Genomic DNA, 230,686 nt, shown 5'->3' with positions numbered 1-230,686 from the left:
GTCGAGTACGCGGTGCTGCGCTGGTTGTTCCGGGCCGACCTGCGGGTGCCCGTCGGCGACCCGGTGCACGAGGTGCCCCCGCCCCCCGTGCTCGCGCTGGTCGTCGTCGGGCTGACCGTGCTGGGCTTCGGCGTCGCCTCGCTGACCGGGCTCTCACCGGTCTGGCCGGCGCTCCTGGGCGTGCTGGTGCTGGCCGGCAGGCAGCTGGGCACGCGGCGGACCGGGCTCGGCGACCTGGTGACGGCGGCCAACCTGCCGTTCGCGCTGTTCGTGTTCGGCCTGGCCGTCATCGTGCTGGCCCTGCAGGTGAACGGCCTGGAGCGGCTGCTGACCGCGGTGCTGCCGGCCGGGGACGACCTGCTGGCGCTGCTCGGCGTCGCCGCCGTCGCCGCGGTGGTCGCGAACCTGCTCAACAACCTCCCGGCGACCCTGGCCCTGCTGCCCGCCGCCGCGGTCGGCAGCACACCGACGCTGCTCGCGGTGCTCATCGGGGTGAACGTCGGCCCGAACCTGACCTACGTGGGGTCGCTGGCCAACCTGCTGTGGCGGCGGGTCTTCGCGGCATCGGGCGGCGAGTCACCCGGCGCGGCCCGGTTCAGCCTGGTCGGCCTGGCCACCGTGCCGCTGACCCTGGTACTGGCCACCGTCGCCCTCTGGGCCGCCCTCCAGCTCTGACCCCACCCGCCTCGGCATGGGATCCCCCGCATATCGCTGAGGGCGCCAGCCGTATGCGGGGGATCCCATGCCGAGGCGGGGCGGGGCTCCATGCCGCAGCGGGGCGGGGCTCCATGCCGCAGCGGGGCGGGGCTCCTCGCCACGGCGGGGCGGGGCTACTCCCCGCCGCGGCCCGGGTCGCCGATGGCGATCATCGCCTCGACCGCCTTGCGGGCGCGGTCGGCGACGTCGCGGGGCACCTCGATCGCGCCGTAGCCGGTCTGCAGCGTCCGCAGCAGCTTCGCCGGGGTGATCATCTTCATGTAGCGGCAGGCGGCGCGGTCGTTCATCGGGATGAAGTCCGTGGTGCCGTTGAGCGCCCGCAGCTGGTGCAGGATGCCGACCTCGGTGGCCACCAGCACCTGCCTGGCCCGGGTCGCCGCCGCGGCGTCGGCCATGCCACCGGTGGACAGCACCCGCGTCCGGTCGGCGGGCAGGTCCCCGTTGCTGACCAGGTCCAGCACGGAGGTGGTGCAGCCGCACTCGGGGTGCACCAGGATCTCGGCGTCCGGGTGCGCGGCGATCTGCGACCGCACGTCGGCGGGGCTGATGCCGGCGTGCACGTGACACTCCCCCGCCCAGATCCGGATGTTCTGCCGGCCGGTGACGCGCTTGACGTGGGCGCCGAGGAACTGGTCCGGGCAGAAGAGGATCTCGCGGTCCTCGGGGATCGACCGGACGACGTCGGCGGCGTTGGAGGAGGTGCAGCAGACGTCGGTCTCGGCCTTCACCGCGGCCGTGGTGTTCACGTAGCTGACCACGATGGCGCCGGGGTGCTCGGCCTTCCACTCGCGCAGCTGCTCGGCGGTGATCGAGTCCGCCAGTGAGCACCCGGCGTCCAGGTCGGGCAGCAGCACCGTCTTGTCCGGGGACAGGATCTTCGCGGTCTCGGCCATGAAGTGGACGCCGCAGAACACGATCTCCCGGGCGTCGGTCTCCGCGGCCACCCGGGACAGGTAGAGCGAGTCCCCGGTGTGGTGGGCGACGTCCTGGATCTCGGGCACCTGGTAGTTGTGCGCCAGCACCACGGCGCCGCGCTCGTCGGCCAGCCGGCGGACCTCGGCGGCCCACTCCTCGTACTGCGCCGGGGAGAGGGTCCGCTCGTCACCGACGACGGAGGGGGCGGACGGGGCGATCGTCACGGGGACTCCCTGGGGAGGGGCTGTGGGGACGGTGACCATGATCCCCCGTCCGGCGGGGACACCGGCGGCCGCCCTGACCGTACGATCTGCGGGTTCACCCGATGCTCAAGCTCTTGAGGACCTGACCTCCATGCGCCGTCGTCCGCTCGCCCTCGCCCTCCTCGCCTCCGCGACCCTCGCGGTCACCGCGTGCGCCCCGCAGGAGTCCTCCACCGACTCCTCCGCCTCCGGGGGCAGCGGCGGTGGGTCCTGCGCCCCCGCCGACCTGGACACCGTCGCCGAGGACACCCTCACCATCGCCACCGACGAGCCGGCCTACGAGCCGTGGGTCGTCGACGACGACCCGACCAACGGCCAGGGCTACGAGTCCGCGGTGGCCTACGCCGTCGCCGAGCAGCTCGGGTACTCCGAGGACCAGGTCGAGTGGACCCGGGTGCCGTTCAACTCGGCCATCTCCCCCGGCGACAAGCCCTTCGACTTCGACGTCAACCAGTTCACGATCAACGACGAGCGCCGCCAGGCCGTCGACTTCTCCTCGCCGTACTACACGGCCACCCAGGCCGTCGTCACCGTCGGTGGCTCGGCGGCCGAGGGCGCGACCTCCCTCGACGACCTGCGCGACCTGCGCCTGGGCGCCCAGGTGGCGACCACCAGCCTCACCGTGCTGACCGACGTCATCGACCCGACCACCGACCCGGTCGTGTTCAACACCAACGACGACGCCAAGCTCGCCCTGCAGAACGGCCAGGTCGACGCCATCGTCGTGGACCTGCCGACCGCCTTCTTCATCAGCAGTGCCGAGCTGGACGACGGCGTCATCGTCGGTCAGGTCGCGGACTCCGGTGAGTCCGGCGACCAGTTCGGTCTGCTGCTGAGCAAGGACTCCCCGCTGACCGACTGCGTCACCCAGGCCGTGGACGCCCTGGAGGAGGACGGCACGCTGGCCGACCTGCAGCAGCAGTGGCTCTCCGACGCCGCCGACGCCCCGGTCCTGAACTGACCGCGTCCCTGACCGGCGGCGCCCCGGGGCTCCCGGCGCCGTCGCAGCTCGAGCTGGACCGGCGGGCCTTCCGGGCCCGCCGGTCTCGGCGCTCCACCCTGGTCGCGCTGGTGTCGACCCTGGTGTTCGCGGTCGTCGTCTACGTCGGGGTCACCAACTCCCCCGGCTGGCCCCGGGTGCAGACGACGTTCTTCTCGCTGTCCAACGCCCGCGAGGCCTTCCCCGACATCCTGCGCGGGCTCTGGCTCAACGTGCAGGTGCTGGTCATCGGCGGGCTGTGCGTGCTGGTGCTGGGCCTGGGCATCGCCGTGCTGCGCACCCTGCGCGGCCCGGCGTTCGCCCCGCTCCGACTGCTGGCCACCGGCTACGTGGACCTCTTCCGCGGCATGCCGCTGATCATCACGCTGTACCTGGTCGGCTTCGGCCTGCCCGCGCTGCGGCTGCAGGGGCTCCCCACCTCGCCCTTCGTGCTGGGCACGCTGGCGATCGTGCTGACCTACTCGGCCTACGTCGCGGAGGTCTTCCGGGCGGGCATCGAGTCGGTGCACCCCAGCCAGCGCGCTGCCGCCCGCTCGCTGGGCCTCTCGCACCGGCAGACGACCCGGATCGTTGTGCTGCCCCAGGCCGTCCGCAACGTCACCCCGGCGCTGCTCAACGACTTCGTCGCCCTGCAGAAGGACGTCGGCCTCATCTCGGTGCTCGGCGCGGTCGACGCCGTCCGAGCCGCGCAGATCGAGGTCGGCCAGACCTTCAACTTCACCCCCTACGTGGTGGCCGGGCTGCTGTTCGTGCTGCTCGCCGTCCCCTCGGCGCGGATCGCGGACGGCGTCGCCGCCCGGGCCCGTCGTCGTCAGCAGAGCGGGAGCGTCCTGTGAGTGCCGTCCTCGACGTCCGTGGCGTGGTGAAGGCCTTCGGCGACAACGTGGTCCTCCGCGGGGTCGACCTGTCGGTCGACGAGCACCAGGTGGTCGCCCTCATCGGCGGCTCCGGGTCGGGCAAGTCCACCCTGTTGCGCTGCACGTCGCTGCTGGAGACGGTGGACGACGGCCAGGTGCTCCTGGACGGGGAGGACGTCACCGACCCGCGGGTGGACGCCGACGCCGTCCGCCGCCGGCTGGGTGTGGTCTTCCAGGCCTTCAACCTGTTCCCGCACATGACGGTGCTGGACAACGTCACGCTGGCCCCCACCGTGGTGCACGGCCGCTCGAGGGCCGACGCCCGCGAGGAGGCGCACGCGCTGCTGACCCGGATCGGGCTGGCCGACAAGGCCGGCGAGTACCCCGACCGGCTGTCGGGCGGTCAGCAGCAGCGGGTGGCGATCGCCCGGGCGCTGGCGGTGCACCCCCGGGTGCTGCTGCTCGACGAGATCACCTCGGCGCTGGACCCCGAGCTCGTCGGTGAGGTGCTGCGGGTGGTCCGTGAGGTCGCCGCGCAGGGCATGACCATCGTGATGGCCACCCACGAGATGGGCTTCGCCAAGCAGGTCGCGGACACCGTCTGCTTCCTGGACCAGGGCGTGGTGCTGGAGTCCGGCCCGCCCGAGCAGGTGCTGGGCGAGCCGGTCGAGGCCCGCACCCGGCAGTTCCTGTCGAGGGTCATCGACGCCGGCCGCCTGTAGGGGGTGCCGCCTGTGGGGCCTTCAGCCCCGCAGGTGGCTGGTGTCGTTGACCAGCCGGACGGAGCTCCCGCCGTCGGAGGTCCAGGTGACCGTCGACAGCGACGCCGCCTCCAGGAACACCTTGTAGACGACCTCGTCGCCGACGCCCAGGCCGGCCGCCAGCATCAGCTTGATCGGCGTCACGTGGGTGACCAGCAGGACGGTCTTGCCCGCGTGCCGCTCCAGGATCCGGGCGCGGGCGGCCGCGACCCGGGTGGAGACGTCGACGACGGACTCCCCACCGGGCGGGCGGACGTCGACAGCGGTGCGCCAGCGCCGGAACGCCAGCGGGTTCGCGGCCAGCGCCTCGGCGGCGGTGAGGCCCTCCCAGCCGCCGAAGTCCAGCTCGCGCAGGTCCCGGTCGACCTCGATGCCCTGGTCGAGCACCTCGGCGACGGCACCGGCGGTCTGCCGGCACCGCTTGAGCGGGGAGGACACGATGACGTCGATGCCCAGCCCGGCCACCGCGGCCGCAGCGGCGGCGGCGTCGGCCCGGCCCAGGTCGGACAGGTCCAGGTCGGAGCTGCCGGAGAACCGGCGGTCCGGGGTGTGCAGCGTGCGGCCGTGCCGGAGCAGGTGCGTCGTGGTGGTGACGACGGGGGCCGGCGGCGCGGGCGGGGCGGCGTCCTCGACCACGACCGAGGGCGCCTCGAGGTCCCGGTGCACCGGCCGGCCGTCCATCGCGGAGTTGGCCAGCGCGTCGGCGGCGGAGTTCTGCGCGCGCGGGATCCAGGTGTAGCGAACCTGACCGAGCTGGCGGGCGATGTCGCGGGCCTGGACGGCCAGCTTCTTCATGTCCGGGTGCTTGATCTGCCAGCGGCCCGACATCTGCTCGACGACCAGCTTGGAGTCCATCCGGACCTCCACCGAAGCGGTGGGGTCGATGCCCAGCGCGGCCTCGAGGCCGGCGACCAGGCCGCCGTACTCGGCCACGTTGTTGGTGGCCCGGCCGACCGAGGCGGCCCGCTCGGCGAGCAGTGCGCCGGTGTCGGCGTCCTTGACCAGTGCGCCGTAGCCGGCCGGCCCCGGGTTGCCCCGGGACCCTCCGTCGGCCTCGATGAGGAGGCGCCGGCTCACAGCCCGGACTCGGCGGTGCGGACCAGGATCCGGTTGCAGTTCTCGCAGCGCAGCACCAGGTGCGGGTCGGCGTTGCGGGCGGCGGCGAGCTCGGTGCCGTACAGCTCGATCCGGCAGCCCTCGCAGCGACGGGCGTGCAGCGGGGCGGCACCGGTGGACCCGGTCTGCTTGGCGACCCGGTCGTAGAGGGCCAGCAGCGGCGCCGGGACGGTCGCAGCCACCTCGCCGCGCTTGACGGTGTGGGTCTGCTCGCCCTCGGCGACCTCGGCCAGTGCCGCGTCGCGGAGCTCCTCGGCCCGGGCCTGCTCGGCCTGGGCCCCCTCCAGACCGGCCTGGGCGGTGGCCAGGGTGGCGTCGGCGGCCTCCCGGCGCTCCATCAGCTCGAGCACCTGGTCCTCCAGGTCGCCCTGACGGCGGGCCAGGGACTCCATCTCCTGCTGCAGGCTGGTCATCTCCTTGGGCGTCGCCGCCCCGGAGTCCAGCTTCTGCTGGTCGCGGGCCGAGCGGGCCCGGACCGTGTCGACGTCGGCCTCCAACCGCTTCTGCTCACGGTCGAGGTCACGGACCTCGGTCTGCGCGCGCACGACGTCGGCGGAGAAGGCCCGCTGGGCCTCCTCCGCGGCGGTCACGGCGGCGTTCTCGGGAAGGGTGCGCCGGCGGTGGGCGAGTTGCGCGAGCGCGACGTCCTCCGCGGCGAGTGCCAGCAGTCTCTGCTGGTCGAAGTGGTCGGCCTGCACCCGTCCAACCTACCTGCGTCGGGCGGGGTCACCCACCGGCGCCGGCACCGGCGTCCCCACAGGGCGTTGGGACTCAGCCTGCGGAGCTGCCGCCGACCTCGGCGTACGCGGCCTGGGGGACGTGCAGGGTCCACGGGTCGGTGCGGCGCCGGCTGACGGCGACGTCGACGCGCGCGCCCAGGTCGCGGTGCAGCACGTCGGCGGCCACCGGGAGCCAGGGCCACTCGGAGGCGTAGTGGGCCACCTCGCACAGCGCCGGCCCGGCGACCTCCATCGCCTCGGACACCGGGTGGTGCTTGAGGTCGCTGGTCAAGAAGACGTCGGCGCCCGCTGCAGCGGCCGCGGCCATCAGCGAACCACCGCTCCCGCCGCAGACGGCGACCGTGCGTACCAGGCGGTCCGGGTCACCCGCCACCCGGACGCCGGCCGCGGTCGCCGGCAGCACGGCGGCCGCCCGCTCGGCGAACTCGCGCAGGGTGATCGGGTGGTTGAGCGTGCCGAGCCGGCCCAGGCCCGCCCGGGTGGGGGTCGAGGAGTTCTCGAAGAAGGCGTAGCCCGGGTCCTCGTAGGGGTGCCACTCGTGCAGGGCGCGGACGACCTCCTCGCGCTGGGCGCGCGGCACGACCATCTCCAGCCGGGTCTCCGGAACCCGCTCGAGGGTGCCGTGCGAGCCGATGGCGGGGTGCGTCTCGTCGCCGGGGATGAAGGTGCCGGTGCCGGTGGTCTGCCAGGCGCAGCGGGTGTAGTCCCCGATGACGCCGGCGCCTGCGGCGGACAGGGCGTCGACGAGCCGGTCGCTGTCCTGGACCGGGGAGAACACGACGAGGGTGTCGGTGAGCGGTGCCGCCACCGACTCCAGGGGGACCGTGCCGCCCACGCCCAGGGCCGCGGCGAGAGCGTCGTTGACACCGTGGTCGGCGGCCCGGTCGGCGTTGGTGTGCGCCACGAAGAGCCCGATGCCGGCCCGGATGAGCCGGTGCACGATCGCGCCCTTGGGGTCGTCGGCGGGGACGCCGTGCACGGGGGTCAGCAGCAGCGGGTGGTGGGTGACGACGAGGTCGACGCCGGACTCGATCGCCTCGTCCACGACCGCGGCGGTGGGGTCCACGGCGAAGAGCACGGAGCGGACGGCCTCGGCCGGGTCACCGCAGACCAGGCCGACGGCGTCCCAGTCCTCGGCCAGCGCCGGGTCGTACCGCGCCTCCAGGGCCGCGACGACCTCGGCGAGCGGGGCACCGGGGAGCGGGAGCTCCCGGACCGTCGCCATCGGGTCGGAGATCGCACCGTCGTGCGCCGGGAGTGCCACAGGACCGGACTGTAGGTGAGCTTCCTGGGCTCGGCCTGTCATGCGCGGCCACCCCGCCCCCGCGGGGGTGGGGTGCTGACCTTCCGGTTCACGGGACGCGGTGCTCATCGCCTGGGGTTCGCACTGCGGACACCTCCCGGACGGGTGCACCGGGCCCGGTCCTCCTGTGGCAGATCTCACGAGTCGACCACGGCGACGACCGTCCCGACCGGCGCTCTGCCACGAGGCGTCCGGGAACGCCCGGGTCAGGCGCCGACGTAGGCCGCCAGGTGCTGCCCGGTGAGGGTGGACCGGTCGGCGACGAGCTCGGCCGGCGTCCCCTGGAAGACGACCCGGCCGCCGTCGTGCCCGGCGCCGGGACCGATGTCGATGATCGCGTCGGCGTGCGCCATGACCGCCTGGTGGTGCTCGATGACGATGACGGACCGCCCCGAGTCGACCAGCCGGTCCAGCAGGCCCAGCAACTGGTCGACGTCGGCCAGGTGCAGGCCGGTCGTCGGCTCGTCGAGCACGTAGACGGTCCCGCCCTCTCCCATCTGGGTGGCCAGCTTCAGCCGCTGCCGCTCGCCGCCGGACAGCGTGTTCAGCGGCTGCCCCAGGGTCAGGTAGCCCAGGCCGACGTCGACCATCCGCTCGAGGACCTTCTGCGCCGCGGGGGTCTTCGCCGCACCCGCGCTGACGTACTCCAGCGCCTCGGTCACCGACAGGGCCAGGACCTCGGCGATGTTCTTGCCGCCGAGGGTGTACTCGAGCACCGCGGCCTGGAACCGCCGCCCCTCGCACTCCTCGCAGGGGGTGGAGACGGTGCCCATCGTCGGGATGTCGGTGATGATCACGCCGGCTCCGTTGCAGGCCGGGCAGGCACCCTCGGAGTTGGCGCTGAAGAGCGCGGGCTTGACCCCGTTGGCCTTGGCGAACGCCTTGCGCAGCGGCTCGAGCACCCCGGTGTAGGTGGCCGGGTTGCTCCGCCGGGAGCCCTTGATCGCGCCCTGGTCGATGCTGACGACGCCCTCCCGTCCGGCCACCGACCCGTGCACCAGCGAGCTCTTGCCCGACCCGGCGACGCCGGTGACCACGGTGAGCACGCCCAGCGGGACGTCGACGTCGACGTCGCGCAGGTTGTGCGTGCTGGCACCGCGCACCTCGAGCACCCCGGTCGGGGTGCGCACCGACTCCTTGAGCCGGGCGCGGTCGTCCAGGTGCCGTCCGGTGAGCGTGCCGCTGGAGCGCAGTCCCTCCAGCGAGCCCTCGTAGACGATCTCGCCGCCCGCGGTGCCGGCCCGTGGGCCCAGGTCCACCACGTGGTCGGCGATGGCGATGGTCTCGGGCTTGTGCTCGACGACCAGCACGGTGTTGCCCTTGTCGCGCAGCTGGAGCAGGAGGGCGTTCATCCGGTCGATGTCGTGCGGGTGCAGGCCGATGGTCGGTTCGTCGAAGACGTAGGTGACGTCGGTGAGCGAGGAGCCCAGGTGCCGGATGAGCTTGGTCCGCTGCGCCTCTCCCCCGGACAACGTCCCGGCCGGGCGGTCGAGGGACAGGTAGCCCAGGCCGATGTCGGTGAAGGCGTCCAGGGTGTCGCGCAGGGACTCCAGCAGCGGGGCGACGCCGGGGTCGTGCAGCCCGCGGACCCACTCGGCGACATCGCTGACCTGCAGGGCGCAGACCTCGTCGATCGACTTCCCGGCGACCTTGGAGGACCGGGCGGTGGCGTTGAGCCGGGTGCCCTCGCAGTCCGGGCAGGAGGTGAAGGTGACCGCGCGCTCGACGAAGGCCCGGATGTGGGGCTGCATGGCGTCGACGTCCTTGACCAGGAAGGACTTCTGGACCTGCGGGATGATGCCGAGGAAGGTCAGGTTGATGCCCTCGACCTTGATCTTGGTGGCCTCCTTGTAGAGCAGGTCGCGCAGCTCCCGCTCGGTGAAGTCCCGGATCGGCTTGTCGCAGTCGAAGAAGCCGCAGCCCCGCAGGATGCGGCCCTGCCAGCCGTCCATCGACCAGCCGGGGATGGTCAGCGCACCCTCGTTGATGGTCTTGGTCTCGTCGTAGAGCGCCGCGCGGTCGAAGTCGGTGACCGAGCCGCGGCCCTCGCACCGGGCGCACATGCCGCCCTGCACCCGGAACTCCTTGCGCTCCACCGCACGTCCGGCGGCCGGGTCGCCCTTCTCCACGGTGAGCCCGCCCTTGCCGCTGACCGTGGCGGTGTTGAACGAGAACGCCTGCGGGGAGCCGATGTGGGGCTGGCCGAGCCGGCTGAAGAGGATCCGCAGCAGGGCGTTGACGTCGGTGGCGGTGCCCAGCGTGGACCGCGGGTTGGCGCCCATCCGCTCCTGGTCGACGATGATCGCCGTCGTCAGGCCCTCGAGGACGTCGACGTCGGGCCGGGCCTGGTGCGGCATGAAGCCCTGCAGGAACGCCGGGTAGGTCTCGTTGATCAGCCGCTGGGACTCCGCGGCGATGGTGGCGAAGACCAGTGAGCTCTTGCCGGACCCGGAGACACCGGTGAAGACCGTCAGCCGCCGCTTGGGGATCTGGACGCTGATGTCCTTGAGGTTGTTCTCCCGGGCGCCCACGACCCGGATCAGGTCGTGGGTGTCCGCGGCGTGCGGAGACCCGGGGGTGACCTGCTCGGCGGTGCTCATGGCGTCTCCCTCGGCTGGGCCCCCACGGGCCCCGGTCGTGTGCGGCGGTGCGTGTCTACCGGACCCGGGCCCAGCGGGGTACTCCCCGGCCGGGTCAGTCCATGAGCGGGTCGGCGTCCTCGCTGGCGGTGAAGGCGGCCCAGAGCACCGCGTACGGGCCCTCGACCCCGACCAGCTCGTCGTGCGGCCCGCTCTGCACCACCCGGCCGTGGTCCAGCACGACGACCCGGTCGGCGCGGGCGGCGGTGGTGAGCCGGTGCGCGACGACGATGGTGGTGCGCCGGTGGGCCAGGGCGTCGGTGGCCCGGTCGACGGCGGCCTCGGTGGCCAGGTCCAGGCTGGCGGTGGCCTCGTCGAAGAGCAGCACGTCGGGGTCGACCAGCTGCGCCCGGGCCAGCGCCAGCAGCCGGCGCTGACCGGCCGACAGCGACCGGCCGCGCTCCCCCACCCGCGTCCGGTAGCCCTCGGGCAGCGAGGTGACCATCGCGTGCGCGCCCACCGCCCGGGCCGCCGCCTCCACCTCGGCGTCGGTCGCCTCGGGCCGGCCGTAGGCGACCGCGTCGCGCACCGTGCCCTCGAACAGGTAGGCCTCCTGCGGCACGACCCCGAGCCGGGCCCGGTACCCCAGCAGGTCCAGCTCCCGCAGGTCCGCGCCGTCCACCTGCACCGCGCCGGACGTGGGGTCGTAGAACCGGGCCACCAGCTTGACCACGGTCGACTTCCCGGCGCCGGTCTCCCCCACCAGGGCCACGGTCTCCCCGGGCTCGACCCGCAGGCTGACGTCGCGCAGTGCGGGCGTGGCCGCCCCCGCGTAGGCGAACGTGACGTGGTCCAGCACGACCTCCCCACGCAACGGCCCCACCGGCCGCGGGTCGACCGCGGCCGGGGTCGAGGTCGGCGTGCGCAGCAGGTCACGCAACCGGCGGAGACCGACGGCGGCCTGCTGGTAGCTGTCGAAGACCTGGGACAGCGACTGGACGGGCGAGAAGAAGGTGCCCACGTAGAGCAGGAAGGCGACGAGCACACCCGCCGTGATGGTGCCGTCGGTCAGTCGCGCGGCCCCCACCAGCAGCACCGCGGCGACGGCGATCTCGGACAGGAACTCGACGAAGGGGAAGTAGGTGGCGATGTAGCGCTGGGCGCGCAGCCGCACGTCCCGGTAGGCGGTCGCACGCTCCCGGAAGACCTGCAGGGACAGCTCGGTGCGCACCGAGGCCTGGGTGACCCGGACCCCGGCGACGTCCTCCTGCAGCCGGGCGTTGACGGCGCTGACGCGCTCGCGGGCCTCGGTGTAGGCCGGCACCGACCGCGACCGGAACCACCAGGTCGCCACGACCAGCACCGGCAGCGTGGCGACCAGCACCAGGGCCAGCTCGGCGTCCAGCAGCACCAGCGCGACCAGGACGCCGACGAGGGTGAGCACGCTGACCACCGCGGTCGTGAGCCCGGTCTGCAGGAACGCCGACAGAGCGTCGACGTCGGTCGTCATCCGGGTCATGATCCGGCCGCCGAGCTCGCGCTCGTAGTAGTCCAGCCCCAGCCGCTGCAGCTGGGCGAAGGTCTTGACCCGCAGCGTGTAGAGCAGCCGCTCACCGGTCTTGCCCGTGAGCCAGGTGGAGCCGATGGTCACCGCCCAGTCGGCAAGCACCACGCCCAGGGCCAGCGCGGTGATGCCCATGAGGGCGCCCAGCGACCCGGCGGCCACGCCGCTGTCGATGCCGCTGCGGACCAGGGCGGGCACCGCGATCTGCGCACCGGCGTCGGCCGCGGTGAGCACCAGCGCCGCGGCCAGGGCCCAGCGGAAGGGCCGCAGCAGCCCGGCCAGGGTGAAGCCGGGGTCGGCCGCCCGGGCCCGGGCCGGGGGCACGTCGGGTTCGTCGTGGGTGGGCGGCAGTGCGGCGACGAGCCTGCGGAGCCCCGGCGTCGGGGCGGCGTTGGCCTGGGCGGACCCGCGGCCGCCGATCGAGGCCTCGGCGCCGCGCACCGGTCCGTCGTCGGACCGCCCGGGCGCCTCGACCTCCGGCCAGGCGGCGCGGTCCACGCCACCGACCGCCGGCACCGGCTCGGGCTCCCGCTCGGACTCCTCGACCCCGGAGAGCAGCAGCCGGTAGAGCGCGGAGCGCTCCTCCAGCTCGGCCGCGGTGCCGGTGTCGACCACCCGGCCGCCGTCGAGCACCGCGACCCGGTCGGCGAGGGCCAGGGTGGACCCGCGGTGCGCGACCAGCAGGGTGGTGCGCTGGGGCGCCCCGACGCGCAGCGCCGCGTGGATGCGGGCCTCGACCGTGGCGTCGACGGCGGAGGTGGCGTCGTCCAGGACCAGCACCCGGGGGTCGGTGAGCAGGGCGCGGGCCAGCGCGACCCGCTGCCGCTGCCCGCCGGACAGGGTCAGGCCCTGCTCCCCGACCACGCTGTCGTAGCCCTCGGGCAGCTCGCCGATGAACCCGTCGGCCTGGGCGGCGCGGGCGGCCGCGCGCACCTCCTGGTCGGTGGCGTCGGGCCGACCGAAGGCGATGTTGGCGCGCACCGTGTCCGAGAACAGGAAGTCGTCCTCGAACACGACGCCCAGCGCCCCGCGCAGCGCGTCGGTCTGCAGCTCGCGGACGTCGACCCCGCCCACCCGGACCGCGCCGCCGGTCACGTCGTAGAACCGGGACAGCAGGCTGACCACGCTGGACTTGCCCGATCCCGAGGTGCCGATCAGCGCCAGGGTCTCCCCCGGCCGCACCGACAGCGACACCCCGTCCAGCACCGGCGTCCCGCCCTCGAAGGCGAACGCGACGTCGTCCAGCTCCACGGACAGGGGGCCCTCGGGCACCGGCCGGGGGCCCGACCGGAGCACCGGCTCGGTGTCCACGACCTCCAGCACCCGCTCGACGCCGGCCCGGGCCTGCTGGCCGATGACCAGCAGTGCCGCGAGCTGACGGACCGGTGACACCAGGGCCGCGAGGTAGGTCGCGAAGGCCAGGAAGGTGCCGATGCTGATGGAGCCCTGCAGCGCCAGCCAGCCGCCCAGGCCGAGCACGCCCACCTGGCCCAGGGCCGGCACGGCCTGCAGTGCCGGGTTGTAGCGGGAGGTGAACCGCACGACGCGCATCCGGGCCCCGAACAGCCGCCGGGCGCCGCCGTCCAGGCGGTCCAGCTCACGGTCCTCCTGGCCGAAGCCCTTGACCACCCGCACCCCGGTGACGGCGGCCTCGACGTCCCCGACGACGGCGCCGGCCTGCTGCTGGGCCGCCCAGTTGGCCGGGAACAGGTCCCGCCGGGAGCGCAGCGCCAGCCACCACAGGGCCGGCCCGACGGCGAGTGCCACCAGGGTCAGCAGCGGGGACAGCCAGGCCATCACGACGATGGAGACCACGAAGAGCAGGGCGTTGCCGGCCAGGTTGGGCAGGAAGGCCAGCAGCCCCTGGACCAGGGTGATGTCGGAGATGGACCGGCTGACGACCTGGCCGGTCTGCAGCCGGTCCTGGGCGGGCCCGTCGAGCCGGGACAACGCGCCGGCGACGTCGTTGCGCAGGTCGTACTGCACGTCCAGCGACAGGCGGCCGGCGAGGTACCGGCGGACGAAGCCCGCGCCGAACCGGACCGCCCCGGCCCCCACCAGCAGCCACACGTAGGGCGCCACGGACCGCGTGCCGCCGGCGACCACGTCGTCGACCACGGCCCGGACCACCAGCGGGACCCCCGCGGCGATGACCGAGCCGACCAGGGCCGCCGCGAAGGCCCCGACCAGGTCGCCCCGGTGGCGCAGGCAGTACCCGACCAGCCGGCGCAGCCAGCCGCCCCGGTCGGTGGCCGGGGTGTCCGGGGTGGCCCGGGTGGTCGAGGGGGCCGACGCGGGGCGGGTCTGCAGGTCGGCGGGCGGCACGTCCCCAGTGTGCGCCCGGGGTCCGACAGTCCCGGGTGGGAAGCTGCGGGGGTGGCGGACAGGGGGCTCCGGGCACCGGCCTGGCTGGAGGAGCTGGTGCGGACCAGCCGGCCCGCCGTGCCCTGGCGCGACGTCGTCCGGTTCGCCGTCGTCGTCCCGGCACCGTTGGTCGTCGTCGCCACCGTGGGCGGCGGCCTCGACGACCCGGCCGCGTTGGGCGCCGGCGTGTTCGGCACGACCGGCGCGCTCGCCGCGACGCTGGCCCCGCAGGCCTCCGGGCCGTTGCGGACCCGACTGCGACGGGTGCTGGCGGCCGCGCTGTTCGGGGCGCTAGGGCTGGTCGCCGGGCAGTACGCCAGCGGCGAGGGCTGGCAGCCCGTCGTCGTCATCGGGGTGCTGTCCGCGGTCGCCGCGCTGATCAGCTCGATCGACGCCGCCCTCTCCCTGGGGGCACTGCAACTGCTGGTCTACACCGCGCTGTCCTCCGGTCTGCAGACCTCGCTGTCCACCGGCGCCGAGATCGGCTTCTTCGCCGCAGGGGCGGTCTGGGCCACCGTCGGCGTCCTGGTGCAGGCCCGGACCGAGGACCTGGACCCCGACCGGGACGCCGTCGGCGGGGTCTTCACCGCCCTGGGCGACCTGCTGGCCGCGATCGGCACCCCGCGCACGGAGGACGCCCGCCGCGAGCTCACCACCGCGCTGAACACCGGCTACGACCGGGTGATCCACAGCCGCAGCACGTCCGCCGGGCGCAGCCGGGAGCTCGCCGAGCTGGCCGGTCTGCTCAACGCCGCCGCCCCGCTGGTCGAGGGGGCGGTCGCAGCGGCGCGGGCCGGCGTGGAGCCCGACCCGGCCGACGTGACCGCGGTGCACGCCCTGGCGGCCGCGGTCACCGGGCGCCGGCCCCTCGTCGGGGACCGGCCGCCGGCCGTGACGGAGGGGCCGACGACCACCCGGGCGGTGCGGCACGGCGTGCGGTTGGTGTGGAACCTGGTCGGTGACCCGGAGGAACGGGCGTCCGCGGCAGCCGAGCTGCCCCGCCTGGACCTCCGGGTCCGGGTCCGGGACCTGCTGGACCGCACCGTGGGCAACGCGGACTCCCGGTCCTTCGCCGTCCGGCTGACCGCCTGCATGGTCGTGGCCGAGATCGCCCGCCAGCGGCTGCCCATCGAACGGCCCTACTGGGTCCTGCTGACCGTGGCGATCGTGCTCAAGCCGGACTTCGGGTCGGTCTTCACCCGGGCCGTGCAGCGCGGCGGCGGCACCCTGCTCGGCGTTCTGCTGGGCTCGGCGCTGCTGGCGGTGCTGCCGCGCGACGGCTGGGTGCTGTTGGCGATGGCCGTGGCGGCCGGCGTCCTGCCGTGGGCCCGCAACGCCAACTTCGGGCTGTTCTCGGTCTTCCTGACACCGCTGGTCATCATGCTGCTGGACCTGGCCTCCCCCAGCCGCGCCGGCCTGGTCGGCGCCCGTCTGGTCGACACCCTCATCGGCTGCGCGATCGTGCTGGTCGTCGGGTATGCCCTGTGGCCGCAGACCTGGCGGGCCCCGCTGGACGACGCGCTGCGCGGCGCCACCGTCGCCCTGGACCGCTTCGTCGACGCGGCGTTCACCGGCACCCCCGTGGAGACCCGGCGGGCCCGTCGGCTGGACTACCGGGCCCTGTCGGAGCTGCAGACCCAGCTGCAGCGCCGGCTGGCCGAGCCCCCGCCGATCAGCACCCGGGCCGCCGCCTGGTACCCGGTGATCATCCAGCTGGAGCGCACCTCGGACGCCGTCACCGAGGCCGTCATCGCCATGCGCGCCGGGGCCGAGATCCCACCGCCGGGGCAGGTGCACGTGCTCCGGCGGGCGATCCGGGAGCTGGACCAGGACCTGCGGCTGCACCGGTTCCCCGACGACGCCGAGATCCACGCCGAGGGGGTGCTGGCCCCGGTCGCCCGCGAGGTCGACGCGGCCCGCCGGTTGGTGCGCGCGCAGGCCCCGGGACGACGGGACGCCGACGGGACCTGAGGAGGGTGGGCGCGGAGGGTCTCGAACCCCCGACCGCTCGCTTGTAAGGCGAGAGCTCTACCGCTGAGCTACGCGCCCGGGGGCGGGGTGCGCCGTGCGCACCCCGCCGACGGGATCAGGCCGCCAGGGCGGCGACGGCGTCCTTCCAGCCGGTCTGCGCGCGGGCGTCGCCGGGGCCGTTGACCTCGGCGAAGGCGACCTTGCCCTCGGCGTCGACGAGGAACGTGCCCCGGTTGGCCATGCCGGCGACGTCGAAGAAGGCGCCGTAGGCCTTCGCGACCTCGCCGTGCGGCCAGAAGTCGCTCAGCAGCGGGAAGTCGAAGCCCTGCTGGTCCTTCCACGCCTTCAGCGTGGGCGCGGGGTCGCAGGACACGGCGACGACCTTCACGCCGGCGTCGGTGTAGGTGGCCAGCTCGTCGCGCAGCTGGCACAGCTCACCGGTGCAGATGCCGGAGAAGGCGAACGGGTAGAAGACCACCAGCACCGGCGTGCCGCGCTGCTCGGCCAGGGAGAAGGGCTGGCGGTCCTGGTCGTTCAGCGTGAAGTCGGGGGCGGTGTCACCGACGGAGAGGCTCATGCCCCGATCCTGCCCCACCCGGTGACCCGGGCGGGAGCCGGATCAGCGCTTGGAGCGGGCGGCCTTGGGCGTGACCAGGCGGATGCCGGCCCACTCCTTGGCCGCGGAGATGCTGCTGGTCTGCTGCAGGCCCGCGGTGGGCGCGGCCTCGGTGACCTCGCCGGGCTCGACGTGGCCGGCGCGGCCGGACTTCGGCGTGAGCAGCCAGACGACGCCGTCGTCGGCCAGGGCGGCCAGGGAGTCGACGAGGGCGTCGATCAGGTCCCCGTCCTCCTCCCGCCACCACAGCAGGACGACGTCGGCCACCTCGTCGGAGTCCTCGTCGACCATCTCGCCGCCGGAGATCTCGACGACGGAGTCGCGCAGGTCCTCGTCGGCGTCCTCGTCCCAGCCGAGCTCCTGCACGACCATGCCCGGCTTGATCCCCAGCCGGGCCGCCATGCTGGCGCTGCCCGAGTCGACGCTCATCCCTACTCGTCCTCCATGTGCTCAGTGAACCTGGTCTGTGTGTCCGGAGTGCGTCACGTCACCGCGACGCGCCCGGTCGGTGCGTCAGTGTGTCCGACGACGGCGCCGAGCGGTAGCCGGGTACGCCATCCCGGGTGGTGCGACCTCCCCGGCGACCCCCGTCAGGGCCCCCCGCGCGCGACGTCCCGGGGGCGCCCGACCGGGACCGGCAGACTACGGGCTCGACGACGTCCCGGCGCAGGTCACGGGGCCGTCACCGACAGGTCACCGCCGCGACCACTGTGGACACGTCCGGAGGCGGCGTGACGTCGGAACACCGGACAGGAGACGATGTGCACATGAGCGCCACGCAGCAGTCGGACGGAGAACCCGCCCGCGAGTCCGGCACCCCCCGCGCGGTCATCACCGACGGCCTGCCGAGCCAGTTGATCGACAACGACCCCGACGAGACGAGTGAGTGGCTGGAGTCGTTCGACGCCGTCGTCGACCACGCCGGCAAGGGCCGCGCCCGCTACCTGATGCTCCGCATGCTGGAGCGCAGCCGCGAGCAGCAGGTCGGCGTCCCCGCCCTGCGCAGCACCGACTACATCAACACGATCCCGCCCGAGCGCGAGCCGTGGTTCCCGGGCGACGAGGACGTCGAGCGCCGGATCCGCGCCTATCATCCGCTGGAACGCCGCGATCATGGTCCACCGCGCGCAGCGGCCCGGGGTCGCCGTCGGTGGGCACATCTCCTCCTACGCCTCCTCCGCCTCGCTCTACGAGGTCGGCTTCAACCACTTCTTCCGCGGCAAGGACCACCCCGGCGGCGGCGACCACATCTGGTTCCAGGGCCACGCCTCCCCCGGCATCTACGCCCGCGCCTTCCTCGAGGGCCGGCTCACCGAGCACCAGATGGACGGCTTCCGCCAGGAGGTCAGCCACCCCGGCGGCGGGCTCTCCAGCTACCCGCACCCCCGGCTCATGCCGGACTTCTGGGAGTTCCCGACCGTGTCGATGGGCCTGGGCCCGATCAACGCGATCTACCAGGCCCGGTACAACCGCTACCTGCACTCCCGCGGCATCGCCGACACCTCCGACCAGCACGTCTGGGCGTTCCTGGGCGACGGCGAGATGGACGAGCCGGAGTCCCTCGGCGCGATCGGCATCGCCGCCCGCGAGGAGCTGGACAACCTCACGTTCGTCATCAACTGCAACCTGCAGCGCCTGGACGGCCCGGTCCGCGGCAACGGCAAGGTCATCCAGGAGCTGGAGTCCTTCTTCCGCGGCGCCGGCTGGAACGTGCTGAAGGTCGTGTGGGGCCGCGGCTGGGACAAGCTGCTGGCCGCCGACCGCGACGGCGCCCTGGTGAACCTGATGAACCAGACGCCCGACGGGGACTACCAGACCTACAAGGCCGAGGACGGCGCCTTCGTCCGCGAGCACTTCTTCGGCCGCGACCCGCGCACCCGCAAGCTGGTCGAGGGCATGACCGACGACGAGGTCTGGGCCCTGCAGCGCGGTGGCCACGACTACCGCAAGGTCTACGCCGCCTACAAGGCCGCGATGGAGCACAAGGGCCAGCCCACGGTCATCCTCGCCAAGACCATCAAGGGCTGGACGCTGGGCAGCCACTTCGAGGGCCGCAACTCCACGCACCAGATGAAGAAGCTGACCGCCGAGGACCTGGTCGACTTCCGCGACCGGCTGTACCTGCCGATCCCCGACGAGGCCCTGGACAAGACCCTCCCGCCGTACTACAAGCCGGACGAGAAGTCCGACGAGATGCAGTACATGCTCGAGCGTCGTCGCCAGCTCGGCGGTGCGGTACCCCGTCGCCGGGCGGCCGCCAAGCCGCTGAAGGCCCCGGAGGAGAAGGCGTTCGACGTCCTCAAGCGAGGGTCGGGCAAGCAGGAGGTGGCGACGACGATGGCGTTCGTCCGCCTGCTCAAGGAGCTGCTCAAGGACCCCGAGCTGGGCCCCCGCTTCGTCCCGATCATCCCGGACGAGGCCCGCACCTTCGGGATGGACAGCCTCTTCCCGACGCAGAAGATCTACTCCCCGCACGGGCAGACCTACACCTCGGTCGACCGTGAGCTGATGCTGGCCTACAAGGAGTCCACGTCGGGCGTGATCCTCCACGAGGGGATCAACGAGGCCGGTTCCACCGCGTCCTTCACCGCCGTCGGGTCCTCCTACGCCACGCACGGCGAGGCGATGATCCCGCTCTACATCTTCTACTCGATGTTCGGCTTCCAGCGGACCGGCGACGCCTTCTGGGCCGCCGGTGACCAGATGGTCCGCGGGTTCGCCCTCGGTGCCACCGCCGGCCGGACGACGCTGAACGGCGAGGGCCTGCAGCACGAGGACGGGCACTCGCTGCTGCTGGCCGCGACCAACCCCGCCGTCGTCACCTACGACCCGGCGTTCAGCTACGAGGTCGGGCACATCGTCAAGGACGGCCTGGCCCGGATGTACGGCGAGGACCCCGGCGCACCGCAGGGCGGGGACCGCAGCCCGAACGTCTTCTACTACATGACGATCTACAACGAGGCCTACCGGCAGCCCGCCGAGCCCGAGGACCTGGACGTCAGCGGCCTGCTCTCGGGCATCTACCGGCTCAACCAGGGCCCGTGGATCGACGATGCGAAGAAGGCGCAGATCCTGGCGTCGGGCGTCGCGGTGCCGTGGGCGCAGCGCGCCCAGGAGCTGCTCGCCGCTGACTGGGGCGTCTCGGCCGACATCTGGTCGGTCACGTCGTGGACGGAGCTGCGCCGCGACGCGGTCGAGGCCGACGAGTGGAACCTGGACAACCCGGCCGAGGAGGCGCGGGTGCCCTACGTGACCCGCAAGCTCGCCGACGTCGAGGGCCCGGTCGTGGCGGTCTCGGACTGGATGAAGGCAGTGCCGGACCTGCTGGCGCCCTACGTCCCCGGCCTGGTCTCCCTCGGCACCGACGGGTTCGGCCTGTCCGACACCCGCCCGGCCCTGCGCCGCCACTTCCGGGTGGACGCCGAGTCGATCGTCGTCCGCGTGCTGGGCGAGCTGGCCAAGCGCGGTGAGATCGAGCGCTCCGTCGTCGCCCAGGCGGTGGAGAAGTACCAGATCACCGACCCGGGCAAGGCGCCGGTGGACACCACCCAGGACACCCCCGCCACCTGACCCACCCCGCCCCACCCCCGGCTCCACCCTCCCCGGCTCACCCTGCACCGGGGACCTTGGATCAGGGGCGTTCACCAGAGTCCGTCCTCCCCCACGAGAAGTCGTGCGGGAGGACGGACTCTCGTGTGGGTGGAGGGCACCCGGTAGCACGCGGAGACCACCGGCGCTGCCCGCCCTCCCCACCCGGGGTCCTCGTCCACCGAGGGGGTCGAGGCCCCGTGGGATCAGCACGACGCCGAGACGCTGGCCCGCATGGACCCCGAGATCCGCATGGCCATGAGCAGACACGGCGACGTCTTCGCAGCAGCTGATGCCCGGCGCGCCGGCGTCGGTCGGACGGCGATCGGTGCCCGGCTCCGGTCCGGTGAGTGGTGGCGCATCCGGTACGGCGTCTACACGACCGGCGACACCTGGCGGTCGGCATCGAGTGACGGCGACGGACACCGGCTCGAGTGCGCGGCCGCCGTCCTGAGGCTGGGCGAGGGGGTGACCGTCAGCCACGCGTCGGCAGCACGGCTGCACGGGCTGATCGTCCCCAGCTCGGCCGACACGACCGTGCGGCTGACGCACCCCGCCCAGTTCCGGACCGGCCGCGGCTACCGGGTCACCGAGGCAGCCCTGCCACCGGGGGACGTCGTCCGCCTGGGCGCCGTCCGTGCGACGTCCCTGGCCCGGACACTGGTCGACTGCGCCCGGGAGTGGGGTGTCCAGGACGGCGTCATCGCCATGGACGACGCGCTGGCCGACGGCCGCTCGACCCGGGCCGACCTGACGGCCGCGGTCCTCCGACAGTCCCACTGGCCAGCCATCGGGCAGGCTGCCAGAGCGGCCGGCCTGGCGCGGGTGGGCGCACACTCCCCGCACGAGACGCTGACCCGGCTGGCCGTGGGCGCAGCCGGTCTGCCCGAGCCGGTCCTCCAGGCGGCGGTGCTCGTGGGCGGGCACCTGGTCGGCGTCGTCGACATGCTCTTCGACGACGCCGGGGTCTTCGTCGAGAGCGACGGGCGGGTCAAGACCGACGACCCGTGGGGTGGCCGGACGCCGGCCGAGGCGCTGTGGGCCGAGAAGGCACGGCACGACTCGTTGTTGGACCTCGACCTGCGCGGCGTCCGGGTCCGTCCGGCGGACCTGTTCACCCCGTGGCCCGCCAAGGCCGAGCGGATCCGCGCCCTGCTCGCGGCTGGGCCGGCGGCCGGACCGCGCCGCTTCCGGGTGGAGCAGTGGCGGGGTGGGCTCCGTCGGGCGCCCCAAGTCCCGGCTGCACGAGCCGCGTGCGCCTGACAGCTCGGCGTCCTCCCCGACGAGAGTCCGTCCTCCTCGACGACATCTCGTGCAGGAGGACGGACTCTGATCAGGGACCCTGATCCACGCTCACCGGGGCCGGGTCAGGGGCGCAGGGCCTGCAGCGCCATCTGGGCGTACACCGCGACCCCGGCGGGGAAGCTCGCCTCGTCGAAGACGACCAGGTTCGAGTGGTTGCCCGGGGACTCGTCGGGGACCAGGTCGGGCGGGCAGGCGCCGAGGAAGGCCATCGCGCCGGGGACCCGCTCCAGGACGTAGGAGAAGTCCTCGGCGCCCATCAGCGGGTCGGGCATCGGCACGCTGGCCTCGGCGCCCAGCAGCTGCGCGGCCACGGCCTCGACCTGGCCGGCGACGACGGCGTCGTTGACGGTCACCGGGTAGCCCTCGACCCGCTCGAACTCGGCGACCAGCTCGTGGGCGTCGGCGATGCGCTCGGCGATGCGCTGGACCCGGGCGACGACGTCGGCGCGACGCTCGGCGGACAGCGTCCGGATGGTCCCCTCGAGGAACGCGGTCGCCGGGATGATGTTGTTCGTCGTCCCGGCGCTGATGTGCCCGACGGTGACGACGGCGGGGTCGAAGACGTCGACCCGGCGGGTGACCATCGACTGCAGCGCCAGCACGATCTCGGCCGCGACCGGGATGGGGTCGGCGGTGACGTGCGGGGTGGAGGCGTGGCCGCCGGCGCCGCGCAGGGTGACTCGGAAGTGATCGGCGGCGGCCATCATCGGCCCGGGCCGCACGTTGATCGTGCCGGTCGGGAACGAGGTGCTGATGTGCAGCGCGAAGGCGCCGGTCACCGGCGCCTCCGGGACGACGTCGAGCAGGCCCTCCTCCAGCATGAAGCGGGCGCCGTGGTGGCCCTCCTCCCCCGGCTGGACCATGAAGACGACCTGGCCGGCGATCTCCTCGCGCCGCTGCGCGAGCAGCCGGGCCGCGCCCAGCAGCATCGCGACGTGGGTGTCGTGGCCGCAGGCGTGCATCGCGCCGTCGATCTCGGAGGCGAAGTCCAGGCCGGTGTCCTCCTGCAGCGGCAGGGCGTCCATGTCGCCGCGCAGCAGGTAGGAGGGGCCCGGCCGGGAGCCGCGGAGCACTGCGACCACCGACGTCGTCGACGTGCCGGTGCTGACCTCGACGGGCAGGTCGGCGAACGCCTCGAGCACCATCGCCTGGGTCTCGGGCAGCTGCAGCCCCACCTCGGGACGGCGGTGCAGGCGGCGGCGGAGGTCGACGGTGCGGTCTGCGTCGGCGCGGGCGGCGGCGAGGAGCTCAGCGGCGGAGGTCACCGGCACAGTCTGTAGCACGGCTCAGCACCGGGACGCGTCTCAGTCCTGGGCCCACGCGGGCCGGGCAGCGTCCAGCTGCCAGACCAGCACGGTCGCCGGGCCGGTGACCGTGCCCCGGTCGCCCGAGGTCACCGCCGTCCGGCTGGCGACGACGCGCAGCCCTTCCGGTGGCTCGACCGCCTCCCCCGCGCGCAGCCGGGCCACCCACAGCCGGGCGTCCGGGCGGTCGAGGTCGACCCAGCCCCGGGTCCGGTCGGCGGCCCACCGGACCACGCCGTGCCGGGGCGGCTCCCCGACGACGGCGGCCCGCAGGTACGTCTGGAGCACGTGGGCGCCGTCGGCCCCGGCGACCTCGTCGTGCGTGAGCCCGCTGCCCGCGCGGAGCACCGCCACGTCACCGGGGCGCAGGGTGACGCGGCCGCCCCAGTTGTGCGCCAGGGAGCCCGAGACCAGCACGGCGACGACGTCGACGTCGGCGTGCGCGTGGGTGCCGTACCCGGCGCCGGGGTCCAGCCGGTCGTCGGCGATGCGCAGCAGCGGTCCGGTGGAGCCGTCCAGCGGGGCCAGCAGCACCCGGGACTCCAGGCCGTCGGTCACCCCGCCTCCCGTCCCGGCAGCGCGGCCCGCCCGCCCGGCAGCCCGCCCAGGAGCAGGGCGACCAGCAGCGTCCAGGCGGTGCCGAACGCCCAGCCGGCGAGGACGTCGCTGGGGAAGTGGACGCCCAGCAGCACCCGGGTGGCCCCGACCACGAGCACCAGCGCGACACCGGCCGCCAGCCACCGGCGGCGGGCCGTGGCGGTGAGCCGCGGCCAGGCGAGCACCAGCGCCGTCGTCACCAGGCAGGCGATGCCGGCGGAGTGGCCGCTGGGGAAGCTCAACGAGTCGTAGCGGGCACCGCCCTCGGCGAAGTCGGGGCGGACCCGGCCGACCAGCTCCTTGAGGCCGCTGTTCAGCACGCCCACGCCGACGGTCGCGAGCGCGACCCAGCCCGCCGTCCACCAGCGGTGCCGGGTCAGCAGCCAGACCAGCACGGGCAGGAAGACGACCGCCCGGGACACCGACAGGCCCGGCGCGGTGAGCACCTCCAGCAGGACCGACACCGCGGTGGACCGGTCGTCACCGGCGTAGAACGCCTGACCGAGCGAGGCGTCCAGCCGCAGCTGCGGGGCCCAGCCCGTCAGCACCCCACCGCCGAGCAGGGCCACCACGACCAGCCCGAGGACGACGGCGAGACGGGCTCGCCGTGCGGCCCGCTGCCCCTCCGTCACCGTGATCACCGGGTCAGCCTCCCCCACCGCAGCAGCGGGTGACACGCTGACACGGTGAGTGCGTCCCCACCGTCGGAGACGACGCTGCGCCGGTTGGAGCGCGCGTCGGGCTCCCTGGCGACCCAGGCGGTGGCCCGGATGGACGACACGCTGCCCTGGTTCCGGACCATGCCGGCCGACCAGCGGTCGTGGGTGACCCTGGTGGCGCAGGCCGGGATCGCCTCGCTGGTGGAGTGGTGCCGCAACCCCGGCCGCCCGCCCCGGCTGACCGGCGAGGTCTTCGGGGCCGCCCCGCGGGCGCTGGTCCGCGCCGTCCCGCTCAAGCAGACCGTCGACCTGATCAAGGTGGTCGTCGAGGTCATGGAGGACCGGGTCGAGACCGTGGCGGAGAAGGGCGAGGCCGATGCGCTGCGGGTCGCCGTCCTGCAGTTCAGCCGCGAGGTCGCCTTCGCCACCGCGCACGTCTACGCCACCTTCGCCGAGGACCGCGGCGCCTGGGACGCCCGGCTCGAGGCCCTCGTCGTGGACGCGCTGGTGCGCGGCGAGCAGTCCGAGGAGCTGCCCTCGCGGGCCGCGGCCCTGGGCTGGGCGACGACGGCGCCGGTCACCGTGCTCGTCGGCCGGACGACGCCCGACGTCGCCGACGTGCACACCCCGGTCCGCCGGGCGGCGCGGGCGATGCGTGCCGAGGTCCTCGTCGGGGTGCACGCCGACCAACTGGTCGTCGTGCTGGGCGGGGTGCCCGACCTGGCGCCGGTCGCCGAACGGGTCAGCCGCGAGTTCGGTCCCGGACCCGTGGTGAGCGGTCCGGTCGTGGACTCCCTGGCCCTGGCCGCCGAGTCCGCGGCCGTGGCACTGGCCGGGCTCCGCGCCGCCGCCGCCTGGCCGGGGGCACCCCGGCCGGTGGCCGCTGACGACCTGCTGGCCGAGCGCGCGCTGGACGGCGACCCGCTGGCCCGGGCGGCTCTCACCGAGCGGGTCTCGCTGCCCCTGCAGGCCGCCGGCGGCGAGGTGCTGGACACGGTGCGGGCAGTGCTGGCCAGCGGGGGCAACCTGGAGGCCACCTCACGGGCGTTGTTCGTGCACCCCAACACCGTCCGGTACCGGTTGAAGCGGGCCACCGAGCTCACCGGCTGGTCGGCCACCGACCCGCGCGGCGGGTGGACCCTGCAGGTCGCGCTGGCCCTGGCCGAGCTGGAGGGGCAGCGCTCGCTCTGGAGCTGACCCGCCCGGCGCTGTGAACTCCCCCACCGACACACCGTGCAGTCCCGGGTGGACACGGCCCCGGTTGTGGGGATCCTCCAAAGGAACACCGGTGTTCTTCGTGGCTGCCACCGACCCACCGGAGGGTCGGGACTGGCACGGTTGTCCCGTGCTCGCCGTCCTCGCCCCTGGTCAAGGGGCCCAGAAGCCCGGGATGCTCACCGACTGGTTGACGCTGCCGGGCGCCGAGTCCTTCTTCCGTTGGGCCGGTGCCATCGCCGACGCCGACCTCCTGGAGCTCGGCACCGCCGGCGACGCCGAGGCCATCAAGGACACCGCGGTCACCCAGCCGCTCGTCGTCGCGATGTCGCTGTTCGTGGCCCGCGAGCTGGGCGGCCTGCCCGGTCCGGTCGCCCACACGCCGCAGACCGGCCGGGACGTCGTCATCGCCGGGCACAGCGTCGGCGAGCTGACCGCCGCGGTGCTCGCCGGGGTGCTGAGCATCGAGGCGGCGATCGCGCTGACCGCCGTCCGTGGCCGGGCGATGGCCGAGGCCTGCGCGCAGACGCCGACCGGCATGTCCGCCGTCCTGGGCGGTGACCCCGCGGAGGTGCTGGCCGCCATCGAGGCGCACGGGCTCACCCCGGCCAACCGCAACGGCGCCGGCCAGGTCGTGGCCGCCGGCTCGCTCGAGGGCCTCGCCGCCCTCAAGGCCGACCCGCCGGCCAAGGCCCGGGTCATGCCGCTGTCTGTCGCCGGCGCCTTCCACACCGACTACATGGCCTCCGCCCGCACCCGACTGGAGGGCCTGGTGGGTGGCCTCCGGCCGGCCCAGCCCTCCCGGCTGCTGCTGTCCAACGCCGACGGGTCCGCCGTGGAGACCGGCGCGGGGGTGCTGAACCGGCTGGTGAGCCAGGTGACGAACCCGGTCCGCTTCGACGCCTGCCTGGACACCCTGCGCGGCCTGGGCGTCACCGCCGTCATCGAGCTGCCCCCGGCCGGCGCACTGGCCGGGCTGGCCAAGCGCGACTGGAAGGGCGTCCACGACGTCGAGGTGCTGGCCATCACCGGACCCGCCGACCTGGACCGCGCCCGTGAGCTGATCGCCGCCGAGCGCGGCCGCAACGAGGCCGAGCACTCCCCGGACTGGCGGGTCGTCGTCTCCCCCGCCCGCGGTTCGGTCTCCCCCGCCGACGTCGCCGAGGGCACCCACCTGCCCGCCGGCACCAAGCTCGCCACCGTCACCGGCCGCCGCGAGACCGTCGACGTCGCCGCCGGTTACGACGGCGTGCTCGCCGAGTGGCTGGTCGCCGAGGGCGACCTGGTCGACGCCGGCGACCCCCTGGCCCGTCTCTACCCGGAGGTCTCCGCGTGACCACCATCCAGCTGCCCGTCGGTCCCCCCGGGGCCCGCGTCCTGGGCGTCGGCGCCTACCGTCCCCGGCGCCGGGTCACCAACGACGAGCTGTCCCAGACGATGGACACCAACGACGAGTGGATCCAGAGCCGGGTCGGCATCGCCGAGCGCCGCTGGGCCGAGCCCGACGAGACGCTGGTGGAGATGTCGGTGGCCGCCGGCGGCAAGGCCCTGGCCGCCGCCGGGATCGCCGGCGAGGACCTCGACCTGGTCATCGTCGCCAGCGCCAGCCTGCACACCCAGATCCCCGGCGCCGGCCCCGAGGTCGCGCACCGCCTGGGCGCACTCCGCCCGGGCGCCTACGACGTCAACGCCGGTTGCGCCGGGTTCTGCTACGCCCTGTCCGCGGCGTCGGACGCGATCCGCGCCGGCTCCGCCCGCACCGTCCTCGTCGTCGGCGCGGAGCGGCTCACCGACGTCACCGACCTCACCGACCGGGCCACCGCGGTGATCTTCGCCGACGGCGCCGGCGCGATGGTCCTGGGCCCGGCCGAGGAGCCCGGCATCGGCCCCGTCGTCTGGGGCAGCGACGGCGACCAGCGCGACGCCATCGCGATCCCCGACCCGGACTCCTCGCTCACCATGGCCGGCCAGGCGGTCTACCGCTGGGCCACGACCAAGCTCACCGACACGCTGCAGGCCGCCATCGACGCCGCCGGGGTCACCGCCGCCGACATCGACGTCTTCGCCCCGCACCAGGCCAACCTGCGGATCATCGAGCTGATGGCCAAGCGGCTGGGTCTGCCCGCCAGCACCGTCATCGCCCGGGACGTCGTGCAGGCCGGCAACACCTCCTCGGCCTCGGTGCCGCTGGCGATCGCCGCGCTGCTGGAGTCCGGCGAGGCCAAGAGCGGTGACCTGTGCCTGGTCCTGGGCTACGGCGCGGGGCTCACCTTCGCCGGCCAGGTCCTGCGGCTGCCCTGATCGACCCCACAGACCCCCGGGGCACCCGTCCCGGACCGTCGCGCAGCACCCCGCTGCCGGCCCACACTCGAGAGAGGACCACGCCTTGAGCAGCACCGCGGAGATCCAGTCCGGCCTGGCCGAGATCCTGGAGGAGGTCGCTGGGGTCGCCCCCGCCGACGCCACCCCGGAGAAGTCCTTCACCGAGGACCTCGACGTCGACAGCCTGTCGATGGTCGAGATCGCCACCGCCGTCGAGGACAAGTTCGGCGTCGCGATCCCCGACGACGAGCTGGGCGGCATCAAGACCGTCGGCGACGCCATCTCCTTCATCGAGAAGAACAACGGCTGACTGACGGATCCCGCCGCCACGCGCGGCGGACCCGTTCGACCTGATCCCGGCCCACCCGGCCAGCACCGTCCCGGAGGAACTGCCATGCCCGTCAACACCACCGACGTCGTCGTCACCGGTCTCGGCGCGACCACGCCCCTCGGGGCCGACGTCGCCTCCACCTGGGACGCACTGCTGGCCGGGCGGTCCGGGGTCACCCGCATCACCGACGAGTGGATCCAGCCCTTCCCGGCCCAGCTCGTCGCCCGGCTCGCCCAGGAGCCCAGCGAGAAGATCGACCGGGTCCGCTCCCGCCGGCTGGACCGCAGCCAGCAGGTCGGCGTGGTCGCCGCCGAGGAGGCCTGGGCCGACTCCGGCGCGGGCGAGGCCGGCTACGACCCGCTGCGCATCGCCGTCGTCATCGGCACCGGCATCGGCGGCGCGATGACCCTGCTCGGCCAGGACGACATCCTGGAGGAGAAGGGCCCCAAGCGGGTCTCCCCCTTCACCATCCCCATGCTCATGCCCAACGGCCCGGCCGCCGCCGTCGGCCTCGCGATCGGCGCCCGCGGTGGCGTGCACGCCCCGGTCAGCGCCTGTGCCTCCGGTGCCGAGGCGATCCGCTGGGGCCTGGACATGCTGCGCCTGGACCGCGCCGACGTCGTCCTCGTCGGTGGCGCGGAGGCCTGCGTGCACCCGCTGCCGATGGCCGGATTCGCCTCCATGCGCGCCATGAGCACCCGCAACGACGACCCCGAGCACGCCTCCCGGCCCTTCGACGCCGGCCGCGACGGTTTCGTCCTCGCCGAGGGCGCAGCCTGCCTGGTGCTCGAGCGTGAGGACGCCGCCAAGGCCCGCGGCGCCACCGTCTACGGCAAGGTCGCCGGCGCCGGCGCCACCTCCGACGGCTACGACCTGGTCGCCCCGCACCCCGAGGGCGAGGGCGCCCAGCGCGCCATCGGTGCCGCGCTGCGCGACGCCGGCATGTCCGCCTCCGACATCGGCCACGTCAACGCCCACGCCACCTCCACCCCCGTCGGCGACGTCGCCGAGGCCGCCGCGATCCTGGGCGCCGTCGGCGACCACGCCGCGGTGACCGCCACCAAGAGCCAGACCGGCCACCTGCTCGGTGCCGCCGGCGCGTTGGAGTCGGTCTTCTGCCTGCTCGCCCTGCGCGACCAGGTCGTCCCGGGCACCGCCAACATCGAGCAGCTCGACGAGGCCCCCGCGGTCCAGAAGCTGGACATCGTCCGCGGCGCGCCCCGCAAGGCGACCTTCTCCGCCGCCGTCAACGACTCCTTCGGGTTCGGCGGCCACAACATCGCCCTCGTCTTCACCCGGGCATGACCCCCCTGCGCCCCGTCTCCTGGAGGCCTGCATGACCACCGTCCACCCCTCGCCGACGCTCACCGCGCCCGACCCGCGTGACCCCGAGGACCGGCTCGTCCGGTTCTTCGACCCCGGCACCATGCAGCCCCTGGCCGCCCGGGACACCTCCGGGGTGATGGCGGCCCGCGGGCTGGTCCAGGGCACGCCGGCGATCGCCTACTGCACCGACGCCACGATCATGGGCGGGGCGATGGGCCTGGACGGCTGCCGGCACATCGTCGACGCCATCGACGCGGCGCTGCGCGAGCGGGTGCCGGTCATCGGCATCTGGCACTCCGGCGGCGCCCGGCTGGCCGAGGGCGTCACCGCCCTGCACGCGGTGGGCGAGGTCTTCGCCGGCATGATCCGCGCCTCCGGTCGCATCCCGCAGATCTCGGTGGTGCTCGGCCCGGCCGCCGGTGGCGCGGCCTACGGCCCGGCCCTCACCGACCTGGTGATCATGGGCCCGCTGGGCCGGGTCTTCGTGACCGGTCCGGACGTCGTCCGCTCGGTGACTGGCGAGCAGGTGGACATGGAGGCCCTCGGCGGTCCCGACACGCACGGCCGTCGCTCCGGCGTCGTGCACATCGTGACTGACACCGAGCAGGACGCCCTGGACACCGCCCGCCAGGCGGTCGACCTGCTCGCGGCGCAGGGCACCTTCGCCCCTGCCGAGGGCGAGCCGGACGTGGACCTGTCCGCCCTGCTGCCCGAGGCCAAGCAGCGCGCCTACGACGTGAAGCCCCTGGTGGCCTCGCTGCTGGACGGCCTGCCGCTGGAGCTGCAGAGCCGCTACGCGCCCAACATCATCACCGCGCTGGGCCGGATGGCCGGGCGCACCGTGGGCGTCGTGGCCAACAACCCCCTGCGGCTGGGTGGTTGCCTGGACTCCCCCTCTGCGGAGAAGGCGGCCCGCTTCGTGCGCATGTGCGATGCGTTCGGCGTCCCGCTGGTCGTGCTGGTCGACGTCCCGGGCTACCTGCCCGGCGTCGGCCAGGAGTGGGACGGTGTCGTCCGGCGCGGCGCGAAGCTGCTGCACGCCTTCGCCGAGGCCGTCGTGCCCCGGGTGACGCTGGTGACCCGCAAGTCCTACGGCGGTGCCTACATCGCGATGAACGCCCGCTCCCTGGGTGCCACGGCGGTCTTCGCCTGGCCCGGTGCCGAGGTCGCCGTGATGGGCGCCAAGGCGGCCGTCGGCATCCTGCACCGCAAGAAGCTCGCCGCGGCCCAGCCCGGTGAGCGGGAGGCCCTGCACGCGCAGCTGGCCGCCGAGCACGAGCGGATCGCCGGCGGGGTCGCCCGCGCGCAGGAGATCGGCGTCGTCGACGAGGTCGTCGAGCCCAGCCAGACCAGGCGCCGCCTCGTCGGCGCCCTGGCCGAGGCCCCCTCGGGCCGGGGAGCACACGGCAACATCCCGCTCTGATCGCTCCGAGCACTCTCCGAGCACGCAGCACTGCGGCCCGGCACCCTGGTGGGTGTCGGGCCGCGGTGCGTGCTGGTCCGTCTCGGGGTCGGTCCGGGTCAGGGGGCCGACGGAGTGCGGACGCGGTGGCTGGTGTGGGGCTCAGACGACCTGGTGGAGCCAGGTCACCGGGCCGCCGTCGCCGGCGTGGCGGTAGGTCTCGAGGTCGTCGTCCCAGGCAGCGCCCAGGAGCTGGTCGACACCGTGCCGGAAGCCCTCGGGCGAGGTGGCGGTGGCGGCCAGGTGGCGCAGCTGCTGCTCGGTGACGACGAGGTCGCCGTTCGCCGAGACGGGCGCGCGGAAGATGCCCTGACCGGGCACGTAGGCCAGCCGCTCTCCGTCGTTGCCCTGGCTCGCGTCCTCGGTCACCTCGAAGCGCAGCATCGGCCACGCCTTCAGGGCAGCCGCCAGCTTCGAGCCCGTCCCGGTCCCGCCCGTCCAGGCGATCTCGGCACGATAGGACCCGTGGGCCGCGGGCTGCTCAGCCCAGGACAACGTGACCGGCGCGCCGATGACCCTCTCGAGGGCCCACTCGACGTGCTGGCACAGGGCCTTCGGGCACGCGTGCACGAAGACCACACCCTGCGTCGACCGTCGTTGCACAGTGCACCTCCATCAGATCAAGACGGGTTTCGTCTTCCCCAACGGAACCTGTTCGATCTCTGGCGGTGCGTCGTACGAATGACAGCTCTGCAGTTCTCGGACAGTCTGCCCGACTACCACGGCTCAACGCCAGCTCTGGGCAGGATCGCTGGGGAAGATGTGCCAGATGTTGTCCATGTGACTGGTGGGACGAGTCGTCCGGTCCGCGGCCTGCTGACCTGCAGTAGCCGACGCAGCGCGGTGAGGCACAACGGGCGGCTCGGGATCCGCCCGGGCGAGTCAGGACTCCTGCGAGCGGGCCATGGCAGGTCACGCCGAGACCCGCCATTTCGCCAGGAAGCGTCACGGCAGATGTCACCTCCACAGGGGCGCGACTTGGCACTTGCTGACGAGCAGATGGCCCGATCGAGCCGTGATGGCGGACCGTGACTATCTCGTTACCGACGCACCGCGCGTCGTCCCCGATGACCCTGCGTGACACTGCAAACCTGCTTGCGTGACTTCGACGCAGCGCAGAGGACGCCACGCCTCCATCGACCTCGAGACGTTCGTCTGCGGCCAGGCGGCCATCCAGGTGCTCTGGGACGGCGGCCTGGGCACCGGGATCGTCGACTCCAGCGGCCCGTGGCACGCCATCGAGCCCGGCCCGACCGGTGTCACCTTCGCGCTGTGCGGCCGACAGGTGGCCCGCGCCGAGCGCGCCGCCGTCTGGCCCGACGCCCACCGCACGCCGGCCTGCGTGGTCTGCGCGGAGCTCGCGCTCGACTGACGCACCCCGACACACACGAACGGCCCCCGTCCTGGTCCAGGACGGGGGCCGTTCGCGTCGGGGGTCAGGCGCGGCGGACCGTCATCGTCGGCTTCTCGGCCAGGGTCTGGGCGACCACGCAGTACCGCTCGGTCAGCTCGGCGAGCTTGACGAGCTTCGCGTCGTCGGCGTCGGTGTCCAGCTCCATGACGACCTCGATGCCGGTCATGCCGACCGGGGCCTCCCGGGAGACACCGAGAGTGCCGCGGGCGTCCATCGTCCCGGTGGCCGACAGCTTCGCGCTGCGGACCTCGATGCCCATCGCGGTGGCCACGCTGCGCAGGGTCACCCCGGAGCAGCCCAGCAGCGCCTGCAGCAGCATGTCGCCGGAGCAGGCGTCCGAGCCGTCACCACCGGTCGTCTCGTGGAACCCGGCGCGCTGCGGCCCGGACCAGGTGTCGACGGTGGCGGTGATCCCGCCGTCACGGAAGTCGCCCTCCGCATGCAGGTGCGCCATCGCGGTGGCCGGGTCGTCCTTGTACTTCTGCTTGAGCGGGGCCTGCAGTTCACGCAGGGCGGCGGCGTCCATGGTGCGAGTCAACCCGCATGGCAGGCTGTCCGCACGCGCTGCGCGACAGCGGGGGCGGTAGCTCAGCCGGTCAGAGCACGGGACTCATAATCCCTCGGTCGTGGGTTCGAGCCCCACCCGCCCCACTCCTCCTCACCTGCGGGTTCGCCCGGCAGGCTGCTGACCTGGCCCATCGTCGGACTGGCAGGTGGGCACATAGTGGGCACTGAATCGCCCGCGGACCGCCGGGGGGCCCGCGGCACCAAGGCGGCGGCCGACTCGGCGGCGTCGCGCTCGACGTCCTCGAACACCGACAGGTAGACCTGCTCGGTGATGGCCGTGGACGCGTGGCCGAGCAGCTTGCTCGTGAGCTTGATGTCCCGGGTGGCCCGGTACGTCAGCGATGCGGCGAGGTGCCTGAGGTCGTGCAGGCGGACGGGTGGCAACCCTGACCGCACCACGAGCCGGTCGAAGCGCTGGGAGACGCTGTTGGGCAGCAGGGCGGTTCCGTCGGCCTTGGTGAAGACAAGCCCGGTGTCGGTCCACGCCTTGCCGAGGAGCAGCCTCAGCTCGGTCTGACGCCGCCGGTGGGCGCGCAACACCTCGAGGGTGCCGGCGTCGAGGCTCACCGTCCGGGCGCTGGCCTCGGTCTTGGTGTCACCCCCGACAACGTCTCGCCCGACCTGCACGAGGGTCTCCCGAACCGTCAGCGTCCTTCTGTCAAGGTCGACGTCGGACCATGGCAGGCCGACTGCCTCGGAGCGGCGGAGTCCTCGGAAGGCAATGAGGTGCCACATGGGCGCGAGCTCGTCTGCCGCGGCGTAGTCGAGGAACGCGCCGGCCTGCTCCGGGGTCCAGACCATCGACGTGGCCGGGCGCTTCCCCGTTCGGCGCCAGGACTCGATGCGGTGGTCCGTCCAGACGAGGGGGCGGTCTGCGCGGCCGGCGGGAAGCTCGACATGCTCGCCAGGGTTGACCGCGATCTTCCGACGCTTCACGGCCGCGCTGAGAGCGGACATGACGGTGGCGTGCACACGGCGGATGGTGGCGTCCGAGAGAGGTCGGCGGGCCGCAGCGGTGTCAGTGCGAACCTCGAGCAGCCGGCGCAGCAGAGGCGAGGGCCGGGCATCCACGTGGCGCCCGATGTGCCGCATCGCGGCATACAAGGCGTCTAGATCGACGTCGCGCAGGTCCGACAGTCGCAGGTGCCCCAGGGCCGGCCGCAGGTACAGCCGGATGTGCTGGTCGTAGCCGTGGCGCGTCGAGGCCTTGAGGCGCGTCTTCCCCTCCAGCCACTCGTCGAGGTAGCGGCCGACGGTGAGGTCGCGCTCCGGGCGCAGGTACGTCCCGCGGCTGACCGATTGCACGGCATCAGCCAGAGCGGTCTCTGCTTCCGCCCTCGTCGCGAACGGTCCGAGCTTTTCCTGCCGGCGCCGCCCGTCGACGGCCCGTGGGGCGTCGTAGCGACCCCACCAGGCGCCGTGGCCCTTCCTGCCCAGCTTGGGACAGCGAGCCCCGTACTGACGGCCGTTCTCGTCCCGACAGCCGCAGCGCTTGTGGGTGGAGCCCTTCACGCTTCACCCTCGCTGGCCTTGGCCTCGAGGCGGCTCGTGACGTCCGCAAGCACCTCTCGCACGCAGGTCGTCTCCATGGAGGGCAGAGGCAGGTCGGTGAGGGGGGTCCCCTCGTCGTCCGTACCCTTCTCGATGCGCCAGAGAAGGTCCAGGTCCTCGGCGAACCGGCTGCGCCACTCCGGTCGTTCCTGAGCGGCCTGCACCAACTTGCCGACGGCGTACTCGTAGTCCAGCTGCGCTACCTGGCGCGCCTGCCACAGCTTGCCTGCGCTCGCCATGATCCGGTGGAGATGCAGGTCATCCAGCGCATCATCGGGTAGCAACAGCTCGGTGAGGCTCACTCCGAGGGCCTTCGAGAGAGCGATGGCTTCGTCGACAGTGATGTCTCGGCGCTTGCCGCGGCCGAGCCTCACGGGTCCCTCGATCTTCGAGATCGACGACTGGGGCATCTGAACTCCGAGCGCCCTCAGCCGTGCTGCCAGCGCCTCCTGTGAGAGGCCCGCACGTGTCCGCAGCGACTCAAGTCTGCGAGCGATGTGGTCCTCGGCAGCCAGGCTGGTCAGCGACTCCTCAAGATCGGCCCAGGACGGTTGGCCCAGGGCCTGCTCGCGCGCCTGCGTCTCGGCCGCTGCGAGCAGCTCGTCCATGGACTCGTAGCCCTGATCTCGAAGCTGCTCGGCCTGAGCTCGCTCTATCTGCGCGTTGGCCCGGGCGAGGACGTCCTCGACGGTGGCTGACGGCTGGTCACTCTCGGTCCCATTCATTTGGGTTGGAGCTTAATGCCGCTTGTGGTTGCTTGCAACCGCGCGTGGCGTTGATGATTCCTTCGTGTTGGAGATCCAACCCGTAGGAGATGAGTCATGAGTCAGACCGTCCTCAGTCCTTCCACGCTCAGCGAGTGTCTGGACGTATCCGAGTCGACCCTCCGCCGTTGGCGGGCGCTGGGTGAGGGGCCGGCGTTCGTTCGGGTCGGCCGGCAGGTCCGTTACCGCCCATCCGACGTCGAGGAGTGGTTGGTGGACGGAGCACGTTCCAGCCACGTCGGGGCCACCGCCAACGCCTCTCATGTTGCCTGAGCCGTGGACTCCCGAGCGGCTAAGGGCACTCGGTGTCCGCACCGACCTCGTGACGGCGTGCGATGCGGCCTACGGGGCGAAGCGCACCAAGGCCTACGAGCTGTTCCGTCGCGGCGAGCTCGACTTCCCGGCCGTGCGTGTCGGGAACCGCGTCGTCGTCCCGGTCGCATCCCTATGCAGGTTTCTCGGTTTGGAGCTTGAGCCCCAGACGACCCACAACTCAATAGGGAGCACGACATGAGCCAGACAGGCGAAGAGCCGGCGGGGGGCATCCCGACCGGCTCTTCTGAGAACGTCGCCACCAACGCGCTGGGTCTCACCCCGAAAGGTACCGGATCTTTAGGCCCTCGTCAGGCCGTCGAAGCCGCGGATCCCTGGGCCATCTCCGCCTGGCGCACCGCGATCGCTTTCCTGGCCAGCACGGGACGGCCGTTCACCAGCGACGATTGCCACGCCCTCGGTGCGCCGATGCCGGACCACCCAAACGCGGTCGGCGGCCTATTCCTCGCTGCACGCTCAGCTGGGCAGATCGAGCCAGTCGGTTACACCCCTAGCCGGCGCGGCAGTCGACGCAACGGTGTTCAGCGGCTTTGGGTCGGGTCGGGTGTCAGGTGACCGCTCTGACAATCGACACGACGCCGTGTGAGGGCGGCTTCGCCTGGTGAGCGTCGAGAACGCCGGCCGCTTCGAGTGGGAACGGGTGTTCCGTCGCTGTCGGCTGCCCTCAACGACCAAGGCTGTCGGGTTCGCGATGGCCACGTACGCAGACGGCGACGGGTCGCGCATCTACCCCGGCGCAGCCCGGCTAGCGGCCGTCACCGGGTTGTCGGAGCGGTCCGTCCGCGGCGCCCTCACCAACCTTCGGGACCTGGGGCTTGTCCACCGAACCGTCAAGGGCGGGATGCGTGGCACCCACGCCTTCGCCGACGTCTACCAGCTGCAGATCCCAGCCGACCTGCTCGAGCGATTCGACCTCCTCACCACTGACGAGGAAGTCGTTCCCAACCGGCAGCAGCTGCCGCCTGGCCCCCGTTCCCAACCGGCAGCAGCTGCCGGTACGTCGAGTCCCAACCGGCAGCTGAGCGCACCCCAACCGGCAGCTCCTTCCTCCCAACCGGCAGCTCACGCACCCCAACCGGCAGCAGCTGCCGCCCATCACTTAAGAGACCAACCACCTACCAGCACAACGACCAGAACAACCGTGGTTCAGATCCCAACGCACCCACAGACCGCACGCGCGAACCCGCGATGCAACAAGCACGGACACGAGTTCAGCGGATGGCCGTGCACCGCCTGCGCCAGCGAGACCAAGGGAGCCCGACGACATGCCTCATGACCGTTACGGCGACCTCATCGAGGACGAGCGGGTCAGGACTGCTGACCCCCTCCCCCACGACCCTCGCTGCGTCGCCGGCTGGCTGCCCGACACCCCCGACGGGCTCGCCGTCCCCTGCCTCACCTGCCGCCCCCACCTCGCAAACCGCAGCCACAACCTCACCTACCAGCTCGAAGGGAACCCCCGATGAGCCGCATCTCGGCAGCCACGGACGGCCAGGCAGAGCCCGCGGACGGCTTTGACCTCTTGAGCGGGCCCAAGCTCATGAGCCATCTGAACAGCTCATCCCGTTGCACCGCCACGTCGAAGCGCACAGGCAAGCAGTGCGGGCAGCGTGTACCTGGTGGTGGTGTCTGTGGCTGGCATGGCGGCAGCGCGAGACAGGTGCGGCGGCAGCGGGAGGCGCGCTTGGCTGCTGCCGAGGCGGTCGCGATGTTCTCCGACCAGTACGTGCCACGGGATCCGGGGGAGGCGCTGGCTGCGGCGGCAGTGAACGCGGACCAGGTGCTGCGTTCGCTGCAGCAGCGGGTGGAGCGTTCGGGCGAGCTGCGCGCTCACGACCTGGATGCGCTGCGCACATGGATGGAGCTCGTCAGCCGGCTTTCGAAGGCCGTGCTGGATGCGGGCGTGGACGAGCGCCGCGTTCGTATCGCCGAGCAGCAGGGGGCGCAGGTCGCTGCCGCTATCCGGGCCATCTTGAGCGACCTCGGGCACAGCCTGAGCGACCGCCGTGTTCTGCAGGTCGTCTCGACTCGACTGCGGGAGTTGCAGGCATGAGGGCTGGTGCTCACCGTGTGACCACGGCCGACATCAGCGCAGCTCAGGGCCTCAGTGTGGGATCTGCAATCCCTGGGTCGGGCCTGGTCAAGGGATGTGCCGCGTGACCCGGATTGATTTGAACCACGCCCGAACGACGTTTCTTGCTGACCAGGCCGCTGGTGCCCTTGAGGAGGCCGCTGACCGCTTTGTAGCGATGGCGGGTGCCCGTGGCACCGACTACACGCGCGAGCCGTCGGCGTGGGTTGTGCGGCTGGTGAAGCGGGCACGGCGAAACCGCTGCCCGCACTGGCCGGGGGAGGGCTCTGACTTGGTGCTGTTGCCCGCCCACGCGGAGCAGCTCCTGTGCAAGGCGTGCGCGGGGCGGGCGGCGAAGGCCTTGCCGGGGTCGTTGGACGGCCCGCGGTGCGACGTGTGCCGGGCCGTGGCCCCGCTCGAGGTATTCGGCTTCCACCTGCGGACGCTGCTGGTCACAGGACGTTCCTGCGCCGGCTGCGAGGCCACTGTCTACGGGGAGGCTTCGTGAACGGCCCAGGGCGGCGCCCTCTGCGTGCCACGTTGTCCCCGGCCACGGCTCGGCTGCTGGTCATGTACTTGGAGGCGGACAAAAGCGGGTTCGTGGGCTGGATGAACCGGGTGAAGCGTGACCTCCCCGTTGAGGACCAGCTTGCTGTTGATGACGACTTGGTCGATTTGGGTTACGTGGCGAACTGGCAGCGGGCGTTCGCTGGGGCGGAGGTAGGACAGGCGGCGGCCGCGGTGTCGGACACGGGCTCAGGGTTGCCTCATGAGTTCACGACGAGGGAGGCGGCTGACGTGCTGCATGTGAGTTCGAGGACGGTGCTCCGTTTGGTGGTCGAGGGTGTGTTGCGCGGTCGGGCTGTCTCGCCGCGGAAGACGTTGGTGACGCGGGCGTCTGTGCTGGCGTACCGGCAGGCGGTGGCGTCGTGAGCATTTCGCAGCAGGATGTGGCCCGGCGTCAGCTGGCGGAGATGGATGAGGCGTTGGGGCGCTCCCCGCGGCTGCGGGAGGGCGCGGGTGAGCAGGTCGTCTCGCGCCCCAACTGGCTGCCGGCGATGCACTCGAACGCCCAGTACCTCGAGCACGCTCGGCAGACGGCCCTCTGGGAGGCGGAGGAGGCCCGCCGGGCGGCGACTGGTGTCTCGGAATCGGCGGGGACGCTGACGCGGGGGCTCACGCAGCTGCAGGAGTCGACGACAGTCGCCCCCGTGGTGACGAGCGCCGGCCGTCTGCGGGTCACGCTGATCAGCCCGGGGTGGGGTTCGTCTTGCTACTACTCAGCTCAGGTGCTTGAGGCCGCGGTGCGCGACAAGGTGTGGCCGGCTGGCACACATTGCTTCGCTGATCACCCCACGCAGCGGGAGCTCAACGACAGGCCGGAGCGGTCGGTGCGTGATCTGGCTGCGGTGTTGACGACTGATGCCCGTTGGTCTGGGTCGGCGGTGGTCGCGGAGGCGCAGCTGCTGCCGGGTTGGGCCCAGACCTTGGGTCAGCCGGACATGGCCCGGTCGATCGGGATGTCGATCCGGGCGTCGGCTGAGCTGGAGATCGGTGAGGCCGAGGGCCGGCGAGGACGCATCGCTACCAAGATCGTGGACGGTCAGTCGGTGGACTTCGTGACTCGCGCCGGACGCGGCGGCTCCTATGAGGTCATCGAGTCGTCGTGGAGGTCCCGGTGGGACGCATGAGCAACATCCTGAGGACGTTGCGGGGTGCCGAGTCCGAGGTTGAGCGGCTTGAGCGAGAGGTTGCCCGCTGGACCACCGAAGCGGAGAACCGCAGGCGTGAGCTCGCTGACTTGGAGCGCGACTCCGGTGCGGCTGTGCTGGCCCACGACCCGGCCTCTGCCGTTCGTGAGCTGACCATCCGGCAGATGGATCTGCGGACGTGGATCGTTGGTGCCCAGGGTGCGTCTGCGGCTGCCGAGGAGCAGCTTGTCCTTGCTCGGTGGGACCTCGACGAGGCACGGGCCGTGGAGATGCGTGACCAGGCCGCGAAGTTCACGGCTACGGCCGAGGCGCATCAGGCCAAGGTCACCACGCTGCTAGCGCAACTGCGCGAGCTGGACGGTGTCGACTACGTCCCGTTCGAGCCTTCGAAGGAGGACATCCAGTCCGGGATGTTCAACGACGGCCACTTCTCCTGGGAGGTTCCTCACGGGACCGTTCTGTGGGATCCGGTACAGCCCCTCCTCGATGAGGCCAGCCGCCTGGAGCAGCGTGTGGCCGCTGAACGTGCCGCTGCGGCGCGGGCTGTGGCGCCGGTCGTGCCCACCGCCTCCATCTTGGTGCCCGCCTGGGACGACGTGGACAGCGAGAGCCAGGTCAGTTGCCGGATCAGTGAAGGCGTCGGATCCGCCACTTTCGAGGTCTCGACCAGCGGCCAGTACGGCGGCATTGAAGTTGTCACCCTGCCCGACCAGGACGGGAGCCGCATGTGGGGCAAGCGGGTCAAGCTGCAGGCCGGCGGGGGTAGCGCAAAGGTGACCTGCGGCGGGGCTGTGCTGGCCCGAGAGGTGCGCCCGGGCTCTTTGATGGCCAATGGCACCCAGTCTGTGTGGGTGGACTACAGCCGTTGTCCAAGCTGCCGCAGCACTGCGCCGGTGACGAAGCGGGCCAAGACTGAATCCTCTGATGCCACGAAGGGCGCAGTGTTGGCCATTGCGTGCCAAAACGGCTGCGACGTCGACATGACGAAGCACGCGGCGGCGATCAGCTCATAAGACTTGTGCCGGGGCGTCAAAGTCACCGGCGGCGCTTCTCTGTCGCCGCTGGATCCAAGGTGATTGATGTCCGCCGGAGGAAGGCGGGGTCACCTGCGTCCCGGCACTTCCCTCTCACGTAGGACAACGCGAACTCACTACGTAGGACAACCCCTGAGGCTGCTGTTGTGAGTGGTCCTGCAACCGACACCGTGCCCATGTTCAATGCCGCCCTGAACGCCACCCGGGATTACCCGAACCGGCCGGACGTGATCCTGTACTGGCAGGGGAAGGGTTGGGTGCTGGTCAACCCGGCCGACCCGGAACCGCCGGTGAACAACGCGTCTCTGGACACCGAGGTCGCAGGCCTGGTCAACAACGCGGGATCCACCACTGGGTCCTCGGTCCGCGGGTTGATTGGAGCTTCTGGCGGGGGTGGTGGGTCAGTTGAGAACGCATCCACGACCACCCGCGGCATCGTCGAGCTGGCGACGAACGCCGAGACGATCACCGGCACAGACGCAGTTCGGGCTGTTACTCCAGCAGGCCTCAAGGCTGTCACCGACGCACTGCCCACTGGCGGCGGTGGCGTCAGCTACACCGACGAGCAGGCTCAGGACGCCGCGGCGGCACTGCTGGTCAACGGCCAGCACACCGGGATTACAGCCGCCTACAACGACGCAGCGAACCGCGTCGACCTGGTCGTCACCGCCTCCGGCGGCAGCGGCAGCGGTGGCTTGGCCGGGCAGCGGGTGTTCAGCATCAAGGACTACGGAGCCAAGTGCGACGGGATCCGCCTGGAGGACGTGTCGATGACCGCTGGCTCCGCGGTCCTCACCTCCACGGCCTACACCTTCATCTCCGCCGACATCGGCAAGGTCATCGGCGTCGAAGGTGCCGGCACCACCACCAGCGCCATCAACACCGTGCTGCAGTCCACGATCGTGTCCGTCTCTGGCAACACCGCCACCTTGAACAACAACGCGATCAGCACCGTGTCCGCCGGGCGGGCCACCTTCGGCACATCTGACGACGCGGCGTTCAACGCCGCCCAGGACGCAGCCCGGGCCCTGGGCCAGTTCTCCACCCGCGGTGGCCGGGTCTTCATCCCCGCTGGCCGGTCCATCACCACCGCCCAGCTCAACCGCTACTCCTACGTCTCCTACTTCGGCGACGGCCGCAGCATCTCCCTGATCTGCCCCATCACCGCCTCCGGGGGCTGGATGCGGGCCGCCGGCGGTCAGATCTCAGCGGTCCACGACCGGGACTTCGGCATCGAAGCCGGGAACATGAACTGCGGCGGTTCCTACTCGTCCTCGACCAAGCCCTACAACCTGTTCAACATGGGCCAGTCGTCCACGATGAACATCGCCATCTGGGACTCCCCCGCCACCGCGATCCCGTACGACAACTCCCGAGACCAGTGCACCCTGGGGTTCAACCTCATCGTGAACCCCGGCCGCTGCGCCGCTGCCGGCAACCTGCCAGGCGGGTCCGGGATCGGCATCGGGACCCTGTCCACGACCAACGCCGAGCAGGTCCTCGTCATCGGCAACGTCATCCTCGGCGTCGCCACCTCGACGATCGCGCCCAACGGCAACAACGGCATCTTCGTCGAGTCCCAGTCCGGCACCGCAGCCACGATGACCTCCGGCGTCCGGATCATCGGCAACTACGTCAGCGGGATGCGTTTCGGCATCCTCGACGCCGGCGCCCTCGGCACCGTCATCGAAGGCAACATCTGCGAGGGCAACACCCTCGCCCAGATCGCCATCGGCGGCGGCACCATCCCCGCCGGGGTGCCCGGCATCGACACCCTGATCACCGGCAACATCTGCCGCAACGGCGTCACCAACGCCGCTGGCCACGGCATCTGGATCGACGGTTCCGACCAGGGCACCTCAAGCCACACCAGCAAGTCGGTCATCCGCTGCCGCGTCACCAACAACCAGGTCCTCGGCAACCGCGGCTACGGGATCGTCTACCAGATCTACACCGTCGACTCCTACGGCGTGGAGATCAGCGACAACCACGTCCGCGGCAACGGTCAGTCCGGGATGCTGCTGGGCTTCAACGGCGGCGTCAGCAAGCGGGTCTACAACTGCCGCATCCGGGGGAACACGATCGTCAACAACGGGGTGCGGGCCTCGGCGAACGACACCTACGGCATCCGGCTCGCGGTCGCAACGACCGGCCTCGAGGTGGCCGACAACCGCTTCTACGACGACCAGACCACCCCCACCCAGACGATCGGCCTGCGAGTGGTCACCTACGCCCAGATTGGGCTGGTGATGAAGGACAACAACTTCATCGGATCCCCGACCTCGGTCGGGTACTCGGCCGCTGGGCTGCTGGACGCCACCTCGGTCATCGTGGACAACCTGGGCCTGCCGCCTGCTGGGCCCACCGCTGTGCCCGTCACGGCTAGCCCGTTCACTTACACAGCAGGGAACGCCCCCGAGGACCTGTACGTGGACGGCGGGACGGTGGCAACCATCGCCAAGGGCGCAACAACCGTGGCGACCACGACCAACCGCATGGTGCGACTGGCCCCGGGCGAGTCCGCCACCGTCACCTACAGCGCTGCCCCGACGATCGTGGCCGACAAGAGGTGACCACGGTGGAACACCGGCCCAATGACCGTGGCCGTCGAGATCACCACCCGGGCCGCAGCCGCGGCGGTACTGCGGATGACCAGCTTCACCGTCGAGACCTGGGCCTGATGGCAACCCTCACAACTGAATAGGTGCTGACGTGGCTGACCGATTGAGTGCTACCGCTCTACCTGTGTAGGACAGGACGACCGCACCACGTACGACAGCACCTAAGGCTGCTGTTGTGAGTGGTTCCCCCGGGCGGCAGTCAGTTGAGACGCGACCTCGCTGGCTGTCGCCCGCACCCCGTCCGGGGGTGACGGGCTGATGGCCAGGACCCTTGAGACGATCCTGCTAGGCCGGGACCTGCTGTCCCCGGTCTATACGAAGGCTGCGGCATCCACCCGCGCCTACGAGCAGGCCGTCACAGGCTCTCTGACTCGGGTCTCCGCCGCGATGGGCGCTTCTGCGCAGGCCCAGGCTGCGGCGGCGGGCCGAGCCGGTGGAAGTGCGGAAGCCGGCGCCCGCACGCAGACCGCAGCGTCGGGCCAGATCATCGGGGCGAACACCCGCGCCGCCGAGGCTGCCGCGGCGTCGGCAACGGCTCAGTCCCGCGCTCACGCTCGTGCGGCCGAGTCGATGACAGTGTCCGCTCGCGCACAGCAGGCCGCGATCAGCGGTCTGACGGCGTCGAACGGGCTGCTGGGCACATCGATGTCCCCGCTGACGGCCGGTCTTGGTGCCGTCGCCCTGGGGTTCGGCTACGCCGCGTTCCGTGGTGCGGCGTTCGAGTCCGCGATGTCGCAGGTTCAGGCCGCGACGATGGCGACGGGCTCGGTGCTTGGGGACCTGCGTGACCTCGCTATCGAGGCGGGGGCGGCGACTCAGTACAGCTCCGAGGAAGCCGCGCAGGGCATCACCGAGCTCGCCAAGGCCGGTGTGTCCACCGCCGACATCCTCAACGGTGGGTTGGCTGGCGCTCTTGATTTGGCCGCCGCCGGTCAGCTCGAGGTTGGGCAGGCCGCGGAGATCGCCGCCACCCAGATGGTGGTGTTCGGTCTCGCAGGGGATCAGGTGTCCCACGTCGCTGACCTGATGGCCGCTGGCGCGGGCAAGGCGCAGGGCTCCGTGCAGGACATGGCACTGGCTATGCAGTACGCCGGCCTTCCGGCCGCCGGGCTGGGCCTGTCGATTGAGGAGACCGCCGGCACCCTGGGCCTGTTCGCCTCGAACGGCCTGGTCGGGGAGAAGGCCGGCACGTCGTTCCGCGGCATGTTGGTGTCGATGACCAACCCGGTCGGCAAGACCCGGGAACTCATGGACGACCTCAACCTGTCGTTCTTCGACGGGCAGGGCCAGTTCATTGGCATGGAGGGCGTCGCCGGGCAGCTGCAGCAGCGCCTCGGTGACCTGACAGTGGAGCAGCGCAACGCTGCCCTCGCCCAGATCTTCGGCAACGAAGCCCTAGGCGCCGCCCAGGCCCTGTACGGCGGTGGCGCGGCCGGGGTCGAGCTGTGGACAAGCAACGTCAACGACGCCGGCTATGCAGCCGAGCAGGCCGGCATCCTCAACGACAACCTGCGCGGCGACCTGGAGAAGCTCGGTGGGGCGTTCGACTCGACGATGACCGTGGTTGGTGGCTTCACCCAGGGCACCCTGCGGTTCCTGGTGCAGGGCTTGACCGACTTGATCGACGTCGGCGGGGACGTCGTTACGTGGATCGCGGACCTTCCCGGTCCCTTGCAGGCCGCTGCGGCTGCGGTCGTTGCCATGTACCTGGCCACCGGCCCCCTGTCTGGGGTACTGCTGACTGCCGGGTCGAACATGGCCGGTCTTGCCGGTCGCGCCCTCGGGTCGGTCAGCAGCGTGAGCGCCCTCACCGGATCCCTGGTCGCCGCCCGCACCGCTGCCATCGGACTGGTCACCGCGGCCGTCCCGCTGGCCATCGTTGCCGGGCTGGCCTACGCGGTCACCGAGCTCGTGGCTTTCTCCAACGCAGGCGACGACGCCACCGCGTCAGTGAAGCGGATGAATGACGCCATCGACGACGCTGACGGCAACACCGAGCGGTTCGGCAACGTCACCGGCAGCCTCGACGAGGTCCGGGACAAGATCAATGAACTGTCCCCGGTCGTCGAGTCCTGGTCGGAGGAGAACCGGTCCTGGTTCGAACGGGCGTTCATCCCCGTCACCAGCGGCGTGGAGGACGCCCGGCAGAGCCTGGAGGTCTACCAGGACGCCCTGGACGACCTGGAGGACAAGCAGGAACGCAACGGGCAGAACGTCGAGGTCCTGGGCCGCCGCTACGACCTGACCCGGTCGCAGGTGGAGGACTTCGCCGACGCGCACGGCATCGACCTGTCCGGGTCCCTGCAGATCGTGCAGACCGACTTCATGCGCCTGGCCGAGGCCTCCGGGATGGCCGCCACGAGCATGGGTGTTGCGAGCGGCTCGGCGGCCACCGGCTACGAGAGCTTCACCGCCTACGCCGCGGCGCTGGGACTGGCCGATGAGGCCGCGGAGGATCTGCGGAAGCGCACCGATGAACTCGGTGAGTCCCTCGGTGAGTTCATCTCCCCCCTCGGCGCCTACACCGGGCTACTGGACTCCAAGAAGGAAGCTGAGCGGCAGTCCGCTCAGGCCACGGCCGACGCCACCGCAGACCAGTCGGACTCCTGGGAGGACTACGTCGGGGACGTCACCGTCTCGGCGCAGGAGTACCTGCAGATCCTGCGTGACCAGGTCACCGCCCAGGACGAGTGGCAGACGAACATGCTGATCCTCGCGTCGCGGGTGTCGCAGGGCACCATCGACGAGCTCGCCCGGATGGGCCCCGAAGGCGCCCAGCTGGTCGCCGACATGGTCGACTTCACCGACGCCGAGCTCGCGGAAGCCGAAGGGGTCTTCGCCCAGCGGGCAGCCAACGCGACCGGTGCGTGGGGCCTGACCCTGCAGCAGGCGCAGCCGGTGCTCTCGCAGATCGCTGCCACGGCCGGCCAGGGCGTCGCCGACTCCCTCGCCGCCCAGCTGGCCGCCGGCACGACGACCATCGCTGCGATCGCCGCCCAGTACGGCATCGTCCTCGCCGACGGAGTGAACCCCGTTCTCAGGTCCCTGGGACGAGACGCAGTCATTGCGGCGGCACCCCGGGCGGTTCCCGGTACTGGCGGGCGACACGCCGACGGTGGACCCATCTGGGGTGCGGGGACCGCCACGTCGGACTCGATCCCGGCGTGGCTGTCCAACGGCGAGTACGTCTTGAAGGCGTCCTCGGTAGCCCGCAATGGCGTCTCCGCGCTGAACGACCTGAACGAGGGTCGCGCTTCGGTTTCCCGCTTCGCCACCGGCGGGTTCGCCTCGGTCGGTGCGGTGCCCAAGCCGCGCTCCACGGCACCGTTCGCGCCGCCCCTGTCCTCGGGGGCCGACGCCACCATGCAGGCCGGCTACGACGCCGTGGCGGCCTGGCTGGGCGCCAACCTGGAGCAGCCGCCCGCTGCCGCTTCCGGGGGCTCCGCGAACGGGCTGCTGCCCATCATGGCCGCCGCCCGCGCCTACGTCGCCGAAACGTACGGGGTGCGCAACATCGGCGGGTTCGCCCGACGCAACATCGCCGGCACCAACACCCTGTCCGACCACGCCCTCGGCAAGGCCATCGACGTGATGACGTCGGACAAGACGCTGGGCTGGGCGATCGCCAACGACCTGGCGTTCGGTGCCGCCAAGTCCCGGTTCAACATCGAGAACGTCATCTGGCAGCAGTCCATCTCCTCCAGGGGTGGGCCGTTCAAGCGGATGGCCGACCGCGGGTCGCCCACCCAGAACCACTACGACCACGTGCACGCCGACACGTTCGCCAACGGCGGCTACGTCGGCCCCGGATCCATCCTCAACCCACACGTGCGGGACCAGGGCGGGCCGCTACTGCCCGGCTACACCTACAACGGGCTCAGCCGGCCGGAGTGGGTCCTGTCGATGGCGTCGGGCGGCATGGTGCGCGCCGAAGACGGATCCATGGTCCCGGAGTCGTTCTACAGCCGCACCGCCGGACCGTCCGAGGGAACTCTGCTGTCCTCGGCTCAGCGGCGCATAGCCGCCGGGCAGGCGCTCACCGAGGCGCAGGCAGCAGCGATCTCGCGGGCACTCAACCCGCAGACGATGCCAGGCTACGGCGCGTCCAGTACCCCCGTCGTCGTGGTCAACAACTACATCGACGGCAAGCAGTTCCGCTCGATGGCCACCGAGGTCACGAACGGCCGACTCGAAGACATCTATCGATCGAAGGTGTACTCCTGACCGACAACCTGCCCCCACACATCACACGCGGCCTGGCCCAGGCCAACGTCCTCTTGGGTCTGCTCGAGACCGGGGACGGCGACAAGCTCGCTGGACTGTGGCGGCACGTGCCCACGTTGGAGGACAAGATCATGCTCAGCGCCTGCCTGCAGACGCTCGCCGCTGAAATCACTGCCGGGCTGCCGGCGGCTCGGCGGGTGTCTGCGATGGACCGGCAGTCCGAGCTGCGGCAGCACGCGGCAGAAGCCAACAACCCGAACCAGCACATCCCCCGGATCTACGCGCAGGGGCGGCACGTCGTTGAGCTGATGACGGAGCGGCTGCCCGACCAGCGACAGCGGGTGGCGACCTACCAGCGGGCCATCACGAAGTACGCGTGAGCACGCCCGATTCGATAGTGACGGAAGGACCACCAGGTCTCAGGTTGGACGTCGCAGCCGCGGAGGCCGACGAGCTACGCCGAGTCGTGGAGAGGCACCATCCGGTGCCGTGCCAGCAGACCGATCCAGACCTGTGGTGGCCGGAGCGGCGAACGCCCCCGCAAGACATTGAGCTTGCCGTTGACGGCTGCCTCCGCTGCCCCGCCGCGGGCGCATGTCTGGCCTACGCGCTAGCCGCCGACGAGCGGTTCGGAGTGTGGGGTGGTCTGACTCCGGAGGATCGCCGTCCGTAGCGGCCACACTGCAGGAACAGCACGCTCCAGGGGCGCCCGAGGCGGATGTGGCGCACGAGGCTGAAGTCACCCGGAGTCACCCTGTGGGGTGACAGTCGGTCACGTTCGGTTGGTAACACGCCGATAAGCCTCGTTACACAGCGTCCATCGGTGCTCCGGGATCCGTGAGTCGTGGGACGTTATCCGTATGGGAGAGCAGGAGGTGTCCGTGACTGTGGAGGATCGTCTCTACAAGTTCGACCACGAGCTGACCATGATCGAGGGCGTCGCCTGTGTGTCCATCAAGCAGGTTGTGGCCCGGGAAATGCTTGTCGAGGTTGGTCTCGCCCCGTTCGACTGGGACGTCCGGGCCGAGGTCGTGGCGGCAGTGGACGACTTCGCCCGATCGATGATCGATGAGATCAGCGTGGTGCTCGACGTGTTAGACGCGGCCGACGTGCCGCTTGCTCACACCGCGTAAGTGCCAAGTGAGTCTGTCCATCTGATCCGGGCAGAGGACGCGGTGAGTGCCGCGAGGATGCTGCGCCCCGAGCACCCCGCGTGGGCACTTGTTCCCCTCTTCTACAGCGCCATGCACCTGATGCACGCGCAGTTCGACAGGGACTATCTCCCCGAGGGTCCGCGACACCCGTCTGGCCACGTGCACCGACGGACGGACGGCCAAATCGTCTCCTGGGGTACCACTGACGTCGTCCGGGAGCACTATCAGCCGGTCGTTTCTCGCGCCTACTCGAGCCTGTTCCAGGCCGGGTACAGCACGAGGTACAGCTCGCCACTCAAGGGAGACGGTCAGCGCCTGTGGGACGACTACGAGGTGGTCCGAGGCTTCGTCCTTGGGTCCGGCAAGTAGGTCGTCGGTAGCTCTGCCGTTGCGCTCCGCGTAGCCCCGGAGCAACGGCTCCACGCACGAGACGGGCCCCCTCGCCGTTGCTGCGGCGAAGGGGGCCCGTTGCCTACTTCCTTGGGCGCCTAGTCGCGGGCCGTCGCGGCGAGAACCAGCACCTGGCGGGTCTCCTGATCGACGATGAGGTCGTCAATCGGGTGCCCGCCCGCTGCCTGGCGGACGTCAGCGGCGGACAACTCAGACAGGCCGCTGCGCCCGTCGAGGACGAACGTGACAGGACTAGCTGGCGTCACCTGACGCCACCAGCCCCCCACGCCGCCCTCGGCGCCGATGGGCAGGCCGACGCAGCCGACGACACTGTTCGGGTCCTCCTCGGCCACCTGGGCGTGCGTAGCGGGGTCGCACCAAGGCTCGTGCGCCCCGACGAGGGCGGTGATGACACGGGCTCGGTGGTCGTCGCTGAGCAGAGCCAAGAAGTCGTCTCGTGAGGTGACCAGCACGCCGCCGAGGGGGCTGGTGATCTGCAGGCGCGCCTCGGGAAGCTCGAGCAGCTCAAGGCCACCGAGCAGCACAGCCGCGGTCATGCCGACAGCCCGGAGACGTTGCCGGCCCACACGACCGCGGTGAAGAACGCGACGCTGACGGGCTGGGCGACGATGGTGGCGCCGAGGATGACGACGCCGGCGGCCATGTCGCGGACGATGCGCCCGCGGCGGGTGAGCCGCGTCGGGGTGTGGGTGGCGCGGTGCCGACTCAACCCGGACGGGGCAGCTGCGGCCTCGCGGTGAAGAGTCTGTCGGTGGGTACCGGTAGCGTTCTTCTTCATGGTCCTCGCCCTCCAAGGGGGTGGGGATCTAGGGCCCGGCCGGTGTTGGTAGCACCTGTCGGGCCCGTCTGTGTCTCAGCCGGACGGCGAAGACGTGCTTCGGGGTGGCGGGTTGGTCAACCGCTCTTCAATGACGTCGACGGAGACGCCCTCAGGGTCGGTGACGGCCTCGCCGTCTTGGGTCCTCAGCCAGTACAGCCCGTAGTCGATAGCTCTCACATCGATGCGGCGATTGCGGACGAGCTTGAGACCCTGGCGGTCGGCCATACGGCGGAGGCGGTTCTCTCGAACTTTGCCCGCCTGGTCGAGTGCCATGCCAAGAATGATGCTAAACACGATGCCGAGAGGCAAGCCGACACGCCCAACTCATCCGTTGCGGATGAAGGCGTCCACGCTGGAGCGCAGCACGCGAGTGATGGGCCGAGCGCCCAACCCGATCGGCCTGGTCTTCAACTTGCCGGCCGAGATCATCGCGTAGACGTGCCAGCGGGAACAGGCGAGCAACTCTGCGGTCTGGGGCACGGTCAGGAGCTTGTCGGCGGCCATAGAACATCAGCTACCAACAGACCCCCCTGTCTGTAACCGCATCCGACACCCAACATCGGGCGATGTGACATCGCCCGGCGTGGGCACATGATGAGCACGATCGCGCGAGACCTCAGCGCGTGGGGCCGACCGCGGGCGATCCAATGCGACGCACTGACCTGCATGAACGGACGGCCGCGCTCACAGCCGCTTATCAACGACACCCGGTCGGCCGGTCTCATAATCCCTCGGTCGTGGGTTCGAGCCCCACCCGCCCCACCACCCGCCGGGTGGGTGCCTCACTCACAGGGCTGGAAGAAGAAGGCCTCACCGTCGAGGACCGCGACGTGCACGGGGGTGTCCTGGCCCTGCGGGGCGCCGCCCGTGACGTCGGACTCGGTGAAGGTGACGGTCAGGGCGTAGACCCGCCCCGTCGGCACGAGGCCCGCGTACCGACCGTCGGGCAGTGCCCACCCGTCGTCCAGGGCCATCGACGCCACGTCGGGCTGGGCATCGAGGCGGAAGTCGTCGGTGATGCCGCTGTCGCGCAGGAAGACCTGGCACTCCTCCACCGAGTAGGCGTAGTCAGGGTGGTTGCCGGCGACCTGAGCAGCGGCGAGAGCGTCGACACCGGCCTCGGACGACGACGAGAGCCTCTCGTACAACGTCCGGGTCAGCTGCTGGTCGAGGACGAGGTCCTCCCCGGCCGAGGGTGCCGCCCCCGACGAGCTCGGGGCCGACGGGGCCCCCGGTGCGCCCGCCGACGACGCGACCGCCGGGGACGCCGATCCCAGTGTCCCCGACGAGCAGGCGCCGAGCAGCAGGACCGCAGGCAGGAGCAGGACGGAACGGCGCATGACGATCCCCCGATGTCGTGTGGTGGCCGGACCGTAGCGTCTCGCGACCGCCGCCGCCGCCGCCGCCGGTGAGGACGGTGCCGCCTCGCGCGGTCCGTACGCACCCAGCGACCATGGAGGCTGTGTCCTTCACCCACGACGCCACCCTGCCCGCCGACCCGGCCACCGTCCTGGCCACGCTGACCGAGGAGTCCTTCGTCCGGGAGGCGCTCGCCGCCCTCGGCGCCGACGTCCGCGAGGTGACCGTGGAGGGCACCCGCACCACCGCGCGCTACAGCGTGCCCACCCAGGGCATCCCGCCGGCGTTCGCCAAGTTCGTCGGCGACCGGGTCGAGGTCCTCGACGTCCGCACCTGGACGGCGGAGGGCGACGGCGCCAGCGGCACCGTCGTCGTGACCACCAAGCTCTTCGGGCGGGACGTCCGGCTCGACGGGCACCGCCGTCTCGAGGCCGCCCCCGAGGGCACCCGGGTCAGCAGCAACGGGCACTCCTCGGTGGACGCCCCGATCGTGGGCCGCCAGGCCGAGAAGGGCGTCGACGAGCTCGCCGTCGTCGTGCTCTCCAGGGAGGCCGACGCACTCACCCGCCGCCTCGGCGGCTGAGCGGGTTCAGTCCAGCGCGACGATCCCGGCGGCGTGCCGCCGGGCCAGCTCCTGGTAGATCGCGGGGTTCCCGTCCACCCACTGCGCGGCGCCGGCCGTGAGCGGCCCGCGCACCCGGGCCGGCGCCCCGAGGGCGAGCACCTCGTCGGGAACGACCATCCCCGGGGGCACCAGCGACCCGGCGCCGACGAGGGCGCGGGCCCCGATCCGGGCGCCGTCCTGCACGGTCGTGCCGTTGCCGATCAGCGCCTCGGCGCCGACGACGCAGCCGTGCACCACGCACAGGTGGCCGACGGTCGCGCCGGGGCCGATCTCGGTGACCGGGTCCTCTCCCCCGTGCAGGACCGAGTTGTCCTGGATGTTGGCCCCCTCGCGGACGACGATCGCGCCGAAGTCCGCGCGCAACACCACGCCGTACCAGACCGAGGCGTGCGCCTCCACGGTCACGTCCCCCACCAGCGTCGCGGTCGGAGCGATCCAGGCGTCGGGGTGCACCTGCGGGTGCTTGCCCTCGAAGGAGAACATCGGCATGCCGCGCAGCCTCACACAGCTCGCGGACGCCGGTGACCCGGGGCACAGTCGGGGACATGACCGCACCGCAGGACCAGCCACAGCCCCGCGACATCGCCCTGGAGCAGGAGACCGAGGTGCAGGCCCAGGACCTCGAGGAGCAGAGCGACCCCGAGACCGACTGAGCTCCCGACCTGCCCCGGCGCCCCGGCCCGCGTAGCTTCCTGCCGTGGAGTCGCGGGTGCTGGCAGGTCGCTACCAGCTGCGCGACGAGATCGGCCGGGGCGGGATGGGCGTCGTGTGGCTGGCGCACGACCAGCTGCTGGGCCGCGAGGTCGCGGTCAAGGAGATCACCTTCGGCAGCGACGTCTCCGAGGCCGAGCGGGCCGTCCTGCGCGAGCGCACGTTCCGCGAGGCCCGCGCCGCCGCCCGCCTGGACCACCCCGCCGTCACCACCGTGCACGACGTGGTGGAGGAGGACGGCAAGCCCTGGCTGGTGATGGAGCACGTCCGCTCCCGCACACTGCTGCAGCTGGTCGAGGAGCACGGGCCGCTGCGGGTGGACCTGGTCGCCAGGATCGGCCTGGACCTGCTGGACGCCGTCGCCGCCGCCCACCGCGCGGGCATCGTGCACCGCGACGTCAAACCGGCCAACGTGCTCGTCGACGACGCCGGCCGCGCGCACCTCACCGACTTCGGCATCGCCACCTCGACCGGGGACTCCACGCTCACCAGCACCGGCATGATCCTGGGCTCGCCGGCCTACATGTCCCCCGAGCGCGCCACCGGCCAGGACCCACAGCCCCAGGACGACCTGTGGTCGGTGGCCGCCACGCTGTACACCGCCGCCGAGGGCCGGCCGCCCTTCGACCGCGGCGAGCCGATGGCCACCCTGCTCGCCGTCGTCACCGAGCACCCGGCGCCGATGGTGCGCTCGGGGGCGCTGCAGCCGGTGCTGGCCGCGATGCTGGCCCGCGACCCGCAGCAGCGCGCGACACCCGGTCAGGCCCGGACGGCGTTCACCGCCGCCCTGGCGGCCCCCGCTGCTCCCCCCGCGGAACAGCCGGCACCCGCACAGCAGTCGGCCCCTGCGCACGAGGCGGCCCCGCAGCAGGCAGCCCCGCAACAGGCCCCCGATCCCGGCGCACGACCGGCCCCGGAGCCCCGTCGCTCACCGGAGGCCGCCGCCGGCGTCCAGGTGCAGCGCTTCGACGCAGCCGACCTGCGCCGCCGCGCCCACGACGCCAAGGTCAAGCTCCGCGCACTGTCCGACCAGCTCACGGCGCCGACCCCGGGCCGGCCTGCTGCCCCCGCCAGGCCCCGGTTCCGGTTCAAGCGCCGGTGGGTCGTGATCCCCACGCTGCTGCTCCTGCTGGCGGTGATCGCCCTGGTCGCCGGGGGCGTCTGGTTGGTCGCCGAGGGCGGGCAGCTGCTCGGCGGTTGACGCCACCGCCGCCCCGGGTAGGCCCGGACGCATGCGCACCGACGAACTGCTCGCCGCCGCCTTCGACAACATCGAGGGCGCCGTCGCCCGGGCCCTGGACGGCCTGACGGCCGACCAGCTGGCCACCGCCCCGCCGTCGGGCACGAACACGATCGCCTGGCTGGTCTGGCACCTCACCCGGGTGCAGGACGACCACGTCTCCGAGGTCGCCGGCAACGAGCAGGTCTACACCGCGCAGGGCTTCGCCCCCCGCTTCGGGCTCCCCTTCGACGACGCCGAGACCGGCTACGGCATGGACGCCGAGGACGTCGGGAAGGTGCGCGCGGACGCCGAACTGCTGCTGGCATACCACTCCGCGGTGCACGAGGCCACGGCTGCGTACCTGGCCACGCTGTCCGACGACGACCTGGACCGTGTCGTCGACGAGGACTGGGACCCGCCGGTGACCCTGGGCGTACGGCTGGTCAGCGTGGTCACCGACGACCTGCAGCACGCGGGCCAGGCGGCCTACGTCCGTGGTCTGCTCTCCGTGTGACCGCACCGAAGGTCGACCCGAAGGACGACGACACCTACCGGGCGCACCGCGGCGAGTTCCGCACGCTGACCATCCCCGACCGCGCCTACCTGGCCGTGGACGGGCAGGGCGACCCGAACACCGAGGCCTTCGGCACCGCGGTGCAGGCGCTGTACCCGGTGGCGTACGCGCTCAAGTTCGCCAGCAAGGCCGCCGGACGGGACTACGTCGTCCCGCCGCTGGAGGGTCTGTGGTGGGCCGAGGACATGGACACCTTCACCCGGCGCCGGGACAAGGCGCGCTGGGAGTGGACGCTGCTGCTGCTCGTCCCCGACTGGCTCGGGCCGGACGAGGTGGGAGCCGCGGTCGAGCGGACCCGGCCCAAGGCGCCCGAGCGGCTGGACGACGTCCGGGTCGAGGTGCTGTCGGAGGGGCGATGCCTGCAGACGCTGCACGTCGGACCCTTCGACGACGAGGGCCCGGTGCTGCACCGCCTGCACCACGAGGTGCTGCCCGGCGCCGGGCTCCGGCCGTCCGGCAGGCACCACGAGGTCTACCTGACCGACCCCCGCCGCACCGCCCCGGAGAAGCAGCGCACCATCCTCCGCCAGCCCGTCAGCTGATCGTCGGCGCGGCGCCCCGGAGCACCTGCTCGGTCAGGTCGGCCAGCAACCGGGCGGGTTCGGCCAGGCACACCGCCACGTCCGGCTCGACCTCGGTCAACGCGTGCCCGGCCGCGAACCCCGCGGCCGCCAGCTCCGCGGGGGCCAGCCGGACGACGCCGGCGATCCCGACGCACGGGACGCCGGCGGCCGCGGCCCGACGGGCGACGACGGCGGGCGCCTTGCCCGACAGCGTCTGCTCGTCCAGCGCGCCCTCGCCGGTGAGGCACAGGTCGGCCCCGGCCAGGGCGGCGTCCAGGCCCACCAGGTCGCACACCAGGTCCGCGCCCGAGGTGACCCGCGCGCCCAGCACGGCCAGCGCCCCGGCCGCCGTCCCGCCCGCTCCCCCGGCGCCGGGCACGGCGTCCACCTCCACGCCCAGGTCGCGGCGGACCACCGCGGCGAACCGGGCCAGCGCGGCGTCCAGCACCGCGACGTCGTCGGGCGTGGCCCCCTTCTGCGGGCCGAACACCGCCGCGGCGCCGCGCGGGCCGGTCAGCGGGTTGTCCACGTCGGTGGCGATCAGCACGTCGACGCCGGCCAGCCGCGGGTCCAGGCCCGTGACGTCGACCCGGTCGAGCCGGGCGAGCGCGGCGCCCCCGGGGGGCAGCGCGTCGCCGGCCGCGTCGAGGAACCGGACGCCGAGCGCGGTCAGCATCCCGGTGCCGGCGTCGGTGGTCGCGCTGCCGCCGATGCCGACCACCAGCCGGCGGGCCCCTGCCTCGAGCGCGGCCAGCAGCAGGTCTCCCACGCCGCGGGTGGTCGCGGTCAGCGGCGCGGGCGGCGCCAGGTGCAGGCCGGCCGCGGTGGCCAGCTCGACCAGCGCGGTGCCGCCGTCCAGGGCGAGGACCGCCTGCCGGGGTTCGCCGTCGGGACCGGCGACCCGGACGGCCAGCGGCGTCCAGCCCGCGCGCAGCGCCGCGGCCACCGTGCCGTCCCCGCCGTCGGCGACCGGGCGCAGCAGCACCTCGGCGTCGGGGTGGACCCGGACGACCCCGGCCGCGATCGCGTCGGCCACGCCGTCGGCGTCCAGCGTGCCCTTGAACTTGTCCGGGGCGATGACGATGCGCACGACGAGCAGCATGCCGGACACCGGCCTAGCGTCCGAGGTCGTGAGCACCGACGCCGACACCCTCGCCCCCGCCACCGACTTCTACGCCGTCGACGACCTCATCGACCCCGGTGACCTGGAGATCCGGGACCGGGTGCGCGCGTTCTGCGCGGCCGAGGTCACCCCGATCATCAACGACTACTGGGAGCGGGCCGAGTTCCCGGCGCACCTGGTGCCCAAGCTCGCCGACCTGGGCATCGCGGGCGGCACGGTCAAGGGCCACGGCTCGGCCGGCATGAGCGCCGTCGCCGCCGGGCTGGTGGCCGCCGAGTGGGCGCGGGCCGACGGCTCGATGGGCACCTTCCACGGCGTGCACAGCTTCCTGGCCATGCAGTCGATCGACCTGCTGGGCAGCGAGGAGCAGAAGGAGCGCTGGCTGCCGGGCATGGCCCGGATGGAGACCATCGGCGCCTTCGGCCTCACCGAGCCCGACCACGGCTCGGACGCCGTCGCGCTGGGGACGACGGCCACCCGCGACGGCGAAGGCTTCGTGCTCAACGGGGCCAAGAAGTGGATCGGCAACGGGTCGATCGCCGACATCGTGCTCATCTGGGCGCGCGACGAGGACGGCAACGTCGGCGGGTACGTCGTGGAGAAGGGCACGCCCGGGTTCACCGCCACGGTGATGACCGGCAAGACGGCGCTGCGGGCGGTGTGGCAGGCCGAGATCACGCTGGAGAACGTCCGGGTCGGCGCGGAGGACAAGCTGGCGAACTGCCACAACTTCAAGGACGTCTCCCAGGTGCTCGACCGCACCCGGTACACCGTCGCCTGGCGGGCGCTGGGCGTCGCGCAGTCGGCCTACGAGCTGGCCCTGGCGCACACCCTGCAGCGCGAGCAGTTCGGCCAGCCGATCGCCGGCTACCAGCTGGTGCAGGAGAAGCTCGCCCGGATGCTGGCCGAGATCACGACCATGCAGCTGATGTGCTGGCGGCTGTCCACGCTGGCCGACGAGGGCCGGATGACCGCGGCGATGGCCTCGCTGGCCAAGATGAACTGCTGCAAGAAGGCCCGCACGATCATCGCCGATGCACGCGACCTGTTCGGCGGCGACGGGATCCTGCTCGAGCACCACATCGCCCGCCACCACGCCGACATCGAGGCGATCTACACCTTCGAGGGCACCGACCACGTGCAGGCGCTCATCGTCGGCCGCGAGGTCACCGGGCTGTCGGCGATCACCGGTCGGCGTCCCCGCAGGGAGTGACCTCCGCGGCCGGCGGTCAGCTCGCGCGGCTGAGCTGGCGGGTGGTGATCCGCCGGCACTCGGGGCAGGCACTGTCCCGGGCGCCCACCCGCTCCCAGCGCTGCGAGCCCCACACCTGCACGATCGCCCCGCACGCGGCGAGCTCGACCTCCCCGTCGAGCTCGCCCGCGGGGCGGTGCGCCTCGACGGCGTGCCAGGGGCTGCGGTTCTCGGCCGGTCGGCCCGGCGTCCAACGGTCTGGTCGGGAGAACCCGACTGCGTAGCTGTCCACGGTCCTGGTGTGCCCTGCGACACAGTCTGACTAACACCGATTCCGCGGCAGATCACGTCGCCTACCGTCGGTGGACGTGTCCGCCGCCGCCCCCGACGACCCGATCGTCACCGTCGTCGTCTCCCCCGACGACCCGCGCGCCCAACCGCTGCTCACCGACCTGCTCGCCGAGTACGACGCCCGCTACGGCGACCTGTTCGGCAGCGCGGCGCAGGAGATGGAGCGCTACCCGACGGCCGAGTTCCTCCCACCGGCCGGGCTCTTCCTGCTCCTGCTCGAGGACGGCGAACCCGTCGCCGGCGGCGCCTACCGGGCCCACGAGGACCCCGGGACGGCGGAGGTCAAGCGGATGTGGACCCACCGCGACCACCGCCGCCGCGGCCTGGCCCGCCGGGTCCTCACCGAGCTGGAGCAGCAGGCCGCAGCCGCCGGGTACACCCGGATGACGCTGACGACGGGACCGCTGCAGCCCGAGGCCCGCGAGCTGTACCTGCGCGCGGGGTGGACGCCGCTGTTCGACCGGCTGCGGCCCACCGACGTGGAGGAGCTCCGGGCGATGCCGGTGCTGGACCGGCTCTACGCGTTCGAGAAGTCCCTCTGAGCCCCCTGCCCGCGGCACGGCCACGCGGCCACCGGCCACCGCGCGGCGAGCCCGTGGTCGACCATGCGCTGCGGCTGCTGGACGCCTTCGACGCCGACCACCGGTCGCTGACCCTGGGCGACCTCGCCCGCCGGTCGGGCATCCCCACCAGCTCCACGCTGCGGCTGGCCGGCCGGTTGACCGCGTGGGGCGCGCTGGAGCGCGGTGTCGACGGCCGGTTCTCCATCGGGCTGCGGCTGTGGGAGGTCGCCTCGCTGTCCCCCCGCGCACAGGGCCTGCGGGCCGTGGCCATGCCGCACCTGGGCGACCTCGGCGAGGTCACCCGGCAGCACGTGCTGTTGGCCGTCCGGGACGGCGAGCAGGCCCTGCTCGTCGAGCGGGTGTCGGCCCACCACGCCCTGCCGGTGCTCTACGAGGTCGGTGGGCGGCTGCCGCTGCACTCCACCGGTGTCGGCCTGGTGCTGCTGGCGCACGCACCGGCCGACGTCCAGGAAGACGTGCTGGGGCGCCCGCTGGTGCACGAACCGGAGCAGGTGGCGGTGTCGGCGTCCGAGCTGCGCCGGACGCTGGCCGAGGTGCGGCGGACCGGGCTGCACGTGCTGCACCGCGGTGAGCCACAGCCGCTGGTGAGCGTCGCGGCGCCCGTCTTCGGTGCCGAGGACCAGGTGGTGGCCGCCCTGTCGGTCGTCGTCCCCCGGGGGGACGCCGAGGGCCGGCTGCTCGGGCCCGCCGTGCGCACCGCGGCCCGGGCCGTCTCCCGGGGCCTGGGTGCGCGGCGGTCGATCGGCGTCGGCTGACCGCCGTGCCGGCCAATGGCAGCAGGCTGGGCTGACAGGGCGTCGTCCCCGATGCTCAGGGGTGTCGACGACGACCCGACCCGGGAGCAGCAGCCATGAGCTTCGAGTACCTGATCGACCCCAGCGACGGACCGCGCTGGCAGGGCGTGCTGCCGGGACGGCCCCAGCCCTACGTGCTGCGCCGCGGGGAGGGCGAGCACGCGGTGCTGTTCGGTGACCTGTTCACCGTGCTGCTGTCCGGGGACGAGACGGGCGGCCAGTTCGGCATCGTCACCAGCGAGTCCCCCGCCGGCGACGTCATCCCGACGCACTCCCACGAGTCCACCCACGAGACGTTCTCCGTCCTGGAGGGCGCCGTCCGGTTGTTCTTCGAGGACGCCGAGGGCGTCGCGCAGACCCAGCTGCTGCGCGCCGGCGACTTCGGGTTCGTGCCCGCCGGGTTCACCCACGCCTACCAGGTGGTCGAATCCGCCCGGATGATGGGCGTGCTGTCCGGCGGGTTCGAGCGGTTCTTCCAGCACATGGGCCAGGTCACCGACCACGCCACCACCGACCAGCCGCCGTTCGTCCCCGACCTGCCCCGCATGCAGGCCGCGGCGCAGCAGCACGCCATGCGCTTCCTCCCCGGGCACACCTGGCCCGACGCGGCGCCGCGGTCGTGACGGGCGCTCCCCCACCGGCGCACGCCGCCGCCCTGCCCCCGGCCCGGCTCGCCTCGGGCGGGGTGCGGGTGCTCGCCGGGGTGCCCTACGCGGACCTGCCCGGGGCGCGGCCCCTGGAGCTGGACCTCTGGCTCCCGGCCGACCCCGCGGGCCCGGTGCCGGTCGTCGCCTTCGTGCACGGCGGTGGGTGGCGGTTGGGCAGCCGGCACTCGGTCGGCCCCGCCTACGCCGGTGCCTCCCCCTCCCCCTTCGAGGTCGTCGCGGCCGCCGGCATCGCGGTCGCCTCGGTGGACCACCGGCTGTCCGGTGAGGCGGTGTGGCCGGCGCAGCTGCACGACGTGCGGGCCGCCGTCCGGTGGCTGCGGTCCCGGGCCGACGAGCTCGGTCTGGACGCCGACCGGGTCGCCACCTGGGGCGAGTCCGCCGGCGGTCACCTGGCCTCGATGGTGGGTCTCGCCGGCCCCGACCTGGAGGGCGACGTGGGGGTCACCGGCCCCTCGAGCGCGGTGGGCGCGGTCGTCGCCTGGTACGGCCCCAGCGACGTGGCGACCGTGCCGGCCGACCCGACCGACCCGACCACCCGGGAGGCACAGCTGCTGGGCGCCCCGCCCGCCACGGTGCCCGCACTCGCCGCCCAGGCCAGCCCGCTGACGCACGTCACGCCGGCCGCGCCGCCGTTCCTGCTCCTGCACGGGGACGCCGACCGGCTGGTCCCGCACACCCAGAGCGTGGCCCTGGCACGGGCCCTGGAGGCAGCCGGCGCCCCGGTGGAGCTGCACCTGCTGGCCGGCGCGGACCACATGTGGCTGGGCACCCCCGCCGCAGCCGACGAGGCACTCGCCCGGACCGTGGCGTTCCTGCGCGCCCACCTGCTGCCGGGCACCTGAGCGACCGGACAGCACAGAGCCCGGTCGGACGTCGTCCGGCCGGGCTCTGTGGGTGCTGGCTCCCCCGTCTGGACTCGAACCAGAAACCGTTCGATTAACAGTCGAATGCTCTGCCAATTGAGCTACGGGGGACCGCGTCGTGCGGCAGCCAGACTACCCCAACCCACGGCCGGGCTCCCACGGGGTACCGGGCGTGTCGGGCCGGTAGCGTCGGCGGTTCCCACTCCCCCACACCCCGGAGGTCCTCGTGGCCAAGCTGTCCTTCCTCGCCGGCTTCGGTGCCGGCTACGTGCTGGGTGCCAAGGCCGGCCGCGGCCGGTACGACCAGATCCGGCGTGCCTACGACCACGCCAAGGACGACCCCCGACTGCAGTCCGCGGCTGGCATGGTGCAGGCCTCGGCCGACGCCGCGATCAGCTCGGTGAAGACCCGGCTGGGCAGCGAGCCCGGGCGCCCCTGAGTCAGCGGCTGGCGTCGTCCGAGTCCAGGGCGGCGGCCAGCCGGTCCCGCGCCACCTGACGCGCGGCCGGGTCGTCCCGGTCGGCGTCGTCGTCGAAGACCACGCTCCACTCCCGGGCCTCCTGTCCCGGGACCCGCCGGGCCACCAGCACCACGCCACCGCCGGTGGGCAGCGGGTGCCGCTGGCTGGCGACCACCGTCTGGTCCACCCGCCGGCGCAGCACCGCGGGCAGCTCCCCCGCGTCGGTGAGCACGTGCCGGGTCATCGGCCCGCGCGCCTGGACGCCGGGCTCCACCTCGACCAGCGGGGTGACCGTGAAGGTCCCGCCGGTCTCCGCGGCCGCCCACCGGGCGTGCCCGACCAGGTGCCAGGGCAGCAGGTCCGGTGCACCGTCGTCCGGCCCGGCGGGGACGCCGCGCAGCCCCGCCGACGTGGCCGCCAGCCAGCCGCCACCGGCCCGCTCACCCCAGGCCAGCACGTCCTCCCCGCCCGCGGCGGCCGCCACCTGGTCCGGGGGGCGGCCGAAGCGCTGGGTGAGCCGGCGCAGCGGGTTCACCGGCCCAGGCCGCCCATCGCCCGCTCCCGCAGTGACCGGGCCTCCTGCTCCAGGGCCACGAGCTGGCCGAAGGTGCGGGTGTACTCGTCGGGGGACTCCACCGGGTTCATCCGCTGCAGCTTCCCCTTCACCGCGGCGACCCGGCGGACGGCCGCCATCTCCTGCAACCGCGCGACGACGGCCTGCACGTAACCGCTGTCGACCTCCTCGCCCGGGGCCATCATCGGCTCCACGGCGAGTGCGGTGAGCAGCGCCTGCGCGCTCTCCCGGTCGCAGTGGGCCCGGACGAGGTCCAGCCACGCCATGCCGGTGACCGTCGCGGCCGCAGCGCCACCGGCAGCCGCCACCGCCGCCGCGATCGCCGCGTAGTCCGGGTGCGTCCAGGCCGCCTCCGGGACGGCGTCGAACACCGGCCCGGCGAGCTCCGGGGACTGCAGCGCGGCCTTCACCGCCTCACGCTCGATGAAGAACGCGGCGTCGTCGGCCGAGCGGGAGGGCGCCTTCTGCCGCTTGGGGGCGCGGGTCGGCTGGTCCTCCCCGGTGATCGCCCGCACCTTGGCCAGCACCTCGGCCTCGTCGGTGTTGCCCAGCATCCCGGCCAGCTGCCGGGCGTAGGCCGGGCGCAACGCGTGGTCCTTGATGCCGGCGACCATCGGGGCGGCCTTCTCCAGCGCCTGCACCCGGCCCTCGACGGTGTCCAGGTCGTAGCCGGCCAGCGTCGTCTTCAGCACGAAGGCGATCAGCGGGACCCGGCGGGCGACCAGGTCGCGGACGGCGGCGTCGCCGTGGGCCTGGCGCAGCTCGCAGGGATCCCGGCCCTCCTGCTCGACGGTGACGAAGGTCTGGCCGACGAAGCGCTGGTCCTCGGCGAAGGTCTTCATCGCGGCAGCCTGGCCGGCGGCGTCGCCGTCGAAGCAGTAGACGACCTCCCCGCGGAACTCGTCCTGGTCCATCAGCAGCCGGCGCAGGACGTTGATGTGCTCGGCTCCGAACGCCGTCCCGCAGGAGGCGACGGCGGTGGTCACCCCGGCGATGTGGCAGGCCATCACGTCGGTGTAGCCCTCGACGACGACGGCCTGGTGCCGGCGGGCGATGTCCCGCTTGGCCCGGTCCACGCCGTAGAGCACGGTCGACTTCTTGTACAGCGGCGTCTCGGGGGTGTTGAGGTACTTGGGCCCGGGGTCGTCGTCGGCGAGCTTGCGGGCCCCGAACCCGATGACGTCGCCGGTGATGTCCCGGATGGGCCACAGCAGCCGGCGGTGGAACCGGTCGATGTAGCTGCCCCGACTGGACTGCTTGCTCAACCCGGCGAGCTCGAGCTCCTCCTGGCTGAACCCGGCCTGCCGCAGGTGCTTGGTGAGGGTGTCCCAGCCGGCCGGGGCGAACCCGCAGCCGAAGTCCAGCGCGACCTGCTTGTCGAAGCCGCGCTCGGCCAGGAAGGTGCGGGCGATCGCCGCATCGGGCGTCATCAGCTGGGCGGCGTAGAAGTCCGCGGCCGCGGTGTTGGCCGCGACCAGCCGGGCCCGCTGCCCGGCCGCTGCCCGGTTCGGGGCACCGGTGGGCCGACCACCGTCGTCCTCGTACTGCAGCTGCACCCCGGCCCGACCGGCCAGCAGCTCCACGGCCTCGGAGAAGGACAGGTGGTCGATCTTCTGCACGAAGGAGATGACGTCGCCGCCTTCCCCGCAACCGAAACAGTTCCCGGTGAGGATGTTGTCCTCGAGGGTGAACGCGTGGGTCCCGGGGACCTCCGCGCAGTACACCTCCTCCACACGGTCGGACCACTCCACCGACTGCACGACCCAGTTCTCCCGCTCGTGCGCCTTCGTCCTCGCCAGGTGCCGCTCTCGGTGGTGGGCCAGGAGGAAGAACGAGACGGGCAACCCCTTGGTCATGAAACGGACGTTGAAGACGTCGCTCATGACGCCGTCGATGCCCATGCGGGTCTGCTTGGCGACGCCGAACGTGCCGATGCCCAGCCGGGTGCACAGCACCCGGACGTACTCGAGGTCCTCCTGACGCGCGGAGTTCAGGATGGCGTCGCCGTCCTCGGCGACGCATCCGTCTGCGGCGAAGTACCCGGCCAACCAGCCCAGCAGGTAGGACGCGTCTTCGTCCAGAGCCGGCCGCTCGTCCTTGAAGTAGGCCGGCATGCCGTAGTAACGCGTCCCGCGCTCTTCGGTCCACGAGCGGCAGCCGTCGAAGTACCGGGCCAGCTCGAGGTCCTTCTCGCCGTACAGGACGGCGATGGACCCGGCACCAGCCCGGGTGCCGTCGCCGTAGACGACCCCACGCCCGATGCCGAACGGCGAGGGTCGGGTCGCCGGGTTCAGCACCCGGCTCATCGGGAAGGAGTGCGACAGCCGGTCCCCCGGGCGCAGGTCCCGCGTCAGCTTCTCGCGGCGGTGCTGGCGCAAGGCACCGGACGGGACGAACCAGCGGTGCTCGTCGGTGGCGTGGAGCTCTTTGGTGCGGCCGTTGCGGGTCAGGGTGACCCGCATGAGGCGCTGCACCCCGTAAGCGCTGAAGGGTGCCTCGACCCACCCGCCCGAGCCGTTGAGGACGCGGATGGTCTTGCCGGCGAGCTCACGGATCGGGACGGTCCCGTTCTCGGTGAGCACACCGGTCTCACCGGCCAGGCAGTGGAAGAGGTTCCGCGTCGGGGTGACCTGGAAGGACGGGGACTTCTCGTCGTGGAAGGGGCACAGGCCCTTCAGCGACCCGCCACCGGCGCGCTTGAGCTGCAGGTGCTCACCGACGATCTCGTCGATCTTGCTGCGCTCGCGCACCGTGGCGATGTCGGCGGCGCGGATGCGGCCGCGGCGCTCGCCCACCATCAGCTGCTCCCCCCGGCGATGACGATCGCGCCGGTGGCGGCGGCCATCGTGGAGGTGTTGCGGCGGCTGATCACCACGAGGAGCCACAGCAGGAAGACCTGGTGGTCCAGCGGCACCTGAGGGTCGGCGGTCAGCGTCGGGCGAGGCGACCAGGTGCCCACGGTGCCGGACCCGGCGACCTGCCGCCCCCCGGCCAGCACCCGGTGGGTGCCCTTCCAGTACGAGTCGCTCTCGACGGTGACGACGGTCCCCTCGAGGTCGACCTCCCAGGTGCCCTTCCACATCGACGTCTGCCGGGCACGCACCCGGACGGCGTCGGCGGGCTCGGGCGTCCAACGGCCCACGAGCTCCTGCTTGCGCCGGTCGAAGGTCCACGACCGGTCACCGACCACGGCGACCGCCTGCGTCCGCCAGTTCGACGTCTGCAGCGTGGCCACGACCCGCCCGTCGGCCAGCACCGGGACCACACCCCCGCCGGTCCCGTGCTCTCCGGCCTTGCCCAGTTCGAGCACCGCTCCCCCTCGTCCGGGCGGCCGACCTGCCCGCCCCGACACCATCATCCCGCTGCGGGGGGACGGCGTCACGGCGGTGTCCACCGCACTCAGGCAGCAGCCGCGGCAGCCTGGTTGCGCCGGGTGAACGTGTGCTCGAGCCACAGGAGGAAGACGGCGTGGTGCAGCGGGACGTCGTCGCGCAGGGTGAGGGTGGGCACCGGGTTCCAGAAGCCGATGCGGCCGCTGCTGCCCAGCTGGCTCCCGTCGGCGAGGGTCCAGACCCGGTTGCGCGCCCCGCCCTGGACCTGCACGAGCAGACCCTCCAGGTCCACGTCGTGCCGCGAGGTCCAGAACGAGGTGCGCACGGCGCGCAACCGCGTCGTGCCCTCCGGCTCGGCGGACAGCCGGCCCCCGAGGTAACCGCTCTCCTTGCCGAAGACCCACTCGGAGCCCTCGACCAGGGCCCGCGCGCGCTCCCGCCAGTAGCCGGGCTGCAGGGTGGCGACCACGAGCCCGCCCGCGGCCTCCTTGTCGCCCTCCCCGCCGACGACGACGGCCCGCACCCCGGGTCCCTGACCCCGGTGGCCGGGGGCGGTCAACGTGTAGACGGTCATCCGATGCCCGGGGCGCCGGCGACGCTCTCGCCGGTCGCCCGGTAGAGCAGGTAGGCCGCCGTCTCCCGCACGATGTAGCGGAACTGGGTGGCCCGGGTCTGCACGGCGGGCCCCTGCCGGGTCGGCGAGCTGCTGGCGTCCATGCCGGAGTCCTCGGCCATCCGCTCGGCCCGCATCGCGTGCCACGGGTCGGTCACCAGCACCGCGGTGGACCAGCCGCGCTCGTCGAACGCGGCCGCGACGACCCGCATGCTCTCCAGGGTGTCCACGCCCTCCGGCACGACCAGCAGGCTGTCGGCGGGCATGCCGGCGTCGGCCAGGTAGTCGGCACCGGCCTCGGCCTCGCTGAACACGTCGCCGTCGGCCCGGCCCCCGACGGTCACCACGACCGGGGCGACGCCGTCCTCCCAGAGGGCCAGCGCGTGCTCCAGCCGGGCCTCGAAGATCGAGCTGGGGACGCCGTTGTACTGCGCGGTGCCCAGCACGACGATCGCGTCGGACTCGGGCTGGGCGTCCTGCCGCGCGGTCCACCAGATCGCGGTGGCCGTGGACACGGCCACCAGCGCGGCGGCGAGCACGGCGGCACCGAGCGCGCGTCCCACGAAGCCACCGACCATGGCGTCATGGGTACCAGACGCCCCTGTCAGGACCGGTGCCGCACCGGGCGCCGGCGGGTCAGCTGCCTGCGCAGACCTTGGGGCCGTCCTCGGCCACCAGGGTCAGCTCGGTCTCGGTGACCGCACCGTCGTCGTCCCAGCGGACCGGGACCAGCCGCGCGTCGACACCGTCGAGCTCGGTCTCGGTCGCCGTCCCGACGTCGGGGGTGCCCGCCTGCAGGTAGTCCCCGGCCACCTCGGCGGGCTGCAGGCGCTCCTGCTCGGCGTTGCACAACAGGCCCCACGCCGTCTCGTCGTCCCCGGCGACGAGCGCCCGGGTGAACACGTCGGCGACCTGCTCGACCTGCTCCTCCGGGCTGCCCTGCAGGGCGTTGAGGGAGAAGACCGCGACCAGCGCCACGGCCAGCGTGCCGCCGCCCAGGGCCAGCAGCAGGCCCTTGCGGGGCCGTCCCGCACCAGCGTGCAGCGGCTGCGGGTCGTCGTCGTAGAGGAAGGGGCCCTCGGTGCTCATCCGCCGCTCGTCTCCAGCTCTGCGCCCGCGGGGGGCCGCGGGTCGTCCCGGTCGTCCAGCCAGCCCTCGGGCAGCGCGACCGGGCGGGGCGGCGTCGTCCGGCCGCGGGGGGCGCCGAGGACGGCGAGCGGGTAGGGCTGGTCCTCCACGCCCGCCAGCAGCTCGGCGAGCTCGTCGAGCGAGCTGACCATGGCCAGTGCCCGGCGGGTGTCCGAGCCGACCGAGAAGCCCTTCGTGTACCAGGCGACGTGCTTGCGGAAGTCCGAGCAGCCGTGGGTCTCGCCGTGCTCGGCGGCCAGCAGGGTGGCGTGACGGTGCATGACGGCGGCCACCTCCCGGAAGGTCGGCAGCGCGCGCTGCGTCGACCCGGCGAAGGCGGCGGCCAGGTCGCCGAACAGCCAGGGCCGCCCCAGGCAGCCACGCCCGACGACGACACCCGCGCAGCCGGTCTCGGCCACCATCCGCAGCGCGTCGTCGGCCTCCCAGACGTCGCCGTTGCCCAGCACCGGGATGTCCACGGCCTCGACCAGGCGGGCGATGTGCGTCCAGTCGGCGGTGCCGCTGTAGAGCTGGTCGGCGGTGCGACCGTGCAGGGTGATCGCGGCCGCCCCGGCGTCCTGGGCGATCGCGCCGGCCTCGAGGTAGGTGTGGTGCTGCGGGTCGATGCCCACGCGCGTCTTCACCGTCACCGGCACGTCGCCGGCGGCACGCACGGCCGCCGAGACGACGTCGCCGAACAGCCGTCGGCGCCAGGGCAGTGCCGCTCCCCCGCCCTTGCGGGTCACCTTGGGCACCGGGCAACCGAAGTTCAGGTCGATGTGCGCGGGCCGGGTGCCGGCCACGCACTCGTCGACCAGCAGCTCCACCGCCCGGCCCACGGTCGCCGGGTCCACGCCGTAGAGCTGCACCGAGAACGCGTCGTGCTCCTCGGTGGTGGAGCGCACCATCCGCAGCGTCTTCTCGTTGCGCTCGACCAGCGCGCGGGTGGTGATCATCTCGCAGACGTAGAGCCCGGCCCCGAACTCCCGGCACAGCGTGCGGAAGGCCGGGCCGGTGATCCCGGCCATCGGGGCGAGCACGACGGCGGGGTCCACGGTCAGCGCGCCCAGCCGCAGCGGCGCGAGGGCGCCTGCGGGGCGGGCATCGAGGACGGCGGTCACCGCTCCAGGGTAGGCGGGCCGCTCCGACCCGCCGCCGGCCGTCGTCCACCCGCCCCGGACTCCCGCCGTCCAGGGACGCTGTGCCGCTGCAGGGCGACTGCGTCCCTGGAGGACCGGAGTCTGCCCTCACCCGACGTGGCGCAGGAGCAGATCGAGGAGCGCCTCCTCGTGCCAGCCACGGTCGAGCACGTCGGACCAGGCACCGGCCGAGCAGTCGAGCACCCGGTCGGCCAGGTCGCGCTCGGTGAGCCCGGAGAAGGCGCAGTACTCCTCGAACGAGCGCTACGCGACCAGCACCCGGGCATCCTCGCGCAGGCCGGCCGTCGACCCAGCCGGTCACCCCGGAGGGACCCGGTCACCGGGTGCGGTGACCGGGTCCCTGCCAGGTGACCGGCTGGGCGTGGGTCAGCAGCCGGGCAGGCGCTGGGCCAGGTAGCCGACGACCTGGTCCAGGGCGACGCGCTCCTGGGTCATGGTGTCGCGCTCGCGCACGGTCACCGCGTCGTCCTCGAGGGTGTCGAAGTCGACGGTCAGGCAGAACGGCGTGCCGATCTCGTCCTGCCGGCGGTACCGGCGGCCGATGGCGCCGGCGTCGTCGAACTCGACGTTCCAGTTCTTGCGCAGGGCCGCGGCGAGGTCGCGGGCCTTGGGCGAGAGGTCGGCGTTGCGCGACAGCGGCAGGACGGCGGCCTTGACCGGCGCGAGGCGGGGGTCCAGCGCCAGCAGCGTGCGGGTGTCGACGCCGCCCTTGGCGTTGGGGGCCTCGTCCTCGCGGTAGGCCTCGACCAGGAAGGCCATCAGCGAGCGGGTGAGGCCGGCTGCGGGCTCGATGACGTAGGGCGTCCAGCGCTCGTTCGTCGTCTGGTCGAAGTAGGACAGGTCGGTGCCCGAGTGCTCCGAGTGGGTCTTCAGGTCGAAGTCGGTGCGGTTGGCGATGCCCTCGAGCTCGCCCCACTCCGAGCCCTGGAAGCCGAAGCGGTACTCGATGTCCACGGTGCGCTTGGAGTAGTGCGAGAGCTTCTCGGCCGGGTGCTCGAAGTGCCGCAGGTTGTCCGGGTCGATGCCGAGGTCGGTGTACCAGGCGGTGCGCTGCTCCAGCCAGTACTCGTGCCACTGCTCGTCCTCGCCGGGCTTGACGAAGAACTCCATCTCCATCTGCTCGAACTCCCGGGTGCGGAAGATGAAGTTCCCGGGGGTGATCTCGTTGCGGAAGCTCTTGCCGATCTGGCCGATGCCGAAGGGCGGCTTCTTGCGCGCGGCGCCCATCACGTTGGCGAAGTTCACGAAGATGCCCTGGGCGGTCTCCGGGCGCAGGTAGTGCAGCCCCGACTCGTCCTCGACCGGGCCGAGGTAGGTCTTCAGCATCATGTTGAAGTCGCGCGGTTCGGTCCACGAGCCGGTGACGCCGCAGTTCGGGCAGGTGATGTCGGCCAGGCCGTTCTCCGGGGCGCGGCCCTTCTTCTCCTCGAAGGCCTCCTCGAGGTGGTCGGCGCGGAACCGCTTGTGGCAGTTCTGGCACTCGGTCAGCGGGTCGGTGAAGACCCCGACGTGGCCCGAGGCGACCCAGGTCTGGCGCGGCAGGATGACCGAGGAGTCCAGGCCGACGACGTCGTCCCGGCTCTGCACGACCGTGCGCCACCACTGCTTCTTGATGTTCTCCTTGAGCTCGGTGCCCAGCGGGCCGTAGTCCCAGGCGGAGCGGGTGCCGCCGTAGATCTCACCCGAGGGGAAGACGAAGCCGCGGCGCTTGCAGAGGTTGACCACCTTGTCCAGGCGGGCGGGGTCGGCCTTGCGGGGGGCGTCGGTCTGGGGGTTGTTCTCGGTGGCCACGGGAGGGCTCCATCCGGCTGGCGGTCGGCGGGGGACCCGACGACGGTAGTCGCCCGCGGCTCTCACTCCCCCGTCAGGTAGGCCCCGGGTTCGTCGACGGCGTGCAGCCACACCGGGGCGCCGGCCACCTTGACCTCGGCTGCGGACAGCGCCCGGCGGTAGGCCCCGACGCCCTCCCAGGTGGTAACCAGCGCGTAGAGACCGTCCTCGTCGGCCGCCCGGCCGAAGGCGCCGTCCCGGAACCCCGGTCGCGCGCGCAGCACCGCCAGCAGGGCGTCGGCGTCGGCGACCAGCCCGGCCGCGTCGTCCTCGGACACCCGGAACCTCGTCACCGCGAACACGGCCACCTCCTGTTGACAATGGTTCTCACATGCAGGGATCATGGTGTCATGTCGGTCGCCCCCCTCCCCGCCACCCGGCACACCACCGCCGACGTCGCCGCGGCCAGCGAGCTGCTGTCGGCACTGGCCTCCCCGCTGCGGCTGTCCATCGTGGCGCTGCTCGACGAGCACGGCAGCCGCTGCGTGCACGAGCTCGTCGACGCCCTCGGCGTCCCCCAGCCGCTGGTCTCCCAGCACCTGCGGGTGCTGCGCGGGGCCCGCCTCGTGGTGGGCGACCGCCGGCACCGCGAGGTCCACTACCGGCTGGTCGACAACCACGTCGGGCACATCGTCCGCGACGCCATCGAGCACGCCGCACACGACGACGCCCCCGCCGCGGACACCGTGGGCGAGACCGCGCACGACCAGGACCACACCCACGCCACCGCACCGGCCGGCCCGCGCCGTGCCACCATCGGCTGATGGTCCGCACCACGCGCCAGCGCACCGCCGTCGCGGCGGTCTTCGACGACCTCGAGGGCTTCCACAGCGCCCAGGAGGTGCACGCCAAGCTCCGCGCCAGCGGGGACTCCGTGGGCCTGTCCACCGTGTACCGCGCCGTGCAGGCCCTGGCCGACGACGGCGAGCTGGACTCCATCCGCACCGACTCCGGCGAGGCCCTCTACCGCCGCTGCAGCACCCAGCACCACCACCACCTGGTGTGCCGCGGGTGCGGGCGGACCGTCGAGGTCGCTGGGCCCGCCGTGGAGAACTGGGCCGACCGGGTCGCCGCCGAGCACTGCTTCGCCGACGTCAGCCACACGCTGGAGATCTTCGGCACCTGCGCCGCCTGCCGCGCAGCAGGGTGATCACCGCCGCCCGCCACCCCTAGACTCCCTGCCAGCCGGGCCCCTCCGGCGCGGGAGGGCGGGTCGTGGAGCCAGGCCGGCAGTTCGGTCCCTACCTGATCGAGGGGCTCATCGGCCGCGGCGGGATGGGCGAGGTCTACCGCGCCCAGGACACCGAGCACCAGCGCGTCGTCGCCCTCAAGGTGCTGCCCGAGCACCTGGCCGCCGACCCCGACTACCGCGAGCGGTTCCGCCGCGAGGCGCACGCCGCCGCGCGCCTCGCCGAACCCCACGTCGTCCCGATCCACCGCTACGGCGAGCTGGAGGGCCGGCTCTTCCTGGACATGCGCCTGGTCCGCGGCGCGGACCTCGCCACCGTCCTGGAGCGGGAACGCACCAGCCCCGAGCGGGCGGTCTCCCTGGTCAGCCAGGTCGCCGCCGCCCTGGACGCCGCCCACGACGAGGGCCTGGTGCACCGCGACGTCAAGCCCTCCAACGTGCTGCTCACCGGCACCGGGGACGACGAGTTCGCCTACCTCGTCGACTTCGGCATCGCCCGGTCCACCGCCGACGCGCAGGCCACCGCCCTCACCCAGACCGGCGCCGCGCTGGGCTCCTTCGACTACATGGCCCCCGAGCGCTTCCTGGACGCCCCGGTCGACGCCCGGGCCGACGTCTACGCGTTGGCGTGCGTGTTGCACGAGTGCCTGACCGGCCGGCGTCCCTTCACCGGCACCGGGCTGCCGGCGCTGATGTGGGCACACCTCAACGCCGTCGCCCCGGCGCCGTCGACCCTCGACCCGCGGGTGCCGCCCGCACTGGACGCCGTCGTCGCCCGCGGACTGGCCAAGGACCCCGCCCAGCGGTTCGCCCGGGCCGGTGAGCTGGCCGCAGCGGCCCGGGCGGCGCTGCGGTCCGCCGGCATCCGGCCGGTCCCCGCCGCCCCGGCGCCCGGCCCGCCGGTGCCCCCGCGGGCACAGACCATCGGCTTCACCGGGCCCCCGCACACCCCCGCCCCCTGGCACCCGGTCCCCAGCGGACCCGGCTGGCCGACCGCGCCGCCGCCGACCGCCGTCCCGCCCGCCCGGGGCACGAGCCCGGCGCTGGTGGTGGCCCTGGTGGTGACCGTCGTCGTCGCGCTGCTGGTCGTCGGTGCGGTCGTGCTGACCCGGGGTGGTGGGTCCGGCAGCAGCGCCGACCCCACCCCGACCCCCACCGTCGCCACCACGTCCACCACGGACGCGCCGTCCACGACGTCGGCGGAGCAGACCGGCAGCACCCCGGCCGGGTCCGACGCCGAGGCCGAGCTGCGGGCCGCCCTGCCGGCCGACTTCGACGCCGACTCCTGCACCACCCGCGACCTGCCCGACGACGGCGCGATCGCGGCACTGGACTGTGGCGCCACCGTCTCCGGGGAGGGCCCGGCGTACGCAGCGTTCTACCTCTACCCCGACGAGGGCACCCTCTCCGACGTGTTCGCCGCCGACGTCGGCGGCCTCGGCCTGGACCCGCTGCCCTCCGGCTCGCCCTGCCCCGGGGACGACGGCGCGTACGGCCACCGCGACTGGACCCAGGACGGGGTCCGGGCCGGCGAGGTCGCCTGCACGATCGGGCCCACGGGCGACGCCACGCTGGTCTGGACCCAGCTCGACGCCCGGGCCGAGGGGTTCGCCCAGCTGCCCGACGGCACCGACGACGACCTCGACGCACTGTGGGAGTGGTGGAACGACCCGGCGCTCAGCGACTTCACGGTCTGAGCCGGGGTCCCGGCACGCACCGGTACCGCACCTAGACTCCCCCGGAGCGCCCGGGCACCCGTCCGGTGCGGGGAGGCGGTCGTGGAGTCAGGTCAGTTCGGTGCCTACCGCATCGAGGGGCTGATCGGCCGCGGCGGGATGGGCGAGGTCTACCGCGCCTACGACACCGAGCACCGCCGCACGGTCGCGCTGAAGGTGCTGTCGGCCGGTCTGGCCGGGGATGCCGCGTACCGCGAGCGGTTCCGCCGCGAGGCGCACGCCGCCGCCCGGCTGTCCGAGCCGCACGTCGTGCCGATCCACCGCTACGGCGAGGTCGAGGGCCGGCTGTTCCTGGACATGCGGCTGGTCACCGGGTCCGACCTGGGCGACCTGCTGCACGCCCAGGGCGCGCTGGACCCGGCCCGTTCGGTGTCCATCACCGGCCAGGTGGCGCGCGCGCTGGACGCCGCGCACGCCGAGGGCCTGGTGCACCGGGACGTCAAGCCCTCCAACGTGCTGGTCACCGGGGAGCCCGGCGACGAGTTCGTCTACCTGGTCGACTTCGGCATCGCGTGGTCCTCGGCCAGCACCGAGGGCCCCTCGCTGACCCAGACGGGCTCGGCGCTGGGCTCCTTCGACTACATGGCGCCCGAGCGGTTCACCGAGGCCCCGGTGGACGCCCGCACCGACGTTTACGCGCTGGCCTGCGTGCTCTTCGAGTGCCTCACCGGCCGCCGTCCCTTCACCGGGGAGGGGCTGGCGAAGATGATGTACGCCCACCTCAACACCCCGGCACCACGGGTGTCCTCGGTCCGCGGCGGCCTGCCCCCGGCGCTGGACGACGTGGTGGCCCGCGGACTGGCCAAGTCCCCGGCCGACCGGTGGCCCAGCGCCGGCGCGATGGCGACCGCCGCACGCGCGGCGCTGACCTCGGGCGGGGTCACCCCCCAGCACGAGTCCGCCGTCGCGCCGGGCCCACCCCCGCCGCGGCCCCAGTCCGTGGGCTTCTCCGACCCCGGCCCGCCCGGGGTGTGGGGCGGCCCCGCCCGGCCGGGGACGCCGCTGCCCGACGCCGGCCGGTGGGGCTCGCCGCCGACCGGACCGTCGGCACCGGTGCCCACCTCGCCCGCCACCCCACGCTGGGTGCCCTGGGTGCTGGCCGGGTCCGTGCTCGTGGCCCTCGTCGTCGTCGGCGTCGCGTTCCTGGTCGACCGCGGCTCCTCCGGCGGCACCGCCGCACCCACCTCGACCGCGGCGCCGACGACCTCGGCGGCCGAGGCGGGCCTGCGGGCGGTGCTGCCGGCCGGCGTCGCGGAGTGCAGCTCCGCCGAGCTCACCGACAGCGACCAGACGGCGGCGTTGACCTGCGGTCCCTCACCGGTGCAGCCGGGCCCGCAGAGCGTGGAGGTCCGCAGCTACACCGACGGTGCGGCCGCCGACGACCAGTTCCTGCTGGAGGTCGACCGGCGCGACCTGCCGCCGCTGTCCAGCGACGAGAGCTGCCCGGACGAGACCGGCTACGCCTACTGGTCCAGCGACGGTCAGGTCGCCGGCCGGGTGGGCTGCGCCGTGGCCGGGGGCCGCGACGCGGTGCTCTTCTGGACCTCCAGCGACAACGCCACGCTGACCGTCCTCACCGTGCCCGGCGGCGGGCAGGACGGCCTCGACGACCTCACCGACTGGTGGGAGGACGAGGCCAACAGCCGCTTCGGCTGACCCTCAGGCCGAACCGAAGCGGCGCTGCCGGGAGGCGTACTCCTCGACCGCGGCCCACAGGTGCCGGCGGTCGAAGTCCGGCCACAGGGTGTCCTGGAAGACCAGCTCGGCGTAGGCGGACTGCCACAGCAGGAAGTTGCTGGTGCGGTTCTCCCCCGAGCTGCGCAGGAAGAGGTCCACGTCGGGCATGTCCGGCTCGTCCAGGTACCTGGCCACCGTCTTCTCGGTGACCTTGTCCGGGTTCAGCCGGCCGGCCGCGACCTCGCGGGCGATGGCGGCCGCGGCGTCGGCGATCTCGGCCCGCCCCCCGTAGTTGACGCACATGGTGAGGGTGAGGACGTCGTTGTCCTTCGTCAGCTCCTCGGCGACCTGCAGCTCGTCGATGACGCTGCGCCACAGCCGGGGACGGCGACCGGCCCAGCGGACCCGCACCCCGAGCTCGTGCATCTCGTCGCGGCGGCGGCGGATGACGTCGCGGTTGAAGCCCATCAGGAAGCGCACCTCCTCGGGGCTGCGCTTCCAGTTCTCCGTGGAGAAGGCGTAGGCACTGATCGCCTTGACGCCGATCTCGATGGCGCCCTCGACGCAGTCGAAGAGGCTGGACTCCCCCGCCTCGTGGCCCTTGGTCCGGGGCAGTCCGCGCTGCTTGGCCCACCGGCCGTTGCCGTCCATGACGACGGCGACGTGGTGCGGCACCTTGTCGGCCGGCACGTCCGGCGGCCGGGCACCGGAGGGGTGCGGGTTCGGTGCCCTGACCTCGCGCTTCACTGCGACTCCCTCACGTGCGTTCCACCAGCGGCAGCGAGCGCAGGCCGCGCTCCAGGTGCCACTGCAGGAGGGCGGCGACCAGGCCGCTGCCCTCCCGACGGTTGGTCCCCTGACTGGCCTCGGCCGCAGCCCAGTCCCCGGTCAGCAGGGAGTCCAGCAGCCCGATGGTGACCGGGCTGGGCATCTGGGAGCCGGTGGGCCGGCAGGACGGGCAGACCATCCCGCCGCCGGGGACCGAGAAGTGCCGGTGCGGCCCGGGTTCGGCGCACCGGGCGCAGTCGGCCAGCGCGGGCTCCCAGCCGGCCACCGACATGGCGCGCAGCAGGAAGGCGTCCAGCACCAGACCGGGCGGGTGCGCCCGGTCGGCCAGCGAGCGCAGCGCCCCGATGACCAGCAGGAACATCCGGAGCGAGGGCTCCTTCTCCTCCGCGGTCAGCCGGTCGGCGGTCTCCAGCACGGCGGTGCCGGCGGTGTAGCAGGGGTAGTCCCCCACGATCCGCGGACCGTAGGAGTGCAGCGACTCGGCCTGGCTGACGATGTCCAGGTTCCGGCCGGTGTAGAGCTGCAGGTCGACGTGGCTGAAGGGCTCCAGCCGGGCGCCGAACTTGCTCTTGGTGCGGCGGACGCCCTTGGCCACGGCGCGCACCTTGCCGGTGCGGCGGGTGAGCACGGTGACGATCCGGTCGGCCTCCCCGAGCTTCTGCACCCGGAGGACGACCCCCTCGTCGCGGTAGAGCGCCTGCGGTGTCGTGGACACTCAGTAGCCCAGTCGGTTGAGCTTCTTCGGGTCGTCCTGCCACTCCCCCAGCACGGTCACGTGAAGGTCCAGGTGCACCCGGCCGCCGAGCAGGTGCTCCAGGCCCACCCGCGCCTCGGAGCCGATCGCCTTGATCGTGGTCCCGCCCTTGCCCAGCAGCATCGGCTTCTGGCTGGCCCGCTCGACGTGCAGCAGCACGTGCAGCTCGGTGAACACGGCCTCGGGGTCGCGCGGGTCGGGCTTGCGGATGATCTCCTCGACGCTGACGGCCAGGGAGTGCGGGACCTCCTGGCGCACCTTCTCCAGCGCGGCCTCACGGACCAGCTCGGCGATCTGGCGCTCGACGTCCTCGTCGGTCAGCTGGTCCTCGGGGTACAGCGCGGGGCCCTCGGGGAGCATCCCGATCAGCAGCCCGGCCAGCAGCTCGACCTGGTCACCGGCCACCGCGCTCACCGGGACGATGTCGCGGGCCTCGACGAGCTCAGACGCCGCCACCAGCTGGCTGGTGATCGCCTTCTTGGACGCCACGTCGGTCTTGGTCACCACCAGCACGACCGGGGTGCTGACGTTCTTGAGCTGGCGGGCGATGAAGGCGTCACCGGCGCCGACCGGCTGGTCGGCCGGGATGCAGAACAGGATCACGTCGACGTCGGCCAGGGTGTCCCGCACGACGTCGTTGAGCCGCTGGCCCAGCAGGCTCTTGGGCTTGTGCAGACCGGGGGTGTCGACCAGCACCAACTGCCCCTCGGGGCGGTGCACGACCCCCCGGATGGCGTGCCGGGTGGTCTGCGGGCGGTTGCTGACGATGCCGACCTTGTCGCCCACCAGGGCGTTGGTGAGCGTGGTCTTGCCCGCGTTGGGGCGGCCGACGAGGGCGACGAAGCCACTGCGGTGCGGCGGGGCGGGGGTGCTCACGCGACCAGTCTCCCACCGGCCACCGACGTTCCCCGCCGGTGCGCCGTCCCGGGCCTGGGACGATGGGCACATGGCCCGCCGACAGCGACGAGAGAACGACGAGCCACCCGCGGTCCGGGCCGCCCGGGACCGGGAGCGGCACGTCAGCCAGGTGACCAGCTACGGCTTCCTCGCCCGCCGCGGCCCCAAGCGCTCCACGACCGTGCAGCCGGCCCCGCTGCGCTACTGGCAGTACAACCCGGTGAGCCCGACGGTGGCCGCGCTGGCGGTGGTCGTCGTCGCCGTGTGGCTGGGGGTGCTGGCGCTCATCGACGGCCCGGCCGCCGCCCGGGACGAGGCCCCGCTGGCCGTCGGGCTGGGCCTGCTGGTCCTGGTGCTGGCCACCAGCCGGTTCACCGTGTCCGACCACGGGCTGTCCGGGGACATCGCCGGCATCCGGCAGACCTCCTCGTTCGGGATCGTGCCCCTGGTGCTGGTCGAGGACGTCGCGGTGGCCCCCGCGCCGGCGGACTGGCCGCGGGCCAAGCGGCGCGGCGGCTGGTGGCCCGGGCGCACCCGGGTCGTCGTCCGGCACCTGGGCGGCGACGGGGTCGCCGACAAGGCCTTCAGCGTCTGGGTCCGGGACGCCGACGGGTTCGCCGACGCCCTGGACCGCCCGCTCAGCTGAGCGTCGACACCAGGACGCCGTCGGGCCCGGCCAGGTGGACCGGGGCCGCGGCGGCCAGGTCGCGCACCGCGGCGAGCCCGGCCGGCTCGACCTCGCCGGCCGCACTGACCACGGCGGCGGCCTCCAGGCCCTCCACCCCGCTGCTGACGGCGGCGGCGACGGCGGCCTGCAGGGCCGACAGCCGCATCGAGGGCAACGACACGGTCGCGGCCAGGTACGTGCGGCCGTCGGTGTCCCGCACGGCGGCCCCCTCCGGGGCCCCGGTGCGGCCCCGGGCCGACCGGGCCAGGGTGACCAGCTTGGCGTCCTCGGGCTGCAGGTCGGGTGCGCTCACGGTCGGTCAGCCTGCCACGGCGGAGGGCTGGTCGGCCCGGGCGGTCTGCGCGGCGTCGTCGGGGTCGGGGGTGTCGACGTCGGTGCCCTGCGGCACGCGGGTCACCAGCAGGGTGTCCACCCGGTTGCGGCGGCCCCCGGTGGACTCGGCCAGCAGGTGCAGCTCGCCGACCACGGTCTCCGAGCCCTCGATGGGCACCCGGCCGATCTCCCGGGCCAGCAGGCCGCCGACGGTCTCGACGTCGTCGTCCTCGGGCAGCTGGACCTTGAACAGGTCGGCGAGGTCCTCCACCGGCAGCCGCGCGGTCACCCGGTAGGCGCCGTCGGGCAGCTCCTCGACCGGCGGGCGCTGCACGGTGTCGTGCTCGTCGTCGATCTCGCCGACGATCTCCTCGAGGATGTCCTCGATGGTCAGCAGCCCGGCGAAGCCGCCGTACTCGTCGACGACGACGGCCATGTGGATCCGGCGGGCCTGCATGTCGCGCAGCAGCACGTCCACGGGCTTGGACTCGGGCACGAACGCCGCCGGGCGCATCAGGTCCTCGACCTTGATCCGGCTGACGTCCTGGTCGCCCTGGGTCCGTCGGACCAGGTCCTTGAGGTACACGACGCCGACGACGTCGTCGACGTTCTCCCCGATGACCGGGATGCGGCTGAACCCGCTGCGCAGGGCCAGCGCGAGCGCCTGGCGCAGGGTCTTGGTGCGCTCGATGTAGACGACGTCGGGGCGCGGCACCATGACCTCGCGGGCGATGGTGTCGCCCAGCTCGAACACCGAGTGGATCATCGCCCGCTCGCCGGACTCCACGACGCCGCGTTCCTCGGCCATGTCGACCAGCTCGCGCAGCTCGACCTCGGTGGAGAACGGGCCCTCGCGGAAGCCCCGGCCGGGGGTGATGGCGTTGCCCAGCAGGATCAGCAGGGTGGAGACCGGGCCGAGCAGGCGGCCCAGCAGCCGGGTGAGCCCCGCCGTCCGCAGGGCCACCGGGTAGGCGTGCTGGCGGCCCAGGGTGCGCGGGCCGACCCCGATGAGCACGTAGCTGACCACCGTCATGACCGCGGCCGCGGTGACCACCCCGCCGCCCACCCCGTCGAAGACGACGAAGAGGATGACCGCGATCAGCACGGCCGCGGTCATCTCGCACGCGATCCGCAGCAGGAGCAGCAGCGAGACGTGCCGGGCGCGGTCGTCGACCACGGCGAGCAGCGCGTCGGCGTTGCGGGCGCCGTCGCGGCGCATCTCCTCCACGCGGGCACGGGAGATCCCGGCCAGCGCGGAGTCGATCGCGGCGAAGACCCCGGCCACCGGGACCAGCAGGACGGCGATCACCAGCAGGGTGACCGCGGTGGAGCTCATCGTCCGTCGGTCTCCACGGGCGCGCCGGTCACCTGGTCCCGTGGGACGGCGCGGAAGCCCTCCAGCAGCGAGGACTGGAGACCGAACATCTCCTTCTCCTCCTCGGGCTCCATGTGGTCGTAGCCCAGCAGGTGGAGCACGCCGTGGGTGGCCAGCAGGAGGAGCTCGTCGTCCATGGTGTGGCCGGCGGCGCGGGCCTGGCGGATCGCCACGGCCGGGCACAGCACGACGTCACCGAGCAGCTCGGGGCCCGGGTCGGGGTCGTCGGGCCGGGCGGTGTCCAGCTCGTCCATCGGGAAGGCCAGCACGTCGGTGGGGCCCTTCTCGCCCATCCACCGCTCGTGCAGGCTGGCCATGTAGTCCACGTCCACGCACAGCACCGACAGCTCGGCGAGCGGGCTGACGTCCAGCTCCCCCAGCACGTAGCGGCAGATGCCGGTCAGCGACGTCTCGTCGACGGCGATCTCGGACTCGTTGGCGACCTCGACGGCCACGGTCAGCTGCCCTTCTGCCGGCGCGGGCCGGGGTTGTGCACGGCGGGGCGGGTGGCTTGGGCGGTGTCCCAGCGCTCGTAGGCGTCGACGATGTCCCCGACCAGGCGGTGCCGGACGACGTCGGAGCTGGTGAGCAGGGAGAAGTGCACGTCGTCGATCCCGGTGAGGATCTCCCGGACCACCCGCAGGCCCGACTGGGCGCCGCCGGGCAGGTCGACCTGGGTGACGTCGCCGGTGACGACCATCTTGGAGCCGAAGCCGAGCCGGGTGAGGAACATCTTCATCTGCTCGGCGGTGGTGTTCTGCGCCTCGTCGAGGATGACGAACGCGCTGTTGAGCGTGCGGCCGCGCATGTAGGCCAGCGGGGCCACCTCGATCGTGCCCGAGGCCATCAGCCGCGGGATCGACTCCGGGTCGACCATGTCGTGCAGCGCGTCGTACAGCGGCCGCAGGTAGGGGTCGATCTTCTCGCTGAGCGTGCCGGGCAGGAAGCCCAGCCGCTCGCCGGCCTCGACCGCGGGGCGGGTGAGGATGATCCGGTCGACCTGCTTGGTCTGCAGCGCCTGCACGGCCTTGGCCATCGCCAGGTAGGTCTTGCCGGTGCCGGCAGGGCCGATGCCGAAGACCACCGTGTGCTGGTCGATGGCGTCGACGTAGTGCTTCTGGTTCAGCGTCTTGGGCCGGATCGTCCGCCCGCGACGGTTGAGGATGTCCAGGCTGAGGACCTCGGCGGGCCGCTCGCTGCCCCCGGACCGCAGCATCCCCACGACCCGGCGCACCGAGTCCGGGCGCAGCGCCTGGCCGGTGCGCACCAGGGCGATGAGCTCGTCGAAGACCCGGACGGCGAAGGCGTTGTCGGCCGCCTGCCCGGTCAGCGTGATCTCGTTGCCCCGCACGTGGACGTCGGCGGAGAGCTCGGTCTCCACCAGGCGCAGGAGCTCGTCCCCGGATCCCAGCAGGGACACCATGGAGACCGACTCTGGGACCGTGATCGAGGTGCGGACGGGCTCGGTGCCTGCCTCGGCGGCGGGGGCCGTCACCGCGGTGCCGGCGTCACCCAGGCCCGCGGCGCGGGCCGAGGCCTCTCGGGACGCGCTGGCACCGGGCTGGGCGCCCGCGACGGGCGGGGAGCTCGGTGAGGTGTCGGGCAAGAACGCTCGACCCTGCCTTCCTGCGACGGGGGTGGGACGTCTCCCAGCCTACGCGCAGCGCACCCGCCCGGCGCCCGGTTTCCCCAGGCGGGGTCAGCGCCCTCGGTGCCGGGCCCTCCCCGGGCCCTCGCTGAGGAAGGAGGCCACGGCGGCGCGCAGGTCCTCGCTGTCGAACAGCTCACCGGACACCTCGGGGACCACGGCGTCCGCGGCCCGGACCCCCTGCCGTGCGCTGGTCGCCACGAGGGTCTTGGTCGCCGCGTGCGCCAGGGTGGGCCCGGCGGCCACCTGCCGCGCGAGTGCGAGCGCGGCCTCGGTGAACCCCTCCGCGGGCAGCACCCGGCTCACCACGCCCCACTCCTGCAGGGTCCGGGCCGGGTACCGCTCGCCGGTGAAGACCAGCTCCTTGGCCCGCGCGGTCCCCGCCCGCTCGGCCAGCCGCTGCGGCCCGCCCATCGACGGGGTCAGACCGACGACGATCTCCACCAGCCCGAACGACGCCTGCTCGGTGGCCACCAGCAGGTCGCAGGCCAGGGCCAGCTCGAACGCCGCGGTCAGGGTCAGCCCGTGCGCGGCGAAGACGGTGGGCACCGGCAGGTCCTCCAGGGTCTGCACGGTGCGCAACAACCGCGCCCACAGGGCCCCGCCCACGGCGGCGGCGTCGGGCCCCTCGGCGATCTCGCCGAACAGCGCGACGTCCACGCCACCGGAGACCACCCGGCCCTCGGCGCGCACCAGGACCGCCCGCACCCGGTCCTCCCGGGCCGGGTCGGTCAGCTCGGCCAGCTCGGCGACCCGGGCCTCCAGGGCGTCGAAGACGGCCGCGTCGAAGAGGTTGAGGGGCGGGGCGTCGACCACCAGCACGGCGACGTCGCCGTCGCGCTCGATCCGGACGGGGGCTGCACTGCTCTCGGTCACCACCCCATGCTCCCAGCCGTGCCGATCCGCCATCCGTCGGCGAAAGCGCAGGTAGGCGGCGTGCAGCAACGAGTTAGGGCAGGCTAGCTTTGCCGCCGCGGCCCACCAGGGGCCGCCGGAGAGGTGGACACATGCGCTCGTACTGGAGCCCCCGACGGACCGCGGTGCTGGCCGCCGGCACCCTCGTCCTGGCCGTCGCCGGCTGCGGCGAGGCCACCGACGACACCGGGACGGCGGCCGCCGCGCCCGCGTCCACGTGCGAGGCCGGCACGGTCGCCTACGGCGAGACCGACCCCGAGGTCGAGGCCAGCACGGTCGACGACGAGGCGCTGGTCGTCTACTCCGGCCGCGACGAGGAGCTCGTCGCCCCGGTGCTGGAGCAGTTCACCGAGGAGACCGGCATCGAGGTCTCGGTGCGGTACGGCTCGACGTCCTCCATCACCGCGCAGCTGCTGGAGGAGGGCGCCGACAGCCCCGCCGACGTCGTGCTGCTGCAGGACGCCGGCGCGCTGGGCGCGCTGGCCGACGCCGACTGCCTGGCCGAGCTGCCCGACGAGACCGTCGGGCAGACCTTCGCCGAGTACGCCGACGACGACCGCCGCTGGGTGCCGCTGACCGGCCGGGCGCGCGTGGTGCTCTACGACCCGCAGCAGGTCGCCGAGGCCGACCTGCCGGCCGACACCGCGGCCCTGGTGGACCCGGCCTACGCCGGCCAGGTCGCCATCGCCCCGGGCAACGCCTCCTTCCAGGCGTTCGTCACCGCGATGCGGGTGCTGGAGGACGACGCCACCGCCGAGGAGTTCCTGCAGGGCCTCGTCGACGGCGCGGCACCGGTCTACGACGGCAACGGCGCGATCCTGGACGCCGTGGAGGCCGGCGAGGTCCCGATGGGCCTGGTCAACCACTACTACTGGTTCGAGCAGGCCGCCGAGGTCGGCGCCGACGCGATGCGCTCCCAACTGCACTACCTGCGTGACGGGCAGGCCGGCTCGCTGGTCAACGTCAGCGGGTCCGGGGTGGTCAGCTCCTCCGACCGCGCCGAGGACGGCCTGACGCTGGTGGACTTCCTGCTCAGCACCCAGGCGCAGGAGTACTTCGCCCAGGAGACCTACGAGTACCCGATGGTCTCCGGCGTGCCGGTGGCCGACCAGCTGCCCTCGCTGGAGGACCTCGACGCCCCGACCATCGACCTGGACGACCTGGCGTCGCTGTCGGTCACGCTGCAGATGATCACCGCCTCGGGGCTGGCCTGATCGACGCCGCAGGGGCGCCGGTCCACCCGGGCCGGCGCTCCTGGACGGTGACACCGCTGACCGCCGCGGCCGTGCTGGCCGCGGCGGTCAGCGCCGTCCCGCTGGTCTACCTGGGGATCGCCCTGGCCGGGCTGGACGCCGGGCAGGTCGCCGAGGTGCTGCTGCAGCCGCGCACCCGCCAGCTGCTCGCCACCACCCTGCTGCTGGCCGGCACGGTCACCACCGCCTCGGTGCTGCTGGGCCTGGCCACCGCCTACGTCCTGCACGCCTTCGACTTCCCCGGCCGGCGGGTGTTCGCCGTGCTGGCCGGGCTGCCGCTGGCCGTGCCGTCCTACGTGGCCGCCTACACGTGGGTGGCCCTCACGCCCGCGGTGGCGGGGCCCGCCGGGGCCGCGATGGTCCTGACGCTGTGCTGCCACCCCTACGTGCACCTGCTGGCCGGCAGCGCGCTGCGCGGGCTGGACCCCGGGCTCGCCGAGGTCGCCCGGGCCACCGGCCGGCGTCCCCTCGCCGTCTTCTGCACCGTCACGGTCCGCCAGCTGAGGCCCGCACTGGCCGCCGGGGGCCTGCTGGTGGCGACCTACGTGCTGGCCGACTTCGGCTCGGTGTCGATCCTGCGGGTGACCACCCTGACCCGGGCGATCGCGGTCTCCCTGGAGAACAGCTTCGGCCGGCTCGTCCCGGTCACCCTCTCGCTGCTGCTGGTCGTCGTCTCCGCACTCGTCGTCACCGGCGAGCTGCGCAGCCGGGGCCGCGCCCGCTACGCCCGCACCGGCAGCGGGGCCCGCCGCCGGGCGCCCCGGGTCCGCCTCGCCCCGCTGCCCGCTGCCGCCGTCGTCACCGGCCTCGGGGCGCTCGCCGCGGCGGCGCTCGGCGTCCCGGTGGTCAGCCTGGCCCGCTGGCTCGCCGTGGGGACGTCGGCGACCTTCGACCCGGCGCGGCTGTGGGACACCGCGACGTCCACGCTGCTGCTGGCCTCCGGTGGCGCCCTCCTCACCGTGGCCCTGGCGCTGCCCATCGGGGTGGTCGCCGGACGGTCCTCGGGCCGGCTGGCGCGGGCCCTGGAGGGCGCGAGCTGGCTGTCGCACACCGTGCCCGGCATCGTGGTCGCGCTGTCCCTGGTCTACCTGACGCTGCGGGTGGCACCGGCGGCCTACCTGACGGCGCCGGTGCTGGTGCTGGCCTACGCCGTCCTCTTCCTGCCGCTGGCGGTCGGCGCGGTGCGGACGGCGGTCGCGCAGTCCCCGCCCGCACTGGAGGAGGTGGCCCGCTCGCTGGGCCGCCGGCCCTGGCAGGTGCTGCGCGAGGTGACCCTGCCGCTGGCCGCCCCGGGCGTGCTGACCGCGGCACTGCTGGTCTTCCTGTCCTGCGTCAAGGAACTGACGGCGACCCTCGTGCTGCACCCGACCGGGACGGAGACGCTGGCGATGCGACTGTGGAGCTCGACGACGTCGGGCCAGTACGCGGCGGCGGCGCCCTACGCCGCGCTGATCGTGGTGCTCGCCGCGGTGCCCGCGCACCTGCTGCAGCGCGAGCGGGGCGCCCGGTGACCGCGTCCAGCCCCAGCACCCACGCCCTCGACGTCGCCGACGTGACGGTCCGCTTCGGTGCCGTCGCGGCGCTGGACGGCGTCTCGCTGACCGTGCCGACGGGGTCGTTCACCGCCCTGCTGGGCCCCTCGGGCTGCGGCAAGACCACCCTGCTGCGGGTGGTCGCGGGCTTCCTGACGCCCACGTCGGGCCGGGTGACGATCGCCGGCCGGCCGGTGGCCGGGCACGGTCACCGGGTCGCCCCGGACCGGCGCGGCGTGGGGGTCGTGCCGCAGGACGGCTCGCTGTTCCCGCACCTGGACGTGCGGGCGAACGTGGCGTTCGGCCTGCCGCGCGCCCGCCGCCGGGACGGCCGCGCCGACGAGCTGCTGGACCTGTTGGGCCTGGGCGGGATGGGCGCCCGTATGCCGCACGAGCTCTCCGGCGGGCAGCAGCAGCGGGTGGCGCTGGCCCGGGCGCTGGCACCCCGGCCCGCCCTGGTGCTGCTGGACGAGCCGTTCAGCGCGCTGGACGCCGGGCTGCGCGTCGCGGTGCGGGACGACGTCCGGGCCGCGGTGGCCGCCGACGGTGCCACCGCCCTGCTGGTCACCCACGACCAGGAGGAGGCGCTGTCGACCGCGGACCGGGTGGCCGTGCTCCGGGCCGGCCGACTGGTCCAGGCGGGCGCGCCGCGCGAGCTCTACCGCTCCCCGGTCGACGCCGAGCTGGCCGGCTTCCTGGGCACCGCGGTGCTGCTGCCGGGCACGGTCACCGGGCACTCGGCCGTGGAGACCCCGCTGGGTCGGCACGAGCTCGACGTCCCGGGGCGGCCCGGCAGCGAGGTCGAGGTGCTGGTGCGCCCCGAGGACCTGCGGGCAGGGGACGGCGACGGGACGGGCACGGCCGGCGTCGTGGAGGGCGTGCGGTTCAGCGGGCCGGACACCGTGCTCACCGTGCGGGTGGCGGGCCTGGGTCTGGTCGCCGTCCGCGAGCGGAGCATCCACCGCCGGCCCGGGGACCGGGTGCGGCTGCAGGTGCACGGCCCGGTCCGGGCCTGGCCACGCCGGACCTGAGCCCGGGCCGGAGGCCGGACCGGCCGTGACCGGTCAGCCGGGCGGCCAGGCCAGGTCGCGACCGCCGAGCACGTGCAGGTGCACGTGGTGCACGGTCTGGCCGGCGGCCGGACCGGTGTTGGCGACCAGCCGGTAGCCCGGCTCCGGGCCGTCCTCGGTGGCGAGGCCCTCCTGCACGGCGACGGCGTGCGCGGCCGCGACGACCTCGGCCAGCAGGGTCGGGTCCGCGCCCACCAGCAGCCCGGCCGTGGCGTGGTGGTCCTTCGGGATCACCAGCACGTGCGTGGGGGCCTGCGGGGCGATGTCCCGGAAGGCGAACGTGCGCTCGGTCTCGTGGACGACGTCGGCCGGGATGTCCCCGGCGACCATCGCGCAGAACAGGCAGTCGGTCATGGCCGCGACCCTAGGGCCGTCGTGCCGCCCGCTCAGCTCCAGCGGGTGCGGGCGGCCAGCGCCGCCAGCGCCGCGGCACCGGCGGTCGACGTCCGCAGCACCTCGGCACCCAGCCGGACCGAGACGGCACCGGCGGCACGGAAGGCGACGACCTCGCCGTCGGTCAGCCCGCCCTCGGGCCCGACGATGACGGCGATGACACCGGTGGCCGGCACCTCCAGCACCGAGAAGGGACGGCGGGCCTGCTCGTGCAGCACCACCGACAGGTCGGTGTCGCCCAGCAGGCCGCAGACCTGGCGGGTGCTCATCGGGTCGGTGACTTCGGGGACCCGGGGACGGCGGGCCTGCTTGCTGGCCGCCCGGGCCGCCGAGCGCCACTTGGCCAGGCCCTTGTCCACCCGGTCCTCGCGCCACTTGGTGACGCAGCGCGCAGCGGTCCACGGCACGACCCGGTCCACGCCCAGCTCGGTCGCCAGCTCGACGGCCAACGGGCCCCGGTCGCCCTTGGGCAGCGCCTGCACGAGCACCAGCTCGGGCTCGGGGGCGGGCACCTCGTGGCGCGCGGTCACCCGGACCCGCAGGCCGCCGGGGCCGGCCGCGGTGACCTCGCCCTCCAGCAGGGTGCCCTCGCCGTCCCCGACCCGGACGCGCTCGCCGGGGGCCAGCCGCAGCACGTCGACGGCGTGCCGGCCCTCACCGCCGTCGACGAGCACCTCGGGGCCCTCGGGCAGCGTGTCGAGCAGGAACAGCGGGGTGCCGTCCAGCGGCGGTGCGGTGGTGTCGGTGACGACCTCGGCCACGCCGCTCAGCGCCCGTTGAAGGCGTCGCGGACCCGGGAGAACAGGCCGTTGTGCTGGGCGCGGCTGGCCTCGGGGTGGTCCTCCCCGCGGACGGCGGCGAGCTTGCGCAGCAGCTCCTCCTGCTCGTCGTCCAGACGGGTGGGGGTCTGCACGTCGATGTGCACCATCAGGTTGCCGCGGCCGGTGGCCCGCAGCCGGGGGGCACCGTGCGCGCGCAGGGTGAGCACGCTGCCGGACTGGGTGCCGGCCTTGACCTGCAGCGGCTCGTCGCCGTCCAGGGTCTTCAGCGTGAGCGTGGTGCCCAGCGCGGCCGCGGTCATCGGCAGGGTGACCCGGCAGTGCAGGTCCTCGCCGTCCCGGGTGAAGACGTCGTGCGGGCGCTCGTGCACCTCGACGTACAGGTCACCGGCCGGCCCGCCGCCGGGGCCGACCTCGCCGTGCCCGGACAGCCGGATGCGCATGCCGTCCTCGACGCCGGCGGGGATCTTCACCGGGATGGTGCGGCGGGCCCGCACGCGGCCGTCGCCGGCGCACTGCGGGCACGGCTCGGGGATGACCTGGCCGGTGCCGGCGCAGGTGGGGCAGGGACGCGAGGCGACGACCTGGCCGAGGAACGAGCGCTGCACGCTCTGCACCTCGCCGCGGCCGTTGCAGGTGCTGCACTGGGTCGGGTGGGTGCCCGGGGCGGTGCCGGCGCCGGTGCACATGGTGCACAGCACGGCGGTGTCCACGGTGATGTCGGTCGTCGTCCCGAAGACGGTCTCGTCCAGGTCCAGCTCGACGCGGATCAGCGCGTCGCCGCCGGCCCGCGTGCGGCTGCGCGGCGATCGGGTGGCCCCGCCGCCGCCGAAGAAGGCGTCCATGATGTCGCCCAGGCCGCCGAAGCCGGCCCCGCCGCCGAAGGGGTTGCCGCCCCCGCCGCCACCGGTCTCGAACGGGTCGCCGCCCAGGTCGACGATGCGCCGCTTGTCCGGGTCGGTGAGCGCCTCGTAGGCCCGGCTGACCTGCTGGAACTCCTCCTTGGCCCCGGGGTCGGGGTTGACGTCGGGGTGCAGGTCGCGGGCCTTGCGGCGGTAGGCGCGCTTGATGTCGGTGTCGGTGGCCCCCTGGGCCAGCCCGAGCACGCCGTAGTAGTCCGTTGCCATGCGGTTTCTCAGTCCTCAGCTCTCGGCCAGCAGCTGGCCGACGTAGCGGGCCACGGCTCGTACCGCGGCCATGTTCCCGGCGTAGTCCATCCGGGTGGGTCCGACGACGCCCAGTCCGCCGAGCGCCAGGTCGCCGGTGCCACCGACCGACCCGTAGCCCACCGAGACCAGGGAGGCGCCCGTCAGGCCCTCGTGCTCGTTCTCCTCGCCGATGCTGACCAGCACGTGGCTGGGGGCCACCTCGCCCATCAGCCTCAGGACGACGACCTGCTCCTCCAGGGCCTCCAGCAACGGCCGGAGGCTGCCCGGGAAGTCCAGTGCCCCGCCGCGGGTGAGGTTGGCCGTGCCACCGATGAGCAACCGGTCCTCCCCCGGTTCGACGAGGGTCTCCACCAGCGTCGCGCTGACCGCGGCGACCAGCCCGCGCAGGTGCGGGGGCGCGGTCTCCAGCAGGTCGGCGACGGCGACGCTGGCCTCGGCCAGCTTGGCGCCGACGAAGGCGGAGTTCAGCAGGGTGCGCAGCTCGGCGACCGGGTCCGCGCCCGCGGGCGCGTCGGTCACCGCGGGCACCTCGACGACGCGCTGCTCGACGCGGCCGGTGTCGGTGATCAGCACGACCAGCAGCCGGTTGGTCGCCAGCTGCACGACCTCCAGGTGCCGGACGGCGGAGCGGGCCAGCGTCGGGTACTGGATGACCGCGACGTTGCGGGTCAGCTGGGCCAGCAGGCGCACGGTCCGCCCCAGGACGTCGTCGAGGTCCAGCGCGCCGTCCAGGAAGCGCTCGATCGCCCGCCGTTCGGCGACCGAGAGCGGCTTGACCTGGGAGAGCCGGTCGACGAAGAAGCGGTAGCCCTTGTCGGTGGGCACCCGCCCGGCGCTGGTGTGCGGCTGGGTGATGTACCCCTCCTCCTCCAGCACCGCCATGTCGTTGCGGATGGTCGCCGAGGAGACGCCCAGGTCGTGCCGGGCCGCCAGGGCCTTGCTGCCGACCGGGACGTTGGTCGAGACGTAGTCCTGCACGATGGCCCGCAGGACCTGCAGGCGGCGTTCGTCGTGCGCCACGCCGACCACCCCCTCCTCGCACCGCGGTTGGCACTCACCTCGTCCGAGTGCCAGGTCCAGCATACGACCGGGCGGCACCCCCGGTGCACCGTTCACCGCCGACCCGAGGTGTCCCCGGGCGGGTCGAGACCGGGTCGCACTAGGGTGGTCCGGGCGTCGAGTGCCCCGGGTCACGGGGACGGTCTGAGGGGAGTCGGCACCTGATCTTCAAAGCGGTGCGCGACGGCCGGCCCTACCCCGACCACGGCTTCTCCACCCGGGACTGGGCGATGATCCCGCCCCGGCAGATCCGGCTGGACACCCTGGTCACCACCAAGCGGACCCTCGAGCTGGACGCCCTGCTGGCCGACGACTCGACCTTCTACGGCGACCTCTTCCCGCACGCCGTCCAGTGGCACCGGGAGCTCTTCCTGGAGGACGGGCTGCACCGCGCCCTGCGCGCGGCCCTCCAGCAGCGCAACGTCATCCACGTGCGCGTGCTGGACCTGGACGCGCTGATGCCGTCCGCCCCCGCCTCCACCTGACCGCCTGCCCCCCCGTCCGGTGGCCCCCGCGCCCGGCGGCCCTGGCCTCCTCCTGACCGCCTGGCCCCTGCGCCCGGCGGCCCCCGCGCCCTGCGCCGGCCTGCCCTGAGCCCCTGCCACAGCCCCCCTGCGCCGCCCCGCTCAGGCCCGGCGCCGCGGGCGATCCCCCGCAGGCAGCCCTGCGCCGTCGACGCGCAGTGGCGCTCCGACTGCGCGCCCCTGCCGGTCTCCCGGGCTCGTGAGCGGCGCAGGCGCGCACCCACGACTTCCCTGCGCGGGGAGGTGCCTGGGCGCCGCGGGTCAGCGGCTCGGGCGCGCGGCCCCGGCGCCGCAGCGCGCGACGGCTGACCGGGTGGACCCGGCCCTGGGGAGCTGCAGACCGGCGGACCGGCGCAGCGGGTCAGCGGGTCAGCGGGTCAGCGGGTCAGCGGGTCAGCGGGTCAGCGGGTCAGCGGGTCAGCGGGTCAGCGGGTCAGCGGGTCAGCGGAGGCAGTCGGCCATGGCCGCCGCGATCGTGAGGAGCAACCGTTGCGGGTCGTGCATCTCGGCCGCGGTGACGAAGAAGACGCGCCAGCCCGCGTCCTGCAGGGCGTTGAGCCGACGTCGGTCGTGGGCGAGCCGGTCGACGTGGCCGGCGCCGTCGTACTCGACCGCGAACCGGAGTCCGGGCCACCCGAAGTCCACGCGGGCGACGAACCGGCCCCGCCGGTCCCGCACCTCGTACTGGGCGACCGGTACCGGCAGCCCGGACGACGCCAGGAGCATGCGCAGCACCGTCTCCGGCGGCGAGGCTGCCAGCCCGTCGGCCACGGCCGCCGCCCGGCGTCCACGCGCCGAACCCGGGCCGGTCCGCAGCGCCGCCTCCGCGCGGACCTCCTCGAGCGTCGCCAACCGTGCGGCCACGAACTGGTCCAGGACGGCGACCGCCTGCGGGTGTGGCCAGGCGACCGCGAGGTCGACGGCGGTGACGACGGCACTGGTCACCTGCAGCCCGTCGAGCACCACCACCGAGTGCCGCGCCAGGTCCCGGCGCCGCACCCGGACGCCCGTCGTGGACCACCCGCCCGATCCGCCGGGGACAGTCAGCTCCACCGGCTCGCTCTCCCCCGGCCCCAGGTCCACGCCGTACAGCCGGGCCGCCGACGAACCGGTGACCACCGCGCCGGGCACCAACGCCACCGACGCCTGCACCCGCACCGCGTGCGTCACCGGTGCGCCGGCCGCGACGTAGACGTCCCGGTGCAGCCGCGACCACCCGGGCCCGGCGAGCTCGTGCCGGGTCAACAGCCCGGCCGCGACAGCAGCGGTGCCGCGGAAGGGCGCAGCACCCAGCTCAGGGACGGGGCGTGGTCGACGGGGCACGCGATGCAGCGTCGCGCCCGAGAGCGGGCCGGGGCCGCGGGCGTCCACACCGCACGGGTCTGTCCACAGATGGCGCCGACCCTCGACCGCGCCGCGCCGGCTGTGCTCCCCTCCGGCGCCGCCGACACGTCTGCCTGCTCTCTCGCACGGCGGACCGTGGCCGACGGCGCAGCTGCGCCGGCGCGCACCCGCAGTGGACGTGCGCGCCGGGCCCGCCGTCCGCCCCCGCCGAGCAGCGTGGCCGCGCAGTCCCGCCCGGGCGCGCGCCCACACCGCCACCCCGAGGAGCAGACCCGCGTGGCCGCGCAGCCCCGCCTGGGCGCGCGCATCACCCCAGGGAGCACACCCGCACAGCCGCGCACTCCCGCCCGGGCGCGCGCCCACACCACCACCCCGGGGAGCAGACCCGCGTGGCCGCGCAGTCCCGCCCGGGCGCGCGCCCACACCGTCACCCCGGGAAGTGGACCGGCCCGGCCGCGCAGCCCGGCACCCGGCGTGGACGCGCAGCCGCTCCACGGGCGCGCGCTCCTGCCGGCGTCCCGAGCGGCGTGGCGGTCTGGGCGCGCACCCGCACGGTCCGGGCGCGCCGAGGCCGCGCCCGCGACGTGGACAGCGGCGTGGGCGCGCACCGCCGGCACAGCTGCGCGTGGGGACGGGCCTCGCCCCCCCTAGAGCCAGCCCTTGTCGGCGGCGACCCGGGACGCCTCGACGCGGGTGCGGGCGCCGGTCTTGCCGATGGCGTTGGACAGGTAGTTGCGCACGGTGCCCTCGGAGAGGAACAGCCGCCCGGCGATGTCGGCGACGGTGGCCCCGTCGGCGGCAGCCCGCAGGACGTCGGCCTCCCGTCCGGACAGCGGGGTGGCCCCCAGCGCGAGGGCCGCGGCGGCCAGGTCGCGGTCGATGACCCGCTCCCCCGCGACCACCGCGCGGATCGCGGCGGCCAGCTCGGCGACCGGGGAGTCCTTCACCAGGAAGCCCTGCGCGCCGACCTCCATGGCCCGGCGCAGGAAGCCCGGCCGGCCGAAGGTGGTCAGCACGACGGCCTTCACCCCGGGCATCGCGGCAGCCAGGTCGCGGGCGGCCTCGATGCCGTCCTGGCCGGGCATCTCGATGTCCAGCAGCGCGACGTCCGGGGTGTACGCCTGTGCCGCGACGACCACGAGATCGCCGCGGCCGACCTCGGCGACGACGGTGATGTCGGGCTCGAGCTCCAGCAGCGCCCGCAGGGCTCCCCGGACCAGCTGCTGGTCCTCGGCCAGCAGCACCCGGATCACGCCGTCACCGCCGCGGCGACCAGGGGCACGGTCGCGGCCAGCTGCCAGCCACCGCGCGGGCCGGCCCCGCCGGTGAGGGTGCCCTCCAGCGCGCCGACCCGCTCGCTCAGGCCGGTCAGTCCGCTGCCGGGTGCGGTGGAGTCGTCGGGGCCGCGGCCGTCGTCGGTGACGGTCAGCGCGGCGCTGACGCCGTCCTCGGTCAGGGTGACGACGACGGCGCGGGCGCGGCTGTGCCGCAGCACGTTGGTGGTGGCCTCGCGGACCACCCAGCCCAGGACGGCGTCGGCCGGGCCGGGGAGCACCGGCACCCGGTCGGGGCCGCGGAAGGAGATGCCGGCCCCGGAGAGCGCGGCCCGGGCCTCGGCGAGGGCCTGCGCGCAGCTGATCTGCCGGTAGCCGCTGACGGCGTCCCGGACCTCGGCGAGGGAGCGCCGTGCGGCGGCCTCGACGTCGGCCATCTCGGTGCGGGCACGGGCGGGGTCGGCCTCGGCCAGCCGGCCGGCCAGCTCGCTCTTGAGCGCGATGAGGGACAGCGAGTGGCCCAGCAGGTCGTGCAGGTCGCGGGCGAAGCGCAGCCGCTCCTCGGCGACGGCGTTGCGGGCCAGCTCCTCGCGGGCCTCCCGCAGCTCGGCGTTGACGGTGAGCAGGTGCCGGGTGCCCCACAGGGTGGCTGCGGTCAGCGGGCAGAGGACGGGCAGGAAGAGCGTCGTCCAGTCCTGCCACGAGACGATGACCACCGCGGAGGCCAGCGTCGCGGCCCCCGTCACCGGCCACACCAGACGCTGCGGCAGGGTGGCGGCCGCGGCGGCGGACACGTAGATCCAGAGCCCCGCGTAGCTGGTGCCCAGCCCGGCCGAGAGCACCGTGGCCAGGACGACGACCACGAGGAAGTCCGGCCGGACGCCGCGCGGGTCGGCGAAGCGGCCCAGCACGCTGAGGTAGGCGGCGGTGAAGGCCACCAGGGCGACCGCGATGAGCACCCGGGCGAGGACGGGGCGTTCCTCGGTGACCAGGTCCAGCACCGGGAAGACCTGGAAGACCAGCCACGGGACGGACCACGCCAGCCTCCGCCACAGCGGCGGTCGGGTCTCGGGGACGGGCTGCACGGGGGTCAGTCTCCCGCTCAACCGGCCACGGCGTGCAAGGGACGCCGGGAACCGACCGCCAGGGCCGCCGCGGTGAACAGCAGCGCGAAGCCGGCCAGCACGAGCGCCGCCCCCGCCGGGCTGCCGCCGGTGACCACGGCCCGGCCCAGCTCTCCGTACCAGTAGGACGGCATCGCCCGGGCCACCAGCTGCAGCCCGTCGGGGAACAGCCAGACCGGGATCCACAACCCGCCCAGGGCGGCCAGCACGACCGACAGGATGCCGATGGCCGCGCCCGCGGCCTTCTCCTCCAGCGCGAGACCCAGAAGCATGCCCAGGGCCACGAAGGCCCCGGACCCCAGCCACAGGGCACCCAGCAGCACGGCCCAGCTGCCGAGCCCGAGCTCGACGTCGTTGACGAACCGGCCGACGAGGGCGACGACCAGCAGGCTGGGCAGCACCAGCACCATGCCGACCGCGACGTCGACCGCGACCACGGTGCGGGCGGGCAGCGGGAGCACCCGGAGCTGGCGCAACCAGCCCGACGCCCGGTCGAACGACAGCCGGATGGTGGCGCCGAGCGCCGCCCCCAGCGCGCCGTAGCACATCATCGAGACCATGTAGTCCCGTGCGTACTCCTGGTACTCGGCCGGGTCGGCGGCCTGCGCACCGAACACCTTGGTGAAGAACACGGTGAACAGCGCGGGCAGCAGCACCGTGAAGAGCAGGTACTGCCAGGACCGGGTGACCCGGCGCAGCTGGAAGACGAGGAGGTCGGTCATCGGGTGCCTCCGGTGAGGGTGAGGAAGGCCTGCTCCAGGCTCGCCCCGCGGACCTCCAGGTCCGGCAGCCGGTCGCGGGCGGCGAGCAGGGCGCGCAGGGTTGCCTCCGCGTCGGTGGTGGCCAGCTCGACCAGGTCCCCGGTTCCGCCGACGGCGGTCACGCCGGGCAGGTCGGACAGCCCGGTGCGGTCGGTGCAGCCGAACCGGACGGTGCGCCCGGCGATCCCGGACTTGACCTGGGCCGCGGTGCCGTCGGCGACCACCCGGCCGCCGTCCACGACGACGACCCGGTCGGCCACCGCGTCGGCCTCGTCGAGGTGGTGGGTGGCGAAGACGACGGTGTGGCCGCGGTCGGCCAGGCTGCGCATCGTCGCCCAGAAGGCGTGCCGGCCCTCCACGTCCATGGCCGAGGTCGGCTCGTCCAGGACCAGCAGCGGCGGTGTGCCGGCGAGGGCGAGGGCCAGCAGCACCCGCTGGCGCTGACCGCCCGACAGCTGCTCGGTGCGCCGGCCGGTGAGGCCCACGATGCCGGTGGTGGCGACCAGGTCGGCCATCGGCCACGGGTCGGCGTACCGGCCGGCGACCAGCCGCAGCACCTCCCCGACGCGGGCCTCGCTGGGGAGCCCGCCGTGCTGCAGCATCGCCCCGACCCCGCCGGTGCGGACCGCGGTGAGCGGGTCCCGGCCGAGCACCTCGACGGTGCCGGAGCTGGGCCGGAAGAGGCCCAGGGCGGCGTTGACCGTGGAGGACTTGCCGGCGCCGTTGGGGCCCAGCAGCGCGACGGTCTGCCCGCGCGGGATCAGCAGGTCCAGCTCGTGGACGGCGGTCGTGCCGCCGTAGCGGACGGTGAGCCCGCGGACGTCCAGGGCGGGGGTCTGTGCCATGCGTCGAGCCTGGCGGGGGGAGGGTCCCGGCGGGAGTGCGAGACGTCGTCCACAGGGGCTGACGGATGTCAGACGGGTCGCCCTACCCTCGGTGCGTGACCCTGGCACCGGAGGACGAGCTGACCGATCCCGCGCTCGAGGTGCTGGGCCGGGTCTTCGGCTACGACGCCTTCCGCGGCCCGCAGCGCGAGGTCGTCGACCACGTCGTCGCCGGCGGGGACGCCCTGGTGTTGATGCCCACCGGTGGCGGCAAGTCGCTGTGCTACCAGGTGCCGGCGCTGCTCCGGGACGGGGTGGGCGTCGTGGTCTCCCCGCTGATCGCGCTGATGCAGGACCAGGTGGACGCGCTGCGGGCGGTCGGCGTCCGGGCCGGGTTCCTCAACTCCAGCCAGGACCGCGACGAGCGCCGGGCGGTCGAGGAGGCGTTCCTGGCCGACGAGCTGGACCTGCTCTACATCGCCCCGGAGTCCCTGGGCGGCGGCAGCTCCCCGACCGCGCGGCTGCTGGAGCGCGGGCACATCGCGCTGTTCGCCATCGACGAGGCGCACTGCGTCGCCCAGTGGGGCCACGACTTCCGGCCGGACTACCTGGCCCTGTCGATGCTGCACGAGCGCTGGCCCGACGTGCCGCGGATCGCGCTGACCGCGACCGCCACCCGGGCCACGCACACCGAGATCAGCACCCGGCTGCAGCTCGACGACGCCCTGCACGTCGTGGCCGGCTTCGACCGGCCCAACATCCAGTACCGGATCGCACCCAAGAACGAGCCGCGCAAGCAGCTGCTGGACCTGCTGCGCACCGAGCACCCCGGGGACGCCGGGATCGTCTACTGCCTGTCCCGCGCCTCGGTGGAGAAGACCGCGGAGGCCCTCGTCGCCCAGGGCATCCCGGCGCTGCCGTACCACGCGGGGCTCGACCAGCGGACCCGCGCGACCAACCAGTCCCGGTTCCTGCGCGAGGACGGCCTGGTGATGGTCGCGACGATCGCCTTCGGCATGGGCATCGACAAGCCCGACGTCCGCTTCGTCGCGCACCTGGACCTGCCCAAGTCCGTCGAGGGCTACTACCAGGAGACCGGCCGGGCCGGCCGGGACGGGCTGCCCTCGACCGCCTGGCTGGCCTACGGGCTGGCCGACGTCGTCCAGCAGCGCAAGATGATCGACTCCTCCGAGGGCGACCTGGCCCACCGGCGGGTGCTGTCCGCCCAGCTGGACGCGATGCTGGCGTTGTGCGAGACCGTCGACTGCCGGCGGGTCCGGCTGCTGGCGCACTTCGGCCAGGAGAGCTCGGCCTGCGGCAACTGCGACACCTGCCTGGCCCCGCCGGAGACCTGGGACGCCACCATCCCGGCGCAGAAGCTGCTGTCCACGGTGCTGCGGCTGCAGCGCGAACGCGGCCAGTCCTTCGGCGCCGGGCAGTCCATCGACATCCTGCTGGGCAAGCGCACCGAGAAGGTCGCGCAGCACTCGCACGACGAGCTGACCGTCTTCGGCATCGGCACCGACCTCAGCGAGACGCAGTGGCGCGGTGTGGTCCGCCAGCTGCTGGCCCAGGGCCTGCTGTCGGTGCAGGGCGAGTACGGCACGCTCGTGCTCAACGAGGCCAGCGGCCCGGTGCTGCGCCGCGAGCGCGAGGTGCTGATGCGCCGGGAGGCCGACCGCCCGGCGCGCTCGGGCCGCTCCTCCCGTGGGGCCAAGGCCGCAGCGGTGGACCTGCCGGCGACCGCCGCGCCGGCGTTCGAGCGGTTGCGGGCCTGGCGGGCGGCCACCGCCAAGGAGCAGGGCGTGCCCGCCTACGTCGTCTTCCACGACGCGACGCTGCGCCAGATCGCCACCGACGAGCCGGCCGACGTCGCCGCGCTGGGCACGATCAGCGGGGTCGGCGCAGCGAAGCTGGAGCGCTACGGCGAGGGACTGCTGGCCGCCCTGCACGGCTGAGCACCCGGCCACGGGAGCCCGGGCGGGGCCTCAGTCGGTGAGGTCCCGGACCACCGCGTCGGCGAGCAGCCGGCCGCGGTCGGTCAGCACGGCCCGGCCCTCGGCGTGCGGGCCGGGCTCGAGGAGACCCTGCACGACCGAGCCCGCGGCCCGGGCCCGGCCGACGTCGCTGAGCGCGTCCAGCGGCAGGCCGTCGCGCAGGCGCAGGCCCAGCATCACCCGCTCCAGCGCGCGGTCGGCGGCGGTGAGCTGTTCGGCGTCGGCGGCCGGGTGCTCACCGGCGGCCAGCCGCCCGGCGTAGGCCGCCGGGTGCTTGACGTTCCACCAGCGCAGCCCGCCGACGTGGCTGTGCGCGCCGGGGCCGATGCCCCACCAGTGCGCGTTGGCCCAGTACAGCTCGTTGTGCCGGCACCGGGCGGCCGCACCGCGGGCCCAGTTGGACACCTCGTACCACTCCAGCCCGGCACCGCGCAGCACCCGGTCGGCCTGCTCGTACCGGTCGGCCAGCACGTCGTCGTCGGGCATCGGCAGCTCGCCGCGGGCGACCCGGCGGGCCAGCTTGGTGCCCTGCTCGACGATGAGCGCGTAGGCGCTGACGTGGTCGACCGGGGAGTCCAGCACGGCCTGCAGCGAGAGGTCCCAGTCGGCGTCGGTCTCGCCGGGGGCGCCGTAGATGAGGTCCAGGTTGACGTGGTCGAAGCCGGCGGCGCGGGCCTCGCGTGCAGCCTCGGCGGCCCGGCCGGGCGTGTGCCGGCGGTCCAGGACGGCGAGCACGTGCGGGGCGGCGGACTGCATGCCCAGGCTGATCCGGGTGAAGCCGCCCGCGCGCAGGGTGGCCAGCGACTGCGGCGTCACCGACTCCGGGTTGGCCTCGGTGGTGACCTCGACGTCGGCGGCGACCGGGAACAGCTCGCGGGCCCGGTCCAGCACGGCGACCAGGTCGGCCGCGGGCAGCAGGGTCGGGGTGCCGCCGCCGACGAAGACGGTGCTGATCGTCGGCGGGGTCGGCCCGAGCACCCGGGCGGCGAGCTCCACCTCGGCGATGGCGGTGGCCGCGTACTCGCTGCGGTTGGCGCCGGGGCCCAGCTCGTCGGAGGTGTAGGTGTTGAAGTCGCAGTATCCGCAGCGCGTCGCGCAGAACGGCACGTGCAGGTACAGCCCGAACGGCGTCGTCGGCAGCTCGGCGCGGGCGGCGTCGGGGAGCATCGCCGGGCCGGCCGGGAGGACGGGCGTCTGGCCCAGGACGGGCAGGGTGGTGGTCATCGCTGGGTCCAGTGTCCCCGCTACCGGCAGGATGCGGACGTGACCTCCACCCCCGTGCTGCACGTCGAGGTGTCCCGCGGCGTCGCCACGCTCACCCTGGACTCCCCCGCCAACCGCAACGCCCTGTCCCGCGCCATGCGTGCGGAGCTCCGGCAGGCCCTCACCGACGCCCTGGCCGACGACGCCGTCCGGGTGGTCGTGCTGGACCACACCGGGCGGGTGTTCTGCTCCGGGATGGACCTCTCCGAGGCCGCCGGCGGGTCCGCCGCCGACCAGGGCGTCAACGAGTTCCCGGAGCTGCTGGAGACGATCTGGCACTCCCCCAAGCCGGTGCTCGCCGCCGTCCGCGGCCCGGCCCGGGCCGGCGGCGTCGGGCTGCTGGCCGCCTGCGACGTCGTCGTGGCCGGGGCCTTGGCCACCTTCGGGTTCGCCGAGGTCCGCATCGGGGTGGTCCCGGCGATCATCTCCGCGGTCTGCCGGCCCCGGATGCTGCCGCACGCCGTGCACCGGCTGATGCTCACCGGCGAGGTCTTCGACGCGGCCACCGCCGCGCAGACCGGGCTGGTCGACCTCGCCGTCGCCGACGACGCCGTCACCGACACCGTCGCCGCCCAGGTCCACGCGCTGGCCGCCGGTGCCCCGCTCGCGCTGGCGGAGACCAAGCGGTTGCTGCGATCGACGCCGTCGGGGTCGCTGGGCGACCAGTTCGGCGACCTGCTCGGTCTCTCGGCCCGGTTCTTCGCCTCCCCGGAGGGCCAGGAGGGGATCGCCGCGTTCCGGGAGAAGCGCCCCGCGTCCTGGGTGCCGCAGGACTGAGACCTGGGGCGCCATCGGCGCACGAGCGGGGGCTGACTCAGCGCAGCCGTCGGGTCCGGTCGCCCAGCTGCAGGGTGACCCCGCGGGCGTCGAGCCACTCGGCGAGCGGCACGGCGACCCGGCGGCTGGTGCCCCACGCCTGCCGCGCCGTCGACAGCGTGAACGGCTGGGCGACGCCGGCCAGCGCCGCCCGGGCGCGGTCCTCCACGCCCGGGGCCAGGTAGACGCCCTCGCCCACCCGGACCAGCTGACCGTCCCGCACGGCGGCGGCGAGCTCCCGGGCGCCGAGCCCGGCCGCGATCAGCGCCTCGGTGTCCGGGGCCGCGAACGGCTCGAGGGCCAGCCGGGCCAGGACGCCGTCGACCGCGCGCTGCACCTGCTCGGGCAGGCCACTGTCGGCGGCCACCACCCGTCCCTCGCGCAGGACCAGCGGCGGGCGCACCAGGCCGGCGACGAGCTCGGCGTCGGGCAGGTCGAGGGCGCTGCGCAGCACGGCCGTGGGCGGGCCAGGCTCCAGCGGGCGCAGCTGCCGGTACCGGGTGACGACGGCGGGCACCCGCGCGGCCAGCTCGTCGGCCAGCCCGGGCGCCAGCAGCCAGCGCCCGACCGCGGTCGCCTCGGCCGGCACCGGCCAGCCCATCGCCACGAACTCCGAGCGGAGCACCACCCGGCGACGGGTCAGGTCGGCCACGGCACCGCCGCCGGCGGCGAGGGCCTCGGCGCGGGCCCGGGCGGCACCTCGGCGGCGCAGCTGCGGCGGGTCGACGTCCCGGACGTCGGCGCCGTGCACGGTGCGGGTCCCGGGGTCGCGCAGCAGCAGCCGGTCCCCCACCCGCAGGGCCAGCGGGGCGGTGAGCCGCAGCCGCACCGTCGCGTCGTCCAGCGGCCGGACCCGGGCTGCGACGGTGGCCGAGCCGACGTGCACGACCAGCTCCGCGGGCAGCCGATCGACCGGCCGGACCAGGGTGACGTCGAGCTCGGCGGTCTCCCGGTACGCGTCCGGGGTGAGCAGCGCGTCGCCGCGGGAGAGGTCCTCGACGGCGACGCCGCGCAGGTTCAGCGCGACCCGGGCCGTGGCGCGGGCTGTCTCGACGTCGGCCCCCAGGGACTGCAGCCCGCGGACGACGACGTCCCGGCCGCCCAGGGTGAGCCGGTCCCCGGCGGACACGGTGCCGGCAGCCAGGGTGCCGGTGACGACCGTGCCGGCGCCGCGGATGGTGAAGGCCCGGTCGACCCACAGCCGGACGGGCGCGGCCACGTCGGGGGCGGGCAGCCCGGCCAGCAGCGCCTCCAGCGCGGCGGCGACCTCCGGCACGCCGGCCCCGGTGCGGGCGCTGGCGGCGACGCCGGGGACGACGCCCAGCGAGGTCTCGGCCAGCCGGGCGGTGACGTCGGCCAGCACCGGTGCCGGGTCGGCCAGGTCGGCCTTGGTCACCACCAGCAGCGCGTCGCGGACGCCCAGGGCGTCCAGCACGGCGACGTGCTCGGCGGTCTGGGCGGACCAGCCGTCGTCGGCGGCGACCACCACCAGGGCCGCCGGGACCGAGCCGACCCCGGCGAGCATGTTGCCGACGAACCGCTCGTGCCCGGGGACGTCGACGACGGCGACGGTGCGGCCGCCGGCCAGCGTGGTCCAGGCGAACCCGAGGTCGATGGTGAGCCCGCGGCGGCGCTCCTCCTCCCACCGGTCGGGCTGCATGCCGGTGAGCGCGCTGACCAGCGAGGACTTGCCGTGGTCGACGTGGCCGGCGGTGGCTACGACGTGCACGCGCGCACCGCCGTCACCAGGGTGTCGTCGTCGGCGGGGTCCAGGCTGCGCAGGTCCAGCCAGGTCCGGCCCTCGGCGGTGTAGCCGACCACCGGGGGCTGCCCCTGCCTCAGCTCCTCCGCGCACGAGGCCGGCAGGGTGACCGCGACGGAGGGCAGCTCGAACTCCGGCGCCCCTCCCCCACCCACCCGCGCGCCGGCGTCGGCGACCACCGCGTCGACCCCCGGCAGCGCGGCGACGACCGCCTCGGCCCGGGCCCGCAGCTCCTGCACCGTGGCGGCGAGCATCCGCTGCACCGGTGGCTGCGGCCCGCGCAGCGTGGCCTCCAGCGCGGCCAGGGTCGTCTTGTCGACCCGCAGCGCCCGGTAGAGCGGGTGCCGGCGCAGCCGCTGGACCAGGTCGGCCCGCCCCAGCACCAGACCGGCCTGTGGCCCGCCGAGCAGCTTGTCCCCGCTGCACAGCACGAGGTCGGCGCCGTCGGCGAGGGTTGTCTGCAGGTCGGGCTCGTCGGGCAGTGCGGGGTGCGGGCGCAGCAGCCCGGAACCGACGTCGGCCACCAGCGGCACGTCCAGCAGCGGCGCCAGCTCGGCGACCTCGACGGACCGGGTGAAGCCGCGGACCACGAAGTTGGACGGGTGCACCTTCAGCACGGCACCGGTGTCCGGCCCGACGGCGTCGGTGTAGTCGGCCGCGGACACCCGGTTCGTCGTCCCCACCTCGCGCAGCCGGGCGCCGGTGGACACCAGCAGGTCCGGGATCCGGAACCCGTCGCCGATCTCCACCAGCTCGCCGCGGGCGACCACCAGCTCCCCGCCCAGGCAGGTCGCCACCAGCGCCAGTGCGGCGGCGCAGTTGTTGACCACGATCGCCGCCTCCGCGGCCGGGACGGCGGCCAGCAGCGCGTCGATCGCGCCCTCACCGCGCGGGCCGCGGCGGCCGGTGGCCAGGTCCAGCTCGACGTCGGTGGTGCCGCCGGTGGCGACGACGGCCTCCAGGGCGGCCGCCGACAGCGGGGCCCGGCCCAGGTTGGTGTGCACCAGCACGCCGGTCGCGTTGAGCACCCGGTGCAGCGAGGACGCGGTGCCCGGCAGTGCAGCCAGCACCGCGTCGGCGGCGTCGTCGGGGGCCAGCGCACCCGCGCGGACCTGCTGCTGCACGCCCGTCACCACGGCCTTGACCAGGTCCCGGCCCAGGCGCCCCACGGCTGCGGCGACCCGGGCCTCGGCGAGCAGGACGTCGGTGCGCGGCACCAGCCGCCGGGGGTCGCTCGTCATCGTGGTCCGAGCGTAGGAGCCCGGCGGCGCCCGGGGGCGAGGTGGTCTGGCGGAGGCGGACGGGAATCGAACCCGCCTGACCCGGGTACCGGGTCACGTCGGCTTTAGAGGCCGCGGGGGTCACCAGACACCCTGACGCCTCCGGGGTCGAGGGTACGCACCGACCGCGCCACCGCCGGCTGCGGACGGGCTGCGGACGGGCTGGGGCCGGTGTTCACTCGGAGCCGTGACGACCGCGACCCACCGCCTCACCCAGTACGCACACGGGGGCGGCTGCGCATGCAAGATCCCGCCCGGCGAGCTGGAGGCCGTGGTCGCCGGACTGACCCACACCGGACCCACCGACCCGCGCGCGGAGCTGGTGGTCGGCCTCGACGACGGCGACGACGCCGCCGTCGTCCGGATCGCCGGCGGCCAGGGCCTGGTGCTCACCACCGACTTCTTCACCCCCGTCGTCGACGACGCCTACGACTTCGGCCGGATCGCCGCGGCCAACGCGCTGTCCGACGTCTACGCGATGGGCGGCACCCCGGTCGTCGCGGTGAACCTGCTCGGCTGGCCCCGCGACGTGCTGCCGCCGGAGCTGGCCGCCGAGGTGCTCCGCGGCGGTCTGGAGGTGGCGCACGCGGCCGGCTGCCACGTCGGCGGCGGGCACTCCATCGACTCCCCCGAGCCCACCTACGGCATGGCCGTCACCGGGCTGGTCGACCTGGAGCGGCTGATCCGCAACGACCGGGCCGCGGTCGGCGACCCGATCTCGCTGACCAAGCCCCTGGGCGTGGGCACCCTGAACAACCGGATGAAGGCCACCGGTGAGCCCTCGCCCGAGGCGATCGACTCGATGACCCGGCTCAACGCCGAGGCATCGGTGGCCGCCGTCGCCGCGGGCGTGCGGGCCGGCACCGACGTCACCGGGTTCGGCCTCCTGGGCCACCTGTACAAGATGGCCCGGGCCAGCGGGGTGACCGCGGTGGTCTCCGCGGCCGACGTCCCCTACCTGGCCGGCGCCCGGCAGGCCGTCGCCGACGGGTACGTCTCCGGGGGCACCCGGCGGAACCTGGACTGGGTCCGGCCGCACACCGACCTCTCGGCCGTGTCCGACGACGACGCCCTGCTGCTCGCCGACGCGCAGACCTCCGGCGGGCTGCTGCTGGCCGGCGAGGTGCCCGGCGCACCGGTCATCGGGGAGTTCGTCGCCGCCGGGGAGCACGCCGTCGTCCTCCGGTGATGCCGGACACGTGAGGCCCCGTTAACGTGCCGGGCATGCTGGCTGCCTTCGTCTCGACCCCGTCCGCCGACGACCCGCTCTCCGTGCTGGAGGTCGGCGACCGGCCGGCGCCCGAGGCCCGGGAGGGCTGGGTGACCATCGACGTCAAGGCGGCCTCGCTCAACCACCACGACCTCTTCAGCCTGCGCGGCGTCGGGCTCCCCCAGGAGCGGATGCCGATGGTGCTGGGCTGCGACGCCGCCGGCACCGACCCCGACGGAAACGAGGTGGTCGTGCACGCCGTGATCACCGGCACCCCGGGCTGGGCGGGCGACGAGACCCTGGACCCCAAGCGCTCGCTGCTGTCCGAGCTGCACCAGGGCACCCTGGCCGAGCAGGTCCTGGTCCCGGCCGCCAACGTGCTGCCCAAGCCCGCTGAGCTGTCCTTCGCGCAGGCCGCCTGTCTGCCCACCGCCTGGCTCACCGCCTACCGGATGCTCTTCACCAAGGCCGGCCTGCAGCCGGGCCAGACGGTGCTCGTGCAGGGCGCCTCGGGTGGGGTGGCCACCGCGCTCGTCGCGCTGGGCAGCGCCGCCGGCTACCGCATGTGGGTGACCGGCCGGTCGGAGGCCAAGCGGGCCGCGGCGCTGGAGCTCGGCGCCGACCAGGCGTTCGAGACCGGGGCCCGGCTGCCCGAGCGGGTCGACGCCGTCATGGAGACCGTCGGCAAGGCCACCTGGTCGCACAGCGTCAAGTCGCTCAAGCCCGGTGGCGTCATCGTGGTCTCCGGTGCGACCACCGGCTTCGACCCCTCCGCCGAGCTCAACCGGGTCTTCTTCACCCAGCTGCGGGTGGAGGGCTCCACCATGGGCACCCGCACCGAGCTGCAGCAGCTGCTGCAGTTGTGCAGCACCACCGGGCTGCGCCCTCAGATCGACGTCGAGCTGCCCCTGGCCCAGGCCCGCGAGGGCTTCGAGCGGATGCACGAGGGCCGGACCGCCGGCAAGATCGTCTTCACCGTCTGACCCGCAGCAGGACGGCGGCGGCGACGGCGGCCAGCGCCGCCGCCACCGCCGCCCCGGCGAAGACCGTGTGCAGCTGGGTGAGGACGGCGGCGTCGGTGGCCCGCTCGTAGACGGCGCAGTCGGCCGGGCTGGTCGGGCAGCTGACCAGCGGGCTCGGGATCTCCCCGACGGCAGCGGTGAACCGGCGCAGCGCGATCGCGGTCAGCAGCGACAGCCCGACCAGCATGCCGATCGTCCGGGCCACCACGACCAGCGCGCTGGCACTGCCGTGCACCCGCTGCGGCGTGACGGCCAGCAGCACCGCGCTCACCGGTGCCACCGCCAGCCCGAAGCCGAGCCCGGCGCCCAGCAGCGCAGCGGTCGACGTCCAGGAGTCCAGCGCGGTCGCTTCCCACCCGGCCATCGCCACGAACGCGGCTGCGGCCAGCCCCATCCCCACGGCGGCGACCCAGCGCGGGGCGACCACGCGGCACGCCCACCCCCCGGCCACCGCACCCACCGGGACGGCGACCAGCAGCTCGACCAGCACCAGGGCGGCGCCCAGCTGGTCGGTCTCGGTGGTGGCCCGGGCGAACAGCGGCACGTCGACCAACGCCGCCACCAGCGCGACCCCGACCAGCAGGTTGACCACCAGCGCACCCCACGCCCCCACCCGGCGCAGGTCGGCCAGCGGGACCAGCGGCTGCGCCGTCCGTCGCTCGTGCAGCACGAAACCGACCGCGGCCAACGCGGCCAGCGGCAGCAGCACGGGGCCGTGGGCCACCACCTGGGTCGCTGGGTCCGCGGCGGCGAAGGCCCACACCAGGGCGCCCAGCGCGAGGACGACGAGGACCGCGCCGACCAGGTCGACCTCCCGTGCCAGCGCCGGCAGCCCGCGCAGCGGGAGCACCGGGTGTGCCGCGGTGGCCGAGCGGACGAGCACGCCCGCGCCGGCGAGCACCGTCACCAGCACCAGCGGGGTCGTCCAGGCCGGCCCGGCCAGCGGCACCCAGCCCAACCCGAGCGTGACGTCGGTGGCGAGCACGTCGGGCTCGCCCAGCTGCAGCGCCAGCGCCGTCGCCGCCAGCACCGCCAGCACGGTGCCGACGACGTCGCGCCCCGGGCGCCGCGGCCCGGTCACCCGCAGCGCCACGGCCAGGGCCACGCCCAGGACCAGGTTGAGCCAGAAGATCCCGCGCCAGTCGGTGACGGCGAGCACCGCGGCCCCGGCCAGCGGACCGAGCACGGCGCCGGCCTCCTGCACCGCCCCGACGACGCCGAGCGGCACGGCCCGGCGCTCGGGCGGCCAACGGTCGGCGACCAGGGCCAGCGTCGCCGGCACCAGCCCACCGGCACCGATGCCCTGCAGACCCCGGCCCAGCACCGCTGGCCCCAGCTCCACGGCGGTCGCGGTCAGCAGCGAACCCAGGGCGAACAGCAGCAGGCAGCCGACCAGCACCGGCAGTCGACCGCGCAGGTCGGCCAGCCGGCCCAGCAGCGGGAGCGTGGCGGTGTAGCCGAGCAGGAACCCGCCGACGATCGGGGTGGCCTGCTGCAGCTGGTCCAGGCCGACGCCGACACCGGTGAGGATGTCGGGCAGCGCCAGGACCACGACGTAGGTGTCCGCCGCGGACACCAGGACCGCGATCGTCGCCAGCACCAGGGTCGCCCGCGAGGGCGCCCGGGTGTCAGTCGGTGGGGGGTGCGGTGATCTGGACATCGGCCCCGAAGTCGGACAGGACGATCGTGTAGCCGGCGTCCTCGCCGGCGGCGAAGAACGGCCCGGTCAGCTGCACCTGGCGCAGCTCACCGCTGTCGGAGGCGATGGAGAACACCGCGTCCACCGGCTGTGCGGGGTCCTCGGTGGTCAGCAACGCCTCGACCAGGTCGCCGGGCAGCTGCCCGGTCACCTGGGTGACCACCTCGCCGTCCACCCGGGACTCCTCCCCCCGCTCCGGGGACTCCACCGCGGTGAGCAGCTGGGAGATGCCGTCGTCGGGGTCGATGAGCGCGCCCGGGTCACCGAAACCCAGAGTCGCCGGGTCCACCACCGAGAACCCGGAGGTCAGCGGGAGCTGGGCGTAGACGGTGCCGTCCACCGACACCACCTGGGCGTCGATCGCGCTGCCCAGTGCCTGCACCTGCAGCGTGCCGGCGAAGGAGGCGGGCCGGGCGATGTCGCCCTCGCCGCCGACCACCGAGGTGCCACCGCTCGGCGCGCCCTCGCTGGTCAGCACGAAGTGCACGGACGCGGCGTCGTCCAGGGTGGTCTTCGCCCGGGACAGCAGGTCCGCGGCCGACTCGTCGCTGCCACCGCCGCAGGCCGCCGTCACCAGGGCGGTGAGCAGCAGCACCGCCGTCGTCGCGACCCGCATGACGCCTCCCTCGCTGGCGCCCCCCGCTGGAGCCCGGGGCGGACAGTAGCGCGGGGGGCTGGGCGGTCAGCTGGTGAGGGCGGCGATGCGCGCGGCGAGCTTGGCGCGGTCCTTGTCGGGGACGACGTCCAGTGCGGGGGCGATCTCCCGCAGCCGGGACCGCTGGGTGGTCAGCGCCCGGAACAGCAGGCCGGCCGTGGCGCCGTGGTCGGGGGTGTGCACGACCTCGACGGCGTCACCGGCGCCGATGTCGCCGGTCTGCAGCACCCGCAGGTAGGCGCCGCTGGCACCGTGCGCGGTGAACCGCTTGACCAGGTCCGGGACGTCCCAGTACCGGGCGAAGTTCGCGCACGGGATGCGCGGTGCCGTCACCTCGAGGAGCGCGGTGCCCACCGCCCAGCACTCCCCCAGCACGGCACCGGTCAGGTCCAGGCCGGTGGTGCGCAGGTTCTCCCCGAACGAGCCGGGCGGGAGCTCGCGGTCCAGCTCGGCCTGCCACCACTCGGCGTCGGCCTGGGCGTAGGCGTAGACGGCCTGCCCCTCGCCGCCGTGGTGCTTGCGGTTGACCTGTCGGTCGCCGTCCAGGGTCTCCTCGAGGACGGCGACACGGCCCTCGACCGGGCGCTTGCGGATGCCCGTGGTCGCGGGTCGCTTGCCCGGCAGGGGCAGCAGGTCGGCACCGGAGACGCAGACCGCCTCGATGCGCCCGGTCACTTCTTGGCGGTCGGCTCGGCGTTGGAGAGCGCGGCCACGAAGGCCTCCTGGGGGACCTCGACGCGGCCGACCATCTTCATCCGCTTCTTGCCCTCCTTCTGCTTCTCCAGCAGCTTGCGCTTGCGGGTGATGTCACCGCCGTAGCACTTGGCCAGCACGTCCTTGCGGATCGCGCGGACGGTCTCGCGGGCGATGACCCGGGCGCCGATGGCGGCCTGGATGGGCACCTCGAACTGCTGGCGCGGGATCAGCTCGCGCAGCTTGCCGGCCATCATCACGCCGTAGCCGTAGGACTTGTCCCGGTGCACGATCGCCGAGAACGCGTCGACGGCCTCGCCCTGCAGCAGGATGTCGACCTTGACCAGGTCGGCCTCCTGCTCACCGGCCTCGGCGTAGTCCAGGCTCGCGTAGCCCCGGGTGCGTGACTTCAGCGAGTCGAAGAAGTCGAAGATGATCTCGCCGAGGGGCAGCGTGTAGCGCAGTTCGACGCGGGACTCGGACAGGTAGTCCATCCCGGTCAGCGACCCGCGGCGGCCCTGGCACAGCTCCATGATCGTGCCGGTGTAGTCGCTGGGGGCGATCACCGTGGCGTTCACGATCGGCTCGAAGATCTTCTCCATCTTCCCGTGCGGCCAGTCACTGGGGTTGGTGACGACGTGCTCGGTGCCGTCCTCCATGACCACCCGGTAGACCACGTTGGGCGCGGTGGAGATCAGGCTCAGGCCGCTCTCGCGCTCCAGCCGCTCCCGGACGATCTCCAGGTGCAGCAGGCCCAGGAAGCCGACCCGGAAGCCGAAGCCCAGGGCCGCCGAGGTCTCGGGCTCGTAGACCAGCGCGGCGTCGTTGAGCAGCAGCTTGTCCAGGGACTCGCGCAGCAGCTGGTACTCGCTGCCGTCGATCGGGTACAGCCCGGAGTAGACCATCGGGTTGGGGTCCCGGTAGCCGCCCAGGGACTCTGCGGCCGGGTGGTGCTGCAGGGTGACGGTGTCCCCGACCCGGGACTGCCGGACGTCCTTCACCCCGGTGATGAAGTAGCCGACCTCGCCGACGCCGAGGCTCTCCACCGGCTTGGGCTCGGGGCTGATGACCCCGATCTCCAGCAGCTCGTGGGTGACGTTGTTGCTCATCATCTTGATCCGCTCGCGGCCGGAGATGCGGCCGTCGACGACGCGGACGTAGGTGATGACCCCGCGGTAGATGTCGTAGACCGAGTCGAAGATCAGTGCCCGGGCGGGGCCGTCGGCGTCCCCGGTGGGGGCCGGGATCTTCTCCACGATCATGTCCAGCAGCTCCGGCACGCCCTCGCCGGTCTTGCCGCTGACCCGCAGCACGTCGTCGGGGTCGCAGCCGATGATGTGCGCGATCTCGGCGGCGAACTTCTCCGGCTGCGCCGCGGGCAGGTCGATCTTGTTGAGCACCGGGATGATCGTCAGGTCGTTCTCGATCGCCAGGTACAGGTTCGCCAGCGTCTGGGCCTCGATGCCCTGCGCGGCGTCGACCAGCAGCACGGCGCCCTCGCAGGCGGCCAGCGAGCGGGACACCTCGTAGGTGAAGTCCACGTGGCCCGGGGTGTCGATCATGTCCAGCACGTACTCGGTGCCCACGTGCTCGCCGGTGCGCGGCGTCCAGGGCAGCCGGACGTTCTGGCTCTTGATGGTGATCCCGCGCTCGCGCTCGATGTCCATCCGGTCGAGGTACTGGGCGCGCATGTTGCGCCCCTCGACGATCCCGGTCACCTCGAGCATCCGATCGGCCAACGTCGACTTGCCGTGGTCGATGTGGGCGATGATGCAGAAGTTCCGGATGCGGGTCGGGTCGGTGCGGGCGGGTGCAGTCACAGTGCCGCCCATCGTCCCACGTCCCTGCTCGGGCGTGCGCCGACGTCGGGGCGCGTCGTGTGGCCGCCCGCGTGTGCAGCTGCACCCGCGGGCGGGTTGGGTGCCGGGGAGCTGCCTGGTATCTTGTGAGACCGGTCCTGTGGCGTGCTCTGCGCTGCCGCGGACGCACTGTCAGAAGTACCCCTCCCTGCGAACACCCTGAGGCTCACGCGTGGCGAACATCAAGTCCCAGATCAAGCGGATCAAGACCAACGAGATCGCGCGCAAGCGCAACGTCGCGGTCAAGTCGGCCCTGAAGACCTCGGTCCGGCGCTTCCGCTCCGCCGTCGACGCCGGTGACAAGACCGCCGTCGACGCCGCCCTGGTCACCGTCTCCAAGGCGCTCGACAAGGCCGCCAGCAAGGGCGTCATCCACAAGAACCAGGCGGGCAACCGCAAGTCGGCCCTGGCCAAGCAGGCTGCCAGCGTCTGACGCGCCGCCCGCGGCCCCGGCCGCGGCGCGCTCCCGACGAGCCCCCCTCCCCGCACGGGGACGGGGGCTCGTCGCGTCCTGCGGGGGTCCCCGGTCGGGACCGGTCAGCGCCGGGTGGGCACCCGGCCCGCGCGGCCGGCGCCGGCGGCCGCCCGGATCGCCACGATCCGGCGGACCGCACGCTCCAGGGCGTAGTCCGCGCTCGCGGCCACGCCCTTGACGTCGGCGTTGAGCTCGGCGGCCACCCCGATGGCCTGCTGGAGGGCGTCGATGGTCCAGCCGCGGGCCTGCGCCTGGGCCTTCTTGACCTTCCACGGCGGCAGCTTGAGCGTGCGGGCCAGCTCGCCGACGTTGGTGGTGTTGAGCGAGGCGACCCGGGCCGCGGTGCGGACGCCGTCGGCGATGGCGTCGGCCACCAGCACGTGCGGTACGCCCCGGTCCAGCGCCCAGCGCAGCATCTCGATGGAGCCGGCGTTGTCCCCGACGAGCACCCGCTCGGCCACGGTGAACCCGGTGACCTCGGCCTGGCCGCGGTGGAACCGGGCGACGTCGTCGGCGTCGATGGAGCCGCCGAAGTCCGAGACCAGCTGGCTGGCGGCCGCCGACAGACCGCGCAGGTCGTTGCCGACGGCGTCGAGGAGGGCCGTCGCGGCGTCCGGGGTGATCCGGCCGCCCAGCCGCCGCACCTCGTTGCGGACGAACGCCATCCGCTCACCGGCGTTGCCGATCTTGGGGCACTCGTCGACCGCGGCGCCGGCCTGGGTGAACCCCTTGAGCAGCGCCTCGTTCCGCTTGCCCCCGTTGTGCACCAGCACCAGGGTCAGCTCGGGGTCGGGGTCCCTCGCGTAGCTGAGCAGCGAGTCGACCAGCGCACCGGCGGCCTCGTGCACGCCCTGCACGACCACCAGCCGGTGCCCGCCGAACAGCGAGGGAGCCAGCACGTCGGCCAGCTGACCGGCCGGCAGCCCCAGGGCCACCAGCTCGTGCTCCTCGGTGCCCGGGTCCCGCTCCAGGGCGGCCGCACGGACGGCGGAGACCGCCCGCGCCCGCAGCAGCTCCTCCTCGCCGACCACGACCCGCAGCCGGGAGGTGGGGGGCGGCGGCGCGGCGCTGGACACGACCTCATCGTGTCACGCAGCACCGACGGTCCGACCCGGCGACGGTGGACCCCACGGCTGGTCGCCGGCACCGTCCCGGGTGGGCCGGGTCCCAGTGCGACGGCCCGGGCGACGTCGTCCACGCCGCGCACCGCGGTCCCCCAGTCGCCCCGCTCGCCGGTGACCGCGACGTCGCCGTCCAGGTCGGTGCGCAGCACCCGCATCCCGTCGGCGGCCAGCCAGTCCAGCAGCCGCGGGGCGGGGTGCCCGTAGCCGTTGTCGGCACCGACGCTGACCAGCGCGACCCGCGCGCCGGTCGCGGCGAGGAAGTCCGGGTCGGCGTCCCCGCTGCCGTGGTGCGGCACCTTGAGCACGTCGGCCCGCAGGTCGATCCCGCGGGCCAGCAGCCGGCTCTCGGTGTCCTCGCCCAGGTCACCGGTCAGCAGCAGGCGCAGCCCGTGGTGGGTGACCCGGACGACCATGGACAGGCCGTTGGGGTCGGCGGAGGGGACCGCGTCGGCGGCCGCAGGGGCCAGCACGTCGAACGTCGCCGGACCCTGGGTGCGGGTGTCGCCGGCGGCCAGCACGGTCAGCCGGCCGCCGGCCGCGGCCACCACCCGGCCGACCGACCCGACCCGGTCGTCGGTGGGGCTGAGCACCCCGGTGGCCACCTCGCCCACCTCGCGGCCGGCCAGCGCACCGGCCAGACCGGTGACGTGGTCGGCGTCCAGGTGGGACAGCAGGACCAGGGGCAGCCGGTCGATGCCCAGCCGGGTCAGGCAGGCGTCCACCAGCGTGGCGTCGGGGCCGGCGTCCACCAGCACGCCCTCCCCCGGGCCGGTCGGCACCACCAGGGCGTCGCCCTGGCCGACGTCGCAGCCGACCAGCACGCTGCCGGGCACCGGCCAGCCCCGGGTGGCCTCGCGGGCCGGCCAGCCCAGCACCACCACGCCCACGACGGCGGCCACCGCCAGGGGTCGGGCGCGGGGCCACCGCACCAGCACGGCCGCGCCGCCGACGAGGAGGCCGGCCAGCAGGAGGGCTCCCCCGGTGCCGGTGGGCCAGCCGGTCGCACCGTCGGGCACCGCCGCGGCGTGCTCGGCGACGCCGACGAGCCAGCGCGTCGGCCACCCGGCGGCCCACACGCACGCGTCGGCGAGGTCGCTGCTCAGCGGGGACAGCAGGGTCGCCGCCAGGCCCAGCACGGTCGCCGGGGCCACGGCGGGGGCGGCGAGCAGGTTGGCCGGCAGTGACACCAGGCTCACCAACCCGGACAGCCCGGCCACCAGCGGTGCGGTGACCAGGCCGGCCGCTCCGCTCACCGCCAGTGCGTCGGCGAGCGGTCCGGGCAGGCCCCGGCGCCGCAGGGCCCGGGACCAGCCCGGCGCCAGCAGGACGATGCCGGCGGTGGCGGCGACCGACAGGGCGAAGCCGCCGTCGCGGGCCAGACCCGGGTCCAGCAGCAGCAGGACCACCACCGAGGCGGCCAGGGCCGGCACGGCGGCGCGGGGTCGCCCGGTGGCCAGGGCCAGCAGCGCGACGGCGCCCATCGCCGCGGCCCGCACCACGCTGGGGCTGGGGCCGGCGAGCACGACGAACCCGGCCAGTCCGGCGGCCCCCACCGCGGCCTGCCACCGGCGCGACACCGCGCGGCGGCGCAGCGGCCACAGCAACAGCGCCAGCACGATCGCCACGTTGGCGCCGCTGACGGCGGTCAGGTGCCCGAGCCCGGCCCGGCGGAAGTCGGCGGTGACGCCGGGGTCCATCGCGGAGGTGTCGCCGACGACGAGCCCCGGCAGGAGCCCGGCCTCCCGGTCGGGCAGCACCCGCTGGGACGCCGCGGCCAGCCCTCCGCGCAGGTCCCCGGCCCAGGCCTGCGCCGGACCCGGCCCCCGCACGGAGGTGGGCGGGGACCGGGCGGACAGCACCGCCACCACGTCGTCACCCGGCTCCGGGGGCCGCACCGTGGCGCGGACCTCGACCTGGCTGCCGGTCGACACCTGCCGCCACTCGTCGGCGGGGCCGAACACGAGCACGGTGGCCGGGCGCAGTGCCGGCCCCTGGGGCAGGCCGATGACGGTGCCGGCGACCAGGACCCGCGGCGGCCCGGGCCCACCGGCCAGCACGCGGGGCTCCTCGTCGACGGTCAGCACGACGGTGGCGACCGCACCCCGCGCGCCGAGGTCGACCAGCGGCGAGCCGGTGCGCTCCAGGCCCCCGACGGTGCCCACCACTGCCGCGGTCGCCACCCCGGCCAGCACCGACACGACGGTCCAGCGCAGGCGCCCGGCCCGCCGCGCGACCAGGGCCGCGGTGAGCACGGCGACCAGGAGCAGGCCGGCCGCGGCAGCCGGGGTCCGTCCACCGAGCACCAGCGTGGTCGCCCAGACGGCGAGGGCGGGCGGCACCAGCCGCAGGTCCAGCCAGGTCCACCGCTCGGACACCCGTCGTCGTCGCACCCGCACGCCGGCGACGCTAGGCAGCCGGTCCGCGCTCGGGGGCCTGCCGCACGTCCTGGGGAGGGACCCCCGGGGTGTGGACGGCGGGCAGCGGGCGGGGTCCCGGCCTGCTAGCCCGGCCCCTCAGCCCAGGTCGGCGGGCGTGCCCCAGCGGTCGGTGTGCAGGGCGTCCGCCAGCGGCCGACGGGTGCGCCAGCCGTGCCGCTCCAGGTCCGGGGTGTCCTGCAGGGCCGCCACGGGGCCGACGCACAACCAGGCGACCGGTCGGACGTGCTCGGGGATGCCCAGCAGCTCACGCAGGAACGGCTCGCGGTAGAAGGAGACCCAGCCGACGCCCCAGCCCTCGGCGGTGGCCGCCAGCCAGAGGTTCTGCACGGCCAGGCAGGTCGAGTACAGACCGGCGTCGGCGATGGCGTGCCGCCCCAGCACCGCCGGGGACCCCCGGGTCGGGTCGTACGTGACGACGACGCCGAGGCTGGACTGCAGGACGCCCTCGACGGAGATGCGGGCGAAGACCTCGGCCTGCGCGGGGTCCAGGGTGGCGTCGAAGACCTCGCGTTCGCCGGCCACGTGCGCCTGGAAGTCCCGGCGCAGCGCCTCGTCCCGGACCAGCAGGAAGTCCCACGGCTGGGTCAGCCCGACGCTGGGCGCGGCGTGTGCCGCGGCCAGCACCCGGCGCAGGACGGCGTCCTGGACCGGGGCGCCGGTGAACTCCCGGCGGACGTCGCGACGGCGGTGCAGCACCTCGTACAGCTCCTGCGGCATGCCCCCATCCCACCCGAGACCCCTCAGACGGTGACCAGCGGGGACACCTCGCCGTAGAGCGCCGGGCCGATGCCGCTGACGTCGTCGAGCTGCTCGACCGAGGCGAAGGGCCCGTTCGCCGTCCGGTGGTCGACGATCCGCTGCGCCAGCACCGGGCCGATGCCCGGCAGCGCGTCCAGGTCGGCGACGGTCGCGGCGTTCAGGTCGACGGGCCCTCCAGCGGGGCCACCGGCCCCTCCCGCAGCGACGGGCGCGGCCACCGCCCCCGGGACGCCCACGGCGACCTGCTGGCCGTCGCTGAGCAGTGCGGCCGCGTTGAAGCCCGCGGGGTCGGCCTCCGGCAGCAGGCCCCCGGCGGCGGCCACCGCGTCGGCGACCCGGGAGCCCACCGGCAGGGTGACCAGCCCCGGCGTCACCACCTGCCCGACGACGGCGACCACCACGACCGCCGGGGTGGTCGGGGGTGGGGCAGCGACGTCGGCCTGGACCGCGGTCGGGTCGGCGGGTGCGGTGACGGGCACGGCGGCGACGGGGTCGACGGGCTCGACGGCGGGACGACTCAGCCAGCTCCAGCCCCCGACGGCGACCGCGGCGACGAGGGCCGCGACCCACAGCGCGCGGCTGCTGGTCCGCCCGGGCGTCACCCGCACCCCGGCGCCGGCCGCACGGTGGCGACCGGCTGCGGCGTCGTCGTCGTCGTACGCCTCCTCGTCGGCGGCACCGGGGAGCTCCTCGGGCCCGGGCGCGTCGTGGCGGCGGTACCGGCCCGGGCCGGCGGCGAGGGTGCCGTCGCCGTACGCCCCGCCGCCACCGGTGTCGGGGCGGGCGCCGTCGCACAGGGGGCCGACTGGCCGGGCCGCGTCGGGCTGCCGGGCTCCGGCGGGGTACCGCCCGGAGGAGGGCGCAGGCCCCGTACCGGTCTCCCACCCGGCCTGCCGGGGCATCCCCTCCCCCGCACCGTGGCCCGGGCGACCCAGCCGGACGGTCTCCCGCGCGTCCTGCCCGGCCGGCCCCCGGCTGCCCCGACCGCCGACCGGCTCGCGCACGACGGCGAGGTGCCGCCGGCCCGGGACCGGCTCGACCGTCCAGTCGTCGCCGTCGCCCTCGTCGTCGTCCCAGCCCGTGGCACCCTCCGCGGGCCCCGGCGGGTCGGCCGGGCCGTCCGGGTCGTCCGGCACCCAGCCAGGGCCCGCCCGGCCGTCGGCCAGCAGGGCCCGCAGCCGGGCACGGATGAGGTCGGCGTCGTCGGCGCGACGGGCGGAGAACACGGGCGGCAGGCTAGGCACGGGACGGGCCGCACGGACGTCCCGGGACGGACCTGTGGACGGGACCCGCGGTTGTGGATGACAGCATGCGCAGCCGTGGTGGCCGCGGCTGTGCTGACGTCGTGCCCCCGCCCCCAGACACCTCCCCGACGCCCCGCCCTGCTGCTGACGGCGGGGCTGGCCCTGCTGCTGGCGGTCGGGGTGGAGCTGGTGCCGGTCGTCGGCGCGGACCTCGTGGCGCAGCAGTGGTGGGCCTCGTGGGCGGCAACCTCCGGTGGCCGGCCGGTCGACCTGGGCTGGTTCGGCGGGTCACCCGCCGTCTCCTACAGCCTGCTGGCCCCCGGGCTGCTCGCAGTGCTGGGCCCGCCGCTGGCCGGGGTGCTGGGCACCACGGTCGGCGCCACCGCGACGACCGCGCTGCTGCTGCGCGCCGGCGCCGTACGACCCCGGGCGGCCGGTGTCGCATCGGCGGTGCTCTGGGCCGCCGACCAGCTCTCCGGCCGCACCACGTTCGCCCTGGGCGCCGCGGTGGGCCTGCTGGCCCTGCTGGCGGTGCGCGGCCCGGGTGGCCGCGCCTCCCGCCGGGTCACGACCGCCGTGCCGGCGGTCCTCACCGGCGCGCTCAGCCCGGTCGCGGCGGTCTTCCTGGGCCTGGCCGCGGCAGCCTGGTGGCTGGCGCCACCGGCCCGGGGGTCCGCGCGCCCGACGGGCGGTGCTGCGCTGCTGCTGACCGGAGCGGCTGCGCCGCTGCTCGGCATGGTGGTCCTGGGGGCGGCCGGCGGCCCGATGACCGGCAGCACCCACCAGATGACGTCCGCGGTCGCGGCCGCCGGGGTGGTCGCCCTGCTCGTCGGGCGCGAGCAGCCGCTGCTGCGGGTCGGCGCACTGCTGACGGCGCTCGCGCTGCTGGTGTGCTGGCTGGTGCCCGAGCCGGTCGGCTCCAACACCACCCGGCTGGTGCTGCTGTTCGCCGTCCCGGTGCTGGTGGGCACGGTGCGCCGCCGCCCGGCCGTGGTGCTGGCCTCAGCGGCGCTCGTGGTGTGGCTGCTGCCACCGGTGCTCCCCGCCGACCTCGCACCCCGGCACCCTGCCGACCGGACCACCCCGCTGCTCCGCGAGCTGGCCGACCGGGCACCGGTCGGCCGGGTCGAGGTGGTGCCGCTGGCCGACCACCAGGACGCACTGCTGGGCGAGCGGGTCCCGCTGGCCCGTGGCTGGAACCGCCAGCTGGACGTGGCCCGCAACCCGCTCTTCTACGACGGCACCCTGGCGCCGGACACCTACCTGGCCTGGCTGCGGGCGCGGGGCGTGTCCTTCGTGGCGCTGTCGACCCACCGGCCGGACTGGGCGGCCCGCGCGGAGGCCACCCTGGTCCGCGACGGCGTGCCCGGCCTGACCCCGGTGTGGTCCGACCGGCACTGGACGCTCTACGCGGTGGCCGGGTCGGCCTTCGTCCGCGGGCCGGCCGACCTGGTGTCCAGCGACCGCCGGGCGGTCACGGTGGCGGCGCGCGGTGCCGGCACCGTGGCCGTGGCGCTGGACTGGGACGCCCGGCTCAGCGTCTCCGGACCGGCCTGCCTGGCACCGGCCCAGGACGGGACGGTGTTGCTGCACACGACCGGGTCCGGGTCGGTCGTGCTGACCAGCGCCTGGTGGCCGGCCGGCCACTGCGAGGACCCGCCGGGCGGCTGAGGACCACCGGCCCCGGGGTCGGTTCAGTCCTGCGCGGCCGTGTCCCGGGCTGTGGTCGGGTCGACGACGACGCCCACCGCACCGGGTCCCACGTGCGCACCGATGGCCGCACCGAGCTCGCTGACGAACAGCTCACGCAGCTGCGGCACCCGGCGGATGAGCTCGTCGGCGAGCTGCTGGGCCCGCTCGGGCGCCGCGAGGTGGTGCACCGCGAGGGACACCGGCCGGTCACCGGCGGTGTCGACGACGCGCTGGACCATCCGCGCGACCGCCCGGCTGGTGGTGCGCACCTTCTCCAGGGCGACGATCCGACCGTCGTCGACGTGCAGCACCGGCTTGACCGCCAGGGCCGTGCCCAGCAGCGCCGCGGCCGAGCCGATCCGGCCACCGCGCCGCAGGTGCTCCAGGGTGTCCACGACGAACAGCGTGCTGGTCGACGCCGCGGTCTCCCGGGCGACCGCGTCCACCTCGTCCCGGCCGGCGCCGGTGGCCGCGGTGCGCGCCGCGGCCAGCGCCGCGAAACCGGTGCCCATCGCCGCCGACCGGCTGTCGACCACCGACACGACGTGCTCACCGACCTGGCCGGCCGCCAACCGGGCGGCGTCCCAGGTGCCCGACAGCTCGCGGGAGAGGTGCACCGACACGATCCGGGACGCCCCGGCGTCCAGGCAGCGCCGGTAGGCGGCCACGAAGTCCCCGGGGGTGGGCCGCGAGGTGGTCACGTGCTGTCCGCGCACCGCCAGGCTGCGGGCGACGTCCCCGGGGCTGACGTCCAGCCCCTCCCGGCCCGACCGCCCGGTGAGCACCACGTACAGCGGCACCACCGTGATGCCCAGCCCGTCGACCAGCTCGGCCGGCAGGTAGGCCGTGGAGTCGGTGACGACGGCGGTCGGCACGGGGGGCGACACGCTCTCGGTCAGAGCGCCGCGTCGGCGTCGGTGGGCGCCCCGGGGACGGCGGGGGCGCCCTCCTCGGGGGTGGCACCGGCCGCGACCGGGCGACCGGTCACCGGGCCGTCCGCGACACCGGCGGCCTCGGCCACGTCGGGACCGGAGTCCGTGCCCGACCGGCGCACACCGCCGGGCGGGTCGCCCGACGGGTCGGCGGAGGCGTTGTGCCGCAGCACCCGCCAGCGGGTGCCCTGGAAGGCCAGCTCGGTCCAGGCGCAGTTGCCCAGCGGGCCGAAGACCCGGCGGTGCTCGGGCCCCAGCCCCAGCAGCGCCTCGACCAACCGCCCACCGGTCCCGCCGTGGGTCACCACGACGGCCACGGGCGCCTCGGGCAGGTCGGCCAGCGCGGCCAGCGCCCGCCGGGCGACCTCGGCGGGGTCCTCCCCACCGCGCCCGCGCACGGGGCGGCCGGCCATCCAGTCGGCGTACTGCTCGGGCAGGTCGCGGGCGACGTCCTCCCGGGTGAGGCCCTCCCAGCTGCCCAGCCCGTGCTCGCGCAGCCGGGGGTCGACGCGCACGCTCGTGCCCAGCTCGTCGGCGAGGGCCTCGGCGGTCGCGCGCGCCCGGTCCAGGTCGCTGCTGACCACCAGGGCGTCGGGGCCGACGGCCGCGGCCAGCGCCGTCGCGGCCCGGGCCGCCTGGCGCCGTCCGGTGCCGTCCAGCGGCGGGTCGAGCTGCCCCTGGAACCGCCCGCGGGCGTTCCACTCCGTCCGGCCGTGGCGCCACACGAGCAGCCGGGCGACGGTCGGCTCGGACGCGCCCTCGGGCGCGCCCGGGACCGCGGGGGTCGTGGCAGGAGCTGGGGCGGCCCCGCTCACCGGCGGGTGTCCGCCTCGGGAGCGTGGGCGGTGGTCGGGTCCAGCGCCGCCTCGGCGGACTCCCCGTCCCCGGAGAACCCACCGGACACCACGGCGGCGTCGGTGCCGGAGTCGGCCGGGACGTCGGTGACGCCGTCCACGGTGACGTCCTCGGTCACCGGCGCACCGCCGGGAACGGCGGCGTCGGTGAACGGGATGGTCGGGCAGTCCTTCCAGAGCCGCTCGAGGGAGTAGTAGGCCCGCTCCTCGGCGTGCTGGACGTGCACGACGACGTCGACGAAGTCCAGCAGCACCCAGCGGGCCTCGGCCACTCCCTCGCGGCGGACCGGCTTGATGCCGTGCTCCCGCAACGACTCCTCCACCCCGTCGACGATGGCCTGGACCTGGCGTTCGCTGGGTGCGGAGGCGAGGACGAAGGCGTCGGTGATCGCCAGCCGGTCGCTGACGTCGACGATGGAGACGTCGGTGGCGAGCTTGTCGGCGGCGGCCTGCGCGGCCCACAGCGCGGTCTCGCGGGCCTCTGTCGAGGCGGTCATCAGGGTGTCTCCTGCAGGTCGGGGGTGCCCGGTACGGGCGGGTGGTCAGGGGTGGTGCGGTCTGGTGGGGCGTGCACCGCGGGTGCGGCGCGGCCGGGCAGCGGTGGGCCGACGTGGCGGACCGTCGTGCCGGGCAGCAGCTGACCGGCCGGGGTCGGCGGCAGGCCGTCCCGGTAGAGGCCGCGCTTCTCGATGTACTGCACGACCCCGTCGGGCACCAGGTACCAGACGGGCATCCCGCGGCGCACCCGGTCGCGGCAGTCGGTCGAGCTGATGGCCAGGGCCGGGATCTCCACCCGGCTCACCGCGCCGGCGGGTAGGTCGGCGTCGGCCAGCTGGTAGCCGGGCCGGGTGACCCCGACGAAGTGCGCCAGGTCGAAGAGCCGCTCGGTGTCCCGCCAGCCCACGATCGCGGCCAGCGCGTCGGCGCCGGTGATGAAGAACAGCTCGGCGTCCGGGCGCTGGCGGTGCAGATCGGTGAGGGTGTCGATCGTGTACGTCGTCGTCCCCCGGTCGATGTCGACCCGGCTGACCGAGAAGCGGGGGTTGGACGCCGTGGCCACGACGGTCATCAGGTAGCGGTCCTCGGCCTGGCTGACCTCGCGGTCGGCCTTCTGCCAGGGCTGACCGGTGGGCACGAAGACCACCTCGTCGAGCCCGAAGAGGGTCGCGACCTCGCTGGCGGCCACCAGGTGACCGTGGTGCACGGGGTCGAACGTCCCGCCCATCACACCCAGTCGACTGCCAGCCACCGGTCGAGCGTAGCCGGGCCCCGCCACCGGGAGCGCCGCTCGCGCACCGCAGGGGTCACCCCGGCCCGGACCAGCACGCGCGGAAGACCCGCCCGGGGTCTCCCCCGACCGGGCCACCGCACCGATCGGCGCCCCCGTGCCGCCGATCGCCCGGCGCGGCCGTGGTGCTCCCCGCCGGGGTGGTGCTGACCGGGACGACGCCCGGTACACCGAGACCAACGGCACGGCCCAGGACCGGTTACGGGGCTCGTGCAGGAAAAAGCCGACGCAACCGTTCCCATCCGGGAGGGGCAGGTCAGAGCGTCGTGACGAAGTCCGCCAGCTGCGCCGCGGTGCGCACCTCGACCATCTCGATGACCTGGCCGTAGCGGTCGGCGGCGGAGTCCCCGCTCCCCCACAGCCGCCGCGGCTCCGGGTTGAGCCAGTACGCCGAGCGGGACCGCCGGACCAGGTCGGCGAGCACCGGCAGGCCGGGCTGGCGGTAGTTCGTCCGCCCGTCGCCGAGCACCAGCAGCGACGTCTTGGGCCCGACGGCGGCCGGCCACCGCTCGGCGAAGACCTCGAGGGCGTTGCCGTAGTCGCTGTGCCCGTCGAAGGAGACGACGTCGGCCTCGCGGCCGATCCGCTGCACCGCGTCGGCGACGTCGGCGCCGGGTGCGAAGAACCGGGTGACCTCGTCGGTGGAGTCGACGAAGGCGAAGGCCCGCACGCCGGTGAAGTGCTCCCGCAGCGCCTGGGTGAGCATCAGGGTGAAGTGGCTGAACCCGGCGACGGAGCCGCTGATGTCGCAGAGCACGACCAGCTCGGGCTTGTGCACCGCCCGCGGCCGGTGGTGGGTGACCACCGGGACGCCACCGGTGGCCAGCGAGGCGCGGACGGTCTTGCGGAAGTCCAGCCGGCCCTCCCGGCCGAGCCGCCGCTTGGCCGACAGCCGGGCGGCCAGGCGGCGCGCGAGGGGGGCGACCGAACGACGCAGCTCGGCGAGGTCGGCGGACTGGGCGCGCAGGAAGTCGACCTGGTCGGCCAGCGGCTTGACCGCGTTGCGGGCCACCCGGTCCCGGCCGCGCTCGGCGGCCGTCCGCCGCCGGACCTCGGCCTCGACCGCGGCACGGAAGGCGGCCAGCCGCTCCCGCACGGTCTGCCGGGCGACCTGCTCGTCCAGGCCGCCGCGCTCGGCGTCCCCGAGCAGGCCCGACAGCAGCTGGGCCACCAGGGTGTCCGGGGACAGTGCCCGCAACACGCGGTAGGAGAAGAACGACTGCCCGGACGGCGAGGGCTGCCCCTGCCCGAGCTGGTCGACGGCGAGCCGGGCGAAGCGGCGCAGCTCCTCCTCGTCGCCCTCCAGCAGGCGGCGCAGCAGCTCCTCGCGCAGCTCGGCGGCGAGCGCGGCCTGCCGTTCGGCGTCCGGGCGCGGGTCGTCCTCGGCGCCGTCGGCGGGGGTGTCCGTGGTCTCGGCGGGGACGCCGGGGCGGTCGGTGAGCGGCCACCACAGGTCGAACAGCACGTCGTAGGCCGGCCGCTGGGCCGCCCGGGTCAGCAGCACCGAGGCCAGGCCGTGCCGCAGCTGCTCGCGGTCGAGCAGGTCGACGACGGTGAGCACCTGCGCGGCGTCGACGGCGGCGGAGATCCCCACCGGGATGCCGGTCTCGCGCACGGCCCGGACGAAGCCGTCCAGGTGCGCCGGCAGCCCGCCCGACCCGACCGCGGCGGTCATCAGTTCAGCCGCAGCTCGGCGGCGGCCCGGGTCTGGTCGCTGGCGTGCTTGAGCACCACCCCCAGGGTGTCGCGCACCGCCGTGTCGTCCAGGGTGTCGAAGCCCAGCGCCAGCAGGGTCTGCGCCCAGTCCAGGGTCTCCGAGATCGACGGCGACTTCTTCAGCTCCATCGCCCGCAGCGCCCGCACGGTGCGAACCAGCTGCTCGGCCAGCGCCGGGGCGAGGTCGGGCACCCGGGACAGCACGATCTCCCGCTCCCGCTCGGCGCTGGGGTAGTCCAGGGCCAGGTACAGGCAACGGCGCTTGAGGGCCTCGGACAGCTCGCGGGTGGCGTTGGAGGTCAGCACCACCATCGGCCGGCGGGTCGCGACGATCGTGCCGATCTCGGGGATGGTGACCTGGAAGTCGCTGAGCACCTCCAGCAGCAGGCCCTCCACCTCCACGTCGGCCTTGTCGGTCTCGTCGATGAGCAGCACGGTGGGCTCGGTGCGCCGGATGGCGGTCAGCAGCGGCCGGGAGAGCAGGAACTCCTCGCCGAACACGTCGTCGTGCAGGTCGCCCCAGTCGCCCCAGTCGCCGCCATCCGCGGAGTTCTGCGACGCCTGGATGCGCAGCAGCTGCTTCTTGTAGTTCCACTCGTACAGCGCGCGGGCCTCGTCCAGGCCCTCGTAGCACTGGAGCCGGATCAGCTCCGCCGACGTCGCGGTGGCCAGGGCCTTGGCCAGCTCGGTCTTGCCCACGCCGGCCGGACCCTCCACGAGCAGCGGCTTGCCCAGCCGGTCGGCCAGGAAGACGGTGGTCGCGATGTGGTGGTCGGGGAGGTAGCCCGCGGCCGACAGCCGGGCGGTCACGTCCGCCACGTCGGCGAACTGGGGCGACTGCTTCGACTGGGTGGGCACGGGGCTCCTATCGGGTGTGGCCGTTGCCGGTCACGACGTAGGTGGTGGAGGTCAGTTCCGGCAGTCCGAGCGGGCCGCGGGCGTGCAGCTTCTGCGTACTGATGCCGATCTCGGCGCCGAACCCGAACTCCCCGCCGTCGGTGAAGCGGGTGGAGGCGTTGACCAGCACCGCGGCGGCGTCCACCCCGGCGACGAAGTCCGCGATCGCGGTCGCGGAGTCGGCCACGATGGCCTCGGAGTGCCCGCTCCCCCAGGTCGCGATGTGGTCCAGCGCCGCCGGCAGGTCGTCCACGACCCGCACGGCCATGTCCATCGACAGGTACTCGGTGGCCCAGTCCTCGTCGGTCGCCGGGACGACGGCGGAGTGCGCGGCCCGGGCGGCGTCGTCACCGTGCAGGGTCACCCCGGCCTCGACCAGGGCGCCCAGCAGCCGAGCCAGGTGCGGGGAGTCCCGGTGCACCAGCAGCGACTCCGCGGAGTTGCAGACGCTCACCCGGTGGGTCTTGGCGTTGAGCACGACCGCCTCGGCCATCGCGCCGTCTGCGGAGGCGTCGACGTAGACGTGGCAGTTGCCGACACCGGTCTCGATGACCGGGACGGTCGACTCGCTGACCACCCGCTGGATCAGGGCGGCCCCACCCCGCGGGATGACCACGTCGACCAGGCCGCGGGCGTGCAGCAGCTCCCCCACCGACGCGCGGTCGGCGGGCAGCAGGGCGATCGACCCGGCCGGCAGCCCGGCCTTCTCGGCGGCCTCGGTGAGGACGGCGACGAGGGCGGTGTTGGTGCCGAACGCCGAGGCGGATCCGCGCAGCAGGGCGGCGTTGCCGCTCTTGAGGCACAGTCCGGCCGCGTCCACGGTCACGTTGGGGCGCGCCTCGTAGACGATCCCGATGACGCCCAGGGGCACCCGGACCTGGCGCAGCTGCAGCCCGTTCTCCAGCGTCGACCCGCGGACGACGTCACCCACGGGGTCGGGCAGGGCGACCAGCTGGCGCAGCGCGTCGGCCACCCCGGCGACCCGGTCGGCGTCCAGCCGGAGCCGGTCCAGCACCGACTCCGGGGTCCCCCCGGCGCGGGCGGCCTCGACGTCGGCGGCGTTGGCGGCCAGCACGTCGTCGGTGTGGGCGACCAGCGCGTCGGCCATCGCCAGCAGCGCGGCGTCCTTGGTCTGGGTGGGCAGCGTGCGGAGCACCCGGGCGGCGGCCCGGGCCTTCAGGGCAGCAGCACCGATCAGGGGCAGGGCGGAGACGTCGGGCACGCCGCGAGGATACGCAGCAGACAGCGCTGACTGTCGGGCGTCCGCCGGGGTCAGGCGCCGCGGAGTGCGCGCAGGGCCTGCTTACGGGCGTCCCCGGCCAGCCGGTCCAGGAACACCCTGCCGTCCAGGTGGTCCACCTCGTGCTGCAGGCAGCGGGCCATCAGACCCTCGCCCTCCAGGCGCAGTGGCTCGCCGTGCACGTCGACGCCCTCGGCCACGCACCACATCGCACGCACGGTCGGGGCGTAGAGGCCGGGGATGGACAGGCAGCCCTCGTCGCCGTCCTGGGTCTCCTCGGACCGCTCGGTGATCACCGGGTTGACCAGGTGCCCGATCACGTCGTCCACGTTGTAGGAGAAGACCCGCAACGAGACGCCGATCTGGTTGGCCGCCAGCCCGGCGCGGCCGGGGTGGTCGACGGTGTCCTCCAGGTCGCGCACCAGCCCGGCGAGGTCCTTGCCGAAGGACCGGACCGGGTCGCAGGGGGTGCGCAGTACCGGGTCGCCGTACTCACGGATGGGACGCAGAGCCACGTCGGAGATCCTCTCAGGCACCCGCACGGGGCCGCACGAGCACCATCTCGTCGCGGTGCACGACCTCGCGGCGGTGCTCGGGGTCCAGGTCGGCGGTCTTGCGGCCCAGCAGGTCGGGCAGCTCGCGGGCGTCGTAACCGGCCAGGCCACGGGCCACGACGACGCCGTCGGGGCCGACCAGCTCGACCGGGTCGTCGGCCAGGAAGTCCCCGGTGACGCCGGTGATCCCGGCGGCCAGCAGCGAGGCTCCACGCTCCCAGACGGCGGTGACCGCGCCGGCGTCCAGCAGCACCCGGCCGCGCGGGCGCGAGGCGTAGCGCAGCCAGAACTGCCGGGCCGAGGGACGCCGCCCGCTCACCGCGAACAGCGTGCCCACCGGCTCCCCGGCCAGCGCCGGGCCGGCCTGGGCCGCCGAGGTGACGACGACGGGCACCCCGGCCTGGGCGGCGATCAGCGCGGCCTCCACCTTGGTGGCCATCCCGCCGGTGCCCACGCCGTTGCGGCTGGCCGAGCCCAGGACGACGGCGGAGAGGTCCTCGACGGCACGCACGGTGTCGATGCGCTCGGCCGGGCCGACCCGGGGGTCGCCGTCGTAGACGCCGTCGACGTCGGACAGCAGCACCAGGGCATCGGCGACGGCGACGTGCGCGACCAGGGCGGCCAGCCGGTCGTTGTCGCCGAACCGGATCTCCTCGGTGGCGACCGTGTCGTTCTCGTTGACGATCGGCAGCACGCCCAGGGCCAGCAGCCGCTCGATGGTCTGCCGGGCGTTGCGGTAGTGCCCGCGGCGGGTGAGGTCGTCGGCGGTCAGCAGCACCTGCCCGACGGTCACGCCGTGCCCGGCGAACGCGTCGGCGTAGGTCTGCACCAGCCGGAGCTGCCCGACGCTGGCGGCGGCCTGCGCGGTGGCGAGGTCGCGCGGTTTGCCGGTCAGAGCCAGGGGCGCCAGCCCCGCGGCGATGGCGCCGGAGGAGACCAGCACGACCTCACGGCCGGCGGCCCGCAGCGCCCCCAGGACGTCGACCAGCGCACGCAGCCGGGTCTCGTCGAGGCCGTCCTCCACCGTGGTGAGCGAGGAGGAACCGACCTTGACCACGACCCGGTGTGCGGCGGCGACGTCGGCGCGGGTGCTCATGCGCGGTCGTCGTCCCAGAGCTCGTCGGGGTACTCCTCGATGAGCTCGTAGGGCGTGCGCCGCAGCTTCTTGGCCGCGAGGCGGTCCTCGGCGCGCGGCCGGGTGTTGTTCTCCAGCCGCACGTCGGTGCCACGGCCACCCAGGCCCGCGGTCTCCTCGACGGTGAGCGTGCCGGCGGGCAGCGTGGGCTCCCAGTCGAAGGTGACGTCGCCGACGGTGATCGCGTCCCCGGGGACGGCGCCGGCCTTGGCCAGCGCGATCTCCACCCCGAGCCGGTTGAGCCGGTCGGCCAGGTAGCCGACGGCCTCGTCGTTGCTGAAGTCGGTCTGGCGCACCCAGCGCGAGGGGCGGACACCGAGCACCACCCAGCCACCGGTGCGCGGGTCGGGCTCGACGGTGAAGCCACCGTCGTCGACAGCGCGCGGGGTGAGGGTGATCCGGGTGGCTTCCGGCGCCGGCAGCGAGGCCCGGTGCGCGGCGACCTCGCGGGCCAGCGCGAAGCCGAACTCGGCCAGGCCCTCGCCGGTGACGGCGCTGATCGCGTACACCTCGAGGCCGCGGGCCTCCAGGGTGCCGCGGACCAGGTCGACCAGCTCGCGGCCGTCGGGCACGTCGATCTTGTTGAGCACGGCGATCTTCAGCCGGCCCACCAGGTCCAGTTCGTCGCCGGCGTACTCGCTGAGCTCGTGCTCGAGGGCGGCGATGTCGTTCTCCGGGTCCCGGCCGGGCTCCATCGTGGCCATGTCCACGACGTGCACCAGCACCGCGCAGCGCTCGACGTGGCGGAGGAACTGCAGGCCCAGCCCACGCCCGGTGGAGGCGCCGGGGATCAGTCCGGGGACGTCGGCCATCGTGTAGGTGACGTCGCCGGAGCGGATGACGCCCAGGTTCGGCACCAGGGTGGTGAACGGGTAGTCGGCGATCTTCGGCTTGGCGGCGCTCATCGCGGCCACCAGCGAGGACTTGCCGGCCGAGGGGAACCCGACGAGGCCGACGTCGGCGACGCTCTTGAGCTCCAGCACGGCGTCGATCTCGTCACCGGGCTCGCCGAGCAGCGCGAAGCCGGGGGCCTTGCGGCGGGCGTTGGCCAGTGCCGCGTTGCCCAGTCCGCCGCGGCCGCCGGCGGCCAGGACCAGCCGGGTGCCCACGCCCATGAGGTCGCCGAGGACCTCACCGTCGGTGGTGGTCACGACGGTGCCCTCGGGGACGCGCAGGACGGCGTCCTCACCCCGGGCGCCGTTGCGGTTGCTGCCCGCACCGGGCTTGCCGTTGGGCGCCTTCTGGTGCGGGTGGTGGTGGAAGTCCAGCAGCGTGTGGACGTCGGAGGCGACCTCGAGGACGACGTCGCCCCCGTCACCGCCGTTGCCGCCGTCGGGACCGCCGAGGGGCTTGAACTTCTCGCGGTGGACGGAGCTGACCCCGTGCCCTCCGTTGCCGGCGGACACGTGCACGGTCACACGGTCGATGAAAGCGGCCATGATCGCCGCCTCTCTCTGCTGGGTGGCCTGGTGGTGGGGTGGTGCGGTGGTGCGGTGGAGCGCGAACGGGCCCGGCGGGATTCCCGCCGGGCCCGGACGTGATGCGTGGTGGTGCGGTGGCCCCGAGGGGCCGACGATCAGACTGCGGGGGCGAGCTCGGCCGCGACGGCCTGCACGTTGACGACCCGACGACCGCCGCGGCGGCCGAACTCGACCGCACCGGGGGTGAGGGCGAAGAGGGTGTCGTCCTTGCCGCGGCCGACGCCGAGGCCGGGGTGGAAGTGGGTGCCGCGCTGGCGGACGATGATCTCGCCGGCCTTGACGACCTGGCCACCGAAACGCTTCACGCCCAGGCGCTGGGCGTTCGAGTCACGACCGTTGCGGGACGACGATGCGCCCTTCTTGTGAGCCATGAGGTGCTCAGCCCTTCTTCGAGTCGATGGCGGTGACCACGACGTCGGTCAGCGGCTGACGGTGCCCCTGACGCTTGTGGTAGCCGGTCTTGTTCTTGAACTTGTGGATCTTGATCTTCGGGCCCTTGCCGTGGGCGACGATCTCGCCGGTCACGGTCACGCCGGCGAGGGCGGCCACGTCACTGGTGACGGTGTCCCCGTCGACCAGCAGGACTGCGGGGAGGGCGACGGTGTCGCCGGCCGCTCCGGAGAGGCGGTGCACGGTGAACGTGTCACCCACACCCACCTTGTGCTGCTTGCCACCGGCCTTGACGACTGCGTACACCACTGACTCCTCGATCGGTTCTCTTCGTGTCCTGCACACGGCCCCGCGCTGGAGCGGTGACCTGGGTGCTGGACTGGTCGCTCGCCGGTCCAGGGGACACCTCGCGGTGCCCGGCCCGTGGCGATGCAACCCGGCCAGCGTACCCGAGGCCGACGCGCGTGGTCGAACCCGTGTGCCGGAGGTCGCGTCCGGGTGGCCGCGACCAGGTGTGCGGTCCCCTGCTGGGTGGCTCAGCCACCGGGCAGGGGGTCGAGCCACCGTCGACGGTGGCTCGAGCCCCGACCCGGTGGCTGGGCCACCGGGTCGGGGTCGGGTCAGGCGGGCGGACCGGCCGGACGGCTGGCCGCGCGGCGGCGGCGCGGACGGGCCACGGCCGCGGCCGGGGGCTCCTCGACGACGGGCTGCGCGGGTGCGGGCACCTCGGCGGTCGGCTCCGGGGCGGCGTCGCCGTCGGTGGCGGTCGCCGGGGTCTCCTCGGTGACGGCGCCGGCGGCCTCGGGCAGGTCGAGCTCGACCTGCCCGGGGACGTCGGGCTGCTCCGCGGTGGCCGGGGTGTCCCCGGCGGTCCCGTCGGTCGGTGCCGCCTCGTCCACCGTCAGCTCGTCCACCGCCGCCTCGTCCACCGTCGGCTCGTCCACCGTCGACTGGTCCGCGGGCGCCTCGTCCGCGGCCGGTCCGACGGGCGCGTCGGCGGGCACGGGCGCCACGGCACCGCTGGACACCGCACCGGCAGCCACGGTCCCGAGCGCGTCCTGGGTGGCCGCGTCCCCGGCGTCGTCCGCGACGTCGGCGTCGTCGTCGTCGGCGTCGTCGTGGACCACCTGGGCGTCGACGGCCTCGGCGTCGACGGCCAGCTGGCCGTCGGCCTCCTCGACCGTGTCGACGGCGTCCACCGGCGCGTCCCGGACGGCCTCGTCGGGGGTCTCCACCGCGGCGTCGTCGTCCTCACCGCGGGCGGCGGAGAGCACGGCGGCGTCCTCGGCGGCGCGGGCCTCACCGGACTGGCCGCGGTTGCGGCGTCCCCGGCTGCGGCGCCCGGAACGGCCGCCGGTGGGCTGCTCGTCCCCCGCGGTCGCCTCGTCGCCGGCCGGGACCGCCTCGGCGGTCTGGGCCGCCTCGGTGGTCACCTCGGGGGCCTCGGCGTCCCGACCACCGGAGCCGTTGCCCCGGTTGCGGCCGTTGCCGCCGTTGCCGCCGTTGCCGCCGTTGCCGTTGCCGCCCTGGGGGGCGGGAGCGCCGGCGGCCGCCGCGGTGGCCGCCCGCTTCTTCTCGTCCACCGGGTCCAGGTGCACTACGACACCCCGGCCGCGGCAGTGCTCGCAGGGCTCGGAGAACACCTCGAGCAGGCCCTGGCCGACTCGCTTGCGGGTCATCTGGACCAGACCCAGCGAGGTGACCTCGGCGACCTGGTGCTTGGTGCGGTCCCGGCCCAGGCACTCGGTGAGGCGGCGCAGCACCAGCTCCCGGTTGCTCTCCAGCACCATGTCGATGAAGTCGATGACGATCATCCCGCCGATGTCGCGCAGCCGGAGCTGGCGGACGATCTCCTCGGCGGCCTCGATGTTGTTCTTGGTGACCGTCTGCTCCAGGTTGCCCCCGGAGCCGGTGAACTTGCCGGTGTTGACGTCGACGACGGTCATCGCCTCGGTGCGGTCGATGACCAGCGACCCGCCCGAGGGCAGCCAGACCTTGCGGTCCAGCGCCTTGAGCAGCTGCTCGTCGATCCGCAGCTCGCGGAAGACGTCACCGGTGCCGGTGTACCGCTGCAGGCGCTCGGAGAGCTCGGGCGACACGTGCGCGACGTAGGCCTCGACGGTGTCCCAGGCGTCCGAGCCCTGGACGACCAGGCGCTTGAAGTCCTCGTTGAACACGTCGCGGATGACCCGGATCGCCAGGTCGGGCTCGCCGTACAGCAGCGTGGGGGCGTTGCTGGTCGAGGCGGCCTTGGTCTGGATGACCTCCCACTGCGCCTGCAGCCGGGCCACGTCGCGGGTGAGCTCCTCCTCCGAGGCGCCCTCCGCCGCGGTCCGGATGATCACACCGGCGTCCTCGGGGACGATCTTCTTGAGGATGTCCTTGAGCCGCTGGCGCTCGTTGTCGGGCAGCTTGCGGCTGATCCCGGTCATCGAGCCGCCGGGCACGTAGACCAGGAAGCGTCCGGGCAGGTTGACCTGCTGGGTGAGCCGGGCGCCCTTGTGGCCGATCGGGTCCTTGGTCACCTGGACCAGGACCTTGTCCCCGGACTTCAGCGCCTGCTCGATCGACCGGGACTTGCCGGACAGCCCGGCGGTCTCCCAGTTGACCTCACCGGCGTACAGCACCGCGTTGCGGCCCTTGCCGATGTCGACGAACGCCGCCTCCATGGAGGGCAGCACGTTCTGCACCCGGCCCAGGTAGACGTTGCCGGCGAAGGACGTCGACTGCGCCTGGGTCACGTAGTGCTCGACCAGCACGTCGTCCTCGAGGACGGCGATCTGGGTCCGGTCGCCCTGCTGGCGGATGACCATCGCGCGGTCGACGGCCTCGCGGCGGGCCAGGAACTCCGACTCGCTCAGGATCGGCGCGCGGCGACGACCGGTGTCCCGGCCGTCCCGACGGCGCTGGCGCTTGGCCTCCAGGCGGGTGGAGCCGGCGACGCCCTTGACGGCGTCGTCGCTGGAGTCGCGGCCGTTGCGGCCGGCCCGCTCGGGACGGTCGTCGTCGGTGCTGTCGGTGGTGTCTGCCGTGCCGGCCGCGCCGGACGAGCCCGCGGACTCCCCGCGACGCCGGCGGCGGCGGCGACGGCGGGTGCTGGACCCGGAGCCCTCGGCGTCCCCGGAGTCGTCGTCCTCGTCGTCGTCCCCGTCGGAGCCGGTGCCCGAGGGGTCCTCGGTCTCGTCGGACCCGGAGGCCGGGCCGGCGTCGGCGGTGTCGCCGTCGCGGTCCTCGTCGTCCTCGCCGCTGCGGCCACGGCCACGGCCACGGCGGCCACGGCGACGGCGGCGACTGCCGGAGGCGGAGTCGTCGTCGTCGCGGTCCTCACCCTCGGCGTCGGTGTCCTCGGCGTCTTCGGCGTCGGCCTCGTCGCCGGGCGCGGGGAGGACGACGGGGGTCTCCTCCTCCTGCTCGGCACGGTCCTGCTCTGCCTCGGCCGCCTCGGCGGCGCGCTCGGCGGCGGTCTTGCGGCGCGAGCGGCTGCGACGGGCCGGCTTCTCCGCGGGCTCGTCGTCGCTGACGGCGGGAGCCTCGGGCGCGCTGTCGGTCGGCTCGGCCGGCGTCTCGGCCTGGGTGCGGCGGCTGCGGCGGCGGGGCGCGGGGGCGGCCTCGGCGGGCTCGGCGGCCGGGGCCACGAAGCTGACAAAGGCGGGGAGCGTGGGTGCGGCGGCGGGGGCGGGCTCGACGGAGTCCGGGTCGGCCGACAGTGCGGGGCGGGTGGCCCGGCGGCGCGGGCGGGCGGCGACGCTGGTGGGCTCCGGGGAGCTGAACTGGGCGCCGTAGCGGGGCGCCGCGGACTCCTCGACGGTGCGCGAGGGCGGGATCGCCGCAGCCTCGAGGGTCTCGGCGTCGGCCCGCAGGCGGAGCTCCTCGGTGGGCTCCCCGGTGGGCTCGTGGGCGGGGTCGGCGTCCTCGAGGAGCGCGTCGTCCGGGAGCGCGTCGTCCGGAGCGGGGTCACCGGCCGCGGTGTCCGGCGGGGTGAGGTCCTGGGCGGGGGTCTCCTCCGCGGCCCGGTCCTCGGTGCTGGGGCTGGTCTGTTCGTCGTGGTCGGCCACTGAGGGCTCGCCTCCTGTGCGTCCCCGGGCGCCGATCGTCGGGTACGACGACTGGCGGCCGCGCAGGGACGCGGGTCGGGCGGGTCGGGCGCCGCGCGAGCGGCGCGTCCGACCCACGGAAGTCTGGAGCGGGTCCCGTCCGGTACCGGGGGGACCCGGTGGTGCACGTTCGAGAGCTGACTCGCGGGTGGTGCTGGGCTGCGGTGGAGCTGGCTGCGGTGGAGCTGAAGGCTGTCGAGCTGGGGAGCTCTGTCCCGGCACGGCTGGCAGACGTGTCGGGCGACGTCGCACGCGGGCCCCGCACGCTCAGACCGGCTGGGGTTCCCCCTGGCAGCGGGAACCGGCCTCGCGGTCCTGCGCGAGCGGGTCGGCTACCTCACCGCTGTCGTCGAGCCGGCCCTGCGCCTCACGCACGGCCCGGGGGGGCAACGGCGGGTGCAGGTCGGCGACGGCAGCGAGAGCAGCCAACACGTCGTCCGGTCGTACGGTCGGCGTCAGCTGCCGTACCACCACGTGCAGTATGGCACAACCTGCCCCCTCGGACACGGAGGCGCTGACCACGGCAGCGCGGGCGTCGATGTCCCGCGGGCCGTTCTTCGTCTTCTTCGCCACGGTCACCACGTCGGCCGCGAGCAGGGCCGCCACGGCGTCACCCAGCTCGGCCGGGTCCACCCCGGCCAGGTCGATCCGCCAGCGGGTGGCGTCCAGCCGTTCGGCCAGCCCGCCGGTCCCCTCCCCCGCCTCGACGCACTCCAGCACGTCGATGCCCGGGGGCAACGAGGCGTCCAGGGCCACCCGGACGGCCTCGGGGTCGCAGCGCGCCGACAGCCCGATCTCCACGTACTCGGCCTCCGAGGCGGCCCCCGTCGGCGCCGCACCCATGTAGCTGATCTTGGGGTGCGGGCTGAAGCCGGCGGAGAACGCCATCGGGACCTGGGCGCGCCGCAGGGCTCGCTCCAGGGCCCGGGCGAGGTCGCGGTGCGAGGCGAACCGCAGCGGACCGCGCTTGGTGTAGCGCAGCCGCAGCTTCTGCACGGTCGGCGGCGGCGGGGGGCCGTCGGGCTGGCGGGCCATCAGTGCGTGTGGACCGGGTCGGCCACCGACGCCTCGACGTCGACGTCCACCTGGGCCGTGACACCGGGACGCGGACCGGCCCCGATGGGCGTCAGCGGGATCAGCGACCGGCCGGTGGGACCGATCTGGATCTCGGTGCCCATGGTCGGGCAGACGCCGCAGTCGTAGCAGGGGGTCCAGCGGCAGTCGGCGACCTCGTCCTCGTTCAGCGCCTCCTGCCAGTCGTCCCAGAGCCACTCCTTGTCCAGGCCGGACTCCAGGTGGTCCCAGGGCAGCACCTCGTGCTCACCGCGCTCGCGCGTGGTGTACCAGGCCAGGTCGACGCCGAAGGGCGCCAGCTCCTCGGCCGCGGCTGTGGCCCAGCGGTCGTAGGAGAAGTGCTCGGACCAGCCGTCGAAGTGACCGCCGTCGCGCCAGACCCGCTCGATGACCCGGCCCACGCGACGGTCGCCGCGGGACAGCAGTCCCTCGATCACGCCGGGCTTGCCGTCGTGGTAGCGCAGGCCGATGGAGCGGCCGATCCGGCGGTCGGCGTTGATCGCGTCGCGCAGCACCCGCAGGCGGTGGTCGATCGTCTCGGCCGAGGCCTGCGACGCCCACTGGAACGGGGTGTGCGGCTTGGGCACGAACCCGCCGATGGACACCGTGCAGCGGATGTCCTTGTTGCCCGCGGCCTCGCGGCCGGCCCGGATCACCTCGACCGCCAGCTCGGCGATCTCCAGCACGTCCTCGTCGGTCTCGGTGGGCAGACCGCACATGAAGTACAGCTTCACCTGGCGCCAGCCGTTGGCGTAGGCCGTGGTGACCGTGCGGACCAGGTCCTCCTTGGACACGGTCTTGTTGATCACCCGGCGGATCCGCTCGCTGCCGCCCTCGGGGGCGAAGGTCAGCCCGGAGCGGCGGCCGTTGCGGGACAGCTCGTTGGCCAGCGTCACGTTGAACGCGTCGACCCGGGTGCTGGGCAGCGACAGGCCGGTGTTGGTGCCCTCGTACCGGTCGGCCAGCTCCTTGGCCAGCTGCCCGATCTCGGAGTGGTCGGCCGAGCTCAACGAGAGCAGGCCCACCTCCTCGTACCCGGTGGCCTTCAGGCCGGCGTCGACCATCGAGCCGATGCCGGTGATCGTGCGCTCGCGCACCGGGCGGGTGATCATCCCGGCCTGGCAGAACCGGCAGCCCCGGGTGCAGCCGCGGAAGATCTCCACGCTCATCCGCTCGTGCACGCTCTCGGCCAGCGGGACCAGCGGCTGCTTGGGGTAGGGCCACTCGTCCAGGTCCATCACGGTGCGCTTGGCGATCGTGGTGGGGACGTCGTCCCGGGTGGGCGTGAAGGCCGCGATGGTGCCGTCGGGCAGGTAGCTGACCGCGTAGAACTGCGGCACGTAGACGCCCTCGACACGGGACAGCCGGGCCAGCAGCTCGGTGCGGCCACCGGGGCGTCCGGCCGCCGTCCAGGCGCTGTGCACGTCGGTCATGTCCCCGACGACCTGCTCGCCGTCACCGAGGACGGCGCAGTCGACGAAGTCGCTGACCGGCTCGGGGTTGAACGCGGCGTGCCCGCCGGCGACGACGACGGGGTGCGACTCGTCGCGGTCGACCGCGTGCAGCGGGACACCGGCGAGGTCCAGGGCGTCGAGCAGGTTCGTGTAACCCAGCTCGGTGGCGAAGCTGACACCCAGGAAGTCGAAGTCGTGGACCGGGCGGTGGTTCTCCAGCGTGAACTGGCCGACGCCGTTGGCACGCATCAGACCGGCCAGGTCCGGCCACACCGCGTAGGTGCGCTCGGCCAAGGCGTCGGCGCGCTCGTTGAGCACCTCGTACAGGATCATCAGACCCTGGTTGGGCAGGCCGACCTCGTAGGCGTCGGGGTACATGAGCGCCCAGTGGACGGCGACGTCGTCCCACGGCTTGGTCTGGGCGTTGAGCTCTCCACCGACGTACTGGATGGGCTTCTGCACCTGGGCGAGGAGCGGCTCGAGACGGGGGTACAGGCTCTCGACAGTCATAGCGGGGTCGAGGGTAGCCGCCCGCGGTGGAGTGCCAGGGCGCGGAAAGCGCGTCCCTGGCACTCCGTCAGCTCACAGCGCGGGGAAGAACAGGCCGATCTCGCGCGCGGCGGACTCGGGCGAGTCCGAGCCGTGCACGATGTTGTTCTGCACCTCGAGCGCCAGGTCGCCGCGGATGGTGCCGGGGGCGGCCTTCACCGGGTCGGTGGCGCCGGCGAGGGCGCGGAAGGCCTCGATGGCCCGGGGGCCCTCGACGACCAGGGCGAGCAGCGGACCGCCGGTGATGAACGCGACGAGCGAGCCGAAGAACGGCCGCTCGCTGTGCTCGGCGTAGTGCTGCTCGGCGACCTCGCGGGGCAGGGTGCGGAGCTCGGCGGCGACCAGGCGGAGGCCCTTGGCCTCCAGGCGGGACACGACCTCCCCGACCAGGCCGCGGGCGACGCCGTCGGGCTTGACGAGGACGAGGGAACGTTCGGTGGTGGGTTCGGACACGCCCCGGAGGCTACGGGGGCCGGTCAGCGGGTGGTGACCGAACCCGTCCCGGGCACCAGCTCGACCCAGGTGGTCCCCGGCGCGAGGGTGACCGGTGCGCCGTCAGGGCCGGTCAGCACCACCGGGTCGCCGGTGCCGGCCTTGGACCAGGTGGCGACGACGGTGCTGCCGCCGGTGGCGATCAGCGCCTCACCGCCCTCGGCGTCCAGCAGGGTCTCCGGGACCGGGTTGCCCGCCGGGTCGGTGGCGTCGGTGGCCACCACCCGGACCCGCAGGGTCACCACGTTGGTCGCCCGCAGCGCGACGCCGTCGGCACCGACCGAGGGCTCGGTGCCCTCGGCGCGCAGCCACGCGCCGTCCGGGGCGCTCCAGGTCCAGGTCGGGGTGGCGACCCGGGACAGCTCGAGGTCCACCGCCGCGGTCGGGGTGCCCTGCACCGTGGCCGTCGGGGTGCCGGAGTAGCCGAACTGGGCGGCGGGCGCCCCGCGGTGCGCCTCGTCGGCGGCGTCGTAGAGCGCCTGCGGAGCCAGGTGCACGTTGTGCGGGGCGTCGCGGGTGTCGACCCGGTAGAAGCCGGCGTCCCCGGCGTCGAAGGTGAAGACCTGCAGGCCCGCCTCGGCCTCGGCGTCGACGTACTGGGCCTGGCCGCCGGAGGTCGCGAACAGCCCGCCCACCGGGGCGGTGATGGCCGGGTCCATGGGCCGGGTGGAGCGGACCGGGCCGATCTCGGCCGGGACCTGGGACTGGTAGACGGCGACGAAGCGGCTGATCCCGCCCTCGACCACCTGCTCCCAGACGACGTCGGCCTGGCCGAGGCCGGTCTGGGGCCGGGCGTCCGGTGAGTTCTCCACCTTGACCGACAGTGCCGGCCGGAGGACGGGGTCCGTCGTCGGCACACCGGTCAGCGGCCACGGGACCGTCGGCGGGGGCGGAGGGGTGGTCACCGGGGCGACCGTGGGCACGGCGGCAGCCGGCTCGAGGCCGCCGGCCAGCAGGTCCACCGGCGTGCCGCAGCCCCCCAGCAGCACCACCGCGAGCGCTGTCACGACGGCACGCCGTGCTCCTCGGATGCCTGCTGCCACGACTGCTCCCCTGGTCCGGGGCCCGCCAGATGGGAGACCCTCGGTCTCCTCATCGGCAGTCCCGGCCCGGGTCGGGCCGACGTCGTCCTCGAGGTGGGGGCGGTGCTCGCCGACCACGAGGTCGACCCGCTCGACGTCCGGGCGCGAGACCGGCGCCGGGGCGCCCGAGCTCAGTCCTGCGGCGTCGAGGGCGGCGGGTCCGGCACCGGGCCGAACGGCGTCCCGACCAGGTCCTTGCGGATCTGCAGCAGGTACAGCCACACCAGCAGGAACACACCGCCGACGAACCACATGGCGTTGGAGTAGAAGCCGGTCAGCAGCAACGGCACCTGCAGCACGGTGCCGATCAGCAGCCCCCGGGGCCGTCGCTGCACGCCGCTGGACAGGACGAGCAGCACGGCCAGCACGATCAGGACGGTCAGCCGGACGCCGCCCAGGCCGTCGGACTGCACGATGCCGCGCGGCACGAAGAGCACCGCGATGCCCTCCAGCAGCAGGGTGGCCGCCGCGGCACCGGACAGCGCCTTGGCCGCCCGCGCCGGGTCGGCCGCGCGCGGAGCGGTCACTTCTTCTTCCCGCCCATCAGCGTGCGGGCCTCACCGGCGGTGATGACGCTGCCGGTCACCAGCACGCCCGAACCGCCCAGCGCGTGGTCGGCACCGGCCTCGGCCAGCTCGATCGCAGAATCCAGGGCGTCGGCCAGCCGAGGGTGCACGCTGACCCGGTCGGCGCCGAACACGTCGACCGCCAGGGCGCCCAGCTCGTCTGCGGGCATCGCGCGGGCCGAGCTGTTCTGGGTCACGACCAGCTCGGCGCACAGCGGCTCGAGCTCGGCGAGCATGCCGCTGACGTCCTTGCCGGCGACGCAACCGACGACGCCGACCAGCCGGGTGAAGTCGAAGGACTCGCGCACCGCCTCGACGGTGGCGGCCATGCCGGCCGGGTTGTGCGCGGCGTCCACCAGCACCGACGGCGAGGTGCGCACGCGCTCCAGCCGGCCCGGCGAGCGGACGGCGGCGAAGGCGGCCCGCACGACCTCGGGGTCCACCGGCCCGCTGGCCGCACCCGCCCCGAGGAACGCCTCGACCGCGGCCAGGGCGACGGCGGCGTTCTGCGCCTGGTGGGCACCGAAGAGCGGCAGGTAGACCTCGGGGTACTCCCCGCCCAGGCCCTGGATGCGGATCTGCTGGCCGCCCACGGCCACCCGGCGCTCCAGGACGCCGAACTCGGTGCCCTCGCGGGCCACGGTGGCGTCGACCTCGACGGCCCGGCGGACCAGGGCCTCCAGCGCGCCCGCGGGCTGGTGCGCGAGCACCGCGACCACGTCGGGGCCGGGCACGCCGTCCTCGGTCGGCGGCGCGGTCTTGATGATCCCGGCCTTCTCGGTGGCGATCGTCGCGACGTCGGGGCCCAGGTACTCGGCGTGGTCCAGCGACACCGGCGTCACGACGGCGACCCGGGCGTCGGCGACGCTGGTGGCGTCCCAGGTGCCGCCCATGCCGACCTCGACGACGGCGACGTCGACCGGGGTCTCGGCGAACGCCGCATAGCCCATGGCGACGAGCACCTCGAAGAAGGACAGCGGCACCTCGCTGCCGGCGTCGACCATCTGGACGTAGGGCGCGATGTCGTCGTGGACCTCGACGAAGCGCTCCTCGCTGATCGGCCGGCCGTCGATCACGATCCGCTCGCGCACCGACTCCAGGTGCGGGCTGGTGAACCGGCCGACCCGCAGGCCGAAGCCGCGCAGCAGCTCGTCGACCATCCGGGCCGTCGAGGTCTTGCCGTTGGTGCCGGTCACCTGGATGACGGGCATGGCGCGGTGCGGGGAGCCGAGCAGGTCGACCAGCGCGGAGATGCGGGTGAGGCTGGGCTCCAGCCGGCTCTCGGGCCAGCGCGCCAGCAGCTCGGCCTCCACCCTGGTCACGTCACGGCTGGCGCCCGGGGTGCGGCCGTGGGGTCGCTGGTCGGACGGGGAGGTGCTCACCGGTCCCAGGATGCCAGTCGCCCCGGGACGCCGGAGCCGGACTTCCTAGGATGAGCCCATGGCCACCGACCTCGACCGCCGCTCCGCTGACCATGGGCGGTCTGTCACAGGACCCCCGGACAGCGCTGCCCCGGGAGCCCCGGGCGCGGTACCCGACAAGCCGACGCTGGAGGGCCTGGAGGCCAAGTGGGTCCCCGTGTGGGCCTCCTCGGGCGTCTACGACTTCGACCGGGACGCCGCCCTCGCGGCCCCGCGCTCGCAGACCTACGCCATCGACACCCCGCCGCCCACCGCGTCGGGGTCGCTGCACGTGGGCCACGTCTTCAGCTACACCCACACCGACATCGTGGCGCGCTACCACCGGATGACCGGCAAGCACGTCTTCTACCCGATGGGCTGGGACGACAACGGCCTGCCCACCGAGCGTCGGGTGCAGAACTACTACGGCGTGCGCTGCGACCCCTCGCTGCCCTACGACGCGTCGTTCCAGCCGCCGGAGAAGCCCGCGAAGGACCAGCTGCCGATCAGCCGGCGCAACTTCGTCGAGCTCTGCGAGCGGCTGACCGCCGTCGACGAGGACGCCTTCGAGCAGCTGTGGCGCCAGGTCGGCCTCTCGGTCGACTGGTCCAACGTCTACCGCACCATCTCCGAGACCTCCCGGGCCACCGCGCAGCGCGCCTTCCTGCACAACCTGGAGCGTGGCGAGGCCTACGCCCAGGAGGCGCCGACCCTCTGGGACGTCACCTTCCGCACCGCCGTCGCCCAGGCCGAGCTGGAGGACCGGGAGCGCCCCGGCGCCTACCACCGGATCGCCTTCGCCGGCCCGAGCGGCCCGGTGCACATCGAGACCACCCGGCCCGAGCTGCTGCCGGCCTGCGTGGCCCTGGTCGCCCACCCCGACGACGCCCGCTACCAGCCGCTGTTCGGCCAGACCGTGACCACGCCGGTGTTCGGGGTCGAGGTGCCGGTCGTGGCGCACCGGTTGGCCGAGCCGGACAAGGGCTCGGGCATCGCGATGATCTGCACCTTCGGCGACCTCAACGACGTCACCTGGTGGCGTGAGCTGCAGCTGCCCACCCGCCCCGTCGTGGGCTGGGACGGCCGGCTCGTGCCCGACGCCCCCGAGGGTGTCGCAGCAGCGCCCTACGCCGAGCTGGCCGGCAAGACCGTCTTCAGCGCGCAGGCCCGGATGGTCGAGCTGCTGCGCGAGTCCGGCGACCTGGACGGCGAGCCCCGCCCGATCACCCACCCGGTGAAGTTCTTCGAGAAGGGCGAGCGCCCGCTGGAGATCGTCACCACCCGCCAGTGGTACATCCGCAACGGCGGCCGGGACGCCGACCTGCGCGCCGCTCTGGTCGCCCGCGGCAAGGAGATCCAGTGGGTCCCCGAGCACATGCGGCACCGCTACGAGAACTGGGTCGAGGGCCTCAACGGCGACTGGCTGGTCAGCCGGCAGCGCTTCTTCGGCGTCCCGTTCCCGGTCTGGTACCGCCTGGACGAGGCCGGCGAGCCGGACTACGCCGCTCCCCTGCTCGCCCCCGAGGCGGCGCTGCCCGTGGACCCGTCCTCCGACGTCCCCGAGGGGTTCACCGAGGACCAGCGCGGGGTGCCCGGCGGCTTCATGGCCGACCCGGACGTGATGGACACCTGGGCGACCTCGTCGCTCTCACCGCAGGTCGCCTCGGGCTGGGACACCGACCCGGAGCTCTTCGCACACGTCTTCCCGATGGACCTGCGGCCGCAGGCGCACGACATCATCCGCACCTGGCTGTTCTCCACGGTGGTGCGCGCGCACTACGAGCAGGGCCAGGTGCCGTGGACGCACGCGGCGATCTCCGGCTTCGTGGTCGACCCCGACCGCAAGAAGATGTCCAAGTCCAAGGGCAACGCCACCACCCCGGTCGACGTGCTGGAGAAGTACGGCACCGACGCCGTCCGCTGGCGCGCCGCCGGCGCCCGCCCCGGCGCGGACTCGCCCTTCGACGAGGTGCAGATGAAGGTCGGCCGCCGGCTGGCCATCAAGCTGCTCAACGTGGGCAAGTTCGTGCTGGGCAGCCTGGGCGCCACCGCCGACCTGGTGGGCGCCCCGGTCACCGAGCAGGTCGACGCCGCCCTGCTGGCCGCGCTGCGCGGGGTGGTCACCGAGGCCACCGCGGCGATGGAGGCCTACAACTACACCCGGGCGCTGGAGGTCACCGAGACCTTCTTCTGGCAGTTCTGCGACGACCACGTCGAGCTGGTCAAGACCCGGGCCTACGGTGAGGACGGCGGCCCTGCCGAGGCGGCGACGTCGGCCAAGGCGGGTCTGGCGACCGCGCTGTCGGTGCTCAACCGGCTGCTGGCCCCGGTGCTGCCCTTCGCCACCGAGGAGGTCTGGTCCTGGTGGCAGACCGGCTCGGTGCACCGGGCGCCGTGGCCCACCGCCGACGAGCTCCCCGCCGGCGGCGACCCGCTGCTGGTGACGGTGGCCGCCGAGGCCCTGGCCGCGGTCCGCAAGGCCAAGAGCGAGGCCAAGGTGTCCATGCGTGCCGACGTCCAGTCCGCCGTGGTGCACGCCCCGGCCGCGCAGGTCGCCCTCGTCGAGGCGGCCCGGGTGGACCTGACCTCGGCCGGGCGCATCGCCACGCTCACCGTCGAGCCCGGACAGGGCCCGCTGACCGTGGACGTCGTCCTCGCCCCGACGGAGCAGCCGGCCCCCTGAGGCCGGTGCCTCGAACGGGCACACCCCGGCGTCCGGCCCGACAGCTGCTCGCCGCCCAGGGATCCGGTCACCGCGTGCGGTGACCGGATCCCTGGGCGTGACCGGCCGACGCAGGGGTGCTGGCTGTCGCCGTGCAGGCGGACTCGCGTGCTGCAGCGGCACAGCCTCCCTGCACGGCGCGACTCCGGCGGTCCAGCACGGGTCTGGACACACGAGAGGCCCAGGACCGTGGTGGTCCTGGGCCTCTCGCGATCGGGCGGGGTGGGTCAGGCGGACTTGTCGCGGCGCTCGCGGACGGGCTTGCGCGGCACGATGGTCGGGTTGACCCGGTCCAGCACCACCTCGGCGGTGATGACGACGGTGGCGACGTCGTCGCGGCTGGGGATGTCGTACATGACCGACTGGAGGACCTCCTCCAGGATCGCCCGCAGGCCACGGGCCCCGGTGCCACGCAGCAGCGCCTGGTCGGCGATGGCCTCGAGGGCGTCCTCGGTGAACTCCAGCTCGACCCCGTCGAGCTCGAAGAGCCGGCGGTACTGGCGGACCAGGGCGTTCTTCGGCTCGGTGAGGATGTTGATCAGTGCGACCCGGTCGAGCTTCTGCACGGTCGTGATGACCGGCAGACGCCCGATGAACTCGGGGATCATGCCGAACTTGAGCAGGTCCTCGGGCAGCACCTGGGCGATCGCGTTGGCCTGCTCGATCTCGGCCTTGCCCCGGACGGGAGCGCCGAAGCCGATGCCCTGCTTGCCGATCCGGGCCTCGATGACCTCCTCGAGGCCGGCGAAGGCGCCACCGACGATGAACAGCACGTTGGTGGTGTCGATCTGGATGAACTCCTGGTGCGGGTGCTTGCGCCCGCCCTGCGGCGGCACCGAGGCGGTGGTGCCCTCGAGGATCTTCAGCAGGGCCTGCTGCACGCCCTCACCGGAGACGTCCCGGGTGATCGAGGGGTTCTCGCTCTTGCGGGCGATCTTGTCGACCTCGTCGATGTAGATGATCCCGGTCTCGGCGCGCTTGACGTCGTAGTCCGCGGCCTGGATCAGCTTGAGGAGGATGTTCTCGACGTCCTCACCGACGTAACCGGCCTCGGTCAGCGCCGTGGCGTCGGCGATCGCGAAGGGCACGTTCAGCATCCGCGCGAGGGTCTGCGCCAGGTGGGTCTTGCCGCACCCGGTGGGCCCCATCAGCAGGATGTTGGACTTGGCCAGCTCCACGCCCTCGTCGCGGGAGCCACGCTCACCGCCGGCCTGGATGCGCTTGTAGTGGTTGTAGACGGCCACCGCGAGCGTCTTCTTGGCCCGGTCCTGGCCGATGACGTACTGCTCGAGGAAGTCGTGGATCTCCTTGGGCTTGGGCAGCTCGTCGAACTTGAGGTCCGAGGACTCGCTGAGCTCCTCCTCGATGATCTCGTTGCAGAGCTCGATGCACTCGTCGCAGATGTAGACCCCGGGGCCAGCGATGAGCTTCTTGACCTGCTTCTGGCTCTTCCCGCAGAACGAGCACTTGAGCAGGTCGCCGCTCTCACCGATACGTGCCACCTGGCTGACCTCCGTGTCACCGGGCCCGCGCCGCGCGCGGGTCCCTTCATCGTGGTGCCCCTGTCACCCGCCGGACGGCGGGCCTCCTGCACGAGCCGGCGATGGCCGGGAGTCGGGCGTCTGCCGACCGTACCGGCCCCCACCGACGTTCCCGGGCAGTGACGCACCCGGGTCCCCCGTGGATCACGGCGGTCCTGCTCACCCGTCCCCGCGCGGGCTCCCGGACACCGCCCGGGTGGGCCGACCGTACGGCCGGGAGCCCCCGCAGGGGCCCCCGGACCGGACGGTCGTCGTGCGGCTCAGGCCGAGAAGGCGTTGAGCTTCCGGCTCTGGATGACCTCGTCGACGATCCCGTACTCCAGGGCTTCCTGGGCGGTGAGGATCTTGTCGCGGTCGATGTCCTTGCGGACCTGCTCCTGGGACCGGCCGGTGTGCCGGGACAGGATCTGCTCCATCTGGGTGCGCACCCGCTCGATCTCCGCGGCGTGGATCTCCAGGTCGGTGACCTGGCCGCCGGCCTCACCGGAGGGCTGGTGGATCAGCACGCGGGAGTAGGGCAGCGCCAGCCGCTTGCCCTTGGTCCCGGCCGCGAGCAGGACGGCAGCGGCCGAGGCGGCCTGGCCCATGCAGACGGTCTGGATGTCGGGACGGACGAACATCATCGTGTCGTAGATCGCCATCAGCGCGGTGAACGAGCCACCGGGCGAGTTGATGTACATGGTGATGTCGCGGTCGGGGTCGGTGGACTCCAGCGTGAGCAGCTGGGCCATGACGTCGTTGGCGCTGGCGTCGTCGACCTGCACCCCGAGGAAGATGATGCGCTCCTCGAAGAGCTTGTTGTAGGGGTTGGACTCCTTCATCCCGTAGCTGGTGCGCTCGGTGAAGGAGGGCAGGATGTACCGGCTCTGCGGCATCTGGGAGCTCATGTCAGGTCCTCCGACCGTCAGTTCTCGGTGACCGGGTTGTCGGTCTCGGTCGTGGCAGAGGCCTTGGTGACCACGTGGTCGACGAAGCCGTACTCGAGGGCCTCGGCCGCGGTGAACCAACGGTCGCGGTCGGAGTCCTCGGCGATGCGCTCGACGGTCTGGCCGGTGTGCAGCGACTGGAGCTCGTTGAGCTCCTTCTTCGTGCGCCGGAACAGGTCCGCCTGGATGGCGATGTCGGAGGCGGTGCCGCCGACGCCGGCCGAGGGCTGGTGCATCATGATCCGCGCGTGCGGCAGGGCGTAGCGCTTGCCCTTGGTGCCGGCGGTGAGCAGGAACTGCCCCATGGAGGCCGCCAGGCCCATGCCGTAGGTGGCGACGTCGCAGTCGATGAACTGCATCGTGTCGTAGATGGCCATGCCCGCGGTGACCGAGCCACCGGGCGAGTTGATGTACAGGTGGATGTCGCGCTTGGGGTCCTCGGCCGACAGCAGCAGCATCTGGGCCGCGAGCTGGTTGGCGATGACGTCGTCGACCTGGCTGCCCAGGAAGATGATCCGCTCGCGCAGGAGGCGCTCGTAGACCGAGTCGCCCAGGTTCATCATGTTCCCGGAGCCGCGCATCACGGGCGCGGTCGGGTGTGCGGTGTTCACGTGTGCGGTGACCTCCGTGGGACAGGCGTGCAGGCGGTCTGGGTCAGGGTGGTTCGGTGGTGCTGGTCGTCCGCCGGGGACGGCACGGGAGGACTGCTCCCGGGGCCTTCTCGGTGTCACGTCGACCCTAACGCGCACGTCCGACAGGCCACTCCCGTACGGGCCGGTGTTCGCCGAGGGCGCACACCCGCCGGGGTGGGGTGGTGCCGGCAGACGACGACGCCCGCCCCACCTGGCGTGCGGTGGGGCGGGCGTCGTGGCGGTGCGGGGTGGGTCAGGCCTCGTCGGCCTCGTCGGCCTTCGCAGCGGCCTTCTTCTTGGGAGCGGCCTTCTTGGCGGCGGCCTTCTTGGCCGGGTCCTTCTCGGCGGGCTCAGCGGCCGGCTCCTCGGTCACCTCGGCGACCTCGGTCTCCTCCCCGACGACCTCGGAGGCCTCGGCGAGGGGCTCCTCGCCGAGCTCGGCCTCGGTCTCGGCGGCGGCGACCTCGGTGGTCGGGGCGGCGGCCACGGTCTTCGGGCGCAGCGCCTCGAGGTCCACGGCGTTGCCCGACTCGTCGGTGATCGTGGTCTGCTCGAGCAGCTGGGCCAGCGCCTTCGTCCGTCGCACGTCGGCGACGAAGTCGGAGATGTTGTTGCCCTGCTGGAGCTGCTGGGCGAAGGCCTCCGGGCTGACCCGGTTGCGCTGCGCCTGGGCCATGATCTGGGCCGACAGGTCGTCGTTGTCGACGGTGACCTCGCGGGCGTCGGCGATGGCGTCGAGCACGAACTGCGTGCGCACGGCGTTCTCGACGTTGCTGCGCATGTCCGCGTCGTAGGCCTCACGGCCCTCGACGCCGGCGGCGGTGAAGTAGGCGTCCCAGTCCATGCCGGCCTGCTGGAGCTCCTGCTCCATGGCCCGGGTGCGCCACTCGAGCTCACGCTCGACCAGCTTCTCCGGCACCGGCACCTCGGTGGCCTCGAGCAGGTGCTCGACCAGCTTGTCGCGGGCCTGGCTGCCCTGCTGCAGGACCTTCACCCGGGACAGGCGGGTGCGGACGTCGGCCCGCAGCTCCTCCAGGGTGTCGAACTCACTCGCCGTCGAGGCGAACTCGTCGTCGAGCTCGGGGAGCTCCTTGGCCTTGACCGAGCGCACGGTGACGGTGACCTCGGCCTGCTGGCCGGCCTGGTCGCCGGACAGCAGCGCGGAACTGAAGGTGGCCGACTCGTCGGCGGACAGGCCGCGCACGGCCTCGTCCAGGCCGTCCATCAGGGTGCCGGTGCCGACCTCGTAGGACATCCCGCTGGTGGTGCCGTCCTCGAGCTCCTCGCCGTCGAGCTCGGCCACCAGGTCGATGGAGACGTAGTCGCCGTCGGCGGCCGGGCGGTCGACGCCGGTGAGCATGGCGAAGCGCTCGCGCATGGTGTCGACCTGGGTGTCGACCTCGGCGTCGGTGACCTCGACGTCGTCGACGGTCACGGCCAGCGAGTCCAGCGCCGGCAGCTCGAGCTGCGGGGCCACGTCGACCTCGGCGGTGAAGGCCAGGGTGTCGCCGTCCTCGAGGCGGGTGACCTCGACGTCGGGCTGGGACAGCACCCGGACCTGGTTCTCGCGGACGACCTCGGAGTAGACCTCGGGGACGGCGTGCTGGACGACCTGCTCCAGGACGACGGGGCGCCCGATGCGCTGGTCGAGGATGCGGTGGGGGACCTTGCCCGGACGGAAGCCGGGGACCCGCACCTGCCGGCCGAGCTCCTTGTAGACCTCGCCGAAGGCGTGGTCCAGGTCGCCCCACGGCACCTCGATCGCGAGCCGGACCCGGGTCGGGCCCAGGTTCTCGATGGTGCTCTTCACAGTGCAGCGCTCCTCGGTGCAGACGTCAGGTGGTCGTCGGTGTCGGCGCACGCCCGCGGACGGACGCCGGACACCGGGTTGCCCGCGAGTCTAGGGAGACCCGCGTGGCGCTGTCGGGGTGACAGGATTTGAACCTGCGGCCCCCTGCTCCCAAAGCAGGTGCGCTACCAAGCTGCGCCACACCCCGTGGCGCGCAGAGTCTAGGCCGTGCCCCGGCCGGGGCCACCGGGCGACCGGCTACCCTGGCCCGGCGGCACCTCGCGGGTGTAGCTCAATGGTAGAGCCCCAGCCTTCCAAGCTGGCCATGCCGGTTCGATCCCGGTCACCCGCTCTCTCGCACACAGGCCACTCACCTGCCTGAACCCGCCTGACGGCCGAAACGACAGGTGCCACGCGCCCGGTCGAAACCCAGCGCGTGGCACCTGCGTGGCACTACGAGGCGGTACTAGTGCCTGCTCATGCGTCGTTAGGGAGCGGGCGGAGCCGCAACCTGCCGGCGATCTCCTGGTCACGGAACTCAGCCCGGTGCTGATAGATCATCGCGGCGGCCATGGTCCGATGACCCGCCCTGTGCATGCTCTCCCGTGGCGTGGCACCGGCCTGGGCCGCCCACGTAAGTCCGGCATGCCGCAGGTCGTGCCAGTGGAACTCCGGCAGCCCGGCGCTGACACGAGCCTGCCGCCATGCACGGCCAATGTGCTCACGTGCCAGCACCCGACCCGTCGGGTGTGTGAACAGCGGTGCGGTCGGCAGGCCAGGCGGGGCCGTGATCAGGTGCGACCGAACGGCCGAGACCGCCTCGGGCGGCATCACCACCGAACGCGCCTGGCCCGTCTTCGTGCTTTTGGTCAACGGTCCGTCGTTCGTGCGCACCACGGCGCGGCGAACGTGCAGCACGCCGGCGGCCAGATCGACGTCCCCGCTGCAAGCCGAGCAGCTCACCGAGCCTCAGGTGGCAGAGCACCGTGACCGTCGCCGGTGCGAGGAGATAGTGCGGCAGGGCGTCGATGAGCTGCCCGGCCTCGTCCTGGCTCATGTACGGACGCTCCGGCGTCTTGGGGTCTCCGCCGTTCTTGAGCTAGCACGGGTTCTTCACGATCAGGTCGTCGACGACGGCCGTGTTCAGGATGTTCCGCAGCAGCCGATAGGCCTGCGCGGTAGCTGTGCGGCCAGTCGCACCGAGCCGGTCCGAGTACCAGCGGCGAACATCGTCGGCGGTCAAGTCCGAGAGCCGGAGATCGCCGAGCTGGGGCTCGATGTGGAGGCGCAGCGCGCTCCCGTACAGCTCCCAAGTGCTGACGGCGAGCGTTGGCCTATGCACCTCCAGCCAGTCCGCCACGTAGTCACCGAAGAGGGCCCGTCCCCTAGACGGATCGCGGTAGGTCCCGTTTCTGATGGCGTGGTCGATTTCGACCAGGCGGCGCTTAGCCTCCGCCTTCATGCGGAACGTCCCCTTCACCCGAGTGGGACGTCCGTGCTCATCGGGGTGCCGCACCCGGTAGCGGCCCGAGGGCAACTTCTCGATGTTGCCGAAGGCGCGGGTCACTGGTTCGCCCGGTCGCGCTCGTCGGCTTCGGCGGTGAGGGCGGCGGCAAGATCCCGAAGCCGCTGGGCGGCGAAGCCCGGTGCCGATCCCTCGAACTCGTACCGCTGGAAGTCCTCTTCGACGGCGTCGCCGAGCAGCATGGCCAGCTCGTCCATGTCCAAGTCCTCCGGGTGCCACTGGTCCAGGAGATGGCCGAGCCAGTGCAGCGCGTCGAACGTCTTCTGGTTGCGAGGGCTGACGGACTCGTCGTTGCGCCGGGCATTGACCTCGGCTGCGGCCAGCGCGAAGGACTGACGCGCCAGCGCCTCTAAGCGGAACGGCCCGTGGTCGATTCCGCCAGAGCGGACCACGAAACCACCCGTAGAGCGACGCACGTGCGGGAGGTCCTGACGTTCGGCCGCGGAGTCAACTCCGGTCGCAGGGACCGTGCCGGGAGCTCTTTCGAGCGTGTGGTGTGTCATGCCGACAGGCACCACATCAGGGATGGGTGCGCTACCCACCTGCCCGGTAGTGCTGTCGTGTCGCGACGGAGAGTGGAGGGGCTCGGGGAGCCGGTTCAAGGTCATAAAGACTGATCCCGGTTCGCGAGGCCGCGGCCCGCCCAATCAGCAGTTTGTTATCAACCCGTGATGGTCGGCTTGCCGGCCTTCGGCGCTGGAGGTCACCTTCGGCATCACAAGGCTCGTCCTGCTACGGAGACAATCGGAAGCCCCTCGACGATAATCTCATCTGCGATCGCTTCCCTCCAGGAGGGCGGCGGACCGGCCCTGGCACGATCAAGCCGTCCGCGCGAGCACCCCAATGCACCAAGAGCGCCGTTTGCGCCGATCCACACGGCAACGAGCGTCCGGTCAAGCGTGGCCGAACAGCTGACGATGAGCCCGGGCAAAGGCGGGATCAAGCGGGTGATCGGGATGAACGGTGAGCTGGCCCAAGGCGAGCCCGCGGGCGTCTCTAACGGTCCAGTCGGCCGCAATGTAGAGACCGCCATGGTCAAGCTGGACGTGGTGGTTCGGACACAGACACAGCAGATTTGCTAAGGCGTCAGGACCGGGATCTCCTCCGCCGAGCGCCTGCAGGTGAGCCCCCTCGGCATACGGACCTGCTGCGGTTTCGATGCGCATGCTACAGATCTGGCACCGATAGTCGTATAGCGCCTTCACTTGATCGGGCAGAGCGCCGTCTCGAACGAGCCGGTAAAGCGTCGTCTGTCGGCGCTTCACCTCACCAGTAGCAGACTCCCTGTTTGCTCTGCCGTCGATGACTTCCGCGAGCGGTGTGCGACTTCTCAAGCGGTAGCGGCATATCAGGTAGCCACTGAGACCTGGGGCCACCCAAGCGTCCTCAACACCGTACAGCCCGTCGTAGCGGAAGCCATGCGCCGTAGACCGCACTAAGCGGACCGGCTGGCCACTATCGACGTTCAGCGCTAAAGACGCGTTGACGCCTTGCATGAGTTGGTCCGCGACCTGCTTACCCGCAACACGTCCACCCTGACCTGTATAGAAGAGAAGGTCGCCCAAATCCTCATCGTCCTCATATCCGCCGGACAGTAGGACACTTTCCACTCCCTGGCCCGGGAGCCCACTTCCGCAGATACCGCGTCGGATGTCGCGATGAACTCCGGCCTGGTGCAACGCTCGACGGTTGGTGAATGTCGCCCCGGGCAGAACGCCATAGACGAGGCCCAGCGCCACTCAGCTGTCCATGCTAAGGAAGCCGGCTGGTCCAAATAGATGGTCGCGCCGCAGGAAGCGATTATAGTAGGCGCAAGACGGTTCCCCCAGGTGAAGACACGCCGGGCAGGCATTCTCTGCGCGCGCGCAACCGGGGTCGAGGGGGCAGCGGCTCTCTGCTTCTGCCTGCCGAGCCAAGAGCATGTGCATGTCCGTCTCGAAGACAGCTTGCATACCGCCCAGAACAAAGTCCCCCTTGGGCGTCGCGTAAACGAAGGCTCCTAAGTGGTGGGGCACCAGATACTCCGAGAGGGACTCTCGGTCGATACCGGCCATGACCGCGAGTTGTCGAATGAGGCGGTGTGTATAGCTGTGCAGAAGAGTGAGCACTGCAGTGCCCGGCGTCTCAGTGTCGGCATTTGCGCCACGATCGGGGATTTCGATTGCCGAAAGGATGGCGCCCCTGGCCTCTTTATCGCTCGTTGGGACACTCTTAAGATGACCACGACCGTGCAACCACCGCGCTACTCGTTGCGGATCAAGGCGAAGGAAGAATGCCTCGGTTTCGCTAGAGTCTGCATACACACGGTAGGCGCCACCCTTACCACGGAACATGACTACCCGACTACTCCCAGCAGTTCCCCCTCCGCGACTATACCCAAACACGCCCTTCAGGACGGGAAAACGGTCGATAAGATCGACCTCTGTCAATCCCGCCGCTCCAAGCCGCGCAGGATATTCGTCCCGGTATAGTTGGCGCAATTCTGGCCCAACCGACTGCTCCTTCATCCCAGTGATGCTGCGCCGCCCGTCGTAGACCGCGAGGACGACGTCCGTTGCCTCGTCTTGGGCTAGAGCGCGCTTCTCGGACGAAAGCTCCACGTTGGCCCCTGATGCATCAGCGAACGCGTGCCCACTGGCCGCCGCCGCCGTCGCCGCCAGTTCTGCCACGGTCGCGTCCATACCGGTGGCTACTAGCTTGTCGATGAAGGATTCCCGGGTGTCCTGACCGCCACCCGGTCGGTCGCCAGGCATTCCCTCGAGAAGCCAGTCGAGACAGGCAGCCTCACCACCCCGCATCTTGATCTCCACCAACTGTTCGGGGCGAGGTGGGTTCACCATGGTGATGCTGTGTGGGGTGTACACGGACGCGGCGCGATGGACGTTATAGCTAGTACCTGATTGCTGACAGCCCATGCACCGAGCACCGACTCGCAGGCCCCGCTGAAGCTCCCGCTGACAGACCGGGCAGTAAAAGATTAGGTCTTTGACCTTACTGCTTCCGGGCGTTTTGACTGCAAGCTCATTGTGCGTTGGGCACGACGGCGCCCAAGGCTGACTCAGATGGCCACACTCGTGGTAGCCGACAAAGTGGAATTGACCCCTGTTCGTGCCACCGCATTTGCAGTTTCCGGTGCGCCGGGAGCCCAGGCGTCCACATCGAGTACAGCGCCACAGCTGGGGCCACAACTCTACGTGAACGCCGCGATCCCTATTAAGACGAACGACCTCCAGGCTGTAGCCCTTACGAAGTTCGTCCGAGGCGCCGTTATCTTGACCCGCCCGAGCCCAGGGGTCCAGTGAGGCTGTAAGGCGCCGCCGGACGCTGGTCGTATCCACCGACAGCGGGATGGGGTCCAACCACTTATCTACCTTCCAGATGCGTCGACCAAGGTCGACGGTCTGCTCAGGAAGGAGGGAGAATAGAATCTGAGAAGGACTACGTTGCGCGCGCATATCAGTCTTCGTCTCCTACAACAGGCGCCGACTCTTCAACATCACGAAGCGACCGCATGACAGGCCCACTGGGTGACAAGTCTTGTGGCCACCTAACGGTGGTGGCAGGGTCATTCAACGTGCTGAAGTAGCTATGCATCCAGCCAGCGATATCGTCGGTAAGCATCTCGTCGAGCGGCCCATCGAAGCCCAACGCGTGGGCAAGCGCCGCTGCCTCGCTAGCTGCATTGGTCGCGTTGTCCTGGTGGTAGCTACGAAGTCTCGAGACGGTTGTGAGAGCGCCACCGGAACGTGGCTCGTGTAGCGCGAGGCGCCTGGCTTCGACAATGCCCGAGGTAGTCAGAGCCAGCACCCGCCGGCTGCGCCGCGTGATGGGCACTGGTTCCACGAAACGGTCCCCCTGCCGGACGTAACTATCGAACTGCCCAAAGGTGGCCTGCTCCCGTTCCCGTCCGATGCGATGCAGCACGTAGACGAGTCCAGGCCACCGACGACCGACGCGCGCGGTGGTCTGGATGAACTCCGCTGTCGTCAGCGGGATCCCGAGCATGACCATAGTGTTGAGCCGCTCAATGTCGACGCCATGGCTGAGCATGCTTGAGGCGGCGATGACATGGATGCGGTCCTGGAATTGCGCCTCCGGTGTCTCAAGGCGCCGAAGGGTTCCGCGGACGGTCTCGAAGTCGGTACCGCCGGTGAGCGTTTCCGCCTGAATTTCTAGCGGGATCTGCGTATCGATCGACCGGCGAGCGGCTTCAACGTCGCGAAGCGTGTTGCCGTAAACGACGTTTACGCCGTAGTTGCTAAGCAGGTGCGCTACGTGGCTCAAGTCAACTCCGGCTTCTCGACAAACGCCGCTCGGATCATCGAGGAGTCGACGGACACTCTCTTGCAGGACGGTGAGAGTGCGGTCGGAGACGAACTCCATGGTCACCCCTCGGGGGGCCACCGCCACAAAGCGCCGCGCTAGCGCCGGCGTCTCGTGGGACCAGAAGGAACGTCCAGCAGAAGGGCCTGGTTGGGGGAACACGCGTCCCCCACGTTGATACAGGACGTCGACTTGCCGCTCGAAGCCGGTAAGCGTGGCGGACGAGGCCACGACCTTCGCTCGTCGTGCTCCCAACTCCTCTTGCAGATGATCCAGGGCCGCCTCGTAGTGGGAGCCGACCGCGCCCAGTGAGTCACGAAGCAGATGCAGCTCGTCTTGCAGTCGCAAGGTAGGCGCCCACCGTTCTCGCGGCTGCGAAAGATTCCTGCGCTCACCTTGGCACCCTGGGACTAAACAGCCGTTCGGCCGAGCGCTCCGTGGGGAGTAGCAGTAGCCATGCCCCGGACGACTGCACACTCCACGTGGCGCTCCAACGAAGCCGCGCATCGCGGCTTGCATGCCCAGCAAGGCTGCCTTATCCAGCGTGCCGACGACGACGGAGGGAAGGAACCGGTAGATCTCCTGGTCGACGACGTAGAACGGCAGGCCGTCGTTCTCCCAGGGGCAGGCCTCATTGGCACAGCGATGCTGGAGGGTCCAGCTGGCACGGTCGAAGCACATGTCAATTTCCGCGGACCGGCAGAACGGACACCGCATCAGCACCTGGAATTCCCCGGGCATGTTCGGGTCGTGCGGGTCAGGCTCACCGTCCTTCGGCTCAAGTGCGATGGCGTTGGGTGTCCCGCCTTTGCCAACGAAGAAGCCGAGTCCGATAGGTGTACCCTGGATCCCCTCTCGGGACCGCATCAGCTCGGCTCCGGCGAGCGCGTCGGCGAACCTTTGCGTCTGCTGAAGGGACAGCATGCGAAGGGGGAAGCGACTCCAGGCGGATATGCCCTCGCCCTTGCCCGTCAGACGGTCATACAGCACCGACGTGACCAGCAGCCCCAAGTAGGTCTCCGTCTTCCCACCCCCGGTGGCGAACCAGACGGTGTCGACGGTGTCGGCGTCGGCCGGATCCACCAGGCCCACGAGGGCCCCGACCAGGAAGCCCAGCTGGAAGGCACGCCACCCCTCGTAGCGGCCGTTGGCGGCGTGAGCAATGGCCTCATTCGCCAGCTTGAACGCATGCAGCAATTGCGCGTCAACGGCGAGGAGGTCGAGGCCACGGCGGAGCCGTGTGACCTCCGCGTCGAACTTCGCGGCCTCGCTCTCCGCTTCAGCTCGCATGTCGGGCGTCCAGCCGTCCGCGAGAGCGTCAAGGTCGTCGAGCGCGCTCGACGACCAGTTGTCTGAACCCCACTCCTCAAGTGCCACGATGAGCTTCTCAATTTCCGGAAGCGGATCGCTGGAAAGTGCAGCGAAGGTGAGATCGGGAGTCTGCGCCGCTTCGATTGAGTAGAGAGGGCGACCTCGGTCCGTCACAACAACGTCGGTGGTCCGCAAGCTCTCACCGACGACTTCGACGCCGGCGTTGATGCCGTAGGCAGGGACGCGCCGGTCGTAACGAAACGTCTCAGGCAGCGCCTCAAGTTCAAAAGGCACGGTGGGGAGTCCTGTGACTGCAACTGTCGCCTCGTACAGATGAGTGTCTGGGGTTGTCGACGACTTCTCCTGGCCCTCGTTCACCAGAGTGATGATGAGTTCCGGATGGTCCTTCCAGCTCTCCACGTCGATACGCAGGCCAGCGGCGTGCCGCTGGAGACCTTGCGCCCTGAGTGCCCCCGTCAATTCACTTTGCCCGCGCTGGTTCGGGCCAGTTTCAGCTGGCACTTCCACAGTGATCGACTTCTCGACCCGGTCATTCTTGACCAGTCACTGGCAGCGTTGCGAGTCCATGTCACAAACCCGACGTCCACGGTAAAGATCCACGGGCCAGACGCGGCGGGCCTGACGCGCAGGCCGACAGCGCAGGGATCGAGTCGTTCGCCTCGCTTCCCCAGGACGCTATTCTGGACCGTAATCTCGGGCGCAAGCCGTCCGAGCCAAAAGCTGCCCCCGGGATCGCGATCGAGACTGGTTAATCCGTCACCGCGGCCAGCCGACATGACACGCGCATGCAGCCAGCTTACGAAAGCCGCGGACGCGCCGTCTGCTGTCTGCTTAGTGGTGCCGGTCATGTAGTCGACTCCAGCCGAGTGTCGATGGATGAAAATATCTCTCGAAATCGAGGAGACGCAAGTATCGTGTTTTGCACCTGGCGTATCCGCTCGCGAGTGACACCGAATTCTTCGCCGATCTCGTCGAGAGTCCACGGGCGACCATCGTAAAACCCGTACCGGCGCATTAGTATCTGCGCACCGTGGGCGGTAGTCCCGTGCTTGTACGCCTTCAGGTAAGCGTCGAGAGCGCGGAATGCCTCGGTGAGATCTTGAGCCCGCAGGTCTGACAGGACCTGGTCTTCCACGCTGTCGACCGTCGCGCCGATCCATTCGCCGATCGTTGCGTCTGTCCCACTCACCGGGGCATCCAGACTCACCGGCAAGCGACTGTAGTCGACGACCGCCTGCACTTTAGCCGGCGTCATATCGAGCTCTTCCGCGAGCTCGGTCGTTGTGGGCGCGCGCCCCAGCCTGGTCTGCAGAGTTGTAGTCGTTACAGCGACCTTCCTTACGACGTCCAACACATGCACCGGGATGCGGATCAATCGACCAGTATTCGCGAGGCCACGCGCGATGCTCTGCCGAATCCACCAAGTGGCGTAGGTCGAGAACTTGAAGCCCATGGTGTAGTCGTACTTGTCGGCGGCGCGCAGCAAGCCGAAGAACCCCTCTTGGATAACATCCGCCAGGTCAAGTCCCTGGTTCTGGTGGCGCTTGGCGATGGACACGACGAGACGAATGTTGGCTAGAACCAAGTGCTCATAGGCCTTACGGCCATCCTCGGCCTGCATGCTGAGAGCAGAGTCATAGCCAAACTCGTCTAGCGCCTCTGCCGCGCGAACGCCAGCTTCTATGCGCCGACCGAGCGCAACCTCTTGCTCCGCGGTCAGTAGGGCGACGCGGGCTGCTGAGCGCAGAAACTGGCCGAGACTGTCGGGAAGGCCGGTCGCGATGTCATCAAGGTCATCGACGGCGTCGTCCGCTTGCTCCAGCTGGATGCCAGCCGCCGCGAGCTCGGTGAACACCTCGGCGGCCGCCGCGGGGTCCAAGTCGTGACGCGCGATCAGCCGATGAACATCGTCCGGGTGGAGCCCTCCCTGACGCTCGAGGTCTGCCAACACGTCGGCCACGCAGGCGGCCGCACGGTCCGAGGACATAGCTCGCACACTAGGGCCCGAATCTGACAAATCGTTGTCTCGCAACTACACGGCGTGCCTCTGAGGGGGGTACGCGGGTCAGTAGTCTGGAGAAGGCGACATGCTTCGGCCAAGAACGGCCAGGCTGGCGGCTTCACACCAGTCAGAGCGGAGGGACCGTGGTTGGGCCTGCTGCATCCTCGCCCCAGGCCCGCCGGCGGATGCAAGCCAACCGCCGACGAGACACCCGGCCGGAACTCGCGCTGCGACGGGAGCTGCACGCTCGAGGGTGGCGGTATCGAGTCGATCACCCGCCGGTGACGGGCCTGCGTCGGCGAGCCGACGTGGTCTTCACGCGGCGCAAGGTCGCTGTCTACGTGGACGGCTGCTACTGGCACTCCTGTCCAGCACACGGCACTACTGCCAAAGCCAACGCCGAGTTCTGGGCCAGCAAGCTGACGGCCAATCAGAGGCGCGACCGCGACACAGACCGGCGCCTGGCCGAGGCCGGGTGGCAGGTCATCCGGGTGTGGGAGCACGAGTCGCCGACGGAGGCAGCAGACCGGATCGAGCTGATGCTGCGCGACAGCGGCTGACCCGCGTTCGACCACGACAGGAGGCTGACCTTGGTTTATCGATCGAGCGACGAACCAATCAGTCCCAGGTACTCGAGATTATCGGTGCTTCCGTCTAACGTCGGGGCGTGCTCCACTCGCAGGCCGACCATCCGCTGAGGCAGGACGAGCGGCCGAACTTCGAGCAAGGCGCCGAGCCGTTTCGACTGGTCGACCTGTTCGCGGGCTGCGGCGGCTTGACGTTGGGCGTCGCCCAGGCGCTCGCCGACCGACGCCGCAGCCTGGAGGTGGCCCTAGCCGTCGACTTCGAGTCTGCGGCCACAGAGGTTTACAAGGTCAACTTTCCATCGGCTCGTGTGGAAACGGCATCAGTCGAGGACTACTTCGACGGCGAGCTCGGGGCGGAACCGACACTCATGGAGGCGGCGACCGCGACGGCCTGTGGCTTGGTCGATGCTCTGATCGGCGGACCGCCCTGCCAGGGCCACAGCAACCTCAACAACTGGACCCGCCGCGACGACCCGAAGAACGCTCTCTACGCACGGATGGCCAGGGCAGCCGAGATACTGCGCCCGTCGTTCGTGATGATCGAGAACGTGCCGGCCGTCCAGCACGACCACGGCGACGTCGTGGGCGTCACGCAGCGCCACCTTGAGGGGGTTGGCTACAGGGTCGCTACGGCAACGGTCAGCCTCAACACGCTGGGGGTAGCCCAGACTCGCCGTCGGCACGTGCTGCTGGCAACGCTGCCGGGCCAAGCGGACCCCGAGGAACTACTGCCCGCCCTGGCTCGTCGAACCGCCGACCCGGCCATCCATCTCCACTGGGCGATCGGCGATCTCGAGGTCGTGGCAGAGCCGATCGGTTACGACGTGCCACCTCGAGCCAGCGCAACGAACACGGCCCGCATGAAATACCTGCTCGAACACGAGCTGTACGACCTGCCCAACGCTCAGCGACCGAAGTGCCACCAGGACGCGCACAGCTACAAGTCCATGTACGGACGCCTTCGGTGGACACGCCCGGCACAGACCATCACCAGCGGCTTCAGCAGCATCGGGCAGGGGCGCTACATGCACCCGAGCCAACCGAGGGCGCTGACCGCTCACGAGGCCGCACGGATCCAGGGCTTCCCCGACTACTTCGACTTCTCTGCCGTGACCAAGCGAGGCGACCTGGCGACGATGATCGGGAACGCGGTCCCCCCGCCGCTGTCCCGTGAGATCACCCTCGGCCTGGTCCCGCCGGCCGTCGTTGCGGACGTCGCCGAGCCGCAGGAAGTCCGTGCTCAGTCGAGTGACCGACTGCCGACGTTTCTGGACCTCGTAGCCAGCTAGCGGACGCCGCCCGAGATCAGGCGTGGACGTGATGGGCGAGCGTCTCGAACGCCCGTAGACGGAGCTCCCCCAGCGTGCAGTTGCCGATGACCTCTTCGGCATAGTCACAACACCGGTCACCAAGGCTGTCCTCTGCCCAGACAACCCAGCCCTGGTCCGAGTCGAGGTCCAGCGCCAGCAGCACGTTTGCTCCATCCGCCGGGAGCTGGACACCGAAGTAGCCTCCGGCCAGAGACACGACCTTGCCGCCCGTGGCCGTTGCTGCCGCGTCTACCTCGGACAGGTACTTGTCGTACTCCACGCCACGCAACTCCTCGCTCATCTTCTTGCAGTCGGCCGGGAAGGTTAGGCAGCTTCTCACTGCATCTGACCCGCTAGGAACGTGCCCACCTGTCAGTTGCGCGATGAGCAAGAGCGCTGGCCGGGCCGTGCAGGCCCACTACGCGGGCTCAGTCCCCAGCACCCGGTAGACCGTCGCACGTGACACGCCCAGCGTCTGAGCGATCGTAGGAATGACCACTCCCGCCGCGCGCATCTGTCGGGCTACGGCGACCTGCTCCGGCGACAGCGCTCGCGGCCGGCCGGTGTTCCTGCCGCGAACTCGAGCCGCTTCGCGAGCCGCCGCCGCCGCACGCTCGTTGATCAGACTCCGCTCGTACTCGGCTAGGGCGCCGAAGATTGCGGCAACCATCCGTCCGACGGAGGTCGAGAAGTCGACGTTTTCGCGAAGCGACCGGATCACGATGCCCCGCGCCTGAAGGTCGTCAATTGTTTTGATGATTGACGGCAGGGAGCGCCCCAGGCGGTCGAGGGCCACGACAGTCACCGTGTCCCCTTCGCGCGCGTAGTCGAGAAGTGAGCGGAGGCCCGGTCGGTCATCGATGGCACCACTCATCTCGTCCTGGTAGAACCTTTCGACCCCCACCTTCTCGAGAGCGTCGAACTGCTGGTCGAGCGTCTGCTGCGTCGTGCTTACGCGTACGTATCCAAGGTGAGTCATGCCACTAGGAATCACAACTTGCCGGCAGTTGCAATTGAGCGACAACCCGTCGTGAGACAGATTTTGATACGCGTGTCGCGTATCGAAACTTCGCCACGTGCCGTGTGGTCAGGGTGTCTCAAAAGCAAGCTAGTGGACACCATGCCGCGGCCCGGGAATCACGCTAGCGTGTTGTCGTGGACACCCTCCGGCCCGATCTCGATCCAAGCCGACCGCAGCCTTTGCCCTGGACCGAATACACAGCCTGGCTGATGCCGGCGTGGCGAGCTCTACTCGACTCAGACCCGGAGGAAGCGCAGGTGCAGGAGTTCCTGGAGGCCCACCCATCCCTGCTCCCAGGTGGCACCGGGGACATCGGGCCCGGTGGCCACCACGGATCCACATGGGGTGCAGTCATCACTCAGCCGAGCCTGGAGGGAGTCGAGCGGGACCGCCGACCCGACTTCATGTGGGTGACCAGGTCAACGAGCTTGATCACGCCGATCTGCATCGAGATCGAGAAGCCCGGCAAACGCTGGTTCACGCAGAACGGCCGTCCCACCGCACATCTGACCCAAGCTCTCGATCAACTGACCGATTGGAAAGTCTGGTTCTCGGAGCCGGAGAACGAGCTGCTTTTCCGACGCACTTACCTGATCGGCGACGAGTGGAGACACAGGCAACTTCTACCTCAGTGCGTTCTGATCTTTGGTCGTCGGCATGAATTCGAGAACCCCGACGCACGCGCCAACGCGGGCCGACTGCGGCGCAAGCGTGACTTCATGCTTCGATCGAACGAGTCGTTCATGACGTTCGACTCGCTCTCGCCGAACGAACGACACTGCGACGCGCTTACGCTCAAGGTGGACTCGAACGGCCCCAAGCTGTGGAGGCTGCCGCCCTCCTTCACGCTCGGTCCGGTTGCCGGCAAGGCGGCTGCCGCTCTCGGCGACCCGCTTGATGCGGTCAAGAAGACCGAGCTGTGGAGCGAAGCCCGGAGGAAGTACGTGCGCGATCGCTGGAACTACTGGGCGAAGGCGTTCTACGCGCCCCGGGAGGTCCGCACCTACGATCCGAGCCGCGGCGAGTAGATGCGTCGGCTGGTTCACGTCTGGTGCGGTGCAGCAGCGCCCCCAGCCCGAGCAGTTTGACCGGTAGTGCGCTGAGCCGACCGGAGCGCCGGGCGACCCGGGTGCCCAGTTGCCCCCCTGCTGCGTGGCCCGCAGTGGCCGGAGCAGGCTGAAGCGGGCTGCGTTGCACCTTCCGGGCGGGTCCAACCTTTCGTCATTGGAACCCATGCCCGGGAGAGTCAGTGCGTGATCTTGTACCGGAGCATCGCCGCCACGTTGTCGAAGGCGTCCGACCACGTCAGGTCCGGGTTGCGCTGGCGGATCTTCGCTGCGCAGCGGGCGACGGCCTCGACGCTGGTCGAGTACGCCCAAGTCCCCCGCCGGACCCGCGAGCATCCGGTCCCGCTGTTCTGCAGGCTGGCCGGGTAAAGCTTGTTGCGCGGGAGCGGATCCCCGAGGGCCCAGCGCGGGCTTGGACCTCACCGAACCTGCGACGCTTCGAGCTGAACGACCATGCTGGCGAAATCCCGGAGGCTGAGGACCACGCAGGCTTGCTCGACGTCGTGCGCCCGCCGGTGAACCACCGCCGCGACCCGGGGCATGTCGCCACCGACCGCTGCCTGCTCGGCAATGGACAACATCGTGGCCGGCGGCGTCTCGGTGAGACGGGCACGTGCGATCAACGACCAACCGGGCACCCCCACTAGGTCGCCGTGGTCCTCGGGGGTCACTGGTCCTGGCTGCGGAACTATGGTCCTCCGCGCCGGCCGCACGTCCGGGAGACCTGCGTCCCGCAGGAACAACGCGACGTCCTTCTGGAACTCGCGAGACCTGAAGCGGTGTGGTCGGTCGGCAGCGACCGTCACCGGGATGCCTGGCCGGGCTCGGTGAACAGCGTGCTGCTCGTCGTCGGGGCCGCGCCGTAGAAGTCCTGTACCCACTGCCGGCGGGCGGCGCGCTCGGCCGGGTCGTCGATCTGGTGTGCCGCCTTGACGTCCCGGTCGCGGGCGTCCTCCCACTCGAAGCTGCCGGGCTGGAGACGGGATGCGTCCTCGGGCCAGGGGCCACGGCGGACCAGCTCCTGCCCGCCGCTGGAGTGGGTGTCGTTACCGGAGAGCAGCCAGGTGCGGAGCCAGCTCTGCCCGTTGCGGTCGTCGTTGGCCCGCAGCAGCTCCTCGGTGACGTCGACCTCGGTGCCGTACCCGCACGCACGGGTATCGCCGAACACTGACCCGGAGGCCAGGTGCAGCATCACGGGGCCGAGGAAGTGCACCCGGACCGGCAGGTCCAGTTGCCCGGTCGTGGGCTCGGGCTGAGTGGTCTCGGTGCTGGTCACTGGGTGATCTCCGATCGGGTGGATGGTGCGGTGATGAGCTGCTGCTGCCGGTCGCGCATGTTGTCCCGGAACAGCTGCGCCAGCTCGGACAGGTTGTCGTCGTGGTGGGCGTCGATCAGCTCGGCGACGCGCTCGGTAAGAACCGGGTCGACCTTGAGCAGCGCAGCCGCCACCGCTTGGAGCGCGGCCGTCATGACGGCCAGGTCCTCAACAGCCTCGGTGTCGTCGAACCCGAGCCGGCCGGACAGCTCGGCCAGCGCCTCGCGCTCGGTGCGCATGGCCGCGAGCTTGACCCGGGCGTCTGGGCTCTGGCGGAGGTCCGCCGCGTCGTCGGCGATATCGAGCAGCCGACGGGCGAACGTCGACAGGTGCACGTCCGGCACGGACGCCTTGAGCTGAGGCCGGACGTGAAGGCGCCAGTGCCGGCTGCACGCGGCGACGGACAGGCCCATCTCGCTGGCTACCGCTCGAAACGGCTCCCCTGCGAGTACCCGCTGCTCTAGCTTCTCCCGCTGCGGGTGCCTGCACCAGCCACACGGACGAGGCACCGGAGGTCAGCCCCGGCCCAGCGAGGGCATGGACGTCGAGCCGCTGGCGCCGAGGCCCAGCTCGTCAGCGAGGTGGGTGTAGCGGGTGATCAGCTGCGCAGTACCCGGCTGCCTCGGTGTGGTCCCGGTGTCGGCAGAGCGGGTCAGGCCCATCCCCTCAGCCTCGGCGCTGAGCCGGGCCACGTGGTGGTCCACGAGGTGGTCGGGCATCCCGACGCGGCGGGCAACGCCGTCACCGTCGGGGTCGATCCGGAACCGGAGGCCCGGCGTGCGGGTGTTGTCCACGATTGCTGCCTTTCCGTTGGGTCGAAGGTCGACCGAGACGACGGCGGGGCCGCCCGGTCGACCGTTGGAGGTGTCGAGGTAGGAGGGCGAGACGGTGGCCGAGACGTCGTAGCGGGTCAGGTCGACGCCGCGGTCACGGATGTCGACCGTGGCGACCAGCTCGGAGCCCCGGACGTCGAGCGCGGTGACGACGCCGACGCATCGGCTGGGGTCCTCGTTCCGCTCACCCGCCTCGCCGGGGAGGTAAACCGCCAGCAGCCGGCCAAGCAGGGTCCGGAAGCTGGTGGCCAGCAAGTGGAGGACAGCGGGAGTAGCTGGACCGAACCTCGGGTGCGCCAGGTCGGTGACGTCGAAGAGGGCGACCCGGTAACGAGTGCCGTGCTCCGTCTGCCCGGCCGGCAGCCAGGAGCAGGACCGGGGCGGTGTACCGAACACGTAGTCCATCGCAGTCGTCCCTCCCTTCGTGGTCAGGCCTCGGCGGGAGTCCTTGGGAGGCGATCTGGTCCGGGCCTCCCGCCGAGGCGGCTTGCCGGGCCCCGCGTCCATGCCGAACGGCCCGGGGGCCGAAGGAGTCGGTGGCGGCGGCGCAGGACTGGACCCGAGATGTCCCTGGACTGAGCCCGGCACCTGACTCATCGGTCGCGGGGCGCCCGGAACCCTCGTTCAGCGATGCGCGCGGTGGAGGGCACGGGGACGGGTCCGCCGGAACTCGGCCCAGGCCTTCGCCGCCGCTTCGCAGTCGCGGTCGTCCAGGACGCTGTCCTTGGTCGTGGGCTCGTACACCTTGGCCACGTCGGCTCCCTTGTGATCAGGACCGGCCCGGGTTGGCCCGTAGGGGTTGGGCGCGAACGGCCGGGCCGGTCCTGAGTCCTGGTCGGTCACCGCTGCGCGGGGCCGACGTGCCCTCTACGCCGGGGCGGCGCTCACGTCCCGCTCACTTCGGTAGTTCTTGGGATGACCAGGAAACGGACAGGCCCCCTACCCAGCGCGTGAACCCTAGGTGGAGTGCCCAGCCGCCTCGATGATCAAATGACCGAGGTGTCCGGAGTGCAGCATCCCTAGGTCTGCACGGCCCGCGGTTTCCCGCAGCGACACCATCGGCAGCAGCCCGCCCGGAACCCTCGTTCTGCTCGCCGCTGCCCTACCGTGCCGGCCATGCGCAGGATCACGGGGGCGGTTGCCGGCTTGGTGCTCCTAGCAGGGTGCACATCGCAGGTATCCGGAACGGCACGACCAGCCGTTGTCGCGGCCGACGCCAGTGCGGACTGGGCAGCGACCGGCGTCCAGTTCGAGGTCGGCGACCCTCCTGAGTTCCCACGCGACCTCGACGGTTGGGCGCTGCAGAACACCTGGTCCGTCTTGCCCCGCGCCTTCGAGGGACAGGACTGGACTCTGGTTCCGGGAGCCGACTACGACACGTTCCCGTCGACGATGAACGGCTGCGACACGCAACGCTTCCTGGTGCGATGGCGGGTGCTCGCCGACGACGTGGAGGTCGAGGCTGGGCTGCTAGACGCCATTGGCGACGGCGGGTCCTCGCTCTCCGGCAGCAACGGGTACATGAGTTTCGACGGCTGCCTAACGCCGGCGTTTCGACTGCCCGAGACGAACAGCGAGTACAGCACGCTGACCGACGTGACCACCGAGGTGCAGCAGTACTACCCCGCACCCTGAGCTGGCCGGCGGTGGGTGCCCATCGCCCCCTGCTGCGCAGCCCGCAGTGGCCGGAGAAGGCCGAGGTGGGCTGCGCTGCACCTTCCGGACGGGTCCCACCTTCCGTCATTGGCCACCCAGCTCCCGAAACAGCTCAGCCTCCTCGGCCAGCCTGCCGTCGGGATCGAGGAGATCGACAAGGTCGTCGTGATCGGCCGGCGGGAGCAGCGCCCACATTCCAGCGGGCAGCCTCTCCCCCACGTCGTGCCACTCGCCCGGCGGGAGCAGCTCGACGGCCTGACTGCCGGGCACGAACCGAGGCTCGCCGAGCCGGTTCTCCTCTACCTCGGCGATCACCCGGCCAACAACCTTGACGGTCGTCGGGGGGCGATCCCAGGCGGCGGGGTCGGGGTGGTCAGCTCCCGGCGGCCAGGGCTCGACCTCCTCGTTCTTGAGGGTGGCCCCAGCGCGATAGGCCTCTGCGTCCTTGCACGGGCACACGTCCCGAACAGCAAGAGGGCACATGCAGTCGGCCCACTCCGAGAAGGATCGCGATGGCTCCTCGGCGGGAGGGTCGGTCGGCTCTGCCGCGGCGCGATCGAGCCAGCAGAGGTTGCCTGGCTCGAAGTCCCTCGACCAGTCGATCCGCCCCAGGTAGTACCGCTTGACCTTTGCGCTGCCCCAGCGGTTCCAGACCCCCTCCCAGGAGGGCCGGGGCATGTTGTCCCGCACCCAGTTGCAGAAGGAAAGCGGGTCGCGGCGCCACAGGTCGCACACCTTTGCGCCCGGCTCGTACTGGCCGTTCCGGGGATTGCACCGCTTGGTGATCTCGCGGTGGTCCTCGTAGTAGTCGTCGAAGCTGCGGCCGTCGATCGTGAAGTTTCTCCGAGCCGTCTCGGCGGCCGTGCACGACCGGAACCCGCGGCAGCCGGTCTGCTCCGCGCCGGTCCGCTTGTCGGCGGTCCACGTCGGCACTACGCCGTCCGTCGGGCACCCGTAAGGGCGCTGACAGTGGTCGGTGGGCTCCTTCCTCGTCGTCATGCCGCACCGCCGGGGCCCGACTGGACATGATCGGGAAGGCCGACGTGCCCTGCCCCCCGCTGATCGGCCCGCGTGGTCCTGGCGAGGCTGTCGAGGGCCGCGTTGGGCACCCTGGCAACCAGACACAGGTGGAGCTCCGGCGGGCGGCCCCGCACCGACCTCCCGGGCGTGACGTCACACCGGACGACCGGTGCCTTGCCTCCCACCATCGACGTCGTGTCCTTCACCCAGCTGTTGAGAAGTCGAAGGGTCACCGCCAGGTTGGCGTCGTGCGACGCACGAGTCTGGCCGGGCTTGGTGAACGTCGCCGTCATCCAGCCGGGCATTACTCCGATCAGCAGTTCGTACCGCAGCTCGACACCGGGGACGTGGAGCCTGCGGACGACCTCGATGGTGGCCGTACCGGACTTTTCGAACTCCCGGCGAAGGACCTTGATCTGGCGCTCGGCCAGCTCCTCGGCGTCCTCCAGGTAGACCCTCACCGCGAGAACCGCCGCGACGGCAGGGCCTCGACCCGGCACGACGCCAAGAAGGCGTTGAGGTCGATCGGGTCGAACCGCAGCCGGCGGCCGACGCGGTAGAAGTTGATCTCGCGGTGCTGGACGAGGCGGCGGACGAAGTTGATGTCGCGGCCTAGGTGGGCGGCGGCCTGCTCGGTGTCGAGCAGTTCGCGGCGCAAGGGTGCCGAAGGCATGGTGGTCCCGTCTGACGAAGCCATCGCCGGAGACGGAACGGGCATTGCAAGGCTTTCGAGCAGGCAAGCTGATCCCGAACTGCATCAGCCACCGGGTCGTTCACCCAACAGAGGTCCAGCGGGAACGGCCCGGCGCTTACCGCTCCCGAGGTCGACGGTGCCTGCGGCCGGTGGCCCTGTCAACCGGCCGACGGGGGTGCCACTCACGTGCCACAACAAGTGCATTCTCCTGCTGCCTGATGCAGGCCGGTGATGGAGCTGGACCGGCCCTCTGACCTGGCCGAACAGGTCTCAGCGCAGGTCAGGCCGGGCGACCCGAAGAGCACCCGGCCCAGCCTTCCAAGCTGGCCATGCCGGTTCGATCCCGGTCACCCGCTCCACTCCCCCGACAGCCCCGGCCACCGGCCGGGGCTGTCGTCGTCTCAGGCCGGTGCGGCCCAGGTGGAGGGCTCGGGCAGCGGGTCGCCCTCGCGCAGTTCGGCGGGCAGCCCGAACAGCGCGAAGAGCCGGGTGTCCAGGAACGAGGTGATCCGGCTGATCCGGCCCTCGTGCACCTCCAGGGCCTGGAAGGCGAAGGGCCGCTTCACCCCGGGGACGTCGCCGGGCTTGTACTGGGCGAAGGCCGTGGACCCGTTGAGCGAGACGGGGACCAGCGTGGAGCCCTCGCAGGCCGAGCCCGGGCCGACCATCCAGGCCACGATGTCCTGCGCCGAGCGCAGCCACATGGTGAACGGCGGCATGTCCTGCACGGCGTCGGCGTGCAGCAGCGCCACGAAGGCGTCCATGTCGTAGCGGGTGAAGGCGTCGACGTAGCCGGCCAGCAGCTGGGTCTGGTCGGCGTCGACCTCACCGGGGCGGGCCTTGCCGGCCTCGGTCTGCGCGGCGACGGTGGCCCGGGCCCGCTGCAGGGCGGAGTTGACCGCAGGCACGCTGGTGTCCAGCAACCGGGCGACCTCCTCGGCCTTCCAGCGCAGCACCTCCCGCAGCACCAGGACCGCCCGCTGGCGCGGCGGCAGCACCTGCAGGGCGGCCACGAAGGCCAGCCGCACGGAGTCCCGGGTGACCGCGACGTCGGCCGGGTCGCTGCCGACCGCGACCACCTGCCGGGTCAGTGCCGGCTCGACCCAGGAGCCCTCGGGCAGGCTGCCGGCCAGCGAGGCCTCCACCGGCGCCGACGGCTCGTCGGACAGGTCGACCGGCAGCGCGCGGCGCTTGCGGCCGTCGAGGGCGTCCAGGCAGACGTTGGTCGCGATCCGGTAGAGCCAGGACCTCAGTGCCCCGGGGCCCTGCAGCTTGTCCAGCGACCGCCAGGCCCGGACCATCGTGTCCTGCACGGCGTCCTCGGCGTCGAAGGAGGAGCCGAGCATCCGGTAGCAGTAGCCGGTGAGCTCGGCGCGGTGCGTCGCCATCCGCGCCTCGAGGTCCGCACGGTCGACCACCCCGTCGTCGGGCGGGCTGAGCAGGTCGGTCACGGTGTCCTCGCAGTCGCTGGCGGGCCTACTGGTAGGTGACGAGCTCCGGCGTCGGCAGCACCTGCGCGACGGTCTCCTCGGGGGTGAGCATCGGCAGGTCCTCGTCGTAGAAGTTCTTCCAGCCCCAGTACAGCGGAGCGGGGGCCCCTTCGTGAAGGGTGTTCCAGGTGTCCTGCTTGGCACCCTGGCCGCCCTGGCCGTCGACGTGGACCATGATCGCGAGCTCGTCGCGGGAGGTGTCCAGCCGTTCGCGCTCGGTGATCATCCGCAGCTGGAACTGGTGCAGCACCAGCAGCTTCTGCGGCAGCGCGTTCGCCCGGGTGAGGTCGGCCAACCAGGTCACGACCTGGTTGACCTCGTCGATGCCGACCTGGCCGATCTGGGTCAGGTGCACCTGGTCCGGGCGCAGCCGCCACTCCGGGTCCAGGGCCAGGCCGACGTAGGGCAGCTCGAGCAGGGACTGGTAGAGCTGGGCCTGGGTGAGGAAGTCCGTGCGGCCGGGCTGCAGGTCCAGCACCACGTAGAGCCCCGCGGCGCCCGCGGCCTCCACGTAGGGCCGCAGCGACTCGACGTCGGCCTCGGTGGAGTAGTTGCCGTCCGGCCCGGCCGAGGCCGACGCGACGGTGGCGATGACCTCGAACATCGGGACGACGGTCTTGTCGGGCACCAGCGCCGCGTAGGGCGCGGCCGTCTGCTCGGCCCGGGTGATCGACTCGGCCAGCGGCTGCTCCCCCAGGACGCCGAGCGCGCCGCCGTCGGGGTAGCCGTAGAGGGCCACGAAGAAGTGTTCGGGGAACAGCAGCTGCCCGCCACCGGGCAGCTGGGTGCCGCTCGCGGCGGTCGCGGTCTTCCAGTCCAGGCCGGGCACACCGGCGAAGTCCGCGCCCAGCGCGACGACGGCCGCCGGTCGCGCCGCCGCCAGCGCATCGACGACGTCGGCCGACGCCCGGGGGTCGGTCTGCCCGCCGGTCAGCTCGACCTGCGCCCCGGCCGCCCGCGCGGTGGCCACACCGGCCAGCGACTCCGAGCTGCCGCTCGCCAGCACCACGACGTCGCTGAGCGGCGCGGCCCGCTCGACCGCGGGCAGCTCGCCCCCGGAGGCCTCGGGCCCCTCGTCGCCGGAGCCGTCGGCCTGCAACAGCGCGGTGCCCTCGTCCTGGAGGGCGGCGACCGCCGCGACCGCGCCGTCGGCGTCGACCGTCTCGGCGTCCCCGAGCTGCAGGCCGGTCGCGTCCTCGACGCCCTCCCCGGTCGGCGGGACGGTCACGACCTCGCGGTCGCCCGCGTCCAGGCCGGCGTCGCCGACGACGAGGACGTCGGTGGCACCGAGCCGGTCCAGCTCACCGACGGCGGGGTCCCCGGCGTCCCCGGTGCTCAGCAGCAGCGGCACGCCCAGCCCGACCGCGGCCGAGGCGCCGGCCAGCTGGGCGGCCTCGTCGTCCACCCCGGCCACGACGGCGACCGGGGAGCTGGTGAACAGCGCCCGGCTGGTCGAGACCGCGGAGGCGGCCGGGTCGGTGTCGGCGACCAGCGTGCTGGTCGCCGAGGGGGTGGCGGTGACCGGTGAGACGGCGGTCGCGTCGTCCTCACCTCCCCCGCCGGCGGAGCCGGTGCAGCCGGCCAGCAGCAGCACCCCCGCGATCGCGGCGGACGGGACGGAGGCGGAGCGCATGGACCTTCTCTCGACGGGGCGGACCGGTCACGAGGGCCGGCGGACCGACCATAACCGGGCAGTCCCTTCGCCGAGGTCACGGTCTCGACACGTCGCTCCGCACCCCGGCCAGGACCCGGGAAACCGTTCGCGGCCCCCGCGGCCAGCCGGTAGACAGGCAGGCGTGACCGACCCGAGCGCACTGCGACCCGCCACCCCCGAGGACTGGCCGCGCTTCAGCCGCGCCATGTCGGTGGTGTTCGCCGAGGAGGCCACCGGGCCCTACGTCGACGAGGTCCCGCCCACCGCGGAGCTGGACCGCTCGCTGGCGCTGATCGGCGAGGACGGCCGGGTGCACGCCACCTCCGGCGTCTACAGCACGGAGCTGACGGTGCCCGGGGGCGCCGCCGTCCCGACCGCCGGGGTCACCTGGGTGACCGTCTCGCCCACGCACCGCCGCCAGGGCGTGCTGACCGCGGTGATGCGCCGCCAGCTGGACGAGGTGCACGCCGCCGGCCGCGAGCCGCTGGCCGCACTGTGGGCGGCCGAGTCCGGCATCTACGGCCGGTTCGGCTACGCCCCGGCGACCCGCCGCGGCGGGTGGACGACCGACCCCACCCGGCTGCGGTGGCGCCCCGACGCCCCGGCGTCCGCGGGCACGGTCTCCCTGGTCGACGAGGCGGGGTACCGGGCCGGCGCGGTCGGCCTGTACGAGCGGTTGCGCCGCGAGGTGCCCGGCACCCTGGCCCGCGACGGGCGCTGGTGGGACCGCCGGCTGCGCGACGACAAGGAGCAGCGGGAGGGCGCCACGCCCCGCCAGCTCGTGCTGCACACCGAGTCCGACGGCACCGTGACCGGGTTCGCCGCCTACCGGGTCAAGGGCACCTGGACCGACGGCGGCGAGCCCTCGGGGACGCTGACCGTGCAGGAGGTCCGGGCTTCCACCCCGGCGGCGTACGCGGCGCTGTGGCGCCTGCTGCTCTCGGTGGACCTGGTCCGCACCGTGTCCTACCCACTGGCCCCCGCCGACGAGGCGCTGCGCCACCTGGTGGCCAACCCGCGGCTGCTGGAGGAGCACCCGGCCGACGCGCTGTGGGTGCGGCTCGTGGACGTCGACCGTGCGCTGGCGGCGCGCCGGTACCCGGCCCCGATCGACCTGGTGATCGAGGTCCGGGACCCCTTCTGCCCGTGGAACGAGGGCCGCTGGCGGCTGTCGGGCCACCCGGCCGGTGGGTACTGCGGGCGCACCGACCGGGACCCGGACCTGGTGCTGGGCACCGAGGAGCTGGCCGCGGCCTACCTGGGCGGCACGTCCCTGGCCGCCCTGCAGGCCGCCGGGCGGGTCACCGAGGTCAGCCCGGGGGCGGTGACACTGGCCTCGACGTCGTTCTCCTGGCCGGTCGCGCCGTGGTGCGCCGACGAGTTCTGAGGCCGGTGGCTCAGACGCGGTAGGACCAGCTCGTCCGCACGTCGCGGCCGGGGAGGTCGGCCCGCCCGGTCGCCCACCGCAGCAGCGACCAGGGGTCCTCGTCCCCGGCGACGTCGGGGAACAACCGGTCCAGCACCAGCCCGACGGCCGACTCCGGTGGCGCCCAGGGCAGGCCGAGGGCGTCGGCGACGTCGTCGGTGTGCAGCAGCAGCTCCGCGCAGCCCAGGGCGGCGAACCCGGTGGCGTCGGGCGGGCCGTCGGAGTGCGCGCCCACCTCGCCGGGCGGGGAGAGGGCGACGGTGCGGGCCAGCACCTCACCCCAGGCGCGCAGCCCGGTGAGCCGCTCACCCAGGTCGGCGTCGGGACGGGGGTCGACGGTGTGCGCGTCGGCACCGGCGGGACCCGCCACCAGGTCGTGGGCGTACCAGGACAGGCAACCGGCGACGTGGGCGACGACACCGGACACGTCGGTGCCCACGGCGGGCACCCGCACGGTCCCGTCGGGCACGGCGGCCAGCAGGTCGAGAGCGGCGGCCAGGGCCGCCCGCAGCTCAGCCTCCGGCGGGGTGGTGGCGCTCCTGCTCGTAGGCACTGACCAGTCCGATCCGGCGGACGTGCCGCTCGTCGTCGCTGAACGGGGTGGCGAGGAAGAGCAGCACCAGCTCGGTGGCCTCCTCGACGGTGTGCTGGCGGCCGCCGACGGCGACCACGTTGGCGTCGTTGTGCTGGCGGGCGAGCTCGGCGGTGGAGCGGTTCCAGACCAGCGCGGCCCGGACGCCGGGGACCTTGTTGGCCGCGATCTGCTCACCGTTGCCGGACCCGCCGATGACGATGCCCAGGCTGCCGGGCTCCACGACCACCCGCTCCCCCACCTCGATGCAGAACGGCGGGTAGTCGTCCTGGGGGTCGTAGTCGAAGGCGCCGCAGTCGACCGGCTCGTACCCGGCGTCGGCGACGGCCTGCAGGAGGTGTGCCTTCAGCTCGAGGCCGGCGTGGTCGGTGCCCAGGAAGACGCGCATGTCCCGATCCTCTCAGGACAGGCGCGCGGCCACCGGCAGGGGCAGCACCCGGAGCAGCCCGGCGACCGCGCGCCACGGCCACTCCGGCACGTAGGCACGCACCGGCTCCCGCTCGATCGCGTCGGTGAGCGCGTCGACGCCGGTGTCCAGGTCGACGGTGAACGGCCCGCGCCGGCCGGTGTTGATGTCGGTCTCGATGAAGCCCGGGTGCACGGTGGTCACCCGGATGCGGCGGGTCGCGCGGTCGCTGAGCAGGTCGGCACGGATCCCCTCGGCGAGGACGGCGTCGGCGGCCTTGGAGGTGGCGTACGCGGTCCGCGTGCCGCCCATGCCGCGGACCCCGGCGACCGAGCTGACCACCACCAGGTGGCCGTGGCCCTGAGCACGGAAGAGCGCGACGGCGGCCTCGCAGCAGGAGTGCGTGCCCAGCACGTTCGTCGTCAGCACCGCACGGTTGGGCCGGGCTCCCCCGGTGCCGACCGGGACGCCCTTGCCCAGGCCCGCGTTGGCGATGAACCGGTCCAGGCCGCCGAGCTCACCGGCCAGCCGCGGCACGACCTCGGCGACCGCGTCGGGGTCGTCCACGTCGAGGGCGGCGGTCACGACGGTGACCCCGGGGTGGGCGGCGGTCAGCTCCTCGCGCAGGGCCTCGAGCCGGTCGGTGCGGCGGGCGACCAGGGCGAGGTCGCGGCCCAGCGCTGCGAACCGGCGGGCCATCCCCTCGCCGAGCCCGGAGCTCGCGCCGGTGATGAGGATGCGCTGGCGGGTGGGGTGCGGCACCCGGTCAGGATGCCGCACCCGCACCCCCGCAGGGCTCAGCCTCGCGAGATCTCCAGCGCGGACGCCGGGACGGTGGAGAAGTCCGGCTCCTCGGTGCGGGTGCGCTTGAGCTCCCAGAAGCCGGGCAGGTTGGCCAGCAGCACGGCCCCGTCGAAGGCCTTGCCGGCGTCCTCACCGGTGGGCACGCGGCTGATGACCGGGCCGAAGAAGGCGACGCCGTCGACGTGCACGACGGGGGTGCCGACCTCCTCGCCGACCGGGTCCATCCCCTCGTGGTGGCTGGCGCGCAGCGCCTCGTCGTACTCGGTGGAGCCGGCCGCGTCGGCCAGCGAGGCCGGCAGGCCGACCCGCTCCAGAGCGGGGGCGATGACGTCGGGCAGCTCGGCGCCCTCCTGGTGCCGCAGGGTGCCCATCGCGGTGTACAGGTCGCCGACCACCTCGGCACCGTGCTGCTGGGCGGCCGCGATCAGCACCCGGACCGGGCCCCACGCCTGGGCCATCATCTCCTGGTACTGCTCCGGCAGGTCCCGGCCCTCGTTGAGCACGGCCAGGCTCATCACGTGCCAGCTGACGTCGAGGTCGCGGACCTTCGAGGCCTCGATGACCCAGCGGCTGGTCAGCCAGGCCCAGGGGCACAGCGGGTCCACCCAGACGTCGACCTTGGCCCTGGCGGGTGCGCTCTGCGTGGTCTCGGACATGCGGACTCCTCGAGTCGGTGGGGGGGTGGGGCGGGAGGTCTGCCGCGTCAAGGACGCGGGGTGCCCGGGTTGTTCCCGGCCCGGTGCCCGGCCACACGCCCGCACTGCGCAGGCACACGCCCGCACAGCACACCCGGCGCCCCCCGTCAACGCCCCCCGCGGCGGCCCTCGTGGGAGGCTGCCCCGGTGGCTGTTCCCAACCTGACCCGCGACGCCGCTGCGGCGCGCGCCCAGCTCCTGACCGTGCACGCGTACGACCTGCAGCTCGACGTCACCGACGGCGCCGGTCACCCCGGCGAGGAGACGTTCCGGTCGACGACGACGGTCCGCTTCGACGCGGCCACCCCGGGCGAGGGGACCTCCATCGACCTGGTGGCCGAGCGCGTGCGGGCCGCGACCCTCAACGGCACCGCGCTCGACGTCTCGGGCTACACCGAGGAGGGCGGCCTGGCGCTGCCCGGCCTGGCTGCCAGCAACGAGCTCGTCGTCGACGCCGACTGCCGCTACTCCCGGACCGGCGAGGGCCTGCACCGCTTCGTGGACCCCGAGGACGGGGCCGTCTACCTGTACACGCACTTCGAGCCCGCCGAGGCCAAGCGCGTGTTCGCCTGCTTCGACCAGCCCGACCTCAAGGGCGAGTTCACCGTGCACGTGACCGCGCCCTTCGACTGGCAGGTCGTGTCCAACACCGGCGGGCGGACCATCGAGGCCGGCGAGGCCGGCTCCCAGCTCGTGCACTTCGAGCCGACCAAGCGGATCTCCACCTACCTGGTCGCGCTGATCGCCGGCCCGTACGCCAAGGTCACCGACTCCCACGAGGGGCTGCCGCTGGGCATCTACTGCCGGGCCTCGCTGGCGCAGTACCTGGACCCGGACGAGATCTTCACCGTCACCAAGCAGGGCTTCGACTTCTACCACCGGGTCTTCGACTACCCGTACCCCTTCGACAAGTACGACCAGCTCTTCGTGCCCGAGTTCAACGCCGGGGCGATGGAGAACGCCGGGGCGGTGACGTTCCTGGAGGACTACGTCTTCCGGTCGCGCACCAGCCGGGCCCGCTACGAGCGTCGCGCCGAGACGATCCTGCACGAGCTGGCGCACATGTGGTTCGGCGACCTGGTGACCATGCGCTGGTGGGACGACCTGTGGCTCAACGAGTCCTTCGCCACCTACATCTCGACGCTGTGCCAGGCCGAGGCCACCGAGTACACGACCGCCTGGACGACGTTCGCCAACACCGAGAAGTCCTGGGCCTACGCCCAGGACCAGCTGCCCTCGACGCACCCGATCGCCGCGGACATGGTCGACGTCGCCGCGGTCGAGGTGAACTTCGACGGCATCACCTACGCCAAGGGCGCCTCGGTGCTCAAGCAGCTGGTCGCCTACGTCGGCCAGGACGCGTTCCTGGCCGGGGTGCGCCGCTACTTCCGCACCCACGAGTACGGCAACACCACGCTGGCCGACCTCCTCGGCCCGCTGTCGGAGGCCACCGGCCGGGACCTGTCGGCCTGGGCGCAGCAGTGGCTGCAGACCAGCCAGGTCAACACGCTGCGTCCGGTCTCCGAGACCGACGCCGACGGCCGGTACCGCTCCTTCGCCATCGAGCAGACCGCCGTCGCCGAGCACCCGGTGCTGCGTGACCACCGGCTGGCCGTGGGGCTGTACACCGCGGGTCCCGACGGGATGACCCGCACACACCGGGTGGAGCTCGACGTCACCGGCGCGCGCACCGAGGTGCCCCAGCTGGCCGGCCACCCGGCGGCGGACCTCGTGCTGGTCAACGACGACGACCTGACCTACGCCAAGCTGCGCCTGGACGAGCGGTCGCTGGCGACGCTGCGCACCAGCATCGGCGACCTGCCCGACCCGCTGGCCCGGGCCCTGTGCTGGTCGGCGGCCTGGGACATGACCCGCGACGGCGAGCTCGCCGCCCGCGACTGGGTGGCCCTGGTGCTGGCCGGCGTGGACGCCGAGACCGAGATCAGCGTGGTGCAGTCGCTGCTGGCCCGGGTGCAGGCCGCGCTGGGCAACTACGCCGACCCGGCGTGGGCCGAGACCGGCTGGACGGCGCTGGCGGACAAGGCACTGGCCTCCCTGCGCAGCGCCGAGCCCGGCTCGGACGCCCAGCTGCAGTGGTCCCGCACGCTGGCCGGCACCGCCCGCAGCGAGGAGCAGCTGGCCGTGCTGCGGGGCCTGCTGGACGGGTCCGTCGAGGTGCCCGGCCTCACCGTGGACGCCGAGGCGCGCTGGTCGTTCCTGCAGGGTCTGGTCGCCGTCGGCGCGGCCGGGGACGCCGAGACCGACGCCGAGGCCGCCCGGGACGCCACCGCCACCGGTGCCCGGCGCACCGCGACCGCCCGGGCACTGCGTCCGACGGCTGCGTCCAAGGCCGACACCTGGCAGCGGGCCTTCCAGGACGAGTCCATCGCGAACTCGACCCACGAGGCGATGGTGGCCGGGTTCTGGCACCCGGCCCAGCGCGAGCTGACCGCGCCCTACGTGGAGCGCTACTTCGCCGACATCGCCCCGCTGTGGGACCGGCGTCCGGGCGAGATCGCCAAGAACGCCGTGGAGTACCTCTTCCCCAAGCAGGTCTCCCCGGCCACCGTCGAGGCGGCCGACGCCTGGTTGGCGCAGCAGGACCACCCGGCGCCGCTGCGCCGGCTGGTCAGCGAGGGGCGTGACGGCGTGGCCCGCTCGCTGCGCGCCCAGCAGCGCGACGCCGAGGCCGGCCGCAACCAGGCCTGAGTCGGCGACCCGACGCCCTCCCCGACGACCGGGGAGGGCGAGCGGGGAGGGCTGGTGGCTCTCACGCCGCCGGGTCCGGCACCCGGAAGCCGCGGACGACCAGCCACACCGCCAGGGACAGCTCCCACGCCGCGATCGGCAGGGCGGCCAGTCCGGCGAGGGCGGTGCCCTGCTCGTACACCCCGGTCGCGATCGCGACGTCGGAGGCCAGCAGCAGGGGTGCGCCGGCCAGGCCGACCAGCGGGATCGCCCGCGGCACCAGGCCCGACCGCAGCAGCAGCGAGCCCAGGGCCAGTGCGCAGAGGACCGGCATCAGGCTCTGTCCCAGCAGGAACGTGCCCTCGTAGACGGCCAGCAGGGCGCCCCCGACGACGGCCGTCGAGCCCGGGTCCGCGGTGGCCTGCTGCGGCAGACCGACCAGGGCCAGCACGCTGATGACGCCGACCAGCACCAAGGCGCCCTCGACCACGCGGGCCGCGAGGTAGCCCAGTGCCGCCCGCTCGCCGTGCCGGCGCACGACGGGGAACAGCACGACCGCGGTGGCCACGCAGGACAGCGCCAGCCCGACCTCCAGCAGCGCACCGACCACCACACCCGTGCGGTCGGCGGCGTCGAGGACCTGCCCCGGCCGCTCCCGCAGGGGTGCGTAGAGGGCGAGCGTCGGTACCGAGGTGAGGAAGGTGACCAGGTAGAGCAGACCGGCGGTCCGCGCGGTGGTCCGCGACGGCGCGACGACGGGTGCGGGTGCGAGGGCGGTGGTGTTCACGGGTGCTCCTCCGACTGTGGGTGTACGACGTACACCTGGTGGCCGGGAGGCTAGGTGTACGTTGTCCACCAGGTCAAGGGGTGTCGCCACCCCACCCTTCCCGCCCAGGAGGTCACCGGTGCCCGGACGTGCGGACCCCGCTGCCCCCGCCGCCCCGCGGGCACGACTGAACCGCGGCCGGGTGCTCGTCGCCGCGGTCGCCCTGGCCGACGAGACCGGCCTGGCCGGGCTGAGCATGCGCCGGCTGGCCCAGGAGCTCGGCGTCGTCCCGATGGCGCTGTACAAGCACGTGGCAGACAAGGAGGCGCTGCTCGACGGCATGGTCGACCTCGTCATCGAGGGCTTCGACCCGCCGGAGGAGGCGCTGCCGGGCATCGACGCCGTCCGGCACCGGGTGCTCGCGGCCCGGCGAGCGGTCCGGCGTCACCCGTGGGCGCGGCAGGCGATCGAGTCACGCACCCGGCGGACGCCGACCGTGCTCGGTCACATGGACGCCGTCGCGGGGACCCTCCGGGCGGCCGGGTTCTCGGTCGACCTGACCCACCACGTGATGCACGCGCTGGGCAACCGCATCTGGGGGTTCAGCCCCGAGCTCTTCGACGCCCCGCCGGAGGACGGGCCGGCCCCGACACCGCAGGCCCAGCAGGCGATGGCGGCCGATTTCGCAGAGCGCTTCCCGCACGTGCTGGAGATCGCGCTGGAGGCGACCCGGGGGGACCTGTCCGGCGTGGGGCAGGGGTGCGACGAGGACTTCGAGTTCGCCTTCGCCCTGGACCTGCTCCTGGACGGGGCCCAACGCCTGCAGCGCAGCGGCTGGACCTCGCCCCGTCGGTGACCGGGGTGCCCCGGCCTAGTGCCTGGCGCGGTGGGCCGCGGGGTGCCCGGCCTGGTCGGAGAGCTGACGCAGGCCGTTGACGATGCCGCCGACCAGGTCGCCGGAGCCGAACGAGCTGGTCATCGACAGCACCGCGAGGGCGCAGGCGCGGTCGGGCAGACGGCGGGCCGCCGCGGAGCCGGTCACGACCTCGAGGACGCGCTGGTCGGGCGACACGGCGATCAGGACCGAGTGGGTGGTGTCCTCGCCGGAGCGGGCGTGCAGGTCCTCGGCGCCCGCGCGGGTGTCGGCGGGCAGCTCGCCGATGTAGAGGGTGAAGCGCAGCCCGGTCTCCCGGGAGGACATGGTCAGCGCCTCGTCGAGCCGGGCCAGCTCGGCGGGGGTGAACGGGGCGGGAGCGGTGCCGCCCTCGCCCTCCTGGCCGTCGACGATCGGCTCTCGGGTGCCGGCGAGCTCGGTGGCCATCAGCGGGTGCTGCCTCTCTGCGGGGTCGGTCGGGACGTGCTCACGCGGGGGCTCACCAGGTGCCGCGGGCGCCGCCGGAGGCGGTGCGCGTCACGGCGGGCGTGCTCGGGGCGTGCGGGGCCTGGCCGATCGCCAGCGCGGAGGCCCGGGCGCCGGTGGGGATGGCCTCGTGCTCGCCGTGCTCGCCGTGCTCGCCGTGCTCGTCGTGTGCGGCACCGCCGGCGCGGTGCGGCTCGTACCAGACCGGCGCGTGGCCCCAGGGCTTGCCGGGCTTGTACCGGTCCCGGTTCTTCAGCGCGGGCAGCATCACCAGGGCGGCCACGACGAGCATGAACGCCAGCGGCGCCACCAGGAAGACGAGCAGGGTCTCGACGACGGTCACGCCCGGCAATCTACCGGGGCCCCCCGGGACCGGCTCACCAGACCGGAGGGTGTCGGTGCGCCCACGGCCGGGCCTGCTCCAACTGGGCGGCCAGCGCGATCAGGGTGACCTCGTCGGCGGGGCGGCCGACCAGCATGGTGCCGATCGGCAGGCCGTCCGCGGTCCACCACAGCGGCACGCTGACCGCCGGCTGTCCGGTGACGTTGTAGACGGCGGGGAACGCGGCGTAGGCCTTCTGCCGCTCGAAGTCCGCGGCGCCGTCCCCGTCGTGGTCGAACCAGCCCACCGGGCGCGGGGTGTCGGTGCAGATCGGTGCCAGCAGGACGTCGAAGGCGTCGGTGGCCTGCACGAACCGGCGGCTGAAGACCCGGAGGGTGAAGAGCGCGTCCATCGCCTCCCGGGCCGAGAGCGCCAGCCCGCGCTCGCGCAGGTACCGGGTCAGCGGGCGCAGCAGCGGGACCTGGGCCTCGCCCACCGGCAGGGTGGCCCCCGACAGCGACCAGACCGTCTCGAACGCGGCCAGCACCTGGTCGGTGAGCGGTGCTGCCGGCAGGTCGACGACCTCGTGGCCGAGGGACTCCAGCAGGGCGGAGGCGTCGTCGAAGGCGGCCGACACCTCGGGGGCCAGCTGCACACCGGGCATCCCGGAGTCGCGGTAGCGCCCCACCCGCAGTCGCCCGACGGGCCGGTCCGCGGCGGCCAGGAAGGTCTCCCCCGGCGGCAGCGGCGGCGCCCAGCTGGGGTCGCCGACGACGGGTCCGGCCATGGCGTCGAGCATCGCCGCGGCGTCCCGGACGGTGCGCGCCAGCGGGCCCTGCACGCCCAGACCGGTGATCTCGGCGCCCAGCGGGGCGCTGCTCACCCGCCCGCGGGTGGTCTTGATGCCGACCAGGCCGTTGATGCCGGCCGGGATGCGGATCGAGCCCCCGCCGTCCGAGCCCTGCGCGAAGGGCACCATCCCGGCGGCGACGGCGGCCGCCGCTCCCCCGCTGGACCCACCGGCCAGCCGGGTGGTGTCCCACGGGCAGCGGGCGGGGCCGGCGACGTCGTTGTCGGTGTAGCAGGGGAACCCGAACTCCGGGGTGTTGGTCTTGCCCAGGCTGATCGTGCCGGCGGCGGCCAGCGCGGTGACGACGTGGTCGTCGACGGTCGGCACGTGGTCGGCCATCGCCGCGGAGCCGAAGGTGGTGCGCACGCCGGCCGTGAGGTTCAGGTCCTTGATCCCGGTCGGGACGCCGAGTAGCGGTGGCAGCTCACCACCGGCGGCCAGCAGCCGTTCCGCCGCGGCGGCCGCGGCCCGGGCCCGGTCGGGGGTGACGGTCACCCAGGCCCCGATGCCGGCGTCCAGGGCCTGGATGCGGGCCAGGTGGTGGTCGACCAGCTCGGTGGGGCTGGCCTGCCCCGACCGGACGGCCGCGGCCTGCCCCAGCGCGGTCAGCTCGTGCAGCTGCGTCATGGCCGGGACGCTAGCGGGGCATGATCGGCACCGTGACGACCCGTGCCGACGCCCAGGCGCTCGACGCCGCCGACCCGCTGGCCGCCTTCCGCGACCGGTTCACCGGCGACGGACCCGACGGCAGCTGGGACGACGGCCCGGACCGCCGGCTGTACCTGGACGGCAACTCGCTGGGCCGGCTGCCCCGCGCGACACCGGCCGCGGTCGCCCGGGTCGTGGAGCAGGAGTGGGGCGCCGGGCTGGTCGGGTCCTGGTCGCAGTGGGTCTCCCAGGCCGGCCGGGTCGGCGACGCGCTGGCCGCCGGGGTGCTGGGCGCCCGTCCCGGCGAGGTGCTGGTCAGCGACTCGACGTCGATCGACCTGTTCAAGCTGCTGGTGGCCGGCTGTGACGCCCGGCCGGGCCGCGACGTCGTCGTGTGCTGCGCCGACGACTTCCCCACCGACCGGTACGTGGTGGCCGGGGTGGCAGCACAGAAGGGCCTGACCGTCCGCGAGGTCGCGGCCGACATCGACGCCGGGCTCGACCTGGACGTGCTGGCCGCGGCGCTGGACGGGCGGGTCGCCGTCGTGGTGCTGTCGCTGGTGGCCTACCGCTCGGGCGCGCTGGTCGACCTGGCCGCGGTCACCGCGCTGGCCCGCGAGCACGGCGCGCTGGTGCTGTGGGACCTCAGCCACGCCGCGGGGTCGGTCGAGGTGGACCTCGACGCGGGTGGGGCCGACCTCGCCGTGGGCTGCACCTACAAGCACCTCAACGGGGGTCCGGGGGCACCGGCCTTCCTCTACGTCCGGCGGGAGCTACAGGCCGACCTGCGCCAGCCGGTGTGGGGCTGGTTCGGCCAGCGCGACCAGTTCGCGATGGGCCCCGAGTACGACCCGGCCCCCGGGGTGGACCGCTTCGCCGTCGGCACGCCGCCGGTGCTGGCCACCGCTGCCGTCGAGGTGGGCGTGGGGATCACCGCGGAGGCCGGCATCGCCGCGGTCGCCGCCAAGGGCCGCGCGCTGACCGACCTGCTGGTCGCGCTCGCCGACGAGCGGCTGCCGGCCCTGCAGCTGGCCTCGCCGCGGGACGCCGCCCGCCGCGGGGCGCACGTGAGCTTCGCCCACCCGCAGGCCTGGCAGCTGACCCAGGCGCTGGTCGACCGGGGCGTCGTCCCGGACTTCCGGACGCCGGACCGGGTGCGCTTCGGCCCGGCGCCGCTCTACACCCGCTTCGTCGACGTCTTCGACGCCGTCGAGCGGCTGGCCGACGTGCTGGCGACCGGGGCGCACGAGGGCTACCCGACCCGGCGCAGCCGGGTCACCTGAGCCCTCAGGCCGGGACGCTCTCGGCCAGGCCCAGCCAGCTGCGCCAGCGCGGGTCGACGGCGCGGTGGCCCAGCAGCCGCCAGGCCGACCCGCTCGGGGCGACCGGCGGGTGCGGCAGCGTCCAGCCCAGCTCGGCCAGCGACCGGTCGGCCTTGGTGTGGTTGCACCGCCGGCAGGCCGCGACGACGTTGTCCCAGCTGTGCGTGCCACCCCGGCTGCGCGGCCACACGTGGTCGATGCTGGTGGCCGGGGCACCGCAGTAGACGCACGTCGAGCCGTCCCGGGTGAAGACGGCGCGGCGGGACAGCGGCACCTGCGCCGGGTAGGGCACCCGCACGTACCGGGTCAACCGGACGACGACCGGCACGGGCAGCGCCACGAGCTCGGCGTGGCAGAACACGTCCGAGACGTCGACCGGCTCGGCCTTGTGGGCCAGCACGAGCACGATGGCCCGCCGGCTGGACACCACGCACAGCGGCTCGTACGTCGCGTTGAGCAGCAGGGTGGCCGCAGTCGTGGCAGCGGGCGGCACGGGACCGGGGCGGGTGTCGCGCCGCGGGCCCGGCGGGCCCGACGCGGACGACGACCCGAGTGCGGTGAGCGGCACGGGGCACCTCCGTCAGCCCCGGACCGCCGGGGTGCTGCACGACCCACGGGCACCCCCATCCTGCACCGCCCAGGTGACGAACGGGCAAACGAGTTGTCGGGGGTGGTGGCTACCGTCGGCGCGTGACCGCCTCGCCCGACCTGCGCCCGGACCCCGCCCTCGCCCCCCGGCTCGACCTCGTCGAGGACCTGCACGGCCACCGCGTCGCCGACCCCTACCGCTGGCTGGAGGACGCCGCCGACCCGCGGACCTCGGACTGGTCCGCGGCGCAGGACGAGTACGCGACCGCCCTGCTGGGCGCGCTCCCGGACCGGGAGGCCTTCGCCGCGCGGCTGTCCGAGCTGGTCCGCTCCGGCGCCGTGGGACTGCCCGCGTGGCGGGCCGGCCGCGCCTTCTCCACCCGCCGCGACCCCGGGCAGGAGCACGCGGTGCTGCGGGTGCGCGAGCCCGACGGCACCCACCGGGTGCTGGTCGACCCGATGCAGCTGGACCCGGCCGGCACCACGACGCTGGACGCCTGGTCGCCCTCCCCCGACGGCACCCGGTTGGCCTACCAGGTCTCGGTGGGCGGCGACGAGGAGTCCCGGCTGTTCGTCCTGGACGTGGCCACCGGGGAGCTGCTGGACGGTCCGGTCGACCGCTGCCGCTACTCCCCCGTCGCCTGGCTGCCCGGGGGCGAGGAGCTCTTCTACGTCCGCCGGCTGGCCGCCTCCGACGTCCCGGCCGGTGAGGAGCAGTTCCACCGGCGGGTGTGGCGGCACCGGGTCGGCGCCGACCCGGCCACCGACGTGCTGGTGCACGGGGAGGGCCTGGACCCCACCAACTACTACGGCGTGCGGGTCTCCGCCGACGGCCGCTGGTTGGTCGTCTCGGCCTCGGCCGGCACCGCCCCCCGGGACGACGTGTGGCTGGCCGACCTGCACGGGGACGGGACGTTGGCACCGCTGCAGGTCGGCGTGGACGCCCAGACCTCGGCGTGGGTGGCCCGGGACGGGCGGCTGTGGCTGTTCTCCGACCGGGACGCCCCGCGTGGTCGGCTCGCCGTCGCCGACCCGGCCGACCCCGGCACCTGGGCGCCCGCCGCCTGGACCGAGGTGATCGCGCAGTCCGACGACGGCGTGCTCACCGACGTCGCCCTGGTCGACGGCGTCGACGGGTCGTTGCAGGTCCTCGCCGTCCACGCCGTGGACGCCACCGACCGGTTGTCCCTGTGGGCCGCCGACGGCTCGGGCCGGGTCGGGGAGGTGCGGGTGCCGCCGGGGTCGATCGCCGGGGTGAGCGCCCCGCCCGAGGGCGGGACGTCGGCGTGGGTGGGCTACACCGACCACGCCACCCCGCCGTCGGTGCTGCGCTGGGACGCCGCCGACCCCACCGCGCTGACCGACTGGGAGCGGGCCCCGGTCGCCGGCGCCGTCCCGGACGTCGTCGTCACCGAGACCCGTGCGACCTCGGCCGACGGCACCCCGGTGCACCTGTTCGTCGTCGCCCTGGAGGGCGCACCCTCGACGCCGCGGCCCACCGTGCTCTACGGCTACGGCGGGTTCAACGTGTCGCTGACCCCGGGCTACAGCGCGCAGACGCTGGCCTGGGTCGCCGCCGGCGGGGTGTGGGCCGTGGCCAACCTGCGGGGCGGGTCCGAACACGGTGAGGAGTGGCACCGCGCGGGCATGCGCGAGCGCAAGCAGAACGTGTTCGACGACTTCGCCGCCGCCGGTGAGCACCTGGTGGCCCAGGGCTGGACGACCCACCCCCAGCTGGCCGTCTTCGGCGGTTCCAACGGGGGTCTGCTGGTCGGCGCGACGCTGACCCAGCGCCCCGACCTGGCCGCGGCCGTCGTGTGCAGCGCCCCGCTGCTGGACATGGTGCGCTACGAGCTCTTCGGGCTGGGCCGGACGTGGAACGACGAGTACGGCACCGCGGCCGACCCCGAGGAGCTGGGCTGGCTGCTGGGGTACTCGCCCTACCACCGGGTGGTCGAGGGTGCGGCGTACCCGGCCGTGCTGATCACCACCTTCGAGTCCGACACCCGGGTGGACCCGCTGCACGGCCGCAAGCTGGCCGCGGCGCTACAGCACGCCACCTCCGGGGCCGCGCCGATCGTGCTGCGGCGCGAGGTGGCGGTGGGCCACGGGGCGCGTGCGGTGAGCCGTACGGTGGGTCTGGCGGCGGACCAGCTCGCCTTCCTGGCGGCGCACACCGGGCTCTCTGCCCGCTGACCCCGCACCCCCCGCCGACGGCCGGCCCGGCCACGCGCCGTCCCAGACCCGGACGGCACAGCCGTGCCCGTGAGCACCCGGGGACCTGGCGACGGCGCGGGTCGACCGACGACCCCGATGCACCTGGGAGACTCCTGCAGTGATGAGCACAGCACTGTCCGTCACCGCGGCGGCGACCGACGGCCTGGACGCCCCGAGCTGCGTCACCGACGACTCGTCCTCGTTGTGCGCCCGGCTCTACGAGTGGTTCGGCATGGACTGGCTGGCCGCGAACGCGCAGACCCTGGTGGCGACCCCGCTGCGGATCCTGCTGATCGTGGTGGTGGCGCTGGTCGCGCGGGCGGTCATCAACCGCACGATCCGCCGGCTGACCGACCGCACCGCCACCGGTCAGATGCCGACGATCCTCAAGCCCCGCCGCACCAAGGGCCCCGGGCCCTCCCACCAGCAGGTGGTCGAGCAGGTCGCCGAGCGCCGCACCCAACGCTCGGAGGCGGTCGGGTCGGTGCTGCGCAGCTTCGCCTCGATCGTCGTGTTCTTCATCGCGATCGTGCTGGTGCTCGGTGAACTCGGCATCAACCTGGCCCCCATCGTCGCCTCGGCCGGTGTCGTCGGCGTCGCGCTGGGCTTCGGCGCGCAGAACCTGATCAAGGACTTCATCGCCGGGATCGGGATCATCCTGGAGGACCAGTACGGCGTGGGCGACGTCGTCGACCTGGGCGAGGCCAGCGGCACGGTCGAGGCCGTGGGGCTGCGGATCACCCGACTGCGCGACGTCAACGGCGTGGTCTGGTACGCCCGCAACGGCGAGGTCCTGCGGGTGGGCAACAAGAGCCAGGGCTACGCCCAGGTCGTCATCGACATCCCGGTCGCCCACGACACCGACCTCGAGAACTGCCGCACGGTCATCCAGGAGGTCGGGGACGCCGTCTACGCCGAGCCCGAGTGGGCGCAGGTCATCCTGGACCAGCCCGAGTCGCTGGGCGTGGAGTCCATCACCGCCCAGGGCATCCTCATGCGCCTGCAGGTCCGCACGACGAACGCCGACCAGTGGCGGGTCGGCCGCGAGCTGCGGATGCGGCTGCAGGAGCGCTTCGCCACCGAGGGCATCAAGATCCCGCTGCCCACCTTCGGGGCCCCGGCCACGGGGGCTGCGCCCTGAGCCACCGCGCCCCGGAGGAGGTGGCCGCCGACCGGCCGGCCAGCTACCGGTCGGTGTTCGCGGTGCCGGAGTTCCGTCCGCTCTTCGGGTCCTACCTGCTCTCGACCATCGGCGACGAGCTGGCCCGGCTGGCCCTCACCGTGCTGGTCTACCAGCGGACCGGGTCGGCGCTGCTGAGCGCGGCCACCTTCGCGATCAGCTACCTGCCGTGGCTGCTGGGCGGGCCGGTGCTCTCGGCGCTGGCCGACCGGTTCCCCCGCCGCACGGTGCTCGTGGCCAGCGACGCGGCCCGGGCCGTGCTGGTGGGGGTCATGGCCCTCCCCGGCATGCCGCTGCCGGCGCTGCTGGTGCTGCTGCTGGCGGTGTCGGTCTGCTCGCCGCCGTTCGAGTCCGCGCGGTCGGCGCTGACCGCGGACATCCTCACCGACGACCGCTACGCCGTGGCGACCTCGGTGACCGGGATCCTGCAGCAGGTCTCCCAGATCGGTGGGTTCCTGCTCGGCGGGTTCCTGGCGACCGCGTTCACGCCGTCCCTCGCACTGGCGGTCAACGCCCTCACCTTCGCGGTGTCCGCGATCTGGCTGGCGGCCGGTCTGCAGCGGCGGCCGGCGCCGGTGCCCGAGGACGGGACGGACCCGGGCACCGTGCTGACCGACGTGGGCCGCGGCCTGCGTCTGGTGCTGGGCACCCCGCGACTGGCCTCGATCGTCGCCGTCCTGTGGGTCGGCGTGCTGTTCGTCAACGGCCCCGAGGGGATCGTCACACCGCTCTCGGTGGAGCTGACCGGCTCGGCCGCGCTGGTCGGGGTGCTGCTGTCCGCCCAGCCCGCGGGCACGATCGTGGGGGCGGTGCTGGTCGGCCGGTTCACCTCCCCGGCCCGGCGCGAGCAGCTCATGGTGCCGCTGGTGGTGCTGTCCCTCGTGCCGCTGGTGCTCGTGTGGCCCGCCCTGCACCTGGGCGGCACAGGGGCCCTGGTCGCGGTCACCGCGCTGCTGGCGCTGTCCGGCGCCGGGTCGGCCTGGACCATCCCGCTCAACGTGGTCTTCGTGCAGGCCGTGCCCTCGGCCTACCGGGGTCGCGCCTTCGGGGTCGCGATCGCCGGGCTGTTCGGGGCCCAGGGGCTGGGCGCGGTGGGCGCCGGGGCGCTGGCGTCGGAGCTCCCACCGACGGCCGTCGTCGGGGTGCTGGGCGCCGTCGGCCTGGTCGCCGTCGTCCCGACGCTGGTGGCACTGGTCCGCACCCGCCCACCCACGGACGCCGGGACTGCGGGACCATCGAGGGCATGAGCGAGTCGAGTCGGCCCCTCCCCTCGGCACGCACCTTCTACGCCGAGGTCGGCGGGGCCCCCACCTTCCACGCCCTGGTGGCGCACTTCTACGCCGGGGTCAGGCAGGACCCGGTGCTGGCGCCGCTGTACCCGCAGGACGACTGGGAGGGCGCCGAGGACCGGCTGCGCGGCTTCCTGGAGCAGTACTGGGGCGGCCCGACCACCTACTCCCAGGAGCGCGGGCACCCCCGGCTGCGGATGCGGCACGCGCCCTTCGCCATCGCCGAGCCCGAGCGCGACGCGTGGCTGCGCAACATGCGCGCCGCCGTGGACTCGCTGGACCTGACCCCCGAGCAGGACGCCACCCTCTGGGGCTACCTGGAGATGGCCGCCCGGTCGATGCAGAACCGCTGGACCGAGCCGGCCGAGGGCGACCTCTCCCCCTGACCCGCCCCACCCGCACCAGCTGACAGCGCCGTCGGCGTGCCCCCGAGACCCGCTGGAGCACCCGTGACCACCACCCCCGACGCATCCGCCGCCACCGACTGGTGGCGCGACGCGGTCTTCTACCAGGTCTACATCCGGTCCTTCGCCGACGGCGGGGACGACGGCGTCGGCGACCTCGCCGGCATCCGGGCCAAGCTGCCCGAGCTGGTCGCGCTGGGCGTCGACGCGCTGTGGATCAACCCGTTCTTCCCCTCGCCGATGGCCGACCACGGCTACGACGTGTCCGACCCCCGCGACGTCGAGCCGGTGTTCGGCACCCTGGCCGAGTTCGACGCGCTGCTGGCCGAGGCGCACGAGGCGGGCATCCGGGTGACCATCGACCTGGTGCCCAACCACACCTCCGACCAGCGCGAGTGGTTCCAACAGGCACTGGCCGCGGGCCCCGGGTCGGCCGAGCGGGCCCGCTACGTCTTCCGGGACGGGCAGGGCGCCGACGGTGCGCAGCCGCCGAACAACTGGCCCTCGATCTTCGGCGGTCCGGCGTGGACCCGGGTCGCCGACGGGCAGTGGTACCTGCACCTGTTCGCCCCCGAGCAGCCCGACCTGGACTTCACCCACCCCGAGGTGCTCGCCGACCTGGAGCAGACGCTGCGCTTCTGGCTGGACCGCGGGGTCGACGGCTTCCGGATCGACGTGGCGCACGGGATGGTCAAGGCCGAGGGCCTGCCCGACGTCGACTTCGACGAGGCCGGCCTGTTCGACGACCACGGTCCGGGCGACCCGCGGCTGGACAACGACGGTGTGCACGACGTCCACCGGGCGGTCCGCCGGGTGATGGACGCGTACCCCGGCACGATGACCGTGGGCGAGGTCTGGGTCTCCGACGACGAGCGGCTGGCCCGGTACCTGCGCCCGGACGAGCTGCACTCGGCGTTCAACTTCCGGCTGCTCACCGCCGACTGGGACGCCGCCTCCCTGCGTGACGCCGTCGTGCACTCCCTGGCCTCGGTCGAGCAGACCCCGGCGCCGGCGTGCTGGGTGCTGTCCAACCACGACCGCCCGCGGCACGTCACCCGCTACGGCGACGGCGAGCTCGGCACCCGCCGGGCGCGGGCCGCGGCCCTGCTGCAGCTCGCGCTGCCCGGGATGGCCTTCCTCTACAACGGCGACGAGCTGGGCATGCCCGACGTCGACCTGCCTGACGAGGCCCTGACCGACCCGGTCTGGGAGCGCTCGGGGCACACCGAGCGCGGCCGGGACGCCTGCCGCATCCCGGTGCCGTGGAGCGGCGACGCCCCGCCGTACGGCTTCACCAGCGGCTCGGACACCTGGCTGCCGATGCCGGCGGGCTGGGCCGGGCTCACCGCGCAGGCCCAGGCCGGTGACCCCGACTCGATGCTGTCGCTGTACCGGTCCGCGCTGCACACCCGTCGGACCTCCCCGCTGGTCCGCGGCGGGCTGACCTGGCTGCCGGCCCCGGAGGGCTGCCTGGCCCTGCGCCGGGACGGCGGCCTGGTCCTGCTGGTCAACCTCTCCGGCGCGCCGGTGTCACTGCTGCCGGGTGACGTGCTGCTGGCCAGCGCCGACGTGACCGGGGGGACGCTGCCGCACGACGCGGCGGTCTGGCTGCGGGACTGACCCCGGGCCCGCCCGGCGCCTCCCGGACCCCTCGGTCCGGGAGGCGCCGTGGGCGGGCACGGGTAGCATCGATTTCGACACGACCCGTGACGAATGTGGTGACGAGCGACCCGTTCGTCGTCCCCGCTGACCAGCCCAGGAGGCCGTCCGGCATGGCCCTGCTGCAGGTGGACGGACTCGTCAAGACCTTCGGCGCCCGCCGCGTGCTGCAGGGGGTCTCCTTCGCGCTGGACGGCGGGGAGGTCGTCGGTCTGGTCGGCGCCAACGGCGCCGGGAAGTCCACCCTGGGCGACGTCGTGGCCGGCACCACGCCCCCCGACGGCGGGTCGATGACCCTCGACGGGCGGCCCTACGCACCGCTGTCCCCGGACGACGCCCGCCACCTGGGGGTGGGCGTGGTCGAGCAGCTGGTCCGCATCGACCCGCAGCTGACCGTGGCGCAGGCCCTGGCCCGGGGCGGCGACGCCGCCGGTCTCTCCGAGCGGGTGCTGCGCGACCGCGCCCGGGCGGTGCTCGCCGAGGTGGGCCTGGAGCTGGACCCCGACCTGCTGGTGGGCGACCTGCCCCGGTTCGTGCACGGCCTGGTCGAGACCGCCCGGGTGCTGGCCGAGGACACCCGGCTCGTCGTCCTGGACGAGGTGTCGGCCGCGCTGACGCCCACCGAGGTGCTCGCCCTGCACGCCGTGGCCCGCCGGCTGCGGGAGCAGGGCCGCGGGGTGCTCTACATCAGCCACCGGCTGCCCGAGATGCTCGAGGTGGTCGACCGGGTGCTGGTGCTGCGCGAGGGCGTCATCGCCGCCGACTCCCCGGCTCGGGACCTCGACCCGGCCAGGCTGGCCGCCGCCACCCTCGCCCCCGCCCCGCTGACGCCGGCCCCGGCGGTCCCCGCCCGGCCGGTGGCCGCCCCGGTGGGGCCCGGCGCCGTCGTCCCCAGCCCGCGCCCCCCGGCGGAGGCCGCCCCGCGGCTGGACCGCCGGCCGCCCCGCCCGGCCGGCGACCGCGCCGTCGCGCTCTCCGTCCGGGGCCTACGGGTGCCCGATCGGGTCGACGGCGTGGACCTGGAGCTGCACCGCGGCGAGGTGCTCGGGCTCACCGGGGACCGCGCGTCGGGCGTCCTGGAGCTCGTCGGTGCCCTCAGCGGGGCCGTGCCCGCCTCAGCCGACGAGGTGCGGCTGCGGGGACGTCGCCACACCGGCTCGCCCATGCTGCCCGTCTACTCCCCCGACGAGGACGCCTACGGCGTCGACCCGGGCGAGACCATCGCGCGCACCCTCGTCGACGAGCCCTGGGGTCGACCGACGGACCTCACCACCGAGATCGCGTCGCTGCGCGGGGTGATCAAGACCGTCCACCAGCTGCACGTCAACACCGGCAGCATCCGCACCGTGTTCGGCGCGCTGTCCGGGGGCGACCAGCACAAGCTGGCGCTGGCCCGGTGGCTGGCCGCGGCCGGTGACGTCGTCGTGGTGCAGGAACCCACCCGGGGCCTGGACCAGCGCTCCCGCCGCGAGGTCCGGGCGCTGCTGGACGAGGCGACGGCGCGCGGCACCGCCGTGCTGGTGCTCTCCGTGGACCCCGACGAGCTCGCCGAGTGCTGCGACCGGGTGGGCGTGCTCGCCGACGGCCGGGTCGTGGAGTGGGTCGACGTCGCCGACACCGACCCCGCCGGACTGCGCGACCGGGTGCTCCGCCAGGCCGCCCGCGCCTGAGGCGACCGGAGCCCGGGCCCGGCCCGGGCGACCGGGGTCGTCCCGGCCCCCCGGCCCGGGACGACCACCGGGTCAGACCGTGATGGAGCCCGCGACACCGCGCAGCTTGTGCCGCGCCAGCGCCAGGTTCGCGGTGTTGCGGTCGAGCACCAGGTAGACGAACAACCCGGACGTGCCCGCGCCCTTGAGCACGTTGATCAGGTGGTACTGGGTGCGCAGCGTGATGAGGATGTCCTCGATCTCGTCGCTGAGCTCGATGTCGCTGATGGTGCGCAGCTTGGCGCGCACCACGTTGGAGTTGCCGGCCGCGGCCACGTTGAGGTCGAAGCCGGGGTTGCCGCCGGCGGCGAGGGCCATGCCGCTGTCGACGTCCACGATGGCGGCGCCGTTGGCGCCGTCGATCGAGAGCAGGTCGGAGATGACGGTGTCGAGCTGTGCCACGGGGGGTGCTCCTGTCGTCGGGGTGGGGGGTCGCGGCGGGGTGCCGCTGTCCGGGTCGGGTGACCCGGACCGTCCGGGCAGGCCGGACGGGTCTGGCGGGGTGGCGACGACCGGGGTCAGGGGTGCCGCGGGAGCTGGGGGGACGGATGGCGGCGGGTCCGGGACCGGCTCGGGGCCGGGCCCGGACACGGGCTGCGGTACGGGCTGCGATGCGGGTGCGGGTGCGGGTGCGGGCCGCCGGGTCGGGGGCGTCACCGGCTGCGGGTCGGGGTCCCACCAGGACCTCCACGCCGCCCGCCACCCGGGTGCCATCACCGTCGCCCTTCGTCGCCAGTGCTGTCCGTGACCACCCAACTGCGATCCGGCTCCGGAGGCAAATCCTGTTCCGCATCACCCGTGCCCCACGGCGTCGGCGGCCGACGCGCTGCCCGGGACACCGGGTCGGGTACCTTCCCGCGGACCGGATACGCGCCGGTCGGACGCCCGATCGCACCCGGAGGTACCGCCCCGTGAAGACCAGGGACCTGACCTACATCGCGCTCTTCGCCGCCATCACCGCGGTGCTCGGTCTCGTGCCGGCCATCACCGTCGGTCCGGTGCCGATCACCGCACAGACCCTGGGCGTGATGCTCGCCGGGTCCGTGCTCGGGGCCCGCCGCGGGTTCCTGGCGCTGCTGCTCTTCCTGGTGCTCGTGGCCGTCGGCCTGCCCGTGCTGCCCGGCGGGGGTGGCGGACTGGCCGTGTTCGCCGGGCCCACCGCCGGCTACCTGCTGTCCTGGCCGATCGCCGCCGGCGTCATCGGGGCGATCACCGAACGCGTCTGGTCGCGGTACGACCTGGGTTGGGCCGTCGTCGCCAACGCCGTCGGCGGGATCGTCGTCGTCTACGCCGTCGGGGTCACCGTGCTGGCCCTCGTGCTCGACCTGGGACCGGGGGCGGCGCTGGCCTCCGGTGCGCTGCCGTTCCTGATCGGGGACGCGGTCAAGGTCGCCATCGCCTCGGTCGTCGCCGTCCAGGTGCGCCGGGCCTACCCGGTGATCGAGCGGCCGCGCCGGGCGGCCACCGCCTCGTGAGACGCCGGCGGTCCGGGTCCGCGGACCCGGCCGCCGTCGCCGACCCCGCCCGCGGGATCGAGCTGCACGGCGTCGGACACGCCTACGGCGAGCGGACCGTGCTCACCGACCTGACGCTCACCCTGCACGAGCAGCGGGTCGGCGTCGTCGGTGCGAACGGGTCGGGCAAGTCCACCTTCGCCCGACTGCTCAACGGCCTCGTCGTCCCCACCGACGGCGAGGTGCTGGTCGACGGGCTGTCCACGGCGACCCAGCTGCGCGCCGTCCGCCGCCGGGTCGGGTTCGTCTTCCAGGACCCCGACGCACAGATCGTGCACCCCACCGTCGCCGAGGACGTCGCCTACGGACTGCAGAACCAGGGCGTGCCGGCCGCCGAGCGGGACGCCCGCGTCGCCGACGCGCTGGTCCGGTTCGGCCTGGACGGGCACGCCGACCACCCCGCCCACCTGCTGTCCGGCGGGCAGAAGCAGCTGCTGGCCATCGCCGGGGTGCTGGTGATGCGCCCGGCCCGGGTGGTGTTCGACGAGCCGACGACGCTGCTGGACCTGCTCAACACCCGGCGGGTCGCCGAGCTCATCGGCGGGCTGGCCGAGCAGGTCGTCGTCGTCACCCACGACCTGGACCTGCTCACCGACTTCGACCGGGTGCTGGTCGTCGACCGTGGCCGGGTGGTCGCCGACGACGTCCCCGCCCCGGCGCTGGCCGCCTACCGCGCGCTGATGGACGCCCGCCGGTGACCCTCGCGCTCTACGTGCCGCGGGCCTCACCGGTGCACCGGCTGCCGGCCGGGGCCAAGCTGCTCGCACTGGCCGTGGGCAGCGTGCTGCTCTTCGTGCTCAGCTCCTGGCCCGTGGTGCTCGGGGCACTGGCCGGCGTGCTGGTGGTCGGGCTGCTCACCGCCCGGCTGCCGGCGGCGGCGCTGTGGCGGCAGGCCCGCGCGGTGCTGTGGTTCCTGCTGGCTCTGCTGGTGGTGCACGTGGTCGTCGACGGGTGGCGTGAGGGCCTGGACACCGGCGGGCTGGCCGTCGTCCGGCTGCTGACCCTGGTGCTCGCCGCCGCGGTGGTGACCGCCACCAGCCGGGTCAGCGCGATGGTGGCCGTGGTCGAGCGGGTGTGCGGGCCCCTGCGGCTGGTCGGGGTCCGTCCGGCCCGGATCGGGTTGCTGGTGGCGATGACGCTGCGCTTCATCCCGGTGGTCAGCGAGCGGGCCGCCCGGATCCGGGAGGCCCAGGCCGCCCGCGGGGGTGCCGTGCGCGGCCCGCGGGCCCTGGCGGTGACCGTGGTGCCGCTGCTGGTGCAGGTGCTGGTGCTGGCGCACACCCTGGCCGAGGCGCTGGACGCCCGCGGGGCAGACTCCGAGTCGTGACCGTCGTCGGCCTGTACGTGACCCCGCACGCCGCCGCCCCGATGCAGGCGGTGGACCAGGTGCAGGCGCTGCCGGGTCTGGGTCTGGCCGGGGACCGCTACGCGCTCGGCGGTGGCACCTGGGCGGACTGGCCGGATGCGGAGAAGCAGCTGACGCTCATCGACGTGGACGCGGTCGCCGAGGTGGCCGACCTGGTGGGGGCGCCGTTCACCCCAGCCGACACCCGCCGCAACGTCGCCACCCGCGGGGTCGACCTGCCTGCGCTGGTCGGCCGGTTCTTCCTGGTCGGTGACGTGCTGGCGTTCGGGATGAAGCGCTGCCCGCCGTGCCGGCACCTGGCCACGCTGACCGGGCTGCCGCTGGTGAAGCCGATGGCGCTGCGCGGCGGGATCAACGCGGCGCTCTTCACCACCGGCACGATCGCCGTCGGCGCGCCCGTGCGGCAGGTCGAGGACGCCGAGGCCGCGACCCTGGGGGCACCCGCCGTGCGGCCGGTGCCGCGCGTGGTCGGCGCCTGACTCAGCCGATGGGCAGCGGACCCTCGTCCTGGTGGGCGGCGAGGAACTCCTTCTCCCCGGGCGTGAGCCGGCGGGGGCGGTCCAGGGCGAAGTCGACCGGCACCAGCAGGGTGCTGCCGGTGACGGCCAGGCGGCCGTGGTCGAAGAGCTCGTAGTGGCACACGAACGACGCGGCCCGGGCGTCGGAGCACCAGATCTGCACGTCGAGGGGGTCCTTGTCGTAGACCACCGGCCGCTTGTAGGCGATCTCGTGCTTGGCGACGACGATGCCGCGGCGCAGGCCGGTGATCTCGTCGTGCGTGGGCTGGTCGAAGAACAGCGCCACCCGGGCGGTCTCGAAGTAGCCGAGGAAGGCGACGTTGTTGACGTGCTGGTAGGCGTCCATGTCCGACCAGCGCATGGGGACCTGCACCGAGAACCTCACGGGGGGACACACTGCCGTACGGGGGCGTCCTACGGTGAGGCGGTGACCTGGATGGCGGGCGAACCCGGTGTGGTCGGGCTCCCCTCGGGCCGGCTCGTGCGCGGCCGCGGGCTGCGCCAGGAGCTGCCCGACCCGGACTTCGGCCTGCTCCTCCTGGGCCGCGACCGGCCAACGGCGTGGCCGCACCGCTGGGTGGCTCGGCCGGACTTCCGCCTGCCGCGCGGTGACCTCCGGGCGGCGCTGGACGACCTGCTGGTGCGGGCCGGCGCCGAGCGGGTGGAGCTGGCCTGCGGCGGGGGCACCGGGCGGACGGGGACAGCGCTGGCCTGCCTCGCCGTCCTGGACGGGGTGCCGGCCGCCGACGCGGTGGAGTGGGTGCGCACGCACTACCGGCGCCGGGCGGTGGAGACCCCCGCCCAGCGCCGGTTCGTCAGCGCCTGGTGCCGGTGACCACCGCAGCGGGTCGCCCCACGGTCATCGGGTCGCGTCGTGACGCGACCCGATGACTGCCCGGTGACCCGCTGCAGCTGCTAGTCGCGCGACAGTTTGCGGTAGGTCGCCCGGTGCGGGCGGGCCGCGTCGGCGCCGAGGCGCTCGACCTTGTTCTTCTCGTAGTCGTCGAAGTTGCCCTCGAACCAGAACCACTTGCTGTCGCCCTCGTAGGCGAGGATGTGCGTCGCGACGCGGTCCAGGAACCAACGGTCGTGGCTCACCACGACGGCGCAGCCCGGGAACTCGAGCAGCGCACCCTCCAGGCTGGTGAGGGTCTCGGTGTCCAGGTCGTTGGTGGGCTCGTCGAGCAGCAGCAGGTTGCCGCCCTGCTTGAGCGTCAGCGCCAGGTTCAGCCGGTTGCGCTCACCGCCGGAGAGCACGCCGGCCTTCTTCTGCTGGTCGTGGCCCTTGAACCCGAAGGCGGAGACGTAGGCGCGGGAGGGCACCTCGACGTTGCCGACCTTGATGTGGTCCAGGCCGTCGGAGACGACCTCCCACAGGCTCTTGGCCGGGTCGATGCCGCTGCGGTTCTGCTCGACGTAGCTGATCTTGACCGTCTCGCCGACCTTGATGGAGCCCCCGTCGGGGGTCTCCTGGTCGACCAGCATCTTGAACAGGGTGGTCTTGCCGACGCCGTTGGGGCCGACGATGCCGACGATGCCGTTGCGGGGCAGGGAGAACGACAGCCCGTCGATGAGCACCCGGTCGCCGAAGCCCTTGACCAGCTTGTCGGTCTCGATGACCACACTGCCCAGCCGCGGGCCCGGCGGGATCTGGATCTCCTCGAAGTCCAGCTTGCGGAACTTGTCGGCCTCCGCGGCCATCTCCTCGTAGCGGGCCAGGCGGGCCTTGGACTTGGCCTGGCGGGCCTTGGCGCCCGAGCGCACCCACTCCAGCTCGTCCTTGAGGCGCTTGGCGCGCTTGGCGTCCTTGGCGCCCTCGACCTTGAGGCGGTTGGCCTTGGTCTCCAGGTAGGTGGAGTAGTTGCCCTCGTAGGGGTAGGCCCGGCCGCGGTCGAGCTCGAGGATCCACTGCGCGACGTTGTCCAGGAAGTACCGGTCGTGGGTGACGGCGACGACGGTGCCGGCGTACTTCTCCAGGTGCGCCTCCAGCCAGGCCACGGACTCGGCGTCCAGGTGGTTGGTGGGCTCGTCGAGCAGCAGCAGGTCCGGCGCCTCCAGCAGCAGCTTGCACAGCGCGACGCGGCGGCGCTCACCACCGGAGAGGACCTTCACGTCGGCGTCACCGGGCGGGCAGCGCAGCGCGTCCATGGCCTGCTCGATGCGGTTGTCGAGCTCCCAGCCGTCACCGTTCTCGATGACCTCCATGAGCTCGCCCTGCTCGGTGAGCAGCGAGTCGAAGTCGGCGTCGGGCTCGCCCATCGCCGCGCTGACCTCCTCGAAGCGGGTCAGTGCACCGCGCAGCTCGCGCACGGCCTCCTCGACGTTGCCGCGCACGTCGAGGTCCTCGTTGAGCGGGGGCTCCTGCTGCAGCATCCCGACGGTGGCGTCCGGGGCCAGGGTGGTGTCGCCGTTGGAGGCGTGCTCGAGCCCGGCCATGATCTTGAGGACCGTGGACTTGCCGGCGCCGTTGGGGCCGACGACGCCGATCTTCGCGCCCGGCAGGAACGCCAGGGTCACGTCGTCGAGGATGACCTTGTCGCCGTGCGCCTTGCGGGCGCGGACCATGGAGTAGATGTACTGGGCCACGGGAGCCTTCCGTCGTCTGCGGGATCGTGCTGGTCTGTGCGGCGGGGCGCCCCGTGCCGGGGTCCTGCTCCACGCCGTCGTCCATTCTCCCAGCCCCGGGCAACCCCGGTGGCGCCGGGACCGGCCCGCGGGCCGGCCCCGACGTCCCCGCGGTCAGAACGGGGCCGGCTGGGACTGCACCTCCCCGGTGGCCACGTCGATCGGCTCGCCGGCCTCGGTGACGACGTCCGACGTGCCCTCGCCGACGGCGTCGGTGGACCCGGCCGCCCGGGCGGTGCGCTTGAAGACCGCACTCCCCCGGCTGAGGTCGTGGCCCACCACCTGGGCACGGACGACCGGTCGGCTGCGGCGGCCGCCGTCCACCTCGTACTCCGAGGTCGTGATCCGGCCGACGACGACGACCGGGTCGCCCTTGACCACGCAGGCCGAGACGCTGCCGCCCAGGCCGTTCCAGGCGTCGACGTCGACGTAGAAGGTGTCGCCGTCGACCCACTCGCCGCTGCCGCCGTCGAGGCGGCGCTCGGTGGCGGCCAACCGGAACTTGGTGACCTCACCGGCCCCGGCCCGTCGGCGGGTGGGTGAGTCGACGACGTTGCCGACGAGGGTGATCGTGTTCTGGCTCATGGTGCTCCTCGGGAGGTCGGTGCCGACGGCTGCCGCCGGACACCCCGACCCTCGGCCCGCGGGCACCCCGCCGGGTGCGCCGGCGGGCATCTGTGGATCGGCCCGCCGGTGTGGACGACGGCGCGCGGGAGGGCGCCGGACCCGCTACGAGCGGGTGGGATGATCGGCGCCAGCCGAGCGCCCGTAGCTCAGCGGATAGAGCAGGGGCCTTCTAATCCCTTGGTCGCAGGTTCGATTCCTGCCGGGCGCACCACCAGGACGCCGAGGGCCCCGCACCCGGTGGGGTGCGGGGCCCTCGGGGACGTGTGGCTCAGCCCTTGCGGGTCCACCCGATCGCCGGGGCGACCTCGCGGACGACGGTCTCCAGCAGCCGGGTGTTGTAGTCCACCCCGAGCATGTTGGGCACCGTGAGCAGCAGGGTGTCGGCCTCGCGGACGGCGGCGTCCTTGGCGAGCTCCTCGGCCAGCTGGTCCGGCGGACCGGCGTAGGTCTTGCCGAACCGCGAGCGCATCCCGTCCAGGATGCCGACCTGGTCCTCGCCGCTGCGGTCACCGAAGTACATCCGGTCCTCGTCGGTGGTGACCGGCATGACGCTGCGGCTGACCGACACCCGGGGCTCGTGCGCCCAGCCGGCATCGGCCCAGGCGGTCCGGAACCGTTCGATCTGCTCGGCCTGCAGCTCGTCGAAGGGGATGCCGGTGTCCTCGGTGAGCAGCGTGGAGCTCATCAGGTTCATGCCCTGCTCGCCGGCCCACACGGCGGTGCCGCGGGTGCCCGAGCCCCACCAGATGCGCTCGGACAGACCCGCGGACTGCGGCTGGACGCCCAGCCGGCCGGTGACGCCACCGGTCATCCGCGGGTCGGCGTCGGCCACCCCGGCGCCGGCGATGGCGGCCCGGAAGAGCTCGGTGTGGGACCGCGCGAGGTCCCCGCCGTCGTCGTCGAAGCGGTAGCCGAAGGCGGTGGCGCCGCGCAGCGCGGTCTCCGGTGACCCCCGGCTGATGCCGAGCTGGAGCCGACCGTCGCTGAGCAGGTCGCTGATCGCGGCCTCCTCGGCCATGTACAGCGGGTTCTCGTAGCGCATGTCGATGACGCCGGTGCCGATCTCGATCCGGCTGGTGCGGGCGGCGACGGCGGCCAGCAGCGGGAACGGCGCGGCGAGCTGGCGGGCGAAGTGGTGCACCCGGTAGTACGCGCCGTCCAGGCCCAGCTCCTCCGCGGCGACGGCGAGCTCGACGCTCTGCACGAGCGCGTCACGGCCGGTGCGCACCTGCGAACCGCGCCCGGGGTTCCAGTTGCCGAAGCTCAGGAAACCGATCTTCTTGTCCATGTCGAGACCTCCTCGGTCACTCACTTGAACACTCAACCACCTATGGGTGTTCCGACACCAGAGCGGGCCCGGCCACAGGGTGCGTGGCCGGGCCCGATCGGGGGTGGTGCGGGAGGGTCAGACGCCTGCGGTGCTCAGCGCGGGGTAGTCGGTGTAGCCCTCGGCGCCGCCGCCGTAGAAGGTCGAGCCGTCGGGCTCGTTCTCCTCGTGGCCGCCGACCCAGCGCTCGACCAGGTCGGGGTTGGCGATGACGGCGCGGCCGACGGCGACGCACTCGGCGTGACCCTGCTCGACGAGGGCGAGGGCCTCCTGCCGCTCGGTCGGGGAGGCGAAGCCGGTGTTGGCCATCAGCGGCCCACCGAAGCGGCGGCGCAGGTCCTGCACCAGCTCGCCGGCGGGGTCGGCGTGCAGCACGGACAGGTAGGCCAGGCCCAGCGGGGCGAGGGCGTCGATCAGCACGCCGTAGGTGGCGCGGACGTCGGCGGCGTCGTCCTCGACGACCCCCTGCACGCCGTGCGCGGGCGAGATGCGAAGACCCACGCGGCCGGCGCCGATCTCGGCGGCCACCTCGGTGACGACCTCCACGACGAACCGGGCACGGGCCTCGGCACTGCCGCCGTACACGTCGGTGCGGGTGTTGGAGCCCGCTGCGAGGAACTCGTGCAGCAGGTAGCCGTTGGCACCGTGCACCTCGACGCCGTCCAGGCCGGCGTCGACGGCCCGGCGGGCCGCGGCCACGAACTCGGCCTTCACCGCGACGGCCTCCTCGGTGGTCAGCGCGTGCGGCACCGGGTAGGGCGCCTTGCCCGTGGGGGTGTGCACCTCGCCGTCGATGGCGATGGCCGACGGCGCGACGATCCGGTCGGTGCCGGTGATGTCGGTGTGCGACACCCGGCCGGCGTTCATGACCTGCATGAAGAGGCGACCGCCGCGGGCGTGCACGGCGTCGGCCACGCGGGCCCAGCCGGCGGCCTGCTCGTCGGTGACGATGCCGGGCTGGCCGGGGTACCCGCGGGACTCGGCGCTCGGGTAGGTGCCCTCGGTGACGATGAGGCCCACGCTCGCGCGCTGGGCGTAGTGCTCGACGTTCAGGTCGCCGGGCACGCCGTCGGCGCTGGAGCGCATCCGGGTCAGGGGGGCCATGGCGATGCGGTTGGCGAGCTCGAGGTCTCCGAGCCGCACGGGAGAGAACAGGTCCATGTGCACAGCAGCCGTGGCGTCCGGCGGACCATTCCGGTCCGGTGGTGCGCGACGGGTCACACCCCGGAGGCGGCGGAGGCGGGGACCCCGCGCGACCCGTCCGTCCCACGCGTCGCGCCACGCTGGCGGGGGTGACGGAATGTGACGACGCGACCACGACGCTCCCGCCCGGCTTGCGCCGTTACAGCGGGTGCATGGGTGAGGCTGTCCCGGTGAGCCTCTCTGCCCCGCCGACCCCACCGGGGTCCCCCGGTGGTCCCAGCGGGCCGGGGCGCGACGCCCCGGGTCCCAGCGGGCCGCGCGCCGTCGACACCCTGCTGGCCGACCGCGGCCAGCTGTTCCGCGCGTTGTTCCTGGCCGCGCCCATCGGGAAGGCCGTCGTCGGCCTCGACGGTCGCCTGCTGGTGGTCAACCCGGCGATGTGCACGCTGACCGGCCGCTCCGCCGACGAGCTCGTCGGGCGGCACCTGGACCTGCTCGCCCACCCCGACGACCTCCCCGCCGAGGACCTGGCCCCCGAGCCGGTCGCCGGCTCCCCCGTGCTGGACCCGCACCTGGAGGTCGTCGGCGAGCGCCGCCTGCAGCGCGCGGACGGCAGCACGCTGTGGGTGCAGCAGGCCCGCGAGCTGGTCCGCCGCACCAACGGCGACCCGCACTTCGTCGTGCTCTCCCTCGTCGACGTCACCGACCGCCGCCGCGCGGAGGAGGACCTGGTCCGCCGGGCCCTCACCGACCCGCTGACCGGGCTGCCCAACCGCCGCTCGCTCACCGACCGGCTGCAGCACGCGCTCAACCTCTCCCGCCGCCGCGGCGCCCCCGTCGGTCTGGTGTACCTGGACCTGGACCGCTTCAAGGCCGTCAACGACTCCCTGGGCCACGAGGCCGGGGACCAGCTGCTGTGCCAGGTCGCCGACCGGCTCCGCTGGTCGACCCGGGTCGAGGACACCGCCGTCCGGCTGGGCGCCGACGAGTTCCTGGTGCTGGCCGAGGAGGTCGACGACATCGACGGCCTGCGCACGCTGGCCGAGCGCCTGATGCGGGTGCTGGACGACCCGTTCACCGTCAACGACCGCGAGATCGTGCTGTCGGCGAGCATGGGCCTGACCCTCGGCGTCGACGCCGCCCCCGACGCGCTGCTCAAGCAGGCGCACGGCGCCCTCACCCGGGCCAAGGCCAACGGCGGCCGCGGCCGGGTCGAGGTGCACGACGAGGCACTGTCCGACGGCGACGTCGACCAGCTGCAGCTGGAGAGCGACCTGCGGCACGCCGTCGACGCCGGTGAGCTGCGGTTGTTCTACCAACCGATCGTGGCACTCGCCGACGAGCGGCTGCTGGGCTACGAGGCGCTGATCCGCTGGCAGCACCCGACCCGCGGGCTGCTGCCCCCCGGCGCGTTCCTGGACGCCGCGGAGAACAACCGGCTGACCTCCAAGCTGGGCGCCTGGGTGCTGCGCCAGGCCTGCACCGACGCCGCGGGCTGGGAGTCCAGCCTGCGCGTGCACGTGAACATCTCCGCCCGCCACCTCGCCGAGCCCGGCTTCCCCGAGCTGGTCGCCGCCGCGCTGGTCGAGTCCGGCCTGGAGGCCGGCCGGCTGGAGCTGGAGATCACCGAGTCGACTGCGCTGTTCGCCGCCGAGGCCACCCTGCGGTCGGTCTCCGAGGTCACCGCGGCCGGCGTCACGCTCGCCCTGGACGACTTCGGCACCGGCTACTCGGCGATCACCGCGCTGCACCGGCTGCCGATCCACACGGTCAAGATCGACCGGTCCTTCGTCGCCGACGTCGTCACCGAGCCCTCGACGGCGGCACTCGTGCAGGGCCTGCTGCAGCTGGGCCAGGGCATGGGCCTGGAGGTCATCGCGGAGGGCATCGAGGACCAGGACCAGGCGGACTGGCTGCGCGAGCACGGGTGCCTGATGGCCCAGGGCTACGCCTTCGGCCGCCCGGCCCCGCTCCCCGCCCGGACGGCGCCCGCCCCGGCCTGACCCTCCGCGCGTCGCTCAGCCGGCGGTGAGGGTGGTCAGCTCGGGGCGCTTGGCCGAGCGGCCGTCCCCCGACGAGCGGCCGCGCAGCCGCCGTCCCACCCAGGGGACGACGAACGAGCGCACCCAGGCCGCCTCCGCCGCCACCCGGACCCGCCGGGCCAGCGGCGGCTCCGCGGCCAGCGGGGTGGACCAGTCGCCCTCGACGGGCACACCCAGTACAGCGGCTGCAGCGAGTGCCGTGCGGCGGTGGCCCTCGGCGTTGAGGTGCAGCCGGTCGGCGTCCCACATCCGCCGGTCCTGCACCCAGGTGGCGCCCCACTGGTCCAGCACGACGGCGCCGTGCCGGCGGGCGATGGACCACAGGTGGGCGTTGTACACCGCCGAACGGCCACGGGTGCGCCCGATGAGCGGGGTCTGCCGCGGGTCCACGCCGGTGGCCAGCAGCACGTCGGCGCCGGTGGAGCGGACCTCGGCGACGGCCTCCTCCATCTGGGCGGCCAGCGCGTCGGGGTCGGCGCCCGGCCGCAGCAGGTCGTTCCCGCCGGCCACGATGCTCACCAGGTCCGGCCCGACGGCCAGGGCGGCGGGCAGCTGGTCCTCGAGCACCTGTCCCAGCAGGCGTCCCCGCACGGCGAGGTTGGCGTAGTCCACCGTGCCCTGGGCCGCCGCCAGGTGTGCGGCCAGCCGGTCGGCCCAGCCGCGGTACTCCCCCGGCGTCCCGTCGGCGGGGTCCGACATCCCCTCGGTGAAGCTGTCGCCGACCGCCACGTACCGCTGCCACTCACTGCGCACCCGGCCATCATCACGGCTGCGCACCGGTGAGCCGACACACACCTCCCGAGGGGGGGCTGTGGGCCCTCCGGGCCGGGATCATGCGGGCATGCGCACCGACGTCGCCTGCAGCCTCACCGTCTCCTCCCCCGTCCCGGCGACCGCACTGCTCCAGGTGGCCGTCGCGGGCCCGACCCGCGAGGAGCTCACGGTCGTGTCCGCCGGCCAGGCCCGCACGGCCGAGGAGACCGACGTCGACGGCGCCCGGGTGCACCGGCTGGAGCTGGGCGCCGGGGAGACGACGATCGCCTACTCGGCCTCGGTCGAGTCCGGCGGCGCCGCCCGCGAGGTGACCGCCGCCGACTGGGCCACCTACCTGCGCCCCTCCCGCTACTGCCCGTCGGACCAGGTCGAGGGCTTCGCCTCCCGCGAGTTCGACCAGACGGTCGAGCGCGGCGAGCTGGTCCGCCAGGTCGCGCAGTGGGTCACCGACCGGCTGGTCTACGTGGCCGGCGCGAGCCGCCCGGTGGACACCGCGATCGACACGCTGCTCGCCGGTTCCGGGGTGTGCCGGGACTACACCCACCTGACCGTGATGCTGCTGCGCGCGCTGGAGGTGCCCGCCCGCCTGGTCGCCGTCTACGCCCCCGGGCTGTCGCCGATGGACTTCCACGCCGTCGTCGAGGCCGACGTCGACGGGGTGTGGAAGACCGTGGACCCGACCCGGCTGGCACCGACGTCGTCCCTGGTGCGGATCTGCCACGGCCGGGACGCCGCGGACACCGCCTTCCTCTCGCTGTTCGGGGGTCGCGCGACGCTGGGCCGGATGACCGTCACCGCCACCGTGGACGGCGACCTCCCGGCCCCCGACGACACCCCGTTCGCGCTGGCCTGACCCTCAACCCGGGGTCGAGGCTCCACCGGGGTGCCGGCGGCGGAGCTCGTCGGGCACCAGCTCCAGCAGCTCCTCGGGCAGCAGCGGGAGGTCCAGCAGGGACAGCTTGACCCGGCTGCGGTCCGCGGCGAGGGAGTCCTCGATGCGCACCAGCAGCCCGGCCTCGGCGCGCGCGGACACCTCCAGCACGTCGCCGGCGCGCACCCGTCCGGTGAGCAGGCCGTCGACCTCCACCGCGGGGCCGCCAGCGGTGAGCTCCAGGCGCAGCGGCTCGCCCGGCCCGAGCACCAGCGAGCGGCTGATGCCGTTCATCGGGGCCGAGGGCGTGACCAGGATGCCCTCGGCGCCGGGGCTCATCACCGGGCCGCCGGCGGCGTAGTTGTAGGCCGTGGAGCCCATCGGGGTGGCGATGATGAGCCCGTCGCAGCGGTAGTGGCCGTAGCGGCGCCCGCTCACCGACAGCGCGCCCTCCACCATCCCCTCGCCGGGGACGCGGGCCAGCACGACGTCGTTGAACGCGACGGTCTCCCACCCCGGCCCGCGGACGACCAGACAGCTTCGGGACTCGGTGGTGGACCGGCCCTCGGCCATCGCGGCGAGGGCCTCGTCGAGCTCCTGGCCCTCCACCTCGGCGAGGAACCCGAGGCGGCCCAGGTTGACCCCGAGGACCGGCACCGGGCGGTGGGCGAGCAGCCGCATGGCCCCCAGCAGCGTGCCGTCCCCGCCCAGCGCGATCACCCCGTCGCAGGCGCCGGCCAGCTCGGCGACGTCGACCGGCCGGACGCCGGGCACCTGCAGGCGCTCGACGTCCGGGGCGGCCGCGACCAGGTCCACGTCGTGGGTGGACGTCCAGGCCGCGACCTGGGCCGCGGCCACGGAGCAGTCCCGACGGGGGTGGAGCACCAGGCCGATGCGGCCCGACGGGTGCACGCGGTCAGCCCCGGAGCGTCTCGAGCAGGCGCAGCCAGACCTCGTTCATCGTCGGGTAGGCCGGCACGGCGTGCCAGAGCCGGGAGATCGGCACCTCGCCGACGACGGCGATGGTGGCCGCCTGCAGCATCTCCGACACCCCGGGCCCGACAAAGGTGACGCCGACCAGCACGTCGCGGTCGGTGTCCACCACGGCGACGGCCTTGCCCGTGTAGCCGTCGGCGAACAGCGCGGACCCGGCCACGTTCCCCAGCTCGTAGCGGACGACGGTGTGCGCGAGGCCCCGCTCCTGCGCCTGCGCGGCGGTCAGCCCGACGGAGGCCACCTGCGGGACGGAGAACGTGACCTGCGGGGTCGCGGCGTCGTCGGCGGTGGCGACGAACGGGGACCAGGCGGCCATCGAGACCTGCTCGCCGGTGGCCCGGGCGATGATCGCCGCGCCGCCCTGGCGGGCCTGGTACTTGCCCATGTGGGTCAGCAGCCGGCGGCCGTTCGCGTCGCCGATGCCGTACAGCCAGTCGACGCCGCGGACCCTCAACGTGTCGTCGACGTCGAGGTACTCCCCCGGGGTGAGGCCGACGGTGTCCAGGCCGATGTCGGAGGTCCGGGCCCGGCGGCCGGCGGCGACCAGGAACTCGTCCCCGCGCACCTCGCCGTCCGCGGTGGTGACGACGACCTCGGCACCCTCCCTGCGGACCGCCGTCACCGACGTGTTCAGCCGCACGTCGACCCCGCGTCCGCGCAGCGACTCGGCGACCGCGTCACCGGCCTCGGGCTCCTCCCCGGCGAGCAGCCGGTCCCCGCGCTGCAGCAGGGTGACGCGCGAGCCCAGCGCCGACCAGGCGGTGGCCATCTCCACCCCGACGACCCCGCCGCCCAGCACGACCAGCCGGCCGGGGGCGGCGGTGGCGCTGGTGGCCTCGCGGGCGGTCCAGACGCCGACGTCCTCGATGCCCTCCAGCGGCGGGACGGCGGCCTCGGACCCGGTGGCGACGACGACGGCGTGCGTCGCGGTGAGCCGGGTGGTGCTGCCGTCGGCGGCGGTGACGACGACGGTCTTCTCCCCGTCCAGGCGCCCGGTGCCGCGCAGCAGCGTGATGCCGGCGCCCTGCACCCACTGGACCTGGCTGGAGTCGTCCCACCCGCTGGTGAAGGAGGTGCGGCGGGCCAGGGTGGCCGCGACGTCCTGCTCGCCGGTGACGGCGGCGGCCGCGCCGGAGACCGCGCGGGCCTCCTCGAGCACCTCGGTGCCCCGCAGCAGCGCCTTGCTGGGCATGCAGGCCCAGTAGGAGCACTCGCCGCCGACGAGCTCGCTCTCCACGAGCGCGGCCGACAGCCCGCCGCGCACCACGGTGTCGGCGACGTTCTCTCCGGTGGAGCCGGCGCCGAGCACGATCACGTCGAAGGTCTGGTCCGCAGGGGTCTGTGCAGTGCTCACCGGCCCATCCTCACGGTGTGGTCGACTGCCCGCATGCCGGTCGATCGTGCCCAGTTCTCCGACGCCCTCCGGCAGTACGCGGCCGGTGTGGTGCTGATGTGCGTCCAGGACGACATCGACGACGTCGGCACGACCGTCACCTCGCTGATGAGCGTCTCGGCCGACCCGCCCCTGGTGGCGGTCGCGCTGACCACCGCCGGGTACCCGCTGGAGGTGCTGGAGTCGGTCGGGTCGTGTGCGCTGACCGTGCTGGGCACCGAGCACGAGATCGTGGCCAGCCGGTTCGCCTCCGCCGGGCGGCCCAGCGCCCGGCACCTGCTGGAGACCGTGCCGTGGCGGCGGGCCGGGCACAGCGGCGGCATCGTGCTGGAGCAGGGCCTGGCCGCCCTGGACTGCCGGGTGCACGGGCTGGTCGCGGCCGGGGACCACACCCTGGCCGTGCTCGAGGTGGTCGACGTCCCGGTGCTGCGGGATACCGGGGACCCGCTGCTGCGGCTGCGCGGGCGCTGGGCCGACGGCCGGGGGCAGGCCCTCCGCCGCGGGTGACCGGCCCTCTGCCGCGGGTGACGGGCCCTCCGCCGCGGGTGGCGGGCCGGGTGCGGGCGACTACCGTCGATCGGACGATGACTGCTGCACCCTTCTCCGAGTCCGCCGTCCGCCGCGCCGTCGTCCGGGCCGAGCGCGGGGTCCGGCTGGACGCCCTCGAGGCGGAGACCCTGCTGCACGCCCGCGGGCTGGCCCCGGGCGAGCCGCTGGACCGGCTGCTCACCGCGGCCTCCCGGGTGCGCGACGCCGGGCTGGCCTCGGCCGGGCGGCCCGGGGTGCTCACCTACAGCCGCAAGGTCTTCATCCCGCTGACCCACCTGTGCCGGGACCGCTGCCACTACTGCACGTTCGTCACGACGCCGGGGCAGCTGCGCGCGGAGGGCAAGGCCCCGTTCCTGTCCCCCGACGAGGTGCTCGCGGTCGCCCGCGCCGGCGCCGAGCTGGGCTGTAAGGAGGCGCTGTTCACCCTGGGCGACCGTCCGGAGGACCGCTGGCCGGTGGCCGCGGAGTGGCTGGAGGCGCACGGCTTCGACTCCACCCTGGGCTACCTGCGGGCCATGGCCGTGCGGGTGCTGGAGGAGACCGGCCTGCTCCCGCACCTGAACCCGGGGGTGCTCAGCTGGGAGGAGATCCAGCGGCTCAAGCCGGTCTCGGCGTCGATGGGGATGATGCTGGAGACGACGGCGACCCGGCTGTTCACCGAGCCCGGGGGCCCGCACTTCGGTTCCCCGGACAAGGACCCCGCCGTCCGGCTGCGGGTGCTGGAGGACGCCGGCCGCTCCGCGGTGCCGTTCACCACCGGGGTGCTGCTGGGCATCGGGGAGGACGCCGCCGAGCGGGTGGACGCGGTCCTGCAGATCCGGGCCTCGGCGCAGCGCCACGGTCACGTGCAGGAGGTGATCGTGCAGAACTTCCGAGCCAAGCGGCGCACGGCGATGGCCGCGACCGAGGACCTCGCGCTGCAGGAGTACGTGGCCGCGGTCGCCGTCACCCGGCTGCTGCTGGGGCCCGCCGCGCGGGTGCAGGCGCCGCCGAACCTGACCGACCCGGCCGAGCTGGGCCTGCTGGTGCGGGCCGGCGTCGACGACTGGGGCGGGGTCTCGCCGCTGACCCCGGACCACGTCAACCCCGAGCGGCCCTGGCCGCACATCGACACCCTCACGCAGCTGACCGCCGACGCCGGCTTCACGCTGCGCGAGCGGCTGGCCGCCCAGCCGCCGTACGTGCAGTCCCCCGAGCCGTGGCTGGACCCCCGGGTGCGACCGCACGTCGCCGGGCTGGCCGGCCCGGACGGACTGGCCGTCGAGGGCCGGCGGCCGGTCGGCCTCCCCTGGCAGGAGCCCGACGAGTCCTGGGGCGCCTCGCACACCGGGACCGGCCGGGTCGACCTGCACACCGCCATCGACACCGAGGGCCGCACCGACGACCGGCGCAGCGACTTCGACGCCGTCTACGGCGACTGGTCCGAGCTGCGCGAGCGCACCACCGCCGCCCGGGACGGCTCGACCACGGCGCTGCGGGTCGGTGACCCCGAGGTGCACGCGGCACTCGGCCGGGCGGAGCTCGACCCGGCCGGGCTGACCGACGCCGAGTACCTGACGCTGCTGGGCGCCGACGGCGGCGACCTGGACGCCCTCGCCGCGCTGGCCGACGCGGTCCGCTGGGACGTCAACGGCGACGACGTCACCTACGTGGTGAACCGGAACATCAACTTCACCAACGTCTGCTACACCGGCTGCCGGTTCTGCGCGTTCGCCCAGCGGCGCACCGACGCCGACGCCTACACGCTGTCCCTGGAGCAGGTCGGCGAGCGGGTGGACGAGGCCTGGGCCGGCGGGGCGACCGAGATCTGCATGCAGGGCGGCATCCACCCCGACCTGCCCGGCACCGCCTACCTGGACCTGGCCCGCGAGGTGAAGCGCCGGCAGCCGGGCATCCACCTGCACGCCTACTCACCGATGGAGGTCGTGAACGGTGCCGCCCGCACCGGGCTGTCGTTCACCGAGTTCCTGCTCGCGGCCAAGGAGGCCGGGCTGGACTCGATCCCGGGCACGGCCGCGGAGATCCTCGACGACGACGTCCGCTGGGTGCTGACCAAGGGCAAGCTGCCCACCGCCACCTGGCTGGAGGTGGTGGAGGCCGCGCACCGCGTGGGGCTGCCCTCGACCTCGACGATGATGTACGGCCACGTCGACACCCCCGCGCACTGGGTCGGCCACCTGCGGACGCTGGCGGCGCTGCAGGACCGCACCGGCGGGTTCCGGGAGTTCGTGCTGCTGCCCTTCGTGCACCACAACTCCCCCATCTACCTGGCCGGCGTGGCCCGCCCGGGGCCGACCAACCGGGAGAACCGGGCCGTGCACGCGGTGTCCCGGCTGCTGCTGCACGGTCGGATCGACAACATCCAGACCTCCTGGGTCAAGCTCGGCGACGCCGGCACCCAGGTGGTGCTGCAGGGCGGCGCCAACGACCTGGGCGGGACGCTGATGGAGGAGACGATCAGCCGGATGGCCGGCAGCGAGAACGGCTCGCTGAAGACCGTCGCCCAGCTGGAGGCGATGGCCGCGGCGATCGGCCGGCCCGCCCGCCAGCGCACCACCGAGTACGGCACGCCGACCGACGAGCGGCTGGCCACCGCCCGTTCCGACGCCGGGCGACGGGCCCTGACCCTGCAGGTCACCCCCGTCTGAGGCCCGCCACAACCACCCCGGGGGGCCCACGGTCGTCGACCGTGGGCCCCTCGGCGTCCCGGCCCCTCACCCACGGTGACACCGGTCGAGTCCGGATCCGTTCCGGTCACCCCCTGGGATGAAAAGCGGAACCAGGTGACCCGTTGGGGTTTGACCTGCGGCTCGACCTCTTGACGCCTCTTCACGCTGAGTCACATGGTGATCACCGACAGGCCCGGGACGACGTCGACCCGGTGGTGCCGCGTCGACCCGGAGCCCCGGTCCGACGCCCGCGGCACCGACCCCCCACCGTCGGACCCGGTGCCAGCCACCGCCGCCCCGCGACCCAGCCGGTCGCACCAGGAGACACACCCGAGATGCCAGCCCACAGGGCCCCCACCCGGCGACTGGGCCCCGCCGTCCGCCGCGCCGGTGTCGTGCTGCTCAGCGTCACCGCGCTCAGCTCCTGCCAGCTGCCCGACGTGAGCATGAGCCCGTCGCTGGACGCCGGCTCCAGCTCCGCGGCAGCCCGCACCACCTCCGCCTCCCCCAGCGCGACCCCGACCTCCTCGTCGGCGCCCGCCGAGGAGGCCGTCCAGGCCGTCGTCACCCCGGAGCCCGCCGCCCCGGTCCGCGCCCCCGGCGAGCTCGACGTCGGGTCGGTGACCCACGTGCTGGCCGCCGGTGAGCGTCAGCTGGTCATCGACTGGTGGACCACCGAGCAGGCCGCGGCCTGGACGGCGTCGGGGTCCAAGACGCTGCAGCTGTCCGCCCACCTCGAGGGCGGTGACCCCGACGACGAGCTGCTCGTGCTGGTCACCCGGTTCACCGCCGTGCTCGACGACGGCACCACCCGGACCCAGGTCGACGAGGACTCCGGTGAGTTCGTCATCCAGGCGCCGTACACCTACGGCACCGTGCTCACCCTGCCGCCGTCGGCCGGGGAGGCGACGGCACTGACCGTCGACGTGCAGTTCGACCTGCTCATCGAGACCGAACCCGGCTCCGAGCGCTACTTCCGCCAGACCGTGCTGGACAGCCTGGTGCTGCCCCTCGCGCTGCCCGCCACCCCCGCCGCCACCGCGCCCGTCGCAGCCCAGGAGAACCCATGACCGAGATCGCCGTCCAGGGCATGCGTCGGGCCACCGACCGCGTCACCCTCCTCGCCCGGAGCGGGGGCGAGGTCCCCGACGTCAGCACCCTGGTCCCCGAGCAGTTCACCGACCGGCGCACCACCTCCACCCGGCGGCACGCCACCATCGCCTGCGTCATCCCCGCCTACAACGAGGAGGGGACGATCCGGGCGGTGCTGACCTCGATCCTGTCCCAGACCCGGCCCCCGGACACGGTGCACGTCGTCATCAACAACACCGACGACGACACCGGCGAGATCGCCGGGGAGTTCGTCGGCGAGCACGAGCGCACGGTCAAGGGCCAGAAGTACACGACCACCGTGCACGTGCACGACATCGGCGTGAACCCGGACAAGAAGGTCGGCGCGCTCAACTACGGCTACTACGTCAGCCGGGCGCACGACTACATCCTCGGTGTCGACGGCGACACCACCCTCGACCGCTTCTGCGTCGAGTGGATGGAGAAGGAGATGGTCACCGACCAGCGCATCGGCGGTCTGTCGGCGATCTACTCCTTCGACAAGTCCACCGTCCACGGCCCGATGGCCACGTTCCTGGTCGCCGGCCAGCGCGCCCAGTTCGCCGGGTTCAACATGGACAACCTGGTCCGTGGCCGGAACATGGCCGTCCTGGGTGGTCAGTGCAGCCTGTTCAGCGTCCGCGCGCTGGAGCAGGTCATGTACCTCAACCACCAGGCCGCGCCCTGGGTGCGCGACTCCGAGGTCGAGGACTCCAAGCTCTCCCTGCAGATCAAGGACGCCGGCTACAGCACCAAGATCAGCGCCCGGGCGCGCGCCAACGTGGGCCCGATGGAGACCCTCCGGTCGCTGCACGGCCAGCAGGTCAAGTGGAACTACGGCGGCATCGACCTGCTGTGGCCCGGTCAGCGCGGGGACACCAAGGGCCAGCCGACGCACCCGAACCTGCGCCTGCGCTGGTACGAGAACATCGCGATGGTCTTCAACATCTTCAGCCGGATGGCGTTCCTGCTGCTGCTGGCCGCGGCCCTGAGCATCGACGCCTTCGTGTTCAACCCCGTGTGGCTGATCCCGCCGGTCGTGGCGACCTGCCTGAACCTGCGCATCGCGGCCTCGATGCACGACAAGAGCGGGTCGGACATCTTCTACGCGCTCCTCGTGGCGCCGGCGGAGATCTACATGTGGCTGCGCATGGGCCACTTCCTCACCGCCTGGACCCAGTTCTTCGCCCGCTCGGACAAGGACAACTGGGCCGCCCAGGCCGCCGCAGAGCGCGGCCGCGGGTCGGCGTACGTGATGCCGCTGGTGTGCGCGGTCGCCACCTTCGCGGTGCTGATCTTCGCCTGGAGCCAGCAGAGCGTGCAGCTGCAGTCGGCCATCCTGTCCATCGGCTGGCCGGTGCTCTACCTGCTCACCGTGCTGCAGACGGTCTTCATGCTCAAGAAGCTGGTCCGCCGCCAGCGCGGCTTCCAGGTCTGAGCCACCTCACCACCTCACCACCAGCACCACCGCACCACCGCAGTGCCGTGCGCCCGGCCGGACGACCCCCGTCGTCCGACCGGGCGCACTAGCGTCGGGGCGGTGAGCGACTCCCCCCGACAGCCCTCGGACCTCGACCGCCTGGCCGACGCCTTCGTCGACGCCTACGCCGCGATCGACCCGGTGACCGCCACCCACATCGGCGTCCCCGGGCACGACGACCGGTGGCCCGACCTGTCCCCCGCCGGCCGGGCCGCGCACGCGGACCTGCTGCGCACGACGGTCGCCGCGGCCCTCGCCTGCACCCCGGTCGACCACCGCGACGAGGTGGCCCGGGCGGCGATGGTCGAGCGGCTGGAGGCCGAGCTGGCCCGGCTGGACTCCGGCTGGGCGGCCGCGGACCTCAACAGCATCGAGTGCCCGCTGCAGGTCTTCCGCGAGACGTTCGACGTGATGCCCACGGAGACCGACGAGGACTGGGCCACGATCGCCCGGCGGCTGGAGGCCCTCCCCAGCGGGGTCGAGGGCTACCTCGCCGGCCTGGACGACGCCGCCGCGCAGGGGCGGGTGGCCGCCGCCCGGCAGGTCCGGCTCACCGCCGCGCTGGCCCGCCGCTGGGCCGGCACCGCGCACCTGCCCGGCTTCTTCACCACCTTCGTCGAGCCCGCGCCCGACGCGCTGCGCCCGCGGCTGGACCGGGCCGCCGAGGGCGCCCACGACGCCTTCCTGCACTTCGCCGACCACGTCGAGCGCGAGCTGCTCCCCCGGGCCCCGGAGACCGACGGGGTCGGCCGGGAGCGCTACGCCCGGGAGTCCCGCTACTTCACCGGCGCCGACCTCGACCTGGAGGAGACCTACGCCTGGGGCTGGCAGGAACTGGCCCGCGTCGTCGCCGAGAAGGCCGCGGTGGCCGAGGTCATCGCCCCCGGCCGCGGGTTCGCCGGTGCCGTCGAGGTGCTGGACGCCGACCCCGCCCGCGTCGTGCGGGGTCGGCCGGCGCTGCAGCAGTGGCTGCAGGACACCGCGGACGCCGCCATCGCCGCGCTGGACGGCGTGCACTTCGACGTCCCCGAGCCGGTGCGGACCATCGAGGGCCGGCTGACCCCGACCTCCGGTGGCGGCGTCTACTACGGCGGCCCCACCGAGGACTTCAGCCGCCCCGGCCGGATGTGGTGGTCGCTGCCCGACGGCGTCGAGGACATGACGACCTGGCGGGAGACCACGACGGTCTTCCACGAGGGCGTACCCGGGCACCACCTGCAGATCGGCCAGACAGTCTACAACGCCGCGCTGCTCAACCGCTGGCAGCGGCTGCTGTGCTTCGTCTCCGCGCACGGCGAGGGCTGGGCGCTGTACGCCGAGCGGCTGATGGGCGAGCTGGGCTTCCTCGAGGACCCGGGCGACCGGCTGGGCATGCTCGACGCGCAGGAGCTGCGCGCGGCCCGGGTGGTGCTCGACATCGGCGTCCACCTGGACCTGCCCATCCCGCCCGGGCAGGGCGTCGACGCCGACCGGTGGAGCTACGACGTGGCCCTGGCGTTCCTGCGCGACCACGTGTCCATGGACGACGAGATGCTGGTCGACGAGCTGCACCGCTACCTGGGCTGGCCCGGCCAGGCGCCGTCCTACAAGGTCGGCGAGCGGGTCTTCCTGGACGCCCGGGAGCGGGCCCGCGCCCGGCACGGCGACGCCTTCGACCTCAAGGCGTGGCACCGCGCCGTCCTGGACCTGGGGTCGTTCGGCCTGGACCCCTTCGCCGCCGAGCTGGACCGGCTGTAGTCGCGGGACGCCGCCGGGAGGGGTAGGCAGGGACGGTGCGAGCCATCACCCACACCCAGCCCGGCGGCCCCGACGTCCTGCAGCTCACCGAGCTGCCCACCCCCGAGCCCGGACCCGGTGAGGTCCGCGTGCGGCTGGCCTTCTCCGGGGTCAACCCGACCGACTGGAAGTCCCGCAGCACCACCGACCCCGGCGACGCCGGGAAGACCCCCGACCAGGACGGCAGCGGCACGATCGACGCGGTCGGCGAGGGCGTCGACGCCGCGCGCGTGGGCGAGCGGGTGTGGGTCTGGGAGGCCGCCTGGCAGCGGTCCACCGGGACGGCCGCCGAGCACACCGTCGTCCCCACGCACCAGGCGGTGCCCCTGGGCGAGCACCCCTTCGAGCTCGGCGCCGCGCTGGGCATCCCGTTCATGACGGCGCACCGCTGTCTCACCGTGGCCGAGGAGCTGCCCGACCGGATCGGCCCCGGCACCCTGGAGGGCCGGGTCGTGCTGGTGCAGGGCGGCGCGGGCGCCGTCGGCAACGCGGCGATCCAGCTGGCGCACTGGGCCGGTGCGACCGTCATCGCCACGATCAGCTCCCCGCGCAAGGCCCAGCTGGCCGCCGCGGCGGGGGCCGACCACGTCATCGACTACACGACCCAGGACGTCGTCGCCGAGATCGGGAGGATCAGCCCGCGCGGTGTCGACGCCGTCGTCGAGGTGTCCATCGTGGCGAACGCGGCGTCCGACGTGCAGGTGCTGGCCCCCCACGCCTCGGTCGCCGTCTACGCCGACGACGGCGGCACCGAGTTCACCCTGCCGGTGCGCGCCCTGATGGCCCCCAACGCCCGTTTCCAGTTCGTGCTCGTCTACACCGCCCCGGCCAGGGCCAAGGGCCACGCGGTCGACGACATCACCGCCGCACTGGCCGCCGGGGCGATCCGGGTCGGTGAGGACGCCGGGCTGCCGCTGCACACCTACCCGCTGGCCGAGACCGGTGCTGCGCACCAGGCGGTGCAGGACGCCGTCGTCGGCAAGGTGCTGGTCGACGTCACCGCCTGAGCCCCCCGCGCCGCTGTGACACCCGGGGTGGGCGGCGTGCGGGCGCAACCAGGACGCCGCTGCGCGCCCACTCCGGTCACCTGGCCGGAGGAGCGGTGCGGGCGCGCACCCGTGGCGCGGGTGCGCGCCCACCCGCGCTGGGGGTGCAGCGGTCAGGAGCCGACGCCGAGGGAGCGGGCGATGAGCATCCGCTGCACCTCCGACGTCCCCTCGCCGATCTCCAGGATCTTGGCGTCCCGGTAGAACCGGCCGACCGGGAACTCGTTCATGAACCCGTACCCGCCGTGCACCTGGGTGGCGTAGCGGGCGTTCTCCATGGCCATCTCCGAGCTGTAGAGCTTGGCGATGGCGGCCTCGCGCTTGAACGGCTCGCCGCGCAGCATCTTCTCCGCGGCCCGGTAGTAGGCCAGCCGCGCGGTCGAGGCGCGGACCTCCATGTCGGCGATCATGAACGCGACAGCCTGGTTCTTGCCGATGGCCTGCCCGAACGCCTCGCGCTCGGCGGCGTACCTGACGCTCTCGTCCACGCAGCCCTGGCACAGGCCCACGGCCAGTGCGGCGATGGCGATCCGGCCCTCGTCCAGGATCGACAGGAACTGGGCGTAGCCGCGGCCGCGCTCGCCGACCAGGTTCTCCGCCGGCACCCGGACGTCGGTGAAGGACAGCTCGCGGGTGTCCGAGGCGTTCCAGCCGACCTTGGAGTAGCGCTGGCCGACGGCGAAGCCCGGCGTCCCGGAGGGGATGAGGATCGCCGAGATCTCCTTGCCGCCGTCGGGCCGGGTGCCGGTGACGGCGGTGACGGTGACCAGCTCGGTGAGCTCGGTGCCGGAGTTGGTGATGAAGGACTTGGAGCCGTTGACGACCCACTGCCCGTCCTCGAGCCTCGCGGTCGTGCGGGTGGACCCGGCGTCGGATCCGCCGCCGGCCTCGGTGAGCCCGAAGGCACCCAGGGCCTCACCGGCGCAGAGCCGGGGCAGCCACTCCTTCTTCTGCTCCTCGGTGCCGAAGCGGAACAGCGGCATCGCGCCGAGGGACACCCCGGCCTCCAGGGTGATCGCCACCGAGGAGTCGACCCGGGCCAGCTCCTCCAGCGCGACGCACAGGGTGAAGTAGTCCCCGCCCGAGCCGCCGTACTCCTCGGGGAACGGCAGCCCGAACAGGCCCAGCTCGCCCATCTGCCGCACGATCGCGACCGGGAACTCGTCGGCCTCGTAGAACGCGCCGATCTGCGGGCGCACCACCTCGTTGGCGAACTCGCGGACCATCGTCCGCAGCGCCTCGGTCTCGGTGTCCAGCCGGTAGTCCAGCGTCATCTCAGCTCTCCTGTGCCTGCTCGTCGTCCGCCGCCGGTGGGGTCACCACGGCCAGCGTCTCGTCCAGCCGGACCTGGTGGCCGGCCGTCACCGCGAGCTCGGTGACCGTGCCGTCGATCGGCGCGGTCAGCACGTGCTCCATCTTCATCGCCTCGACGACGAGCAGCGGGGTCCCCGCCGTCACCTCGTCACCGACTGCTGCGCGCACCACGGTCACCGTCCCGGGCATCGGGGCGGTCACCGTGCCGCTGCTCGCCGCGGCCGCCCCCGCCGGCGCCAGCCGGGGTGCCTCCCGGAAGGGCAGCGCGTACCCCTCCACGCCGAGCCAGACCGTCCCGCCGTCCCGCGCGGTCACGTACCGGGTCGTGACGTCGCCCAGGGCCACGGCGAGCTGCCCGTCCTCGCGCCAGACCCGGGCCCGCTGGGCCTCGCCGTCCCCGACCCGGACCTCGCCGGCGGCAGCCCGCCCGCGGGTGCGGACGACGACCGGCTCCCCGCCGGGCACCTGCAGCGTCCGCGGGGTCCAGGCGTGCTCACCCAGCCGCCAGCCCCCGGGCACGGTCCACGGGTCGACGACCGGGCCGGTGGGCTCGGCGTCGGCCAGCAGGCCCAGCGCCGCCGCGGCGTAGGCCGACGCCGGCGGGGCCTCGGCCCGGGTCAGCTCCTCGCCGCGGCGTTCGATGAGCCCGGTGTCCAGGTCGCCGGCGACCACGTCGGGGTCGGCGAGCAGCGTGCGCAGGAACGTGACGTTGGTGGTGAGGCCGAGCACCGAGGTGCGGCCGAGTGCCGCGACCAGCCGGGCCCGGGCGGTCTCCCGGGTGGGGCCCCAGGCGATGACCTTGGCCAGCATCGGGTCGTAGTCGGTGCCCACGACGCCGCCCTCGACCAGCGAGCTGTCCACCCGGATGCCCTCGCCGGTCGGCTCGGTCAGCGAGAGCACGGTGCCGGTCTGCGGCAGGAAGCCGCGGGAGGGGTCCTCGGCGTACACCCGGGCCTCGATGGCGTGCCCGTCCAGGGAGACGTCGGCCTGCTCGAAGGGCAGCTGCTCCCCGGCGGCCACGCGGACCTGCAGCTCGACCAGGTCCAGGCCGGTGACCAGCTCGGTGACCGGGTGCTCGACCTGCAGCCGGGTGTTCATCTCCAGGAAGAAGAAGTCCCGCGGGTTGTCGGCGTCCACGATGAACTCGACGGTGCCGGCGCCGGTGTAGCCGACGGCGGCCGCGGCGTCGACGGCGGCCTTGCCCATCGCCGCGCGCATCCGGGGGGTCAGCAGCGGGGAGGGCGCCTCCTCCACGACCTTCTGGTGCCGGCGCTGCAGCGAGCACTCCCGCTCGCCCAGGTGGACGACGGTGCCGTGCGTGTCGCCCATGACCTGGACCTCGACGTGCCGGCTGTTGCCCACGTAGCGCTCGACCAGCAGCGTGTCGTCGCCGAAGGAGGAGCGGGCCTCGCGGCGGGCGCCGGCGATCTCCTCGGCCAGCTCGGACTCCTCGCGCACCACCCGCATCCCCTTGCCACCGCCGCCGGCCGAGGGCTTGAGCAGCACCGGGAACCCGGCCGCGACCGCGGCCGCGGCCACGGCGGCGTCGTCCATGCCGGGCTCGCTGGAGCCGGGGACGACGGGCACGCCGGCGGCCTTGACGGTCGCCTTGGCCCGGATCTTGTCGCCCATCGCCTCGATCGCGGCGACGGGCGGGCCGATGAAGGTGATCCCGGCGGTCTCCAGGGCGCGGGCGAACCCCACGTTCTCCGACAGGAACCCGTAGCCGGGGTGCACGGCTTGCGCGCCGGTGCGGCGGCAGGCGTCGAGCACCCGCTCCACCGACAGGTAGCTCTGGGTCGCCGGGGCCGGCCCGATCGGCACGGCGACGTCGGCGAGCCGGGTGTGCAGCGCTCCGGCGTCGGCCTCGCTGTAGACGGCGACCGACCGGATGCCCATCGAGCGCAGCGTCCGGATGACCCGGACGGCGATCTCGCCCCGGTTGGCGACGAGCACGGTCTGGAACATCAGGCGTCTCCCTGCTCGGGGCAGGACGACGCGGTGAGGTCAGGCCGCGCGGGCCGCCTTCGACCCAGCGGCGTCCTTGCCGACCTTGACCAACTGGCGCTTCTTGACCGTGTACCCGGGCGGGAGCGTGCCCTCGGCGAGCGCCCGCAACGGGCAGCGGCCGCACCGCGGCTTGTCCACGCAGCACTTCTTCTTCGGCATGCGCTGCTTGGCCACTTGCTGAGGTTAGCCATGCCTACCTCGACTGTGAAGGGGGGCGCCCCGGGGACCGGTACCGTCTGGACGTCGTCTGACCTCGCAGAACAGGAGCCACCGTGGCCGCCGAAGCCTTCATCACCCAGCTCAACGAGCAGATCGGCAACGAGTTCGCCGCGCACCAGCAGTACGTGGCCTGCGCGGTCTACTACGACCAGCAGACCATGCAGCAGACGGCGCAGCTCTTCTTCGACCAGGCCGCCGAGGAGCGCAGCCACGCGATGATGATGGTGCGCTACCTGCTCGACGCCGACGCCGAGGTGCGCATCCCCGCGCTGCCCGCGCCGATCAACGACTTCAGCGACGTCGTCGCCCCGATCGCCCTGGCCCTGGAGCAGGAGAAGCGGGTCACCGAGCAGGTCAACCAGCTCACCGCGATCGCCCGCCGGGAGAACGACTTCGCCTCCGACCAGTTCATGCAGTGGTTCATCAAGGAGCAGGTCGAGGAGGTCAGCAAGATGAGCGACCTGCTGGCCGTCGCCAAGCGGTCGGCGCACGACGTCGAGCAGATCGAGGACTACGTCCAGCGCGAGTCCGCCGCCGGTGAGGGCGTCGACCCCACCGCGCCGCGCATCGCGGGCGTCTGACTCACATCCGGAAGACGCCATAACCCACCTCCTCCAGAGGGGCGTGGGAGACGGCGGAGAGCGCGAGACCCAGCACGGTCCTGGTGTCGGCGGGGTCGACGACCCCGTCGTCCCAGAGCCGGGCGGTGGCGTAGTACGGGTGGCCCTGGGCCTCGTACTGCTCGCGGACCGGGGCCTTGAAGGCCTCCTCGTCCTGCGCCGACCACTCCTCGCCGCGGGCCTCCAGGCCGTCCCGGCGGACGGTGGCCAGCACGCTGGCGGCCTGCTCGCCGCCCATCACCGAGATGCGCGCGTTGGGCCAGGTCCACAGGAACCGGGGCGAGTAGGCCCGCCCGCACATCGAGTAGTTGCCCGCGCCGAACGAGCCGCCGATCACCACGGTCAGCTTGGGCACCCGGGCACAGGCCACCGCGGTGACCATCTTGGCGCCGTGCTTGGCGATGCCGCCGGCCTCGTAGTCCCGCCCGACCATGAAGCCGCTGATGTTCTGCAGGAAGAGCAGCGGCACCTTGCGCTTGTCGCACAGCTCGACGAAGTGCGCGCCCTTGACCGCGGACTCCCCGAACAGGATGCCGTTGTTGGCCACGATGCCGACCGGGTGGCCGTGGATGCGGGCGAACCCGGCGACCAGGGTCTGCCCGTAGAGGGCCTTGAACTCGTGGAACCTGCTGCCGTCGACGAGCCGGGCGATGACCTCGCGGACGTCGTAGGGCGTCCGGCTGTCCGGGGGGACGACGTCGTACAGCGTCTCGGGTGCGTGCAGCGGCTCCTCGGTGGGGACGACGTCCCAGGGCGCCGGGGCGACCGGGCCCAGCGTGCCCACGATCTGGCGCAGGATCTGCAGGGCGTGCGCGTCGTCGTCGGCGAGGTGGTCGGTGACGCCGGAGACCCGGCTGTGCAGGTCTCCCCCGCCCAGGTCCTCCGCGGTGACGACCTCACCGGTCGCGGCCTTCACCAGCGGCGGGCCGCCCAGGAAGATCGTGCCCTGCTCGCGAACGATGACCGCCTCGTCGCTCATCGCCGGGACGTAGGCGCCGCCGGCGGTGCAGGAGCCCAGCACGGCGGCCAGCTGCGGGATGCCGCGGCGGGACATCTGGGCCTGGTTGTAGAAGATCCGGCCGAAGTGGTCGCGGTCGGGGAACACCTCGTCCTGCCGGGGCAGGAACGCCCCGCCGGAGTCGACCAGGTAGAGGCAGGGCAGCTCGTTCTGCAGAGCCACCTCCTGCGCGCGCAGGTGCTTCTTGACCGTCATCGGGTAGTAGGTGCCGCCCTTGACGGTGGCGTCGTTGGCGACGACGACGACCTCCCGGCCGGCCACCCGCCCGACACCGGTGATGATCCCGGCAGCCGGCGCGCCGCCGTCGTAGAGACCGTGCGCGGCCAGCGGGGAGAGCTCCAGGAACGGTGATCCGGGGTCCAGCAGGGCGTCGACCCGCTCGCGGGGCAGCAGCTTGCCGCGGGCGACGTGCTTGGCCCGGGCGCGCTCACCGCCGCCCTCGGCGACCCGGGCGAGCTCCGCGGCGAGGTCGGCGGACAGCGCCCGGTGCGCCGCGGCGTTGCGCGCCGGCGCCTCGGGGTCGGCGGGCGGGGCACTGACGAGCACCGGTGCATCCACGCCCCGGAGGTTAACCGTCGTTCACGTCAGGGTCCAGTGCGGGGTGAACGTCGGTTAACCTGTGTCCCATGTCGTCGGAGCCGGACACCGCGCTGCACGTCGACGCCGCCCGGCCCTCCCGCCGGGAGCAGATCCTGCGGGCGGCCGCGCAGCTGTTCGCCGAGCGCGGCTCGCGCAGCGTGGGCGTCGACGACGTGGGCGCCGCGGTCGGCGTCACCGGCCCGGCCATCTACCGGCACTTCGCCTCCAAGGACGCGATGCTCGCCGAGATGCTGGTCCGCATCTCCGAGCGACTGCAGGCCGGCGGGGCGGCCGTGGTGGCCGGCGCCGGGGACGACCCGGACGCCCAGCTGGACGCCCTGATCGCCTTCCAGGTGGACTTCGCGCTGGACAACCCGGCGCTGATCACCGTGCAGGACCGCGACCTGGGCGTGCTCGCCGAGGACGAGGCCAAGCAGGTCCGACGGCTGCAGCGTCGCTACGTCGAGGAGTGGGTCGAGGTGCTGGGCCGCCTGGACCCCGACGCGTCGACCTCGGAGTGCCGGGCGCGGGCGCATGCCGTCTTCGGGCTGATCAACTCCACCCCGCACAGCGCCGGGCGGCTGTCCCGCCCGGCGATGGCGGCGCTGCTGGCCCGGATGGCCCGAGCCGCCGCCACCGCCGTCTGACCGGACCTAGAGGTGCGGCTGGCCGGTCGAGGCGCTGGTCCCGCCGTCGACCGGCAGCACCGCCCCGGTGACGTACCGGGCGGCGTCGCTGGCCAGGAACAGCACGGCCGGGGCGACGTCGGCGGGCAGGCCGGGCCGGCCCAGCGCGATCCGGTCCACGAAGGGCGCGAGCGCCGCCTCGTCCCGGCCCATGCCCTCGGTCAGCTCGGTGAGGGTGAACGCCGGGGCGACCGCGTTGACCCGGACACCCTGCGGCCCCCAGTCCAGGGCCAGGGAGCGGACGAAGTTGCTGATCGCGGCCTTGGTGGCGTTGTAGGCGGCCTGCCCCCAGTCGCCCCGGTCACCGGACACGCTGGAGACGGCGACGAACGAGCCCCCGGAGGTGGCCAGGTGCGGCAGGGTGGCCTTGGCCAGGTGGAAGAAGCCGTCCACGTTGGTCGCCCGCAGCGCGGCCCAGGCGTCGTCGGAGAGCTCGGTCAACGGCCCGGACTCGTAGCCGGCGGCGTTGGACACCACCACGTCGAGCCGGCCGAACCGCTCCAGGACCCCGGCCACCAGGTCCCGGACCTGCCCGCCGTCGGAGACGTCGGCGGGCACCGCCACCGCCCGCTCGGCGGGCCGGCCCTCCAGCGCCTGCTCCAGGCGCTCCCGGCGCCGACCGGTGACGACGACGGTGGCGCCGGCGTCCAGGAACGCGTCGGTGATCGCGCGCCCGATGCCGGTGCCTCCCCCGGTCACCAGGACGACGGAGTCGGTGAAGTCGTAGCTCGCGTGCTGCACGGTGGGGCCTTCCTCGAGGGGTCGCCCGGTGAGTACCTGCACCGGGGGCGGGTCAACCGCCCCCGGCTCACTCGGCGCTGAGCTCGAGGGCGTTCTCGGCCAGGGCCAGCAGGGCTGCCGCGCTGCCCTCGCCGTCGACCCAGTCGGTCTCCACGATGGTGGCGACCTCACCGGTGGCGGCACTGGCGTACTCGGCGTCGGACAGCGCGTCGGGGCCGCCGTCGAAGCGGACGCCCTCGCGCAGCAGGTCGTTGACGTTGCCGGTGCCCGCGGTGTCGGTCAGTGACAGCAACGCCTGCGCGCGGGCCGCGTCGGGCATGGTCACCTGGGCCACCGACACGACCGCCGGCAACCCGTCGGCCTCCGCGGACCACAGCGAGCGGACCAGCCCACCGCAGTCGGTGGTCTCGAAGAACCCGCGTGCCGCCCCGTAGGCACGCCCGGCACAGGACGCGTCGTACTGGAAGGCCTGCAGCGTGTAGGTGGTGCCGGCGACGACCTGCGTCGTGCCGATGGCCTGCCCGGTCGGGACCGCCGGCTCGCTGGTCGTGGGGGCGGCGCTGGTGGTCTGCGCCGCGGGGTCGGTCCCGCCACCGGCGGGGTCCTCGCCGTCGCGGGTGAGCAGCCAGCCGCCCAGCCCGAGGACGACGACCAGTGCCAGCGCCGCGAGCACGACCAGCAGGCCACGGCGCCGCGGGGCGGCCGGCGCGACCGCGCCCTCGGCCGGCGTTGCCGCGGCGGTGGGTGTCCAGGCGGTCGGCGGGGTGGGGCCGGAGCCCGTGGACGTGGCCGGGCCGGGGCCGGTCTCGGCGAAGAACCCGCCCAGTCCCCCGGTCTGGTCCGGCTGCCGCGCAGGCGGTGCAGCGTCCTCCCAGGCCGGGGGTGACGGGTCGCTCCAGGCCTGCGCGGGGGCCCAGGCCGGCGGGGTCTGGGTGGGCGGCTCCTGCCGCAGCGGTGCGGCAGGCCGGATCTGCTGGGTGTGCTGCGGGTCGGCCGGGCGGGGCTCGGTCGGCTGCTGCGTGGTCGGCTGATGCGTGGCACCGGCCTGCTCGGTGTGCCCCAGCAGCGCGACGGTGTCCCGCGTCGGCGTCGTCAGGACCTCCGGCAGCGGTCCCTGCGCCGAGGAGGGCTGCTCCCGGCGCCGGACCTCGGCGTCCTGCGCGGCGACGGCCGCGGCGGCCAGGGCGCCCGCGGCGGCCGGGTCGACGAGCGGGCCGCCGGGACCGCCGACCGGGGCACCCGAGGAGCCGGGGCCGGTGGCCGGGAAGTCCGGCGGGGGCACCGGGGACTGCGTGACCGGCGCCGCGGTCGGGGCGGCGGTGCGGACGGCGGGCTGGTTGGCCAGGGTCGCGGGCGCCAGCAGCTCCCGCCGACGCAGCACGTAGGGCGAGTACGGGAAGCCCTCGCCGTTGAGCTCCTCGACCGAGGGGCTGCGGCCACCCACGCCCAGGGCGTCGAGGGCGGCCCGCACGTCGGCGGTGGTCCACAGCCGGGGGTTGTCGGTGCCGGCGTAGCGGCTGGCCCGGGCGATGCCCAGCAGCAGCGAGCGCGGCTCCAGCAGCGCGACCTGGTCGCCCTCACCGAGGTCGCCGTCGGCCGGCACCAGCCCGGTCAGCTCCCCGGACAGCACGGTCAGCCGCGCGATCCGGCCGGGCTCCAGGCCGACCCGGCGCAGCCGCACGGCTGCCTCCATGCCGGCCCGCATGAGCCCGTCCAGCGTGGTCGAGCCACCACCGGCGAGCCGCAGCACGTCGCCGGGCCCGGCGCCCGGGCCGATGGTCCAGGCACCCTCGGGCAGCACGGTGACCACACCGGACTGACGGACGACCTCGACGATCCGGACCACGGCCAGGCCCTCGGGCACGAAGACGACCGCGTCGGAGACCCGGCGGTCCATCGGCCCGTCCGACAGCGGGAGGCCGGCCACCACGGCACCGCGGACGGCGCCGCCGCTGTCCCAGCTGGTGAGCTCGGAGAAGAACGCGCGCTCCGCCGACGTCTCCAGACCGGAGGGGGTGAGCGTGAGCACCGGACCTCCCAGGGTCTGCGGTCGGGGTGGGCGACTCGGGCACCGCAGGGTCGGGCGCAGCCGGTCGGCAGGCAGCCCGGAACGGCCGCCGTCGTCCTCCCGACGTTACGACATCCGCGCGCCCGACCCGGGCGTCACCGCCGGGACGCGCCGCCGCTGGCCGACGGGAGGACCACCGTGGCGGCCGGGTGCACAGCGGGGTCGACGGCGACCAGCCAGCGCTGCCAGCGACCGCTGCGCCCGGTCCGGTCCACCACCGCCCACAGCAGGGCGAACCCGATGCAGACGAACGGCGTGGCGCGCCACTCCCACGGCGGGATGACGGCGAGGAACTCCTGGGCGAAGGCGACCGCGAAGACCGCCCCGGCCACCGGGATGCCGGCGATCGCGCCCGGGACCCGCCAGGTCACGGCCAGGTCGACCAGGACGGCGCCGACCAGCAGCATCACCGGCAGCACGGAGGGCGGGAAGCCGGTCGCGGCCAGCAGGCCCCAGACGACGGCCCGGTAGCCCAGGTAGGTGGCGGTGAGGACCGTCGCCGTCCAGCGCAGGCCGACGACCTTGCGGGCCACGACGAGGCTGAGCAGGCCGGCCCCGATCAGCCAGGCCGGGTGCACCCAGTCCGGCACGGGGAGCATGAACGCCGCGGCGTCCTTGCCCTGGGAGGCGGCGAAGTCCAGCAGCTGCGGCTCGGCGGTGGTGTGCCCGGCGCGGTAGGCGGCCAGGGACAGCACGCCGTACTCCTGGTGCTGGTTGGGGAAGAGCACGTTCTCCAGGAAGAACAGCCACAGGCCCAGGCTGACCAGGGTGCGTGCCCGGCCGGCCTCGGCGTAGAGCCACCAGCCGCGGATGGCGCCGGCCAGCATGATCGCCGTCCCGACGTAGAGCAGCATGTGGCTGGGGCTCCAGCTGGTGATGTCCAGCCCGTTCACCCGGTGGTTCACGATGTCGATCGGGACGGCGGCCAGGAACACGGCGGTGCCGACCTGCATCCAGCGCAGCGCCCGGACGTCGACCCCGCGGCCGCTGTAGCTGTGCACCACGACGAGGGCCACGACGAGCACGGTGCCCGCGGAGTTGAGCAGGTGCGGGGGCGCGAGGTCGTCGCGCAGCCACTTGAAGTGCCAGGACACGTCCCACGAGCTGCCGAGCATCTTCAGCGCGAAGGCCAGCAGCCAGCCGCCGTACAGCCAGCGCATCTCCGCAGGCGTCGTGGGCCGGCCGGGCGCGCCGGGCGTCATCGCGTAGGCCCAGAGCCAGCGCAGGGCGGCGACGGGGTGCCGAGCCGCCTGACGCACGGAGGCGGGCGCCGCCGGGAGGGCGGGCGCGGTGCTGGTGGGGGGCACGGGTGCTCCTCGAGGTGGCCGAGCCAGCAGCGTATCGGTGCAGGGCGTCCCGGTCAGCCCTCTCGACTGGCGGGTCCCGGCGGGTTGCGGTACCCGCGGGTCGAGTGGGGCGCCGGGGCCGGCTGGTGCGTACTGTCGCCGGTCGTGGCCGACAGCGGTAAGAACAACGGGGCGCACCACCTGGTCTGGATCGACTGCGAGATGACCGGGCTGGACCTCACCACGGACAAGCTCATCGAGATCGCGGTGGTCGTCACCGACTCCGAGCTCAACGTCCTGGACGAGGGCCTGGACGTCATCGTGCACGCAACGGACGACGAGCTCGCCGCGATGGGGGACGTCGTCACCCAGATGCACGCCAAGTCCGGGCTGACCGAGGCCGTGCGGGCCTCGGCGGTGAGCCTGGCCGACGCCGAGCAGCAGGTGCTGGCCTACGTGAAGCGCTTCGTCCCCGACCGCCGGACGGCGCCGCTGTGCGGCAACTCCATCGGCACCGACCGCGGCTTCATCGCCCGGGACATGCCCGAGCTCGACGACCACCTGCACTACCGGATGGTCGACGTCTCCTCGGTCAAGGAGCTGGCCCGCCGCTGGTTCCCGCGGGTCTACTTCAGCCAGCCGCCCAAGGGCCTGGCCCACCGGGCACTGGCCGACATCCTGGAGTCCATCCGGGAACTGGCCTACTACCGGCAGACCCTCTTCGTCGCCGCCCCCGGCCCGACCAGCGAGCAGACCCAGGCCGCGTCGGCCGCCGTCGTCGAGTCCTACGCCGCACTGCTCGCCGGCCAGCAGGCCCCCGCGCCGGGGGCCTGACCGCTCCGGTACTCTCATCGAGGCCCGTTCGCGGGCTGCGATGGTGGGTGTAGCTCAGCTGGTAGAGCGCCAGGTTGTGATCCTGGATGTCGCGGGTTCAAGTCCCGTCACTCACCCCACGCACGAGAGGCCGTGACCCACCGGGTCACGGCCTCTCGTCGTCGGGGCGGGTCAGCTCACTGCAGGACGAAGGTCCCGCAGCGGTTGCTCTCGAACGTCTGCCCCTCGGACACGGTCACGGTGGGGAAGCCGCCGGTGACGATGTCGTTCTCGATGATGTCGCCGCCGTTGCTCCCGGTCACCGTGATCGACCAGTAGCACTGCCCGGAGGTCACGGCCGCCGACGTGCGGTACGTGCCCGCCTGCATGTCCGTCCCGACGGTCCAGGTGCCGTTCCCGACGGAGTTGGCCGCGATCGTCTGCTCGGTCGCGGTCACGGCCGCCTCACGCGTGCTCAGGCCGGCCTCCCGGGTGTCGAGTCCGGCCTCGCGGGCATCGAGCTCGGCGACACGCTGCTCGGCAGCCGCGACCTCGGCTTCGGCCGTGTCCAGCTGCGTCTGCAGGGAGTCCCGACGGTTGGTCATCATGGTCAGGTCGTCGGTGGCCGTCCCGAGCTCACCGCCCAGGGCCGTCACCTCGCTCCGGGCCGCGGCGTACTCGTCCCCACTGGGGCCGATCAGCGAGCCTCCCGCGACGCCGATCGCCAGTCCGGCCGCGAGGGCGACCGCCGGGAGCACGAACCCCCGCCATCGGCTCCGCGGCGGACCTGGGGACCCCACCGGGGTCGAGAGCTGTCCTGGATGCGGTCCTGTCGTGTACACGTGGTCCCCCGTTGCGGCTGTGACGTCGGCGGACGGTATCGACACCCCGTCGTTCCAGAGCGGCTGGGCAGGCCAGCCGTCACCGGATCGTGACCGAGCGGAGACCCGGGACGACGAGAGGCCGTGACCCACCGGGTCACGGCCTCTCGTCGTCGGGGCGGGTCAGCTCACAGCGCGCTGCCGGCCACCCACTGGTCCCACGGGATGGCCCAGTCGTAGATGTCCCCGTCGACCGAGGACAGCGTCGGCCCGGCCGAGTTGACCACCTCGACGACGTCGCCGGGCTGGCTGAAGTCGAAGAACCACTGGGCCCGGTCGGTGGACAGGTTGATGCAGCCGTGCGAGACGTTGCTGGAGCCCTGCTGGCCCACCGACCACGGGGCGGCGTGCACGAACTCACCGTTGTTGGAGATGCGGGTGGCGAACTGCACGTCGGTCCGGTAGCCGCCGGGGGCGTCCACGGCCAGGCCGAAGGTCGAGGAGTCCATGGTGATGTCGGCGCGCTTCTCCAGCACCACGTGCGGGCCGTTGCGGGTCGGGTTCTCCGGGCCCCCGGCGCTCATCGGGTAGGTCTGCACGACCTGGTCGTCGGCGTAGACGGTGAGGGTGTGCGTGCCGGCGTCGGCGACCGAGACGTGCTTGGACCCGACGGCGAAGGAGACGCTGCGGTCCTTCTCCCCCCACACGCCGCCGCCCATGTCGACGCCGTACAGGTCGGCGTCCAGGGTCACCTCGCTGTTCGCCGGCCAGTAGGTGGAGGGCCGGAAGTGCACCTCGGAGTCGTTCATCCAGCTCCAGCGCCCGTCGGTCGGCGTCGAGCTGGTCACCGCGAGGTGGCTCTCGACAGCGGCCCGGTCGGTGACCGGCTGGTCGAAGTAGACCCGGATCGGCATCCCCACACCGACGGTCGTGCCGTCCAGCGGCCCGATCGAGGGGGTGCTCAGGGTGCCGGGGGCCACGGTGGTGAACGTCGTGGTCGCCGAGGTGGCGTCGTCCTCGGCGTTGGTCGCCTCGGCGGTGAGCGTGTACGTCGTGCCGTAGGCCAGCGGGGCGGCCGGCGTCCACACGGAGGTGGCGTCGGCGGCGGCCGGTGCCGGGCTGCTCTCCGGGGCGCCGGAGGTGGCGGCGGCCGGGGCGGCGGCGGGTGCGGCCTCGGCGACCGTGCCCTCGACGACCGTGCCGGCCGCGTCGGTGACGCTGACCTCCCCCAGCGTGCCGTCGGTGACCGACAGCTGCACCGGCGTGGTCGGCGACACGTCCGCGGTGCCGTCGGTCGGCGACAGCGCCAGCTGCGCGGCCGGCGCCACGGTCGTCGGCGTCGGGCTGCCGTCGGCCTGCCCGGACGAGTCGTCACCGCCCTGGCACCCCGCCACCAGCATCAACCCGCCGGCGACCGCGATCGCGGCCACCCTCTGCCTCATCCGCACTGAGTCCCCCTGACCAGCGGGGTCACGGACACCGGGACACTCCCGGCCGGACCCACACGCCTGTCCCCAGTGTCCACGCTCCGGCTGTCAGGTCACTGTCACGAGGTCGACACCGACCCCGTGGCGCGCCCCGTCCCCGCCCCGTGTACTATTCTCGGAGTCGCCGCACGCGGGCGACGCCGCGCCATTAGCTCAATTGGCAGAGCAGCTGACTCTTAATCAGCGGGTTCGGGGTTCAAGTCCCTGATGGCGCACCCACACCAGTCCGGCCCCGCCCTCGGCGGGGCCGTTCTGCGTTCCGGCCCGCCGACAGGAGACGACATGAGCACCGCCGACGAGGGCTTCGCCCGAGCCGAGGAGCACCTGGCCCTGGCCGCCGCCGGGGACGCCGCCGCCGCCGAGCAGGTCCTGGCGCGGGCCACCGACCTCCCGGCGCTGACCTACCTCGGGGCGGCCTTCACCGCGATCTCCCGCAGCGGTGCGCGCGAGCTGTCCCCCGCCCAGCGCGCGCAGGCCACCGGCCGGCACATGCGGATCACCGCGCTGCGCGACGCCGCCCGCCGCGACCCCGTGGCGCTGCGGGCCTGGCTGACGGCGATCGCCGGCGAGGCCGCCTTCGTGCGCGAGATGCAGGCGATCGCCGCACGGCGGGCCGCCGAGACCGCCTGACCCCGACCGCGCCGGGCCTCAGAGCCCGCGGGTGACGCGCAGGGCCACCGGCAGGACCAGCACCAGCAGGCCGGCCAGCACCGCGTAGGCCAGGTCCAGGCCCAGCGCCGCCGCGAGCACGCCGACGGCGAGGGCACCCAGCCCGGTGCCGGCGTCGAAGCTGGCGTTCCACACCGAGCTGGCCGTCGTCGTCCCGGCGTCGCCCGCGCGGGCCATCGCCACCACCAGCGAGGTGTTCTGCACCCCGCCGTAGGACAGCCCCAGCACCGCGGACCCGACCAGCACCAGCGCGTCCACCTGCAGCCCGGTCGCCAGCAGCACCAGCCCGGCCGCGCCCAGCAGCAACGCCGCGGGCAGCAGCACCCGGGTGCCCACCCGGTCGGCCAGCACCCCGCCACCCCAGCGCGACAGCGCCCCGGTGACGCCGAAGGCCAGCAGGCCCAGGGTCGCGACGAGTCCGTCCGGGCGCGCGATGGGCAGGAAGGTGACCAGGCCCGCCCCGGCCAGGGTGACCACCAGCAGCACCAGGGACGGCGGGAGCGCGGCCCGCACCGCGGGCCCGGTCGGTGCCCCCGTCGCCGCCGCCACGGTGTCCGGCACCGCGCGCACCAGCGCCGGCACGGCCAGCACGCCCAGCACCGGCAGGGTGGCCAGCGCGACCAGCCAGCCCAGCTGACCGGACAGCACCAGGGCCACCCCGCCGGGGGTGGCGGCCAGCGTCGGCAGGCCCAGCGCCAGCCCGTAGAGACCCAGCGCCTCGCCCCGGCGCGACAGCGGCACCGCGCGGGCGGCGATGGTCGCGCCCAGCACGGTCAGCACGCCGAACCCGGTGCCGCGCAGCCCGGACACCACGCACAGCCAGGTCAGGCCGTCGTCGAGCAGGTACAGCGGGGACGGCGCACCCAGGGCGAGGAGCCCGGCGGTGAACACCGCGCCCAGCCCGAAGCGGGCCACCAGCCGCGGGACGGCGAGCTGGGTGGCCACGGTGGCGGCGAGGAAGACCGTCGTCACCAGGCCGGCGGCGCCGACGTCGGCACCGCCGCGGACGGCCTGGGAGGGCAGCGCGGACAGCGTGATCGCGTAGCTGGTGAACCCCAGCAGCGAGGCGGCCAGCAGCGCCCGGACGGCGGGCACCCGCCACACCGGGCCCGTCTCCTGCACCGCTCCCCCGTCCATCAGCGCACCGAGCATGACCGGCGGCCGACCCGACGCACCCCGCGGGGGTCCCCTACGGTCAGGGGATGCCCGAGTCGACCGAGCCCCGCAGCACGTCCGTCGTCGTCATGGGGGTGTCGGGCACCGGCAAGTCATCGGTCGGCGAGCGGATCGCGCAGCGGCTGGGGTGGGAGTTCGTCGAGGGCGACGACCTGCACCCCGAGGCGAACGTGGCCAAGATGCGCGCCGGCACCCCGCTGACCGACGAGGACCGCTGGCCGTGGCTGCGCGCGGTCGCCGCGGCGATCGGCGAGCGGGAGGCGGCCGGCCGCGGCCTGGTCGTCACCTGCTCGGCGCTCAAGCACGAGTACCGCGACCTGCTGCGCGAGGGGCACGACTCGGTCTGGTTCGCCCACGTGGACACCAGCGAGTCCGTCCTGGTCGAGCGGCTGCGCAAGCGGACCGGGCACTACATGCCCGGGTCGCTGCTGCGCAGCCAGCTCGACACCCTGGAGCCGCTCACCGACGACGAGCCCGGCCACCGCTACTCCGGGGAGGGCTCGATCGAGGAGACCGTGCAGGTGCTGCTCCGCGAGCTCGCCGAGGAGTGCGGGGTCGTCGTCCCCACGGCCTGAGCGGGCTCCCGGGGGCTCAGCCCATGTGCGGGTAGCGGTGGTCCCGGGCCGGGGCGAAGGTCTCCTTGACCACCCGGGTCGACGTCCAGCGCTGCAGGTTCTGCGCCGCACCGGCCTTGTCGTTGGTGCCCGAGGCGCGGGCGCCGCCGAAGGGCTGCTGGCCGACGACGGCACCGGTGGGCTTGTCGTTGACGTAGAAGTTGCCGGCGGCGTGGCGCAGCACCCGGGAGGCGTGCGCGACGGCGGCCCGGTCCTGGGCGATGACGGCGCCGGTGAGCGCGTAGGGCGCCACCGACTCCATCTGGCGCAGCACGGTGTCCCAGTCGGCGTCGTCGTAGACGTGCACGGCGAGCACCGGGCCGAAGTACTCCGTGCGGAAGACGTCGTGCTCGGGGTCGCTGCCCTCGATGACGGTGGGCCGGACGAAGAACCCCTCGGCGTCGTCGCAGGTGCCCCCGGCAACCACGGACAGCGCGTCGTCCGAGCGGGCCCGGTCCAGCACCGCGGAGAGCCGGTCGTAGGACCGCCGGTCGATGACCGCGCCCATGAAGTTCGAGAAGTCGGTGACGTCGCCCATCGGCAGCGCGTCGACCAGGCCGGCCAGGTCGTCGCGCAGCCGGGTCCACAGCGAGCGCGGGACGTAGGCGCGGGAGGCGGCCGAGCACTTCTGGCCCTGGTACTCGAAGGCGCCACGGACCATCGCGGTGCGCAGCACCTCGAGGTCGGCGGAGGGGTGGGCGACGATGAAGTCCTTGCCGCCGGTCTCCCCGACGATCCGCGGGTAGGTCCGGTAGTCGGCGATGCGCTCGCCCACGGTGCGCCACAGGTGCTGGAAGACCGCCGTCGAGCCGGTGAAGTGGATGCCGGCCAGGTCGCGGTCGGCGAGCACCACGTCGGAGACCGCGACGCCGTCCCCGGGCAGCATGTTGACCACGCCGTCGGGGAGCCCGGCGGCCTCGAGCAGCCGCATCAGCTGGTGGGCGGCGAACTGCTGGGTGGGCGCGGGCTTCCAGACGACGGTGTTGCCCATCAGCGCCGGGGCGGTGGGCAGGTTGCCGGCGATGGCGGTGAAGTTGAACGGGGTGACGGCGTAGACGACGCCCTCCAGCGGGCGGTGGTCGACCCGGTTCCAGACGCCGGGTGAGGACACCGGCTGCTCGGCGTGCACCTGGCGGGCGAAGTGCACGTTGAACCGCCAGAAGTCGGCCAGCTCGCAGGCGCTGTCGATCTCGGCCTGGTGCGCGGTCTTGGACTGCCCGAGCACCGTGGCGGCGTTCAGCGTCTGCCGCCACGGCCCGGCGAGCAGGTCGGCGGCCTTGAGGAACACCGCGGCGCGGTCGTCCTGGGACAGCTCGGCCCAGCCCGGGGCGGCGGCCTTGGCGGCGGCCACCGCGTCCGTGGCGTCGGCGGCGGTGGAGTGCGCCGACGTGCCGAGGACCTGGGCGTGCGCGTGCGGCGCGACGACGTCGAACGCCGCCCCGCCGGCCATCCGCTGGACGCCGCCGATGGTGGCGGTCAGCTCCTGGGGGGCGGCGGCGAGCCGGGCGAGCTCGGCCTGCAGCGCCGCCCGCTCCGGGGAGCCGGGGGCGTACTCCAGCACGGTCTCGTTGCGCGGTGCAGGGACCTGGGTGATGCCGTCCACAGGAGGACTCCTTCGGTCGAGTGGTGGTGCGGCCGCCCGTCAGGGGCCCGCGGCGAGCGTGCGAGTCGTGGGGGGCTCCCCCTCAGGACGTCGTGATCAGGGAGCGCAGGAAGAACTGCAGGTTGGCGGGCCGCTCGGCCAGCCGGCGCACGAAGTAGCCGTACCAGTCGGCGCCGTAGGGCACGTAGGCCCGCACGGTGTGCCCCGCGCGGGCCAGCCGCTGCTGCTCACCGGTGCGGATCCCGTAGAGCAGCTGGAACTCGTGGCCGTCGGGGGCCCGCCCGGTCTCGGCGGCCAGGTCCAGGGCGAGGGCGATCATCGCCGGGTCGTGCGTGCCGGCCATCGGGTACCCGTCGCCCCGGAACAGCGTGGTCAGGCAGCGGCGGTAGGCGGCGTCCACGTCGGCCTTCTCGGTGTGCGCGACGGTGCCGGGCTCGGCGTAGGCGCCCTTGACCAGCCGCACCCGGGAGCCGGCGACGGCGAGGTCACGGGCGTCGTCCTCGGAGCGGAAGAGGGCGGCCTGCAGGACCGCCCCGGTGGCCGGGTGGTCCCGGCGCAGCTCGGCGAGCACCGCCAGCGTGGAGTCGACGGTGCGGTGGTCCTCCATGTCCAAGGTGACCGTGGTGCCCGCGGCGGTGGCCGCCTCCACCACCGGGCGGACCAGCTCCAGGGCCACGTCGTGCCCACCGGGCAGCGCCTGACCGAACGCGGACAGCTTCACCGACACCTCCGCGGCCCGGCCCAGCCCCAACGGGACCAGCCCGTCCAGCAGGGCGAGGTAGGCGTCCCGGGAGCGGGTGGCCTCGGTGCGGTCGGTGACGTCCTCACCGAGGTGGTCCAGGGTGACGGCCACGCCCTGCCCGGACAGCGCCCGGACGGCGTCCAGCGCGTCGGGCAGGGTCTCCCCCGCCACGAACCGGTCCACGACGCGGCGGGTCACCGGCGTGCCGACGACGACCTTGCGCAGGCCGGGACGGCGGGACGCGGCGAGCAGGGCCTGACCGAGCACGGGGACCTCCGGGGCGGCAGCGGGTGTGCCGACGACGCTAGGGAGACCGGGACGCGGCGCACCAGCGACAGGTGTCCGGACTCCTTCGTACGATCGTCTGATGCGGGACGACCTCCAGGACCTCGTGGACGAGGTGTCCCGGTTGCTGGCGGCGCCTGCCACCCTGGAGGACCCCGACTTCACCCTGCTGGCGTTCTGCGCCCAGGGCGAGGAC

General features: G+C 73.4%; 215 protein-coding genes, 10 tRNA genes and 2 pseudogenes (2 of these 227 only partly in view). 91 read left to right on the top strand and 136 right to left on the bottom strand.

Annotation, left to right across the window (positions count from 1 at the left end):
- A protein-coding gene (locus ASG41_RS17310) for an SLC13 family permease (protein WP_157519486.1) crosses the window boundary here: on the top strand, positions 1-675 show its 3' portion. Its footprint begins 576 nt before the window's first position; 675 of the gene's 1,251 nt are visible here — the last part of the coding sequence; its start codon lies beyond the left edge, outside the window; it ends in the stop codon at positions 673-675.
- 155 nt (positions 676-830) lie between these two features.
- Here the strand turns inward: ASG41_RS17310 and nadA are convergent, their stop codons facing one another.
- Positions 831-1,856, bottom strand: coding sequence for a quinolinate synthase NadA (gene nadA / locus ASG41_RS17305; protein WP_235564872.1), 1,026 nt, complete (start codon positions 1,854-1,856; stop codon positions 831-833).
- Positions 1,857-1,986: 130 nt separating this feature from the next.
- Here nadA and ASG41_RS17300 point away from each other — a divergent pair, with 130 nt between their 5' ends.
- Genes ASG41_RS17300 through ASG41_RS17290 form a run of 3 tightly spaced genes read left to right on the top strand, consistent with a single transcriptional unit; the run spans position 1,987 to position 4,474 of the window.
- Entirely contained in the window at positions 1,987-2,856 is an 870-nt protein-coding gene (locus ASG41_RS17300; RefSeq protein ID WP_056297749.1) for a transporter substrate-binding domain-containing protein, read from the top strand.
- The gene (locus ASG41_RS17295) at positions 2,817-3,731 is read left to right on the top strand and encodes an amino acid ABC transporter permease (protein WP_200939037.1); all 915 of its coding nucleotides are present in this window, start codon (positions 2,817-2,819) and stop codon (positions 3,729-3,731) included. The genes ASG41_RS17300 and ASG41_RS17295 overlap by 40 nt, the downstream gene beginning before the upstream one ends.
- On the top strand, positions 3,728-4,474 hold the full coding sequence (locus tag ASG41_RS17290; protein WP_056297746.1) for an amino acid ABC transporter ATP-binding protein: 747 nt from the start codon (positions 3,728-3,730) through the stop codon (positions 4,472-4,474). The genes ASG41_RS17295 and ASG41_RS17290 overlap by 4 nt, the downstream gene beginning before the upstream one ends.
- A gap of 21 nt (positions 4,475-4,495) precedes the next feature.
- Here the strand turns inward: ASG41_RS17290 and ASG41_RS17285 are convergent, their stop codons facing one another.
- The 5 genes from ASG41_RS17285 to ASG41_RS17265 form a co-directional block, all read right to left on the bottom strand.
- Positions 4,496-5,590 (bottom strand): bifunctional RNase H/acid phosphatase, encoded by a 1,095-nt coding sequence (locus tag ASG41_RS17285; protein ID WP_056297742.1) that lies wholly within the window; start codon positions 5,588-5,590, stop codon positions 4,496-4,498.
- A complete protein-coding gene (locus tag ASG41_RS17280; protein ID WP_056297739.1) occupies positions 5,587-6,327 on the bottom strand; it encodes a zinc ribbon domain-containing protein in 741 nt (246 codons plus the stop codon). The genes ASG41_RS17285 and ASG41_RS17280 overlap by 4 nt, the downstream gene beginning before the upstream one ends.
- Positions 6,328-6,400: 73 nt before the next feature.
- Complete coding sequence (locus ASG41_RS17275; protein ID WP_235564871.1) at positions 6,401-7,633, bottom strand: Nif3-like dinuclear metal center hexameric protein; 1,233 nt, start codon at positions 7,631-7,633, stop codon at positions 6,401-6,403.
- 245 nt (positions 7,634-7,878) lie between these two features.
- Positions 7,879-10,272: an excinuclease ABC subunit UvrA gene (locus tag ASG41_RS17270; protein ID WP_056297736.1), complete on the bottom strand. Its 2,394-nt coding sequence runs from the start codon at positions 10,270-10,272 to the stop codon at positions 7,879-7,881.
- 94 nt (positions 10,273-10,366) lie between these two features.
- Complete coding sequence (locus ASG41_RS17265) at positions 10,367-14,140, bottom strand: ABC transporter ATP-binding protein (RefSeq protein WP_235564870.1); 3,774 nt, start codon at positions 14,138-14,140, stop codon at positions 10,367-10,369.
- Positions 14,141-14,191: 51 nt separating this feature from the next.
- Between ASG41_RS17265 and ASG41_RS17260 the strand changes: the two genes are divergently transcribed.
- Positions 14,192-16,150: an FUSC family protein gene (locus ASG41_RS17260; protein ID WP_056297733.1), complete on the top strand. Its 1,959-nt coding sequence runs from the start codon at positions 14,192-14,194 to the stop codon at positions 16,148-16,150.
- Between the two features lie 6 nt (positions 16,151-16,156).
- Here ASG41_RS17260 and ASG41_RS17255 read toward each other — a convergent pair.
- From ASG41_RS17255 to ASG41_RS25515, 4 genes are all read right to left on the bottom strand, one after another.
- Positions 16,157-16,228: transfer RNA gene (locus tag ASG41_RS17255), tRNA-Val, on the bottom strand.
- 37 nt (positions 16,229-16,265) lie between these two features.
- Positions 16,266-16,727, bottom strand: coding sequence for a peroxiredoxin (locus ASG41_RS17250; protein WP_056297729.1), 462 nt, complete (start codon positions 16,725-16,727; stop codon positions 16,266-16,268).
- Between the two features lie 42 nt (positions 16,728-16,769).
- Positions 16,770-17,195, bottom strand: a complete 426-nt coding sequence (locus ASG41_RS17245) for a DUF3052 domain-containing protein (RefSeq protein WP_056297727.1) — start codon at positions 17,193-17,195, stop codon at positions 16,770-16,772.
- Positions 17,196-17,437: 242 nt separating this feature from the next.
- Positions 17,438-17,881: a hypothetical protein gene (locus ASG41_RS25515; RefSeq protein ID WP_369800052.1), complete on the bottom strand. Its 444-nt coding sequence runs from the start codon at positions 17,879-17,881 to the stop codon at positions 17,438-17,440.
- Between ASG41_RS25515 and aceE the strand changes: the two genes are divergently transcribed.
- Both aceE and ASG41_RS17235 read left to right on the top strand, forming a co-directional pair.
- Entirely contained in the window at positions 17,880-20,336 is a 2,457-nt protein-coding gene (gene aceE, locus ASG41_RS17240) for a pyruvate dehydrogenase (acetyl-transferring), homodimeric type (protein WP_369800051.1), read from the top strand. The genes ASG41_RS25515 and aceE overlap by 2 nt on opposite strands.
- Before the next feature lie 252 nt (positions 20,337-20,588).
- Entirely contained in the window at positions 20,589-21,617 is a 1,029-nt protein-coding gene (locus tag ASG41_RS17235) for a type IV toxin-antitoxin system AbiEi family antitoxin domain-containing protein (protein ID WP_056297723.1), read from the top strand.
- Positions 21,618-21,721: 104 nt separating this feature from the next.
- Here ASG41_RS17235 and ASG41_RS17230 read toward each other — a convergent pair whose 3' ends face one another.
- From ASG41_RS17230 to ASG41_RS17220, 3 genes are read right to left on the bottom strand one after another with little or no spacing between them, the layout of a single operon-like run.
- Complete coding sequence (locus tag ASG41_RS17230) at positions 21,722-22,924, bottom strand: M20 family metallopeptidase (RefSeq protein ID WP_235564869.1); 1,203 nt, start codon at positions 22,922-22,924, stop codon at positions 21,722-21,724.
- Positions 22,925-22,963: 39 nt separating this feature from the next.
- Positions 22,964-23,521 (bottom strand): pirin family protein, encoded by a 558-nt coding sequence (locus ASG41_RS17225; protein WP_056297717.1) that lies wholly within the window; start codon positions 23,519-23,521, stop codon positions 22,964-22,966.
- Positions 23,518-24,201, bottom strand: coding sequence for a phosphatase PAP2 family protein (locus tag ASG41_RS17220; RefSeq protein ID WP_235564868.1), 684 nt, complete (start codon positions 24,199-24,201; stop codon positions 23,518-23,520). The genes ASG41_RS17225 and ASG41_RS17220 overlap by 4 nt, the downstream gene beginning before the upstream one ends.
- A 45-nt stretch (positions 24,202-24,246) precedes the next feature.
- On the opposite strand from ASG41_RS17220, the gene ASG41_RS17215 reads away from it, so the two are divergent.
- The 6 genes from ASG41_RS17215 (at position 24,247) to ASG41_RS17190 (ending at position 30,836) form a co-directional block, all read left to right on the top strand.
- Complete coding sequence (locus ASG41_RS17215; RefSeq protein WP_056297713.1) at positions 24,247-25,416, top strand: CdaR family transcriptional regulator; 1,170 nt, start codon at positions 24,247-24,249, stop codon at positions 25,414-25,416.
- Between the two features lie 148 nt (positions 25,417-25,564).
- Positions 25,565-26,770, top strand: coding sequence for an acyltransferase domain-containing protein (locus ASG41_RS17210; protein WP_056298257.1), 1,206 nt, complete (start codon positions 25,565-25,567; stop codon positions 26,768-26,770).
- Positions 26,767-27,735, top strand: a complete 969-nt coding sequence (locus tag ASG41_RS17205) for a beta-ketoacyl-ACP synthase III (RefSeq protein WP_056297710.1) — start codon at positions 26,767-26,769, stop codon at positions 27,733-27,735. The genes ASG41_RS17210 and ASG41_RS17205 overlap by 4 nt, the downstream gene beginning before the upstream one ends.
- Before the next feature lie 85 nt (positions 27,736-27,820).
- Positions 27,821-28,066, top strand: a complete 246-nt coding sequence (locus ASG41_RS17200; RefSeq protein WP_056297707.1) for an acyl carrier protein — start codon at positions 27,821-27,823, stop codon at positions 28,064-28,066.
- Between the two features lie 84 nt (positions 28,067-28,150).
- The gene (locus tag ASG41_RS17195; protein WP_056297704.1) at positions 28,151-29,392 is read left to right on the top strand and encodes a beta-ketoacyl synthase; all 1,242 of its coding nucleotides are present in this window, start codon (positions 28,151-28,153) and stop codon (positions 29,390-29,392) included.
- Positions 29,393-29,423: 31 nt separating this feature from the next.
- Positions 29,424-30,836 (top strand): acyl-CoA carboxylase subunit beta, encoded by a 1,413-nt coding sequence (locus ASG41_RS17190; RefSeq protein ID WP_056297701.1) that lies wholly within the window; start codon positions 29,424-29,426, stop codon positions 30,834-30,836.
- A 141-nt stretch (positions 30,837-30,977) separates the two neighbouring features.
- Here ASG41_RS17190 and ASG41_RS17185 read toward each other — a convergent pair whose 3' ends face one another.
- The gene (locus ASG41_RS17185) at positions 30,978-31,478 is read right to left on the bottom strand and encodes a DUF3145 domain-containing protein (protein ID WP_056297698.1); all 501 of its coding nucleotides are present in this window, start codon (positions 31,476-31,478) and stop codon (positions 30,978-30,980) included.
- 496 nt (positions 31,479-31,974) lie between these two features.
- Between ASG41_RS17185 and ASG41_RS17180 the strand changes: the two genes are divergently transcribed.
- Positions 31,975-32,247, top strand: coding sequence for a hypothetical protein (locus ASG41_RS17180; RefSeq protein WP_056297695.1), 273 nt, complete (start codon positions 31,975-31,977; stop codon positions 32,245-32,247).
- Positions 32,248-32,311: 64 nt separating this feature from the next.
- Here ASG41_RS17180 and ASG41_RS17175 read toward each other — a convergent pair whose 3' ends face one another.
- Entirely contained in the window at positions 32,312-32,815 is a 504-nt protein-coding gene (locus tag ASG41_RS17175) for an OsmC family protein (RefSeq protein ID WP_056297692.1), read from the bottom strand.
- A 51-nt stretch (positions 32,816-32,866) separates the two neighbouring features.
- On the opposite strand from ASG41_RS17175, the gene ASG41_RS17170 reads away from it, so the two are divergent.
- Positions 32,867-32,940, top strand: a tRNA-Ile gene (locus ASG41_RS17170).
- 171 nt (positions 32,941-33,111) lie between these two features.
- Here ASG41_RS17170 and xerC read toward each other — a convergent pair.
- Together xerC and ASG41_RS17160 are read right to left on the bottom strand one after the other, a co-directional pair.
- Positions 33,112-34,161, bottom strand: a pseudogene (gene xerC / locus ASG41_RS25510) (tyrosine recombinase XerC); the annotation flags it as partial.
- A 203-nt stretch (positions 34,162-34,364) separates the two neighbouring features.
- Complete coding sequence (locus tag ASG41_RS17160; RefSeq protein ID WP_056297689.1) at positions 34,365-35,132, bottom strand: helix-turn-helix transcriptional regulator; 768 nt, start codon at positions 35,130-35,132, stop codon at positions 34,365-34,367.
- A 96-nt stretch (positions 35,133-35,228) separates the two neighbouring features.
- Here ASG41_RS17160 and ASG41_RS25305 point away from each other — a divergent pair, with 96 nt between their 5' ends.
- From ASG41_RS25305 to ASG41_RS17100, 11 genes are all read left to right on the top strand, one after another.
- Complete coding sequence (locus ASG41_RS25305) at positions 35,229-35,444, top strand: AlpA family transcriptional regulator (RefSeq protein WP_082557043.1); 216 nt, start codon at positions 35,229-35,231, stop codon at positions 35,442-35,444.
- A gap of 661 nt (positions 35,445-36,105) precedes the next feature.
- Positions 36,106-36,780 carry a helix-turn-helix domain-containing protein gene (locus ASG41_RS25505; protein ID WP_157519485.1) on the top strand — a complete coding sequence of 225 codons (675 nt, stop codon included), beginning with the start codon at positions 36,106-36,108 and terminating at the stop codon, positions 36,778-36,780.
- Positions 36,781-36,966: 186 nt separating this feature from the next.
- Positions 36,967-37,557 (top strand): hypothetical protein, encoded by a 591-nt coding sequence (locus ASG41_RS17140; protein ID WP_157519484.1) that lies wholly within the window; start codon positions 36,967-36,969, stop codon positions 37,555-37,557.
- 588 nt (positions 37,558-38,145) lie between these two features.
- The gene (locus ASG41_RS17130) at positions 38,146-38,508 is read left to right on the top strand and encodes a helix-turn-helix domain-containing protein (protein WP_157519483.1); all 363 of its coding nucleotides are present in this window, start codon (positions 38,146-38,148) and stop codon (positions 38,506-38,508) included.
- Positions 38,505-39,266: a hypothetical protein gene (locus tag ASG41_RS17125; protein ID WP_056297667.1), complete on the top strand. Its 762-nt coding sequence runs from the start codon at positions 38,505-38,507 to the stop codon at positions 39,264-39,266. Before ASG41_RS17130 ends, ASG41_RS17125 begins: the two co-directional genes overlap by 4 nt.
- A complete protein-coding gene (locus ASG41_RS17120; protein ID WP_157519482.1) occupies positions 39,263-40,300 on the top strand; it encodes a hypothetical protein in 1,038 nt (345 codons plus the stop codon). Before ASG41_RS17125 ends, ASG41_RS17120 begins: the two co-directional genes overlap by 4 nt.
- Positions 40,301-40,467: 167 nt before the next feature.
- Positions 40,468-42,894 (top strand): right-handed parallel beta-helix repeat-containing protein, encoded by a 2,427-nt coding sequence (locus ASG41_RS17115; RefSeq protein WP_157519481.1) that lies wholly within the window; start codon positions 40,468-40,470, stop codon positions 42,892-42,894.
- Positions 42,895-43,200: 306 nt separating this feature from the next.
- Positions 43,201-47,166, top strand: a complete 3,966-nt coding sequence (locus tag ASG41_RS17110) for a phage tail tape measure protein (protein WP_056297657.1) — start codon at positions 43,201-43,203, stop codon at positions 47,164-47,166.
- Between the two features lie 53 nt (positions 47,167-47,219).
- On the top strand, positions 47,220-47,546 hold the full coding sequence (locus tag ASG41_RS17105) for a hypothetical protein (RefSeq protein WP_056297654.1): 327 nt from the start codon (positions 47,220-47,222) through the stop codon (positions 47,544-47,546).
- Positions 47,543-47,839: a WhiB family transcriptional regulator gene (locus ASG41_RS25500; protein ID WP_082557042.1), complete on the top strand. Its 297-nt coding sequence runs from the start codon at positions 47,543-47,545 to the stop codon at positions 47,837-47,839. Before ASG41_RS17105 ends, ASG41_RS25500 begins: the two co-directional genes overlap by 4 nt.
- 187 nt (positions 47,840-48,026) lie before the next feature.
- A complete protein-coding gene (locus tag ASG41_RS17100) occupies positions 48,027-48,299 on the top strand; it encodes a hypothetical protein (protein WP_056297652.1) in 273 nt (90 codons plus the stop codon).
- Between the two features lie 509 nt (positions 48,300-48,808).
- On the opposite strand, the gene ASG41_RS17090 is transcribed toward ASG41_RS17100, so the two are convergent.
- From ASG41_RS17090 to ASG41_RS17075, 4 genes are all read right to left on the bottom strand, one after another.
- Entirely contained in the window at positions 48,809-49,267 is a 459-nt protein-coding gene (locus ASG41_RS17090) for a hypothetical protein (protein ID WP_157519478.1), read from the bottom strand.
- 317 nt (positions 49,268-49,584) lie between these two features.
- Entirely contained in the window at positions 49,585-49,824 is a 240-nt protein-coding gene (locus ASG41_RS17085) for a hypothetical protein (protein WP_157519477.1), read from the bottom strand.
- Between the two features lie 51 nt (positions 49,825-49,875).
- Positions 49,876-50,055, bottom strand: a complete 180-nt coding sequence (locus tag ASG41_RS17080; RefSeq protein WP_056297639.1) for an AlpA family transcriptional regulator — start codon at positions 50,053-50,055, stop codon at positions 49,876-49,878.
- A gap of 278 nt (positions 50,056-50,333) precedes the next feature.
- Complete coding sequence (locus ASG41_RS17075) at positions 50,334-50,891, bottom strand: hypothetical protein (RefSeq protein WP_056297636.1); 558 nt, start codon at positions 50,889-50,891, stop codon at positions 50,334-50,336.
- 122 nt (positions 50,892-51,013) lie between these two features.
- Between ASG41_RS17075 and ASG41_RS17070 the strand changes: the two genes are divergently transcribed.
- Positions 51,014-51,493: a DUF2505 domain-containing protein gene (locus ASG41_RS17070; protein ID WP_056297633.1), complete on the top strand. Its 480-nt coding sequence runs from the start codon at positions 51,014-51,016 to the stop codon at positions 51,491-51,493.
- Positions 51,494-51,499: 6 nt separating this feature from the next.
- Here ASG41_RS17070 and ASG41_RS17065 read toward each other — a convergent pair whose 3' ends face one another.
- Positions 51,500-52,024, bottom strand: coding sequence for a gamma carbonic anhydrase family protein (locus tag ASG41_RS17065; RefSeq protein ID WP_056297630.1), 525 nt, complete (start codon positions 52,022-52,024; stop codon positions 51,500-51,502).
- Positions 52,025-52,232: 208 nt separating this feature from the next.
- On the opposite strand from ASG41_RS17065, the gene ASG41_RS17060 reads away from it, so the two are divergent.
- Genes ASG41_RS17060 through ASG41_RS17050 form a run of 3 tightly spaced genes read left to right on the top strand, consistent with a single transcriptional unit; the run spans position 52,233 to position 54,584 of the window.
- Positions 52,233-53,447 carry a serine/threonine-protein kinase gene (locus tag ASG41_RS17060; protein WP_235564866.1) on the top strand — a complete coding sequence of 405 codons (1,215 nt, stop codon included), beginning with the start codon at positions 52,233-52,235 and terminating at the stop codon, positions 53,445-53,447.
- 31 nt (positions 53,448-53,478) lie between these two features.
- Positions 53,479-53,982 (top strand): DinB family protein, encoded by a 504-nt coding sequence (locus ASG41_RS17055; RefSeq protein WP_056297625.1) that lies wholly within the window; start codon positions 53,479-53,481, stop codon positions 53,980-53,982.
- The gene (locus ASG41_RS17050; RefSeq protein WP_056297621.1) at positions 53,979-54,584 is read left to right on the top strand and encodes a GyrI-like domain-containing protein; all 606 of its coding nucleotides are present in this window, start codon (positions 53,979-53,981) and stop codon (positions 54,582-54,584) included. The genes ASG41_RS17055 and ASG41_RS17050 overlap by 4 nt, the downstream gene beginning before the upstream one ends.
- On the opposite strand, the gene ASG41_RS17045 is transcribed toward ASG41_RS17050, so the two are convergent.
- A complete protein-coding gene (locus ASG41_RS17045) occupies positions 54,577-55,707 on the bottom strand; it encodes a glycerate kinase (RefSeq protein WP_157519506.1) in 1,131 nt (376 codons plus the stop codon). The two genes, ASG41_RS17050 and ASG41_RS17045, sit on opposite strands and share 8 nt — an antisense overlap.
- Before the next feature lie 28 nt (positions 55,708-55,735).
- On the opposite strand from ASG41_RS17045, the gene ASG41_RS17040 reads away from it, so the two are divergent.
- Positions 55,736-56,941, top strand: a complete 1,206-nt coding sequence (locus ASG41_RS17040; protein WP_056298252.1) for an acyl-CoA dehydrogenase family protein — start codon at positions 55,736-55,738, stop codon at positions 56,939-56,941.
- Positions 56,942-56,957: 16 nt separating this feature from the next.
- Here the strand turns inward: ASG41_RS17040 and ASG41_RS17035 are convergent, their stop codons facing one another.
- Entirely contained in the window at positions 56,958-57,212 is a 255-nt protein-coding gene (locus tag ASG41_RS17035; RefSeq protein ID WP_056297617.1) for a hypothetical protein, read from the bottom strand.
- A gap of 76 nt (positions 57,213-57,288) precedes the next feature.
- On the opposite strand from ASG41_RS17035, the gene ASG41_RS17030 reads away from it, so the two are divergent.
- The 4 genes from ASG41_RS17030 to ASG41_RS17015 all read left to right on the top strand — a co-directional run bounded on the left by ASG41_RS17030 (position 57,289) and on the right by ASG41_RS17015 (position 60,159).
- Positions 57,289-57,813 (top strand): GNAT family N-acetyltransferase, encoded by a 525-nt coding sequence (locus tag ASG41_RS17030; protein ID WP_056298250.1) that lies wholly within the window; start codon positions 57,289-57,291, stop codon positions 57,811-57,813.
- 53 nt (positions 57,814-57,866) lie between these two features.
- Positions 57,867-58,610 carry an IclR family transcriptional regulator gene (locus tag ASG41_RS17025; RefSeq protein WP_056297614.1) on the top strand — a complete coding sequence of 248 codons (744 nt, stop codon included), beginning with the start codon at positions 57,867-57,869 and terminating at the stop codon, positions 58,608-58,610.
- A gap of 95 nt (positions 58,611-58,705) precedes the next feature.
- Positions 58,706-59,272: a quercetin 2,3-dioxygenase gene (locus ASG41_RS17020; protein WP_056297610.1), complete on the top strand. Its 567-nt coding sequence runs from the start codon at positions 58,706-58,708 to the stop codon at positions 59,270-59,272.
- Positions 59,269-60,159, top strand: coding sequence for an alpha/beta hydrolase (locus tag ASG41_RS17015; protein WP_082557039.1), 891 nt, complete (start codon positions 59,269-59,271; stop codon positions 60,157-60,159). Before ASG41_RS17020 ends, ASG41_RS17015 begins: the two co-directional genes overlap by 4 nt.
- Before the next feature lie 56 nt (positions 60,160-60,215).
- Here ASG41_RS17015 and ASG41_RS17010 read toward each other — a convergent pair.
- Positions 60,216-60,291: transfer RNA gene (locus ASG41_RS17010), tRNA-Asn, on the bottom strand.
- A gap of 115 nt (positions 60,292-60,406) precedes the next feature.
- Between ASG41_RS17010 and ASG41_RS17005 the strand changes: the two genes are divergently transcribed.
- The gene (locus ASG41_RS17005; protein ID WP_056297603.1) at positions 60,407-60,619 is read left to right on the top strand and encodes a hypothetical protein; all 213 of its coding nucleotides are present in this window, start codon (positions 60,407-60,409) and stop codon (positions 60,617-60,619) included.
- A 1-nt stretch (position 60,620) separates the two neighbouring features.
- Here ASG41_RS17005 and ASG41_RS17000 read toward each other — a convergent pair whose 3' ends face one another.
- The 9 genes from ASG41_RS17000 to ASG41_RS16960 form a co-directional block, all read right to left on the bottom strand.
- The gene (locus ASG41_RS17000; RefSeq protein ID WP_056297599.1) at positions 60,621-61,175 is read right to left on the bottom strand and encodes a hypothetical protein; all 555 of its coding nucleotides are present in this window, start codon (positions 61,173-61,175) and stop codon (positions 60,621-60,623) included.
- Positions 61,172-64,012: a DNA primase gene (gene dnaG, locus ASG41_RS16995; protein WP_056297596.1), complete on the bottom strand. Its 2,841-nt coding sequence runs from the start codon at positions 64,010-64,012 to the stop codon at positions 61,172-61,174. The genes ASG41_RS17000 and dnaG overlap by 4 nt, the downstream gene beginning before the upstream one ends.
- Positions 64,012-64,596: a hypothetical protein gene (locus ASG41_RS16990; protein WP_235564865.1), complete on the bottom strand. Its 585-nt coding sequence runs from the start codon at positions 64,594-64,596 to the stop codon at positions 64,012-64,014. Before ASG41_RS16990 ends, dnaG begins: the two co-directional genes overlap by 1 nt.
- Before the next feature lie 17 nt (positions 64,597-64,613).
- A complete protein-coding gene (locus ASG41_RS16985; RefSeq protein ID WP_157519476.1) occupies positions 64,614-65,105 on the bottom strand; it encodes a hypothetical protein in 492 nt (163 codons plus the stop codon).
- An 11-nt stretch (positions 65,106-65,116) separates the two neighbouring features.
- On the bottom strand, positions 65,117-65,737 hold the full coding sequence (locus ASG41_RS16980; protein WP_056297588.1) for a YdcF family protein: 621 nt from the start codon (positions 65,735-65,737) through the stop codon (positions 65,117-65,119).
- A 58-nt stretch (positions 65,738-65,795) separates the two neighbouring features.
- Positions 65,796-66,248, bottom strand: coding sequence for a hypothetical protein (locus tag ASG41_RS16975; protein ID WP_056297585.1), 453 nt, complete (start codon positions 66,246-66,248; stop codon positions 65,796-65,798).
- A complete protein-coding gene (gene dusB, locus ASG41_RS16970) occupies positions 66,245-67,408 on the bottom strand; it encodes a tRNA dihydrouridine synthase DusB (RefSeq protein ID WP_056297582.1) in 1,164 nt (387 codons plus the stop codon). The genes ASG41_RS16975 and dusB overlap by 4 nt, the downstream gene beginning before the upstream one ends.
- A gap of 405 nt (positions 67,409-67,813) precedes the next feature.
- Positions 67,814-69,238, bottom strand: a complete 1,425-nt coding sequence (locus ASG41_RS16965; RefSeq protein WP_056297579.1) for a glycine--tRNA ligase — start codon at positions 69,236-69,238, stop codon at positions 67,814-67,816.
- A 62-nt stretch (positions 69,239-69,300) separates the two neighbouring features.
- Positions 69,301-69,579 carry an antibiotic biosynthesis monooxygenase gene (locus ASG41_RS16960; protein WP_157519475.1) on the bottom strand — a complete coding sequence of 93 codons (279 nt, stop codon included), beginning with the start codon at positions 69,577-69,579 and terminating at the stop codon, positions 69,301-69,303.
- Between the two features lie 48 nt (positions 69,580-69,627).
- Between ASG41_RS16960 and ASG41_RS16955 the strand changes: the two genes are divergently transcribed.
- From ASG41_RS16955 to ASG41_RS16940, 4 genes are all read left to right on the top strand, one after another.
- Complete coding sequence (locus tag ASG41_RS16955) at positions 69,628-70,041, top strand: metalloregulator ArsR/SmtB family transcription factor (protein ID WP_082557037.1); 414 nt, start codon at positions 69,628-69,630, stop codon at positions 70,039-70,041.
- Complete coding sequence (locus tag ASG41_RS16950; RefSeq protein WP_056297571.1) at positions 70,041-70,427, top strand: Fur family transcriptional regulator; 387 nt, start codon at positions 70,041-70,043, stop codon at positions 70,425-70,427. Before ASG41_RS16955 ends, ASG41_RS16950 begins: the two co-directional genes overlap by 1 nt.
- Positions 70,428-70,492: 65 nt before the next feature.
- The gene (locus ASG41_RS16945; protein ID WP_056297568.1) at positions 70,493-72,163 is read left to right on the top strand and encodes a serine/threonine-protein kinase; all 1,671 of its coding nucleotides are present in this window, start codon (positions 70,493-70,495) and stop codon (positions 72,161-72,163) included.
- Positions 72,164-72,244: 81 nt separating this feature from the next.
- Positions 72,245-73,858: a serine/threonine-protein kinase gene (locus ASG41_RS16940; protein WP_056297565.1), complete on the top strand. Its 1,614-nt coding sequence runs from the start codon at positions 72,245-72,247 to the stop codon at positions 73,856-73,858.
- Positions 73,859-73,861: 3 nt separating this feature from the next.
- Here ASG41_RS16940 and ASG41_RS16935 read toward each other — a convergent pair whose 3' ends face one another.
- Genes ASG41_RS16935 through era form a run of 3 tightly spaced genes read right to left on the bottom strand, consistent with a single transcriptional unit; the run spans position 73,862 to position 76,298 of the window.
- Positions 73,862-74,626: an isoprenyl transferase gene (locus ASG41_RS16935; RefSeq protein WP_056297563.1), complete on the bottom strand. Its 765-nt coding sequence runs from the start codon at positions 74,624-74,626 to the stop codon at positions 73,862-73,864.
- A 10-nt stretch (positions 74,627-74,636) separates the two neighbouring features.
- Positions 74,637-75,383 (bottom strand): DNA repair protein RecO, encoded by a 747-nt coding sequence (gene recO, locus ASG41_RS16930; protein ID WP_056297560.1) that lies wholly within the window; start codon positions 75,381-75,383, stop codon positions 74,637-74,639.
- On the bottom strand, positions 75,384-76,298 hold the full coding sequence (era, locus tag ASG41_RS16925) for a GTPase Era (protein ID WP_056297555.1): 915 nt from the start codon (positions 76,296-76,298) through the stop codon (positions 75,384-75,386).
- Positions 76,299-76,368: 70 nt separating this feature from the next.
- Between era and ASG41_RS16920 the strand changes: the two genes are divergently transcribed.
- Positions 76,369-76,965: a hypothetical protein gene (locus ASG41_RS16920; RefSeq protein ID WP_056297552.1), complete on the top strand. Its 597-nt coding sequence runs from the start codon at positions 76,369-76,371 to the stop codon at positions 76,963-76,965.
- On the opposite strand, the gene ASG41_RS16915 is transcribed toward ASG41_RS16920, so the two are convergent.
- The 5 genes from ASG41_RS16915 to ASG41_RS16895 form a co-directional block, all read right to left on the bottom strand.
- Positions 76,958-77,299, bottom strand: a complete 342-nt coding sequence (locus ASG41_RS16915) for a hypothetical protein (protein WP_056297549.1) — start codon at positions 77,297-77,299, stop codon at positions 76,958-76,960. The genes ASG41_RS16920 and ASG41_RS16915 overlap by 8 nt on opposite strands.
- A 6-nt stretch (positions 77,300-77,305) precedes the next feature.
- Positions 77,306-78,655 (bottom strand): hemolysin family protein, encoded by a 1,350-nt coding sequence (locus ASG41_RS16910; protein ID WP_056297547.1) that lies wholly within the window; start codon positions 78,653-78,655, stop codon positions 77,306-77,308.
- On the bottom strand, positions 78,652-79,149 hold the full coding sequence (gene ybeY, locus ASG41_RS16905; protein WP_056297544.1) for an rRNA maturation RNase YbeY: 498 nt from the start codon (positions 79,147-79,149) through the stop codon (positions 78,652-78,654). The genes ASG41_RS16910 and ybeY overlap by 4 nt, the downstream gene beginning before the upstream one ends.
- 2 nt (positions 79,150-79,151) lie before the next feature.
- Positions 79,152-80,300, bottom strand: a complete 1,149-nt coding sequence (locus tag ASG41_RS16900; protein WP_235564864.1) for a PhoH family protein — start codon at positions 80,298-80,300, stop codon at positions 79,152-79,154.
- A gap of 93 nt (positions 80,301-80,393) precedes the next feature.
- A complete protein-coding gene (locus ASG41_RS16895; protein WP_082557035.1) occupies positions 80,394-81,218 on the bottom strand; it encodes an enoyl-CoA hydratase/isomerase family protein in 825 nt (274 codons plus the stop codon).
- A 131-nt stretch (positions 81,219-81,349) separates the two neighbouring features.
- On the opposite strand from ASG41_RS16895, the gene ASG41_RS16890 reads away from it, so the two are divergent.
- From ASG41_RS16890 to ASG41_RS16880, 3 genes are read left to right on the top strand one after another with little or no spacing between them, the layout of a single operon-like run.
- Positions 81,350-82,471 (top strand): extracellular solute-binding protein, encoded by a 1,122-nt coding sequence (locus ASG41_RS16890; protein ID WP_056297540.1) that lies wholly within the window; start codon positions 81,350-81,352, stop codon positions 82,469-82,471.
- Between the two features lie 47 nt (positions 82,472-82,518).
- On the top strand, positions 82,519-84,021 hold the full coding sequence (locus ASG41_RS16885; protein ID WP_200939027.1) for an iron ABC transporter permease: 1,503 nt from the start codon (positions 82,519-82,521) through the stop codon (positions 84,019-84,021).
- Positions 84,018-85,073, top strand: a complete 1,056-nt coding sequence (locus ASG41_RS16880) for an ABC transporter ATP-binding protein (RefSeq protein ID WP_056297537.1) — start codon at positions 84,018-84,020, stop codon at positions 85,071-85,073. The genes ASG41_RS16885 and ASG41_RS16880 overlap by 4 nt, the downstream gene beginning before the upstream one ends.
- Before the next feature lie 33 nt (positions 85,074-85,106).
- On the opposite strand, the gene ASG41_RS16875 is transcribed toward ASG41_RS16880, so the two are convergent.
- Genes ASG41_RS16875 through hrcA form a run of 4 tightly spaced genes read right to left on the bottom strand, consistent with a single transcriptional unit; the run spans position 85,107 to position 88,473 of the window.
- Positions 85,107-85,466, bottom strand: a complete 360-nt coding sequence (locus tag ASG41_RS16875) for an HIT domain-containing protein (RefSeq protein WP_056297535.1) — start codon at positions 85,464-85,466, stop codon at positions 85,107-85,109.
- A gap of 32 nt (positions 85,467-85,498) precedes the next feature.
- On the bottom strand, positions 85,499-86,266 hold the full coding sequence (locus tag ASG41_RS16870; RefSeq protein WP_082557034.1) for a 16S rRNA (uracil(1498)-N(3))-methyltransferase: 768 nt from the start codon (positions 86,264-86,266) through the stop codon (positions 85,499-85,501).
- Between the two features lie 5 nt (positions 86,267-86,271).
- Positions 86,272-87,411 carry a molecular chaperone DnaJ gene (gene dnaJ / locus ASG41_RS16865; RefSeq protein ID WP_056297531.1) on the bottom strand — a complete coding sequence of 380 codons (1,140 nt, stop codon included), beginning with the start codon at positions 87,409-87,411 and terminating at the stop codon, positions 86,272-86,274.
- 15 nt (positions 87,412-87,426) lie between these two features.
- Positions 87,427-88,473 (bottom strand): heat-inducible transcriptional repressor HrcA, encoded by a 1,047-nt coding sequence (gene hrcA / locus ASG41_RS16860; protein ID WP_056298239.1) that lies wholly within the window; start codon positions 88,471-88,473, stop codon positions 87,427-87,429.
- Positions 88,474-88,673: 200 nt separating this feature from the next.
- On the opposite strand from hrcA, the gene ASG41_RS16855 reads away from it, so the two are divergent.
- Positions 88,674-88,997 (top strand): type II toxin-antitoxin system VapB family antitoxin, encoded by a 324-nt coding sequence (locus tag ASG41_RS16855; protein ID WP_056297528.1) that lies wholly within the window; start codon positions 88,674-88,676, stop codon positions 88,995-88,997.
- Between the two features lie 480 nt (positions 88,998-89,477).
- Here ASG41_RS16855 and ASG41_RS16850 read toward each other — a convergent pair whose 3' ends face one another.
- The 5 genes from ASG41_RS16850 to ASG41_RS16830 all read right to left on the bottom strand — a co-directional run bounded on the left by ASG41_RS16850 (position 89,478) and on the right by ASG41_RS16830 (position 94,384).
- Entirely contained in the window at positions 89,478-90,359 is an 882-nt protein-coding gene (locus tag ASG41_RS16850; protein WP_056298236.1) for an endonuclease domain-containing protein, read from the bottom strand.
- Positions 90,360-91,027: 668 nt separating this feature from the next.
- Complete coding sequence (locus tag ASG41_RS16845) at positions 91,028-91,633, bottom strand: response regulator transcription factor (RefSeq protein ID WP_056297525.1); 606 nt, start codon at positions 91,631-91,633, stop codon at positions 91,028-91,030.
- A complete protein-coding gene (locus ASG41_RS16840; protein WP_056297522.1) occupies positions 91,630-92,739 on the bottom strand; it encodes a sensor histidine kinase in 1,110 nt (369 codons plus the stop codon). Before ASG41_RS16840 ends, ASG41_RS16845 begins: the two co-directional genes overlap by 4 nt.
- Before the next feature lie 17 nt (positions 92,740-92,756).
- The gene (locus ASG41_RS16835) at positions 92,757-93,500 is read right to left on the bottom strand and encodes an ABC transporter permease (RefSeq protein ID WP_056297519.1); all 744 of its coding nucleotides are present in this window, start codon (positions 93,498-93,500) and stop codon (positions 92,757-92,759) included.
- Positions 93,497-94,384 (bottom strand): ABC transporter ATP-binding protein, encoded by an 888-nt coding sequence (locus ASG41_RS16830; protein ID WP_056297516.1) that lies wholly within the window; start codon positions 94,382-94,384, stop codon positions 93,497-93,499. Before ASG41_RS16830 ends, ASG41_RS16835 begins: the two co-directional genes overlap by 4 nt.
- A 95-nt stretch (positions 94,385-94,479) precedes the next feature.
- On the opposite strand from ASG41_RS16830, the gene recQ reads away from it, so the two are divergent.
- Positions 94,480-96,321, top strand: a complete 1,842-nt coding sequence (gene recQ / locus ASG41_RS16825) for a DNA helicase RecQ (protein WP_235564863.1) — start codon at positions 94,480-94,482, stop codon at positions 96,319-96,321.
- A 30-nt stretch (positions 96,322-96,351) separates the two neighbouring features.
- Here recQ and hemW read toward each other — a convergent pair whose 3' ends face one another.
- Positions 96,352-97,584, bottom strand: coding sequence for a radical SAM family heme chaperone HemW (hemW, locus tag ASG41_RS16820; RefSeq protein WP_056297512.1), 1,233 nt, complete (start codon positions 97,582-97,584; stop codon positions 96,352-96,354).
- Positions 97,585-97,623: 39 nt separating this feature from the next.
- Between hemW and ASG41_RS16815 the strand changes: the two genes are divergently transcribed.
- Positions 97,624-98,400, top strand: a complete 777-nt coding sequence (locus ASG41_RS16815) for an enoyl-CoA hydratase-related protein (protein WP_056297506.1) — start codon at positions 97,624-97,626, stop codon at positions 98,398-98,400.
- A 37-nt stretch (positions 98,401-98,437) separates the two neighbouring features.
- On the opposite strand, the gene selB is transcribed toward ASG41_RS16815, so the two are convergent.
- The 3 genes from selB to ASG41_RS23720 form a co-directional block, all read right to left on the bottom strand.
- Positions 98,438-100,168 carry a selenocysteine-specific translation elongation factor gene (gene selB / locus ASG41_RS16810; RefSeq protein WP_056297503.1) on the bottom strand — a complete coding sequence of 577 codons (1,731 nt, stop codon included), beginning with the start codon at positions 100,166-100,168 and terminating at the stop codon, positions 98,438-98,440.
- Positions 100,156-101,442, bottom strand: a complete 1,287-nt coding sequence (gene selA / locus ASG41_RS16805; protein WP_082557032.1) for an L-seryl-tRNA(Sec) selenium transferase — start codon at positions 101,440-101,442, stop codon at positions 100,156-100,158. Before selA ends, selB begins: the two co-directional genes overlap by 13 nt.
- A gap of 47 nt (positions 101,443-101,489) precedes the next feature.
- Positions 101,490-101,585, bottom strand: a tRNA-OTHER gene (locus tag ASG41_RS23720).
- A gap of 83 nt (positions 101,586-101,668) precedes the next feature.
- On the opposite strand from ASG41_RS23720, the gene selD reads away from it, so the two are divergent.
- A complete protein-coding gene (gene selD, locus ASG41_RS16800) occupies positions 101,669-102,670 on the top strand; it encodes a selenide, water dikinase SelD (RefSeq protein WP_056297498.1) in 1,002 nt (333 codons plus the stop codon).
- Positions 102,671-102,705: 35 nt separating this feature from the next.
- Positions 102,706-103,674: a zinc-binding dehydrogenase gene (locus ASG41_RS16795; RefSeq protein ID WP_056298229.1), complete on the top strand. Its 969-nt coding sequence runs from the start codon at positions 102,706-102,708 to the stop codon at positions 103,672-103,674.
- Here the strand turns inward: ASG41_RS16795 and ASG41_RS16790 are convergent.
- From ASG41_RS16790 to lepA, 4 genes are all read right to left on the bottom strand, one after another.
- Positions 103,664-105,313, bottom strand: coding sequence for an MFS transporter (locus ASG41_RS16790; protein WP_235564862.1), 1,650 nt, complete (start codon positions 105,311-105,313; stop codon positions 103,664-103,666). The two genes, ASG41_RS16795 and ASG41_RS16790, sit on opposite strands and share 11 nt — an antisense overlap.
- Before the next feature lie 28 nt (positions 105,314-105,341).
- A complete protein-coding gene (locus tag ASG41_RS16785) occupies positions 105,342-106,028 on the bottom strand; it encodes an LppX_LprAFG lipoprotein (RefSeq protein ID WP_056297491.1) in 687 nt (228 codons plus the stop codon).
- Between the two features lie 66 nt (positions 106,029-106,094).
- Positions 106,095-106,742: an MOSC domain-containing protein gene (locus tag ASG41_RS16780; RefSeq protein WP_056297489.1), complete on the bottom strand. Its 648-nt coding sequence runs from the start codon at positions 106,740-106,742 to the stop codon at positions 106,095-106,097.
- Complete coding sequence (lepA, locus tag ASG41_RS16775; protein WP_235564861.1) at positions 106,739-108,580, bottom strand: translation elongation factor 4; 1,842 nt, start codon at positions 108,578-108,580, stop codon at positions 106,739-106,741. Before lepA ends, ASG41_RS16780 begins: the two co-directional genes overlap by 4 nt.
- A 211-nt stretch (positions 108,581-108,791) precedes the next feature.
- On the opposite strand from lepA, the gene rpsT reads away from it, so the two are divergent.
- Positions 108,792-109,052, top strand: coding sequence for a 30S ribosomal protein S20 (gene rpsT / locus ASG41_RS16770; protein ID WP_056297483.1), 261 nt, complete (start codon positions 108,792-108,794; stop codon positions 109,050-109,052).
- Positions 109,053-109,156: 104 nt separating this feature from the next.
- Here rpsT and holA read toward each other — a convergent pair whose 3' ends face one another.
- From holA to ASG41_RS16755, 4 genes and pseudogenes are all read right to left on the bottom strand, one after another.
- Positions 109,157-110,125, bottom strand: coding sequence for a DNA polymerase III subunit delta (holA, locus tag ASG41_RS24865; protein ID WP_369800049.1), 969 nt, complete (start codon positions 110,123-110,125; stop codon positions 109,157-109,159).
- Between the two features lie 782 nt (positions 110,126-110,907).
- Positions 110,908-111,915: pseudogene (locus ASG41_RS25495) on the bottom strand (ComEC/Rec2 family competence protein); the annotation flags it as partial.
- Positions 111,916-112,731: 816 nt separating this feature from the next.
- On the bottom strand, positions 112,732-113,373 hold the full coding sequence (gene bluB, locus ASG41_RS16760; protein WP_056297479.1) for a 5,6-dimethylbenzimidazole synthase: 642 nt from the start codon (positions 113,371-113,373) through the stop codon (positions 112,732-112,734).
- 23 nt (positions 113,374-113,396) lie between these two features.
- On the bottom strand, positions 113,397-114,641 hold the full coding sequence (locus ASG41_RS16755; RefSeq protein ID WP_056297476.1) for a ComEA family DNA-binding protein: 1,245 nt from the start codon (positions 114,639-114,641) through the stop codon (positions 113,397-113,399).
- A gap of 93 nt (positions 114,642-114,734) precedes the next feature.
- Here ASG41_RS16755 and ASG41_RS16750 point away from each other — a divergent pair, with 93 nt between their 5' ends.
- The gene (locus ASG41_RS16750; RefSeq protein ID WP_056297473.1) at positions 114,735-116,330 is read left to right on the top strand and encodes a hypothetical protein; all 1,596 of its coding nucleotides are present in this window, start codon (positions 114,735-114,737) and stop codon (positions 116,328-116,330) included.
- Between the two features lie 23 nt (positions 116,331-116,353).
- Here the strand turns inward: ASG41_RS16750 and ASG41_RS16745 are convergent, their stop codons facing one another.
- The 19 genes from ASG41_RS16745 to ASG41_RS16655 form a co-directional block, all read right to left on the bottom strand.
- A complete protein-coding gene (locus ASG41_RS16745) occupies positions 116,354-117,226 on the bottom strand; it encodes a DegV family protein (RefSeq protein ID WP_056297470.1) in 873 nt (290 codons plus the stop codon).
- A gap of 20 nt (positions 117,227-117,246) precedes the next feature.
- Positions 117,247-118,098 (bottom strand): histidine phosphatase family protein, encoded by an 852-nt coding sequence (locus tag ASG41_RS16740; protein WP_082557030.1) that lies wholly within the window; start codon positions 118,096-118,098, stop codon positions 117,247-117,249.
- Positions 118,095-118,634 carry a ribosome silencing factor gene (gene rsfS, locus ASG41_RS24860; protein WP_082557029.1) on the bottom strand — a complete coding sequence of 180 codons (540 nt, stop codon included), beginning with the start codon at positions 118,632-118,634 and terminating at the stop codon, positions 118,095-118,097. The genes ASG41_RS16740 and rsfS overlap by 4 nt, the downstream gene beginning before the upstream one ends.
- The gene (gene nadD / locus ASG41_RS16730) at positions 118,634-119,386 is read right to left on the bottom strand and encodes a nicotinate-nucleotide adenylyltransferase (RefSeq protein WP_235564860.1); all 753 of its coding nucleotides are present in this window, start codon (positions 119,384-119,386) and stop codon (positions 118,634-118,636) included. Before nadD ends, rsfS begins: the two co-directional genes overlap by 1 nt.
- A gap of 295 nt (positions 119,387-119,681) precedes the next feature.
- Positions 119,682-121,100 carry a VWA domain-containing protein gene (locus ASG41_RS16725; RefSeq protein WP_056297467.1) on the bottom strand — a complete coding sequence of 473 codons (1,419 nt, stop codon included), beginning with the start codon at positions 121,098-121,100 and terminating at the stop codon, positions 119,682-119,684.
- A complete protein-coding gene (locus ASG41_RS16720) occupies positions 121,100-121,999 on the bottom strand; it encodes a MoxR family ATPase (protein ID WP_056297463.1) in 900 nt (299 codons plus the stop codon). The genes ASG41_RS16725 and ASG41_RS16720 overlap by 1 nt, the downstream gene beginning before the upstream one ends.
- Positions 122,000-122,006: 7 nt before the next feature.
- A complete protein-coding gene (locus ASG41_RS16715; RefSeq protein WP_157519471.1) occupies positions 122,007-123,260 on the bottom strand; it encodes a glutamate-5-semialdehyde dehydrogenase in 1,254 nt (417 codons plus the stop codon).
- A gap of 50 nt (positions 123,261-123,310) precedes the next feature.
- Positions 123,311-123,793 (bottom strand): peptide deformylase, encoded by a 483-nt coding sequence (def, locus tag ASG41_RS16710; RefSeq protein WP_056297460.1) that lies wholly within the window; start codon positions 123,791-123,793, stop codon positions 123,311-123,313.
- Positions 123,794-123,806: 13 nt separating this feature from the next.
- Positions 123,807-124,928 carry a glutamate 5-kinase gene (gene proB / locus ASG41_RS16705; protein WP_056297457.1) on the bottom strand — a complete coding sequence of 374 codons (1,122 nt, stop codon included), beginning with the start codon at positions 124,926-124,928 and terminating at the stop codon, positions 123,807-123,809.
- Complete coding sequence (gene obgE / locus ASG41_RS16700) at positions 124,925-126,406, bottom strand: GTPase ObgE (RefSeq protein WP_056297454.1); 1,482 nt, start codon at positions 126,404-126,406, stop codon at positions 124,925-124,927. The genes proB and obgE overlap by 4 nt, the downstream gene beginning before the upstream one ends.
- Before the next feature lie 137 nt (positions 126,407-126,543).
- Positions 126,544-126,819: a 50S ribosomal protein L27 gene (gene rpmA / locus ASG41_RS16695; RefSeq protein WP_056297451.1), complete on the bottom strand. Its 276-nt coding sequence runs from the start codon at positions 126,817-126,819 to the stop codon at positions 126,544-126,546.
- 7 nt (positions 126,820-126,826) lie between these two features.
- Positions 126,827-127,144 (bottom strand): 50S ribosomal protein L21, encoded by a 318-nt coding sequence (rplU, locus tag ASG41_RS16690; protein WP_056297449.1) that lies wholly within the window; start codon positions 127,142-127,144, stop codon positions 126,827-126,829.
- 314 nt (positions 127,145-127,458) lie between these two features.
- Positions 127,459-130,893 (bottom strand): Rne/Rng family ribonuclease, encoded by a 3,435-nt coding sequence (locus ASG41_RS16685; RefSeq protein ID WP_056297446.1) that lies wholly within the window; start codon positions 130,891-130,893, stop codon positions 127,459-127,461.
- Positions 130,894-131,199: 306 nt separating this feature from the next.
- Complete coding sequence (locus tag ASG41_RS16680; protein ID WP_056297444.1) at positions 131,200-131,967, bottom strand: TIGR03936 family radical SAM-associated protein; 768 nt, start codon at positions 131,965-131,967, stop codon at positions 131,200-131,202.
- The gene (locus tag ASG41_RS16675) at positions 131,967-133,970 is read right to left on the bottom strand and encodes a TIGR03960 family B12-binding radical SAM protein (protein WP_235564859.1); all 2,004 of its coding nucleotides are present in this window, start codon (positions 133,968-133,970) and stop codon (positions 131,967-131,969) included. Before ASG41_RS16675 ends, ASG41_RS16680 begins: the two co-directional genes overlap by 1 nt.
- A 72-nt stretch (positions 133,971-134,042) precedes the next feature.
- The gene (gene ndk / locus ASG41_RS16670) at positions 134,043-134,462 is read right to left on the bottom strand and encodes a nucleoside-diphosphate kinase (RefSeq protein WP_056297440.1); all 420 of its coding nucleotides are present in this window, start codon (positions 134,460-134,462) and stop codon (positions 134,043-134,045) included.
- Positions 134,463-134,485: 23 nt separating this feature from the next.
- The gene (locus tag ASG41_RS16665; protein ID WP_235564858.1) at positions 134,486-135,508 is read right to left on the bottom strand and encodes a DUF3048 domain-containing protein; all 1,023 of its coding nucleotides are present in this window, start codon (positions 135,506-135,508) and stop codon (positions 134,486-134,488) included.
- A 206-nt stretch (positions 135,509-135,714) separates the two neighbouring features.
- On the bottom strand, positions 135,715-136,110 hold the full coding sequence (locus tag ASG41_RS16660) for a DUF4233 domain-containing protein (protein WP_056297438.1): 396 nt from the start codon (positions 136,108-136,110) through the stop codon (positions 135,715-135,717).
- The gene (locus tag ASG41_RS16655; RefSeq protein ID WP_200939023.1) at positions 136,107-137,531 is read right to left on the bottom strand and encodes a folylpolyglutamate synthase/dihydrofolate synthase family protein; all 1,425 of its coding nucleotides are present in this window, start codon (positions 137,529-137,531) and stop codon (positions 136,107-136,109) included. Before ASG41_RS16655 ends, ASG41_RS16660 begins: the two co-directional genes overlap by 4 nt.
- A gap of 58 nt (positions 137,532-137,589) precedes the next feature.
- On the opposite strand from ASG41_RS16655, the gene valS reads away from it, so the two are divergent.
- The gene (gene valS, locus ASG41_RS16650; RefSeq protein WP_056297435.1) at positions 137,590-140,232 is read left to right on the top strand and encodes a valine--tRNA ligase; all 2,643 of its coding nucleotides are present in this window, start codon (positions 137,590-137,592) and stop codon (positions 140,230-140,232) included.
- Between the two features lie 266 nt (positions 140,233-140,498).
- On the opposite strand, the gene clpX is transcribed toward valS, so the two are convergent.
- From clpX to ASG41_RS16625, 5 genes are all read right to left on the bottom strand, one after another.
- Positions 140,499-141,773, bottom strand: a complete 1,275-nt coding sequence (clpX, locus tag ASG41_RS16645; protein WP_056297431.1) for an ATP-dependent Clp protease ATP-binding subunit ClpX — start codon at positions 141,771-141,773, stop codon at positions 140,499-140,501.
- Positions 141,774-142,072: 299 nt separating this feature from the next.
- Positions 142,073-142,699 carry an ATP-dependent Clp protease proteolytic subunit gene (locus ASG41_RS16640; protein WP_056297428.1) on the bottom strand — a complete coding sequence of 209 codons (627 nt, stop codon included), beginning with the start codon at positions 142,697-142,699 and terminating at the stop codon, positions 142,073-142,075.
- Between the two features lie 17 nt (positions 142,700-142,716).
- Entirely contained in the window at positions 142,717-143,319 is a 603-nt protein-coding gene (locus ASG41_RS16635) for an ATP-dependent Clp protease proteolytic subunit (protein ID WP_056298210.1), read from the bottom strand.
- Between the two features lie 304 nt (positions 143,320-143,623).
- The gene (gene tig, locus ASG41_RS16630; RefSeq protein ID WP_082557026.1) at positions 143,624-145,180 is read right to left on the bottom strand and encodes a trigger factor; all 1,557 of its coding nucleotides are present in this window, start codon (positions 145,178-145,180) and stop codon (positions 143,624-143,626) included.
- A gap of 113 nt (positions 145,181-145,293) precedes the next feature.
- Positions 145,294-145,367 (bottom strand) — tRNA-Pro (locus ASG41_RS16625).
- A gap of 73 nt (positions 145,368-145,440) precedes the next feature.
- Here ASG41_RS16625 and ASG41_RS16620 point away from each other — a divergent pair.
- Positions 145,441-145,511 (top strand) — tRNA-Gly (locus tag ASG41_RS16620).
- Positions 145,512-145,636: 125 nt separating this feature from the next.
- Here ASG41_RS16620 and ASG41_RS16615 read toward each other — a convergent pair.
- From ASG41_RS16615 to ASG41_RS16585, 7 genes are all read right to left on the bottom strand, one after another.
- Positions 145,637-146,122, bottom strand: a complete 486-nt coding sequence (locus ASG41_RS16615) for a tyrosine-type recombinase/integrase (protein WP_056297426.1) — start codon at positions 146,120-146,122, stop codon at positions 145,637-145,639.
- Between the two features lie 136 nt (positions 146,123-146,258).
- Positions 146,259-146,726, bottom strand: coding sequence for an N-terminal phage integrase SAM-like domain-containing protein (locus ASG41_RS16610; RefSeq protein ID WP_056297422.1), 468 nt, complete (start codon positions 146,724-146,726; stop codon positions 146,259-146,261).
- On the bottom strand, positions 146,723-147,076 hold the full coding sequence (locus ASG41_RS16605; protein ID WP_056297419.1) for a hypothetical protein: 354 nt from the start codon (positions 147,074-147,076) through the stop codon (positions 146,723-146,725). The genes ASG41_RS16610 and ASG41_RS16605 overlap by 4 nt, the downstream gene beginning before the upstream one ends.
- A 501-nt stretch (positions 147,077-147,577) precedes the next feature.
- Complete coding sequence (locus ASG41_RS23205; protein ID WP_082557025.1) at positions 147,578-148,423, bottom strand: YDG/SRA domain-containing protein; 846 nt, start codon at positions 148,421-148,423, stop codon at positions 147,578-147,580.
- Entirely contained in the window at positions 148,424-149,494 is a 1,071-nt protein-coding gene (locus ASG41_RS23710; RefSeq protein ID WP_157519470.1) for a DUF1998 domain-containing protein, read from the bottom strand.
- 646 nt (positions 149,495-150,140) lie between these two features.
- Positions 150,141-152,738, bottom strand: a complete 2,598-nt coding sequence (locus tag ASG41_RS16590; RefSeq protein WP_200939021.1) for a helicase-related protein — start codon at positions 152,736-152,738, stop codon at positions 150,141-150,143.
- A 445-nt stretch (positions 152,739-153,183) separates the two neighbouring features.
- On the bottom strand, positions 153,184-154,326 hold the full coding sequence (locus ASG41_RS16585) for an RNA polymerase sigma factor RpoD/SigA (RefSeq protein WP_056297411.1): 1,143 nt from the start codon (positions 154,324-154,326) through the stop codon (positions 153,184-153,186).
- 200 nt (positions 154,327-154,526) lie between these two features.
- Between ASG41_RS16585 and ASG41_RS16580 the strand changes: the two genes are divergently transcribed.
- Together ASG41_RS16580 and ASG41_RS16575 are read left to right on the top strand one after the other, a co-directional pair.
- Positions 154,527-154,901: a very short patch repair endonuclease gene (locus tag ASG41_RS16580; protein ID WP_056298207.1), complete on the top strand. Its 375-nt coding sequence runs from the start codon at positions 154,527-154,529 to the stop codon at positions 154,899-154,901.
- Between the two features lie 107 nt (positions 154,902-155,008).
- Entirely contained in the window at positions 155,009-156,217 is a 1,209-nt protein-coding gene (locus tag ASG41_RS16575) for a DNA cytosine methyltransferase (protein ID WP_056297408.1), read from the top strand.
- A 16-nt stretch (positions 156,218-156,233) separates the two neighbouring features.
- Here the strand turns inward: ASG41_RS16575 and ASG41_RS16570 are convergent, their stop codons facing one another.
- Entirely contained in the window at positions 156,234-156,518 is a 285-nt protein-coding gene (locus ASG41_RS16570) for a hypothetical protein (RefSeq protein WP_157519469.1), read from the bottom strand.
- Between the two features lie 138 nt (positions 156,519-156,656).
- Complete coding sequence (locus ASG41_RS16565) at positions 156,657-157,217, bottom strand: recombinase family protein (protein WP_056298205.1); 561 nt, start codon at positions 157,215-157,217, stop codon at positions 156,657-156,659.
- Between the two features lie 176 nt (positions 157,218-157,393).
- Between ASG41_RS16565 and ASG41_RS16560 the strand changes: the two genes are divergently transcribed.
- Both ASG41_RS16560 and ASG41_RS16555 read left to right on the top strand, forming a co-directional pair.
- Positions 157,394-158,287 carry a Shedu anti-phage system protein SduA domain-containing protein gene (locus tag ASG41_RS16560; protein ID WP_157519468.1) on the top strand — a complete coding sequence of 298 codons (894 nt, stop codon included), beginning with the start codon at positions 157,394-157,396 and terminating at the stop codon, positions 158,285-158,287.
- A 225-nt stretch (positions 158,288-158,512) separates the two neighbouring features.
- Positions 158,513-158,695, top strand: coding sequence for a hypothetical protein (locus tag ASG41_RS16555; protein ID WP_056297403.1), 183 nt, complete (start codon positions 158,513-158,515; stop codon positions 158,693-158,695).
- A gap of 50 nt (positions 158,696-158,745) precedes the next feature.
- On the opposite strand, the gene ASG41_RS16550 is transcribed toward ASG41_RS16555, so the two are convergent.
- From ASG41_RS16550 to ASG41_RS25100, 5 genes are all read right to left on the bottom strand, one after another.
- Positions 158,746-158,997, bottom strand: coding sequence for a hypothetical protein (locus ASG41_RS16550; RefSeq protein ID WP_056297402.1), 252 nt, complete (start codon positions 158,995-158,997; stop codon positions 158,746-158,748).
- A gap of 131 nt (positions 158,998-159,128) precedes the next feature.
- Positions 159,129-159,602: a hypothetical protein gene (locus ASG41_RS16545; RefSeq protein WP_056297400.1), complete on the bottom strand. Its 474-nt coding sequence runs from the start codon at positions 159,600-159,602 to the stop codon at positions 159,129-159,131.
- A complete protein-coding gene (locus ASG41_RS16540) occupies positions 159,599-159,985 on the bottom strand; it encodes a hypothetical protein (protein WP_157519467.1) in 387 nt (128 codons plus the stop codon). The genes ASG41_RS16545 and ASG41_RS16540 overlap by 4 nt, the downstream gene beginning before the upstream one ends.
- A 171-nt stretch (positions 159,986-160,156) precedes the next feature.
- A complete protein-coding gene (locus ASG41_RS16535) occupies positions 160,157-160,879 on the bottom strand; it encodes a hypothetical protein (protein WP_056297397.1) in 723 nt (240 codons plus the stop codon).
- Positions 160,880-161,098: 219 nt separating this feature from the next.
- Entirely contained in the window at positions 161,099-161,227 is a 129-nt protein-coding gene (locus tag ASG41_RS25100) for a hypothetical protein (RefSeq protein ID WP_255352998.1), read from the bottom strand.
- Positions 161,228-161,590: 363 nt separating this feature from the next.
- Here ASG41_RS25100 and ASG41_RS16530 point away from each other — a divergent pair, with 363 nt between their 5' ends.
- Positions 161,591-162,109 carry a hypothetical protein gene (locus ASG41_RS16530; protein ID WP_157519466.1) on the top strand — a complete coding sequence of 173 codons (519 nt, stop codon included), beginning with the start codon at positions 161,591-161,593 and terminating at the stop codon, positions 162,107-162,109.
- A gap of 105 nt (positions 162,110-162,214) precedes the next feature.
- Here the strand turns inward: ASG41_RS16530 and ASG41_RS16525 are convergent, their stop codons facing one another.
- The 3 genes from ASG41_RS16525 to ASG41_RS16515 are packed head-to-tail and all read right to left on the bottom strand — an operon-like array spanning position 162,215 to position 163,823.
- Positions 162,215-163,129 (bottom strand): hypothetical protein, encoded by a 915-nt coding sequence (locus tag ASG41_RS16525; protein ID WP_056297391.1) that lies wholly within the window; start codon positions 163,127-163,129, stop codon positions 162,215-162,217.
- The gene (locus ASG41_RS16520) at positions 163,126-163,611 is read right to left on the bottom strand and encodes a hypothetical protein (protein ID WP_056297387.1); all 486 of its coding nucleotides are present in this window, start codon (positions 163,609-163,611) and stop codon (positions 163,126-163,128) included. The genes ASG41_RS16525 and ASG41_RS16520 overlap by 4 nt, the downstream gene beginning before the upstream one ends.
- Positions 163,608-163,823 carry a helix-turn-helix domain-containing protein gene (locus ASG41_RS16515; RefSeq protein ID WP_082557023.1) on the bottom strand — a complete coding sequence of 72 codons (216 nt, stop codon included), beginning with the start codon at positions 163,821-163,823 and terminating at the stop codon, positions 163,608-163,610. Before ASG41_RS16515 ends, ASG41_RS16520 begins: the two co-directional genes overlap by 4 nt.
- A 305-nt stretch (positions 163,824-164,128) precedes the next feature.
- On the opposite strand from ASG41_RS16515, the gene ASG41_RS23705 reads away from it, so the two are divergent.
- A tRNA-Gly gene (locus tag ASG41_RS23705) sits at positions 164,129-164,203 on the top strand.
- 42 nt (positions 164,204-164,245) lie between these two features.
- Here ASG41_RS23705 and ASG41_RS16510 read toward each other — a convergent pair.
- Both ASG41_RS16510 and ASG41_RS25300 read right to left on the bottom strand, forming a co-directional pair.
- Complete coding sequence (locus tag ASG41_RS16510; protein WP_056297381.1) at positions 164,246-165,295, bottom strand: sigma-70 family RNA polymerase sigma factor; 1,050 nt, start codon at positions 165,293-165,295, stop codon at positions 164,246-164,248.
- A 25-nt stretch (positions 165,296-165,320) separates the two neighbouring features.
- Positions 165,321-166,967: a hypothetical protein gene (locus ASG41_RS25300; protein WP_056297378.1), complete on the bottom strand. Its 1,647-nt coding sequence runs from the start codon at positions 166,965-166,967 to the stop codon at positions 165,321-165,323.
- Positions 166,968-167,130: 163 nt separating this feature from the next.
- Between ASG41_RS25300 and ASG41_RS16500 the strand changes: the two genes are divergently transcribed.
- On the top strand, positions 167,131-168,375 hold the full coding sequence (locus tag ASG41_RS16500) for a GNAT family N-acetyltransferase (protein ID WP_056297374.1): 1,245 nt from the start codon (positions 167,131-167,133) through the stop codon (positions 168,373-168,375).
- Positions 168,376-168,385: 10 nt separating this feature from the next.
- On the opposite strand, the gene ASG41_RS16495 is transcribed toward ASG41_RS16500, so the two are convergent.
- The 4 genes from ASG41_RS16495 to ASG41_RS16480 are packed head-to-tail and all read right to left on the bottom strand — an operon-like array spanning position 168,386 to position 170,872.
- Positions 168,386-168,967: a hypothetical protein gene (locus ASG41_RS16495; RefSeq protein WP_056297372.1), complete on the bottom strand. Its 582-nt coding sequence runs from the start codon at positions 168,965-168,967 to the stop codon at positions 168,386-168,388.
- On the bottom strand, positions 168,927-169,394 hold the full coding sequence (locus ASG41_RS16490) for a ribose-5-phosphate isomerase (protein WP_056297369.1): 468 nt from the start codon (positions 169,392-169,394) through the stop codon (positions 168,927-168,929). The genes ASG41_RS16495 and ASG41_RS16490 overlap by 41 nt, the downstream gene beginning before the upstream one ends.
- A gap of 12 nt (positions 169,395-169,406) precedes the next feature.
- Complete coding sequence (locus ASG41_RS16485) at positions 169,407-170,174, bottom strand: SDR family oxidoreductase (RefSeq protein WP_082557022.1); 768 nt, start codon at positions 170,172-170,174, stop codon at positions 169,407-169,409.
- A 35-nt stretch (positions 170,175-170,209) separates the two neighbouring features.
- The gene (locus ASG41_RS16480; protein ID WP_056297366.1) at positions 170,210-170,872 is read right to left on the bottom strand and encodes a DsbA family protein; all 663 of its coding nucleotides are present in this window, start codon (positions 170,870-170,872) and stop codon (positions 170,210-170,212) included.
- A 186-nt stretch (positions 170,873-171,058) separates the two neighbouring features.
- Here ASG41_RS16480 and pepN point away from each other — a divergent pair, with 186 nt between their 5' ends.
- On the top strand, positions 171,059-173,620 hold the full coding sequence (pepN, locus tag ASG41_RS16475) for an aminopeptidase N (protein WP_056297362.1): 2,562 nt from the start codon (positions 171,059-171,061) through the stop codon (positions 173,618-173,620).
- A gap of 61 nt (positions 173,621-173,681) precedes the next feature.
- On the opposite strand, the gene ASG41_RS16470 is transcribed toward pepN, so the two are convergent.
- Entirely contained in the window at positions 173,682-174,386 is a 705-nt protein-coding gene (locus tag ASG41_RS16470; protein WP_056297358.1) for a DUF4386 domain-containing protein, read from the bottom strand.
- Between the two features lie 118 nt (positions 174,387-174,504).
- Between ASG41_RS16470 and ASG41_RS16465 the strand changes: the two genes are divergently transcribed.
- Positions 174,505-175,221 (top strand): TetR/AcrR family transcriptional regulator, encoded by a 717-nt coding sequence (locus ASG41_RS16465; protein WP_082557021.1) that lies wholly within the window; start codon positions 174,505-174,507, stop codon positions 175,219-175,221.
- Positions 175,222-175,236: 15 nt separating this feature from the next.
- Here ASG41_RS16465 and ASG41_RS16460 read toward each other — a convergent pair whose 3' ends face one another.
- The 3 genes from ASG41_RS16460 to ASG41_RS16450 are packed head-to-tail and all read right to left on the bottom strand — an operon-like array spanning position 175,237 to position 177,524.
- A complete protein-coding gene (locus ASG41_RS16460) occupies positions 175,237-175,686 on the bottom strand; it encodes a DUF5130 family protein (protein ID WP_200939017.1) in 450 nt (149 codons plus the stop codon).
- A 52-nt stretch (positions 175,687-175,738) separates the two neighbouring features.
- Positions 175,739-176,068 (bottom strand): hypothetical protein, encoded by a 330-nt coding sequence (locus tag ASG41_RS16455; RefSeq protein WP_056297343.1) that lies wholly within the window; start codon positions 176,066-176,068, stop codon positions 175,739-175,741.
- A 34-nt stretch (positions 176,069-176,102) separates the two neighbouring features.
- Positions 176,103-177,524 carry an amidase gene (locus tag ASG41_RS16450; protein WP_056297340.1) on the bottom strand — a complete coding sequence of 474 codons (1,422 nt, stop codon included), beginning with the start codon at positions 177,522-177,524 and terminating at the stop codon, positions 176,103-176,105.
- Positions 177,525-177,556: 32 nt separating this feature from the next.
- On the opposite strand from ASG41_RS16450, the gene kynU reads away from it, so the two are divergent.
- Positions 177,557-178,828, top strand: a complete 1,272-nt coding sequence (gene kynU, locus ASG41_RS16445) for a kynureninase (protein ID WP_235564857.1) — start codon at positions 177,557-177,559, stop codon at positions 178,826-178,828.
- A gap of 4 nt (positions 178,829-178,832) precedes the next feature.
- Here kynU and ASG41_RS16440 read toward each other — a convergent pair whose 3' ends face one another.
- Positions 178,833-179,360, bottom strand: a complete 528-nt coding sequence (locus tag ASG41_RS16440; protein WP_056298194.1) for an HNH endonuclease — start codon at positions 179,358-179,360, stop codon at positions 178,833-178,835.
- Between the two features lie 197 nt (positions 179,361-179,557).
- Between ASG41_RS16440 and ASG41_RS16435 the strand changes: the two genes are divergently transcribed.
- The 6 genes from ASG41_RS16435 to ASG41_RS16410 all read left to right on the top strand — a co-directional run bounded on the left by ASG41_RS16435 (position 179,558) and on the right by ASG41_RS16410 (position 187,874).
- Positions 179,558-181,651 (top strand): prolyl oligopeptidase family protein, encoded by a 2,094-nt coding sequence (locus ASG41_RS16435; protein WP_235564855.1) that lies wholly within the window; start codon positions 179,558-179,560, stop codon positions 181,649-181,651.
- A 142-nt stretch (positions 181,652-181,793) separates the two neighbouring features.
- A complete protein-coding gene (locus ASG41_RS16430; protein WP_056297336.1) occupies positions 181,794-182,813 on the top strand; it encodes a mechanosensitive ion channel family protein in 1,020 nt (339 codons plus the stop codon).
- A 20-nt stretch (positions 182,814-182,833) separates the two neighbouring features.
- The gene (locus ASG41_RS16425; protein ID WP_235564854.1) at positions 182,834-184,099 is read left to right on the top strand and encodes an MFS transporter; all 1,266 of its coding nucleotides are present in this window, start codon (positions 182,834-182,836) and stop codon (positions 184,097-184,099) included.
- Complete coding sequence (locus tag ASG41_RS16420) at positions 184,096-184,527, top strand: globin (protein WP_056297333.1); 432 nt, start codon at positions 184,096-184,098, stop codon at positions 184,525-184,527. Before ASG41_RS16425 ends, ASG41_RS16420 begins: the two co-directional genes overlap by 4 nt.
- A gap of 63 nt (positions 184,528-184,590) precedes the next feature.
- A complete protein-coding gene (locus ASG41_RS16415) occupies positions 184,591-186,165 on the top strand; it encodes a glycoside hydrolase family 13 protein (protein WP_056297330.1) in 1,575 nt (524 codons plus the stop codon).
- Between the two features lie 152 nt (positions 186,166-186,317).
- The gene (locus ASG41_RS16410) at positions 186,318-187,874 is read left to right on the top strand and encodes an ATP-binding cassette domain-containing protein (protein ID WP_056297327.1); all 1,557 of its coding nucleotides are present in this window, start codon (positions 186,318-186,320) and stop codon (positions 187,872-187,874) included.
- Between the two features lie 72 nt (positions 187,875-187,946).
- On the opposite strand, the gene ASG41_RS16405 is transcribed toward ASG41_RS16410, so the two are convergent.
- Positions 187,947-188,315, bottom strand: coding sequence for a hypothetical protein (locus ASG41_RS16405; protein ID WP_056297324.1), 369 nt, complete (start codon positions 188,313-188,315; stop codon positions 187,947-187,949).
- Positions 188,316-188,824: 509 nt separating this feature from the next.
- On the opposite strand from ASG41_RS16405, the gene ASG41_RS16400 reads away from it, so the two are divergent.
- From ASG41_RS16400 to ASG41_RS16385, 4 genes are read left to right on the top strand one after another with little or no spacing between them, the layout of a single operon-like run.
- The gene (locus ASG41_RS16400; RefSeq protein ID WP_056297321.1) at positions 188,825-189,388 is read left to right on the top strand and encodes a biotin transporter BioY; all 564 of its coding nucleotides are present in this window, start codon (positions 188,825-188,827) and stop codon (positions 189,386-189,388) included.
- A complete protein-coding gene (locus ASG41_RS16395; protein ID WP_082557020.1) occupies positions 189,385-190,125 on the top strand; it encodes an energy-coupling factor ABC transporter ATP-binding protein in 741 nt (246 codons plus the stop codon). Before ASG41_RS16400 ends, ASG41_RS16395 begins: the two co-directional genes overlap by 4 nt.
- Positions 190,122-190,754 carry an energy-coupling factor transporter transmembrane protein EcfT gene (locus ASG41_RS16390; RefSeq protein ID WP_056297318.1) on the top strand — a complete coding sequence of 211 codons (633 nt, stop codon included), beginning with the start codon at positions 190,122-190,124 and terminating at the stop codon, positions 190,752-190,754. The genes ASG41_RS16395 and ASG41_RS16390 overlap by 4 nt, the downstream gene beginning before the upstream one ends.
- On the top strand, positions 190,751-191,272 hold the full coding sequence (locus ASG41_RS16385; RefSeq protein ID WP_235564853.1) for an MOSC domain-containing protein: 522 nt from the start codon (positions 190,751-190,753) through the stop codon (positions 191,270-191,272). The genes ASG41_RS16390 and ASG41_RS16385 overlap by 4 nt, the downstream gene beginning before the upstream one ends.
- A 1-nt stretch (position 191,273) precedes the next feature.
- Here ASG41_RS16385 and ASG41_RS16380 read toward each other — a convergent pair whose 3' ends face one another.
- On the bottom strand, positions 191,274-191,696 hold the full coding sequence (locus tag ASG41_RS16380; protein WP_056297315.1) for a thioesterase family protein: 423 nt from the start codon (positions 191,694-191,696) through the stop codon (positions 191,274-191,276).
- Positions 191,697-191,747: 51 nt separating this feature from the next.
- Here ASG41_RS16380 and ASG41_RS16375 point away from each other — a divergent pair, with 51 nt between their 5' ends.
- Positions 191,748-192,146, top strand: a complete 399-nt coding sequence (locus tag ASG41_RS16375; RefSeq protein ID WP_056298180.1) for a hypothetical protein — start codon at positions 191,748-191,750, stop codon at positions 192,144-192,146.
- An 80-nt stretch (positions 192,147-192,226) separates the two neighbouring features.
- On the opposite strand, the gene ettA is transcribed toward ASG41_RS16375, so the two are convergent.
- On the bottom strand, positions 192,227-193,897 hold the full coding sequence (gene ettA / locus ASG41_RS16370; protein WP_056297312.1) for an energy-dependent translational throttle protein EttA: 1,671 nt from the start codon (positions 193,895-193,897) through the stop codon (positions 192,227-192,229).
- A gap of 153 nt (positions 193,898-194,050) precedes the next feature.
- The gene (locus ASG41_RS16365; RefSeq protein WP_056297309.1) at positions 194,051-194,521 is read right to left on the bottom strand and encodes a single-stranded DNA-binding protein; all 471 of its coding nucleotides are present in this window, start codon (positions 194,519-194,521) and stop codon (positions 194,051-194,053) included.
- Positions 194,522-194,698: 177 nt separating this feature from the next.
- Between ASG41_RS16365 and ASG41_RS16360 the strand changes: the two genes are divergently transcribed.
- A tRNA-Arg gene (locus ASG41_RS16360) sits at positions 194,699-194,774 on the top strand.
- A 57-nt stretch (positions 194,775-194,831) separates the two neighbouring features.
- Here the strand turns inward: ASG41_RS16360 and ASG41_RS16355 are convergent.
- Together ASG41_RS16355 and ASG41_RS16350 are read right to left on the bottom strand one after the other, a co-directional pair.
- Positions 194,832-195,851 (bottom strand): LLM class flavin-dependent oxidoreductase, encoded by a 1,020-nt coding sequence (locus ASG41_RS16355; RefSeq protein WP_056297307.1) that lies wholly within the window; start codon positions 195,849-195,851, stop codon positions 194,832-194,834.
- Positions 195,852-195,968: 117 nt separating this feature from the next.
- Entirely contained in the window at positions 195,969-197,051 is a 1,083-nt protein-coding gene (locus ASG41_RS16350) for an alkene reductase (protein WP_056297305.1), read from the bottom strand.
- Positions 197,052-197,263: 212 nt separating this feature from the next.
- Between ASG41_RS16350 and ASG41_RS16345 the strand changes: the two genes are divergently transcribed.
- Positions 197,264-199,036: a bifunctional diguanylate cyclase/phosphodiesterase gene (locus ASG41_RS16345; protein ID WP_082557071.1), complete on the top strand. Its 1,773-nt coding sequence runs from the start codon at positions 197,264-197,266 to the stop codon at positions 199,034-199,036.
- Positions 199,037-199,051: 15 nt separating this feature from the next.
- Here the strand turns inward: ASG41_RS16345 and ASG41_RS16340 are convergent, their stop codons facing one another.
- A complete protein-coding gene (locus ASG41_RS16340) occupies positions 199,052-199,828 on the bottom strand; it encodes an SGNH/GDSL hydrolase family protein (protein ID WP_056297300.1) in 777 nt (258 codons plus the stop codon).
- Between the two features lie 88 nt (positions 199,829-199,916).
- Here ASG41_RS16340 and ASG41_RS16335 point away from each other — a divergent pair, with 88 nt between their 5' ends.
- Complete coding sequence (locus ASG41_RS16335) at positions 199,917-200,702, top strand: transglutaminase family protein (protein WP_056297296.1); 786 nt, start codon at positions 199,917-199,919, stop codon at positions 200,700-200,702.
- A gap of 3 nt (positions 200,703-200,705) precedes the next feature.
- Here the strand turns inward: ASG41_RS16335 and ASG41_RS16330 are convergent, their stop codons facing one another.
- Positions 200,706-201,578 carry an NAD(+)/NADH kinase gene (locus ASG41_RS16330; RefSeq protein ID WP_200939013.1) on the bottom strand — a complete coding sequence of 291 codons (873 nt, stop codon included), beginning with the start codon at positions 201,576-201,578 and terminating at the stop codon, positions 200,706-200,708.
- Between the two features lie 58 nt (positions 201,579-201,636).
- Entirely contained in the window at positions 201,637-203,070 is a 1,434-nt protein-coding gene (locus tag ASG41_RS16325) for an NAD(P)/FAD-dependent oxidoreductase (RefSeq protein WP_056297291.1), read from the bottom strand.
- Positions 203,071-203,103: 33 nt separating this feature from the next.
- On the opposite strand from ASG41_RS16325, the gene ASG41_RS16320 reads away from it, so the two are divergent.
- From ASG41_RS16320 to ASG41_RS16295, 6 genes are all read left to right on the top strand, one after another.
- Positions 203,104-203,616 carry a flavin reductase family protein gene (locus ASG41_RS16320; protein ID WP_056297288.1) on the top strand — a complete coding sequence of 171 codons (513 nt, stop codon included), beginning with the start codon at positions 203,104-203,106 and terminating at the stop codon, positions 203,614-203,616.
- Positions 203,617-203,693: 77 nt separating this feature from the next.
- Positions 203,694-206,306 carry a bifunctional FO biosynthesis protein CofGH gene (locus ASG41_RS16315; RefSeq protein ID WP_056297285.1) on the top strand — a complete coding sequence of 871 codons (2,613 nt, stop codon included), beginning with the start codon at positions 203,694-203,696 and terminating at the stop codon, positions 206,304-206,306.
- A gap of 356 nt (positions 206,307-206,662) precedes the next feature.
- Entirely contained in the window at positions 206,663-207,397 is a 735-nt protein-coding gene (locus ASG41_RS16310; protein ID WP_056297283.1) for a hypothetical protein, read from the top strand.
- Positions 207,394-208,875: a glycosyltransferase family 2 protein gene (locus ASG41_RS16305; RefSeq protein ID WP_056297281.1), complete on the top strand. Its 1,482-nt coding sequence runs from the start codon at positions 207,394-207,396 to the stop codon at positions 208,873-208,875. The genes ASG41_RS16310 and ASG41_RS16305 overlap by 4 nt, the downstream gene beginning before the upstream one ends.
- Before the next feature lie 102 nt (positions 208,876-208,977).
- Positions 208,978-210,654, top strand: coding sequence for a DUF885 domain-containing protein (locus tag ASG41_RS16300; RefSeq protein WP_056297278.1), 1,677 nt, complete (start codon positions 208,978-208,980; stop codon positions 210,652-210,654).
- Between the two features lie 35 nt (positions 210,655-210,689).
- Positions 210,690-211,700 carry an NADPH:quinone reductase gene (locus ASG41_RS16295; protein ID WP_056297277.1) on the top strand — a complete coding sequence of 337 codons (1,011 nt, stop codon included), beginning with the start codon at positions 210,690-210,692 and terminating at the stop codon, positions 211,698-211,700.
- A 152-nt stretch (positions 211,701-211,852) separates the two neighbouring features.
- Here ASG41_RS16295 and ASG41_RS16290 read toward each other — a convergent pair whose 3' ends face one another.
- Genes ASG41_RS16290 through ASG41_RS23700 form a run of 3 tightly spaced genes read right to left on the bottom strand, consistent with a single transcriptional unit; the run spans position 211,853 to position 215,237 of the window.
- Positions 211,853-213,013 carry an acyl-CoA dehydrogenase family protein gene (locus tag ASG41_RS16290; protein ID WP_056297274.1) on the bottom strand — a complete coding sequence of 387 codons (1,161 nt, stop codon included), beginning with the start codon at positions 213,011-213,013 and terminating at the stop codon, positions 211,853-211,855.
- A gap of 1 nt (position 213,014) precedes the next feature.
- The gene (locus ASG41_RS16285; RefSeq protein ID WP_056297271.1) at positions 213,015-215,021 is read right to left on the bottom strand and encodes an acetyl/propionyl/methylcrotonyl-CoA carboxylase subunit alpha; all 2,007 of its coding nucleotides are present in this window, start codon (positions 215,019-215,021) and stop codon (positions 213,015-213,017) included.
- Between the two features lie 39 nt (positions 215,022-215,060).
- Positions 215,061-215,237 carry a hypothetical protein gene (locus tag ASG41_RS23700; RefSeq protein ID WP_157519462.1) on the bottom strand — a complete coding sequence of 59 codons (177 nt, stop codon included), beginning with the start codon at positions 215,235-215,237 and terminating at the stop codon, positions 215,061-215,063.
- 98 nt (positions 215,238-215,335) lie between these two features.
- On the opposite strand from ASG41_RS23700, the gene ASG41_RS16280 reads away from it, so the two are divergent.
- Positions 215,336-215,863 carry a ferritin gene (locus ASG41_RS16280; protein WP_056297267.1) on the top strand — a complete coding sequence of 176 codons (528 nt, stop codon included), beginning with the start codon at positions 215,336-215,338 and terminating at the stop codon, positions 215,861-215,863.
- Between the two features lies 1 nt (position 215,864).
- Here the strand turns inward: ASG41_RS16280 and ASG41_RS16275 are convergent, their stop codons facing one another.
- The gene (locus tag ASG41_RS16275; protein ID WP_056297264.1) at positions 215,865-217,478 is read right to left on the bottom strand and encodes a carboxyl transferase domain-containing protein; all 1,614 of its coding nucleotides are present in this window, start codon (positions 217,476-217,478) and stop codon (positions 215,865-215,867) included.
- A gap of 68 nt (positions 217,479-217,546) precedes the next feature.
- On the opposite strand from ASG41_RS16275, the gene ASG41_RS16270 reads away from it, so the two are divergent.
- Positions 217,547-218,146, top strand: a complete 600-nt coding sequence (locus ASG41_RS16270) for a TetR/AcrR family transcriptional regulator (RefSeq protein ID WP_056297261.1) — start codon at positions 217,547-217,549, stop codon at positions 218,144-218,146.
- A gap of 6 nt (positions 218,147-218,152) precedes the next feature.
- Here ASG41_RS16270 and ASG41_RS16265 read toward each other — a convergent pair whose 3' ends face one another.
- The 3 genes from ASG41_RS16265 to ASG41_RS16255 form a co-directional block, all read right to left on the bottom strand.
- A complete protein-coding gene (locus ASG41_RS16265; protein WP_056297258.1) occupies positions 218,153-218,926 on the bottom strand; it encodes an SDR family NAD(P)-dependent oxidoreductase in 774 nt (257 codons plus the stop codon).
- Positions 218,927-218,993: 67 nt separating this feature from the next.
- Positions 218,994-220,955 carry a hypothetical protein gene (locus tag ASG41_RS16260; protein ID WP_056297255.1) on the bottom strand — a complete coding sequence of 654 codons (1,962 nt, stop codon included), beginning with the start codon at positions 220,953-220,955 and terminating at the stop codon, positions 218,994-218,996.
- A 134-nt stretch (positions 220,956-221,089) separates the two neighbouring features.
- Positions 221,090-222,301, bottom strand: coding sequence for a hypothetical protein (locus ASG41_RS16255; RefSeq protein ID WP_200939012.1), 1,212 nt, complete (start codon positions 222,299-222,301; stop codon positions 221,090-221,092).
- 144 nt (positions 222,302-222,445) lie between these two features.
- Between ASG41_RS16255 and orn the strand changes: the two genes are divergently transcribed.
- Positions 222,446-223,114 (top strand): oligoribonuclease, encoded by a 669-nt coding sequence (gene orn / locus ASG41_RS16250; RefSeq protein WP_082557070.1) that lies wholly within the window; start codon positions 222,446-222,448, stop codon positions 223,112-223,114.
- Positions 223,115-223,157: 43 nt separating this feature from the next.
- Positions 223,158-223,233, top strand: a tRNA-His gene (locus ASG41_RS16245).
- Between the two features lie 57 nt (positions 223,234-223,290).
- On the opposite strand, the gene ASG41_RS16240 is transcribed toward ASG41_RS16245, so the two are convergent.
- A complete protein-coding gene (locus ASG41_RS16240) occupies positions 223,291-223,851 on the bottom strand; it encodes a hypothetical protein (protein WP_056297252.1) in 561 nt (186 codons plus the stop codon).
- Between the two features lie 251 nt (positions 223,852-224,102).
- Positions 224,103-225,356, bottom strand: coding sequence for an Ig-like domain-containing protein (locus ASG41_RS16235; RefSeq protein WP_056297248.1), 1,254 nt, complete (start codon positions 225,354-225,356; stop codon positions 224,103-224,105).
- A gap of 187 nt (positions 225,357-225,543) precedes the next feature.
- On the opposite strand from ASG41_RS16235, the gene ASG41_RS16230 reads away from it, so the two are divergent.
- Positions 225,544-225,616 (top strand) — tRNA-Lys (locus ASG41_RS16230).
- Between the two features lie 67 nt (positions 225,617-225,683).
- Complete coding sequence (locus ASG41_RS16225) at positions 225,684-226,031, top strand: hypothetical protein (RefSeq protein WP_056297245.1); 348 nt, start codon at positions 225,684-225,686, stop codon at positions 226,029-226,031.
- Between the two features lie 18 nt (positions 226,032-226,049).
- Here the strand turns inward: ASG41_RS16225 and ASG41_RS16220 are convergent, their stop codons facing one another.
- Positions 226,050-227,222 (bottom strand): MFS transporter, encoded by a 1,173-nt coding sequence (locus ASG41_RS16220; RefSeq protein WP_235564851.1) that lies wholly within the window; start codon positions 227,220-227,222, stop codon positions 226,050-226,052.
- Positions 227,223-227,272: 50 nt separating this feature from the next.
- On the opposite strand from ASG41_RS16220, the gene ASG41_RS16215 reads away from it, so the two are divergent.
- Positions 227,273-227,821: a gluconokinase gene (locus ASG41_RS16215; RefSeq protein ID WP_056297242.1), complete on the top strand. Its 549-nt coding sequence runs from the start codon at positions 227,273-227,275 to the stop codon at positions 227,819-227,821.
- Between the two features lie 16 nt (positions 227,822-227,837).
- Here the strand turns inward: ASG41_RS16215 and pruA are convergent, their stop codons facing one another.
- Together pruA and ASG41_RS16205 are read right to left on the bottom strand one after the other, a co-directional pair.
- Entirely contained in the window at positions 227,838-229,463 is a 1,626-nt protein-coding gene (gene pruA, locus ASG41_RS16210; RefSeq protein ID WP_056297240.1) for an L-glutamate gamma-semialdehyde dehydrogenase, read from the bottom strand.
- 82 nt (positions 229,464-229,545) lie between these two features.
- Entirely contained in the window at positions 229,546-230,472 is a 927-nt protein-coding gene (locus tag ASG41_RS16205; protein WP_056297237.1) for a proline dehydrogenase family protein, read from the bottom strand.
- A 100-nt stretch (positions 230,473-230,572) separates the two neighbouring features.
- Between ASG41_RS16205 and ASG41_RS16200 the strand changes: the two genes are divergently transcribed.
- A protein-coding gene (locus ASG41_RS16200; protein ID WP_056297234.1) for a CdaR family transcriptional regulator crosses the window boundary here: on the top strand, positions 230,573-230,686 show its beginning. Its footprint extends 1,026 nt past the window's final position; only the first 114 of its 1,140 coding nucleotides appear in the window; its start codon is at positions 230,573-230,575; the stop codon falls past the right edge of the window.

This window comes from Modestobacter sp. Leaf380 (genome assembly GCF_001424485.1).
Lineage (GTDB): Bacteria > Actinomycetota > Actinomycetes > Mycobacteriales > Geodermatophilaceae > Klenkia.
This window is presented reverse-complemented; position numbering and strand designations above follow the sequence as displayed.

Bases quoted from the DNA above. Each gene is read 5' to 3' on its own strand.
- ASG41_RS17300 (WP_056297749.1), top strand. From the start codon at position 1,987: ATGCGCCGTCGTCCGCTCGCCCTCGCCCTCCTCGCCTCCGCGACCCTC.
- ASG41_RS17270 (WP_056297736.1), bottom strand. From the start codon at position 10,272: ATGAGCACCGCCGAGCAGGTCACCCCCGGGTCTCCGCACGCCGCGGAC.
- ASG41_RS17250 (WP_056297729.1), bottom strand. From the start codon at position 16,727: ATGAGCCTCTCCGTCGGTGACACCGCCCCCGACTTCACGCTGAACGAC.
- ASG41_RS17245 (WP_056297727.1), bottom strand. From the start codon at position 17,195: ATGAGCGTCGACTCGGGCAGCGCCAGCATGGCGGCCCGGCTGGGGATC.
- aceE (WP_369800051.1), top strand. From the start codon at position 17,880: ATGGTCCACCGCGCGCAGCGGCCCGGGGTCGCCGTCGGTGGGCACATC.
- ASG41_RS25515 (WP_369800052.1), bottom strand. From the start codon at position 17,881: ATGATCGCGGCGTTCCAGCGGATGATAGGCGCGGATCCGGCGCTCGAC.
- ASG41_RS17235 (WP_056297723.1), top strand. From the start codon at position 20,589: ATGGACCCCGAGATCCGCATGGCCATGAGCAGACACGGCGACGTCTTC.
- ASG41_RS17195 (WP_056297704.1), top strand. From the start codon at position 28,151: ATGCCCGTCAACACCACCGACGTCGTCGTCACCGGTCTCGGCGCGACC.
- ASG41_RS17190 (WP_056297701.1), top strand. From the start codon at position 29,424: ATGACCACCGTCCACCCCTCGCCGACGCTCACCGCGCCCGACCCGCGT.
- ASG41_RS17175 (WP_056297692.1), bottom strand. From the start codon at position 32,815: ATGGACGCCGCCGCCCTGCGTGAACTGCAGGCCCCGCTCAAGCAGAAG.
- ASG41_RS17160 (WP_056297689.1), bottom strand. From the start codon at position 35,132: ATGAATGGGACCGAGAGTGACCAGCCGTCAGCCACCGTCGAGGACGTC.
- ASG41_RS25305 (WP_082557043.1), top strand. From the start codon at position 35,229: ATGAGTCAGACCGTCCTCAGTCCTTCCACGCTCAGCGAGTGTCTGGAC.
- ASG41_RS17140 (WP_157519484.1), top strand. From the start codon at position 36,967: ATGAGCCGCATCTCGGCAGCCACGGACGGCCAGGCAGAGCCCGCGGAC.
- ASG41_RS17130 (WP_157519483.1), top strand. From the start codon at position 38,146: ATGTACTTGGAGGCGGACAAAAGCGGGTTCGTGGGCTGGATGAACCGG.
- ASG41_RS17120 (WP_157519482.1), top strand. From the start codon at position 39,263: ATGAGCAACATCCTGAGGACGTTGCGGGGTGCCGAGTCCGAGGTTGAG.
- ASG41_RS17110 (WP_056297657.1), top strand. From the start codon at position 43,201: ATGGCCAGGACCCTTGAGACGATCCTGCTAGGCCGGGACCTGCTGTCC.
- ASG41_RS17100 (WP_056297652.1), top strand. From the start codon at position 48,027: ATGGGAGAGCAGGAGGTGTCCGTGACTGTGGAGGATCGTCTCTACAAG.
- ASG41_RS17090 (WP_157519478.1), bottom strand. From the start codon at position 49,267: ATGACCGCGGCTGTGCTGCTCGGTGGCCTTGAGCTGCTCGAGCTTCCC.
- ASG41_RS17085 (WP_157519477.1), bottom strand. From the start codon at position 49,824: ATGGCACTCGACCAGGCGGGCAAAGTTCGAGAGAACCGCCTCCGCCGT.
- ASG41_RS17080 (WP_056297639.1), bottom strand. From the start codon at position 50,055: ATGGCCGCCGACAAGCTCCTGACCGTGCCCCAGACCGCAGAGTTGCTC.
- ASG41_RS17075 (WP_056297636.1), bottom strand. From the start codon at position 50,891: ATGCGCCGTTCCGTCCTGCTCCTGCCTGCGGTCCTGCTGCTCGGCGCC.
- ASG41_RS17065 (WP_056297630.1), bottom strand. From the start codon at position 52,024: ATGCCGATGTTCTCCTTCGAGGGCAAGCACCCGCAGGTGCACCCCGAC.
- ASG41_RS17055 (WP_056297625.1), top strand. From the start codon at position 53,479: ATGCGCACCGACGAACTGCTCGCCGCCGCCTTCGACAACATCGAGGGC.
- ASG41_RS17045 (WP_157519506.1), bottom strand. From the start codon at position 55,707: ATGCTGCTCGTCGTGCGCATCGTCATCGCCCCGGACAAGTTCAAGGGC.
- ASG41_RS17020 (WP_056297610.1), top strand. From the start codon at position 58,706: ATGAGCTTCGAGTACCTGATCGACCCCAGCGACGGACCGCGCTGGCAG.
- dnaG (WP_056297596.1), bottom strand. From the start codon at position 64,012: ATGGTGGGCGAGCGCCGCGGCCGCATCCGCGCCGCCGACATCGCCACG.
- ASG41_RS16980 (WP_056297588.1), bottom strand. From the start codon at position 65,737: ATGGTCGGTGGCTTCGTGGGACGCGCGCTCGGTGCCGCCGTGCTCGCC.
- ASG41_RS16975 (WP_056297585.1), bottom strand. From the start codon at position 66,248: ATGAGCACCGAGGGCCCCTTCCTCTACGACGACGACCCGCAGCCGCTG.
- ASG41_RS16955 (WP_082557037.1), top strand. From the start codon at position 69,628: ATGTCGGTCGCCCCCCTCCCCGCCACCCGGCACACCACCGCCGACGTC.
- ASG41_RS16950 (WP_056297571.1), top strand. From the start codon at position 70,041: ATGGTCCGCACCACGCGCCAGCGCACCGCCGTCGCGGCGGTCTTCGAC.
- ASG41_RS16920 (WP_056297552.1), top strand. From the start codon at position 76,369: ATGGCCCGCCGACAGCGACGAGAGAACGACGAGCCACCCGCGGTCCGG.
- ASG41_RS16910 (WP_056297547.1), bottom strand. From the start codon at position 78,655: ATGAGCTCCACCGCGGTCACCCTGCTGGTGATCGCCGTCCTGCTGGTC.
- ASG41_RS16890 (WP_056297540.1), top strand. From the start codon at position 81,350: ATGCGCTCGTACTGGAGCCCCCGACGGACCGCGGTGCTGGCCGCCGGC.
- ASG41_RS16875 (WP_056297535.1), bottom strand. From the start codon at position 85,466: ATGACCGACTGCCTGTTCTGCGCGATGGTCGCCGGGGACATCCCGGCC.
- dnaJ (WP_056297531.1), bottom strand. From the start codon at position 87,411: ATGGCAACGGACTACTACGGCGTGCTCGGGCTGGCCCAGGGGGCCACC.
- ASG41_RS16835 (WP_056297519.1), bottom strand. From the start codon at position 93,500: ATGACCGACCTCCTCGTCTTCCAGCTGCGCCGGGTCACCCGGTCCTGG.
- ASG41_RS16830 (WP_056297516.1), bottom strand. From the start codon at position 94,384: ATGGCACAGACCCCCGCCCTGGACGTCCGCGGGCTCACCGTCCGCTAC.
- hemW (WP_056297512.1), bottom strand. From the start codon at position 97,584: ATGACCACCACCCTGCCCGTCCTGGGCCAGACGCCCGTCCTCCCGGCC.
- selA (WP_082557032.1), bottom strand. From the start codon at position 101,442: ATGACGAGCGACCCCCGGCGGCTGGTGCCGCGCACCGACGTCCTGCTC.
- ASG41_RS16795 (WP_056298229.1), top strand. From the start codon at position 102,706: ATGCTGGCTGCCTTCGTCTCGACCCCGTCCGCCGACGACCCGCTCTCC.
- ASG41_RS16785 (WP_056297491.1), bottom strand. From the start codon at position 106,028: ATGCGGGTCGCGACGACGGCGGTGCTGCTGCTCACCGCCCTGGTGACG.
- bluB (WP_056297479.1), bottom strand. From the start codon at position 113,373: ATGCCGCAGGAGCTGTACGAGGTGCTGCACCGCCGTCGCGACGTCCGC.
- rsfS (WP_082557029.1), bottom strand. From the start codon at position 118,634: ATGACCGCCTCGACAGAGGCCCGCGAGACCGCGCTGTGGGCCGCGCAG.
- ASG41_RS16725 (WP_056297467.1), bottom strand. From the start codon at position 121,100: ATGACCGCCGCGGTCGGGTCGGGCGGGCTGCCGGCGCACCTGGACGGC.
- proB (WP_056297457.1), bottom strand. From the start codon at position 124,928: ATGAGCACCCGCGCCGACGTCGCCGCCGCACACCGGGTCGTGGTCAAG.
- obgE (WP_056297454.1), bottom strand. From the start codon at position 126,406: ATGGCCGCTTTCATCGACCGTGTGACCGTGCACGTGTCCGCCGGCAAC.
- rpmA (WP_056297451.1), bottom strand. From the start codon at position 126,819: ATGGCTCACAAGAAGGGCGCATCGTCGTCCCGCAACGGTCGTGACTCG.
- ASG41_RS16680 (WP_056297444.1), bottom strand. From the start codon at position 131,967: ATGGCCCGCCAGCCCGACGGCCCCCCGCCGCCGCCGACCGTGCAGAAG.
- ASG41_RS16675 (WP_235564859.1), bottom strand. From the start codon at position 133,970: ATGACTGTCGAGAGCCTGTACCCCCGTCTCGAGCCGCTCCTCGCCCAG.
- valS (WP_056297435.1), top strand. From the start codon at position 137,590: ATGGCCACCGACCTCGACCGCCGCTCCGCTGACCATGGGCGGTCTGTC.
- ASG41_RS16640 (WP_056297428.1), bottom strand. From the start codon at position 142,699: ATGAGCTCCCAGATGCCGCAGAGCCGGTACATCCTGCCCTCCTTCACC.
- ASG41_RS16635 (WP_056298210.1), bottom strand. From the start codon at position 143,319: ATGCGCGGCTCCGGGAACATGATGAACCTGGGCGACTCGGTCTACGAG.
- ASG41_RS16585 (WP_056297411.1), bottom strand. From the start codon at position 154,326: ATGTCCTCGGACCGTGCGGCCGCCTGCGTGGCCGACGTGTTGGCAGAC.
- ASG41_RS16580 (WP_056298207.1), top strand. From the start codon at position 154,527: ATGCAAGCCAACCGCCGACGAGACACCCGGCCGGAACTCGCGCTGCGA.
- ASG41_RS16565 (WP_056298205.1), bottom strand. From the start codon at position 157,217: ATGACTCACCTTGGATACGTACGCGTAAGCACGACGCAGCAGACGCTC.
- ASG41_RS16535 (WP_056297397.1), bottom strand. From the start codon at position 160,879: ATGGACTACGTGTTCGGTACACCGCCCCGGTCCTGCTCCTGGCTGCCG.
- ASG41_RS16530 (WP_157519466.1), top strand. From the start codon at position 161,591: ATGCGCAGGATCACGGGGGCGGTTGCCGGCTTGGTGCTCCTAGCAGGG.
- ASG41_RS16525 (WP_056297391.1), bottom strand. From the start codon at position 163,129: ATGACGACGAGGAAGGAGCCCACCGACCACTGTCAGCGCCCTTACGGG.
- ASG41_RS16515 (WP_082557023.1), bottom strand. From the start codon at position 163,823: ATGCCTTCGGCACCCTTGCGCCGCGAACTGCTCGACACCGAGCAGGCC.
- ASG41_RS25300 (WP_056297378.1), bottom strand. From the start codon at position 166,967: ATGCGCTCCGCCTCCGTCCCGTCCGCCGCGATCGCGGGGGTGCTGCTG.
- ASG41_RS16490 (WP_056297369.1), bottom strand. From the start codon at position 169,394: ATGCGCGTCTTCCTGGGCACCGACCACGCCGGCCTCGAGCTGAAGGCA.
- ASG41_RS16480 (WP_056297366.1), bottom strand. From the start codon at position 170,872: ATGTCCGAGACCACGCAGAGCGCACCCGCCAGGGCCAAGGTCGACGTC.
- ASG41_RS16460 (WP_200939017.1), bottom strand. From the start codon at position 175,686: ATGGCCACCGAGCTCGCCGGCACCCGAGAGCCGATCGTCGACGGCCAG.
- ASG41_RS16450 (WP_056297340.1), bottom strand. From the start codon at position 177,524: ATGACGCAGCTGCACGAGCTGACCGCGCTGGGGCAGGCCGCGGCCGTC.
- ASG41_RS16430 (WP_056297336.1), top strand. From the start codon at position 181,794: ATGAGCACAGCACTGTCCGTCACCGCGGCGGCGACCGACGGCCTGGAC.
- ASG41_RS16420 (WP_056297333.1), top strand. From the start codon at position 184,096: ATGAGCGAGTCGAGTCGGCCCCTCCCCTCGGCACGCACCTTCTACGCC.
- ASG41_RS16410 (WP_056297327.1), top strand. From the start codon at position 186,318: ATGGCCCTGCTGCAGGTGGACGGACTCGTCAAGACCTTCGGCGCCCGC.
- ASG41_RS16375 (WP_056298180.1), top strand. From the start codon at position 191,748: ATGGCGGGCGAACCCGGTGTGGTCGGGCTCCCCTCGGGCCGGCTCGTG.
- ASG41_RS16365 (WP_056297309.1), bottom strand. From the start codon at position 194,521: ATGAGCCAGAACACGATCACCCTCGTCGGCAACGTCGTCGACTCACCC.
- ASG41_RS16355 (WP_056297307.1), bottom strand. From the start codon at position 195,851: ATGGACAAGAAGATCGGTTTCCTGAGCTTCGGCAACTGGAACCCCGGG.
- ASG41_RS16350 (WP_056297305.1), bottom strand. From the start codon at position 197,051: ATGGACCTGTTCTCTCCCGTGCGGCTCGGAGACCTCGAGCTCGCCAAC.
- ASG41_RS16335 (WP_056297296.1), top strand. From the start codon at position 199,917: ATGCGCACCGACGTCGCCTGCAGCCTCACCGTCTCCTCCCCCGTCCCG.
- ASG41_RS16320 (WP_056297288.1), top strand. From the start codon at position 203,104: ATGCCGGTCGATCGTGCCCAGTTCTCCGACGCCCTCCGGCAGTACGCG.
- ASG41_RS16315 (WP_056297285.1), top strand. From the start codon at position 203,694: ATGACTGCTGCACCCTTCTCCGAGTCCGCCGTCCGCCGCGCCGTCGTC.
- ASG41_RS16310 (WP_056297283.1), top strand. From the start codon at position 206,663: ATGCCAGCCCACAGGGCCCCCACCCGGCGACTGGGCCCCGCCGTCCGC.
- ASG41_RS16305 (WP_056297281.1), top strand. From the start codon at position 207,394: ATGACCGAGATCGCCGTCCAGGGCATGCGTCGGGCCACCGACCGCGTC.
- ASG41_RS16290 (WP_056297274.1), bottom strand. From the start codon at position 213,013: ATGACGCTGGACTACCGGCTGGACACCGAGACCGAGGCGCTGCGGACG.
- ASG41_RS16285 (WP_056297271.1), bottom strand. From the start codon at position 215,021: ATGTTCCAGACCGTGCTCGTCGCCAACCGGGGCGAGATCGCCGTCCGG.
- ASG41_RS16270 (WP_056297261.1), top strand. From the start codon at position 217,547: ATGTCGTCGGAGCCGGACACCGCGCTGCACGTCGACGCCGCCCGGCCC.
- ASG41_RS16235 (WP_056297248.1), bottom strand. From the start codon at position 225,356: ATGAGGCAGAGGGTGGCCGCGATCGCGGTCGCCGGCGGGTTGATGCTG.
- ASG41_RS16225 (WP_056297245.1), top strand. From the start codon at position 225,684: ATGAGCACCGCCGACGAGGGCTTCGCCCGAGCCGAGGAGCACCTGGCC.
- ASG41_RS16220 (WP_235564851.1), bottom strand. From the start codon at position 227,222: ATGCTCGGTGCGCTGATGGACGGGGGAGCGGTGCAGGAGACGGGCCCG.
- ASG41_RS16215 (WP_056297242.1), top strand. From the start codon at position 227,273: ATGCCCGAGTCGACCGAGCCCCGCAGCACGTCCGTCGTCGTCATGGGG.